Raw genomic sequence first — 177,967 nt, 5'->3', positions numbered from 1 at the left:
TGGTCATCCAGTGTCTCGAAATTTATTCGGTTGTGTTTATCAGCCGTAGCCAATAAACTCTTACACATCTTGGTGTTTATCTTTGTTTAGTTTTCAATGAGCTTTGTGTCACTTTGGAAACGCTTCGTTCCTTACCGCGACAACTTCTATATGATAACACGAATCCCTTTATGTTGTCAACACTTTTTAAAAAAATGTTTTCGTCTTAATGTTTCATGTTTTTTGTTTACTTGTTGTGTTGCTTCTTCAACAAGGTCTTAATCTTAACATTTACTTAACATTTAAGTCAAGTCTTTTTTAAAATTATTTTTCGTCGTGAGTTGCTTTGTTTTTCTATGTCCTCGTGACGACAAGGAATAATATAACATGGGATTGTTCCTTCTGTCAAACATATTTTTGATATTTTATTAATATTATTATTGCTTTGGAGGCAAAGCTACTATAATCAAGCTTTCCTATAACATTTCTTTAGTAAATTCATTATTAAAATGGTTTGTTTGTTCTCTATTATCAGTTATACTATGAATCAGTAATAATATCTCACCATGAAGCAACAATTCATGCGTGTAGTTGGAGGCATTTATGGAACTTAATCACCCAATGTTTCAACTAAAAGATTTAAGTAGTCTATGGCAAAGTACAATTGGCTTAGAGAAAGAATCATTACGTTTGAAACAAGATGGCAACTTATCCGATTACCCACATTCTGCTGAGTGGGGTACTCGCACGCAACAACCTTATATTCAAACTGATTTCGCTGATAGTCAATTAGAGTTAATTACTCCCCCAGTGAAGACAGCAAAAGAAGCAATCAAATGGCTAGCAGCAAGTCATCAAATTGTGCAGACTACTATGACAGAACAGCACGACGATGAACTACTCTGGCCTTTCAGTGGTCCTGGTCTTTTACCTGATGACCCAGACGTCATCAAAATTGCTCAGTTAGAAAATCCAGATGAGTATAAGTATCGTGCTTATCTTGCAGAAGTATATGGTAAGCCAGTGCAACTTTTATGCGGCATCCACTATAATTTCCAGATTAACCCCGCTCTTATAGAAGCAAAAGTTTCTGAATTGAATCAAAACTTGTCTATTAAAGAAGTTACGAACGACCTTTACTTAACTTTAGGACGCAACTACTTACGTTATCGTTGGTTACTGACTTACTTCTTGGGGGCTACACCATATTTGGCAGATAACTATTCAACCAATTTATTCGGAGCACCAAAAGAATCAACCATGCGTTCATTCAGACAGAGTCAATACGGCTACCAAAATGATCCCGATTTATCTATTTCATATGCTTCATTAGAAGCATTTGTAACAGATGTAGAAAAAGCTGTAACAAGCGGACAACTCTCTTTAGAAAAAGAACTATACCGTGATGTACGTTTTAGAGGTCAAGAACAATACCGTAAGTTAATTACAGATGGTATTAAGTACATCGAGTTTCGTAACTTTGATTTAAACCCACTTGACCCTTATGGAATAACACGTGAGGATATTATCTTTACCAAACTATTTATCCTTACAATGTTGTATATTCCACAGATTGAGCGAGATGAAGAGGTTGAATTAGGCAACATAATGAATCATGTCGTCGCCGCTACAGACTCTTTGGCACCTTTGGCATATAAAGAAGAAGGTCTAGAATTATTAACTGCAATGCAAACGATCGCTCGCACATTAGATGAACAACAATTGACTGACGGCTTCTTCGAAAAGATTGTAGCTGATAGAATCCCATTACTTGAAACACCAGAATTAACTCTTGGTGGTAAAATCATCTTAGAGATAGAAGAAAAAGCGAAAGCTAAAGGCGTCAAAGCGCAAGATTACTTCTTAGAGTACGGCTTAGACTTAGCCCGTCAACATAAAAAATCTTATCTAGATCGACCATACAATTTACACGGTTTCGAAAATTATGAAATTTCGACACAACATCTTTTAACTTATGCCATGAAAGCAGGTATCGAAATTGAAGAATTAGATGCGTCTGAAAACTTAGTCAGATTATCGTATAACGGTCATTCTGAATTAGTCAAGAATGCTAACATGACGTCCTTCGATACACAAATCAGTTATTTCGTTATGGAGAACAAAGTCGCTACTAAGAAAATCTTATCAGAAAACGGGATTCATGTCCCTGCTGGGGATAGCTTCACGAGCTTTGAAGAAGCTTCTCAATATTTTCCATTGATAGGTTTTGAACAATTTGTTGTGAAACCTAAGAATACGAATTATGGTATTGGTATCAGCATTTTCAAAGCTCATCCTAGTCGTGAAAACTATGAGGAAGCATTACAAATTGCATTCGCTGAAGATAAGACTGTTCTTATAGAAGCATTTGTCCCTGGAACCGAACTTCGCTTCTATGTCCAAAACGGCGAAGTCCATGCAATTTGCGAACGCCAACCCGCTCAAGTCAAAGGAGACGGCCACTCGAGCGTTTCAGAATTAATCGACCGTGTGAACGCCGATCCACTACGTGGTTCGAATCACCGTGCGCCTTTAGTAGAAATTGGCAAAGGCCGTTTGGAGCAATTACAATTAAAAGCTCAGCAGTTATCGCTTGATTCGATTCCTGACAAAGATCAAGTCGTTTACTTACGTGAGAATAGTAATATTTCAACAGGCGGACTTGCCATTGATCGTACTGATGAAGTTCATCAAGATTACAAAGACCTAGCAATCAAAAGTGCCAAGGCATTAGGCGCTAACTTCTGCGGGATCGACTTAATCATCAAGGACTTCTCACACCCTATTCAATCGGAGAATGACTACGCGGCTATTGAAGCCAACTTTAACCCAGCAATCATGATTCATTTATTCCCAGAACAAGGCAAACCACGTTTGTTAGGAATCCCAGTTTTACAACAACTGTTTCCTGAAGCACCTGTTAGATAAATCACCTCCTAACTTTCTTGATGTATTATAGAAGGAAAGTCTAACTATCTAGTATATACAAAAAGCTGTGACTCAAATTGAGCCACAGCTTTTTGTATATACTAGAAGATTAAATCGACCAATTCATCTTGAGTCACATTACCGAAATATTTATTAATATCAATTCCATTGAACACTTCGTTAACAGATGCTCGGTCATACTTAGTGTCTACTAACACCTTCTCAACGTCAGCAATATCTCCTAAACCGAAAAAGTCTCCGAAAATTTTAGCTTCAGTGATCTTACCTGCTTTAACATTAAAGCGGAAATCAACTAAACCAAATGGAAACTTATGACTTTTCTGGATATCGAAACTTGGTGATTGTCCATAGTTCCAATCCCAGTTACCAAAGCGTTCTTCCCGAATTTCATAGATTTTCTTCCAGTCTTCTTCCGTTAAATGGTATTCTTTCACGTCTTCACGTTTCTCAACACCAAAGATTTCTAATAAAATAATGTCTCTGAAAGCTTCAGTCGATAGTTCTTTATACTGCTCATCGACATATGGCAGTATATTCGTCACACGAGAACGAACGGACTTAATGCCTTTAGATTCAATCTTTGCTTTGTTAGGTTTCAAGGCATTATTCACTTCATCTAGTTCTGACTTGAACATAACCGTTCCATGCGCAGTCATACGGCCATTCTTGGCATACATCGCATTTCCTGAGAATTTACGTCCATCAACTAACAAATCATTACGCCCTTTTAATTCGGCACTTGTCGCTCCCATCTTACGAAGGGCTTCGATCATTGGTTGAGTAAAACTTGCGAAGTCTCTAAAGGAGCCATCGTCATCTTTAATTAAACAAAAACAAAAGTTTCCTAAATCGTGATAGACTGCTCCTCCCCCTGACATGCGGCGAACAACCGTAATATCATTGGCTTCAACATAAGATTGATTAACTTCTTCAATGGTATTCTGGTTGCGGCCGATAATAATTGATGGGGCATTAATATAAAACAACAGAATCGGCTCATCCACTAAACGGTTCTCTACTAAATAGGTTTCAATTGCGATGTTGACACTCGCATCATAATTATTCTGATTATCTACAAAATACATCTATTCCAATCCTCTCCGTTGACTACTTCTAGCCTCTGTCCAAAAAAATGGTTTTGCTTTCTATCCGAAAGTCGCGCTTACACTTCGTATAAAGCGCCTGGATAAGCTTCTAAAAGTGAAATGTTAGCGTTCAAATCCTCCATTACTTGACCAATAATTAAACCTTTATCAGCCTGTGGTGGTAAATGAGTGGGAACTAGCGCTTTAACTTTCGCTTCATTAGCCAGTCGAGCTACTTCCTCCGCAGTAAAGTGTTTATCGTTTTGGCCGACTTCATTTGAGAAGTTGCAATCAGCCACTAACAAATCTGCTTCATTCGCAAAAGCGATCATTGCTTCTAACCAACCACTATCTGCCGTATAGACAATGACTTTACCCGTTTCTCTTTCTAATATTCTCATCGCATAACATTCCAAGGGATGAACCGTCTTAATGAAAGTGAAATCAAAGGGTCCTAATTTCAAGACACCATTTGGTTGATAAGGTTTCGCTAAACTTGAGCCATCATCAACTAATAATGGGGCAAATGTTGACTCCGGGAAATGATAAATGGGAATAGGTGTCGTTTGAGGGGCGGGTTTTTTCAATAAAAATAAATGTTGAAAAATCCCGACGTCTGCCACATGATCCGGATGATCATGTGAAAGCACAACTGCGTCTAGGCTATTAACATCGAGGTATTTTTCAATTGCTAAAGCAGAGCCGCTTCCGGCGTCTAATAAGACGTGATAATCTCCTTCGCTCGAGCTGAGCAAATAAGAAGACGTCCCATTTTCTCCTAATGGGTAACCACCGGCACAACCGATTATTCGTAGTTTCATTCAATTCGCTCCTTTTGAAATATTCGTCTAATCTGACGTATGACTTGATGTATCAGAGACGGCTGTTTAAACATTCTCACGAATTTGCTTTAATGCCTGCTTGTTCATTTTACGAACAATCGCATTCACTAATTTCACAGTGTTTTTAAAGTCATCTTCATGAATAACAGAGGTATGTGAATGTAAGTAACGCACAGGCACCGTAATCGCAATTGATGGAATACCGCTTAACGCTTGATGTTGTGCTCCAGCATCTGTTCCACCGCCAGGAATGAATGTATATTGGAATGGAATGCCTTCTGCTTCAGCCACATCTACCACAAATTCACGAAAACCTTTGTGACCAATCATTGACGCATCATAAACAATCACTTGTGGGCCTTTACCTAAAACCGAGTCAGCTTCTTTAGCTGTCATCCCTGGTGTATCACCTGCCGTACCTGTATCTAATGCAATGGTTAGATCTGGTTCGATTAAATAAGTCGCCCCTTTAGCGCCACGTAGACCAACTTCTTCTTGAACGTTTGCGCCTGAATAAAGTACCGTCTCATGACCATTAATTGCTGCTTCTTTTAAAACTTCTAAAGCGACAGCGACACCAATACGGTTGTCCCATGCTTTAGATAATAAGAAGGGGGTCTCGTTTAAACGAGTGTATTCAATATAAGGGGTAATCATATCCCCAGGACGAATGCCCCAGCTTTCAACTTCTTCTTTTGAGCTTGCTCCTAAGTCGATGAAAACATCTTTGATATCAATTGGTTTTTGACGCGCTTCTGCTGTTAGAACGTGCGGTGGTTTTGAACCTGTAATCCCACGGAATTCTTTTCCTTCGCGAGTAGTTAGTGTCACTTGTTGCGCGAGTACTACTTGACTCCACCAACCACCAATGGTTACGAAATGTATAAAACCTTTGTCTGTGATTTGGCTGACCATAAAACCAACTTCATCCATATGGGCCGCTAACATTAAGCGTGGACCGTCCGCATTTCCTGTATGCTTTGCAAAGATACCTCCTAAACCATCTTGAACAAATTCTTGCGCATGGTCGCTTGCTTCTTTTTTGAATAGTGCTCTTACTTTACCTTCGTTACCAGCGATACCGTTAACTTCAGTTAGTTCTTTTAATAATGTCTCGTTAATTTCCATTAAAAATACTCCTCACATTGATACAGTTTTAAATCATTTATTAAGACAGACTAAATAGATTGAGTCTGAATCTTTCATAGTACCAATATAACAGTTCAATTCGCATAATTCAATTTACAAAAACGTGTCTGAAGTGATTTCAGCGTTTGGATATTAGTCATTTTTTGTCTAAAAGAATTCACTAACGTTTATTTATAGGTTTCGCCTGAGCTTTGGCGCCATAAGATGACTTCATCCCGCCAAAGGCTACTTTTAACATCAATAATTCTCTGATTTGAACTTCCTCGAAATTGTAAGCTTAAATCCTTCTTACTTAATTCAAACCGCCCATCGACTAACACATCAATTAAACTGAGCAATTCCAGCTTATCTGGTGATTCTTGCATCATCTCTTCCCAATAATAACCCGTCCAAGACCAAATATCTTTACTGTTTCCAAATTCCTGACGAATCGCTCGACATAAAGGAATAAGTATTTGAGTATTCAAAAAAGGTTCGCCCCCCAACAGTGTCAAGCCTTGACAATAAGGTGCTGCCAAATCTTTTAGTATTTGCTGTTCTAAAGCTTCAGTATAGACCGTGCCATAGTTAAAATTTTGCGCTACTCGGTTATAACACCCTTCACATGCAAATAAACAGCCACTGACATAGAGACTACATCTCACACCTTCTCCGTCTACAAAATTATAAGGCTTATAGTCCGCTATTTTACCTTGACTCCACTCTTGCGCTAACCATTCTTGCGCCTTAGGATGCCTCATGTCTGTCTCTCCTTTTTTTGACTAAATATGTTTCTTGCGAGCACTAATTTCTTTATGACGTCCATGGACCATAGGTCTTTGTTGAGGATTGCCTAAATAACCACAGGTCCTTTTAACAACATCGCATGTTGCTGGATTGCGATTGCCACACTGCGGACATTGGAAGCCTCGAGCTGTTGCTTCAAAATCACCATCATAGTCACATTCATAACAATGGTCAATTGGCGTATTCGTTCCTAAGTAACCAATTCGATCATAAGCATAGTCCCAAACGGCTTCTAAGGCCTTAGGATTTTGTCGCATATTTGGATACTCACAGTAGTGAATGAAGCCACCACTACAATATTGAGGATAGTCTTTTTCAAAAGATATTTTCTCAAAGGGTGTGGGAGTCTTGCGAACATCATAATGGAAGGAATTCGTATAATACTCTTTATCTGTAATGTCCTCTACCACACCAAATAACTCTCGGTCCATTTGGCAAAATCGATCAGTTAAACTTTCTGATGGCGTACTGTACACGCTAAAATGATAGCCATGTCGTTCACTTAAGACATCAACTTTTGCTTTTAACGTCTTCAAAATATCAATCGTAAAGTTTTTGGCAATCGAATTTTCTTCCCAAGCTGCTCCATAGAAACAAGTGGCGACTTCATACAAGCCAATATAACCCAAAGATACCGTTGCTCGTTTATTCTTAAACAGGTCATCCACCGCTTGATTTGGCTTAAGCCTCTCTCCAAACGCTCCATGCATATATAAGATAGGTGCATTTTCTGGCTTTGCTTCCTTCACCCGGTTCACACGGTAAACTAAGGCATCCTCTACAATTTCAAGACGTTCATTTAATAGTTGCCAAAATGTTTCTTGATTACCATTAGCCTCTAAGGCCAGTCTAGGTAAATTCAAGGTCACCACTCCGAGGTTCATACGCCCATCATTAACTTCTTGCCCATCTTCATTTCGCCAGCCTTGTAAAAAAGAACGACAGCCCATCGGCACTTTAAAACTTCCCGTCAATTCAACAATTTTATCGTACATTAAAACATCCGGGTACATTCTTTTGGTTGCACACTCAATCGCTAATTGTTTGATGTCGTAATTGGGATCAACTTGCTGCAAATTCACACCACGTTTTATAGTAAAAACCAATTTGGGAAAAATAGCTGTTCTGTTCTCTGTCCCTAATCCTGTTATTCTAACTCTTAAAATTGCTTTTTGAATTTCGCGTTCAATCCAATTTGTTCCTAACCCAAAGCCCAATGTTGTAAAAGGCGTTTGTCCTTGAGAGGTATACAAAGTATTAATTTCATATTCTAAACTTTGCATTGCGTCATAGATATCTTTCTTCGTTCGCTCTACTGCATAGGCCATTTGTTTTTTTGAATCTTCCATCCAGTGACTTGCTATTTCCAAGTGCTTTTGTAAATTAAGTTCTGCATAAGGGGCTAACACTTCATCCACTCGATTCGCACTAGTACCGCCATATTGGCTACTTGCAACATTGGCAATAATTTGTGCCATTTGCGCTGCGGCCGTTTGAATTGATTTAGGCGATTCAACCTCGGCATTGCCTATTTTGAATCCCTTTTCGAACATTGATTTGAAATCAATTAAACTACAATTGCTCATTGGCGCATAAGGATGATAGTCTAAATCATGATAATGTAGTTGACCTTTTTGGTGTGCATTGGCTACATGTGGCGGTAGCATAGTCAGTCCTATAGATTTTGCGACTATTCCGGCTGTTAAATCTCTTTGAGTATTGAACACGCGACTATCCTTATTCGCATTTTCGTTCACAACCTTTTGTTCATTCGCTTGAAGCGCTTGAATGCGAACATTTATATTGGAAGCTTCTGCTCTTTCTAAGTCACGTTCTGTACGATAACGAATATAGGCCTTGGCTACCTCAATGAGTCCACTTTCTAATAAGTGATGTTCAACAATGCTTTGAATTTCATAAATTTTTATATCCCTTGTATAACGGCTAGCGATATCTTGTTGGATTTGTTTCGTCATTGCGGTCAAAAGCTCTTCATGTTCTTCTGTCACTGTTGAATAAACCTCAACCACTGCATTCATCATCGCTCGCTTTATTTTATCTTGATTAAATAGCACACGACGCCCATCTCTTTTGATCACCTGAATACTTAGTTCTTGCGAAATACTCGCTTTATTCTCTTTAATTAAACTTGACATTGAGTCATCCACCTTTCTCACAACACAACATATAGTGTCATGACACCTTTATATTAGCATACATATTGTGTGTTAAACAGATTTTTTCTCAAGCTATTCTAAAGTATCATTCAATAATTTTATAATGACAGCTTTGAATAATTGCGTCAGCGTCTTTATGAGCAAACTTTAAATTGATATTTTTTATAAAGTGTTTATTCTGAATATATTACACAGCAGTAAATTTTAGAACGATAATTTCCCTACCAAGCCTCTCGACAGAATAGCTCTTTGAGCAGTTCGCTGTCGGAATTTGTATTGACTATCGATAGCCAATTTGTTTGTTCTGGAAGATCCACTGCTTGTTTAAAATGCGAACCCGTTCTTATGTGCTAATTACGAGGTTTGGGAAAAGATGAAAGGGTCAGTCACTACGTTTTTAACGGTTATTTAAGACTATCAGCTGGCTTTAATCGGGGCAGTGTCGTGACGAAGGACACCATTTTCTTTTAAGATTTTATATTGAAGGAATATCTTTGACTAGACTTTGGTGCACGAGTCGTGTGATGACACGCCGTTTAAGGTGGTGGAAAGCACGTGTCATGTGGTGACACGCCGTTAAAGGTAGTGGAAAGCACGTGTCGTATAGGTGACACGGCGACTTTGGATAATTAAGCTTAATTTAGCAGTTATTTCTGCCTGAAATGTTATAAAACTACTCAGGATACGTAGAATAATAGTAAAATAGCACGTGTCATGTGGTGACACGCCGTTTAAGGTAATGGAAAGCACGTGTCGTATAGGTGACACGGCGACTTTGGATAATTAGTCTTAATTTAGCAGTTATTTCTGCCTGAAATGTTATAAAACTACTCAGGATACGTAGAATAATAGTATAAGAGCACGTGTCATGTGGTGACACGCCGTTTAAGGTAATGGAAAGCACGTGTCGTATAGGTGACACGGCGACTTTGCCTTGTATTGCTTGTAGACTCTAAACTCCTTTGTGATGCTCGGATTTCTTATAATTTTAGTCCCAACCATGACAAGTAATCTGAAGCATGATAAATCAAACTTCCGTCCATTAATCCTTATAATATAAAAAAAGCGACTCACATGACGTGAGCCGCTTTTATGAATTTAAATGCTGTAAAATTACTCAGCACTTTCCTCTTCAGTTGTTTCTTCTTCAGTTGTCTCTTCAGTTGTTTCCTCTTCAGTTGTTTCCTCTTCAGTTGTTTCTTCTTCAGCTGGTACTTCATCGCTTGTTTCTTCAGTTGTTTCTTCTTCAGCTGGTGCTTCTTCTTCCGAGAAGCCAAAGAAGTTACTGAATAAGTTTAACATGGTTGTTTGAGGACTTTCGATTGCTTCCTCAATACCTAATGGGTAGCTGTCATAAACAGCGTCTTCAGAAATAATCATGTAGTCACCAAAGATTTCATCTTCACCACTGATTGTTGGTAAGAAGACCATGTGGTAAGTCACACCTTCGTAAACCATTTCAGACAATCCCATGATACGTGTTTGTCTATCCGCAACGGTTTGAACATTTACTTGATCAGCAATCCATGTTTCAATTTCATCTTCAGCTAAAACATCTTCTGGATAGATTTCCATATCTAATGTCGCGATACCAATATACATTAAGGTGTCATTGCTAAAGTATAAGATTAACTCTGAGGCCTTGTTTTCGCCTGTCGCCTCACTTACTTCATCAATCTCAAATGTATAACTTAAATACTTTTCAGTTTCACTTAATTCAAACTCTTCCCCTTCAACGCTTGTTTCAAAACTGTCGACTACTTCTTGGTAAGAAGTGCCGTTCACATCACCAACAGCGACATCTTGAACTGTAAATTGGCTTAAAGCTTGTTGGTAAGCATCATATGCATCTAATAAAGCTAAGTTTTCTGCCGAGGCTTCTGTTAATACGCCTGCTAAGGGATGCCCAGCTTCTGCTTGTGCATCTTCCGTCGTTTCTTCGGAAACCTCTTCCGTCGTCTCCTCTGCATCTTGTGCCCAAACTGAAGCAACTGGTAAAGCGACAAGTGCCATATTGGTTGCTAATGCAGTCACTACTAATTTTTTCAATGTCTTTTTCATAAATGATTCTCCTTTAAATTAAGCTTTTTATGCCTCTATGTCTAACTTACTAATTCAATTATAAAGGACAATTGTGGATAGTTACACCAAAACGATTGAATGAAAATAATAGACAAGTTTGTGATTACGATGATAACACCAATTCAAAGCCCGTTTTTTCATAAAAAAGCCCCTGCATTTCTGCTACTTTTTTCTCACACATGTAAGGTAATTTGGCTAATAACCACCAATCGAACAGTTCCAATTCCTCATAAAAATATACCTGTTGATTGAGTAAAAATTGTTGGCAGTCAGCATTCAAGCGAAAGCCCGCATAATAACCAGATAATTGATGAGAATTGACTATTGGTGCAGAACTTAAATAAGTCAATGACGTTACGCGCGTCAACCAATTGATTTGTTCTTTAAACTCCCTGAAGCTGATTCCAACTAAAAACTGGTGGATACATTGTAAAGGCATTAACGAAAAAAAGTCATTACTGCGCTCTTCGACTAGGCGCCGAACAGGCGAGCGCTTCGGAATGTAATCAACCAGTAGCTGACTTATCGTCTGGCTATTATCATTATCTGCTTCGATATACAGCCAATGATCTATCACCGCCAAGTCAGCTTTTAAAACTAGGCAACCTCGCATTCGCAACTCATAATACTCTGGCTTGGAATAGATCGTAAAATTTCTAAACGCTTTTTGATAATACAAGGGATGTTCCTCAAGATAGAAACACTTCTCCAAGGTGGCAAAGGACCTTAAACATGTTGACTGATGATATTGATTAGGAATCAACAACTGATAACCGTGAAATTTCTGAAGCAATAACATACAAGGCTCCTTAAATCATATTTTGTCCATATAATACGATTTTTGAATGAAGCCAACTATCTATTTAATATTAACACTAGATGAATAGTTTGTTACATAATGAGCATTAAACCGCAATGGCTCCATAAAAACCACTCCGAAAGGCCGTTGAAATCGACTTTATCCCACTTTCGATAATTACTCATTAAGAAGTCCAGTCAATTCAACAAAGAGATCTTTCATCGCACCTTGAGGAGAATCGAGTATCTCTTCTAACTCAATTTGATAACCGAAAATCGCATGATCTTGGTAAATATATATAAATTGTGCATACATCTGTTCTGTCGTTTCACCTTGCGGTAGCAAGACTTGATAGTAGTCCTCGCCTTGATAAACCATTTGAGATAAGCCAAACACGCGTGGACCAAACTCAACCATTAGATGATAAGAGTTTTTCGTATCCAACCACTCTTGGTCTAATCCCATCGGCAACAACTGATCATTGTTAATCACTAAATCTAGGGAGCCAATGCCTGTATAGTATAATTCTTCATCAATAAAATAAAATAACAACTCACCCAACACTGGTTGATCGTCGTTGGGATTATTTGTCGTTTCACTCTCATACATATAACTTAAGTAACTTTCCGTTTCGCTCAGATGATGAAAAGTAGGTTCAACGGCTGCCTCAAATTCTTCTACTTCACTTAAAGAGGTACCCGTCACTTCCTCTGATGCCATATCGTGCAAGTTAAATTGCTCAATTCCTCGTTTATAATCTTGATAAGCAGCCCAAATCGCATCATTTTCTATTGTTTCCTCTGTGATTAGCGGATCCAGATAATGCTCTGTTTCAGCAGCCACGATTGGCGCTGTATGTCCCAAGACTAATAAACCAACTAACACAGACTGACTAATTAACGGTCTCAATCTTTTGTTCATTTTATTGCCTCCTTATGAATGTGTTGAGGGGCGGACGACTATAGCTTTCAATATTTTCACTTTGTTCCGTGCTCAAAGGTAGACAAATTTAGCAGAAACTTCCTTCACAGCTCTCGCTACTTGTTAGTTATAGTATATCAATTGCTTTCAATCAACTCACTTAAATGCACTTATCGCTTTGAATTACCTTGTAAGGATGCCTTTTCTTTTGTGAAGTTTTCGGCTTGCAAAGGCGCCTAACAGGCCATAGTGGCTTAGCCGACGAGCTTGCCCCACCGAAGTCGCCCCTTCAAAAGACCAGTCTTTCGCTTATTCGACCAAACAAAAAAAACACTTTCTCCTTCGCTGCTGGGCGTGGGTGGAAAGTGCAAGCAATCTGTCGTAGTTATTCTAAATAAATTAGTGTTTGTTGTTTTGTTTTCGGTCCCAGAGCGGGATGTAAAAGTAAGTCAATAAAGCGGCGGTCGCTAACCACGTGCCGGCGACCAGTAACCACGTGAAGTTAAAGCCTTGGATGAAACTCCAGACCAGGGCATAGAAGGCGGTTTGAATGATAAATATGATCATCATCGTTGGCTGGAAGGCTTGATACTGCTTGGCGATTTGTACTGGGTATAGTTGTTGGAATGGGTGTGCGTCATAGTAGTGAATCAGCGGCACCAATTGGACGACGGTTAGTAAGTGGCCGATTGCTCCTAAAATCATGGCCATGTATAATTGGTCGACTAAAAGGAGCATAACAGCGATAAATAACATCACACGTAGCCAAACGCCGCTATAGGCATTGTTGCGAAACAGCATACGTAAGTACATATAACTGCCTCGGTTGGCTAGGCGTTTGCTTAGGTTCTCCAATAGGCCGTCGAGAAAGGCGCGTCGTTTGACAGAGGGGACCAAATGTGGCACGTCTGCAAAAATGGCGATCCATTTGTAGAAGGTCGATTCGCGGGCCGTTTCTTGTTCGATGACATATTCAAATTGGATTAAACGTTGCTCACGCTGAGTCAACGCCCACAAAACGTAAGCGCTTAGGCCAATTAGCACGATACCAAACATTAAGATATGCCAAGGTCCTGATGGTAATAAAAAGCTACTTGTCAAGACTAGCACAAAAGCCAAGCTGTGGTGCCATTGGTTCAAGGGTTGTTGGATTTTCCCTAGGCCTAAGGTAAAGATATTTAAGTAAATTAACACAAAGCTGAGAACTTTAGCCAGCGCTAAGTAAACGCATAGAAGTAACAATTGCTCGCTAGACCACGAGGTCACCAAACTGATAAATGGTGACAGTAATACGACTGCTGCCAGTAAAATAATGACAGGCAGAATAACTGCCAAGAGTGTGCCCTTCAGCCAATAGGCATGCCACTCTTTGCCGCGAGCAAATAAGTAACTTTTATCCGAGTCCTTCGTTAGCCACATCGGTTTACCTAATTGAAAACAGACGGCCAAAATGATGACGGCAATCACAATAATCGGCAAACGAATACTTCCTGTGTCCATGGCTTGCAAACGAACGAGTTGTTCGCGGTAAAAGAATGCACCAAAGCCTAATATGACAAACAGTATAATTGAGAAATGATCGTTAAAAATTAAGCGGCCGTATTTGCCTAACTCTTTGGCAAACTGCGCGAAACGCTTTTGCCAAAGTTGCGCTAAACTTGTCATACGCTGCCACCCGCCTCAGCCGCTAAGCCCTCTTCAGCAATCATGACATACAATTCGTCTAAGCTAGCATCTGGTCGTTTAAGTTGCGCCTGCATCTGTGTGAGGTCACCGCTGGCAATTAACTCGCCTGCTTGCAACATTAGAAAATGGTCGCATAAAGATTCCGCAATACTTAGGACGTGGGTTGTAAATAGAATCGCGCTGCCAGCTTCGGCCCGCTCTTTTAATAATTGCGTGAAATGTTTGATCGCTAATGGATCGAGTCCTAAGAAAGGTTCGTCGATAATCAAAACGCGTGCGTCCGTCACTAAGGCACAAATAACCATCACTTTCTGCTTCATCCCTTTAGAAAAATATGCCGGGAACCAGCTCAAATGTTTATCTAAACGAAATAATGTTAACAAAGGCTCGGCCCTTTCCATCACTGTCTCTATCGGTATGCCGTACCCTAAAGCAGTCATTTCTAAATGTTCTTTTAGAGTCAACGCTTCATATAAGATAGGTGTTTCTGGGATATAGGCCAACTGTTTGGCATAAGCCGCATGATCCGCTTGTAAGCTCTTGCCGTCAATCGAGACCGAGCCTTTTTGTGGTGTCAATAAACCTAAAATTGTTTTTAAAAGAGTTGATTTTCCGGCACCGTTCAAACCAATTAGTCCAACGATTTCGCCAAATTCAATGTCAAAATCTACATTTTTCAAGACGGGTACCTGACGGTAACCACTAGATAGCTCTGTAACTTTCAGCGTCATAACTTCCTCCTGTGTTCAGTGCGTTTGCCACAAGATCTTGGCACGTTCACTTTTTCAATAGTCACATTATATCACAGAAAGCCGTTGCAAGAACTCCATATGATTATTTTTTGCTTAGGAAGTCAAGCACTTGATCAAATCCGCGATTTGCCAAGGACTCAAACCATCCGTTTCAATCTTCACATCAGCCACTTCCTCGTATAACACCAGCCGCTGCTGATATAAAGCCTCTAACTCCTGGCGACTTTTCTGCTTAACAATCGGCCGACACACCAATGGATCATTGACGATGCGTCCGTACAACAAGTCAAAACTACTAGCCAAATACACAACATTCGCCTGCTCTTTCAACAAAGCACGCACCAACTCAGTCTCCACACAGCCACCACCTGTCGACAGAACGCCTGCCTGGCCCAAATGCTTCTGCAAAATTTCCAATTCCAACTGACGAAAACCGGCTTCGCCCCTTTCTTTGAAAAGATTTGGAATAGTCATCTCGGCTTCGTCAGAGATTGCCGAATCCAAATCAAGAAAGGCTAATCCTAGCTTCTTCCCCAGTAAGCGTCCAATGGTCGTCTTACCGGCACCCATAAAGCCAACTAAAATCATTTGCTCCTTCTCCTTTCTAGTGTTTGCTTATGAAGCGGTCTTTAGAATTTGTTGGAACAGGGCCGCTTCATTAATTGCCTGTGCTGCGTGCGAAATTCTACTATTTCTCTGTCGTATGAATAAATCACACATCAATGGAACTCTTACGTAAGGGTGGTTCTAGTCCACCTTCGCAGTCTTTTACTTTATCCCCTCGCTCGGCTTCTCCAGACTTTCAATCGTGTCAAAAAAACTAGGATAGCTAATGTTGACGCAAGAAGCATCTGCTAGATGAACCGTTCCTTCCTTAACTAAAAGAGCCGCAATTTGTAACATCATGCCGATACGGTGATCGCCAAAACTGTTCACATCTGCCGCTTGCAAGTCAGTCTGACCGCGAATTAACCAACCATCTTCGGTAGGTATAATGTTGGCCCCCATCGCATTCAGTTGAGAAGCAACTGCTTGAATGCGGTCCGTCTCTTTGACCTTCAACTCTTCGGCATCACGAATCATCGTGACACCATTGGCTTGGGTCGCCATTAAAGCAATCACTGGCAATTCATCAATCAAGCGTGGAATGATGCTGCCTTCAATCACCGTGTTCTTCAATGGGCTACTGCGAACGGTTAAGTCAGCACTAATGCCATTATCACGCGGCTCAATTTTCAAATCGCCTCCCATCGCCTGTATGACGTCCAATATACCCGAGCGCGTCTCATTGAAGCCGACATTTTCAATCTTAATTTCCGTCTCTGGAAGCAACAAGCCTAAAGCTAAAAAGTAAGCAGCTGACGAAATATCTCCCGGCACCTCAACCCTTTGCCCGGTGAGTTTCTGACCGCCACGAATGCGAATCGCTTTACGCTTAACCTCCACATCGACTCCAAATAAACGCAACATTTCTTCCGTATGATTACGGGATAAAACTTTCTCGATAATGGTCGTTTCGCCTTCTGCTTGCAAAGCGCCTAACATGATGGCTGACTTCACTTGGGCGCTCGCGACCGTCATTTCATAGTCAATCGCCGTCAACTTGTCGACCGGCTGAATTACTAAAGGCGGTAGCTCGGTTTCAAGATAACCCGATAGTGAAGCACCCATTGCTCCTAAAGGCTCCATCACGCGTCCCATCGGTCGTTGATTCAAGGAGGCGTCTCCAATTAATTGACTTTCAAAAGGTTGCCCAGCCAAAAGGCCCGTTAATAAACGCATGGTCGTACCGGAATTACCACAATCTAATGGCTGCTTGGAGGCTGTCAAACCAGACCAACCACGCCCTTCAATCACAATCTCATCACTTTCAAGTTCTTCGTTTATCTCCACTCCCAATTGGCGCATAACCGCAATCGTTGCCAGACAATCTTCCGCTTTTAAAAAACCTGTCACACGTGTTTGCCCTTCAGCTATTGAACCTAATATAATACTGCGATGTGAAATTGATTTATCGCCTGGTACCGTCAAACGGGTTTGGATACCTGCCAAATGTGTTCTTAATTTTCTACCCTTTGTATTGGGGGCATCCATCGTAATCGAAGTCTTAGTGAGATTGACTCGTTTACCCGTTTTTCCAGAAGCGCCACTACTTGCTTGATTAGTTTCCTGCCTGGTAGTCGATCCATTCCCCATATTTTCTAGTTTTCTTGTCATCGCTCAAGACTCCTTGTCTTCAGTGTTTTCCTCTAATACCATTTGACTAGTTTCAGCTTTGTTTGCTGGCTTCGCTTGGCTTTGCGCCTGGGTTTTATTGTGAACCTTGGCACTTCTTGTGGCACGCTGAGTTTCTTTATCAGCCTTGGCATCTGCGTGAGCGGCCCAATCCGTATTTACTACATCCCCTTCACCAATTTGTTGCCACATATCCGGATTCTTGCTGTATGCTCGGTGAGCTGCCACCGCGCGTTTCAACTCCCCATAGCTATCATGTGGAAATTTCTCCAGTACTGCTTGGGCGAGCTCTAGCGCCACCACTGCTTCAGCCACCACACTGGCTGCAGGAACCGCCGTCGTATCACTACGCTCAATACTCGCGTCATAAGTTTCTTTCGTATAAATATCCACACTTTGCAGCGGACGATATAAAGTCGGAATCGGCTTCTTGACACCACGCACAATCACCGGCATGCCATTCGTCATTCCGCCCTCAATCCCACCTAAGTGGTTACTCAAACGATAAAAACCTCGCTCTGGACTATAAGCAATCTCATCCATCACTTCACTACCAAAACGACGGGCTAACTCAAAACCATCGCCAATCTCAGCCCCCTTAAAGGCATTAATACTGACCATCGCTTGGACTAAACGACCGTCCAACTTCTTATCCCATTGTGTATAGCTTCCTAACCCAACCGGAAGTCCCGTCGCAATCACTTCCACAACACCGCCCAGTGTATTACCCGCTTTCTTGGTCTCATCAATCTTCGCCATCACTGCCGCTTCTTGAGCCGAATCCACCATCATCACAGGTGATTTCGATACACGTTCACGCAAGTCAATCAAACTCAACTCAGCCACATCCGCCTCGCAGACGATGCCACCAAGCTCACGTACATAAGCTGCCACTTCAACGCCCAAGCCTTCCAACAATTGACTTGCTACCGAGCCTAATGCCACCCGCATCGCCGTCTCGCGTGCAGACGAACGTTCCAAGACATTCCGTAAATCCGCATGGTGGTACTTTATCCCACCCACTAAATCCGCATGTCCCGGACGCGGACGATGAACCGCTCGACGTAACTTCGCACGTGGATCCTCTAAAGGTTCAATCCCCATCACACTCTGCCAATTCTTAAAATCTTTATTGGGTAAACTCATCGTCACCGGAGAGCCTAAAGTCAAACCATGACGCACACCAGACGTAATCTGAATTCGATCTGTCTCAATCTTCATACGATTGCCACGCCCATAACCACCCTGGCGACGCGCCATTGCCACATTAATCTTCTCCACACTGATTGGTAACCCCGCAGGTAAACCCTCGATAATCGTTGTCAACACAGGGCCATGAGACTCACCCGCTGTAATAAAACGTAACATACTACTCCCCCTAATCTAAAAGTTCACCCAGCACCCACTCAACATCCAACTCTCCAGACGTGAATAAAGCATAATTCACCGCCGCCTGTCCCACCAACATATGTAAACCATGCAAAGTCACACAGCCTTGCTCTTGGGCCACACGCAAAAACTCCGTCTGCAAAGGATTATAAACAATGTCACACACCAAAGCCCCTTTTTTAAACAACAGACCTTTAGGTAGAATAGTCTGCTGGCAATTTGGCGCCATACCAACACTCGTAGCCTGTACCACAATATCACTAGCTAAAAGCACCCTCTCAAGAAAGTGCCGGTTCGATAAATCAACCAGCTTTATTTGCACACCGTAATCTTTCACCAATCTATTTATCAGCTCTTTAATTACCAATGGCCGTTCCAGATCACGGCCAACAATTACCAATTCTTGAACCCCTTCTAGAACTGCCTGCACCATCAGAACGCCTGCCGTATTACCTGAACCAAAAATCAACACCTTTTCTTTAACTAACTGATAACCTTTCGCTTTGACTGCCGACCAAAAGCCAATCCCATCCGTGTTATAACCTTTCCAACGCCCATTTTCTAAAACCAGCGTATTGACCGCTTGAACATAATTGGCCGCTTCATCCAATTCATCCGCACAGGCTAAGGCTTCATTTTTACAGGGCATTGTGATATTCAAGCCCTTAACGCCTAACTGTTTAAGCGAAGCTATACTGGCTTGTGTGTCTTCTTTAGTCACTTCAAAAGCGAGATAGACACTATTGATTTTAAAGCGACTAAAGGCCTGATTGTATATCGAAGGGGACTGAGAATGCTTAATCGGTGAGCCGATTACCGCATAGAGGCTCGTTTCACCATTAATTCTTTGTTGACACATCCGCATTCCACTCCTTTTCAAACCACTGACTAAATTCCACAACTGGCAACTCGATCAATTCACAGCGCCCAAATTCGCTTGGTAAGACTATTGTCATTGTATGCCTGCGCCTTTTTTTATCATTCAACATGGCTTGATTTAAGTCTTTTGCCGAATAAACATACGGCCCTTCCAATAAATGATAATCATCTAGTAACTGTGTGAAGTTAGTCAAGTAATCCGGTGGCAATTCTCTTCTTTGCATCGCCATTTGCAAAAACAGCTGCATGCCCGTCGCAATTGCTCGCCCATGACTAATTTCATACTGGCTAACTTGTTCCAATGCATGACCTAGAGTATGACCGTAATTTAATAATTGCCTTAAGCCTTGATCAAATTCATCTTCTACAACGACAGAGCTTTTCATTTCAACACAAGTTTTTACTAAGCGCACTAGTTCTGGATCTTGTGCTGTCAGTGGTTGCTCTCTAGACATCAGCTCTTGTAATAAACTTGGCTTCATAATCATTCCATATTTAATCAGTTCGCTACAACCCTCTTCAAAAATTGCTGCAGGCAAGGTTTCAAACGTAGCAACATCACATAAAACAACACTTGGGTGATGAAAGGCCCCTACCAAGTTTTTACCTTGCGGTAAATCGACGGCCGTTTTACCGCCAACAGACGAATCAATCGCCGCTAATAAAGTCGTAGGTATTTGTATAAAATCAATGCCACGCAAATAGATACTTGCGACAAACCCAACTAAATCTCCAATCACACCACCGCCTAAGGCTATCAGACAATCTTGCCTTGAAAAGTTTAAGCTAGCCAACATCTCCACTAATTCTTCTACATTCGACAGCGACTTTTGCTTTTCTCCAGGAGGGATGACTTTAACGTGAATAACCTCAGCCACACTTTTGATAGCATGAGTGACTCTGGATGCATAGCCTTGTTCAGCTACATGCTCATCTGTCACGAGCAATACTTTTCGATCTTGCACTTGGTTTTTAATTAAGTCCCCCGCTCTATCTAGTAAGCCGTGACCAATTAAGACGTCATAACCTTGTTCAATCGGGATACGAATTTTCTCCACGGTGTGACCCTCCTTCATTTTTGGGCCAATCATCGATTGGCTATCCTCGTCTTATAAAGTCTTCATGAATTGATGTAACTTCCAAACCTTTTCAGTCAAGGCGGTAAATTGGTCTGGGTACAATGACTGTTCCCCATCCGACACAGCCTCTTCGGGATGTGGATGAGTTTCAATAATTAAACCATCTGCACCTGCTGCTACCGCTGCTAAGGCAAGTGACTCAATCATATCGCGTTTACCAGCCGCATGACTTGGGTCAATCACAATTGGTAGATGACTTAACTTCTTAATCGCTGCAATGGCTGATATATCTTGAGTGTTACGAGTCATCGTTTCAAACGTTCGAATCCCCCGCTCACATAAAATCACATGTTCATTTCCTTCGGACATGATGTATTCGGCACTCATTAACCACTCTTGAATGGTTGCTGACAAACCACGTTTCAGCAGTATAGGCTTACTTGTTTTTCCTAACTCTTTTAATAAGTCGAAGTTTTGCATATTACGTGCCCCTACTTGAAACATATCGACATTGTCGAACAGATCAATTTGATCAATCGACATCACTTCCGATACCACTGGCATTCCTAAATCCTCGCCAACTTCACTCAATAACTCTAAACCAGATTGACCCATTCCTTGAAAAGAGTAGGGCGATGTTCTCGGTTTGAAGGCTCCGCCTCGAATCATGTTGGCTCCGGCTGCATGTACATAATTAGCCGTTTCTTGTAACTGCATTGGACTCTCGATTGAACAAGGCCCACCAATCATGGCGAAATGTCCACCCCCAACTTTCACATTCCCAACTTGGATAATGCTCGCTTCAGGATGCAACTGTTTACTCGCACGATGGTAAGGCATTTGAATGTTTTCTGTGCGAACCACTCTTGGCAAGCGTCGAATAATTTCTAACTTGTCTTCCGTAATCACACCATACAACAATAAAGAAATATCCGGACGGTGCGGTAATTCATTGACCTCGATTTCTAAATGCTTCAATTGGCTACAGATCTGTTCAACTTCGATTTTTTTAGTTAATGGGTTTAATGTAATAATCATTATTTTTTCCTCCTCAAATTTAGAACATCGTCAGCGACCGATTGATTAATGGATACAAAAAAACCTAGCCCCACTAATCACGGTGTGTGACTAGCGTTGCTAGGCTTTTAAAGTAACATTCGATAAGTGCCTCTTATACTGCAGGGGCTAGTTAGTCAGAAATGTTTAGTTAAAAGGTCCTATTTGAGTGCAACACAAATCACTTTTACTGTTATAAAAATAAAAGTAAAAGTAGTTAAAATATGTAAAGAAAGCTGCACTCGTCATAGACTTCATAATCATTTCCTCCTAACTTCTTTTGACAAGTAGAATTTATCATTAAATTCTAATGTTGTCAACCGTTTATACTCATTAACTTTTAATTCAAAACAAAAAGCGCTTCGCAGCGCCTTTTACTTTGTCATTTTTTATATTTTCTATCTGTTAGAAATTAAGCTTTGGTTAGACCCGTAATTGTTTTCCAGACTTCAAGGGCTGTTTCTAGTTTCGATAATTGTTCCAAAGCTCGCTTTTCATTGTGCTTGCCAAGGATTGTCACGCGATTCGTGTCGACATTGAAGCCAGCGCCTGCTTGCGACACGTCATTGGCAATAATCCAATCAGCGTTTTTCTTTTCCAGTTTGGCACTCGCATATTCCAACAAATTCTGAGTTTCAGCCGCAAAGCCGATCAAAGTTTGATGTGTTTTTCTCGCACCCAAGCCAGCCAGTATGTCCGGATTCTCAACCAATTCGAGGGTCCTTTCGTCACCGGTGTCCGATTTTTTCATCTTTTCCTGATGGGAATTCGCGACGCGGTAATCACTGACAGCCGCCGCCTTGACCACAAAATCTAGTCCCTCGAAAGCCGCCTCAACCGCCGTTTGCATATCCTTGGCACTTTCAACATAAGTCACACCGATCCCTAAAGGTAGTGTTAAATTTTTATTGGTCGACACCAACTGGACCTGAGCACCGAGCCAAGTCGCCGCACGCGCCATCGCATATCCCATCTTGCCAGAGGAGTCATTCGAAATATAGCGAACCGGATCGATGCGCTCAATCGTGCCGCCAGCCGTAACGAGTACTTTTTTTCCTGCTAAAACTTGTGGCAATTCTGTTTGCGCCAAGACCATCTCGGCTTTCTCAAGGATTCTTTCCAGTTCTGGCAGACGCCCTTTACCGACATAGCCTTCCGCTAAAAAGCCCGTATCAGGTTCCATCACCGTGTAACCGTCCGCAGCCAACTGAGTAAGATTACGCTGTGTTGCTGGATTATGGTACATATTCGTATTCATCGCCGGAACAATTAAACGTGGACAATGCACTGCTAAGAGCACACTGCTGACAATGTCATCCGCCAAACCATTGGCCATTTTCGCAAGAACATTTGCTGTCGCCGGTGCTACAATCGCTAAATCACACCAATCGGCCAGCTCGATATGTTGCACACTCGTTGGATCGTGCTCATCAAATATATCTACAAGCACATGATGCTTCGTCAAGATTTGCAAAGTCAGGGGCGTAATAAATTCTTGTGCGCTCTGGCTCATCACCACACGCACTTGTGCACCTTTTCTTATCAGTTGTCTCGTAAACTCGGCCATCTTGTAACTCGCAATGCCACCAGTAATAAACAAACCAATTTTCTTATTTTCTAACATCTTTTACACCTACTTATGTATTGTTCCCTCCATTGTACCCCACTTAAGAAGTCCGACGCAATGCCAACCCCCTTGGACACAATAGGACGGATAATCCGCCAACAGATCAAGCATGAACCGCTTGGCTATTGTAGTGTGCCAGTAGGTTCATTTGGCACCCGATTTTGGATTGTCTAACTAAAAAAAAAGCGACTTGCTTACATTAAAGGGCGAGTCGCTTGAAAGCATGTATAATAAATTATTCTTCATCCGAAGAAGCTGATTCGGTCATATCGTTCATTGACCTTTCTTCTTTTTCGACCGTCTGATTGTGAAATTATTGGCTGAGATTAAACAAGTAAGAAGACGGTTGCTCACTGCAGCTTGAACTATTCACAATGAAATGATAAACGACTTCATGTTGTTGATTGAATAGCGAAAATTCATACATCATGTCATCAAATCCTGCAAAACTTCGGAAGGATAAACTCGTATAAGTTTCGCCTTTAAAGCGACTGTGACTGATGCCGGCGAAAACTGGTGCTAAAGACACTAGCTGCTCAAGGCGTTTGCCAGGTTCGCTATAGCTAATCGCATCTTCTTCTGATAAAACATTTTTCGCATTGAAATTCATTGTGACACTCGATAAGCCTACATATTCTAAATGGTCATCTCTAAAGTAGACAATAATTTCTGCCAAATGGTGTTGGCTCGTGTTGTCGCCGGCCGATCCATCAAAGACATAGAATAAATAACTGACCTGTTCGACTTAAGTAGATTATTCTAGCATAACTTCCGTTTCAATACTTTCTAAAACATCCTCCATCTAATTCAATTATACGGTTCTCAGACCTATGAAGACAATGTTATGAATAGTAATAAACTTGAAGAACTTGGCGGCTTGCTTATGTTTTCTGCTGGTTTAATTACATTAAACAGCAGATTATTGCCGGTCGTTTCGAATAAAAAAAGAACGTCGCAACGAAGAAAATAAAAAATAAGCTAGGAAAGAAAAAGGTGCCGGTCGTGGGAGCATCATAACAATTTATTTAGGGGCAATCTTGTGTTGAGTAGAGGATCGAGACCGTTATTGTTGAAGTTGAAGCTTGCTTTCTCAAAGAACGAGCCGCCTCTTCTCGCAAGGTTGGCACGATTGAACAACTTACAGGTCAGACGCTTAGAGTACCCCACCCCACTTTCTAACCAAGCCAGTAATTAAAAACACGAATAAGGATTCTAAAGTCTAGGTAAATCAACCTTTAGTTGCTCATTTGTTTTATTATAAAAAAAGCTCCTGAGCAAAGTCAGGAGTGAGTTTGTTTACTTAAGCTTCAAAATCAACGCGTTTACTTAGTGGATACATGACGAATGCTGTGACTAACATAGCAGCTGCTTCAGAAATTGCTAGGGAAAGATAAGCGGGCCAAAAGGCAGCTTCCGCGCCAACAAATAATAACATGGCAGCAATCGGTAGCATTTGAATAACAAAGGCAATTGCCATCACAATGTATTTAATAATCATAGGATCAGCTTTCAAGCGACCAGTTTTTTGCAGTAACTTAACGAGCCATTCGGCAGTCCAACGGCCTAGCCATAGGAAGACAAAGGTTGCGGCACTTCCGACAACCATATCAATTGGCCCAAATTGGAAATAATTCACGAGGAACACTCCGGCTGTGACCGCATAAATATAGCGACGATTGTAAAGGCCTAGGTAATTCAAACCTTCTGATATTCGAAATTGAACGGGACCAAATGCGACTGGGGCAACGAGCAGCGTCAAGACGATGTATAAAGCGGCCACTAAACCAGCTTTCACCAAACTTTGCGCATTAGAGCTCGCGTAACTACTCTTTTGATGATGACTTGTCATATTTATCATTCTCCTTTGTAGGTGTTTACACCTATTACTAACCACGACCAAAGGAAGAGAGTAAGTACTCTGCTGAAGTGTCGTGGTGCCGTTCGATCATCACTCGAACAACGCACTTTAGTTTACCACTCACACAGATTTTTGCAAGGTGCTTGTTACCCAGTGGTGGACTGCTTGTGCGAGGTTTATGGAATCAAGAGGTGGCATGTCTCGACAAGTGAGTTTCGAAACTCCATCAGCCAGACACTACATAAGCCACTCCTTCACGCCCCTTTTCCTCACAAGCTCGCAGCCCAATAATATTCTCCAGAAAAACAAAAAAAACGCCCAAATGGGCGGAACAATCATTGACCCGACTAAAAATAAAAGGTTGGTATTCGAAATTTTGTCGGGAGTTTAGTGATTGGGAAATTTTGGTCGAATACCAACCGAGTGCTGCTGTAAATCTTTAGAACCTACGAGAGAGATTTACAAATCAGTAGAATGACTTCTAACTGACTATAACCCTATTATAACTGTTTGTGAATTATTTGTCAAACTTATTCTGAATATATTCTGTTTTAATTATAATGTTCTAATCATCTTTACAATGACGATTACCGATTAGTTTTAACGTCATACACATATAAATAGCCTTACTAGCCAGACTGTAATAAGGCTATCTTGTGATTTAATCATCATGTTCAATGCTGAGAATATCTCCTGTCAACGCAGCAATTTCTAAAGCAACTTCGCGATTAGAATCTTTATCTTCTATTTTAATATCCCAACATACAAGGGCTTGGCCCTCATCATCGTCCTCATCATTATCCCAATCTAATGTCCATTCGGTTATTTCGCCAAAGCCTGCTTCAGTTAAGGCAATCTCGTTAATTTCATCGATACTTAATAAGTCATCTAATGGTAAGGCTCGTTCGTTGTCATTCTCTCGGTCCGTTTCACGTTCGATTACTTTTTCTTTTTCTGTGTCATAATCTAATTCATATTCATGTTGACTATCTTGACCAGTCAATTGAATGTCATAGTGACCCTCTTTTTCTAACTCGATGTCTATTTCAATTAATTCTGCGTCTGGAAATTCTTCAGTGAATAAATCCATGGCAGTGTTTAAGTATTCAGCTAAAGGGCTGAAATGTTCTTCATCCTTTATGACAGTTTCTGTTTCTGTACTCTCTTTTGATGAGTCAGTTTGTGCCATAACTACCGTGCCAAAGACACCGACAAATAAACTCGCAGATAAACTCAAGGACACCAATTGTTTGAAGTTACTTTTTTTCATACAAAATTCCTCCTATTTCGTTTCCATACACAGATTGAAAGCAAGCGCCTTGCTTTCATTACGTCTAATTAAAGTATAGAGAAGATATTTTTTGCTTGCAATTTCCTTGCTTGGTTAGACAACTGTTTTTCCTTCGTGCGGCGGGTCTGTAACCTGTTTCAATATTTCCTCCTTGAATGGCACCGTAGGATTAACAGCGCTTTTTTGGTAAAGAGATTATTATCGAAATTTGCATTTTTAATGCATTTTTCCTGCTTTTAATCTATAATAATAGGATAGTTACAATATTTAAGTAAACCTTAAGATGAGACGTATTATAAATTCTTATAGCTAGCTAAAGAAATCACTAGCAATCAGAACTTGCAACCATCTCGCGTCTTATTGTTTAATAGATGTAATATAAATATTAAATCATTCACTAATGGCACGAGGGGGACATTACAATGCTTACTAAGAAACAGAAACAACAAAGCGCTATGATTCTTGATCAGATCTATGCGAATGGCCCGATTGCTAGGGTTGAGTTATCACGCAAGCTTGGCATCACTCCCGCTACCATGACAGAAATCACTCATTATCTGCTTGATCGTAAAGTTATTTATGAAATTGGCGAAGATACAGATGACTATCATGTTGGACGAAAGAAAATTCTTTTGGATATCACACCTCAATACGCCTATTTTTTAGGTATCGAATTTTATCATAATTTTTTCAGCATGTGTATTACTGATAATAAAGGAACTGTCTTTGCACAGCAGGTGGTTGAATTTTCACCAGAGGAACTGAACGTGAATTTCACTTGGACGAGGATTTTAAATACCTTAGCAAGCTTCCGTGAACAACACGCTCAATTTACACTCACCTCTATTGGCTTTTCATTACCGGGTTTTCTGGACAGTGAAAATAAAGTGCTTGTTACAGACCACCCTTTCTGGAATTCACTTAATCTGACTGACTTTGAAAATGCGGTTGATTTGCCAGTCTACTTCGCACCCTTAACGAATTCACTGGCGATTGCACAGCGCATTTTTTCAACTGAGACTGCTTTAGATGATTTTATTTTCTTACATATCCGCAATAAAATTGTGACGGCTTATATGAAAGATGGCCAGTTAGTTGAAAACCAAACACCTTACGTCGCTGAATTAGGCCATACGACGTCCAATCCACAAGGTGAGGTCTGTTCGTGCGGCAAGAGGGGGTGCTTGCATACTTATTCGAGCGAGGAAGCAATTCTTCGCAAATCAAAAATGATTTATGAAGTGTCCGCCAATTCTTTCTTTCATAACATTGTAAAAGATCAATCGCAAATTGATATGAATGCCTTCATTAAAGCTTACCGTTTAGGTGATGATGCGACCATGACGATTATCAAGAATGCGATGAAATATCTGGCGATCACCTTGGAAAATTTGACCATGATGATTGATATTAATCATATTTATGTTCATGGCACACTCTTTAACACACCAGAATTTACTGATATTCTGAATAATAGTCTTGCAGAAAATTCTTCACCTTATCGCAAGCTTCACCGTTTGAATTATACACTCGTTCCCTACAAGCAAATTAACGGTGCCATCAGTGCTTGTGCTCACAGTGTGAGAGAAACAATTATTCACGGCTTTTAATTACAGCCATATAAATAACCGTTTCGAAAACATGATGTTTTCGAAACGGTTATTTTTTAGTTAATTATTTAGGATCACGAATCTCATCTAAGGTTTGTTGAACATCAGTTGGAGTGATATTCTCACGCGGATGACGTAAATTATTAAAATCTCGCGTATTACGCTCCACTTCTTCCTGATGAATCGTCGGATCGCCATAATGGTCTGTTGGTTCATCTACCACCCTATCTGTATCGATTGCTTCAGCTTCTAACGCCTCACGTTCGACACGTGTTTCGGTGAATGTTTCATTACCGGCTTCACTCAGACCAAGCTCTTCAGCCTCTGTTTCAATTGAATTTTCTGGCATTCTATCCAGTTGATCGACTTCTGCTTCCGTTAAGTTTTCGAACTCTTCAATATTAACACCAGGCTCATCTGCCATACTCGCTCCTGATAATGGATTATAAAGATTGTTTGGTAAATCTGTGTCGACTTCACCAGTTGTTTGTGTTTCATCAGACGTCACATCCGCTGGAGAATCTGGCAATGGTGTTTCTGGTGGTTGTGTGACCCAAGCCTCTGGCGAGTCCGTTAAAGGTTCATCTGATGTCACGATAAGCACATCATCGGTTGAGTCCTCCTCAATCGTAGTTTCGACAGATTCTTCAGAAAAATCGCGCGGCTGATGGTCCACGGTATCGCTTGTGACTGTGGTATCTGTCTTTGTAGGTGTTGCCCCTAAGTTGACATGATAAGCCGCATCTTCGAACGTACCATCAACAACCACTAGCACTTCGCCTGCCTCAATGTTGTCTTTGTAACCTGAAAAATCAATCTTGCGCTCTGCTTCACCTCTGTTGACATCTTGTGAATCAAAGCTAAAGAAATCCAATAAGCCTTCCCACCAATGACTTGTTTTTTCCACCAAATTATCAATCGACTCAATATGTGTCATCGTCTGTGCATGATTAACCACATCTTCGCTCGCCAATAATTTAATTCCGCTACGACTGACCCCTTTGCCAGTCAATTCATCCACTACCGCCTCCGCTTCATTCAACGAACGATAAACGCCATAAACAAATTCTTGAACCATTTTACTCCACTCCTTTTCTAATCGAATATTGTGTCTGTCTTTCTTATTTTAATCCTATAAGAAATCAAGAAGTGATACAAAAGTTACGACTCTACTTTGTAAAACTTAAGGGATTTTTAAGCGCTTTCTTTTAACAAAATAGGACCAGTATCAGACATACTTAACGCAGTGCTAGTAGACAGGTGACGTGCTTTTTAGTATTAGTGTAGTGGCCCGACCAGAAAGAAGCAGCCATTCTGCCAGAAATTGTCATTCACGCGCTATAACTCTCACTGACGTTCCTCACGATTTAGAAAGAGTTAAACATTTGGCAATTCGTCTCGAAGGGCTGTGAGTAACAGCAGCTTGTCTTTATACTTTTGTGGGCGTAAATCATGTGTTTTCAAACGGGTGGTCACTCAAACTTAGGCTTCTATGTCCTGATAGCACAAAAAAACTGCACCCCTTTTTAAAGAGTGCAGCCTGTTTTCCGATTAATTGAATTCTAAACGTGTGAATAAATCATCAAAATAAGCTTCTGACTCTGGATGATCCGTAATGTCTAAACCTTCATATCCGTAATCACTCATTTGTTCGCTGTCATACTTTTGGAGCGCGTAAGCGGCAAAGGCTTGTCCGAATGAGTGGAAAGGATTATTGAGAATCGCATCCTCATCTTCTTCATTGAGCCATTCTGTGTCATGGATAGCCATCCAATCGTCAGCCAGTGAGTAACTTGTATAATTTTCATAATTCGTATCTTCGGGCATGTAAGTACTTAAGTCTAGGATATGTCCAATTAGATAGTAGACAATACTTGGATCGTCTTCCATTTCTTCACTGAAATATAATATACGTTCTGAGTAAGCTTTCATTAACAAATCATCTCTTTGAGTTCGCTCATTCAATTGATCTTGACGGATGATTCGAATATCAAATAAGCGTTCTTGTAAATCAAGTGGCACTTTTTTCAAACTAGCATCGATAAAGTCAACTAATTCACTGGCTCTTTCTGAATCCTCGACATCGTCATAAATGAAGTAGTCATAGTATAAATCAGCCCCACAAGCGTTATTGTAGCGTCCTTCCAGAATAAAGTATTTGAATCGAATTTGTTCTAGCAATTTTGTCGCTTCTTCATAATCAGGATCATCTTCCGATAAGTCAGCGTATAAAGACTCTGCTCGCAAGAGGTTCGCCTTTCCATCAGCAAAAACAGCTGTAGGAAATCCTTTAGACAGGCGGTAAATTTCATCTAAGTCATCAGAAAAAGCATGCATGTAATCACTGATTAACTTATGATATAAGTCTTCGTTTTGAGCCGTTAAAAAATCAACAATTGTGTAAAACTCGGATAAAGCGTTTGACATATTCATCGGTGCTAATAAGGCCAACTCGCCACTGTCATAAGTCAGAATATACATCGGCCATACAGAATAGTCACGATAAGTTTCTAAGTCTGTAAAGTTCTGATAGTAAGTTTCTTCTTGTGATCCGTCTTCTACAATGACCCACTCCTGAGAGAATAAGGTCGACTCGTCAATACTGACACGGTCTGCCGGCAAATTTGCATCAAGTAATTCATAAGAACTTGTCGGAAACATCGTCGCTTCTGTATCAATTTCTTCACCATCCACAAGCAATGGACAGGCTTCCATCGCTGCCTCATCTGTTTGGGCATAGGTCATAGCTGAAGGTAAGGCTAAATTAGCGCCTAATAAGCTCATCGCTAAAGTTAACGTCAACTTCTTACTAGCTATCAATTTTTTCATCATAATCTCCTCCCATATTTTAAAGTATCTAAACTTAAGCCATCCCAACATAAAGTCGTCTATTCATTTTTATCCTATCATATCTTTATTATAATTTGCGACTATTAAGCCCTCTAGAAGGTTATTTGTATCAAACTTGTTTGAAACCTTCGGAACAAACAAAAGTGATAGACACAAAATGCGTCTATCACTTGTCTAGTTTTTAGAATTTAATGCGTACTTTAAAATTTACTCATTATAGTTATGTCGTTCAAAAAAAGCGTCGAAGTAAGCTTTTGATAAAGGACGATCGGCAATGTCATCATCTTGATAACCCAGTTCGCTCATCTGCTTATCTTGGTATTTCTCCAATGTATAACCAGCGAAAGCTTGGGCAAAAGATTCAATTGGGTCATTGTAGTAATAGTCTGCTTGATCTGGTTTGCCCCATTCTGCTTCATGAATTTCTAGCCACTCTGGATTCGTAGAGAAACGAGTAAAGGCTTCATATTCTAGAGACGTTGGCGCATAAGCATCAAAGTCGACAATATGGGCGATTTCATGATAGACCAAGCCAATATCATTGGTCGTGATATCATCTCCAAAATAGATGACTCCCGTTGGTTGAGCGTAAGCATCGATAAAGGAATCTTCCATAACAGCCGTTATTTCTCCCTTAGGCACGAAATAAAAATCGGACAAACGTCTTTGGATATCGTCTGGTAATGTCCTAATCACGTCCTCGACCATAACAATTAAATCGTCCGCTAGCGCTTCATCCATTAACTCTTCTGATTTATAGAAATTAAAAGCCGGCGTCTGACTGTAACGGTTATTATAGCGTTGCATCAAGGCACTATAACCAATGCGCATCTGTTCGATAATTTCCGTTGCGCCATTATAATTCACATCTTCTTCGCCAATCGTCGCATACACTTCTTCCGCACGCATCATTGCTGCCTTTGCATCTGCAATCAGCTGCGGTGCAAACTGTCCCTGTAATTCATACAAATGATCAATGTCATCTGCAAATGGCCATACAAAGTCGTTAGTTACCTTATGGAGTAGTTCTTCTTTATGGGCATTCATGAAAGCAAGCTCATCATAAAACTCATAAATTTCTTCGGTGAAGTTAATCGAATGCAACATTTCCATGTCACCATTAGTATAGACAATGTAATACATTAGCCAAGTTGAATAATCTCGGTAGGTCGTCGGCTCTGTAAAATTATGGTAATAAGTTTCTTCACGGCCTGGCGCTTCAATAAACAGTCGCTCATCACTATATAAACTCGCTTCATCCACTACAATTCGATCCGCTGGTAACTCTGCGTCCACAATGTCAAAGCTGACGCTTGGATACATCGTAGCTTCTGTATCGATGGCCTCCCCATTGACTAAAAATTCTGCTACTTCATTTGTAGAAAGCGCCTCTTCAGCGACTACTGTATTCATCGCAAATGACGGAGTAAACGGCAGACTCATCCCAAGTAGACCAGTGACTAAACTCCACTTTATGAGTTGTTGCTTGATAGACTTTTTCATCGTTTAAAAATAAAAGAAGTCGGAGTGATTAACACCTCGACTTCTTATTCTATCTATATCGTTTTAATAATCAATTCCTTCAATAAGAACTCTATCAATTGTAATTTTAGGAACAGTATTTGATCCACCAATCACCGTCTCATAAGTGTATAAGCCATCAAGCGTACCATAGACATCTACGTTATCACCTTCTACCAATCTATATTTAGGAAGAGAGTTAAATACTGCATAATATAATTGGTTGTGGTCTCCATCCTTTTTAAAAATAGCTACTGCAGTGTGTAATCCTTCCTCGTATTGTAATACTTCAGCATAAAATGTATCTTTATATCCTGGTTTTCCAGACCTGTCTCTCATTATATTTACATAATCGATTGATTTGTATTCTTCAAAATTAAACGACTCTTTAATTTCCTGCGTCACTTCATTCGTTGATGAAAATTCAATTGCTAATTTCAAATCATCTAACTTCGAATCGTCACTTGGGACATAAATTTTTATATTCAAATTATTTTTTTCTTCATCGTTTTTTGTTATTTTATACAAAACTTGATCTAAATAATACAAAACAACTCTTTTTTTTGAACCATCTTCATCTATTTGTTCAGAGTCTATCAACTTGATTTTTGGTAAATACTCTTTAACTATATAAACATCTCCCTCTGCAACAGAAGTATCAAAAGTACCTATTTGAAACGACTCTAAATATTCATCGCTATTTTCAGTGCTTGCTTGAATCATGTACATCTCATTATTATCAACTATTAATTGTTGATTTTCTTCAATACTGTCCTTATTTTTTTTTACAAGCATATCTATATACTTGGGAAAATTAGACTCTAAATCTATTTGATCGAAGTTTACAACATAGTCAATGTTTTCATCCTTAACTTCTACGCTTCCATAAGCTATCCACTTTTTGTCTTGAAGAAATTCTCTAATTTCTAGATTAGGATTTATTTCATTAGCATTTGCACGAATCGAAATAGGAATAAACAGAAAAACAATAAAGATAATTAATATTTTTTTCATAAAGTTCCCCCTAATTATAATTAAAAATATAAACAATTGAATCGCCATAAAAAAAATTTAATCCAAATTATCAATAGCATATTGAGCTTGTTCAGGCGTATAACCTGCAAATATTAATTGGTCATATAGAGCTTCGTTTGAAATTGACATAAAATCTAAATAATTGAGTGCGCTCTTTAATGCGTTCTCATTCCAATCGACATTGATGTTTTCAACTGCATATTCTGCAGCATCTTCTGGATATTTTCCAAATATCAACTGATCATACAAGCCTTCTTTTGAAAAACTCATAAATTTAAGATAACTTTCTGCTGTACCTAATGCATTTTTAAATTCTCTAGGTATGTCCTCTTTTAAACTACCATCAGCATTATTCGACGTTTTTATAATCTCTTCACCATCTATTTCCAATAGTATATTTTTGATTCTTAAAAGCCCTTCTTTTTCCAGTTCATTAATCCATTCTACTTTTACACTTTCATCATCTTCTAAAGTTTGAATTTCCTCAATTCCTTCATTAATGGAGTATACGATCATAGAGATTAATTCATACTCTGATAGATTATTAAGCTTATCTTCGGTCAATTCGGTTAGCAACGCAACAACTTCACCATATTTTTGCTCAGACTCTGTTTGAGAAGATACATTTAAAGTGGGTAACCAAAGTAATACTAAACATATTGCTAAAATAGTTTTTATTATCTTATTTTTCATATTATTTGTCCTTTCGTTTATTGTCCATGGTGTCAGTTATCCTTAATTAGTTTTCGGTCCCCCTTATATATGAATTTCATTTTATAATAATTATATCACTTTTTAAAACGTATGTTCCATTTTTTGTCACTAATTATACTGGTAAATTAAGAAAAGACTGCTTTTCGCACTGAAAGGCAGTCTTAATTTTATTCGTTTAATTGAAGCTTAGGCGATTAAATAGGTCATCGAAGTAAGCTTGTGTTTCTGGTCGTTCTGTCAGGTCCATGTTTTCGTGTCCGAAATCGCTAGGCTGTGCGTCATCATACTTTTGCAATGCATAAGCTGCGTAAGCAAAACTAAATGAGTTAAACGAATCATTTGTCCAAGCATCCTCATTGGCTTCATCAAGCCACTCATTGTTATGAATTGCTTGCCATTCGTCAGCGAGCGAGTAACTTGTATATTCTTCATATAATGTGTCTTTCGGAATATAAGTACTTAAATCTAGAATTTGACCAACCATGAAGTATACCCACGTTGGATCATCTTCAATTTGGTCACTGAAGTAAAGAATACGTTCAGAATAAGCTTTTGCCATCAGATTTTCGTCTTCAGTTCTATCAGTAAGTTCATCATGACGGATGACACGAATATCGAATAGACGTTGTTGTAAGTCAAGCGGCATTTTCTGTAAGCTAGCATCGATAAAATCAACCAACTCTGATGCGCGCTCTTGATCTTCCACATTGTCATAAACAAAGTAATCATAGTATAAGTCAGCGCCACAAGCGTTGTTATAACGACCTTCTAGGACAAAATACTTAAAGCTAATTTGGTCCATTAGAGCCAAAGCTTCATCATAATTTTCATCATCTTCCGGAATATTCGCGAAAATCGCTTCGGCACGTTGCAATTTAGCTTTCCCATCAGCAAAGATTGACGTCGGGAAACCTTTAGACAGATGATAAATTTCATCTAAGTCATCTGAAAATGCGTGCATATAAACACTCATCAATAGTTATATTATCTGATAATTACGCGCAAGTACTTCGGACGATTTCGAGGCCCTTAAATTTCGCTTAACCGTTTTAACTCTATACTATAGAGATGCTTTTGTTGAAATACTCAGCGACTTGTTTTGCAAAGCGGTATAAGGGTAATCGGCGTAGCTTGGTATGACTTTGAGCGTAGCGAATTAGTCACACCCTAGCCGGTTGAGCTGGAAAAGCCCTCACAACCGTGAGGCTTCGAAAGCGACCACCGCCTTCGAAAATAATAAGCTGAGTGAAGCTCAAAGCTATAGAATCAACATCAAACTTTAACCCCTCATACCATAAGAAAAGATAGCAACCATTGGGCAGTTGCTATCCTCATATACATACTGTCTATTATTCATTAAAACCATGACGTTCAAAGAAATCATCAAAATACGCTTTTGATAATGGACGATTTGCAATATCTTCGTCCACATAACCTTGATCACTCATTTGCATTCCCATATATTTCTCTAACGTATAGCCTGCAAAAGCTTGCGCAAAAGATGCTACTGAATCATTATAAAAATAACTTGAATCTTTAGATTTATACCACTCACTATTATGTACTTTTAACCATTCCGGACTTGTGGAAAAACTAGTAAATTCAGTATACTCAAGGGAAGTGGGTGAGTATGAATTAAAATCAATAATATGAGCTATCATAGCATAAACTAATGCCTCATTACCTAATCCTAGTTCCCCATCAAAATAGATAACACCAGTCGGCCTCACATAAGCATCAATAGAAGAATTTTCCATGACATTAGTCACTTCATCTTTTGGTACGAAGTAGAAATTAGACAGACGTCTCTGAACCACTATAGGGAGTGTGTCAATTACTTCTTTTACCATCTCAATCAATGCATCAGTAGTTCCCAGTTCTATTAAATCATCTGATTTATAAAAGTTAAATGTTGGACTTTCTGAATAAGCATTGTTATAACGTTGGATTAATGCTTCGTAAGAGATGCGCATTTCCTCAATAATTTCTGTTGCTGCTTCAAAATTTGTATCTTTCTCCTCAACTTGTGCATAACTCTCCTCCGCACGCATCATAGCTGCCTTAGCATCCGCAATCATCTGGGGTGCAAACTGCCCTTGTAGTTCATATAGATGATCAATGTCATCTGCAAATGGCCAAACAAAATCATTGCTGACTTTATGCAACAATTCTTCTTTGTGAGCATTCAAGAAAGCTAAGACATCGTAATAATCAGAAATCTTTTCTGTAAAGTTAATTGAATGCAGCATTTCCATATCGCCATTATCATAAACAAGATAATACATTGGCCATGATGAGTAATCGCGATAAGTCGTAGGGTTAGTATAATTATGGTAATAAACTTCCTCACGCTCTGGAGATTCAATATACAAGATTATATTATTATATAGTGTCGACTCATCAATTAATATTCGATCTGAGGGCAAATCAGCTTCTACAATATCATAAAAAATAGTGGAGTACATCGTACTTTCAGTGTCTATAACTTCTCCATGAACCAAAAATTCTGCAACTTCATTTTTACCTAGAAGCTCCTTAGCTAACAACGTTTGACCAGTCAATAAATTAACTAAAAAAACTAAGCTTAAACCTATGCTCATTTTAAAAAAACAACGTCTAATATTCCACTCCATTTTCAATTCTCCTCACTAGGCTAGTTTTTAGTTTAAAATATATTAATCTAGTTACCCACTAATTAAAAATATCTTAAAGATTGAGTAACTCAATAAATATCTTTCACTAATTATAATTTCATTATAACCGATTCTATTGCTTTTATTAAGTTACATATAATATTAATTGTATATAACTTAAATGTTGGCATTCTACTCATTTATTTCCTGCAATTCAGTTTTTTTCTGCCTAGTTCTTTAAAAGTTATTGAATATTTCCAAAATATAAAACTTCATAACTTCTATTTATTTGATAAATCTAACTAAATTTCCTCATTAATTAATCATTAAAACCATGACGTTCAAAGAAATCATCAAAATACGCTATCGATAAAGGACGATTTGAAATATCTTCGTCCACATATCCTAGATCACTCATTTGCATACCCATATATTTCTCTAACGTATAGCCTGCAAAAGCTTGCGCAAAAGATTCAATTGGATCATTATAGTAATATTCCGAATCATCACCATTATACCACTCTGCATCATGAATCTCTTGCCAGTCTGGATTCGTTGAGTAGCGCGTAAACTCTTCATATTCTAAAGAAGTTGGTGAATATGAGTTAAAATCAATAATATGTGCAATCTCATGATAAATTAAACCTTTTAGATCCGGTTCAATATCATCACCGAAATAAATAACACCGGTTGGCATGGCGTAAGCATCAATGAAAGAATCTTCCATGACATAAGTTACTTCGTATTTGGGTACAAAGTAAAAGTTAGATAGACGTCTTTGAATAGCTTCTGGCAATGTTGCGATCACTTCTTCTACCGATACAATCAATTCATCTGCCGTTGTCTCATCATACAGATCTTCTGATTTATAATAGTTAAACGCCGGCGTTTCTGAATACATGTTATTATAACGTTGCATTAAAGCGTCATGTCCCACTCGCATTTCTTCAATAATTTCAGTTGCTGAATAATGGTAAGGATCTTCTTCACCTATAGTTTCATACACAGCTTCGGCACGTATCATTGCTGCCTTTGCATCTGCAATCATCTGTGGCGCAAACTGTCCTTGCAATTCATAGAGATGATCAATGTCATCCGCAAATGGCCAAACGAAATCATTGCTGACTTTATGCAACAATTCTACTTTGTGAGCATTCAAGAAAGCTAAGACATCGTAATAATCATAAATCTTTTCTGTAAAGTTAATTGAATGCAACATTTCCAAATCGCCATTATCATAAATGATATAATGCATTGGCCAAGCTGAATAATCACGATAAGTCGTAGGGTTCGTAAAGTTATGATAATAAACTTCTTCACGCCCCGGTGATTCAATAAATAACAATGTGTCACTGTATAAAGTGGACTCGTCCACCACAATACGATCCGCTGGTAATTCTGCTTCTACAATATCAAACGAAACTGTTGGGTACATTGTACTTTCGGTGTCAATGGCTTCTCCATGAACTAAAAACTCTGCAACTTCATTAGTAGCTGGAATTTCCTGAGCAAAAATCGTTTGAGCTGTCGCTAAATGAAGCGGGACAACTAAACTTAAAGCTAAACCAACATTAATCAAACGTTGTTTGAAAGTAGTCATCATTTTAATACCCCTCTCCTAATACTAAATATTTACGAGACTTTTTCATCTCAAAACTCCTCTCTCCTATTTACTAAACCTTTATAAAATTCTTAAATTTATCCTAGCACATTCAATTTTCACATGCGAATAAAAGCACTTCATTCGATTGCATTGCCTTCAAACACTAGCAGTAAACTCTTTCTTTTTCAGAACATTTTTGACCGTAAGAATTAACGTCCTATTTTTTTAAAAAGGCGGTTCAACATCTCTCGATTTAAGATATTTCCACTTCACTTTTATTACGGTATAAGCTATACTTGAATGTGCTGAGTCTTTAAGTGCTCAGATAATTTTATTTTTTTATATCACAGGAGGATTTTATTTATGTTAAAAATCGGTATTATTACTGGTAGTATTCGTGACGTTCGTGTCAATGACCAAGTGGCACAATACTTCAAAGAAGTTGCTGACAGCAAGAACTTAGAGAACGTATCTTTTGAAATTGTCGACATCAAAGATTATCAATTACCTATCTTCGACGACGCACTACCACCTGCAATGGCTAATAAGCAATATAACAATCCTGACGTTCAAAAATGGTCAGCTAAGATTGATGAATTGGATGGCTACATTTTCGTAACGCCAGAATACAATAAAACAATCACTTCAGCATTAAAAAATAATATCGATCATATCGGACCAGAATTTGCACATAAATCAGCCGGTATTGTTGCTTACGGTTCTACTTTAGGAATCGCAGCCGTTATGTCATTACGTGGTATCTTAGCAAACTTCCGTTTAGCAACAGTTACACCACATGGTGCATTCAACTACTTCACTGATTTCGTGGATATGAAAGAATTCCAACCCTCAGAAGTTCACACACCAACTGTTCACGCAGTCATCGACGAAGTCGTTGCTTGGGGCTGGGGTATGAAAGATGTTCGCGAGAACCACTTAAACAAATAAATCCATTCGCTAATCAAGCGGTAAAAAAAGAGCAGCCCAAGGCTGTAGTGATCCCCTAAATCTGTGTTCGGATTTAAGGGACACTACACAAGGCTGCTCTTTTTATATGTCATGATGGCATTTATTAGTTTAGAGGTCACTGAAGCTTTCTGGATGTTGATCAAATAGTCGTCCGTCTTCTTTAGATAAGTTGCTAACTCTTTCCATCTCTTCGTTAGATAGTTCGAAGTCAAAGATAGTTAAGTTGTCTTGTTGGCGACCAGCGTGACGTGATTTAGGTAGCGGTAAGGCACCGAGTTGGACTAAATAACGTAAGACTATCTGTCCAGTTGAGCGTTGATGCGTGTGAGCAAGTTCGCTAAGCAATGGATCGTCCATAATGCCTTGCCCAGCACCTAAAGGACTCCATGCTTGCGTGATAATCTTTTTCGATTGATGGAAGGCTCGGCTATCGACTTGTTGGAAATAAGGATGCAACTCAATTTGCTTGACAACCGGTAAGACACTCGCCTCCTTTATGCTAGTGTATGCGTGACTAGACATTCATTGCCATTATTCAGCACAAAAGTTATAATAACTGTAAACACTTCCAAAAGGAGCTTACCATGCGTATAAAACCATTTTTCTCTAAAAATTTAATCCGATTGACTACCTCGGCTTTGGCTTTAAGTATCGCTGCCCCCTTGTCGACAGGTCTTCCCAATCAGACACTCTATGCTAACGACCAAGTCTTAGTCACCAACGATAAGCAAATACTCAATCAAGTATATCCCGACCAACACTTTCTAGTGGAACTCAAGGGTTTTGATGATCTAGCCATCAGCCGCATCACGCTTGACGCCTCCCAAATTGGTGCGAGCAACAAAATTGATATCCCGCTTGAATTAATGGTTGTTTCTATTTCAGCCAATCAAGCAATTGAAGCTGGCGATTACTTTCTACCCGTTGTGGCCACCGACGAAGACGGAGGAATCATTAAGGAAATCGACTATCCGGTCACGATTCTAGCCAATGAACTGCCAGACCACGAGCGACGCGACTGGGAGGAAGAAGTCATTTACTTCCTATTAACTGACCGGTTTTATGACGGTCAAGCTGATAACAACAACCCTTACGACCTAGCTTATGCTGAAGCTGACAACCCACGCGGGACTTACCAAGGAGGCGACTTTGCAGGTGTAACCGAAAAACTCGATTACTTAGCCGAGCTCGGTGTGACCACTATTTGGCTATCACCGATTGTCGCCAATATTCAATATGATGTGTCTGCGGGCACAACGGATGGCGCCTTCTATGGCTACCACGGCTACTGGGCTGAAAATTTTGAAGAGTTGAATCCACACTTCGGTAGCTTAGAGGACTTTCATAAATTAATTGATGCGGCCGCTGAACAAGACATAAAGATTATGGTGGACGTTGTCTTAAATCATACAGGTTATGGCCTACATCCTGATGACGGCAAAGGCGAGTCACAAGTAGAAGGCTATCCAACTGACGAAGATCGCGCGGTCTTTAGTGACATGATTAGGCTAACGCCTGGTAATGATTCCGTGAGCGAATCCCTCTCTGGCCTACCCGATTTACTAACGGAAGATCCTGACGTTCGCGAGCAAATCGTTGCTTGGCAAACGGCCTGGCTAGATATGGCAACCACAGAAAACGGTCATTCCATCGCCAGTTTCCGTGTCGATACCGCGATTCATGTGGATACGGTGACTTTGAAACACTTTCGTAATCAATTAACAGAAAAAAATCCCGATTTTAAATTAATCGCAGAAGCTTGGGGCGCTGACCCTATCAACCATAAACACTATCTAACTAATGGCATGATGGACTCTGTACTCGATTTTAAGTTTAAAGAAACGGCTCGTAATTTTATCAATGGCAATTTAGTCGGCGCTAATGAGCAACTAATTAAACGTAACGAAGCCATGACAAGCAACGCGACTGGCGGCCAGTTTCTCAGTAGCCACGATGAGACCGGCTTCTTGTATATGTTGAACAACCATCTTGGCAAGTACCAATTGGCCGCCAGCTTACAGTTGACAGCCAAAGGTCAACCCGTCATTTATTACGGCGAGGAGCTCGCTCAAACCGGCGCCAACAACTGGCCGATTTATGACAACCGCTATGACCTGGATTGGGAAGTCGCAACAGCTGGAGACAACGCCACACTAACTCACTACCAAACAGTCTTAGATTTCCGCCACCAGTTTTCTGATAGCCTTTCTAAAGGCGACCGTCAATTGCTGGCCGGATCAAACGCCGAGAATTATATTCTAGTTGCGCGTAACTACCAAGACGAGTCGGTCTACCTGCTCTTTAGTAAGGCCGAAGAAGCCACCGACATCACACTCGAACTTAGCGAAGCTGACGCGCTCGTCACCGACCACTACACAGGTGAAACCTACCAGGCCCAAGGAACGCGCATCCGTTTGCCCCTGCCACTTTTGGAAAACGGCGGCACCGGCCTCCTCACTTTAGACAAAGGCCACTTCATCAACCAAACCGACAATTAAGGAACAATAAGCCCACACTCAGTTACAGAAAAACTCCGCCTCGCGATTCCAGTCGCTAAGCGGAGTTTTCTTCTTTATAAATTCTGAGCGCTTCCCTCCAGAAGCAAACCTTCCTTAGCTAAAGCAGTTGGAGAAAGGTCTAATCACTTATTTCTTTTAGAGCAACAAGAAATAAGTGAGCTGAAAAAACACAGCTTGTATATCACGACATGAGTTTGCGCCGTTTTATAAAAAAGCCGTGTATTGGAATGTAATAGGTATTTATGATAATTTCAGTAAATCTTGTAAGTCCCGCATCGTTCGTAAAGGTAGCTGTCCAGGAGCGGACGTGTCTTCTAGTGAGGCGAAAGTGGCTGCTGAACCAAAAAGTTCACCTGTAAAACGAGACACCTTCCCTAAATCCCCCATCGCAATCGTCACCAGTGGGATATCAAATTCTTTGCTCGCTCTCAAAGTCGTCGACAATACAGTTAATACATCGTCAGCTGATGTTGGCATGACGGCAAGTTTGGCAATGTCCGCTCCTTTTTGCTGCATCTGCTTCAACTTCTGCAAGAGAATGTTTTTAGTTGGCGTCCCATTAAAATCATGAAAACTCATGATGACTTTCACATTATTTAAATATGCAATATTTTTCAAGCCCAGTACAATATAGTCTGGCATAGCTAACTCAAGATCAATTAAATCCACACTACCATTCAACATGATCGTTCGGTAAAGAATATAATACTCTTCCACTGGTAACTCGACATTGCCGCCTTCAGCCACACTACGAAAGGTAATCAATAATGGCTTTTGAATTAAGTCACGAATTTGGTGCGATAAGTGGGCAACTGCCCCGTCCTGTTTGAGCGCTTCAAACAAATCGATGCGCCATTCTACTAAATCACACGGTGATTTGCGCGCTTGATGAGCTTCCAACAAGACATCTTCTTGCGTTCGTCCGGTTAGAGGGACAATAATTTTAGGTCTACCTTCTCCAATTGTGACACTATCGACTTTCACATACTTCATAAAAACCCTCCTTATCGCTAATTTTTATTCCTACAATTAACCCAGCATCTCGATATCAGGACACAGTGTGACTTTATCTTTCAGATTTTGAGACACTATGACTTGTTTTTCTTTCGTGACAAGGATTCCTTCAATCCCTTGCGCTTGATTCAACCATTGCAGAGCCTTTTGGGGCGCTTGACTGAACAAGACCGTCGACCAAATCTCGCCATCTATCGCCTGATCACTGACAATCGTCACGCTAGCAATTTGGCTAGCAATCGGATAACCCGTTCGTGCATCGAACAAATGGTGATAATATTTGTCGCCGACTTTTAATTTCTGCTCATTAATTGATGATATAACCACTGCTTGATTTTGCGTCTTCAATTCACCTAAAAACTGACCATCATAAGTCAGGGGATCTGGGATTTTGACTGACCAGTTGCCATCGATGCCCTCATTTGCTTGGCCAAGAGTAATTAAGTTGTTGCCTAAATTAATCATGCCTGAGTGGACACCTTTTTCAAAGAAAAAACGTTTTAAACGATCTGCAAAATAGCCCTTTGAGATGACTCCCAAATCCAAAGCCATACCTACTTTTGATAAATAAACGGAATGTTGAAAATCATCTAAAATAATCTCTGCTGGATTTAAACAATCTAACTTTGTTTCGATTTGTCGTTGGTCAGGTAATTGTGCCTCACTAAAGCCGACATGCCATAAGTTTGTAATCGGTCCAATCGCAATGTTGAAAATCCCATTAGTCGCCAGCCCGATATCGCGTCCAATTTTAATCAAATCATATAGGTCTTTTGAAACTCGAACTGCTTTTTGACCGGCTGATTGATTGATAGCCACTACTTCTGAAGCTGGGTCAATGCTGCTATAGCGCATTTCATAATCACGAATCATCGCCTCCGCTTCACTGAAAATATGGTCTGCATCTGGATGATCAATCGATAATTCGATGTCCTCTCCCATCAAAATAAAACCATGTAAATATTCTGCCATTTTTTAACTCCCCCCTTAGACAAACAATTCTGATTCACTTGTTAACCTTCACCTTATTTTTTTACTTCTAAGCTTATTCTAATACAATTGAGAGCAATTGCAACGCCCATGCTCTATTTAATGTTATTTTTGTGATGGGAGGCCTAGCTTGCGTGAGGAAAGTTTAGATAGTGATGTGGGAGATTCTTTCGTTTGCCTATTTTCCCTAAAAAAATAGACTCCCTGATGTGGGAGTCTTTGGGTATTTATTCTTCGTCTTCTGTTTCTTCTAGTTCAAAGGTTGCTTCAAGGTGCCCGTTTTCCGCTAGTTCTTCTAGGAAGTCATAAACTTCTGGCGAGGCAAAGGCGGCTTGGAGTGCTTTCGTTGCGTCTGTGTCTAAGTTGCCTTCACGGATAATGACTTGGATCGCGAATTTAAATTCTTCGTCATCTTCTCGTAAAACAGCGTCCGCTGGTGTTAGGCCTACGCTAGTGATATAAGTTGGGTAGTTGAATACGAGTTCAACGCCGTCTTCATAGGCGCCTGTCAGGTTCAGTAAGTCGATGTGTAGAAACTCCAAGTTGTGTGGGTTTTCTGTGATGTTGTCGACTGTTGGGAACATGCCAGCTTCTTCGTCTAATTCAATGAGGTCGTAGCTTTCTAAGATTAATAGTGCACGGGCTTCGTTTGTAATATCCGATGGGATTGCTACTTCTGCACCGTCTTCTAGCTCTTCAATTGAGTCATAAACTGGTGAGTAAAAGCCAAGAATCGCATTGTATACTGGTTGGATAGCAACTAAGTCGCCGTCTCTTTCTTGGTTAAAAATTTCCGCAAAGGGTTCGTGTTGTGCAAAGTTAGCATACACTTCGTCATTTAACAAAGCTTCGTTATATTGGATGTTATCCGATACTTCGACCAATTCGATTGTATAGGGTTCAGCAATAACCTCTGCTGCAATTTCAACGATGTCTGTCATCGGTGGTAAGTGTGAGGCGACTTTCAAGACATTATCCTCTTGGGCTGTAACGGTCGTGCTTAGAGTGGCACCAAACATTAAAGCTGCGATACTTGCGACTAATCCTTTTTTAAACATTTTATCTAACTCCCTTTTTTATTTTTTTGTTACCTTTTTTTAGCGTTTATCGAGTTTACTGGCTAGTTTGAAACCAAGCCATTGAATGAGTTGGACAAACACGATGATAATCACGATTGCTGTGTACATGATATCTGTTTCATATCTTTGGTAGCCGTAGCGAATCGCAAAATCTCCGATTCCGCCACCACCGACAACTCCCATGATGGTTGAATAAGACAAAAAGCTGACAAATGCTGATGTAAAGCCAATCACCAATGAGCTTCTAGCTTCGACAAAGAGAAATTTTATAATTAATTGTGTTAGGTTGGCTCCCATGGAATCCGCTGCTTCGATCACACCTTTGGGTAAATCAAGCAGGGATTGTTCGACAAAACGTGCATATAGCGCAATCGCTATTAACATTATTGGGAATGAAGCTGCAATGGGATCGCCTGTGGCTCGTCCGTAAAAAGTTCTAATGGCCGGTTGCATAGCGACGACCAACAACAAAAATGGAAACGATCTGACAATATTCACGAAAACATTCGTGAGAGTATAGAGTCCTTTATTTTCGGCCGGTCTACCTTTAGCAGATAGAAATAAAAGTGTACCTAGGGGTAAGCCCAGTAGAATCGCTGCGGCAGAGCCAAGTCCCATCATTATGCTCGTTTCTTGTAATGATTCCCAGATTTTCGGTGCGAAATCGATGAGTCTTTCAAGATATAAATCTAAAGTAAGTGGTTCATTAGGCATCTTTTGCTAGCACCTCCAACACACGTTCATGATACGTTATGCGAGCTTTGACCTGATTCGTTTGTTCGATGTTTAGTAAATCCATCAGTTTACCAGCTTCCAATATAGCTGCGCGGTGGCAAAGGTTTTGGATGACTTCCAATTCATGGGTCACGATTACAATCGTCATCCCAAATTTCTGATGGGCTCTTTTTAGCACAGCTACAATTTCATCGGTCATAGTCGCATCTAAAGCAGAGGTGGGCTCATCGCAAAGTAGAATACTTGGTTTCGTAATCAATGCTCTGGCAATCCCGACTCTTTGTTTTTGTCCACCGGACAATTGACTCGGATAGTGATTAGCTTTATCCGCTAACCCCACAAATTCCAACACATCATTGACGTTTAGGTGTTCTTTGTAATGGTGCAACTCTAATGGTAGGAGCACATTTTCGCGAACCGTTTTATTATTGAGTAAATTAAATTGTTGAAAAACCATGCTGATATGTTTGCGATGTTGACGCAATTGTCTTTTGGATAGTTTAGCAATGTTGAGACCATCGACGAAAACTTCGCCTTGATCGACTGCTTCCAGGGCATTGATAAAGCGCAGCAAAGTCGACTTCCCCGCTCCACTTTCTCCAATTACTCCGAAGATTTCTTGTTTCTGAATGGTTAAACTAACATCATCGACTGCATGAAAAGCTCCCGAAAAGCCCTCGTATTTCTTTGAAACATGTTTGAGTTCAATCAAATTGTCACCACCTGATGTTTAATAGAAGTTTGGTCGTTCGTTTTTTAGTGAGTCTTGGCTGGATAGCTGGATAGCTGGTTAGCTGGATGATAGCTGGTTAGCCGGATGATAACTGCAGCTGATTCCATTTAAATTGCTTGAAAACTGTTAAATATGAATGGTGCTTATGCTGTGCGTTCCTGGAAGTCTTCTTGTGAATACAGTAACAGACTAGCGGATTTTATATAACAGTTATTACCTACTAAAGATAGCATTGGATTTCATAGTTGTCAACATCCATTCTATTCTTATCCAACTTAAGTATAACAGTTATCAGATTGTGCATGACACAGTTTGTGACACAGAAATAAAGCCTTTTCATTCGACTACCATTCCTAAGCGAGTTGGGTGTTATACATCAGACAATTTTTAACCTTATTTTCATCAGATATTAAAACGAACGTTCAGGAGGTTTCTGGGCACTAATGAACGAAGGCAACTCATGAGTAAGAAGCTAATTTTTCTAGGTATATTGAGTAATTTCCGGCTGAAACGTATAAGCTATCAGCCACCGCTTATATGATTAGTCTATAAAAGAGGTTGTCTCTTAATTTAAATCGTCGTGAGTTGTAAACGAACGACTCCTTTCGGTTTTTTTATTGGGGGGTGGGGATGGGGATGTATGCAGGGGCTGAGTTTGAGGGGAAAGTTAGACTTAGATTCCCGTTCTATGGGTGTCACTTCTCTCTTTGGTCGGCACAAACATCATGGCGATGGGACCCACGATGTGGAAAGCCCTCCTGAATCCGTCGCTCGAGCAGCGATGATGTGAGAAGCTAATTTTACATGCTTTCTGATGAAAATACACCTTAATTTGACTCATTTCAGGTTGCTTTTGAGGCGATTGGCGCTTTCCACACACTCCACACAAAAACACTAACCTCTGTAATGTTCTCACAGAGGTTAGTGTTAAATTTAAGCAAGCTCTTGAATAAACCGCACGACGCGTGTCATATCTTCCACTTTATCCGTCACAATAAAGTAGCCCACGTCACCGAAAACACCTTCTGTTATAACAGAACTAACAATAAACTCCCCGTACCAAGCATAAATATCATCCTGCGTATACAGATAATTATTGTAACGTTTACGCGAAACATACCCACAATTTTTACGTTGACTCAAATCAGCCGTAAATTTCTGATGCAGAATGACTTGCGCATATTGATCATAAATATCAATACTATTGCCGAAATTAAACATCTCCACCATCGGACCACCCGGTGGGCGACAATTAATCTCCAAAGCCACTAAGGATTTATCAGTCTTCAAACGGAAAAATTCAAAATGGAAAAAGCGCTCCTTTACGTCGAAAGCCGCCACACACTGACGCCCTAATTCAATAATATCCTCAGGAATCTCACTGGGATAATGCACAAAACTATCGATGTTTTGAGAAATAATATCTAAAGCCGGCTTGTCATACAACATCTGTTGATAAAATACGATGCGCCCTTCATGATCAGTCAGACCATCAAAGGTTACGATGTCTCCATCGATAAACTCTTCCATAATAAAAGTCGTCGCCGTATTACGTTCAACAAAAAACGCCGACAACTCCTCATCACTCGTAATCCGCCAAGTATCGCTCGCACCTACACCAATATTCGGCTTCACAATGACCGGATAACCAAGCTCATCGACAATCTGTTTCGCATCATCCCAATCATCAAAGACACGCCCCTCAGCCACCGGAACACCAATCGAACGGAAAATCTCCTTCATCTTACTCTTCTGCTTAATCCGATCCATATCCTTTGCCTTAAGACCCGCAACATTAAAATCAGTCCGCAAACTCGCATCCGTCTCCATCCAATACTCATTATGAGACTCAATCCGATCAATCTTCCCATAACGATGTGCAAAATAAGCAACCGCCTGATACATCTGCTGATAATCCTCCATATTATCGACTCGATAATACTCAGTCAAGGCTTCACGCGTTCTCAGCGACAAATTCTCATAAGGCTCATCCGCGATTCCTAGAACAGTCGCCCCATTGGCACGCAACGCCGACGCAAACAACTGAAAATTCTCCGGATGATGCGGCGAAACAACGACAAAATTCAGTGCCCTTTCCATCAACTTCCTCCTTCACCACGAGTAATTAAAAAACGCTTACTTTTTATAAGAATAAGATAGACAGCCATCTAGCTTTACACGAGACTAGCTGACTATCTTATCGATGCTTGGTTGACACTCTAATAAAGTGACAAGTGAAAAGCCACTTAGTCGCTCTATTACAAACCTAAGCTAATTTGCCTTGCTGTTCGAGAACAGACAAGAAATACGGCCATTGCTTACGCCACCAAGGCCAATCATGAGCCACATCAGACCCCCAAAAATCAAACCAACCTGGAATGTTTTTTGCGACAAAGACTTCTTGTAGACGACTCGTATCATAAATATGTGGACTTTCCCAAGCCCCCTGACCTACACAGACAATAAAATCATTTTGACGGTACTGATCCAAAAACCAAGGATCTGACATATTCCATAAGTAATCAATCGGTGAATTTTGATAGACAGCCAGGTCATCGCCAAAGTCGCCGGTAAAGAAACGTGTATCATACACCCCACTCAGGGCAATACAGGCACCAAAGACATCCGGATGACGTAAGGCAAAATTGACCGCATGAAAAGCGCCCATTGAAGCACCCATCGACATTAAGGAGCCGCCCCATTGAGATTCATGACGAATCAAAGGCACCATTTCCTGCACAATATACGCATCATAAGCATTATGCGCTTCTGCCTTATCATGGGCATTCTTCCAATCGGCCAGCCAAGACTCCCCATCAAAGCTCGACACCGTGTAAACCGTGATCTTACCACGATTAATAAAATCAGCCGCTGCTTCAATCATGCCAAAATCTCCAAACTCGTGTTGGCTGCCACCAGACGAAGGAAAAACAACTACTGGTCGGCCAGCATGACCATACTTATTAAAATACATTTCGCGTCCTAACGCCCCACTGTAATGACTTCTTCTTTCAAAATTCATCATAATCCCCCTTAGAATTAAAGCAAAACACCTAGACCATTAAGCATCAATAAAAGCTAAAGCATCTAACAGAGTCTCTTTATCACTCGCTCGAACGACATAACCATTGCTACCTAAGACCGGTACAAAAGCCTTTGGCACCTCAATCAGCTTCATTAAATGCTCACCACAGTAAGCTTTGATCGCCTCATTGTTATGGGCAAACGTCCGTCCAGCCTTGCGTGACATATAGGCACAATAATAAGGTCGACTGATTTCTGCCTCAAAACGATTGTGTTTGACAATATTGGCATACTCAGCAAAAATATCCATATCATTCGCATAATTAAACATCTCAACCCCAGCGCCACCGGGCGGTCTAAAATTAATTTCTAAAGCCATATAACTGCCATCAGCTCTTTCGAAGAATTCGATATGGAAAAACCGTTCCTTTAATTCAAAGGCTGCGACGATTTTTCGACCATAATCTTCAAGCGCTTGAGGAATCACACGGTCAATATAATAGAAGAAACTACTATTAGTCGTCACCGCATCCAGGACGCCCTGGTTATACACATAAGAAGACGTAAAGACAACCTTACCATCTTTGTCAGTCAGACCATCAAATGAATGAATCGTTCCTTCAATATATTCTTCCATAATATAGTCCTGCTGCTCGTCCTTCTCACGGTAAAAGCGCGCTAAATCATCCGCATCATTCAACTTCCACGTATCATTGGCGCCCACCCCACTATCCGGTTTAACGACCACGGGATAAGCCAATTCCTCAATCAAACGCTTTGCATCAGCCAAATCCGAAAAGACACGACCTCTAGCAGCCGGAACATTGACTGAACGAAACACTTTCTTCATCGAAGATTTGCGTTTGACCCGCTCCATATCACTTGCCTTAAAACCAAAGACATTAAAATCACTTCTCAAACGTGCATCCGTTTCTAACCAATGTTCATTATGCGATTCAATCCGGTCAATCTTGCCATACTTAAAGGCAAAATAGGCCACTGCTCGATACATTTGTTCATAATCATCCATACTATCGACACGGTAATATTCCGTCAGCGACTGCTTCGATGCTTCGGGCAATGACTCATAAGAACCATCGCCAATGCCTAAAACGTTAATTCCGACATCTTTTAAACGGTGGGCAAAATATTGATAATTTTTAGGAAAATGGGCGGAAACAAGAATAAAATTCATCACATGACTCATCACAATCACCTCAATCATAATAGTTGTCTTATTATAACACAGACACTCATCATTCTCTAATCAAATTTTCATTTTAAAAACAGTGAATTCGCCCATAAAAAAACAACATTCTCTATTCAGAAAATGTTGTTCAGTCTCATTGTGATGGTTCGCGCTAGCTCACATGCTCAGTCCTTGCAGCTAGACAGCCTGTTTCGCCGTCAAGTTTAGGTGCCTATTTTGAAAGTGACTTGGTTTGCTTTTAATTGTTTCATGGTTTGAGGGCCAATGCCTCGTAGCTTAGCGACCTCAGCTTCGGTGACTTTTTCAAAAGCAGCAAATGTGGTCAGACCGATGTTTTCCAGAATCTCACGCGGTGATACAGCAATGCCAGCCAAAGGATCCGTCGCCGGCTTTGTTTGAGCGTTGGGAAATTCGATGACGTTCGTTGCCGACTTTGTCTGTGGCAACCTCTTGGCCTTACTTTTATAGGCATGCTTCAACCATGGATAAAGGTAGGCAGCCCCAACTAGGAGCGGAATCAGCGGGTACAAGGCCACACACAAGGATTCAAGACTATACAAATTATAGCTACCTGGATGACCTAACTTCACAATCATTTCGATTGGAGCCGCCTCATGCCTGAACAATTTACCCAACTCAGGATTTAGCTCCTTTAACGTTTGCATTAAATCATAGGCGTAATCCGTATGTTGCGTTAAAACCGACACACAAATCAGTGGCACAAGCAACATATCATCGTGGGCATCTTCCGGCACTTGCTCCAATAACCGCTTGGCTTTATCCCATTGATAGGTTCTAGCATAGATAGACATTAAACCATAACGTGCGCCCAGATTATCCATATCATTGTAAGCAAATAAGTCCTGAAACTGCTCTTGTGCTGCTGACAATAAACCGACCTCTAATAGAAATTCGGCATAGATTCCCTTGAATTTCCAATAATGTCTTTCTTCCCAATTAATCCAGCCTGCCTGATCGGTCTTTAACCATTTGGCCCGTTCACGTTTTTCAATGGTTACATAGGTCTTTAATTGTTCAAGTAAATCATCATCCATTAATAATAATTCAGCTTCATAGTTATCCGGCCATAATTTCAATGCTTGTTTCAGCATCTTCTTTTGCTTCGTGCGATTCGACTCTCGACTTGCCTTGCGAACTAACAGCATAGATTCTTCCTCGGCTAATAATGGTTCAGACTCATCCCACTGATCTTCTGCCTCGGGTGAAATGTTGTGTTGGTCCATAAAAGCTTCAACCGTTTCTTCAATTGACGAAAACTGATCTTGGTTGGCATCGATAAATTCCTGCAATAATCTGAAAATGTCATCATTAAAATGCATGTAGGCTACCCCCTATTTCCCCAATTATATCATGTTAAGAAAAGCATAACACTATCAATCTGGCAGAATAAATAAGAACATCCCATGGCCTTTACCTAAAATTTACCTATTCTTTACACGCTAAAAAGCTTTACGCGAAATTTACGCGTCATTTACTGGAAATTAATAATCTCTCGCTATACTTTAAGGCGTCAGTCCAAACACATTTGTGTCAAAAATCATGACTGAAGCTTGTCAATTTATTTATAAAAAATCCGTCGACATCGACAGAAAGGAATCGATATGGCATCACATAGTGTTAAAAGAAAGCCCCGAATAGAGCCTTACCTTTATTTGGTTCCTGCTGGGATTATTTTATTAATTTTTACCTACTGGCCATTTTTCCGCACAATTTATCGTAGTTTCTTCATTACGGATAACCGTGGCGTGGAAAAAGTCTTTTACGGCGTAAAGAACTACACAGACTTATTCAGCTCAAGTTCCTTCCAGAATAGTATTTGGGTGACTGTTCAGTTTGTCGTCTTAGTTTTACTCGTCGGCATGTCGATTGGTTTTATTACAGCTCTCCTTTGTAGCAAAGCTTTTCCAGGCTTGCAAGTCTTCTCGACAATTTATGCCTTACCAATGGCCATTGCTTCAAGTGGTATTGCGATGGTGTTTAAAATTATGTTGAATCAACAAACTGGTGCCTTGAACCAAATCCTTGGGACAGACATTAACTGGTTAGTTGATCCACAATACGCCCTTTTCAGTCTAGCTTTCATTACTGGTTGGTTGAATAGTGGCCTCAACTTTCTTTACTTCAGTGCTGCCTTAGCCAATGTGGACGAAAGTCTGTATGAAAGTGCCTCCGTTGATGGAGCAGACGCTTGGAACAAGTTTCTCTATGTTACCTTGCCGAGTATTCGCAACATCACATTTTACGTGTTTGTCATCAATATTATTGGTGCTTTCCAATCCTTTGCACAAATCCGTATCTTGACGGCTGGTGGTCCTGGAGAATCAACCAACGTCATCGTGCATGATATTTACCGCAATGCCTTCCAAAACTTCCGTTATGGCTTAGCATCTGCTGAATCAATTATTTTATTCGTGATAATCGCAGTCCTCACAGCCATTATGTTTACTATTCAAGCAAGGGGGGTCCGTTCATGACACAAGAAGCACCGGTTGAAATAAACAAAGTCGCGATACCAGCTGATTTACAACTTGAACAAGAACGCTTAGAAAGACGAGCCTCGTTTAAAAATCTCTTGATCAAAATCAGCCTTTTAATCGTGAATACACTTTTAGCGATTGTGACTTTGTTTCCTTTGATATACGCCGTGGCCATGTCACTCAAATCGCCCGGCGAAATTTACACAACTGACTTCCAATTGTTACCAAACAGCCCACAATTTTCAAACTACGAAGCAGCCTTTAATACTGCACCACTTGGTCGCTTCATTTGGAATTCCTTTCTAGTGGCTAGCTGCATAACCATCGGGCAATTAATCTCTGGATCACTCGCTGCTTTTTCCTTCGAGTTTTTAGATTCCAGGTTCAAAGAAGTCATATTCGCTTTAGTTTTGGCAACCATGATGGTGCCAGGTGAAGCGACCATCGTTTCGAATTACTTACAGGTCGCTCGTTGGGGTTGGCTAGATAGTTACCATGTGTTAATTATCCCTTACCTGACATCGGCTTCGACGATTTTCTTATTCAGACAATTTTATAAGAGTTTTCCTTTTACTCTCTATGAAGCAGCCAAGATAGATGGCTGTAGTAATCTCAGATTTGTGTTTACAATTCTGCTACCATTATCAAAACCTGCACTAGGCGCGACTGCCGTTAACGCCTTTATCAATGCATGGAATATGTATATGTGGCCATTAATGGTCTCAGGTTCTGATAATTATCGAACGGTCCAAATTGGGGTTTCAATGATGCAAAGTGTGGATAGTCAGTCAATCGTCTTGATGTTTGCCGGAGTTGTCTTCTGTTTACTGCCCTCTCTACTGATTTTCTTAGTCGGTCGCAAAACGTTGGTCAAAGGATTGTTCTCTGGTTCAGTTAAAGGTTAACCAGCTTAGCTGGTGATACAGTCAATGTATCTAGCTTTTGTTTAGCAATATCATAAAGCAAGGTTTGGTCAATTTAGACCATCATTACTTATATAATAAGGAGCAAGCAAAAAAATGAAAAAATTTAACCTATTAAAAACAGTTACAGCAGCAGCAGTTGCTTTAACTGCATTCGTCAACATTGGTGCAACAACACACGTCCAAGCACAAACCGGTGAAAACCAAGACATCGTTTTCTGGCATGGTATGGGTGGTAACGCTGGAACTGCTTTAGAAGCTTTAGTGGAACAATTTAACGAAGAAAACGAATTAGGCATTACAGTTACTTCTGAATATCAAGGCTCTTATGATGACACAATCACTAAATTAAGAAACTCTTCATTAGGCAACTTAGAAGCTGATTTAGTTCAAATCTACGATATCGGTTCTCGTTACATGATCGACTCAGGTTTAGTAACGCCAATGCAAAGTTTTATTGATGCAGAAGAGTATGACCTTTCACAAATCGAACCAAACATTGCGGCTTATTATTCAGTCAATGATGAATTAATTTCGATGCCATTCAACTCTTCAACACCAATCCTTTACTATAATGTGGATTTATTTGAAGCAGCTGGCATCGAAAATGCGCCAACAACTCTTGCAGAAATCATCGAGATTCAACCTGCTTTAGTAGAAGCTGGTGCAACAATGCCAATCTCTTTACAAATTTACGGATGGTTTGTTGAACAATTTATCGCAAAAGAAGGCGAACACTTTGTTAACAATGGTAATGGACGTGAAGACGTTGCAAGTGAAGTTGCCTTTATCGACTCAGGCGTAATGGTAGAAGTATTAACTGCTTGGAACGATTTATTTGTTGCAGATGCTGCTCCAAACGTTGGTCGTCAAGGTGGACAACCTGAATTCGTTTCGGGCCAATCAGCGATGACATTAGGTTCAACCGCTTCATTGGCAGGAATCCTTGCTGAAGTAGACGGTAAATTCGAAGTAGGAACAGCTTATTTACCAGCCGTCACTGAAGATGGCTTAGAAGGTGGCGTTTCGATCGGTGGTGCTTCTGTCTGGGCATTAGATAGCCAAGATCCAGAAAAATCACAAGCTACTTGGGAATTTGTTAAATTCTTAGTTTCACCATCAGTTCAAGCTGAATGGGCTGCAGCAACTGGTTACTTCCCAATTTCAACTGCTGCTCACGATGAGCCAGTATTCCAAGAAAACGTTGCTAACTTCCCACAATTCCAAACAGCGATTGACCAATTACATGCCTCATCACCTGAATCACAAGGTGCTTTAGTTTCTGTATTCCCTGAAGCACGTCAAATCGTTGAAACAGAAATCGAAAACATGTTAAATGGTAATTCAACACCAGAAGAAGCTGCCCAAGCAATGGCAGACCAAATCAACACAGCAATCGAACAATACAACTTAGTTAACTACTAATTTTTATCGTCGACACTGCATCATGTTGAAACGATAAAGAGAAAGCTTCTTGCGGTTTACAACGTAAGAAGCTTTCTTCTATTAGTAGCAGTCTAAATACTCTGAAAGCGAGGCATAAATATGGCGAATGTTGAATTGCGCGAAGTGACCAAATCTTATGATAATCAAGGCACTTTGGCTGTCAAACCCTTAACTATAGAAATTAAAGATAAAGAATTTGTTGTGATCGTTGGGCCTTCCGGCTGTGGTAAATCGACGACTTTACGAATGATCGCTGGCCTGGAATCTATTTCTGGAGGCGGGATGTATATTGATAATGAACTGGTCAATTATATCGATTCAAAAGACCGTGACATCGCCATGGTGTTTCAAAACTATGCCCTTTACCCTTATATGACCATTGCAGAAAATATCGGTTTCCCTTTAAAAATGCAAAAAGCACCCAAGGCCTTGATCAAAAAACGTGTGAAAGAAGTGGCTGAAATCCTTCAGCTTACCCCCTTTTTAAAGCGTAAGCCTGATGCTTTATCGGGTGGGCAAAAACAAAGGGTTGCACTCGGACGAGCGATGGTACGTCAACCAAAAGTTTTCCTCTTAGATGAACCATTATCGAATTTAGATGCGAAACTGAGAGTCGAAATGCGTGCTGAAATCGTTAAATTGCACCGTGAACTGGAAACAACCTTTATATACGTCACACATGACCAAACAGAAGCCATGACCATGGGCGACCGGATTGTTGTGTTACGCGATGGTCATTTAGAACAAATGGATACACCTATAAACTTATACGAATCACCCAAAACTAAATTCGTCGCTGAGTTTATTGGGAGCCCTCAAATGAATGTCTTCCCGACTCAATTATTGTATGAAAACCTAGACGTTGTGGCAGTTTCCTTCAACGGTAAAGGGGTTGAGCTAGGGCAAGCCTGCAAAGATCGTTTAAAAACGGATGTCATGGCAGAACAAATTTATGCCGGCATTCGCCCTGAACATCTGATTTTAACGAATGAAACTGATCCAGCTGCAATTCGTGTCCAAGTTGACAACGTTGAGCACTTAGGTCATAACGTCAATGTCTTCTTCACAATTAGCGACCGGCCTGAAGCTTTGGCAGCAACCCTCGCTGTTGAAGATGCTCCAGCAGTCGGTGACTTTATCTACTTAAAGGCTGATGCAAACCGTTGGCATCTCTTCGATCGCCATAGTGAACTCTCCCTACTTGAACCGCTTAGCCTCTAATATTAACAAATAGCCATCCTATTCCGTTTTCCGAATAGGATGGCTATTTGTGTGTTTGAAAACTCAATTGCTTCTAGCTTTTTCAGCAACTAAATTTAATTTAGTTGGCTGCCCTGTCACTTTGCATTAAAGATGGACTCATTTGGGGCGATACTTATGCTTCCTTAAGCGTCTTGACTCGTTTTCTTCTGTCTTGGCGGCTGGACATGTGCTTCCCCTGAGATCAATTGCTTACCATCTTGATTTGTCAATGACGTATCCAAGGTTATTCGGCCACGTCGGTCAATTTCTTTAATAGTCACAGTTGCGGTAACCGTATCATTAAAATAGATTGGCTTCAAAAATTTTAAGTCTTGCGACAAGTAGATTGAGCCAGGTCCAGGCAACTGCATGCCAAGAACAGCTGAAATAAAAGAGGCCCCCAATATACCATGGGCCACTCGCCCTTTAAACATTGATTGTTTGGCAGATACTTCATCGACATGAGCGGGGTTCAAATCACCACTGATACCTGCAAATAGGACCACATCTGTTTCAGTAACTGTCTTTGTAAAACTTGCGCTTTGTCCAACTGTGAATGGTGAGTGCGTCATTTTTTCGTCTCCTTTTATAATTTTAACTAAGTTCCTTTAACTAAGAGTGAAAGACACCCTTCAAAAAGGCCACTGTTTCTGCTAAGCATTGTTGTCCGGCTTCTGTATCGTAAGAAAATTGGTATTCGTGAATCAATTCCTCTTCTGTTTCAGTAAAGAATAAAGAGCTGACTGGCACTTCTAATGCCTCAAGTCGTTCGACAAAAGCTAGGCCCTGGGGCTCAAAGGAGTGGGTATTGCCATCCGTAATAAAGCTGGCTGGAAAAGAGGCTTGTAGGTGATCAGCTAAAGACGCTTCGAATAATTCAGCGCGTTCATTCCATTGACGGCTACCGATCATTGAACGCGACACAGTATTATAAAAAAAGCGTAACAAAGGACTTTCAGGACGAACCGTCGCCATCTGACTCATCGCAAGTGGTCCGCAATATGAAATAAAGCCTTTGATTTGCTTGTCAGCAAGGGTTTGCTCATAGCCGAGTGACTGACGATAGGCAGTCGCTGTTTGAAGTAAGACATATTGCCCGGCAATTTGAGCGCCTGCCGAATCACCTCCAAAAACTAATTGCTCAAAATCAATCACTTCTGATAATGATTCGTCATGGATCACATGATTGACCGCTTCGTTCAATTGGTCCAATTGACTGGGATACTTCTCATCTGGAGCTAGCGCATAATTAAAGGCAATAAAAGCGACACGCGTCTCAGCTACCAGATAAGTCGCCAATTCCAACATTTGTGATTTATTCCCTCCAACAAACCCACCACCATGCATCCAAATCACAACAGGAACTTTTTCATCTTCTGCTAAATCTGCAGGTAAGTAGACATCATATTGATTCCGAGCAAGTGTTGACGGGTAGATTAAGTCTGTCGTGACGGTAACAGTATCAAGGACTCGATCATAGTGTTCCGGATGGGTGATGCCATAAGGTCTGTCGAATAATTGTTTGATTAAAAAAGCCCCGGGTCTTGGCGATAAATGCATGGCAGTCCCGGTTGCTATTGCCAATCCACCAATGGTTCCAACTGACCACAGTAAAACTTTGCGTATTTTTTTCAACTAGAGTGCCTCTCTTTCATTTCGCAGCTAAGACTGCTTGTGTGTGCGAGTGTCATTTCGACAAGCTTTATAAAAGATATGTTTTAAATAAATCTCGTTTGTGCATCTCATCTTTAAATAAGCTGTAATTTTCAGCCGCATCTTTAAAATATTGCTTGTAAAAAATACCATAGGCGATCATCGCATAAAATTGACTATCCTGATAGCTCTCAAGTTTGCGGTAAATATTCATAACTTGCCGATCGTTTAGATTGCCAGTCTGCAAATTATTGCGGTCTACTTTCATCTGTTTTTGGTTTTTCGAGCGTGTAATAACACTCAACACAATAGCAGCCGCAAAGATCAGCAATAAATTTAGTAACATATAGACTCTCGACCCCTTTCAACTCTTTAGCAACTAGTTTAGTTTCATCGCTTCATAGTCACTTTTCAGCATGACATACTGGTGCATATCCCGGAAACTATCATATAGTTTGACTTGAGCTGGTTGCACAGCCACATGAGTGAAGCCGGCTCGTTTAGCTACCGCATTACTTGCATGATTTTCAATATCAGCATACAAATCTATCCGATTAAAGTCCAGTGTTTCGAAACCTATTGCCAGCATTGCTTTAACACTACGAGTCATAATCCCTTGACCATTATAAGCTGAATGAAGCCAATAGCCGATTTCAGCCCGTTGATTGCTTGCACTAACAAAGTGATAATTGATGGTGCCGACTAATTGCTTGCGGTAAGTAATTAACAAGAGGTAGTCTGTCCCTTCCGCCTGGCCATTCAGTTGAGACTTGATAAAAGCTAGTTCATCCTCAACAGTCTGTGTCGTATCCACGAAGGACAAAAAGGGACGTAAATGTTCCCGGTCGCTATCCAGTAGGCGAAACAATTCCTCCGCTACAGATTGAACATGCGTCGGTGCTACCAAAGCCAGCTCCTCATCGATTGAATATTTAAATGGAAATCGATCCATCATACCACTCCTTCGTCCTTGTTTCACATTATTTTATCATGATTTAATGGACAATGCCTCTATAATTTAAGATGAGTGAAGCCGATTGGATACATTAACCATAGAGTAGACATCTGGCGCTCAACACTTGGAGCGATTGGCACGCTATCGTGCCGACTCTACCCAGACACTTGGTCCGATGAACCTTTCATTGTGCCAACTCCACTGGGACACTTGGTCCAATGAACACTCCATCGGGCCTACTATACCGGGACACTTGGTCCGTTGAACCCTCCATCGTGCCAGACTAAAAAACTCCTAGCAGAGGATACCCGGCAGGCACCTTTCCACTAAGAGTTTAATTTAAGTCGTGTTTAGCTAGCATAAAAAAACGCGAACGACTATTTTCTTGCTGCTTATAATGCAGCAACTTCAGCCATTTCTTCTGCTGTTAATTCAAAATCAAATAATTCAAGATTATCTTTTTGACGACCTGCATCATGCGATTTAGGGATCACTACTACGCCGCTTTGAATTTGATAACGTAAGCTAACTTGAGCCCATGATTTATTATAAGACTTACCAATTTCAGTTAACTTCACTCGTGCTTCGTCGGATACGCCTGATAAAGGCCCCCAAGCTTCAGAGACAATCCCGTGCTGTTTGCCAAAAGCAATCACTTCATGATTCCAATGGCCGACATGCGACTGAATTTGGTTAACTGCTGGTTCAATGCGTGCATTATCTAACAGATACTGCAACTGTGTCTCATCAAAGTTTGACACACCAATGGCTTTAAAGACACCTTTATCCACATACTCTTCTAGAACTTTCCAGACTGATACGATTTCATCTAAATCGTCCCAAGGATGATGAATCAAATACAAATCAATATAATCTGTTTGAAGTTGTTCTAAACTGAACGCAATACCTGCCTCAACAGCCTCACGTGACGCCGTATACTCTTCTTTACCCGGTAATTTAGAAGTTAAGAAAAATTCTGAACGGTCTAATCCACTCTTTTTAACGGCAGCTCCAATTACAGCTTCGTTACGGTAACCGATAGCTGTATCAATTAAACGATAGCCTGATGCAATCGCAGCATCTAATTCCGTAGTATCTCCAGTTATGTCACCATTATAATTATGGTCTTGTTTTCCGTACGTATTTGTCCCAGTTCCGATCATAGGGATTTCCACGCCAGTATTCAGTGTTACAAATTCCATTTAATCATCTCCAATCCACTGTATTATAACATAATTGTCTAAGGTGAACTAATGAAGGCAATCAGTAAGGCTTAGTATATTTTTCAAGAAATTTACCTTAAACTTAAGTAAGCACTTACAAAATAGGAATAGTAATCGTTCACACTCAGATTGCTTTCAATAGGTGTTTGTGATAACGTTATCATGAGGATTAAAGTAACATAACAAAAATATCGAGGAGGATTTTATGGATCAGTTTAAAGCATTAGTAGTGAAGGAAAGTGATGACAATATTGTTCATGGAATTGAAGAGATTACATTGGATCAATTAGACGAAGGCAATGTCTTAATTAAGGTTGCTTATTCATCATTAAATTATAAAGATATGCTGGCAGTACAACCTAAGGGTGGCGTTATTCGTCGTTACCCAATGATTCCAGGTATCGACTTAAGTGGGACAGTCGTTACTTCAGAAGTCGATCGTTTTACAGAAGGTCAAGAAGTATTAATCACAGGATACGACTTAGGGGTGAGTCATACGGGTGGACTTTCTGAGTATGCACGCGTCAATGCTGATTGGATCATTCCATTACCTGAAGGTTTGAGCCTGAAAGATGCTATGGTTTATGGAACAGCTGGCTTTACCGCCGCTCAATCTGTTTATGCCTTAGAACAACACGGTCTTGCAGACAACAAGGATGCCCATGTTATTATCACTGGCGCAACAGGTGGAGTGGGTAGTGTTGCCTTGCAACTCTTAAGTAAAGCAGGCTACACAAACTTAACGGCACTCGTTCGTAAAGACTATCAAGTTGAGGTTGCTAAAAACTTAGGTGCTCACCATATTGTCTTTCCAGATGACTTAGGTGACAAACGCATGTTAAGTCGTGCGAGCTATGACTTTGCTTTAGATACTGTTGGTGGTGATGTGGCTGCAACAATTATTCCACAACTGGCTGACAATGGCAGCATCTCAATGTGTGGGAATGCCGCAGGCGTTAAATTAGAAACCAACGTTTTACCATTTATTTTACGAGGCGTGAACATTTTAGGGATTAATTCAGTGACAGAAACGAACGAACGTCGTCTCTTATTATGGGATCACCTAGCAACTGACTGGAATATCAGTTCAGATGCATTAAGTAATGAAATTACTTTGGATGAAGTTCCTTCCGTACTTGCTAAAATCAAAGACGGTCAACACTTAGGTCGAACAATCGTCAAATTCTAATTCAAATTAACAGACTGCCTCTTCTTCAGTGAGTGTGGTAGTTTTTATTTGAAAGAAACTAAGCCAAAAGACACTCCCTATGAAAAATAACAGTGAGAAAATTTTATTATGTGTGCACTAGCCTCTGTTGCCGCAGAGCTAGTGCTTTTTTGGCTTAATACCTTAAAATAATCGATACAATTAAGCAGCTGACAATGGGTATTCTAGCTTGAACTGGCGTAGTCGTCCCAATTTTGCCAACGATTCTGTTTACTTTAGCCCTTCATTCACTCATCCAAAACAAGCCTGCGCTGTCTTAAACTAAGACAGCTGCAGGCTTGTTTTTTGAAAAAGGGACAACTTTTATCTTTTCTTCATTGTTTTGCGGATGTCTAATGCAACAGCTGCAACAATCACAATTCCTTGGAAGACGTTTGTCATCTCTGGCGTAATCCCCAAAAATTGAAGACAGGTTTTTAATAATTCAAAGACAAGTACCCCAACTAGAATTCCTGGAACCGTCCCAACCCCTCCGGCTGTAGACACACCACCAATTGTTGCGGCTGCAATGGCTTCTAACTCATAGCCTTGTCCGGCAGTCACGGCTGCTGAACCTGTTTTTGCTGTTAATAGGAAACCGGCAACTCCGTATAACAATCCAGCTAAAGCATAGATGATAATCTTAGATTTGTGGGTGTTTACGCCTGACACTTCTGCTGCGACTTCGTTACCACCGATCGCATACATGTGTTTACCATAAACAGTGTAGCGGTATAAGACAAACATAATAATCCCCACTAGTAAGGCGATAATAGTCAAATAAGGTATTTGTAATTCGCCTAATCTGAAACCTTGTGCCCCAAAACGACTGTAGCCTGTATCTAATGAACCAATAGGAGTATTCTTAGACAGAATCATATTCAATCCGTAAATCGCAATTTGGGTTCCTAATGTCGCAATAAAAGGTGGCACAGATAGTTTCGCAATTACAATACCATTGATTAAACCAAAGAATAAACCAACGCCAATGGCCGCAACCAGTGCAACTGGAATCGAACTCCCTGCGATATTACCATAAAGAATCCCTGGCGCATCCGCTCTTTGGAGGAAGACAGCTGACGTGACGGCTGTTATTCCGACAATTCGCCCTGCTGACAAGTCAGTTCCACGGATAATCAAGGCACCGGAAACCCCTAGTGCAATAATAAAGCGGACTGAAACGTTGGATAGAATGTTTTTTAAGTTATTGAAACTGATGAAATTATTCGCACTAAATGATGTATAGATAACCATTAAGATGATAACCACTATTAACGCATTTTCAATTAGCCATTCCTTGATTTTTACTGTATGATTCGTTACTTTATTTGAATTTTCACTCACGATGATACCTCCAATTTAATCGATGTGCTTTAACTCGTCATGAAACGAGTCGCAAGGGACATAATTTTTTCTTGCGTCGCATCTTCTTGATTAACGAAGCCTGAAATTTCACCTTCGCACATCACCATGATGCGATTTGACATCCCGATAATTTCACTCATTTCAGATGAGATTAAAATGATTGATTTTCCTTGTTTAGCTAGAGCATTGATAATTTCATAAATTTCATATTTTGCCCCTACGTCAATTCCTCTGGTTGGTTCATCCAGTATGAATACTTCTGGACTTGTAACTAGCCAACGAGACAAAATAACTTTCTGTTGGTTCCCACCTGAGAGGTTTTGAATGAGTGTATCGCGACTAGGTGTTCTGACATTCAATGCTTTTATTTCTTGATCAACCATTGCTTTAACTTTAGATTCTTGAAGTAAGCCAATCGCATTCGTATAATTTCTGAGCGAAGCAACCGATACATTATCTGTGATCGATAGCACACTAAAAATACCTGAGTGACGACGGTCCTCTGTCACAAGTGCCAAGCCATTTTTAATCGCATCTTTTGAATCTTTAATTTTAATTTCTTTTCCATGGAGGAATAATTGACTGCCAGCTTCAATCGCCCGGATGCCAAAAATAGCTTCCATTAATTCGGTCCTTTGTGCACCAACCAAACCCGCCACTCCCAAAATTTCTCCTTTTTTTAGTTCAAAGGAACAATCTTTAAACGAGTTCATTCTCGGTGATGTAAAGTGTCTCACTTCAAGTATATTTTCTTCTTGAGGCGAGAAATCTCGTTCAGGAAACTGTTTATTTAATTCACGCCCAACCATGTGGCGAATAATTTCTTGTGTCGTAATTTTCTGTGCATCATAAGTGCCAACATATTGGCCGTCTCGCATGATCGTAATCTCATCAGAAATTTTCAAAATCTCATCCATTTTATGAGAAATATACACGATACCTAAGCCATCATCTCTCAGTTTATTAATGACTCTAAACAGATTAGCGACTTCGGTAGAGGTGAGAGACGATGTCGGTTCATCCATAATAATAATTTTTGCATCGTGAGAAATAGCTTTCGCAATTTCTACTGACTGTTGTTGCGAAATCGTTAAATCACCTAACTCTGTGTCAGGTTTAACTTTTAAGCCAATAATATCTAAATAACGCTGAGTCTCTTTGTTCATCTGGTCATGATCAACAAACAAGCCTTTCATTGGATAGTTTCCCAGAAAGATATTCTCGGCCACCGTCATTTTAGGAATCGGCTGTAATTCTTGATGAATCATCGCTACCCCATGATCCAAGGCTTCTTTTGAGTTAACAAAATTGATTTCTTTTCCATCTAATTCAATTGTTCCACTATCTCTGAAATAAATGCCATACAAACATTTCATCAAAGTTGATTTCCCTGCACCGTTTTCCCCCATCAAGGCGTGTACGCTGCCTCTTTTTACTGTCAGCTGGGCTTGGTCTAATGCTTTTACTCCGGGAAAGGTTTTATCAATGTCTGTCATGGTTAAAAGTACATTTTCATTCAATAGTTTTCACATCCTTCTATTAAAAATAAGGCGTCTGATGTTTGACAGTCAGACGCCTTAAAAGCTTCTAAAGATTAATTATTCACCATAAGTGTCAACTAGACGTTGTTGGTATTCTTCAACCGTTTCTTCACGATAATCTAAACGTTGTAATTCAGCATCTTCCGCTGTCATGACTTTAATATAGTCATGCCAGAAGTAAGCAGCCACATCTTCACCTGTTAATAATTTAACTGCAACTTCAGCAGCTGTATGTGATTGGTTAAAGTGGTCATTTAAGACAGTCCCTGTAAATTGACCTTCACCTAATAACTCAACTACTTCTGGTAAAGCATCAACCCCAACGATATAAATATCTTCGTTGATTACTCGGCCTGCACCGTTAATCGCTTGAACTGCTCCTAAAGCCATACCGTCGTTGTTAGAGAAAATAACTTCTAAGTCTTCACCATACTGGCTCAAAGCATTGGCAGCAATTTCTTGACCTTTTGCTTGATCCCAGTTACCACGTTGATGTTCACCTAAAGTTTCTGTTGGGATAGTTTGTTCTAACGTTTCGATAGAATACTGTGTTCTTTGTTCAGCATCTACGTTACCAGCATCCCCCATAATCATTAAGTAGCTAACTTTACCATCGCCGTTTAAATCACCCATGTCATCTAATTCAGCGATCATTTCACCTTGATAGATACCAGATTGACGAGCGTCAACACCGACATAAGTTGTTTTGCCTGGCCATAATTCTAGTGTTGAAGCATTTGGTTCACGGTTAATTAATACAACCGGAATCTCTGCACTTTGAGCACTTAAAATAATTTGGTCAGCTCCTGTTGGGTCTACTAAGTTTGCAATTAATAGGTCCTTACCTTGAGCAATAAAGTTATTTAACTGTTCTGTTTGTGTCGCTTGGTCATTTTTTCCATCTTGGAATTCAACATTATAGGTATTGCCATCTGCTTCGCCCAATTCAGTAAAGTATGTTTCCAATTCATTTCTGAACAATGTCATAAAGTTATCGTTGTACTGATAAATGGCAACCCCAATTTCATAAGTTTCTCCTTGTGCATTAACGGGGCTTAAACTCGCCAATGGACCTACTGATAAGACAAAAACGACGAAAGCTACTAGATACTTTTTAATATTTTTCAACATTGAATGCTCTCCTTTATTTTGTAAGTATTATGACTATAAAATAAAACTTTCTAAATCTTGCATTACTAGTAATCGCTTTAAAACTCGACAGAATCAAGTATTATCTGTCATTGATTCTCGTTTTATTGCTTAGTAAAAAAATGGCGCATTTCACACGCCCTTCTCCTTTCCTTACGTCCAAAAAAATAATCAATGCCAACGAACTCTTGATAAATTGCTTTAAAACAACCTCCTTTGATACTTAAATTGCAAACCCTTACATTTGTAATTATATGCTTTTTGAAAATTGAATGTCTATGATATTTCATAACAAATGCATAGCCTTTTGTTTATTATATGATATGATTATAGTAATGAATAGAAAGTGGTGAAAAAATGATTATGAAAAGTTTTTGGAAACACTTAGCCTTGGATAATGGCGAGTTAACTTTGATTGAAGCCGGCTTACAAAAATTTGTTCCTCACCAAATGAATAACTACCGCGTCCGTCATGAGGCTGTCCTCCATGTAGTCTTGGATGGTGCAGGAATTTACAAGGTTAATCATCAGACCTATGAATTAAAAGCGCGTGATGGCTTTATCTTGAAGAAAAATCAACAAGTTTTCTATACCCCTAAAGCCGACCAACCTTGGACGATTGCCTGGATTGGTTTAGGTGGCAAAAATTTGCATCACTATTTGCGCAATACAACACTTGCCAACCAGGATGTCTACAAGTTCGAGGAAGACAGTCTAGCTTGGGTGGAGATGCTTAATTTTATTGCTTTACTCTCTAATAGTGATCCAACCAGTCAACTCGATTATTTACGAGCCTTTAGTCGCCTCTATCAACTACTTTTAACGATTAATCATGAGTTTGCGGTCTACCAAACTCGGCAAAATTCTTACACGATTCCCGAAGCAAACCTTGCTGAAAAAATATATGAGTTTATTTACGAAAACTTTCTTACCAACTTATCGATTACACAAATTGCGGATCACTTCGATATCAGTCGTAACTATTTATTCAAACTATGCAAAGAGTATTACGGTCAATCGCCGAAGAATATGATTCAAGAACTTAGGATGAACCAGGCAGTTCAGCTCTTACGTGGCTCAACAATGCAAGTCAAAGAAATCGCCAGCATTGTAGGCTATAAAGATGCTTTCAGTTTTTCAAAAATGTTCTCCAAATATTATCACTATAGTCCCACACAATTTCGTCAAATGGGTGAAGACATTTATGATGAAATGTTATTTACCATCGATGAGACACTGCGTAAAAAATCATTCAAAAAATACTATTAATCAACTCGTGTCGGATGGTATAGTGATTAAGTCGGAATAAAAAAAGACTGCAGAAAAAGACTGACTGGACGCTTAAAGGTTTCACGATAATACTGACGGTACTATTGTCTAAAAAGGGTCGGTTGGGTCTTTTTTTTGCAGCTTTTAATTAAAATGTTTGGTAAATATTAAGGACGGATATGAACATCAAGACGATCATTAAGGCGTTGTATAGGTTTTCGATGCGTTGGTTAGTGAGTTTTTGGTTAATTAGCGTGCCCATGTAACCCCCGATAATGGCGGCGACTATGATAAATGGCAAGAGACTAAAGTCAAATTCAAACAGTTCGCCGCTCAAGGCCATGCTGCCGAGTTTGGATAGTTGCGAAAAGAAGATGGTCGCAATTGAGTAAACGGCAGCGTTTTTCATGCTGAAGGACATCAGCCACATTAATAAAGACACGTTCAATGGGCCACCTCCGATTCCTAGGAAAACTGAAATCGTACCTAGAAAGACGCCGACACCAACGGCTAATAGCCAATGGTTGACTTGATAGTGCTTGATGCGATGTTTATTGAAGGCGTAAATCAAGATTATCATCAAGGTCGCAAGTAATAAGCTCGCTTGAATGCGTTGAACCATCGCATCACTGAGGGACTGGGTTGCTATCGAAAAGAGGCTTTCTCCTAAATAGCCACCTACTAGTGAACCGGCCGAAACCCCAATGAGAATCGGACCATTAAATTGAAACCCTTTTCTGATTTGCTTGTAAATGGACACTAAGCACATCGTAAAAACAGCGACTGAAGAATAAAAACCGATGACTGTCGGGGTGTCTGCGCCCAATAAGTCAAATAATGGTTTAATAATAACGCCGCCACCTAAGCCAGTCACGGCGCCAATGGTTGTTGCAAGCAAAACAATTACAGTGTAAATAAATGTCAGTGTCATGAAACGCTCCTTTAATAAATTTAATCTTAGTTAATCCTGTCATAAGGGCTCGGGCGAGCACTTGGCTCGGCACTTGAGCGAGCAGTTGGCGCAGCGTAAGTCCGAGCGCTTAATCTGGCTGATTTTATCAAGTCCGCTACCTGTCAAAATCGCCAATCTGCCTTGGCAATACGCTGAATCTTATGTGTGTTGCCCTCTTCTTCAGCCTCTTCTTCGACTCTTTCTTCCTGCAATTTCATATAGGCTTCATAGCGGTCCTGAAAAGAAATTTCCTTGAGCAATTGATTGATTGTCCAAGTGTAACCAAAAGGATCAGTGAACTGCGCATGATACATGCCCATAAACTCGCTGGGAGGTTGAATCTCAGTCGCCCCATGATGTCGGGCCTTTGCTAAAGTAGCATCGACATCGTCTACCATCAATTGTAGCCAAATGGAAGCTGTTTCACCTGCTTTCGGCGCAAAACACTCATGGTCAGGATTTTCATCAATTAAACGCAAAGCGACATTGCCAATCAACACATTGACTTCATTTTTCTCACGACGGTTTGGAAATTCAAAAACATCTCCACGCTTAGCCTCTAAAACTTTTTCATAGAAAGTCAGCGCCATTAGAGCATTCGAGACCACAAGATTCAGTGTTAAACGGTTTTGGTTAGGCATCCATTACAACCCCTTTCATTCATAGAATAAGTATAACATATCTGGTTGAAATTCAGAGGGAGTAAACGTGTTCATACCCTACCCTAGTTGCTTTAAACGCACATATAGATTAGAATGATTCTAGTTAACTTAAAACAGAATAAGCATTTCTAGGAGGATATTAGATGGCACATACACAGCCGATTATTAGCCTGAAACGAGTAGGCTTTCAAATTAATAGCAAATCTATCTTGTCGGATATTACATTGGATATTTATGAAGGTGACAGCATTGCCCTTGTCGGCCCTTCTGGAAGTGGTAAAAGCACCTTATTAAAATTGATTGGAAGTTTACTCTCGCCGACTGAAGGTCGCATTCAATTTAAAGGCGCTGATTTAAGCCAGCAGAATCCAATCGATTACCGTCAAGAAGTCTCTTACTTCTTCCAGAATGCCGTCTTATTTGATGAAACGGTCCGCGATAACTTAGATTTTCCAGCTGAAATTCGCCAAGAGACCTTCGACGAAAAGCGTGCCATTGAAGGCTTGGAAAAAGTCCGTTTGAATGCCACTTATCTAACAAAAGAAATTCATGAATTGTCTGGTGGCGAAAAGCAGCGAATCGCTTTAGTCCGTAATTTAATGTATATGCCACGTGTTCTCTTATTGGACGAAGTGACAAGTTCACTCGATCAAATCAACCGTGATATTATATTAAATTATGTCCGTCAACTCAACGAAGCGCAAGGCACCACCCTTCTTTGGATAACTCATAACAATGATGATCTCCAATACTTTAATCGTGTGTTAAAAGTTGAAAACGGCCTAATGGAGGAAATTAAATAAAATGACTCAAAACTTAGAAATCAGCAATTTATCCCTAATGCTATCGACTCTTTTAATCATGTTGGCCGTTTCGGTCGACTTCAAAGAGAAAATCGGCCTCAGTAAAGACATTATCATCGCTTCTGTGCGCTCGGTGATTCAATTATTTATTATCGGTTACGTCTTAGCGTTCGTGTTTAAAGTCGATAACTTTTGGCTCACGCTTGTCATGGTTGCCTTCATGATATTCAACGCTAGCTACCATGCTCATAAAACAAGTAATGGCATCAAACATTCCTTCCGCACCTCTTTTTTATCTATCGGCATCGGAACAAGCCTAGCTTTAATCATTCTTGTTTTGTCCGGCACGCTCGACTGGGTACCATCACAAATCGTTCCGATTACTGGAATGATTTCCTCAAGCGCCATGACAACCATTGGCGTCATTTATCGTACATTGCTTACACAGTTCAATGACCGTCGCCAACAAATCCAAGAAAAATTAGCCTTGGGAGCCACGAGTAAACAAGCGTCGCATGCCATTTTACGCGACAGTATCCGCATCGGAATGACACCTTCGATTTCAAGCACGAAAACCGTTGGTCTAGTCAGTTTGCCAGGCATGATGTCTGGGTTAATCTTTGCTGGGATCGACCCAACCCACGCAATCCGCTATCAAATCGTTGTGATGTTCACGATGATTTCCGTCGCAACTCTCTCATCTTTTATCGCCAGCTATTTAACTTACCAAACCTTCTACAACGACCAACTACAATTAAAACTTCCGATGACCAAATAGACTAAACGTCATCTAACAAAACAGCCACTACTGTCAGCCCATTAAAAAGGCTAGCATAGTGGCTGTTTCATTGAGTCGTTTTATTAGGGCTTAGCCTCTATTAGTAGCTCATGTGGATGAGTGTTTCTAATTTTTTCAAGTATTTCTTCTGCTGGCAATTCCAAATCAAGATAAACCTGTTCAAAAGACGGTTCTAAAATAACTGGCATCCGGTCATGAATAGGCGCCATTTGTTGACTCGGTTCGGTCGTTAATATCGCAAAAGTTAAATAACTACCGCCCTTGCCATCTGAATACCGTTCACAGATTCCAGCCATTGAAAATATAGCTTGATCTTTAACCGCGATACTATACATCGTTTTAGATTGCTCGTCACCAGCATTTGCTACTTGCCACTCATAAAAACAAGTCGCTGGTACAATGCAGCGCTTTTTCATAAAGGGTTCGCGAAACGTCTTCTTTTCCAAGATTGTTTCAATTCGGGCATTAATCAAGGGACGCTTCGCAAAACTTGGCGTCAATCCCCATTGGATATGATAAATTTTCTGATTGGGAAGCAGAATCGGATGATGCCCACTTGGATAAAAAATGTTGGGTGTGTCTTCTTTTTGTTCGGCTTCTTCTATCGCATAATCTAATACAAAGGAATCAATATCAGCAGGATTTAATTGGTAGCGTTCGAGTAATGCTTTCTTTGATGCTAGATAACTATATTGACCACACATGACTGACCGCTTCCTTTCTAGGATAGCTTTAATTGTTTTTGGATTAATAATAAGATAGCTTGTACCGCTTCGTCAGGTGCCTTCTCGCTCAAGTCACTCAGTAGTCTTTCAATCACATGACTATCCGTTTCTTTGCCTAAGTCAGCTTGAATGTGTTTAGCCGACTTGATGATTTCCTTTAACGTTTGCTCCGTCGATCTTTTTAATAAGCTAGCCGCATAGCGTAATTTCTTCGCTTTTTTGCGTGTATCATGGAGTGCTTCATAAGGCATTTCATCGACATGCTTACTTAAATTCTCTAACTTATCTTGTTTCTTCGCGAGACGCTTATCGATATATTGGGGCCAATGCTTGGTCTGGAGTATTTGCTTGTCGGATAACAGAATATCAATCGACTTGAGCATATTGTCAAAGTGTTGGCTATTGGTTTTATTAAAGGTCTTGCGTTGTTCGCGCCGGCGCAAGATGCCCAGATAATTGAACAGTGCTTGGTAATTGTCACTCAAATCCGGTTCCTTTACCGCAAAATCTTGACAAAAAACATGTAGCACATCCAAGTCTCGTAAGGGACTGAGCCCTCGCCCTGCTTCACGCAAATGCGACTGTAATTCTTGATAGAGTGCGGGATCGATGGTTGGCTTAAGGAAATTCAACAGTGCGCGCAGCTTCCGGATATTCGCGCGCAAAACATGAACGTGTTTAGCTTCAAAGGGATTATTCAGATAATCTTGGTAACTGCGTTTGACGGCCTCTGTTTGTTTGCGGACGGCATCGATGGGTTCACTCAAGGTTTCTTTTGTCGTCATAACCACTTTCTCCTCTCACTTTCCTTAATATAAGTATATCAGGTCAAGAAGCAAATCAGAAACCATACGAAAAACAGCCCCTAGAAAAGCGGCCGTTAGTGTGTTTAGGTGATGGCTGTTTGTTTAATCATTAGTTTGGGCGCAAAGTGATGGCATAAGGCCTCCGATAATTCAATTCGGCCTAGCGTCACAGGTAAATTAACGACGAGACACTCTTGTAAGTAATGATTAATCGCAAAATTCTCCGTTAAACTTAAATGCTGTCGCGCATAAGGTTGGAAGTTTGGGGCCTCTTGACCAACTTCCTGTGCCGTTTTCAAATCCATGCCTAATTCATAGGTCGCAATCGCTCGACGTAAACCAGAAGCGGGCGTACTGTTCGAATGTAAATTTAGAGAGTGTAAGAGATTATTGCTGTGGTTGATATACAATAATTCATTATCTTTAAATACCATATAAATACCCGCTGTCGCTTCTGCTTGGCGAGCCATCCATTCACGAGGTCTCACATATTCCAATTGTTGAAAGCCTTGACTCAATAGTTCAAGGGATTCAGCTTGTAATTCTTCCCAAGAAAATTGAGTCGACTGATAGTCTGTCAAATATTTATCGAATGTCCCCTGAGTTTCTTCTAATTCCTTGCGACCAAAATCCGTATAAGACACTTGAATTAATGGTGTTGACATGTTGTTTGAGTCGGATATTTCAGCTTTTAATAAGCGCTTAGCTCGCTTTCGAAGATTGTTTGTTTCGCCAATCAAGGCAACTTTTTCTGGATTGGTCAATCGATAATTGCCGGTTCGTTTTTCTAATCGTTTATGGTCCTTGTACAGTGGACTTACCTCGAGTACTTGCCGCCCAGCTTCTAACCAAGCCTGTGCATCGCTTTGTACCTCATTCCAGCGCATTATATCCCCCTTCTTCCTTGCTTCTCTATTGGAAATTAGTTTATCTTACTCAAGCGTCACTTTCAAATATTGCCTATAATCTTAACACCTTATTTAAATTTCATGCGACTGATCGAAAATTCTAAGACGGTACACGATAGAATAAACCCTCTAACGAAGGGGTTTGATTTTTATAGGAAAGCCGAGTGTTGCTCGTGATGGATATGAGCCAGCAACCTCGCTTTTTTGTTATATTTTGTGAGCCAGAGGCCTTTTGTCCTTTTGACTAACGGTGGATGAAAAGATGCTTACTTAATCCATCATATCCTATCCACCCAATAAAAAAGACGACCAGACCGGCCGTCTCTAGTATTTTTATAAGAATATGTCGCCGTCCCAATGCCAAGTATCAAGGTAAGCTAAGTCTTCTGCTTCTAATGAAAAGTCAAAAATTTGTGCATTCTCTGTAATACGAGCCGCATGAACGGACTTCGTTAATGGAATATAATTTTTCTCAATGCCATAACGTAAAAGAAGTTGGGCGATAGACTTGTTATATTTTTCAGTCATCTTAAGAACTTGTGCATCTTCTTTCATTTGCGAAATAGGTGATAATGGCGACCAAGCTTGAATTGCCATACCAGCTTCGCGACTTAAAGCAACGGTTTCTGCTTGTAAGACTCCTGGGTGTAAGCGCAGTTGGTTGATAACTGGTTTGACACGGCAATGGGGTAATAAGTTTTCTAAATGTTCTACTTTAAAGTTACTTAAACCAATAGAACGGATTTTCCCTGCTTCATGTGCGTCTTCTAGTGCACGCCATGTTTGAATGTTTGACTCACGCCAATCTTCTTCATGACCTGAAACGACTGGCCAGTGAATTAACATTAAGTCTAAATAATCTGTCCCTAAGGCTCTCAATGATTCATCAACTGATTTTAATGTATCTTCGTAAGCATGATTGACGTTGTCGATTTTCGTTGTTAAGAAAATCTCTTCACGAGGCACACCACTTTTACGAATTCCTTCGCCAACAAGCGTTTCGTTACCATACATTTGTGCTGTATCTATGTGACGGTAGCCCGCTTTCAACGCATTGACAACGCCATCGACACACTCACTTGGATCCACATTCTGCCAAGTACCATAACCCAATACTGGGATTTCTTTGCCATTCAATAAAGTTAATTGTTCCATTTAAACTCTCCTATTTACTAAAATTTGTTAATAATATTTTGCCGATATTACGATTTTCTGTCATGTAAGTTTGGGCAGATTCAGCGTCCGCCAAAGCAAATGTCCGGTCGATGATTGGATAAATACTGCCATTATCCAAATAAGGTTTTACGCGAGCTTGAAACTCACTCGTTAATTTGGCCTTATAAGTAGCTGAACGTGGCGTCAATAAAGTACCTGTCAGAGTGACAAATTTCTTCATCAAATCAAACAGCTGAACTTGCGAAATCACAGACCCTCCCAAGGCTCCGATTAAGACCCAGCGCCCACTTTCCGCAATGCTCTTTAGGTTTTTCTGCCAGTAGCTAGCACCAACGAAATCTAAAATCACATCAACACCGCGGTTGTCAGTGGCTTCTAAAACGGCTTGACTGAAGTCTGTTTCCTTATAGTTAATGGCTACATCTGCACCAAGAGCTAGACAGGCATCTAATTTTTCTTGCGAACCAGCTGTCACAATCACACGTGCTCCGACGAGTTGCTTCGCTAATTGGATGGCGGCAGTTCCGACGCCACTTGCCCCTGCATGAATTAAGACTGTTTCACCTTCTTGTAATTTACCATGCCAGAAAAGTGTTTGGTAGGCGGTTAGAAATACTTCAGGTATTGCGGCTGCCTCTTTTAGACTAATCCCTTCAGGAAGCAACATAGCACGATTTGCTGGCATGACCACATATTCTGCATAGCCGCCACCATCAACAAGCCCCATGACATGCTCACCCACACTGATCCCAGCGCTATCGCCAGCCACTTGGACCACCACGCCGGCTACTTCAACACCCAATTCCACTATGTCTTCTGACGTTTCATTGGCACCATCGGCATAGCCCGCCTGACGCTCGCGGGTCATAATATCCGTTCGGTTCACTCCAACTGATACAACCTCAATCAATAGGTCACCCTCCTTTAGAATTGGTGCTTTGACGTCGCGTAATTCTAAGGTCGAGCCTTCTTCCAGACATTTTACTACAATCCCCTTCATTGAAATCCTCCTCGTTTCTACTTTATCTATTATACACGAAGATAAGCTTTATCGCTCGCAGAACCGCTCGGCCCAAATAGGGCTAAACAGTTTGAGGGCATTACAAAAGTAATGACTAAAAATTAGCCTTGTTGACAAAAATAAGCGTATAATAATGAAGATGAATTAATTTTGCCACAAGATAATTTTTGTGGCTTGACGGCTAATCGTCATATTTGGTGAAAGGGAGTTTTAATATGAATTTACAGGCAGTGGAATTTGATTTTATTGTAAATAATGTGAAGCAAACGAAGGAAGTTTATGAAGCAGTGTTCGGTTTGGAAATTATTGAAGAAACAAATTTCCCCGTCGGCAGCAATGAATTGGTATTTAATTTGGCTGGCACGCGTTTCCATTTATTGGACGCGAATCCCGACTACGGTATGGAAGCACCGGCAGTCGATGAGGATTTTCCTTTCTGGTTTAATGTCAGCACAGAGGATATTCAGGGGCTTTGGCAAAAGGCCATCGCGGCAGGTTGTAGCGAGTTAGTCGAACCAACAAAGTCGGCTGATTCAGGTTCAATGACCGCGATGTTCCGCGATCCAGATGGCTATATTTGGATGCTAAACGACTTTTCAAAAAGCGACATTGACGCTTTTGAAGGCCTGGCAATTGCTTATGTTGTTCAAGACGTGGCCTTGAGCTTAGAAACCTATGCGGGCATCTTCCCGATTGATATCCTGTCGCAAGCGGCTGATCACAGTGAAGCAGTTTTCACCTTGTTCAGTACACGTTTCCAAATATTTGCTGAGAACGAAATCGAAGGCTTGATGGGACCTGGTGAAGGGGAAGGTATGCCTTTTTGGTTCAACTTAGTTGTTCCCGATTTGCACGCCGTTTGGGAAAAAGCGATGGCTTTGGATTGCCAAGCAATTCAAACGCCGATTCATATGGAGCAAATGGGGATCACGAACGCGATGTTTGCTGATTTGGAAGGCTATGTATGGATGCTACATGAAATTCACGAAGTGGTTTCTTTTGAAGACCGTGTAGATTACTTCGAGCAAGAGATGGGCTTGAAAGAAAAAGATTAACTTTTGAAATTTAACATTTAAGTGTGCGCTTGTCCCGTGTGGATCAAGCGCATTCTTGTGTTGGTGAAAGCGCTGACTGTTGTGATCAGGTTATCGTCACGGCCAGGGCCAAAACTGCTACTCGCCGCGACGCCCAGGGCCAAAACTGCTACTCGCCGTAACGCCCAGGGCCAAAACTGCTACTCGCCGCGACGCCCAGGGCCAAAACTGCTACTCGCCGTAACGGCCAGGGCCAAAACTGCTACTCGCCGCGACGCCCAGGGCCAAAACTGCTACTCGCCGCGACGGCCAGGGCCAAAACTGCTACTCGCCGTAACGGCCAGGGCCAAAACTACTACTCGCCGTAACGGCCAGGGCCAAAACTGCTACTCGCCGCGACGGCCAGGGCCAAAACTGCTACTCGCCGCGACGCCCAGGGCCAAAACTGCTACTCGCCGTAACGGCCAGGGCCAAAACTGCTACTCGCCGTAGCGCCCAGGGCCAAAACTGCTACTCGCCGTAACGGCCAGTTTATGGGATTGGATGAGCGTCCTAGGTGCCTCCTCCCAAGCAGACTGTCGCCTTATGAATGTCGCTCATATTTTGTAAAAAGATGGTTTAAGTACTAAAACAACGCAAATGATGAGAAATATGTTAAAATTAGTTTTAGTTTTAGAGGAGGTGTGCGTGTGAATAATTTGAAAAAATCGCCGATTAAGAAAGCGGATTGGTTGGCGATTCCGAATTTATTATCGATTGTGCGGATTCTGTTGATTCCACTTTTTGTTTATGTTTATCTGAATGAGACTCTTCGCCATAATTATCTGTGGGCGGCTTTTATTGTGATGGTGTCGGGGGCGACGGATTATCTCGATGGTGTAATTGCGCGCAAGTTTGATATGATTACTGACCTTGGGAAGCTGCTGGATCCCTTTGCGGATAAGCTGACGCAATTGGCGATTATCATTTGTCTGGTATTTACTTGGCCGGGAATGGTGATTGTGATTGCAGTCTTTGTCATCAAGGAAATCGCCTTGTTAGTTTGTCAAATTGTCTTGTTTAGAAATGGCAAAGTCATGGATGGCGCTTTGTGGTACGGCAAAGTGTCGACCTTCGTTTTCTATGCATGCGCTTTGATTCTGGTCGCTTTTCCAAATTTGAACCAGACCCTAGCCAACCTGTTAATGAGTCTAACCGCTATCGGTTTGCTGTTGGCATTTATTTTATATACGCGCTGGTTTGTTCGCCAACTGCGAACTAATTCGAGAAAATAAATACACAAGGATTAGCGAGTGCAATTATCTTAGGATAGTTGCTCGCTTTTTTTAATAGGGACTATTCAATTATCCTAAACCGTGTTATGATAAAAAGTAAGCGGATACATCTATAGATTAATAAAGCTCTACGCTAAGCGAGCCCCCAAAAAAATGCTTTGCGTCAGCCAACTATTGTCCGCCTATTTATCTTTTTTTATCCCCTTATCCAAGCAATTGTTAGCCAAAGGCCAAACGATTGCTTGGTTTCATATACCAATAAACAAACACTCGCAAACCATTTGGGCTTGCGAGTGTTTGCCTTTAATTTTCGGGTTCAATGGTGTCAAATCTCAAGTAGGCTGTGAACATTAGGGCTGCTTGAATAATGACGAACATCATATAATCTGGAATCAAAGCCACCGCTAAGCCGTAAAGGCCGGCTGACAATAGAAGTAGTCCTTTCTTTTCCCAGAATAAGCAGGCAAAAGTGGTGGCTGTCGCTAACCAGGTGGCTGCTAGATGGGGCCAGACGATAGCAATTGCAGCGCTATAATTTGTATCGTTCACAATGGCCGGGTTCAAAAACCAATGCCAGATATAATATATGGAGGCGATTAGACCTAATACTAGAGCTGTTTTGACATAAGTGTTTGTTCGCATGATGTTAGTCCCTTTCTATCGTCTCGCTTAATTGTTTGTACTTAGTATAGCGGATGACACTATGAGTGACTAGTCGAAAAACACTAAAAGAACGTCGAGAAACGTTAGTTTCTCAAGTTATTGGAGTTAACGTCTACACGACGCCAGCGTATAAAACTTGAAGTGCTTTATGACCTAATGGTGATTTCATCCCTTTCGCTTTGAATGACGCAGTCTTGGACTTGGCCGATTCGTTTAGGCACTAAGCTCATTTCCATATGATGACATAAAGTCTGAGTGACTTCATCGCCTTCAAAACGTCCAGTATAAGCATGCTATGCATTGGCGGCTTGAGCTGTACCTGTGTGTAAATCGCCAGTATTTGAATAATTTAAAGCTGAACGGCTGGCTCTTGATAAGGTCGCCGATAAATAACCATCTGGCGTATACATTAAATAAACAGTCGCATCTGTACCCAAGAAATAGTAGCGCTCCCTCTCTTTAGTTTCACGTGTATTCTCTAATGGCGTCCAGTCACCAATGACTGTTTCACGAGATGTTTGAGTCATGAGCCTACTTCCTTTCTAAATGTATAATTTTTTCATCTGTTACTTGATTATGCAGGAGCGGTCTTAAAATTTCTGGCTATGGGTTTAGGGCGGGGTGTTATCGCACCTATAGTCCCGGCTTGTAGTGGTTTGGAAGCAGTGTAGAGTTATTTTTGAGGCAGATTAAATGCTTTATGTCCTATTTTGCTTAAGATGTATGGGTAGTGTCTCTCTTGTTTTTTCCGAAGGAGGATTTTCGATGGCTATGAAAGTAGCGATTAATGGGTTTGGTCGGATTGGGCGTTTGGTATTAAAGCGGATTTTAGAGACGGATAGTGATCTTGAGGTAGTGGCAATTAATGATTTGACGGATAATAAGGATTTAATTTATTTGTTGAAGTATGATACGGCTCAGGGGCGTTTTCCTTATAATGTCTCTTTGGATGGCGATAAGATGGTAGTTGGGGATTATGCGATTCAGACGTTTGAAGAGAAGGATGCGGCGAATTTACCTTGGGGCGATTTAGATATTGACATTGTACTTGAGTGTACGGGTTTTTATACGTCGAAAGAAAAGTCAGCTGCTCATATTCAAGCAGGCGCTAAGCGGGTGTTAATTTCTGCGCCGGCTAAGGATGATGTGACCAAGACGATTGTGTTTGGTGTCAATGAAGAGTCGATTGCGCAGGATGATACGATTGTATCGGCTGCGTCTTGTACGACAAATGCTTTGGCGCCTTTAGTATTTTCTTTAAATAATCATTTTGGCATCAAGCGTGCTTTGATGTCGACGATTCATGGTTACACAGCTTCTCAGCGTCTACAGGACTCTCCTGGTGGGCGTAAGAATCGTGCCGCTGCTCAAAATGCGATTCCATACACGACCGGGGCCGCTAAGGCAATTGGTAAGGTAATTCCTGAGTTGAATGGGAAGATTGATGGCAGTGCGATTCGTATTCCGGTTGTGACAGGTTCGATGGTAGAATTGTACACTGTCCTAGAACGCGATGTCACAATTGATGAGGTCAATGCGGCAATGAAAGCTGATGCGTCGGATTCTTATGTTTACGTGGAAGACGAAATTGTGTCTTCAGATGTGATTGGTTTCCCAGCTGGTTCTTTATTTGATTCGACTCAAACGAAATTGATGGATGCTGACGGTGGCCAGTTAGTCAAGACGGTGACTTGGTATGACAATGAGTATGGTTTCGTGTCGAATATGGTTCGTACCTTAGAACATTTTGCTAATTTAGAAAATATCTAGTTGCATGAATGACTCAATTCGAGAATTTTAATTAAGCGTTGTCCCCTTGTTCTCGATGAATGAGATTGAAAACGGTAGTAACAGATGTTGTCTATATAGCCAACGGCCCCTGATGCGAGCGTAGTGTCAAGGGCTGTTTTTTTGTGCGGGACTACTCACACAACAGGACGTGGGATTAATTCGCGTAACTGGACGGGGAATTTCGTACTCACAAGAGACATTCGAAGCAATGACGCAAGTTAGTTGTGCCGATTGGCATAATTAACACACTTTTTCCAAAATAGGTCTTCTGACTGATGGCGCACTTCGCGGTTTTAAGGTAAAGTAAGAGAAAGACAGACGAAAGGAGTGGCTATATGAGCCAATGGTGGAAAGATTTGAAGCGATTACTGATTTGGGGTGGCGCAATTTTTGGCATCCTGATGACGATTTTTATTATCAATCAATTTTGGACTCTGTATCAGTTTATGGCACAATTACATCCAATCCTTGCAAGCGTCGTGATCACAATTCTCGTAATAGGCTTGGCCTTCATTGGTTATAAAGTCACTCGGCAATTATTTAGAAATCAACCCGTACTTGAACTACCAGCCAATCCCAGCGAAGAAGAACATGCGGCCTACCTCGATAGTTGGCTCAATATTCTGGCTAAAAATCCTCACCTAGAGGCGACTCAATATCAACTAGCGGCTGAAGATAAGGAGATAACGCTCGACGCTGATAGTAAAGCGGCCTTGATTAATGAAGGACTGGCGACCTTGAGAGAACGTTCTTTACCGGTCATCAAAGAAAATGCGAATGCCATTTTCTTGAGCACGGCCATTTCGCAAAACGGCTCGCTCGACAGTTTTATGGTCCTCTTCACCTTGATGCGGATGATTTGGCAACTGGCTAAATTTTATGAAACACGCCCTTCTCTCGTCAGTCTCTTGAAGTTATATCTCCAAGTGGCAAGTGTCGTATTGATGGCGCGCACGCTGGAAGATGCTGACTTGATTGAAGATCAAATGGAACCGCTGATAGCCACGATTATTGGTGAAAGTTTAGCCTCGGCCATTCCAGGCATGGTGCCAGTCACTAATTTAATCGTCAGTTCTCTAATGGAAGGCACGGTCAACGCGTTTTTGACCTTACGTGTTGGTTTAATCACGCAAAATTATTTAGGCAGTGCACACTCGCTCGAAAAAAGCAGTCTGCGTCGAGCGACTTCGACGCAGGCCCTGAGATATATGGGCAGTATCATTAAGTCCAACAGCAGTGTCGTTCTCAAAACCGTTGGGAACGCTGCGAAAAACGCGAGTATTGGTAAAGCCAAACGTTGGTTAAAACTCGATAAAACTACGGACAAACTCTAAACCAAAAGCCGTCAGGCGAACCACGAAACATGGTGCGCCTGACGGCTTTCTTTTATGGCCTGTTAGACAAGTCTAGGTCTTAATCGATTAAAGCCATGTAGTTCATAACCGGAATTTCATAAGGATGTGCTAAACGAATGAGTGCTTCCACCTCTGTGCGATGTTTCGCTTGAATGCGACATTCGAGCTTTATTTCATCGACTTCAGTCAACTCGCCAGTCTGTCCGATATAAGCTTGCGCGTCGTCGAGTGGACGAAAATGCCCTTTAACCAGACTGGTCGCGTAACAATAATCGTAATTACCTTCTCTTAAAAAACCACCTGAATTTAAAGCTTCAATGATCGACTCTTCATGACCAAGTGGTATGAAGACCTCTAGTTTTAAAAACTCCATGCTAGCTTCATCCTCCTAATTGAAACATTTCATTGAACACTTGCAAATACTATATGCTATAGTGTACTAAATATTCTGCCAAACATCCCACGGAAAGCCTGAAGGGGGTAGAGACGTGACTTCAACCCAATCTTTTTTGACCGGATGTTCGAGCCCTAAAGTATGTGCCCAAAGGGCAATTTGTTGACCAACTTTACTGAATGCTTGACCATATTTTTGATCACCCCAAATCGGAGTGCCCATGCCAGCTAATTGCACACGAATTTGGTGTGGACGGCCGGTTTGTAATTGTACGATTAATAGACTTAAGTCACCTTGTGTTTCTAAGACTTCATAAGTTAACATCGCCTTCTTGCCCTGACCATGACTGGCAGGCACAATCGAGACAATATTCTTATTGGTGTCTTTGTATAAATAGTCGATCAACTGATCCTTAGCTTTAGACGGGCGGCCTTGAACCACTGCGTAATACTTGCGGGTCATCGCATGGCGTCGGACTTGATCCGATAAACGTGAAGCGGCTTTGGATGTCTTCGCAAAAACCATCGCCCCACCAACTGGTCTATCCAGACGATGCACTAAGCCTAAATACACATTGCCCGGTTTTTGATAACGGACTTTAATATCCTCTTTTAAATAACTCAATAAATCTAGATCACGGCTTTTATCTGATTGAACCGGTATATTGACCGGTTTTTCTACCAATAATAGATGATTGTCTTCATACAATATTGGCACCTTCATGACATCCTTCTCCCTTTAAACATAGTCTATCTATCATACCATGAATATATTTTAAGTCATCCTTTAAAAAAGAGAGGTCTACAGAGATTGAGGGGCTTGTTTAGCTGGTCGTTAATTCTGGTTAACTAGCGGCCCTATTGTCAAAGCAAAAAAATCACCTCACTCTTTTTAAAGAGCAAGGTGATTGGTGTTTAGTCTGTGCTGAGTTGTGTCAGTACTTTACGTAGGGACCAGGCGTTCAGGTTGGCCAAACCTACGAAGCCTCCGAATAGGTAAAAATAGACGGCTATCAATAGACCGGCATAGCTAGTCACGCTTAGGAATACGATCAGTGTATTTATGATAATCATGAGGCTTGTTTGGATGGGAAAGCTCATGAATAGGTAGCCGCAATTTCTGAGGGTGTCCTTGAACTTCATCTCATACAGGCCAGTTAAAATAAATTGATAGGTCAATAAAACTAAGGTAGTGATGATGCCGATTAATTGAATTGGCAGTAATAAGGTTATGTTTAATCGTGAGGGTAATACAACTAAGCACAGAAAAACGGTTAATGTAAAGCTTCCTGTTTTTAAGGATGTGATCCATTTTTCTTTAACTAGCTTCCAGAATACTGTGTAAATAGCTAAATCAGGGAATGTTTGTTGTTTGTATTTGGTCGTTAGTAAGGCCCCCCACGCAGCGGGTATCGTAATGATGGGTAAACAGCAGGCCATAAAAAGGACGTTTAAACCGACTAAATCAAATAGTTTATTGAGAAATTGAATTATTTTACTGTCTAGACTGAGTAGTTGTCTCATGTTTATGGCCTCCTAATGTTTGTCGTGATTATTGAGCACTTTCCTCGTATCGTGTATAGGCTGCATCCATGATACTTAAAAAGTTTTCTAAGCCCATTTGGTTTAGTGTATCTAAGTAAGTATCCCATTCGTCTTGGACGCCGCCTTCAACAACCCATCGCGTAGCTGCTTGACTAGCGTATGAACTGATGTCGATGTTTAGAGTAGTTAATTGGCCGATTTCTTCTTGTGTGTAACTTACACGTGGGAAGGCTGGTAAGGCAAATTCTGCTAAATCATTGTCTAAGATTAATTTCAGTCCGTCCCCTTCTGTTTCGTCAATCTCAACTTTGTCATTAAAACCATCGGTAACATATTTCGGTCCGAAGTCTCTTAATGAGTTAACCCAAGCTGAAATATCTGCTGTTTCTCCGCCAACTGGTGGTAGAACCGTATAAGTTCCATCGTCATTCTTCTGAGTAGCGATGCCAAATGATCCGTAGAAAGTTTGAATCGATGCATCCTCTGTATACCAAGTATCTAGCCATTGTAATAATTTTTCAGGGTTTTCTGTATCACGTAAAATTAAAAATTCATTTCGGTTATAATTTAAATGGTCAGGGTCAGAAATAACATAGCGATTGCCATCTGGACCTTCTAAAGCTGGTAAAGCAACATATTGATCAGAGTTTTGACCAAATAAAGCATCGGCCGTCCAACCTGCTGCCACACCGACACGAGCGCCTGCTGTATCTTGACGTTTCGCTTCTCCCATTGATGTGTCTTGAGTAAAGATTTCAGAATCAATTAAGCCTTCTGCATAAGCTGCGGCCATCGCTTCGATTCCTTGTTTATATTCTTCAGTGATGCGATTGTAGATTGGCTCACCATCTTGTAAGCCCATGTCATACTCGTAACCGTTTCTAACATTGAATGGTAAGATGTAGGCGAAAATCGCATCATAGTTACCGGCACCATATGGAATTTCGTCGGTAGCATCCCCGTTACCGTTGGCATCTTCTTCTTTAAAGGCACGCAATACTTCAACAAATTCATCATAAGTCTGCGGCATCTCTAAACCAAGATTATCTAGCCAGGTCTGGTTAATGAAAAGTTGGTTTCCTACTACAGGTCTCATTGGTAATTTCGTCGGTAAACCATAAATATGGCCATCTGCCGCCGTCGCAATTTGTTTCAGTAAAGGTTCTTTCTCCATGGCAGCTGTTAAATTAGGCATGTGTTCTGCAATTAAATCTTCCAATGGTAAGAATAGAGCAGCATTCTGCATAATTTCAGAATCACTTAAAGCGTTCGACCCTAGAAAAGCATCCGGCAAATCACCACTTGCCATAATAACGGCCTTTTGATCAGCCCAGTCAGAGTTCACGTAAGTATCCCATGTGACATTGATGCCAAATTCAGCTTGACTATCAGTCACGAAACCATTCTGATAATCCGTTCCCCAATCAGACCAACGAACGGTTGCGATTTCATATTCACTCACGTCTTGAGCACTCACTGCTAAACTTGGTAGAATTCCGCTTGTCATTGCTAATAAAGAACTCACTGTTAATAGTTTTCTAATAGATTTTTTCATATAATGTTCTCCTCTATTCTTTTAAGGCGCCAATCATAACGCCTTGATTGAAGTATTTTTGTAAAAATGGATACAAAATCATAATAGGTGCTGTTGAGACAACAATTGACGCATACTTCATCATATCAGCCAACTGTCTGAGTTCGGCAGCTAGGTTTCCTGCTGATGATGATTCCATTAACACTTGATTATTAATTAACATCCTACGTAAGATGAGCTGCAAAGGTTGTAAATTCTCATCTCGTAAATAAATTAACGCGTTGAACCATGAGTTCCAAATACCAACGGCTGTCCACAGTCCAATTACTGCAAGAATCGCTTTGGCAAGCGGTAAAACAATTTGAATGAAATATCGAATGGTTCCAGCGCCATCAATTTGGGCCGCTTCCCATAAGCCTGCTGGAATACTATTCTGGAAGAATGTGCGAATAACAATAATGTTGAAACTCGAAACTGCAAAAGGCACAATCATGACCCAGATGGTATCAACTAATCCTAGTTTATTAACGACTAAATAAGTCGGGATCAAACCTCCTCCAAAAAACATTGGAATAATATAAAGCCAAACAAACCACTTATGACCAACCATATCCTTACGTGTCAGTACAAAACCAGCGGGCACATTAACAAAAAGTGCAAACAGCGTTCCTGCAACCGTATAGAAGATAGTATTAAAGTAACTACGCCAGATTAATCTTTGTTCAAATAGCTTTAAGTAACCATCCAACCTCCATTCTTTTGGCCAAAACCAAACATTTCCATTGGCGACATCCGCGGGATTACTGAATGACGCGATAATGACAAACCACAAGGGATACACAATCACTAGCATCAAAGCGATAGCAAATGTGTAGATGAAGAAAGTAAATACCTTTTCCGATAAGGTCTTCTTCCTTTTATTGGTTCGTTTTTTTGATAATTGCATGTCTTTTCCTCCTAAAACAAACCAGTTTTGGTCATACGTTTTGATAGCCAGTTAGCAAAAATAAGTAGCGCTAAGTTGATGACGGTATTAAATAAACCAATAGCTGTTGACAAACTATATTGCATGCTTTGCAGACCTATTTTATAAACATAGGTAGAAATGATTTCACTTCCTGCCAAGTTCAATGGGTTTTGTAATAAGAGAGCTTTTTCAAAGCCGACTCCTAACAGACTACCCATACGTAAAATTAATAGAATCATGGCTGTCGGTAAAATTAAAGGAATATCAATATTTTTAATCTTCTGGAAGGTATTCGCCCCATCCATGGTGGCTGCTTCATAGTAAGTCGGATCAATCGCTGATAAAGCAGCGAGATAAATGATGCTATCCCAACCAATGTGTTGCCACACATCACTCCAGACATACACATCCGCAAAACGATCTGGACTTGATAATAGGTTAGGCATTGACATACCAAACTGATCCAGAATGTTAGCCACTAAACCTGATGTTGGCGATAGGAACATAATGATCATCCCACAAATAACCATTACTGAGATAAAATGCGGTAAGTAAGTAACCACCTGAAACACTTTCTTAAAGTAGCCCTCTCGCATTTGGTTAACCATTAATGCTAAAGCAATTGGTAATGGAAAGCCGATTAAAATACTGTATAAAGAAATTTTAATCGTATTGCCGACTGTTATTGGAAACTGGTAAGAATTGAAAAACTGTTTAAAGTGCTTGAGTCCAACCCAAGGACTTTCTAAAATACCTAAAGCAGGTAGATAATCTTTGAAAGCAATTACAATACCACCCATTGGGACATAAGCAAAAATAAACAAAAGAATTAAAGAAGGAAATGCTAAGATATATAAAGGGACACTCGCCTTCAATCGAGCTTTAAAACGTTTTCTTTTCTGTTCACGACTAGGCGGAACTAAAACTTCTTGTGCCATGATTGACCTCCAATCAAATTTAACTCGTCATTATGTAAATGAGCTCGAATAGACTTTCTTCCAACACCTTATTCTGAATCCGTTGGGTATTTGAAAGAATCTTAGTGACATTGTCTTGTTGAAAATTCTGCCAAATTTCTTCTTTAATCACGTAAGCAATTTTAGCTTCATTCACTAGTGAAAAGAGTTCGGCTTTAATATCTTGTTTAACTATCGGAGCGAAGCCTTGAATTGCTAGTTGTAGGCTTGTTTCAACTTTTATCCCTTTAATACTGACTTCTTTTCTCTGTGCTTGATAGTCACTGTCGTAACCTTCCACCGAAAAAGCTTGCGTCCCACAGAATATAAAATCGTGTTGGCGATTGGCTGGTAATACATCAGATTGACCATTGATTGTTAGCTGCAAAGTGTGTGTGTCATTATTTAGGTCAAGAATGGTTTCGACTCGTTGATTATCTTTCTCCTCGACTAAGCGATACTGATTAGAAGCGCCCGGGTAAATTTTCCATGTGATGACTTCAGGTAACTCTTCGAAGCCAGTGGCCATTGGCGAATAATCAAGTGGGATAATGGCGCCTGCTTTCGCAAAGACGGGCATACGATCTAATTTTCGATACACTCTCAAGGAAGCGCCTCCTTGATAACGTAAATTCGTCCAAAAGTCATACCATTGACCGTCTGGGAAATAAATTTCTTCTACTGCACGATAGAGCATCGAATTAATTGGACTCGTAATTGGTAAAACTAATAGCTCACTACCAAAATAGAATTCATTTGGATAGTTGTAAGAGATAGGTTTATCCGCTTCTCCATAATAGAGTGGGCGAACTAATGGAATGCCTTTTTCGTGCGTCTCAATATTTGCAGTATACAAGTAAGGAAGTAACTGATGACGTAGTCTTAAGAAATGCGTCATAATGACTTCAATTTCCATCGAATAATTCCAAGGTTCCTTGCCCATAAAAATGCTATTAGAACTATGGATGCGGTTGATTGGGCTAAAAACACCTAATTGCAACCACCTTAACACTAATTCCTCGTCTTTATAGCCATACATATGTCCACCAATATCATGACTCCACCAGCTATAACCAATGTTTGCTGCCGTCGAGGTCATGTAAGGTTGAAATTTCAATGAGTCCCAAGTATTAATCGTATCTCCAGAAAAACCTAAAGGATATCTGTGACTACCGGGACCTGCATACCTAGATAAGATCAAGGCATTTTTACCTCGTTTTTCTAAATCAAGGTAATGATAATGATTGAGTAACCATAAAGGATCTAAACCCGATACTCCACTGTCCGTCCCTTGTTGCCAATCGATCCACCAAAAATCGACACCGTCTACCTCGTTAGGATGTAAAACTTCTTCAAAATAGGCCTTTCTGAAATCTGAATCTGAAAAATCCAAGACCGCTGGTTCATTCAAGTTTGTATCGAGTCCCAGTCTTTGGGCCATTGCTGGATAGGCATCTTCAAAGGCTCTGACGCCATCCGCAGGATGTAAATTCAAAGTAACCGCCAGACCTTCTTCATGTAACCAGTTCATAAAATCGGCTGGATCTGGAAACAGTTCTTTATTCCAACTATAACCCGTCCAGCCACTTCCGAAGCCTTCAGGAATATCTGTTATATGCCAATCCATATCAATCACAGCCACTGATAAAGGGATTTCTTTAGTCTTGAATTTAGTCATTAACTCACGGTATTCTGGGTCTGAATACCTCCAGAATCTACTCCACCAGTTGCCTAAGGCATAACGTGGTAACTTAGGTGTAAAGCCTGTCAGTTGATAATAAGTTGTTAACGCTTTTTGATACTCATGACCATAGGCAAAGACGTAGACATCTGTTGTCTTTAAGTTCTTTAGTGTAAAATCGCCAGCCGCATTTAAATAATGTGACTGAGAATCATCCAGGACGGTAAAACCAGTAAAGCTGATAATGCCTGAATCAAGTGGTGTTTCCCCATCGACCCAATCGAGTGTGCGAGTCGTTCCTTTTAAGTCTTTGATTGGATCGCCATAATACCAACGATTCCCATAGGGTTGGTAAGCAAAAAAGAAGTCAATGAATAACGTTAAATTGGAAAATGGTTGATTCTTTTTATAGTATAAATGAAAATATTTCGTGATAATTTCTAAGTCGTCAGCAGTCTCAATCGTATTAAACTCAATCGCCACTTCATCAGTAATTTTACGGTTCACAACGACTTGTGTCGTTTCATCGACAAACTCGCCTGTTTCTGAGTACTCCATTCTCAGAAGCTGATTACTTAAAATAGTAAAGCGATAACGTTCTCCAACTAATATGTTATTGATCATAATCTACCTTTTTAGCGTGCCAGGACACACTATCCCTTTCTATCAATTCTCCTTCGATAATCGTTACCTTAGGAATATCTGATTGTTTTTCTACAATTTGAATAATTCTTTCTATGGCTACTGACCCTTTATAAACCTGATTTAATCGAATCGTGGTTAAAGGCGGATTGTTTAATTCCGCATACCTAATGTCATCAACACTGATAATTGAAAGTCTGTTGACATCGTAAAGCCCTTTATTTCTTAAATATTTAATAAAGTTCATGGCTAGGAAATCTGCCGTGACAAACAAGGCAGTAAATTGTTTTAAGTTTTCGATTAGTTTATCAAAGTCGCTATCATTGAAAATTAAGTCTTTATCAAAGCTCAATCCTTTTTCCAGCAGACTGTCTTTATAACCATTGAAACGCTGTTCAATAACACCGACGATTTCTAAGTCGAAATTATAGGATAGAAAACCAATTTTTTCATGCCCCTGGCTATATAAGAAATCAACTGCTTTTTTGGCTTGTAAGTAGTCATCTGATTTAACAAAATAAACGTTAGAATTATTCAGTGCTTCGCCTTCATTATCAAGATGGGTATCTACAAAAACGATCGGCACACTGACTGCTTCCACCATTTTTAAATAGATTTCCTGATAAAAACCAACTGCGATAAAACCAGAAAACGCCCAATTTGACTGAATTTCTTGAATATCTTCTAAAGAATTCACATTATGAATTAAAATAAAGTAATTCTCTTTCTTCGCAATCGATTCAATCCCACTTAAGACCTCTGTCGCAAAAGGATCTGAAAAATCATAGCCTGGTCCATCACTGTAATAAAGTAAACCAATTAATCTCGATGAGGCGTTGACCAATGCTTTCGCATTCATATTAGGTGAGTAATTATACTTTTTAATTATTTTTTCAATTTCTATTCTTTTGTCTATTGAAACTTTACCGCCCTTACCATTGATTACGTTAGAGACTGTCATTACACTGACGCCTGCTTCTTGGGCAATATGTTTCATTGTTATACGCATCTTGGCTCCTCCTTTTCAAACTATGATGTTTATCCGGTTAGGTTTAACGTTAAACTTATTATAGTTTAATAAATTTATTCTTCTTATGCCCTACTTGTGCCCTACTTGCCTGGCTTTAGTCTCTCTAAAAGTTTAACGTTAAACTCATACCGTAAAAAAAATACCTCTCTAAGGTTTAACGTTCAACTTGCTTCTTCACAGAGAAGTATATAATGACTTGAAATGATTGTCAACGCTTTCAATCATTTTATTTAAAATTACTTTTAAAATTTATAAAATCACTCGCCTTTTTTAGACGAGTGATTGATACTTTTTTTACGGGAATGTTGTTTCATCAGGCTTCTTATATGTATTAACTAATTACCTTTGTATGACCTCTTAAGAGATTATAGGCAATATTTTCTATTTCTAAACTTATGAGCAGGTTGCTCCTTAAGATCCATTTTTCCATTTTTTGTTAACTTTGTTTTTCACGAAAAACTAAGTTGGACTCCTCAATGACCATACAAAAAAAGTCACCCGTCTTTATGAGCGAGTGACTTGATTATTTTATTGAGCATTTGCCGCTTTTAATTCACGGTATCGTGCAATGAATTTAGAAGCTGTTTCAGTAATGTCGGCCGTCGTTGCACCTTCGAATGGATGCGTTAAGTTCGAACCAGCACCAACCGCAACTGCACCAGCTTTAATCCATTCGCCCAAGTTGTCATAGCTGACACCGCCTGTTGGCATGATGTTCGCATGAGGAAGTGGGCCTTTGACTGCTTTAATATATGAAGGACCAACCGCTGAACCTGGGAATAATTTAACGATATCAGCGCCTGCTTTCATAGCAGTCGTCATTTCAGTGATCGTTAAGGTACCTGGTAAGTAAGGGATTTGATACAAGTTACATAATTGCGCTGCAGCTGCATCAAAACTTGGGCTGACAATATATTCAGCACCTGCTTCAATTGCTAGCTTAGCTGTCGTCGCATCTAAAACCGTTCCTGCACCTACCACAACGTTCGCATTATCCTTGAATTCAGCTTTCAACTCTTGAATTGCTTGAGCCGCTTCCGGGACCGTGAACGTTAATTCGATGCCGTGAATGCCACCAGCCACTAATGCTTTTGAAATTTCAACCGCTTCTTGACGAGACTTACCGCGCACCACACCGATGACACCTGATTCGATCAATTTACCTAACACATTCATTTTTTTCACATTATCTCTCCTCATCAATATACTCTGCTTTACTTGGCGATGATTTAGTCTATTTTCTAGCCAAAGTTTCGATTTCTTTATGGACTGCTTTGGGATATATTGGCAGCAAGGCTATTTTATCCAGAATAGCCGGATAATAAGCAAAACCCGTGTAATATTGTGCAAAATAGTTCGCCACGACTTCTATCAAAACTGTAACAGGTGATTTCTTTTTAAAGCCAGCAAATTGCCATAAATCAATCTCAAATGCTGATAAATCTAGCGCTTCTTTTTCTTGAATAGCATGAAAGGCTTCATGTGCAATAATGACCGGTGACCATTGTTCAAATAACCATTCAGGCTGTTGATGCGCTAACCAAAATTCATTATTTTCACGATACAAGTCATTGACGACAATGCGATTCGGACTTTCAAAGAAACCAATCATCGCAAAATAATCCTCAATTTTTTCTTGTCTAAAATCAACTGTAAGCTGTAAATGCTTGACTAACTCTTCGACACTATTCACCTTTAATGTTTCTTTATAAAAAGTGACTAGATTTTCCGCCATAGTTCTAGCTAATTCAATTTTACTCTTAATTTCCTGTTCAGACAAACGTTGTCCTATACGATCTTGTCGAACCGTATCAAAAATGTACTGGTCCACATCGATACTTTTCAAATGGTGTAAAGAAGTCTCTAGTCTTGTTGGACTGTGTGTCATTAGATGTTATTACGTGCGCCCATCACAATGACTTCTTCGCGTCCTCCATGTTGCATTAACTCTGTATCCATTACCATGTTTAATTGGGCTAGATCTAACATTCCAGTATAGTCCACTACCTTTGCACCAATACATAAGTAAATATCTGGAGCCAATTTGATATCGCTCTTGTAGACAGCTAAAACTTCCCAGTACTCATCAACCGTTGAACGAACGCCTCCAACAGTCGTTACTACCGCTTCTCCGTCTCCACGTTGAACTTTAATAAAGCCTTTGTTGTCAACCACACGTACTTCATTCTTCTCACCCTTCATTGCTGTGAATACGAAGAAGTAGTTGTTTGACGCGGCTAATGTTAATTTGTCTCCAGGTAATTGCATTGATTTTGCGGCAATTTTACGCGCTTCAGCCTCTTCAACTTTGGCTGATAAGTCAGTCGTTCTAACTTCTGTCGATCCAGTAGCGATCGCACGGACTTTATTCGTTTGCGAATCGATTTCCATTTGTACTTCAATTGTTTCTGGAGATGCTCCCGATTTAGTGGCTGATTGAATCGCTTCATTACGAATATCGTCTAAATCACTTGGTGTCGGACTCGGAATTACGCGTTCCACAACATCTCGAACCATCGCTAAAGCGACACCAATTGAAGAAATAACTTCTGCATTTTCAGCAATGTCATACGTTAAGCCCATTCTTTTAGCTGTATAAGGAAGTAAAGAACTTGCTCCACCACCGCCACCTACTAATGAAATTTGATCGCGCTCTACTTTATGTTTTTCAGCTAAATAAGTGATTACTTTAATCACCACATCCGACGCTCGATCCATAATTTCTGTTGCCACTTGTTCAACGCTCTTACCTAACTCATCGGCTAAAGCTTTGATTGCCTTGTAAGATGAGTCATAATTCCCATAAGAATAGTCACTTTCCTTAACTATTTTCAATGCATTGGCTGCACAAGTCACTGTGATCGCGAATCGTTTACCGTTAGCTGATTCAATGGCAATGTAATCATTGGGATCATCTTGCATTGGTTGGATACGAACCACTTTCGGATTTTGAATATCTGCTGGATCTGCGAATGCCGCATAATCCAAATGAGCGATATGGGCTGATCGAGGGCCAACTGCGACCACTTCTTTAGTATTTGCACGAACCATTGAGCCTCCTGCAACACCAGAAACATGCACGTCTAAAGAACTAATCAATGTTTTATGTCCGCCAACGATTGAATAGTCAATCATCGGGCGCCCATTTTTAATGACACCGATATCTGTACTTGTTCCGCCTACTTCAAAGAAGATTGCATTTGATGCACGTAAATACATTAATGCACCAACTGTCGAAGCGGCTGGACCAGATAACATGGTTAAGACTGGTCTTTTTCTCATCTCATCAATATCCATTACACCACCGTCACCACGCATAATCATCAATGGTACTTTAATTCCAGCTTGACGCACACTTGCTTCGGTACTATCAGCTGTTTCAAACATTTTTGGTAAAATCGAGGCATTGATTACGGCTGTACGAGTCCGTTTAGATAAACCGTACATTTTACTTATATCACTTGCTTGTGAGACTTCAATTCCTAATTCTTCACCCAGCCTCGCGATATCTTTTTCTTCAGTGCCATCATCCACACCAAAAGCTTTAGACGCCACAATTACTTCTGCACCTTTGTTACGTAAGGAGCTAATCGCTTGTTTGGCTTGCTCACTATCATAGTGTTTTAAGGGGATATAAGTATTGTGAGTAGATATTTTTCTTTTTCCTGTCTCATCCAAAATAATGTCATCAATTTTTGCTTGACGTTTCGCTAAAAAGCTACTTCCCATCCCGATAACACCTGTTACAGCCACGTCACCTTCTAATAAAGCATTCGTTGCTTGTGTTGTACTATGTGCAATAAAACTCACTTCTTCTGGTTCAATATTATTATCTGTTAGACACTTCTTAAAAGCTTCTACTACACCAGCCGATACACCTTCAGCGTGGTCATGGGTTGTTTTAACTGAGCCAATCCCAATAATTTCATATGTTTCATTATCGATGGCCACTGCCTTAGTATGTGTTCCACCAACGTCAATCCCTACTCGAACTTGTCTATTCATTATAATCATAAGCTCCTTTCTCTTTTATCCGAACATGAAGTAAACAATGGCAATATTAATTGCACCTGCTAACCATGCCCAAGGAACACCAGTTTTCATAAACTCTTTCGCGCCCACTTTTGAATAATTTAATGCCCATAAGTTCCAAGATTGAGTTGGACACGTCGATAAGTTCATCGCAATCGTTGGGACATAAATCAACGGGAACATCAGCGTCATTGGGAAAATACCCATTCCTTGTAAGATTCCAACCGTCGCACTACCCGCACCGAAAATTGTTAACGGACCACGGAATAGACCTAAAGGTAAGAGAATTGCAAAAGCAATACATAAAACTAATGAACTACTTGGCATCACACCGCCTAATATTGCTTCGAAGAAAGGAGCCGCAATTCCAGAAATTCTATTAAACATTGGTAGAATAAATAGGAAACCTAGTAATGATGACACATCTACAACACCTTCTTGGAAGGTTCTAGTAATCGTACGTGTTCCTTCTTTATAGTTAGGAAGTTTGCCACATGTCCATAAAGCATAAATACTTGCGACAATAAAAGAAGGAATCGACTGCCAACCAAAACCGATTGCTAAAGCGACGGGAATAACTGGTGCTAGTAACGCATAAGTTGGTACATCCTTTTTAACATCAGCTACTTTTGCTTTGGCTGCCCAGTTGTATGTGCGCTTTTTACGTAAATGGAAAATCAGCATTAGAATCACAATAGAGGATTGAATAGCCATCGCTGAAAAACCAAATCTTAAATAATTCCAGTCATACTCATAACCTACGAAAATCCCTTGCATTTGTCTAAATAAGACAATGTTAACGTACATTCCACTACCAACACTCATCAAGTAAGCAGTCACTGCTAACGGTTTAGGAACACCTAAAGACATTAAGATAGGCAATACAATAATACCGATTGCTACTACCGCACCCGCTCCAAATGTTGACGTAAAGATAATGGTCGTTACAATTGAAATCAATGCTGTTGTAAATAATGGATTCTCCCCACTTAGTTCAACCGTTTTCTTAATCAATGTAGACGCAATTTCCGTTTCAATTAGAATACGTCCGAACCAACTACCGAAGATCACCACAACTGCGGTTGCCCCCCAACTTTCAGGACCTCCTTGTAGAATATCAACCATCGCTGTATCCCATGTGAGTTGCCCACCAACAATTGATAAGCCAGTCCATAACACTGCCATAATGAAGAAACCAATCATTAAGTTTCCACCAGTGGCTGCAAACTTAATTAACCAAAAATAGCTTATTAGTAAAATTATACCGATAACAATTTCCATTTTTTAAGACTCCTTTTCTCATCCTTTTGTACACTTTGTGTTGCTTTACTGACTCTTTAAGAGTTAGGCGATTGCCCTTTAATCCTATTGTTTATGAATGCTGCTTAATAAACTCTGCTAATTCTTGACGAGTGGGTAAGCCTTCATTGTCTGAAATATGACTGACTTGAATCGCGCCAATCGCATTGGCTCTTTGAAGTGTTTCTTCTAGACTTAAGCCTTCGATTAAGCCAGTAACAATTCCTACTGCGAAACCATCGCCAGCTCCCACCGTATCAACTAATTCTTTCAACTTGAAACCTTGCGCGATGGTCATTTGGGTCGTTCCTGCTTGAGATTGATACGCGTAACAACCCTTTGCACCATCTTTAATGATGACGCCTTTCACTCCTTTAGCTAAATAAAATTTTGCGATGTCATCTGGTTTACTTGAGCCAGTTAATAGTTCACCTTCGCCAAGACCTGGTAACACATAGTCAGCTTGAAAAGCCATCTCATTAATTCCCTTAATCATTTTCTCTGTCGATCCCCATAGAACGGGACGTAAGTTTGGATCAAAAACGATTGTAATCCCTTTGGCTTTTGCCCGTGTAACTAAATTTTGTACAAAACGATACGTTTCATCATTAACTGCCAGAAAGACACCTGAAACATGTAACACATCGACATCTTCCAAGGAAACCTCATCACTTAAGCAATACGGTATTTTTGATGCTGCTGAGTTTTTTCTAAAGTAAAAGACTTCCGGATCATTCACTGTATCTTTTCCTTTAAGTTGAAAACCCGTAGACGCCCCCTCATAAAATTTACTATATGTCGTTCCAATTCCTTCATCTTCTAAAAAACGAGAGATATATTTACCAAAAGGATCTTGTCCTAACTGAGTCACATATTCAATCGAATGCCCTAAGCGTGTCACCCCCACCGAAACATTAATCTCTGCACCAGCAATATATTTAGTAAAAGACTTTACCTTATCCAGTTCACCTTCTTCATTGGCTACAAACAAAGCCATTGGTTCTCCTACTGTTACTATTTTGCCCATTAATAAAACGCCTCCTTAAACATATTAAGTTCATTTTCGATTTCACTCATTGCCATTGGATACTCCAAAACATATGGCACATCTAGCTCTAAAAAGTATTGCCAATTCATTTTTCCCTTATTTAATAAGGTTGCTTGTCCTTCTTCATCGATATTTTTCACGTGAAAAATGCTCGTCGCTTCTTTTAAAACAGTAAATGCTTGTCTGGCATCTTCTTTAAGAACAGCATAATTCCCCGCGTCAAACGTATAGCTAATCGGTAAACCGGTTTCTCGAATTAGTGTGATTGCTTCAGAAACTACTTGGTAAGTCCCATTAGCTTCAGTTTGATCATTTTCAATATTCAAGTCCATCTGATAGCAAGTCAATAAGTCAGTAAGTTCTTTAGGTGACGTCTTGCTAATACCGCTTAGTTGGCCGATATTCATTTTTATGCGCTGAGCACCTAGTAGGCTGGCCTCTTGTAAATAATACTCAAGTTTTGGACTCAGTCCTTCAGATACAAATAAGCTATCCGGAATGGATAATAGTAAATCCCAGCTTTTTAGTTTACCGGTTTCCAAAAACTTTAAACATTCACTTTGCCGTTTTTTATTATCTTCTGAAAACATCTCGTAACGATACTCAATGCCATCGACTGCTATTTCATGTGTTAACAGAAAGTCTGTAAACTCACTTTGAGTTAGACCTTCTGCCAGAGCAATGATTGTATTTAAATATACTTTTTTCAATTAATTCCTCCGTTTTATAATGATTCTCTTAAGTGTAAGGTTGCTGGTATATCAATATTTTCATTGGTGATATTCCCATTAATAATCTCTAACAAAACTTCTGTTGATCTTTTCCCAATCAATTCAGGTCGTTGACTAATTGCAGTTAACGTTGGCATCAATACTTCGCCAATCAATAAATCATCATAACCACAAATTCCGCAATCTTTTGGAAAACTCAATTTATTTCTTCTAAATGCCTTAATAATTTGGTTGAGGACCGTTCCGTTCGCACCGAAAAATGCCGTACGTTTGGCTTGATACTCAATTTTTTGTACAAATTGATCGACAAGTTCTTGAGAACCATCTACCTCTAATGTCAATAATTCTAATTGATATTCATGTGCGACCAACTTCATCGCATCATAGCGTTCTGATCTTGGACTCACGTCCTTTATTGGTTCACTTACATGAACAATCCGTTCATAGCCATTCGCTACAATTTCTTGTGCTAGCTGTTTAGTTATTTGAAAGTTGTTTGATTGAATGGTTGGCCAAAAATTTGCTCTAAGGGTCCGATCAATTAAAACGACTGGTAACTTTGATTCATATAAGAAACGATACTTTTCAGCATCCATCGTCACTGGCTGTAACATCATGCCATCAATATTCTGATCCAATAATTTACGAATATTATGCAGTTCTTGTTCTTCAGAATTATTAGACGTCATGATCATTAATTGATAGTCCGTTCCCGCAAGCTTTTCTTGCATCGCTTTAATCCAATAGCCAGAATAAGTATTCTCGATATCCGCTACCATCAAGCCAAGCAGATGACTTTTTTTAGTTTTCAAAGATTGCGCTTGACGATTTGGACGGTAGTTTAACTCTTCAATGACTTCTTTAATATTCTGTCGAGTCTCATGACTCATATTGCCAAAGCGTCCGTTTAAATAACGAGATACTGTGGTTTTAGAAACGCCTACTTTTGTTGCGACATCTTGAATAGTGACATCTTTCGCCATAAGTTCTTACCTCCTTGGAAACCGGTTAACACGATTGTAAACGTTTGAATTTTGTTTGTCAACGCTTTCTGCAAAGGGTTTCATTGACACACTCTATAAATACTGTTGCATTATTACTTGCGAAGTTAATGACACAGTCGGATGTTTGTTATAATATTTTTCTGATTTTCTTTTAAATAATTCAATAGAGTTCGCTTAACACACACTGAAAGAATGTCGTTTTATAAATTTCAGAAATTGCCAAGTCACCTTCATCACCTAGAAAATTCAATATTTTTGCATCATGACGATCTGAGTGCTTCCTGCAAGAGTGTCTTCCATAGTGAGACGCAAGTAATGAAAGAACTCAGTTTTATTATTTAGGCTATCAACTAGTTTTGTTATCCCTTAAACCACAAAAAAAAAGCACCTCCTGCTGTAAGAGATGCTTCTTTGTGTTTCCTTATGGCTTACTGTAACTTTTTATAAAAATAAATCCGCCTCTCGCCCACGCGAGGCATATCATCAAGTTTACCGTAAACTGTGTAACCTTGTTCCTCGTAAAAACTTGTCCCTTGGAAATCTTGCGTCGTCAACGTCACATTGACCACCCCTTTTTCCTTGCCTAATCGTTCTATTTCATTCAATAGCTGACTACCAATTCCCTGTTTGCGATAATCCTTTTGAACCGCAAGTTGCGTAATTTCCATCGCGTCATATTCAAAACGAGCCACTATCACCCCAATCACTTCACGGTCCTCAAAAGCTGCAATCGATACTGTATCAGCATTTCTCGCTATATGTTGGCCGAACACCTCAAATTGTTGCTCCTCAAAAATCCGATGACAAATCGGCTCAGCCACTCTCGAATCGACTGTTTGATAATAGATCATGACATACCTCCTCCAACTTTAATTTAATCGCTTAACAAAATAGTGCATAGATACACCACGCATTGGCATATCATCCAATGTTGCGTAACAAGTATAACCACATTTTTTATAGAAACCTGCTGCTTGATAACTGCGGGTTCTCAATGTAATGTTAATAATATTTCTTTCCTTAGATAAATTTTCGATCGCATTCATCAACTTACTGCCTATTTTTCGTCCCTGAAAGGCCGAGTCGACTGTTAAAAATTCAATATAGATGTGATCATATTGACGCTTAGCCACAACAGCACCGGCCAAGTGTTCTCCCTCATAAGCCGCCAAGGTTAATCTTTCTTCTTCCTTGTCACGCAACTCATCAAAATAAGTTTCCGCTTGTTCTTTAAATACGTCTTGAACAAAAACTTCAACGTGCTCAAATTGACTCTGTTTAATTGTCAGCATAATTTCCCCTCGATAGGTCATTGGATTGTTTATACGTTTGACTACTCTATACGCCTAAATTCTGTTCAGCAGCAAGATTGATGACTCTGAAGAAGAATGAAGATAGCGGGTAATCTTTAATAGTTTTGCTTCTTTGCGGTGCCCTTCAAACTGATAAAATTCCGCAAAATGAATCTGATGTCCAGACTGCAGTGTGAGGCTCGCATGAGCGGATCCTTCTTTACCATGAGACAGTAGTTGGTGAATGATTATGCTACTTATTGGAGTGGCCGTTTGATAAGCAGTTAATATCTTTTCTATCCCCATTAATGGCTGGGCTTGAGTAGCTTCAGCAAATTGCGCCTTTGATGATAAATAGTTTGATGTCAGTGTGACATCTTGCATCCAAGCTGCCAGTAAGAAATCTCGAATACCACGCCTTTTGGGGGCATTATCACAATTCAAATCACCTATCGCCAGAAAGTCCGTTTCAAAAGCTAGCTCTTGATCCGGCCCAAAAGCCAAGCCTTCCACTTTTAGAGCCTCTTCTAGACGAATAATTGCTTTAGGTCCAACTCCATGGAGTTTCGCTACTGATTGAGCACTCACCTGACTCAACGCTTCCAAATGCGTGAGTCCAACATTATTCAATGCTCGAGTCGCTGGTTTTCCAATATTAGGTAGTGCTTTCACGATTAAACGCTCCCTTTCTAACTTGTCAGACTTTAATAAATCCACAGTGACTCTTAGTCATTGCAGTGTTTCTTGAGTAGTGCCTGAATTCATTAAAACATTCTCATTAAGATTATACACGGTGTATCGTGAAACGTATAGCAAAAAGGACCTAAACTCAATAAGCGCCTAGCTTTTGCTAACCAACTCATGGCGACATTGACGACTCGATGTCCATCGGAACTTGTCATTCAAAGATTATGTGTGCTAAACGCTTATCCTCCTAGCTAAAGATATCAACATCGTACGAGGTCACTCATCACACACAAAGCCCCTTCTCATTACACCTAAACGCAAAGAAATTTCTCAGCCCTGACACTGAGAAATTTTTTGCGTTTAATTATAACTAGCGAGGGGACTCGACTAGTTTCGGGGATAGCAAATATAGTTTAATAACTTTCTTTAGTTAAGCTGCGGAATCTGCTTCTTCATCTGTCTCTTCGTCTGTCTCTTCTTCTGTCTCTTCTTCAGTTTCACTTTCCGTTGGCTCGCCTTCAGTATCAGCGCTGTCGTCTAGACTTCCGGTTTCTTCGTTTTCTACAGAGTCTTCAGGTTCAGTTTCTTCTTCACTTGCGTCTTCTGAATTAACTTCTTCCTCTTCTTCTTCCGGAGTCACGTCTTCAGTTGCATCTTCTGTACCTTCTTCTGTCCCTTCCTCAAGAACAGCTTCTAAATCAGTTGCTGCCATTTGACCAGCGATACGACCAAAGACAATGATATCTAGAACGGCGTTACCACCGATGCGGTTACCACCATGAACGCCACCTACTACTTCACCTGCTGCAAATAAACCTGGAATGATTTCACCGTCTTCATTCAATACCTGCGTGTCTTTATTAATTTTCAAGCCACCCATTGTATGGTGAATGGATGGTGTGACTGATAAGGCATAGTAAGGTCCTTTTGCTAATGACATCGTCATATTAAGACGGCCAAATTCTTCATCGACACCAGCCGCTTGGGCCTCGTTGTAAGTATCTAAAGTTGCTTGTAAAGTTGCCGCATCTAATTCTAAAGCCGTTGCTAATTCTTCCAGACTTTCACCATGAACGGCATGGCCTTTTTCAATATATCCAGCCATTGATGCATTTTGGTCCACTAATTCTTGATTGACAAGCAAGTAAGCCACACTATCTGTTTGGGCAATAATGTTGGCTGACACAACGTCTCGTGTTAATAATTCATCCGTAAAACGCAGGCCCTCTTTATTCACAAGAATCGCCCCATCTCCACGTAAACCTTCTGTATAAAGGTAACCTGTTCCTGGTTGAGTTGTCGGGTGAATTTGGATTTCTTCCATTTGGTATAGTGCTGCCCCTATTTCAACGGCCATTTGAATACCAGATCCTGTTGCACCTGGATGGTTAGTTGTTTCAAAACCTACTTTACTTTCGTCGTATTGTTCAACCATTTCCATATTGGCACCGAAACCACCGGTTGCGAGAATCACTGCATCTGCATTTACAACAAAACTTGCACCGTCGGCTGTTACGACATTCACGCCTACAACATGACCTTCGTCATTTGTGATTAATGATTGAGCTTCTGACTCCAGATAGATTGGAACGTCTAATTCATCTAATTTCTCTTTCAATACACCTATAAGAACTGGTCCAACTGCTGATCCGTCTTTAGGTTTATGGATACGTGCATTTGTTTGACCTCCAGAAAATGATACGTCTGTTAATTCTGCACCTAAATCATTCACCCATTGTAGAGCATCTGCAGATTGTTCGACCATTGTTCTCAATAACACTGGATCATTTAATTCATAGCCACCGGTAAAGGTGTCTTCGTAAAATTGTTCATTTGAATCTTCAACACCCAATTCAGCCTGAATGTAGGTTTGCGAAGCATTCATACCACCAGTTGCTCGGTTAGTATTTCCTCCGATTACTGCCATTTGTTCTAAAATAACCACGTCTTTACCAGCTAAAGCTGCTTCAATTGCTGCTGCCATCCCAGCACCACCCGCACCAATCACGACTACTTCTGTGTCGATGTCTGCTTGTTCAACTGCTTCGACTGATAACTTATTGGCTTCATCTTTTAAGTAATCTAAGTCCGCTCCCGCTTGTTTTAAAGCATCTTCGATAGCTGCTAGCACTGCATTACTTGAGACTGATGCTCCTGACACGACGTCAACGGCTAAACTTTGTGTTTGAATGATTGCTTCAGTAATTTCGCTAATAGCTGCTGTACCAATTTCACCCGTTTCTCCGTCGGCAATTACTTGAATGTTCTCAATGCGTGTCTCAGTCACCGTTACGATTGCTTCCACCGAACCACCGAAACCATCTGCTACCCCAGAATACGTCCCAGCTTCAAAACTTAATCCGTCTTGCGCACTTGCTGATCCCAATGTAGTTAAACTCGTGACCAAGCCAGCACCTACTAGTACAACTACCAGTAACATGCCAATTATCTTTCTCATTCTTTCCATTCTAAACACTCCTTTGTGATGTTTTGTACATTTTATTTTATCACACTAACTAAACAATATCTATATCACGACTGTTGAACGAGTCTTTTTGGCTCTTGTGCATAATTATTGCATAAAGTTAGCGCATAACTGAACAATTCAGAGGTTAGCGTAAATATCCTGCTTAAGCCCTATGTCACACTCAGCCTTTTGCTTTATTATATTAATAAGGAAGGTGATATCATGAGAAAGAATGTGCGATTAGGTACTTATGCGAAGTCTTTGTTTAAGAAAGAGACGCCTTGGTATATTAAAACGTTGGCAGGCATTGGTCTGGCATACACGTTTTTACCATTGGATGTCCTACCAGATTTCTTCGGACTAGTGGGAATCGTCGATGATGCCGCTGTGATGGGAATTCTAACAACAGCCGGTATGAGTTTATTAAACAATTATTACGATAGACACCCCGAATTAATTCAAGCTAGACAATAATAATTAAAACAACAGCATCTTGCTTTCAGCGGGGTGCTGTTTTCCTATTGTTTAGGCTATTATAGCTTCAAGCAAATTTCATACTTTATCCCTTTTTGTGTGTTAGGATAGGATGATAAATGATTTAGAGAGGAATAGTTATGCAATATTTACTTTTAGCAGTTGAAGGCGTTTTGACCTTCATTTCCCCTTGTTTGCTTCCAATGATTCCTATCTATCTAGCTTATTTGACAGGACAAACGGAAGAAACAGAGAGTACGCAACATAAAAAACTATTGTCACAATCAGTGCTCTTCGTGCTTGGCTTTACGATTGTCTTTGTTTCCATGAGTTTATTTGTCACAACAATCGGACGTTTCGTTTTAATCAATCGGACATTGATTCATATTATTGCAGGTGGCTTTATGATTTTGATGGGCATCGATTATTTATTAGGCAATCCATTGATGAGTCGCTTAAACAAGATGCCGCAGACGTCGCTTCGCAATACGAATGCTTTGGTATTCGGGATGGTCTTTTCGATTAGTTGGACACCTTGTGTGGGAACTTTTTTAGCAAGCGCGCTGTCCTATGCCGCTACGTCAACTTCTTATATTGAATCAGTCACTCTATTATTGAGTTTCTCGCTCGGCTTAGGTATTCCATTTGTTTTAAGTGCTTTATTAATTCAAGAAATGCAGTCAGTAATGATATGGATCAAACGTCATTACCGCATCATTCGCCTCGCATCAGGAATTTTATTAATTGTGATGGGACTTAGCTCGATGTTTGGTTGGTTAGAAACTTTATTAGTCTCACTAAGTTAGGAGCTTACAATGAAAAGAATCTACATAATTTTAGCTTTGATGGTACTTTTGTTCGCAGGGGCCTATGTCATTTATGATAATTACTTGGCCAGTGAGGAAGAAACCCTCATGGAAACGAGTTCGTCTATTGAAATCGCAGTGAAGGATGTGCCCGCAGAATCAACAGTTGACGCAGACTCAGACAAGAATGACACTGAATCTTCAACTGTTGTTACGGTCCAGAAACCAGAATCACCCTCAAGTACTGATTCAAGTGAAAAGGAAGATGAGTCCGAATCAAGTGCTGAATCGCAAACTGTCTCTCAAGAAGAGGGTTGGCAAGGCCCAGAGTCGAATTACCTGAATGCAGAAGGTGACTTACTAAATTTATCAGACAATTATGGTAAAGGTACATTAATAAACATTTGGGCTTCATGGTGTGAACCTTGTCGCGTGGAGATGCCTTATTTCGAGGAAGCTTACCAAACTTACGGCGACGACATCAACTTCATCATGATGGATGCCTTAGAGAGTAAACCAAGTGAAACTAAAGAAGCGGCTGAAGCCTTCTTTGAAGAAATGGCTCTGTCAATGCCAATTTACTTTGATCACCAAATGAACAATCAGTACTTATTTGGTGCGACCATCCTACCTCTGACTGTCATCTTAGATGATGAGGGTAAAGTTGTTGAAATCGTACGTGGCCAAGTCTCTCCAGCCAAGCTTAACCAAATGATCGAAAAGATTCGCTAAACAAAAAAAGCCAAGAACAATCGATGAATGATAAACACTGCATTCAATCGACGTTTATGGCTTTTTTGGTATCCTTATTCATCTTATTGTGACTAACGCTGATATAATCACTAATCAAAATCGCCTTCCGGCATATTATCCGTATCTGTTCGGATAATTAACACATCACACACGGCTCGGCGAATCACGAAATCTGAGACTGAACCAATAAAGAAACGCTCTACTGCATTTAAACCACGCGCTCCCATAATAATTAAATCAATAGACTCTCGTTCAGGTATCGTCGTGCTAATCATCGTCCGCGGTGAACCAATTTCCAACAGTACGCCCATATCCAATAAACCATTTTCTTGGGCATAATGTTGACACTTTTCTAATAACTCATGACCATTGCGCTCCGCAATTCTAACATATTCCTCGACATTAAAAGGTAGGCTTCCGGTATCATCCAATATATGTGTAATATACAATTTAGCATTGTTTCGCTTTGAAATGGCCACGCCTTTTCTCAAAGCTTTCAAGGACCCTTCTGACCCATCAACTGCAACTAAGATACGGCTGTATTCTTGTAACACAAAAGCACCTCCTCATTCTTAATTCCATTATATCAAATCACCTGACTACTTGTCTGCTTTTAAAAGACATCGCATCCTTATTTTAACTCCTCGAAAATCACGGTGCAATGCCCTTTTTCATCGGCATCACTAACTTTAACGATTCTCAAAGATTTTTTATTCGCATAGTCGGCAATCTCTTGATAAACCTTTGCCATTTGGCTCTTGAAAATACCAGATCGTGCTTCAAATTCTTCTACAATATACTGTCCCATTCGAACTGCACCTCGCTTCTTATTTTCTTTAGTTTATCATATCTAGGGTGTCATCCCCAAGGAAGACACTTGAATGGGATAGATGGAGTGGACTTAATCCACCTTCATCGGCTGCCAATAGCGACCGGTAAAGACAGAACAAAGTCAAAAACAAACCCTAATGAAACGGACGTCAAACTTGACACAATATCTTCCCAAAACACCCCTCGACTAATCATGGTACTGATTGAATCGATCACTAAACTTACATTCGGAAAACTCCGCGATGTTCTCGGATTGATTGATAATCAATAGCAATTGAAGTAGTCCTCAAGATTGTTACAACAGACTCAAAGGAGCGTCGTTCATCCTAAAAAAATAGAGCTGCACGCCGGATGGCGCAAACAGCTCTAGGGTGTTTTCACTAGCCTTCAATCTCCATGCCCCATTCAAAGGCTTATGTCTTTTGAATGGAATCTACTATTGAACAGACAAGTCTTATAAATAAGTTAGTCGCAAATTAACGAGATGGTTTTGGTGGCTGACAAACGTCACATTGACGTTGATACTTATCTTTAAATTTCGTGAAAGTTTTCTCAAATTTGTTGCCACATTCGCATTCTAATAACAACTTTTGAGAGAAACCATGATATTCAGTCGATAATACTTTAGTCGTTGAGTTCGTTTCAACAAACTTTTTAATTTCACCGATGGTCCAGCGTTTTTTCATATAATAACCTCCATTTTCATAACCAATGGAAGCGTGATACCCTTCCGTGATTAACATAATACTCTTGTGACCCTATCATACCACAGCTCTGCCTACTTTTATAGCGTTTATCTTGCGATCAGTTTGGTAATCCCTAGCCTCAATTCCTCCCATGAAATAGAAGAGATGTCAACCGCTCACGTTCTAGATGATAAATACAAACAGAGTCTGGCTTTAATAAAATCGTCTTGAGCCTTGGCTCAAGACACTGCTGGTTTTGGTGGTTCTAGTGGGGCGTAGTGCTTGAGGTGGTGATGGTAGGCTTCTTGGAACTGCGAGTAGGATTAACCTGATTCTAGGATAAGTCTCGGCACGATTTAACACGACTGTGCCGACTATAGAACATGAATCGGCAGGTTCTCGACACGACTGTGCCGACTATAGATAAGACTCGGCAGGATCTCGACGCGACTGTGCCGACTATAGACCATGAATCGGCAGGATCTCGATACGACTGTGCCGACTATAGACCATGAATCGGCAGGTTCTCGACACGACTGTGCCGACTATAGACCATGAATCGGCAGGTTCTCGATACAACTGTGCCGACTATAGACCATGAATCGGCAGGTTCTCGACATGACTGTGCCGACTATAGACCATGAATCGGCAGGATCTCGACATGAATGTGCCGACTATAGACCATGAATCGGCAGGTTCTCGACACGACTGTGCCGACTATAGACAAGACTCGGCAGGATCTTGACGCGACTGTGCCGACTATAGACCATGAATCGGCAGGTTCTCGACACGACTGTGCCGACTATAGATAAGACTCGGCAGGATCTCGACGCGACTGTGCCGACTATAGACCATGAATCGGCAGGTTCTCGACATGACTGTGCCGACTATAGACCATGAATCGGCAGGTTCTCGATACGACTGTGCCGACTATAGACCATGAATCGGCAGGTTCTCGACATGAATGTGCCGACTATAGACCATGAATCGGCAGGTTCTCGACACGACTGTGCCGACTATAGATAAGACTCGGCAGGTTCTCGACACGACTGTGCCGACTATAGACCATGAATCGGCAGGATCTCGACGCGACTGTGCCGACTATAGACCATGAATCGGCACAATAAGATGAGACTTCTAATTTAAGCTAGCCACCCCCAGACTTAGCCCTCATTCAGCTTAGATCAGCTAGCAAAAGCCTCTACCTAGCTATCGCGTGCTGCTAATCATCGAGATTCAGTATAATTTCAAGTCGCTTCTTATTATAATCGTCGCGAACCTCGGTGAGTGACACCTTTATCTTTCTTGCAAGAAAAAACAGCCGTGTCCCCTAAAGGTTCACGACTATCATTCTTTCTACACTTAAACTAAAAAGCCAACTTGAGCCGCCACTAAAAACAATTGCGCTAAGCCAATCACTTTACTAATTTCATTGATTCCCAGGGCTTCTGTAATAGTTTCAGCTTTCTTAATGCGCTTGATTCCGTCAAGATAATCAAACATCACCACCGCCGTCAGCAAAAAACTGGCTAACAAAGGGATAGGATTCCCGTAGAAGTAAATGATCGACACAATACAATAGGGAATGTACATGATACTGGTGATACTAGAAATTTTGCGCGCAAACTGCTTCTGTTCGTTCAACTTTTCCTTGCCCATCCTTTTGAATATGTCCTCAAATTCTGTTTTTTCGTCCTCGCTCATGTGCTTCATCATCGACAAAGACTGAGCACTCATCCAAGCAATAATAATCGCCTGGAGTAATAAATAAATTTTAACCATAATTGCCTCCTGTATGACTCTATTATACTCATTCAGGCGGAGAATAAACAGCTTACTTATAAAATGAAATATCTGTAGACAAACAAGCCCCATAAGGTAATGAGCAGTTTGACAAGTTGCTCAAATCATTTCATTGCAATACTCATTCCTTCATTGGTCAAAATAGGGCTTACCGCCAGCTGGCTAAGTGACCTATTTTGCCTGGTTTAAATTATAGGTCTTTAGCTAGGCGGATCATGTCACGACACTGGATGCCGTTCTCGAAAATCGGCATAGGATAATGGCGAATAAAGAACTCATGGTCTACGCTCGTTTGTGTGAAGCCCATCTTCTGATAGAGCCTTAACGGTCCAACACTTGAATTACCTGTCCCAACTTCCATTCGCTTGAAGCCGGCATTCTTGGCGATTTTCAATGCGTGACTGATTAATTGCTGGCCGAGTCCACGCCCTTGTGCTTCTGGAGCGACGGCCACATTTTTCAATTCTATTGTTTCTTGATCAAGTGGCAGCAAGACATACACACCAAGGTCCTGTGCTAGATAACATTCGCCTTGCCCCAGATAGCTCTGGATGCTTTCCAAAGACGGGTCCGCTAACAATAATAAAGCCATCGGCGCTGTTTCTTTTGCTTGCAATTTTCTTATATCCATAGAATATCTTCCTTTCAATCGGTCGCTTCTATTCATACTAATTGTAAAAAGTTCGTAGATAATAGTCAACAAAACCCCCTCTAAGCCAGAGGGGGGGCTAAAGAGAGGTGATACTTATCTTAATATATCCACGACGTTTTTACGGGCCGCCGTGCGTGCTGGAAAGACGCTGAAAATCAGTCCAATAATCACGGACACACTAACGCTGACCAAAGCTGTTTGAAAATCGATGATGGCTGAAAAGGGAAGAAAGCCACTAATTAAAAAGGCTAAGCCGATTCCCATTAAATAGCCGATGACACCACCTAAAGCAGTGATGGCGATGCCTTCGAGTAGGAATTGCCAAGTAATGCTGCGGCGAGTGGCACCTAAGGAACGGCGGATACCAATTTCTTTGGTTCGTTCCGAAACTGAAATGTACATCATATTCATAACGCCGACACCAGCGATGAATAAAGAAATACTGGCAACAGCAGATACAAATAAGGTAATCATGCTCAGAGTGCTACCAATCTGTTCCATCATTTCTGAACTATCGTAAAAGCGATAATCCCCCATATCAAAGGCTGATCCGTCAGTTATCAAGTAATCATAAATTTGTTGATTGATTGCTTTCATATTCGAGTCCGGTTCAAAGTAAACGATGATTTCCCATTCATTAGCTTCTTGCGGGTTATAGCGTTGATAAGTCGTTGAGGGAATTTCGATTTGACTCATCGTGACATAGAGGGTCCCTGAATTGCCGCCAACTGGGTTTTCTTGAACCGCCGATTCGCTATCGTAAACACCGATAATTGTATAGTCTTGTTTATCTAACTGGATCGACTTATGCAAAGCTAAACCAGGTTTTTCATATAAATCGGTGGCTGCCGCGAGATCAATAATCGCATAGCGTTGATTATTCTGGAAATCTGCTAGCGACAAGTTTCGTCCACTAACCATCCTATATTGGCTAGCATCGACCAAACTGACATTGTAAGATTCGCTTTTGCCGCTAAAAGTAGCCTCCATATAACGCACTGTCTCGTCTTGTGCTTCAACAACTTCAACTTCATCTACACCCGGTATATTACTAATTGCCGCCAAATCCGCTTTAGTAAAAGGATTAAAGCGACTGTAATCAATGGCCTCACTTGTTGGATAAAAATAAAAAGCTTGATTGGAACGGCCTTGGGCATCTTTCGCTAGATCATTTAAGGTTTGTTGTTGGAAACCATTACCTAGACTCATAATCGTAATAACAGCTGAAATTCCGATAATAATCCCAATCATTGTCAAGAAGGTCCGACGGCCATTTAAACGCAAGGTGACCAGCGATGATTTTAATACTTCACTGATTCTCATACTAACCCCTACTTTCTTCTAGCTGCGTTTGTACTCGCTTGGTTAGTTCCGACTGGTTAATGACGTCGTCGACTGCCTCTTCGACTGGAGCCGCATTATTTTGGATTTGACCATCGACCATGCGAATGTGTCTGGTGGCGAAATGCTGCATGTTAGGGTCATGCGTAACCATGATTATCGTCACACCATCTTCAGCGTGTAACTTAGACAAGATTGCCATAATCGAGGCAGAAGTTTTCGTATCTAAAGCACCGGTCGGTTCATCCGCAATAATAAATTCCGGCTGATTGACCAAGGCTCGGGCAATGGCTACTCTTTGTTTTTGCCCCCCGGAAAGTTGCGACGGTTTTTGTTTCAGCTTGTCACCCAAGCCGACTCTATCTAAGGCCGTTTGAACAAGCTCTTTCGTTTCCTTTGCTCGCAGTCCTTTATAAATTAAAGGTAGTCGAACATTTTCTTCAACCGTCATATTGCTGATTAAGTTAAAGTCTTGAAACACAAAACCGACCACTTGATTACGTAAGTTGGAAATTTGTTGATCGGTTCTTTGTTCAATTGGTTGACCCTCGAAGAGATAATCACCTTCAAACTCATGATCCAGGAAGCCCAACACATTAATGAGCGTGGATTTTCCTGAACCAGACGGTCCCATAATTGAGACAAAATCATTACGATAAATCGTTAAATCAATCGAATTTAAGACATGTAATGGCTGATCACCCGTTTGGTAATATTTATTGAGCTGTTTGATTTCAATCAAGGGAGCTCCCTCTGTTGTTCTAGTCTTTTCCACTAGACATCACCAACTATCCTGATTAGTTTCAGCCGATAAATCGGTTGTCACCATTTGTCCGTCGACTAATTCATACGGGTTTAAGAGAAGAATATCGCCCGCTGATAATTCACGCAAGACCACCCGCTGCGTCCCTTGACGTTCAATTGTCACGGCCACTTTCACAGCGACACCTTCGCGGTTAACAAAGACATATGTTTGATCATTTTCTTCGATTATCGCTTCGACTGGTAAAACGACGCCAGGTAATTTAATCCCTATTTTGACAGAGAAACCTGGTTGAATGGCTTCTGCTGCTGAAATCATAAAGTTGAAATTGGCTCCTTTGCTGCTCGTCGCGGCCGGCGTAAAACTAGCCTCTCCTATGGTATTACTGTCGCCACTCCCTGGAATTTGATCAAAACTAATAATTTCGCCAGCGATGTCGCGGTCTTCGGCATTGATATATAAGGAAACCGGACGGCCTTCTTCTAAGGTATAGAACTCATATTCACTAGCCGTTCCTGTGACAGACACTTCATCGCTGACGATGCGAATAAAGGCTACTTGAGTATTGTCCTTTCCTTCTTCATTTAAGACAACTGTCCCATCACTTTTAGCTAAGACACGCCCCTGTTGCTTTTCTTGCAGGCGAATCAACTTGATTTCGAGATCCTCAATCGCTTCATTCACTTGGCGAATTTGGTCCTTCATGCCTTCAACTGTCGGATCGCTGCTAGTATAAGCATTGGCTTCACCATCTGCAAGTGAATAGTTGCCAATTTCTTCCTCGATGTAATAGCCTTGTTTACCTGACGGGTCCCAATAACTTGATATGCGGTCGCCTTGATAATTATAGGCAGCGCCTGTGTAGTCGCTCAACTGTTTAATCAAGACTTCACGTTGGTTATAGGTACGCGTTTGTTCGCGCATCAAGTCTTCAATCTCATGTTGCGTTTCTACTGCTTTTTGTTCATAGGTATACAATAAATCATTCTTTTTCACGAATTGACCATCACGCACTTTAACCGTCGCGATATCACCTTTTTCTTTATCATAGAAATAGGCTTGATCGGTTTGTAATTGAGCTGTTCCGGTTAAGATCACCGGGTCTTGTTCGTATAAGGTAAAGGTCGAATAGACATGATTTCCTCCTGTTTGGCTACCATCTTCATTGGCTTGGTTGGCTTGCTCCTTGTCTCCTGAGACTTCCACCAAGGAAGCTGGGGCATCTTCCATCACTACGCCGCTGCTTGTGAGCGGCGACGTTCCTCGCCCGGCTCCGGCAAAAAAAACTGAGCGGATAAAGAATCCTAAAACCAGTAAGACCAGTAGTAAACTCGCGACAATCGCGATTAATTTTTTCTTTTCTTTCATACAGCACTCCTTTCAAAAAAACGACCCCTCCGCTCAAAACAGAAGAATCATATTTGGCAATAAATTGACTTTAATTATTCGACAATATCTAAGTAAACTTTTGAGGTGGCTTTATAAATTAGCCAGTAAATTGCCATAAAAACCAAGGCGACGCTCGCAATTGAAAGTAAAACAATAGTGATGTTGGCGACACCTAACAAAGCTAACAGTTTATTTAGAATCGGAAAGGCGAAGATGGTATGAATGACTGCGACTACAATCGGTAAGAAAAATAACCATAACACTTGTGCATTCGTTGCTTTCTTAGTCATTTCACGACTCAAGCCAACTTTCTGCATAATCTGGATTCGCTCACGGTCTGCCATTCCTTCGGAAATTTGTTTAAAGTAAGTAATCAAAATCGTTCCAATTAGGAATAAACCACCTAAGAAAATGCCTAGGAATAAGAAACCACCGTTCATGATATACCATTCTTCACGCTGTTCAGCGCGGGCTCGGTAGTAGAAGTCATAGTCTGCTTCATAACGATCTAGGAAGGCATGCAGCTCCTGGCTATACTGCTTATCTTCAGCTTGACTGGCTTCATTTAAGTTAAAGGCTAAAGATGCATTGTAATTTAAAGGAAAATCATCTTCTTTAGTCAAGCTGTTCAAACGGTCAATCGCTTGGACTGTTGGCATCACAATCATATTTAATTCATATAAAGATTCATAGTTTTTCAAGCTTTCTGGAATCTCATCAATGACTTTGACCGCATAAGTTTGCCCCCAAACAGTTAAATTTTCTGGCGCAGCCTTGTCTTTTGAGCTATAAAAACCAAGTTCATGATCCGCAAGCTGCAAATTAGTCCCTGCTAATTGATTAAAATCCATCTGTGGCAGTAATCTAATATCCCAAGACTCGCTCGTAAAACTATAGTCACTTTGGAGTAATTCATTATTTTCAATACTCCCCATTAGATTAACCATTCGAACGAGTGTTAAATCTGTGACTTGACGCCCTCTTTCAGCCGAATAGTTTTGAACCGCTCCTTGCATATCGCCCAATTGTTCAGTCAATAACTCACCACTTTGACCCGAACTAATAATCGTCACGCTGTGTTCGGTTGGTGACAGTGCCTCTAGCGTTTTTTCAGTTCCGACATACATGCTGAGAGTCGTTGAAACAGCCACAATTACCATCGTTGATAGGATACTAATATTGGCTAAGCCGACCGCATGTGCTTTCATTCGATACAACATACCTGAAATCGAAATGAAGGGACCAGGCTTATAATACAATTTTTTATTGCGCTTCATTAGTTTTAAAATAATGATTGAACCGGCTGTAAATAAACCGTACGTTCCGATAATGACCAAGACAATCGCGAGTAATAAATTGACGAAAACTTTGATATCTTCCGTCGTCAGCGATAGCCAGTAGCCTGCGCCTACAAATAACAGGCCTGCTAAAAAGATTAACCATGAACCTTTGGGCTCACGTTCGCCGGCTGAACTTTCTTTCAATAAGTGAATCGGTTTGGCACGAACAATGCGCAGCACATTGAAAGAGAACAACAGGGTAAAGATGCCCGCAAAGACTAAGACTGTCAATAAGACTGATAGCGGCGCGAAAACAAATTCCATCGGTACCGGCAATTGCATCAAGTAGTTAATAAACAAGAAGTTTAAATAACCAAACACAATCCCACCGACAATGCCTAACAGAATACTTCCACACGCCACCAAGCTATTTTCCAAAAACATCACACGAACTAAATGTTTCTTCTCTAAACCAAGGACACTATACAAGCCGAGTTCTTTCTGGCGCGTTTTCTGAATCACACTATTGGTGTAAATCAGGAAGATGACAGAGAATAAACCAATCACCGTGCCACCAATCGTAATTAAAGCGGACAAGCTACTGTTGTTTTGCACAAAGTCAATTTCCAGTAAAGAAATCATCATAAAGAACATGGCGGTTGTGATTGCTGCAGCCACTATAAAAGGACCATAAAACTTACGGTTTGATTTCAAATTTCGAACGGCCATCCGTAGAAAAAATTTAAATCCCATAACTATTCACCTCGGTCCAAACTAACGAATAAAGCCTGACTGATTTGATTCGTGAATTGATCCGGATTTTGATTGCCTCGGTATAATTCATGGTAAACCCGGCCATCACGGATGAATAAGACGCGGCTTGAATGGCTAGCCGCTTTGACACTATGCGTCACCATTAAAATGGTTTGACCCGCTTGGTGGATTCTTTCAAAGAGTTGTAATAACTCTTGACTCGACCTTGAGTCTAAAGCACCAGTTGGCTCATCGGCTAAAACAAGTTGTGGCTGTGTAATTAAAGCTCTCGCGACAGCTGCTCTTTGTTTTTGCCCCCCGGACACTTCATAAGGATAGTTATCCAATAATTGTTCAATCCCCAACTGTTGGGCAAGTGGTTGCAGTAGTTCTTCCATAATTTTATAAGGGGTATTAGCCAAAACTAAAGGCAATAGAATATTGTCTTTTAAACTAAAGTTATCTAATAAGTTGAAATCTTGAAACACAAAGCCTAATTGTTCACGGCGGAACCCGGATAAGTCCGACTGTTTTATGTTCGACAAAGCTTTACCTGCTAACAGAATTTCACCTTCACTTGGGACATCTAACGTCGATAGTAAATTCAGTAAAGTTGTTTTACCTGAGCCTGATTCACCCATAATGGAAACAAATTCACCTTTCATGACTGAAAAGTCGACATCTTTCAAAGCAATCGTTTCGTTTGTTCCTAAGCGGTTTTTATATACTTTCTTCAAATGTTGTACTTCTAATAAGGCCATCATTTATTCCTCCTCTTTAACTACCCTTATCTTATCCTGTTTAGAAGAATCGAGCATTTATTGATCCTTACAATATAAAAGAAAACCTTACATTCTTGTAAGGTTCCAAGTTAATCGAATATTTCAATGGCATCGCGACGCGTTTCTAAGTATACAAGGGTTCCTTTCCCAACCTCTGATTCAATCTGTAAACTGTAGTTGAGTCGCTGACAAATTTTACGCGCCAAGAATAAACCAAGACCAGTCGACTTATCTTGCATCCGACCATTCAAGCCGCTATAGCCTTTTTCAAAAATCTTCGGTAAGTCATTCGGATGAATGCCAATGCCGGTATCCTTAATAAGAATTTTAGTTGCGTCTTTAATTTCAATCGTAATTTCGCCACCGGCCGGCGTGTATTTGAGAGCATTGGATAGAATTTGTTCCAAGAGGATTTGCAACCATTTAGCATCGGACAAGACGGTTAGATTTAAGGGAGAATAATTGATTTGGATATGATTGTAAATAAATAAACTGGCATACTTCTTGAGGATGTTTCTGATTAAAGGGTCAACCGCAACTAAACTCAAATCGAGTTCATGACCGGTATCTGCTAACTTTAAATAGTTCAGTCCCATATGTGTATAATCGTTTAGGTAAATTAATTCATGTTTAATCGTTTGACGACTAGTTTCAAGACCTTCTTGTTGCAGAATCAAGCTAATACTCGAAATCGGTGTTTTAATTTGGTGCAACCATAAGGTGAAGTAATCTTTCTGTTCTTCAAGATGTTGTTGAAATTCTTGGCGCTCAAGCGCATGTTTTTTTAATAGGACTTCATATTGAGTGATGTAAGTTTGCATAATTAGGTCTTTGTCATCGACCTGTTTGCGAATCGTTAAGATAGAACTTTCATCCAATTGTCGCAATGCGAGATATTTTCGTTTTAAAAGATACCATTGTTTGATTAGCCAAACGCCCAACACCAGACCGGATAGGCCAATTGCATAGGCGCTGGCAATTAGTGGAAAGTCTAAGAATAATAATAGAATTGTAAAAATGGCACTCGTCAGAGCCCAGAAAATTAAAGGGTATTTGGCAAAATATATTAATGCACTAATTTTGTGTTTGTTACTAATCGATTCCCACGCCATAGCCGACTCCTTTTTTCGTTTTGATCATGTTCGTTTGACCGATTTCTGTGAATTTCTTGCGCAAACGAGTGATGTTGACAGCCAATGTATTATCGTCGATAAAACTTTCATCCTCCCAGAGGTGCATCATGATCGCCTCACGGGTCACGAAGGTGCCCTTGTGCTGAAAGAGAATCTCGATGATTCGTAGTTCGTTGCGGGTCAAATCGACAGCTTCCTCACCAACTGTCAGGCGCGATTCGTTAGCCCTGAGAACGACCTGGCCGACGCTCATAAATTGAAGGGGCTCGTTGAAATCATAAGTGCGGCGCAGGAGTGCTTGAACTTTGGCCGTCACAATCGACAGCTGAAATGGCTTTTGAATGTAATCATCTCCTCCGAGTTGGATGGCCATCACAAGGTCCATCGTTTCGTCGCGCGAGGTGACAAAGATAATTGGAATTTGTGAAAGTTTGCGGATTTCCTGGCACCAGTGATAGCCATTAAAGGCTGGTAAATTAACGTCTAATAGGACGAGTTGCGGTTCAAACTCTAGAAAATCTGCCATCACATCGTGAAAATTTGTCACACAGTGAACGTGATAGTCCCATTTTTCGAGTTCAGTTTGGAGCGCTTGTTGGATGATACAGTCGTCTTCCACAATCATAAGTTTAAACATAGTATGCCTACTTTCTTTTGCTTTATGTTTGAATCATTTGGCATATCATAACCTAAAGTTAAGCCCTTTACGCCGAACTTAAGGTGTATTCATTACTTATCCGCTATAATGTCGGCGAGTTCATGGTAAACGCTTAAGACAAAAATCGCATCGAATTTATCTTAGAGGACCATCAACAAGTAGTGGCGATAATATTTGTTTTTTTCTTGCCAACCTACTGCTTCAAGCAGACTAACCACCTTAATAGGAATTGCTATCATCTTACTCTTTCAAACTTTAAGCACTATCTAACGTGGACTTGTTTTCTAAGTAGATTGTCAGGCCATTTTCATTGAAAGAACAAAAATTCTATTCTATTCTATTCGAAAACTCCTCAGAAATGATTTTTTATTCTTTTCAGTCTATTATTAATTTCATCAGTTTCACAAATTAATCTCGGTTTATTTTAATATAAAGTAGGACATTAGCGATAACTTTATTTCTACATAGTCGGAATAATTCCGTGGATTATAACCAGTTGTCTCACTAAATTTATTCAAGCGATACTGTAAAGTATTCTTATGAATGAACAACTCGTCGGCACTGGCTTGTATAGCTCCGTTGTTTTTTTCAAATACCCAGAACAATTTAGCAAAGCTCTCGACCTCGTCTTTCGACAAACCTCCCATAATTTGCTCAACATAATTGGACATCTCTTCTTTGGTCAAATGAATTAGAAACCGTTCAATTGTCAGATCTTCATAAAAAATCAAGTTTACTGATGTTTGAGGAATTAACCATTTCCAGGCGTAACTAGCTTCTAAATGATGATTTTTTACACGCTCAAGGTTGCTAATCATTGTACTAACACCGAATTTCACTGTTAGCCGTTGAGTGTTTTCGAAGTATTCTGTTAAAGTTAGTAATTTTTGTTCTAAACTATCGCGTTCTACTTCTATCGTTAATATGATGATTTTTGCATCTGTCACCGCTAGCAAATCGGAGGAGGCATTAAAAAAACGTTTGATGACTGAATAAACATCTAAATCCTGATTTTCAATATACTTGAATTCTGCATATACTACTCGCCTACAGTGATAAAAATTATGACCACCCAATATTTCTGATGTTGGTGTAAGTAAATGATTTTTGGATATAATGTATTCAATTAGTGACTGTTGATGTTGTCGTTGAGAATAAGCTATTTCAAGCAAATGACTTTCCGAAACAATCAATTCAGTAACTTTACGAATAATTTTAGTATGACCGAAGACTAATTGTGGTTGGCCCGTAATACCAACGACTCCTATTATTCTTTTTTTATGATAAACCGCAGTATTATAACCTGGTTTAACGCCCAATTCATCATTTTCCTCATAAACAATAACATCTTCTCCAGTATTCATTACCTCCAATGCGCCACTATGAAAACTTCCAATCCGACTTAGATCCGTTGAGGCGACAATTTGACTCTTCAAATCAAAAAAATTTACTTCATGTTGTATCACTTCTTTCAAGTTATCAACAATTTTCTGAGCTAATTTGCTATTCATTTCCAATTCGTTGTCCTCCAGACTAACATTTAAATAATGTAAGGGCTTTAATTCATTATACGGAACATAGCTTTAAATGACAGAATTTTTTATACTTTATGGAGAGTTTGTAATTACTTGAGCAAAGTAACACGCATCGATCCCGGGAATGAATGTTTGTTGCTTGTTAAAGATACAAATTAGAGAAAGTATACATATCCGAGGAGGAAAACAATGGAAACTGTCATAACTGTAAGCGCTCTAGGTGCCTTAATTGGTCTAGTTGTTTCAATCATTTTAATTTTCAAAAAGGTTTCGCCATTTTATGCATTATTTATCGGAGCATTAATCGGTGGAGTTACAGGAGGTGCATCTCTCGTTGAAACGGTTAGCTTAATGACCGGTGGTGCGCAAGGTATGGTGACTGCAATTTTAAGAATTCTTGCCGCTGGGATTCTAGCTGGCGTCCTAATTCAATCCGGTGCAGCTCAATCAATTGCTTACGCAATAATAAATAAACTGGGAACACAAAAAGCTTTATTAGCAATTGCAATTGCCACAATGATTCTTACGATGGTTGGTGTGTTCATCGACATCGCGGTGATCACTGTTGCACCTATTGCGATTGAAATCGCGAAATCAGCAGGTCTATCACGTTCATCCATCTTACTCGCTATGATTGGTGGAGGTAAAGCAGGTAACTTAATGTCACCGAATCCAAACGCGATTGCAGTTTCTGATGCCTTTGATGTGCCCTTAACAGATGTCATGATGTCTGGTATCATTCCAGCTATTGTAGGTATTCTGGTTACCTTTTGGCTAGCGAGTAAATTAACGAAAAAGGGTAGTGCGATTGAAACGAATGAAGGTAAGCCAGCAGATGAAAATTTACACTTACCACCTTTTGTTAAATCAATCATTGGTCCAGTCGTCGCAATTATTCTACTTTCACTAAGACCTTTAATGGGGATTGTCATTGATCCAATGATTGCTTTACCTTTTGGTGGAATTGTCGGCATTATAGTTTTAGGCCAAGCCAAACATATCGTTGAATACGCTGAATTTGGAATTGGTAAAATGATTAATGTGGCGATTATTCTTCTCGGTACCGGCTTAATAGCAGGTATCATTAGTAATTCAACCTTAGGAGATGTTATTGTTAATGCTATTTCGACGATGGGCTTGCCCACTTTCCTATTAGCTCCTATTTCTGGTATTTTGATGTCAGGCGCTACTGCTTCAACAACCTCTGGTTCAGCAGTAGCTAGTCAAGTTTTCGGTCAGACATTATTAAATTCTGGTCTATCACCAATTGGGGCGGCTGCAATGACACACGCAGGGGCCACAGTTCTAGACCACTTACCACATGGTTCATTTTTCCATGCAACGGGTGGTAGTGTCAGCATGGCTTTTAGCGAAAGATTAAAATTAATTCCTTATGAATCATTAATTGGTTTATCATTAACAATTGTTTCTGTCATTATTTACGGAATTCTTGGTATTGGTTAATTCAAGAATTCTAGATAACTAAGGAGGTACTTATGAAAAAATTTATTCTGGCACCTGACTCTTTCAAAGAAAGTGCTTCTGCCATTGAGGTATGTGACGCAATGGAAAAAGGCATACGTAAAGTATTTCAAGACGAAGTCGAAATAGTTAAATTACCTATGGCTGATGGTGGTGAAGGAACTGTACAAGCCTTGGTTAATAGTAGTCACGGTCGAATTGAACAGTTGACCGTCCAAAACCCATTGGGTAAAGAAACAATTGCTGAATATGGTATCTTGGGAGATAATCATACGGCTGTCATTGAAATGGCCAGTGCCAACGGCTTACACTTGCTCAAAATCGAAGAGCGCAACCCATTGACTACATCTACCTACGGAACAGGAGAGTTAATTAAGGCTTGTTTGGATCAAGGAATTGACAACTTTATTCTAGGTATTGGAGGCAGTGCAACAAACGATGGTGGCAGCGGCATGGCACATGCTTTAGGCATTCGCTTTCTAGATAAAAATGGGAATGACTTGCCACCTGGAGGTGCTGCTCTAATTGATCTAGCCACAATTGACTCAAGCCAAGTTCATCCCAAATTGGCTTCTGCTAATATCACTATTGCATGTGATGTAAATAATCCTTTATGCGGTTTCGAAGGCGCATCCGCTGTTTTCGGTCCTCAAAAAGGTGCCACACCAGCAATGGTCGAAGAATTAGATCAAGCACTGTTTCATTATTCAGAAGTCATCGCTCGTACATTTGATAAACATATCCGCAAATTTCCCGGTAGTGGTGCTGCTGGTGGTTTAGGTGCCGGACTTTTGGCCTTTACTGACGCCACGCTAGAACCAGGCATTGATATTGTTATCCGTGAATCTCAGCTGGTCGACCATGTTCCAGGAGCTAATTACATCTTCACTGGCGAGGGTCAAATTGATTTTCAAACAAAATTTGGCAAGACTCCTTTTGGGGTAATAAAAACAGCTAAAGCAGTCAATCCAACCATTAAAGCGATTGCTTTAGCTGGAAGTCTTGGTGAAGGATACACAACGCTATATGAAAATGGCTTCGACGCCATTTTCAGTATTACACCTGGAGCCAGTGATTTGGCAACCTTATTTAAGAATGCTGAAGAAAACATTGAGTTTACAACCGAAGCAATTTGTCGTCTGCTTAAATAAGTTAAACCCTAGAATTAATCAGGAGATCTGATTAATTCTAGGGTTTTTATTATAATGAATTGAGATCTTTCACTAACTTTATGGACGTGTTCTCATTTTAAAGATTTACTCAATTTTGACCTACTGACATAAATTATTTTGTTAGTTAGTATTGATGTATTTGGTTTAAACGCACTGCTCTGAAGTAACTACGTTCTAATGAATTCCCACTAGCTAATCCGTCAACTTATCCTTAATTTTATTTACAATCCCTTCAATAGGGGAAGTAGCAGGTTCTATCTCCATCGATTTTTGAACGAGGTCATGACGTTGGCCTAACTCATCATCCGTCTTACGGCTCCATAAGTCTTTTTGTCGTTTCTTTATAAGAGCTGCCATTGCCTTAGGTATAACATTACGATATGACGTTGCCTCACTTGTGACTACTTTTACCGCTGCTTTCACAGCTTTCTCTGGATCAAACTGTTCATAAGGAAAAGCTAACTGCTCATAGTCGAAAATTCGTTTCGAAGGGTCATCTTGCCACGTACGCCAAGTTTCAAATTCCCGATCATTGAAGCCTGTTAAATACGGTCCAGGATTTATCGTCGCGACTTGCACACCGAATTCTTGCAACTCCTTACTGAGTGATTCAGCAAAACCTTCTAGAGCAAACTTCGAGCCGCCATAAGATCCTGACAAGGGATCTGCCATCAAACCTGAAACCGACGACATGAAGATAATTTTTCCGCGCCCTTTTTGAATCATGTTGCGTGCGACTTTTTGCGTTAACAATATCGTGCCAAAGACATTCACTTCAAATTGATTGCGTAGTCGCTCTTCTGGAATATCGACGAGCGAGCCGCCTTCTGATATACCTGAGTTATTCAATAAAACATCGATGTCCCATTCGCTAGCTCGCTCACGATCCACCGAGTCGGTGATGTCTAACTTCTCTACTTGTAAATCTAACTTTTGCTCTTCTGCTTCGAGTGTGACAGCGGAGACTTCCGATAAAGTTTCCACTCCTGCGATTACTTTATGACCGGCCTTAGCCAATGCAAAAGCGATCCCTTTGCCTAACCCAGTTCCCGCTCCAGTAATCAAAAATGTGTCTGTTAACATGTTGATTCCTCCAATAAAGGTGTGTCCTAGTGGCTTTCTATTAGAGTATACTTCTAAAACACCGGCCTGACCAGATATAACTCTCAGAGGAATGTTGAATTTATAGCCTTAAATGCTAGGTCGTCTGTGATATCACCTGGGAGTGACCGAGCAAGCAACTTCATCACTCCCAAGTGACAATTCCCCCCCCCTAACTCAACAGCTCTGATGACTTAGCCGATTCAACCTAAAAGCACAATAAAAAACCAGCAGTTCATCCAATCAAGATGAACTGCTGGCTCATAACTTCTATTAATCTACATTTGGCACAATCGCAAAGACCTCTGCTGTAAAACCTGGTGCTCCATGAATATGCGGAACCGTCACAAAGATAATACTCCCGACTGCTGGTACTTGATCCAAGTTAGCCATCAACTCAACCTGATATTTATTTTCTGCTAACCAATATAATTCAGCATCTAAGAAACCAGCCTCAGCCGCCTCTACCCCACTGTCTGTATTGAGGGTTTCATGACCAATCGCTGTGACACCACGTTTACGACTTAAATATTCAAGCGCTGGAATTGACCAACCAGGCGTATGTTCCGTGCCGCTCTCGTCCACATTTTTAAACACTGCTGAATCATAAAAACGCTTGTACCAACCACTCGAGAAAGCCACAAAACTCCCTGCAGGTAACTCGCCGAACTCTGATTCGAAGGCTTTGATATCTTCCACGGTAACCGCATAGCCCGGAGTTTCCTTGACCTTATCTTCTAAATGAATGACATATAAAGGTAACACCCGCTCTTCAAGGGGAATCTCTTCCAAACTACGCGTACCAGCCGCGAAATGCTTAGGTGCATCGATATGCGTCCCATGCGACGTACCAATCGTATACTCACGCGAATCCACACGACCATCCTCTAAAGTCGAAATAATCCCCTGCGACAAAGGATTAAACGTATGATAAATCGGAATCTCCGCCGTCACATCATGCGTCAAATTGACCCACTTATGCCCTCTTAACATTTTTAATACGTCATGCAAATTGGTCATAAAATCCCTCCTTCATTTCTTTACTACAGTATACGCATTTACCGAAATCTATTCTAGAGAAGCGCTCTTTTCAACTGCAGAATAGACAGACAAAGCTAAGTGATAAACGTCTTATCACCTAGCTGCTTAAAATACTAGTGTGTCTGATTATGCATTTTTACCTTTGAAGTAAGCAGCTCTGGCTGCTTGCCATTTTACCTTGTCTTCTTCACCGATTTCTCGCATCACGCGAGCGGGATTTCCTGCCACAACTGTATTGGCCGGCACACTTTTCGTCACCACAGCACCGGCTGCCACAATTGCGTTCTTGCCAATCGTCACGCCCGGAAGAATTGTACTGTTACCACCTATCCACACATTATCCTCGACCACAATCGGTAGACCAAACTCGAGGTCTTGAATCCGAACCTCGGCATCGGTCGGATGCCCAGCCGTAAAAAAGCTCACGCGCGGGCCAACCATTACATGATCTTTGAATATAATTTTATTTACATCTAAGAAAATACAGTCCATGTTCGCATAGAAATGGTTACCAATCTCGATATGTCTGCCATAATCAACATACAGTGGTGGCGTAACGTAAACATTCTCGCCGGTTTTCCCAAATAATTCCTTCTCCAAGTCAATTATTTCCTCCCGATTTTCAATCGGTGTTCGATTGATTTTATCGGCTAGCATTTTACTAGCTTGCGTCCTATTTTCTGGTCGAAAACCGAAGGCAGAATACAGCTCACCAGCCAGCATTTGTTCATAGTCAAAGTCTTTTGTCATATTATCATCGCTCCAATATACTAATTATTCTAGGTCAGTCGTCAGTTCAATTAAATTGCCTTCAGGATCTTGAACCACTGCTTCATAATAGCCATCACCCGTCATGCGCGGTCCATTCAATAACGGATATTGTTTAGACACCATCTTCTCTACGAATGCATCAACATCGACCTTGCCGCCCACAGCAATCGCTAAATGCGCATAACCAAAGATATCCACAGCACGACCAGCTAAAAACTTTTTCGTCATCAGCTCTAAGCGACTACCAGACTCGAAGGTCAAGAAGTACGATTGAAATTGTGTTTTCGGATTATAATATAATTCACTGCTACTGACATTAAAATAATCCACATAAAACGCTCTCATTTTCTCAAGGTCTTTTACCCAAATGGCTACGTGTTCAATATGCATGTTGTCATCTCCTAGTTTTTATCTGATTCATTTGTCTGCTTAATGATTAACTTATTTCAGTCAGTTAATACTCTCATTTAGTATACCTTTATATGCTGAATATACAATGAAAAAGATTGCTCCTCTTACCTTCTTCGACAAGTGACTAGAACGATTCCCACGGAAAGGCTTAACTTGCTCAAAGACTACCATAAATCCTTTGATTAAAGATGACGCCGCTATAGTGTTGTGACTTTTCATTTTTAAATTCTTCACTGAATAGTTGGTTACCTAAATCCTGCGATAGAATATCTTTCAGCTTAAGTCCTTGATTATTATAAACATTCTCTTCAATCATTTTTTGCTTGTGCAAGACAGAAAAGAAACCAGCTTTTTTATAGCCATCCTTTACTTCAATCAGAGCATTTGGATCATCCGTTACGTATAACCTTTCACTAAATGATAGGAGTGTGACATCATTGTTAAATAGCTCTCGCCAAGTTTCTGTTAATCTCATTATAAAATTATTGAATATTTCTGCTTGAAATTCTTCACTAGTTAGTGTTAATTCTTGACTAATATAAACAGCCTCGAACGTCGCCCACCGATTAATCCCAATACCAGTTTCCTCAATAATTGCATCGTGAAAGGCAGAATCCTGTAATTGTTCGTACATTCCTTTAGCAAATGCATAATTCTCAATCGCACTCTCAGAAATTGCATCAGCAGTGTATAGGTAATCAGTGGCTAAATCAGCAGTATGACCAACAAGCGTCATTGCTGAAACGCTCTCCAAGTCATATTGATCGTCATCTAATTCTGTATTATATTCGTCGACGTAAATTTTTTTCCAGATGACAAACTCTGCTTCAAATCTGAATACCGGACCTTCCGTTTCTTGTGCTTCGGCTGGTAAATAAATCAAAAACTTTATAAAAGAATCGTCCAATTGATAAGATGAAAGTAGATTCATTTAAATGCTCCTTTTTAAAATGATCTTTAGAATAAATTTGTCCGCCCCTGTGTTATCATCAATTTTGCAACATTACAATGTGAACTATTTAAACACATAATACCGAGCGCACGTTCGTATGTCGATGGGGTTTTCCTTTTAGAAAATTTATTATATGCAAAAAAAACACCTCCAATTAATGAAAGTGTCTAGAAATTTGCATTATATTTAATGGATAATCACGAGGCCTAAGCCCCACAACATATCGAACCACCGATTATTTATTGAAAATCTTCGGTCCTTTTCGCATGTATTTAGCATCATTCTTAGGCTCGGTTTTGTTCTTAGATCGGCCACCCGACTGCTTGTTTTTGATAATTTCTAACATTTTTTCTTTTGCATTCATTCTTTCCACCACCTTCATTAACGGTCTACTTTAGTCTCGGCGGAATAAGTAGTTTCATCAATCACCACATTATACCGCAACACGACTCTTCAGTGTATTAAAACTACATAAAAATTAATGATAAATTAATTTTTAATTGATAGACAATCTGGACATCGACTACTTAAAGCGATAACCGAATTCCACCACGTTTAATTCAAGCAAAAACACTTCCTCGCAATGAGAAAGTGCTTGCCGTTAACATTTCTATTATAAATTTGCTGAACCTTTCAGAACACTTACCTGACGCCAAACAGCAAACTAGTCACTTTCTACATTTTTAGTCACTAGCCGTCAGATTAAATCTAACGTTCAGAAATTCTCTTCTCGTTTTCAACGGCTTGCATTGCTTCAGTTCTACTACCGGTTGTTGATCTAATTGAGTAGGCAACGTTAACCAAGTGATCCGAAATTCTCTGTAATGAGAATAGCGTCGAATACACACTCTTAGACACTTCAACTGGATAAAGCTCTGAACTTAAACGCGCCACATGTTCATCACGAGATGCAGCAATTAATTTCTTAGTTTTCAAGTGAAGTCTAGCGATTTTACTGAAGTTTTCAGTTTCACGATTAGAAAAGGCATCAAAACCTAATCCAAACATGTGACTAATACGCTCGTAAATTTCGTTCAGCTCTTCTTTAGTTTCTTCTAAGAACCTAATATTATTTTCCTTCATGTATTGAGTTTCATCTAACAAGAGGACCGCGTAGTCTCCTAGACGCTCAATATCGTTTGCCACGTGGTGTAAACCACCAATCAGCATTTCATCATCCGCATTCGAGTTAACTGATGATATTTTGATAAAGAAACTGGTTAATTTAGTGGTTAAAAAGTTAATTCGATATTCATTATCTTTAATTTTTTTACTGTCGGTCAAATCTTCATTGATTAAAGCCTCGTAGGCACAGTCAATGTTTTCTTTCGCAAGGATTGCCATTGCGTACATTTCTTTCAACGCTTGTTCAATCGCAACTGATGGCGTCTGTAAAGAACTTTCATCGATAAACGATAATTCTTCCAATTCTTGATCCTTATCCTTCACCATGCCTGTCACCATGTTAACTAATGGGTCTAGGAATAGCAGGAGAGGTAACGTATAAATGGTGTTATAAATCAAGTTAAACGTCGCTAAACTAAATGAAGGATTATTTGGAAACATGCCATTAAAAAAATCTACAATCGGCTGTCTAAATGCGATCGTAATAAATAAGAAGGCAATCGCACCAATCACACTTGTTATTAAGTGGAATAAAGCGATTCGTTTACCATAAGCATTTGTCGTCAATGAGGCCATGATACCATCACTACAAGTACCAATATTCGCACCCATTACTAAGAAAAAGGATTGATCAATATCAGTAATAACTCCCGTGGCTAAGAATGCTATGAAAACACCCGTTGCAGCTGAAGATGATTGGATAATGGATGTAAATAAAATTCCTAAAATCACTAACATAAAAGGGTTTTGCATAATGTCATATTGGAAGACTTTTGATAATTCAACACTTAATGTAGAATCCGCGCCCCCAATTGCCATTTCCATAACTTCCATCCCGATAAATAACATCCCAAAACCAATTAGGAAGGGGGCAGATTTATTCAACGTGATGTTACTGGTCGTGAAGATGATCATCACACCAATAAAAGCGAATGAAGCAAACAACGCACTAATTGAAAAGCCGCCCTTGCTAAGCCCTGACAAAGCAAAGATATAAGCCGATGCGGTTGTTCCGACTTTTGCTCCTAAGATGAAACCTGCACCTTGTTTTACAGAAATAATTTTCGCGTGAGCCAATCCAACTGACATAATTGACGTTGCTGATGACGATTGAACCAGAGCAGTTGCCCCAATTCCAATCCCATAGTTCATCATTCTATTTCGGTTCATCTTCTTAAAGATGCCACGGATTCTTGTGCCAGCCCCTTGTTCTAATCCTGAACTCATCTGTTTCATACCAAACATGAAAACAGCGACTCCACCTAACATCATTAGCAAATCCATTGCAATATTCATTTATTTTCTCCTTAAATCGCTTCACAATATTTTTCATTAAAATGCGACTGATAGCAAGCATTTATTGCCATACTGTTCAACTTTAAACGATAAAGTTCACAAAGGCAACGTATATTCTAATTTTTTATTAAGTCTTCACTTAGTGGCTTGAATTCTCATTATTTATTAATAAAACGCGCATTTCTCCCCTGCCAAAATACGACAACTAGCTCTCCCATCTTAATTTTTCTAGAATAAAGTAATCGAAGAAATAAAGATGTTTATCTTTTAATCAACTAGCAATAAACTTTAACCAAAATAATCACGCAAAAAAGAGGAGCAACAAAGCCCCTCTCTAACGTTTATCCTTTAATTTTTTGAATTAATTTCAGTACATTGAGTGCCGAGCGTTGAGCCTCTTTTAATGTCAGTCCATCAGGATGATTTAAGGATTGAATAAGTGACGAATCTGATTCCTTTATTTCAAATGATTGACCACCAGGCATTAAGATATCGACTTGAGCTCTCACACGGTAGGCATTGTTTTCAATCTGTGGACAGTTCGGATCGCTTGCCATACGCATCCACCAATCCGTCATAATACAACCTTGAAAGTCCCATTCTTTTCTTAAGACTTCGGTCACTAAGTCATAATGATAATGAGCCCATACACCATTAATCTTATTATAAGCGGTCATAATGGCATGAGGTTGAGATTCTTTGACACAAATTTCAAAAGGCTTCAAATAGATTTCCCTCAAGGCTCTTTCTGATATTCTAGAATCATTATAATTTCGGTTGGTCTCTTGATTATTGCATGCAAAATGTTTCGGACAAGTCGATACATTATGACTTTGTACTCCTTTGACATAACTCGCAGCCATTTTCCCTGTCAAATAAGGATCTTCAGAGAAATACTCAAAATTGCGTCCACCTAAGGGATTGCGATGAATATTCATACCTGGTGCAAGAATAATATCAGAGCCCAGTTCAACTAGTTCTTTTCCAAACTCTTCTCCAATTCGTTGAATTAAAGCCAAATCCCAAGTACTAGCCAAAGCGGTGCCGCACGGTAATAAGGACGCGTAATAATTGAGGCGAATGCCAGCAGGACCATCGGTCGTAATGACTGATGGAATGCCTTTATCTCGAAGAGACTCAATCGTTCCACCAAGCATGCCCGCATTCCCTTTCGGACCAAACGGACTATTCATCTTGCCTTCACCGCGGGTGATTGCATCTAATTCTATAGCGGATAATGATTGAATGATTTCTGACATTGTTTTACCAGTATCTAAAAAGACCTGCTGGTCTTCTACTTCAGATAGCGTTTCTAATTCTTGATCAATTCTTTCCTTAACCGAAATATGTTGCAGTGTGACCGGCTGGTAGCTTTCAACTAATTTTCCATCTTTTACTTCAGCCACTAAGCGATCAAATTTTTCAACTGGAGCTGAAATTTGACTTAAATTTTCCACAAGAACTAAATTTTCCAAGTAATAAGAGTCAACTGCTTCTAAGTTGTCCAAACCAGTCCCCACAAAGAAGTGATAATCCCCTGCTTCTAACACATAACTGAAGGGGTGACCGGTTATCCCCCGATCGTCGTAGGAAGCTAATTCATTCAAGTCAAAAGTAAATTCAATCTCTTGCGTCGTATTGGGGTCAAGTAAAATCGTTTTAGCAAAGCGAATTAAATTTCGACTTGGTTTACCCAATTGACCTTGTGGCGCTTGATAATACACTTGAACAACTTGCTTTCCAGCAACTTTTCCAATGTTTGTCACGCTAGTTTGAAGGGTGACCTGCGGCCCTTCTAGGCTGAAATTGGATTCTATTTCAAATTCCGTATAACTCAGTCCATAGCCAAAAGGATAGAGGATTTTTTCTGGATGGAAGGTTTCGAAATAACGATAACCAACATAAATATCCTCAACGTATTCCACAAATTCTTCATGACCAAATTGCTTGGCACTTGGATAATCTTCATAATGACGTGCGATGGTATCCGGTAATTTTGCAGACGGATTCACATCTCCTAGCAGAATGTCAGCAATTGCATGCCCGCTTTCCATGCCACCTTGCCACGCAAATAAAATAGCTGAAAAGTTATAGACTTGTGTCCAAGCTAGGTCGATCACATTCCCGCTGTTGATGATCAAGACCACTTTTTCAAATTGCGTCGTGACTTTCTTAATGAGTGCTTCCTCTTTTTCGGTTAAGTAATAACTTCCTGCTTCTAAAATGTTCTCTCTGTCTTCACCAGCAGCCCGACCAATTACCAAAATAGCGACATCAGAGTGCTCGCGTACTTGGGTGATTAATTCATCAGATACTGGCATTTCTTCTAAGAAACGTGGCCATTGTCCCCAAACACCATCATCAACTTGATGATGACGTGAATAGTCTTCATAGACTTCAACCAAGGGTTGATAGAGTTGAACGCTTTTTTGCTTAAGTCCTTCTAGCATATTAACAACGTAAGGAGGATTTACTTCCCCTCCAGAACCATAGCCTACATAAAAATAATCCAATTGACTCCGACCGAAAACCGAAACCTTACTGTCTGATTTCAAAGGTAATACACCGTTATTTTCTAGTAGAACGATGCTCTCTGCTGCCGCGGTTCTCAATAATTGAGACATTACCGGCCGCTGTCTTTTTTCACCAATGATACCGTCTTTTATATTAATCAGTTGAACTAACTCATTGACATTATTTGTATTTGTCATTTCCTTCCTCCACTTACTGATACATAAATCATCTAAAAAGATGATCTAGTCTATTTATTGTTCTAATGTCATATAGTATTTATCTCTAAATTTCTTAGGAGTAATCCCAACAAACTCTTTAAAATGTTTAATAAAATGGCTTTGTGAAGAAAAAGAAAATTTATTAGCAATATCCAACACTGTTTCATCTGAATACCTCAACAAATTCATCGCTAACCTGATTTTCTGTTGATTAATATACTTACTAATAGGTAGGCCCATCTCAGCTTTAAACAATCTCGAAAGATAACTTGCATTTATATTTAACTCCAACGCGATATCTTCCACTAGCATGCGCTCCTGGATATGTGCATAAATATAGTTTTTACTTTCAGTCACATGCTTTGATGCTGTATCACTAATTTTGATGATACGCATTTTATTCGTGAAATCCAACACCATTTCCTGATGGAGACGATGTACTTCCTCAAATGTATGCAAATGATCCAATTTTTGAATGTAGTAATCACTTAAGCGAAAAGCTCTTTCTATTTCCATTCCAGCACCACTGCAAAATCTGGTAATCAATGCTGTTGTAATCACAAAATGATATTTAATATTCACAACATGATTTTTGGATAGCTTGCCCACCCCTTTTGATTCAATAAACTTTTCCTCTTTGAAATTTTTATCAATCATACTAAGGTTGCCTTCAGCTACAGCTTTATAGAATAAATATTCTTCTGATAACTTGCGATGTTTCATACCCAATTCAGAAAAATCTGATTCAATGATCCAATTATCGTTTAATGGTCCCAATAATACACACCTCAATTTACGGCTTTAACCTAATTTGCTTATCCTTCTATATCATATCATCAATATATCCATAATACTTTGTTAAATTTATATTATTTGGTCAGTAAACTTTAGAATAGCCAGATAGCATCAGAATATTTCGATCCTTTATAATAGGTCATGCTGACTCAGTGACTTTCTTTACTCAACACGTTATTCTTTCACACTTCCGAGCGTCACACCAGCAATGATATATTTCGATAATAATAAATACACAACAACAATCGGAATGATAGCAACCACAATCATCATATAAACTTTCGCCATATCAAAATTCATAAAGTCAGCGCCACGCAGTGTAGCAATCAGAACAGGTACTGTCATTTTATCTTTCGAATTAATAATTAAAGCCGGAATAAAATAATTATTCCATGCGCCTACAAAGACGAATATGGCTTGTACTGCAATTGCCGGCTTCATAATTGGTAAGACAATTCGATTAAAAATCGCAAACTCGCCACAACCGTCAATCCGTGCTGCTTCGACAATCGAAAGCGATAAAGTCGCTCTTAAGTAACTAAACATAAAATAGAATACAGCAGGTGAAGCAATCGATGGGATGATTAGCGGCCATAAGGTGTCATCCATATTTAAATTGGTGACTAAACGTAAGAATCCCATAGCGGTGACTTGAGTTGGCATCACCAAAATTGCCATAATAAAAGTAAAAGCACCTTTTTTCAATCTAAAATCATACCGATAAATTCCGTAGGCAGTCAAAGCTGAGAAATAAGTACAAAGCACAGCTACAGCTGTAGAAACCCAAATACTGTTCGCAATTCCTCTAAACATTGGGAAGGTTCCGTCCGTTGCAACTTTGCGCAGGTTCTCTATAAAGTGTGTGCCGGGTAAAGCTGAGAAGCCTTTTTGTAACTCTGCATGAGAACGAGTTGAATTAATCAGGAGAATATAAAAGGAAAATAAACATAGAATCGACAAGAATATTAGCACAACATATTTAATAATAGTATAAAGTGATTGTTTAGATTTCATTTGTTTTCACTCCCTTTTTTCGACTTCTCTTTGCTTTCTCACGCATCATCCCTGTAGGATCGCGGTCTTCTAACATTTTATATACAAAATAACACAGAATACCACTTACAATAAATAGGTAGACAGATAAAGCTCCCGCCATTCCATAGTTACGACTCTTCAAATGACTATTAAGAAACATGATTAAAGTCATCGACGTTCTATTTGGTGAACCTTGTCCATTAGTTAATATTTGGGGCACGTCAAACATTTGCAAGCCACCAATAATTGAGGTAATTAATGTATAGGTAAGAATCGGACGAATCAAAGGTAAGGTAATGTTAGTAAACTTCTGTAATGGTGTACATCCATCCATTTCTGCGGATTCAAAGATTTCTTCATTGATTCCTAAAATTGCGGCCATTAGTAATATCGCCGTATTACCAAACCACATGAGGAAGTTCATAAAAGCAATCATTGCTCTTGTTCCAAAAGGCGTGCCTAAAAAATCAATCTTATCTGTAATCCAACCTAAATTTATCAAAATAGAGTTAACAGGACCATTCGTTGAAAATAAAGCAAAAAACATCATCGCGAATGCTGAAGCCATAATTAAGTTGGGTAAATACATCACTACTTTAAAAAATTGTAAGCCGGTGATTTTTGTACGTTTATCTGTAAACCATAATGCTAAAAGCATCGCTACCACCATTTGCGGGATGAAACCTAAAGACCAAAGCACCATCGTATTGCCCGCGTAGCGCAACATATCTGAGTCTAGTAACGCCTTATAGTTATCTAAACCAACAAAATTCGGACCAATTTGACGTAGGCCTGAACTAAAATACTCAAAAAAACTAAATCGAAAAGTATCTAAGAGTGGAATAAATGAAAAAATAAAATATATAATAAAGAATGGGATAATAAAAATATACCCCCATCTTGAATAGTCGACTGATCGCTTGCTTCGTTTCATATTTATTCTCCTTCAAGAAATAAAGCGAAGTGAAGCAAATAAATCACTGCTTACTTCGCTTTAATATTTTGGTTATTGGATTATACTATTCTGGCCAGGCAACTTCTGTAATTTCTGGATGGCGCTCTTTCACTGCCGTTTCAAAGTTGGCTTTTGCTTCATCAAACGTAACTTGTCCTTGGAAGTAATCGCCAAATGCATTCTGAATTAATTCTACACAAGCTTGATCATAAGCTGATAAAGGTGCCACTTTGATATTCTCTGCAACGGGTGTAAAGTATGTGAAGGGGTTTTGCCCACCTAAGAATTCAGAACCGAATGAATCATCAGCGCTGGCTTCTCGCATACCAGTGATAGTGTTTGTAAAGTCTAAGTACTCTTTAGAAATCGTCATTAAATTATCTTTATTAGCAGTTAACTCAAGAATGATTTCTTTGGCGTGCTCTAAATTATCTGTGCCTCTTGCAGCATGAATATATGATCCACCCCAGTTATATTCTTGAGGAGGTGTTGTAACTGCCCAAGAACCTTCATCTCCATCCCAGTTTGGTTTTAAGACAAAGTCAATTCCCCAAGCAGGGAATAGGAAACCAAATGATTTAGATTGAGATCCCATTGCTTTGTTCCAGTCATCATTCCATTGGCCTTTGACTGTTTCGTCGAAGTAACCTGCGTCCAACCACTCTTTAGAATCGTTGACCCAATCAACAATTTTCTGATCAACGGTAATCACTGTTGAATCTTTTTCTACCCATGGGTTTTCAATCGCATTTCCATAAAGTCGGAAGGTATCTGCATAAGATGAGAAGACGTGATAGCCTTTTTCTTTTAATTCTTCTGCTGTTTCTTTCAAGACTTCCCAGTTTTCAGTCTTTTTAGCGATTTCTGCTGGATCATCTGTTCCAAATACTTCTAAAGCAATATCACGACGATAAACTAAAAGACCTGGTGTACCTTGCCAAGTTGAACCTCTTTGGACACCACTTTGATCTGAAGGAGTCGTTTTTGCAAATTCGAATTGGTCTGCTAAGTCACTCTCAGGGTCAATTCCTAATTCTGTTAAAGGCACAGCAACATCGACGACTTCATCAATATATTTGTTAACATAGTCTGTTTCCGATAAGAAGATGTCTACTTTGTCGTCTCCAGAAGCATCCACTTGTCTGATTAATGCCTCATCTAGTTTTTGCTGATACACACCATCTTGATTCGGATTAATGATCCAATGAATTTCTGTTCCGTCCGTTAAGGTTGTAACAGTTCCATCACTTGAAGTACTCTCTACTTTAGAATAAACTGCTGTCACACGGTCTCTAAATTCTGTATTCCAAGAATAGATATTGATGACTTTCCCCTCTTCAGCACTAACTTTGACTAAAGAAGAAGCCGATGACACCATAGCAGCACTAAGTACTAATGCCAAACAACTTTTTGCCCAAAACTTTCTCATAAAAAACCCTCCTAAAATTTGACATTTTCCAATGCCATAAGATAGATTAATCTTAACAGAATGCGTATGTATCCGTTACCAATTCTATGACAATTATAGCACATTCATGACACTAAATGATACGCTTACATTTTACATAAAAATAATTACTTTAACGTTATTATAGTTAGTGTTCGATGAAATCACTAAATCACATTGGTAAGTCGCCATTTAGAGACTGAATATCAATTTGTTTGCCCACTATGCATCGCATTCTCTAAAATTTGTATATACTTTCGTAAAAATAAAGTGCTTTATTTGCACTAAAATGTTATTTTTTCTATCTCAACTCATGGTTTCAACTATAACCTCATAATTTCTCTCGATTCTGCTGAAAGTTTTATTGCCGTTTACTTGTTTTTAGACAACTTATTTTTATAACTTAAGCGATTTCTGTGGATGAGTAATTGAAACCGCCGGTGTTTAAAGATGTTTTTTTCTTAGTTAAACACGATTCAAATGGGTGTCTTTAAATTCCGTTGGATACTTTAAGCCAAAGCCAAGCAGTCGATCAAGTCCAATATGGGCCGACCAGATTAAGGCGATTGCCAGCAAAGTTTGATTTACTAAAACGATGGCTAACAATAGAAAGGCAAAAGAAAACAGATCAGTGTGAAATATGTTATAAATCCATGACCCCATCATATGATTAAACAAATAACCGACCATTCATTCTATATCTTTTCCTAATATTTTCGTAGTGACAAATTCACAATAAAAATGAACCTTCCCGTAAGTTTATTTTATACCAACTCCTGGCAAAGCGCAGCTATTCTAACTATAGATACGTTGTCCTTGCCGCCGATACGCTTGCCAAAATAAAAGCAAACAGTTTAACTCTTCCAACTAAAGACTAAGTTAATAATGTATAATTACATTTAAGATTAATAGTTAAATGGGAGGCGATATAAAATGATCAGAAGATTTTCAAGTGATGATCTTGATGCTGTTGCACAAATTTGGCTTGAAGTTAACACTGAAGCTCATCACTTTATTTCTGAAAATTATTGGATAGCACAGTTTGAGGCAGTAAAAAAAATGCTAGCCCAATCCGAGTTGTATGTTTTTGACCAAAACGGAGATATTATTGGCTTTGCTGGAATTATTGATAATTATATAGCAGGTCTTTTTGTTAAATCTACTTCACAATCTAAGGGAATTGGAAGAAAACTGTTGAATCATATCAAATCAATGAAAAACACCCTATCATTGAATGTTTATCAAAAAAATGAACGAGCGATAAAATTTTATAAAAGAGAAGGTTTTAGGTTGCTATCAGAAAACATCGATGGAACTACCGAAGAAATTGAATTTTCTATGCTATGGCAAAGATAGTATGACACATTACTTTCTAAATAAGTTAACGCTTTTCTACTGCTTAACACATGCCATCTTTGATAGCTAAACTTAAGTTTATTCTGATCAAGCATTAGTTTCCCAGTTTATAAATAATCTTCAAGCGACTTTTTTATTATCTGTTCGTGATCGAACGCCTAATTATTTATTTGTATTTGTTTTGTAATAGTAATCTTAATAACCTACACCTAAAGATAGCCGATGTAGGTTAAACAGTGTAGCAGTCACGGTATTTGAATAGAGCCTATTGAGTGACTGCCGGTTCATGTCAGACTTTCTGCCTACTTCGAGCATGTTTTTCTATGGTGTAAAGTTATCCACTTCCTTCAAGATTCCACGTCATGTCTACTGAATAATTCTTATTTGATAAATACTATAACGTAAATTAATAGTGTGAGTAACACTCTTACAGCATCAACAGAGTGACCAGGTTTATTGCATTTAAGGTATCTCATACAATAAAAATCTTAATACCCCTTGATACAAGATCAAGGGGTATTTCCCTACCATCATCAAATCAGCACATGGTAATTAATTTTTAATTATTTATTGTTTCTGATGTCATTGTTTAGCAGTCATTGTTGATTTAAGGTTTCTGCCAAACCTCATAGGTGTACATTAAAGCCTGTACGGGCTGTGTGCTCGCCTTTGATTCCCACCCAACAGCTTAGCTTATAGATCAACCAACCAATTTGTTTGTTGAATTTTTCCGTCTAGTTCCCGCAATTTCTTAGAGACTTCATTCATTTCTTTCGTTAATTTCTTTGTATCCACGGTTCGCACCATTCGAATTTCATTTCGTCCAAAACGTCGAATATCATTGGCAGCTTCAATCGTCTCGTTAAAAAGCCCATGCTGCCTTCTTAACGATTCTCTTTCCTCCAACGCCTCAACAATTAATTTATCTGCATCATACAAGGCAGCTGAGGAATTTCGTTGATTGATTTTTACAACTAATTGGGAAAATTCTTCATTAGTTTTTTGATAATCCTGAAGCAATTCTTCCAGACTGATATCCAATGAGTCCCCTTCTTGAATCAAAGCGTTTGATAAAACTTCTTGTTTCAATGCCGTTAACTTTGCTTCCAGATCTCGCCTTAAGAGTAATGCTTCTGCAAGTTTCATAGAAAAGCCCCTTTCAGTTTAACAGTTTATTTAAGGTAAGGTTAATTAAAAAAGTAGTCTTTTGCAAGTAAAGTGTCCAAGAGATACTGTTAATTATTCCACATTCTATTTACCTTTATTCTCTTTTTAATATAGTAGCCCTTTACTTTTTTGCGTATATCTTCTGATTCATTGAACCCACTTAATTTAAGTCTCACAAACGGTATTAGTTTAATAGATGCTCTATATACACTACCCCCTTATCAATCGAAGTCTCAATATATCCAATTATCTGTTCTAAACTAAATACTTTCATTTTTTCGTTTATAGCATCTACTTCATAGTTCATATCTTCTAGAACATACGGAAGTAACTTTTGTATGTTTTCCTTCGGTACTTCCTCAATATCAGGAATACCTGGTGGAATAATCAATGATTTTCTAAACTCTTCTTTATAACCATAGTATGCTAATAATTTTCCGTTCAATAAACTGAAATCATTATAATAGGCTTCTGCTACTGCTTTATCTGACTCGATTCGATTCTTTAGCCAAGGCACATAAAATCCTTGTAACCAAAGATCATCAGCAATTAAGTGCGTATAGTATCCCAATATCTAAGGACTTTCCTTGATAGATTTATACTTAATAAGGAATTCTCGATAATCAATATCTCTCGTGAAATCTAAGTGACTTCCTCTGAAAAAGTGGGATGAATCTTTAGAATTCCCTGCGTCAGGAGCGATTCCTCCTAGTAGAAACATTGTTCTGTCTTTAATCACTAATTTTTCGCAATTCTATCCGTAATGATTAAATGCATTATTCTTGACCCCAAACTACTCTCCCCTTTTAATACAGATTATTATCAATACAATGGTACACTATTTCGATTTAGCATACGATTAATATATACTTTTATAAAAAAAAGACACCTTCCAATAAAGGAAAGTGCCTTGTTTTTGAAAATGATTGGTACTCGATTTCTTCGAAATCTCCGTCCCATAGTGTCTTCGTAAGCGAATAAATTCGCAACGAATCCAATATTAACGTTTTGAGAATTGTGAAGCTTTACGGGCTTTCTTAAGACCTGGTTTTTTACGTTCCACCATACGTGGGTCACGAGTTAATAAACCAGCAGCTTTTAAAGCTGAACGGAAATCAGGATCAACGTTTAATAACGCACGTGCGATACCATGACGGATTGCACCTGATTGACCTGAGAAACCTCCACCGTTAACGTTAACGATCACATCGTATGATCCTAAAGTTTCAGTAGCGTTGAATGGTTGTTTGATTACTTCGTGTAAGTGAGGGAATGGTACGTATTCTTCTAATGTTTTACCATTAATTGTGAATGCGCCTGTTCCTGGCACTAAACGTACACGAGCAGTTGAGTTTTTACGACGACCTGTACCTAAGTATTGAGCTTTAGCCAAAATGATTTCCCTCCTTAAATTAATGAATTAATGTCTAATAATGTTGGTTGTTGAGCAGTATGATCATGCTCAGCTCCACCATAGACATGTAATTTAGTGAATTGTTTGCGACCTAAACGGTTCGCAGGTAACATACCTTTAACAGATAGTTCGATTAAGCGACGTGAATTTTTCTCTCTCATGTCACCAGCTTTAGTAGATTTTAGTCCACCTTGGTAGCCAGAGTAGCGGTAGTATAATTTATCTTCAGCTTTGTTACCTGTTAAGGCAATTTTATCAGCGTTGATTACAATTACGAAATCACCAGTATCGATATGAGGTGTGTAAGTAGGTTTATTTTTGCCACGTAGAATTGAAGCGACAACAGTTGAAAGACGACCCAATGGGATATCTGTCGCATCTAGGATTACCCAGTTACGTTCAACTTCGTTTTTCTTAGCCATATATGTTTGACGCACGTTAATTTCCTCCATTTAAAAATCTAGTTGTTTGACAATACTTTTGAGTTTCCGGGGCTCAACAGTGGGGCAAACAATACCGCTATTTATAATACGTCTAATCCCAAGATTTGTCAACAAGTTCTGAGAACTTTTTATATTAATAATTTATGAGACGCCTCTAAATAAACAGCATGGCCTATTATAGCATTTCCAGCTTCCTTTTCATACCAAAATATGACTCAACTTAGCCCGTTTTTCAAAAAGAAAAACGGGCTAAGTTTAGCGAAAGGTATTGCTGGCTTCCAGTGTCCACTCGGTCTCCAAATGAGAGACAAAGTCGAAAGCCTCTGTCAAAGTGGCCATATGTTCTTCTAAGCTGCTATACCATAGCGCGCCATCCGGGATTGCCATCGACTCATAGTCAGCCATCGGCACAGTTTCGTACTGCTTCTCTCCTTCAATTCCTAACATAAAGATTGGCATAAATTTAGGTTCAGTGACATAGACTTCGCCGTCTTCATTCCGCTTGAAGGTTACTTCAGTGATGCCACCTTGTTTATTATCCAGTTCTCTTTGGCCACTTAAAAAGCTAGCTTGAGAATAAATCGCGAACGTTTCTTGGTCATTGAACCAGGCAACTGGCTGCAAGACATGCGGGTGTCCGCCTAAAATTAACTTAACGCCAGCATCGGCCAAGGCTTGAAAGACGTATAATTGTTCATCATCTGGCATCGTGCCGTATTCTGGACCTAATTGTAGCGTCACGACCACCGCATCGACTTGGGGTTTGAGCCATTCGACTTCGGCTAACATCGTTGGCAGATCAACGAGGCTGATTAAATAGTCTTCACCGGTTGGCACCGGGATGCCGTTTGTACCATAAGAATAGGTCAGAAAGCCGAGTGAAATACCATTAGCTTCAATGATACGCGGCGTTTGGAAATCTTCCAAGCTATCGTAGGATCCGGTATACATCAAGTCGGCGGCTTTTAAATACTTGATTGAGGCATGCGCGCCTTCGCTCAACCAGTCAAGTGTATGGTTACTGCCATTCGATACAATATCAACGCCTATCTTCTTGAGTGCTTCCAAAATACTGGCCGGCGCATTGAATTGAGGATAACCTGAGACCGGCAAGTCTGGATAGGCTGCAATGACTTCTAAGTTAGCGATCGTAACGTCCGCATAGCTCATGTAAGGCGCGATTCTTGCTAACATGGGTAGAAAGTCAAATTGGTCAGAATCCAGGTTAAAATCGATGCTTTCGCCCCCTAGGACGTCTCCGTCTTGAGTGATCAAGCCCTCTTTTTGCAAGTTAGCCAAAGATGCTTGATAAACGGGCGAATCAATGTCGGCTAACCAGCTGACGCGGTCATGGATTAAGACGTCGCCAACTGAGCGCAAGACGAGCTCCCCGTCTGTTCCTTGCCAAGGCGCTTGGGCTTCTCGGGCCGGTAGGCCCATAAGGCTGGGCGGTAGTGTGTCAACGGGTGTTTCTTCTTGAGCTGCTGCGATTGGGAGGTTGCTGGGGTTATTGGTGTGACCCGGGTTTTCTAGGGCCCTATTGTTCCCAAATAAGTGTAGTGACAGGATGAGTATGAGTGTGACTAGTCGTTTGTTCATGCTTTGCCTCCTTTTGATGTATTTATTATACCTTTATCGCTGATTTAATTAAAACATTATATTTTTTTGGGGTGTGTGCATGATATACTAATAGATAGAGTATATATTAGGAGACTGAATTATGAATGGAGATCAGAGGCGAGTCAAGATTTTGACGGTGCTTGAGAATTCGTTGGAAGCTGTGTCAGCTTCACGTTTGGCTGAGCGTTTTGGTGTCAGTCGTCAGGTTATTGTTGGTGATATTGCTTTATTACGTGCGAGTGATCATGATATTGAAGCAACGAGTCGTGGGTATGTGTTGGCGGCTCATGATCAGGTGGTGAATGAGCGGTTTGTCAGTAAGGTAGTGAGTGTGCATGAGCCTGAGTTGTCTGAGACTGAGTTTAATGTGATTGTTCAGCATGGTGGCGAGGTGTTGGATGTTCAAGTGGAGCATCCGGTGTATGGCTTATTGACGGCTCCTTTGAATATCAAGTCCTATGCGGATGTTGAGTTTTATTGTGATCAGATGGCTGAGCATTCGGCACGGGATTTATCTGTGTTGTCTGATGGCGTTCATATCCATACGATTGAGTGTGATTCTGAGGCGCAGTTTGCGGGGATTTTGCGTGCTTTAAGGGCGGCTGGTTTTCTTTTGCGTCATTAGATAGGGGCGTGTTGTTTGATTGATGGTTTGGTGGCGTCTTGGCTGGGCTATGCGCTTGATTGGAAGTGGTGCGATTGCGGGAGTAGATGGTGGGAGGTCGGGTCGGGGCTGGTTTGATTTGCTCCTTTCCACTTGTTTACTCATTTTAGGTCGTCACTATTTACAAGCGTCAAACAAATCGCTATAATTTTGTAAACAAGTTGAATTTTGTGTGAAAGAGGTGTTCTCTTGGTAAAATCTTATTCTAAATCGTCGTCGAGAACTTTACAGTTGACGAGTGCAGCCATTTTGACAGCTGTTGGGATTCTCATTCCTATGGTGATGCCGATTAAAATCGTGATTGGCCCGGCTTCCTATACATTAGGCAGTCATATTCCGATTGTGATGGCGATGTTTTTGTCACCTTTAGTGGCTTTAGCAGTTGCCTTCGGGACAACCCTTGGTTTTCTGATGGCTGGCTTCCCAATTATTATTGTCTTTCGTGCCCTTTCGCATACTCTATTCGCGACGGCGGGAGCCATTTATTTGGAGCGCTCACGCGGTATGTTAGGTAATCTTTGGAAACGTCAGATATTTAGTTTCTTCGTGAATGTGATTCACGGCCTAGCCGAAGTTGGCGTCGTCTATTTCATGACAGCTTTTGGTCAACAGAATCTCGATGGGAATTTCTTGTATACGTTATTCGTTTTAGTCGGTATTGGCACCATTATACACGGCATGGTCGATTTCGAACTGGGCTATCAATTTACACGGATGTTATCGTCTCGCACAAGTTTACATTTTGATAATTACGACCGCAATCAGTAGATCCGGTTTGACAGTGAGCTTTTCACGAAAACTCGTGACTGGTGAGCTTTCTAATCCCCCGATATATTAGTATTTGCGACGGCGCCGCCCAATTGCTGGGCCTGGCGCTTTTCTTTTGTTTCTTTGATAGTTGGTGGGCTATTTTGAGCCCTGATTTTTTAATAGAAAGGGGAGACGCATGTCTACTACTCAGGAATATAATTACGATGTAATCGTCGTTGGAGGCGGCTCGAGCGGCTTGATGGCGGCGATTAACGCAGCTGAACAAGGTGTACGCGTTTTGGTCATCGACAAAAACCCAAAATTAGGCCGCAAGTTGTTGTTATCGGGCGGCGGGCGTTGTAACGTCACCAACCGCACCACGCGCGAGGAATTAATTAAGCATATTCCCGGCAACGGCAAGTTTCTTTATAGTGCATTGAACCAGTTTGACCAGGAGGACATCATCGCCTTCTTCGAAGCGCGCGGAATTGAACTGAAGGAAGAAGATCACGGCCGAATGTTCCCTGTGACCGACTCGGCCCGCACGATACTAGGGACTTTGGTTGATGCTATGAATAAACTGGGTGTGATTGTCCGCCTGAAAGATCCGGTGGATGCGGTGCTTTACGAAGAAGGCCGTGTAATAGGCGTCCTAACGCGAGCGGGTGAAACAATTACCGCCCCTTCGGTGGTCTTGGCTGCAGGTGGTCGGGCTTACCCACGAACTGGCGCTGAGGGCGACGCTTATGCCTGGGCACGTTCAGCTGGTCACACAATCGAACGTTTGTACCCGACGGAAGCCCCTTTATTGTCGAGTGATGATTTCATCGTATCAAAGGCATTGCGCGGCATTTCCTTACGCGATGTGGCGGTCACACTATGGGACACGCAGCTAAAAGGTTCGCCTGCTGAAAACGCCCACACCCTCACCCATGACAAAATAGCTCCTCTAACCGTTCACCAAATGGACATGATTTTTACTCACTTTGGTTATTCTGGTCCGGCAATTCTACGTTGTAGTGGCCATGTGAATCAGTATTTGCACCACACTGGTTTCAAGACGGCTTACTTGAGCATTAACTTTGTGCCTAACGAAACGCGTGACGCGATGAAAGCTGTCGCTGAAGAGATGCGCGAGAAACAATTGATGACGGTTCTGAAACAGTGGATGCCCGAAGCAATGGCGACCCAACTGTTAGTCTCCGCAGAATTAGAGCCAACAACACCATACAAGCAATTGGTGCATGCGGAAGTTGAGCGTCTGTTCGACTTCATCCAAGCCTTCCCTATCACGGCTTACGAGTCCCAACCGATTGAAAAAGGTTTTGTAACGGGAGGGGGCGTGTCTACTAAGGAAGTGAACCCGTCAACAATGGAATCACGTTTAATGACCGGCCTATACTTTTGTGGCGAGTTACTGGATATCAACGGCTATACTGGTGGTTACAATATTACAGCCGCTTTCGTTACCGGTACGATTGCAGGAAGAAACGCCGCATGGTCTAGTTTTGCTGGATAGATCTTTTAATTGGTCCCTCTCGTTTATGCGAGAGGGACCTTGTTTGGTTTGGTGGTGGATAGTGATGGTTGCATTGGTAGGGATGGTTGGGGATGGTGATAATTTGCGGTAGATCAAACGATGGTCAAGACACCCAGGACGACCAGGGGCAAAACTGGTACTCGCCGTCACGGCCAGGGGCAAAACTGGTACTGGCCGCGACGGCCAGGGGCAAAACTGATACTCGACGCTACGCCCAGGGGCAAAACTGATACTCGCCGTCACGACCAGGGGCAAAACTGATACTCGCCGCGACGGCCAGGGGCAAAACTGATACTCGCCGTCACGGCCAGGGACAAAACTGCTACTCGCCGCGACGGCCAGGGGCAAAACTGATACTCGCCGCGACGGCCAGGGGCAAAACTGATACTGGCCGCGACGGCCAGGGGCAAAACTGGTACTGGCCGCGACGCCCCAATACTATCTCTCCAAAAGTGCGAGCGGTGTCGTTCGACAGGTCTCACGACGATTTAAAGAGTCAGTGGTTTTATAAAATCGTCTGGCACGCAGTGACGGACACCTTTATCTTTTAAACAGAAAGCAAGAGGTGTAACAAACAGGCACTTGCTTTCACTTATCCCGGCTTTAACCGTGTTTGCGGGTCATTATTGCTCCCGACTTTTTGGTTAGCCAATTTATGGTAGAAAAAAACAGCGACGTGGTGTGATAACCGCTCGCTGTTTTTTGAAAGGCTTATTTAATTATTAGTCGTTTCTTCTGAAGATTCTTCTGAAGATTCTTCGCTAGATTCAGTTGTTTCTTCTGTTGTTTCTTCATCCTTGTCGCCTGTTGGATCTGATATATAAATTGTGCCGTTAACTAGGATCGCTTCGGCTGGTAATTCGTTCCAGTCGCGGAGGTTTTGAACTGTTACGCTATGTTTTTGCGCAATTTCGTTCAGCGTTTCGCCTGGAGTCACCTCGTAAGAGTTGGCTGTCGGATCTGAAACAATCAGTTCGTCGCCAATTACTAATTCATCGGTTTCTTTCAGGAAGTTCCACTCGCGAATATTCTTAACCGTCGTTTTATATTCTGTTGCTAAAGTGTCCAACGTGTCGCCTTCTGCGAAGACGTGAATGGTCGGCTCGATGTTAGGGTTGGTGATGAATAACTCATCTCCCGTCGCAATCGTTGCATCCGTTAATTCGTTCCATGTCAATAATTGCTCTTCGTCAATAAAGTTTTGACGGGCAATATTGACCGTGTCTTCCCCTTCGCGTACAACGTGAACGCGTGGTAAAATCACTTTTCTAGCATTCGGATTCGTTGCTTCCGATGGTGTCGTTGGTGTCGTTTCCGCTGGGGTTGACGGTTCGTCAGCCGCAACTAGGCGAATTTCTTGACCGATTTGCAGGAAGTTTGTTTCCAGGCCGTTAATCGCCATTAAGTACTCTTCTGTTGTACCATTCCATTGAGCGATATCCCACAGGTTGTCACCTTTTTGAACAACGTAAATATCGTCAGATGTAGGGGCCGTCGGCTCTGTTGGCGCCACTGGTTCAACTGGTTCAACTGGTGTCGTGTCTTCTGTTGGGCCGTAAACTGAAATGCGGTCACCAATTTGTAAGAAGTTCGTCGCTAAGCCGTTCCATGCCATCAACTGTTCTTCTGTCGTACCGTACCATTGAGCGATATCCCACAGGTTATCTCCCGCTACGACTACGTGTACGCCGTCGCTAACTGGTTGATTAGGCGTTGTCGGCTCAGTTGGTGCGTTATCAACGGGACCATAAACTGAAATCAGATCACCAATTTGGAGTAAATTATTTGAAAGACCATTCCAGGCCATCAATTGTTCCTCAGTTGTTCCGTAACGTTGCGCAATATCCCACAGGTTGTCACCCGCGATGACCACGTGTACGCCATCTGTCACCGGTTGGTTAGGTGTCGGTGTAAAGTCAGACTCGTCGCCCGATAGAATAACTTTCTGTCCAATTTGAAGTAAATTTGATGATAAGCCGTTAATTGCCATCAAGTACTCTTCTGTTGTGCCATTTGCGTGCGCGATAGCCCACAGGTTTTCACCTGCTTGGACGATATGTACACCGTCCGTTTGTTCAGGCACTGGGTTCGGAGTTGAGCCGTCTTCGTTAGGCCCTTCTTGTGGTAAGACAATTTCTTGACCAATTTGTAGTAAATTGGTGGATAGCCCATTAATCGACATCAAGTGTTCCTCGGTTGTGCCGTAATCTGCGGCGATGCGGTATAAGTTATCCCCCGCTACGACAGTGTAGATGTCTTTTGCATTGACTGCCAGTGGCGTCACTGTAGTTGCCATCATCCCAACCGTTCCTAAAATCGCGGCCGACTTCGTCATCCATCTATTCGATTTTTTATGTAATTGTTTTATATTCATTTCGATTGCTCCTTCATTTAAGAACCATGTTAATTCAATAGTTAAATCAATTATAACACGATTAGAAGATTGTCAAAAGTTTTTATACTTAATGTCACAAATCGGTAATCTAAAACCAACATTTATCATAAAATATGACTCATCGCATGACGGCTAAAAAAATAACTCTTTGAGCTTCTTAGTCAAAAAAAGCTGTCCGACGTCTTTGACAGTGTCGGACAGCTCATTATTCTGTTAGTCATTCACAATATCAATCAGACCATGCGAAATGTCTTTCGTCGCATCGTAAATTTTACGATATTGTTCGTAAATTTTTTGATATTTCTCTACATTTTCTTTGATTGGTTGTGTAACCAATCCATAATCAACAAAGGCTTTATTACAGTCTAACATTGTATCGTACCAGCCTAGACCAACAGCCGCTAACATCGCAGCTCCCATACCGGGTCCTTCATCCGCGATCAATGTTGTAATGGGTGTGTTAAAGATATCTGCTTGAATTTGTAACCAGTTTGGATTTTTAGATCCACCACCGACTGAAACGATTTTTTCAAAACGTTTATTAGCAACTGTTTCCATCAAGTGTTGTGAGTCCTTCAAGGAGAAAGTAATCCCCTCTAATACTGCACGCGCGAAGTGATCCAGCGTATGCGTCGTATCCATTCCTAAGAAACTACCACGTATTTTGCTATCGGAATAGGGTGTGCGCTCTCCGACAATATATGGTGCAAACAATAACCCCTTAGCTCCTGGCTCAATTTGATCAATGTTAGCTAACAACTCATTAAAGGTTTTGTCTGGCGCAAATGTGTTCTTGAACCAAGTCAAGCTGTGCCCCGCTGCCAAGGTGACACCCATTGAATAATACGCATCATCGGCGTGGTTGAACAAATGTAATTGACCTTGATAATCGACAGAGTCATCGGCTTCATAAGATAAGAAGACGCCTGAAGTCCCAATACTAACCATACCTGTTGTGTTATCCAGGATGCCTGAGCCAACAGCTGCGACAGCATTATCCGCACCACCTGCAAAGACTTGAACGTCTTTATCAAAACCAAATCGTTCTTTCAGCGCTTGGGTGACTGCGCCAACGTTACCATAAGACTCGATTAATGGGGGTAGCACAGTTGTGGCAATTTGATACTCAGCTAAGACTTCTGCTGACCACTCTTTCCCACGCACATCGAGCATTAATGTTCCAGCAGCATCAGAGTAATCCATATGATAGTTACCTGTTAACCAGTATCGTAAGTAATCTTTCGGTAGTAAAATTTGAGCGACCTGCGCCCAAAGCTCTGGTTCATGCTCTTGCACCCATAAAATTTTAGGCAAAGTAAACCCTTCACGCGCAATATTCTGTGTGATGTTTAAGATTTGTTCACCGAAATCAGTATTGATACGGTCACATTCTGCAGAGTTCCGCACGTCATTCCATAGAATAGCATGACGTAAAACTTCGCCAGCGGCATCGACCAACACTAAACCATGCATTTGACCAGAGAAAGAAATCCCTTCTAAGTTCGTTTGAAAATCAGCGACTTCTGCCGATAATTGCTCAAATACTTTCACACAAGCCTCTAACCATTCTTGTGGATTCTGTTCGCTGTAACCTGATTTTAAATGGATTAAAGGATAATCTGCCGAAGCTGACGCAATTACTTTCCCCTTATTATCTACTAACAAGCCCTTTAAAGAGCTTGTGCCTAAATCTAGTCCTAATACATAACTCATAATTTATCCCCTTCTCGCAACTTTACACTTTTTACATTTTCACTCCACCAGCTGTTACTCCACCGATAATACGCTTAGATAAGAATAGGTAAGCGAAGATTAACGGGATAACTGATAAGGATACACCTAGGTATAAACTACCATATTCAGTTGTATACGTATCCGTTGTCAGTAATTGAACGAGCATTGGCAAGGTATATTTGGATCGGTCGTTGATTAAAATTAATGGCATTAAGAAGTTATTCCAAGACTGCACAAAGCTAAAGATTGACATGGTCGCAATCGCTGGCATCATCTGTGGCAGAATAATACTGTGGAAAATCTTCATTTCGCCTGCGCCATCAATACGAGCTGAGTCGACAATTGATGGGTGGTAAATTGTTTCTAAATATTGCTTCATGAAAAACACTGTAGGTGCTGATGCAATCGCTGGAACAATTAATGGAATATAGCTATCCAACAAACCAACAGATGCCATGAAACGGTAGAAACCAATCATGTTCACTTGTGGCGGCAACATGATTAAAAGTAAAACAATCGAGAACAATGTCTTTTTCCCTTTAAAGTCGTAGACAGTAAAACCATACGCTGTTAAACATGAGAAATACATACTTAAAACAGTCGAACCACCTGCAATGGTTAAAGAGTTACGATAACCTTCAAAAATATTAAAGCCACGATCCTTCAGAATATTCCAGTTGGCCATAAAGCTACCACTTGGCACCAGTGACATCCCTTGTTGAATCTGCTCAGCAGTTCGAGTCGAATTGACCATAACAATCCAGAAAGGGATAATACTTAAGATGGTTAATAGCGCAAAGAAAACATAGATTAGTGTTCTTTGCATTTTAATTTTTTTCATTTCATCCATATTATCAATCCTTCTTAGGTTTTCTATCGCGTATCACCATAAAGATGACGATACTTAAGCCAACAGTCATTAGTAATAAGTAAATTGACGAAGCCGCAGCAATACTGATGTTACGTCCGCCTTGGAAAGCTTGCTTGTAAATATACGTCATAACGGTCTCAACGCTTCCGTTAGGTCCACCATTGGTTAATAACAATGGAATATCGAACATTTGTAAACCACCAACTAGCGAGGTAATTAGCACATAAAGTGTAATTGGCTTCAAAAGTGGTAGAGTGATTTTTCTAAAGGATTGCCATGGTGTTGCACCATCGACTTCAGCTGCTTCATATAGTGAGGCATCGATACTTAGTATTCCAGACACTAATACAATCGCTGTTTGTCCATACCACATCCAGAATTGGATGAAAGACACAAGCCCACGTGTAAAGGCAACGTTTCTAAAGAAATCATACGGTGCTTCTAAAACACCTAAATTCATTAAGAGTAAGTTGATCGGTCCTTTAGGATAACTAAATAATGCATAGAAAATTACGGCCACTGAAGCTGCAGTGATAATATTAGGTAGGTAAAAGGCACTCTTGAAAAATGTTTGGCCCTTTAATTTGAGTCGCGCATTGGTAAACCAATAGGCTAAAATCATCGATATGAATAGTTGTGGAATAAAGTTCATTGTCCATAATACTAAAGTGTTTTTGACTGCTTGCAGAAACAAACTGTTTTTCAGTAAGTTTGTATAGTTCATTAAACCAACAAAAGTTCCTTCGGTTTGAAAACCTGCAATATTATAAAACGACAAGTAAATAGTGTTGAGTGTTGGATACAGATTAAATATGACAAAAACTAAAAAGAATGGCGCGATGAAATAATAGCCGAATTTATTCATGTCTTTTATTTTTGCATATTGTTCAGGTTTCTTGCTTGCATTTGCTTCCATAATTGATTGCTCCTTTAAAAACTCCTTTAATAAAAAAACAGAAGAATAATAGTTCCCTATTATTCTTCTATAATTGTCTACTTAGCGATTACTCAATGATGAGATTTGGGAATGAGTTTTGAACTTGTGCTTTGAAATTGCTGATTGCAGTTTCTTTATCTACTTCACCTTTTGAGTAAGGAGTTAATGCGTGATCAACAAATAATACGTTAAGTGCTTGGTCGTATTCTGTAATGATGTCGCCATTGATGTTGCCTACTAAGTCAGCAAATGCTGCATAATGATTTTGTCCACCTAAGAATTCATCACTATACTCACCTTTGATTTCTTCAACAACGTTGACGTCAGATACAATATCCCCCGTATCTAAAGCCCATTGTGTTAAGAATTCAGGATCCGTTGTAATGTAAGTTAATAAGTCTGATGCTTCTGGTAGCATATCTGAGTTACCCATTGCACCTAACCATGTCCCCCCTCTAAAATAAGCACTTGGTCCTTCAACCATACGCCAGTCACCTTTTGTTGCTTCGCCACCGTTAGGTTTTAACCAGAAGTGTAAGCCCCATGATGGTAAGCTGTAACCAAAGATTTCATCTTGTGACATGCCACCGAAGTATGCTTCTGACTCTGGCGGAGCATCTAACATTAAACCTTCTTCGTTCATTAATAAAGCCGTATCTAATAACTCATCCATTTTTGGATCAATCACTAATGAGCCATCTACAACCCACCCTTGCTCACGCGTGCCTAAGTAAGCAAAACGTAAGTCATCGATTCCTGAGATCATGTATACTTCGCCGTTTGAAGCTTCTTTAATTTCACGAGCAGTTTCGATAAAACCTTCCCAGTCTGACATTTTGGCTTGCATTTCTTCTGGGTCAGTAATTCCTAGTAAGTCCTCAGCAATACTTGCACGGTAGAAGAAAGCTCCTGGTGCTGCTTGAAATGAGTTCGCATAATAAACGCCATCTCCACTTGTTCCGATTCCTTTAACATAGTCTAACGTATTTTCAGAACCAGCCGTTACATTCTCAAACTGAGATAAGTCTGCCATTAAACCTGATTCAACATACTTTTTAACGAAGTTCTGTTCTAATAAAATCACGTCAGGTGCGGCATCTGTCCCAACAATTGGATCCAGTTTCGCTTCGAATTCTGCCGTAGGAATGTTAACAATTTCAATTGTATAGTCTAAATCTGGATGATTAACCATGTAGTAATCTTCAATCATCGTATTGATTTCGTTCGTAAATGACCAAATTTCTAAAACGCGGTCACCAGATCCATACGTTTCGGTTTCTTCTTCTTGTGCATTAACCATTGGCCCACCCACACTGCTAAGTACTAAAGATCCAAGCAAAACATTTGTAAGTAAAGATTTAAGTCTCTTCATTTTTTCTTACTCCTCATTTTTTAGTTTTCTTCTTCGTAACGGAAATAATCAAAATCTGCAATCATTTTTCTCCCTGAAGTATCAATAGCATTTACGCCGATAAACGCGCCCGTGAAAAAGCCTCCTTCCTTCTGTTTGATGTACTCATCTGACAATTTACGCGAATCAAAGGTCACATCAATCTTCACCCATTCCTCGCCATCAAGAGAATAACTATAGTAGTATTCAGCTTGATCCACATTAATCCTAAAGTAAACGTATTCATTTTCATCTGGTACAACAATCGCTTCAGTAATCGGACGCGATAGTTCACGGTGATCACAAGCTAATAGGTCAATCACGCGACCTAATTCTGGGTCCCAAGTTAAATGGATGCTCGTCCAGTTATTTGTATTATAGAAAGCAACAAGACCAGCTTGTTGTTGATACGTTACTGGATTTGCGGATACTTTAGTTTCTGCTTCAAAGTTAAGTGCTTGCCAACGTCTTGCAACTAATGACTGTTGGAAAAGGTTATGGAAGCTTCCGCCACCATATAATCTTAAATGTCCTGGTTTTTCAGTTAAACTTCCCATCGTGTCATCAAACGGAATTCTTAATGTATTCCATTGGTGATTTAAGCTGGTTTCATCAAACTCATCCACAATCGGAAAATCTGCTGGCCAAGGAACTTCTTCTAAGTCAGGCATTTCAACTTCATCTTTCGGGAAGTTTCCGCCAACGATATAAGGCCAATCCTCTTTCCATTCAACTTTTTGAATCGCTGTTTCGCGTCCTAAAGGACTGTAACCACGATCTTCTAGAATACTGGCTGTTTCGTTTTCTAATGGACGTGACGTTAAATGGACGAAATACCATTCACCATTTTGTGTTTCAACAAATGACCCATGTCCAGCTCTTTGTAATCTAATTTCTGGATGTAAGAAAGATGAAATTAAAGGATTTTCCGGATGGACTTCGTAAGGGCCATCGATAGTCTTCGAACGAGCTACTGTTTGCTGGTGAGTAAATACTGTTCCACCCTCAGCCGTAATTAAATAGTAGTAGCCATCTTTCTTATATAAATGAGGCGCTTCAACCAATTTAACATTCGTTCCTTTAAAAATATTCTTGATTTCGCCCACTAAGGTTTCTTGTTCAGGATCATATTCTTGTAAGGCAATGCCTTCGAAATTGTGATAGCCCACACGGTGATCCCAAATCATGTTAACGAACCATTTACGGCCATCTTCATCATGGAATAGTGAAGGGTCAAAACCTGATTGGTTCATCACAACTGGCTTAGTCCACTCGCCATCTATCGTTTCACACGTTGTTAAGTAGTTCGTGACATCTTTATATGGACCATCAACCACTTTGACATCTGAGTAAATTAACCAGAATTTACCATCTGCATAAGATAATTGTGGCGCCCACACACCCCCACTGTTCGGATTACCTTTCATATCCAGTAATTCTACTCTGTTTAAAGGACGTGATATTTGACGCCAGTTCTTTAAATCTCTTGAGTGATGGATGACAACCCCTGGGAACCAATCAAACGTTGATACAGCAATATAGTAGTCGTCTCCAACACGCAAGATACTAGGATCTGGATGAAAGCCTTTCAGAATAGGGTTTTGGATCATCATTAATTATTTCCTCCGTTCATCTTCTTTATTTAATTGGATGCGCGTTGACAAAGCTCTAAGTTTAAACACAACGTAAAGCTTTGTAACGTCACCCTCTAACTATTTAATTTTAAACTAAGTAATCATTTAAGACTGATTTAACATACTCTAAACGGTTGGATTTGTTTACAATCTCTTGGTTTTTAAAAGCGTACTCAGATAATGATTCTAAGTCTTCTTTACCGGCAACGATACTTGCTCCGATACCTTCAGAGTAGCTTGCATAACGCTCTTCTAAAATGTCTTCAAAGAATTTATCTTCTTTTAATTTAGCGGCGCCTTTCAAGCCTCGAGCAAAGGTATCCATACCTGCGATATGTGCTAATACTAAGTCATCCATTTCGAATGATGTCCGACGTACCTTCGCATCAAAATTGATGCCACCTGGTGCAATCCCGCCATTTTCTAAGACTTCGTACATGGCTAACGTGATATCTAATACGTTTGTTGGGAACTCGTCCGTATCCCAGCCTAACATTGTTTCCGCATGGTTAGCATCTAAAGATCCTAAGGCATTATGTTCACGTGCGACACGAATTTCATGCTCAAAGGTATGACCCGCTAGTGTCGCGTGGTTACCTTCTAAGTTTAATTTAAAGTCATTTTCTAAACCGTGACGGTATAAGAATGCCATTGACGTTGCCGCATCAAAATCGTATTGGTGAGTCATTGGCTCTTTTGGTTTTGGTTCAATTAAGAATTGAACTTTATGATCAATCTTGTTTGTGTAAGCAATCGCCATTTTGAATAGACGTGCAATATTATCTTGTTCTAAGCCCATGTTAGTGTTTAATAATGACTCATAACCTTCACGGCCTCCCCAGAAGACATAGTTTTGTCCACCAAGTTTTTTACTCAAATCTAAACCTTTTTTAACTTGTGCGGCTGCGTAAGCAAACACATCTGCATTGTTTGAAGAAGCAGCACCGTTCACAAAACGTGGGTGAGTGAACATATTAGCTGTGTTCCATAATAATTTAATGCCTGTTTCTTTCATTTTCACTTGCATTAAGTCCGTAATTTCATCTAAGTTTTCAAAGAATTCTTCTAATGAGTCACCTGTAGGTGCAATATCCACATCGTGGAAACAGAAGTATTCAACATCTAATTTCACTAATAATTCGAAGAAGGCATCCACACGTTTGCGCGCAGTTTCCATTGGATCATCTGATAACCAGTCACGTTGATTAGTGGCTGCACCAAATGGATCCGAACCATCTTGTGTCATTGTGTGCCAATAAGCCATCGCAAAGCGTAAGTGCTCTTTCATCGATTTGCCTAACACAACTTCTTCTGCATTATAATGACGAAACGCGAATGGATTCTTAGTCGTTGTGCCTTCGTATTTGATTTTCTCTACATTTTTAAAATAACTCATTTAATAGCCCCCTAAAATTTTTAATCGGTTTGTCAACTTTATTAACTAACTACATGATAACGTTATCATTTCGGTTTGTCAATACTTTTTACAAACTGATTGCTATTCTTTTAAAAATGTTTTATGCTAACAACATGAAGAAAGAGCGGGTGTAGTTTATGGAGATGACAAACTTAAGTAATCGCGATGTTAACGAGATAAAATTATTAGGTTCGATCATTGAACATCAACCAATTTCGCGAGCAAATTTAGCAAAATTAAATGAGTTAAATAAAACCACTACTTCTGCTGTGGTTAACAATTTAATAGAAGAACAATTAGTTTATGAATCAGGTGTCGGCTCATCAACGCTTACTGGCGGTCGTAAACCGATTCTCTTGGAATTTAACCCTAAAACAGCGGTTGCCATTTCAATCGAACTTGGTCAGAATTATATTCAATCTTGTTTGGCTTATTTAAATGGCGAGATAATCCACTATCAGGAAGAAAAAACGGCTTTAATTGAAAGTGATACTATAGTAGATACTTTAAAAGGTCTCATCAATCAACATTTGGGCCATCTGCCTGAAACGCCCAATGGCTTAGTTGGAATTACAGTCGGAATTCACGGAGTGACGTTAAATAATCAGATCACATTTTCCCCCTTCTATGATTTCACTGAGCTTGATATTCACGGCTGTCTACAGTCAACTTACCAATGTCCGGTCTACTTAGAGAATGAGGCGAACTTATCGGCAATTGGTGAATATACTTTTGTGACTGATCAAGATCGGATTATTAATGTCAACATTAAAAGTGGGATTGGTGCTGGTGTGATTCAGTTCGGAAAATTAATGACTGGTACGCATGGTCGCTTTGGAGAAATTGGCCATACGATTCTATTTCCAGGTGGTCGTCCGTGTCCTTGTGGCAATCTCGGCTGCCTCGAGCGTTATGCATCTTCGAAAGCTTTGTTTCGAAGTATCAAAGAAAGAATGGACATTGATTTTATTGAAGTGGATGAGCTGATTAAGTTGTGGCATCAAGGTGATCCGATTATTACCGAGGAAGTCACTCAAGTCATCGACTATTTAAGTGTCGGCATCAATAATTTAATTTCATCTTATGATCCGGATGAAGTGATTATTAACGGAATGATTTTCAACCGCATTCCAGCTTTGTTGGACTCATTGACGGTCAAACTTAATCGTCGAATTGCACAAGATACCAAACTATCCGTCAGTCGTTTGACGGATATGGCGACTATCTACGGTGGGATTGCGGTTGTTGGTTCACGTTATTTAAATATTGAGGATTTGAAGTTACAGGGTGACCATTAGATTCTGGGGCTGGTTCTTGGCGCTGAGGCTTGGGCTTGTTTTGGAGCTGGGTCTCGGTAATCCGGGGTGTTTGGGACTTCGAGGTGTTGCTGGATTTAGCTAGGCTCTGTGAAACAGAACAGTTAAGGAATCATGAGCAGTTGTGAATTCTGACTTAGTCTGTCAGGCAGGCTAAGTCAACTTTCTAAGCTTGATCCATGCCGCGAAGAAGCATGGCCTCTCGCCGATGGTCTGATGATACCGGCTAGTGAGGCTCGACCTCTAGCCGGTGTTTTGATAATAACGGCTAGTGAGGCTCGGTTAGATAGGGACTTTTCTTATAAGTAACAGGTAGTGTTGTCTCCCTTTGGTCAACAACGATTATATTAGAGCAGTGAGACCATATAGTCGTACCGGCGTTCTAACCGGCTCACCTTACGGTTCTCTTAATACTCGTAACACATCAGCCTTCTAAAAGCTTATTGATTGCTCTGGCAGTCTCAATAACAATCTACCGACATGCTAGTCGTTTTTCGGAGATCAGCTCACATCAATCCCATTCCAATCAAGAAAATCAAAAGCAATCATATTCTCTGATCACTGTGAACACACATGAAAAAGCGCCCACTCTCCAAAAGGAGGTTGGGCGCTTTTTCTACTTAATTTATTTCGCGGAAGCTAAATATAATCGATCGACTGAACATTATTCTGAAACACTGGCGCTTGAAACAGCATCCGCGTTTTGTTTAGCTTCGACAGCTGTGACCGTTGCTGGTGCCGCTGGTTCGTCGTGGACTGAAGCACTTGATGTTGCGTCTGGAGCGGCTGCTGCTTGAGATGCACCTGAAACTGCATCAGCTTTTTTACCGCCAACTAATTCTTGACCAGTTTGTTTCAAGTACCATTCGATAGTTGGTTTCAAGTCCATGATGTATTCGTTGATTCCCATGTAGTTGCCGTCAGCGTCTCGCATTGCTTGGTAGTTGTGAACAACATATTTGTCTGGACCATGTGTTGGTACGTGAACTTGTACGATGTCTTGTTTACCTGAACGTAATTGGCTGATTACCCAAGAAACGTTTTTAAATGTTCTTGGTGGATGGCATTTCGCTAGCGGGTTACCAACTTGTCCTGGTACACGTTTTGCTAACATTTCGTCTGAATCTTTATGACGATTGTAGTATAAGAATTGGTTGTTGTAGTCTGCGAATGTTAATTCCATTGGCATTGAGTTTAAGAAGTAGTTTAATTGATCAACTGTTAAAAGACCACGGTCTAATTTAACGTAGGTGCTACCTTCTGCTGCGCCAACTTGTTCAGCTGCTAATTCTAACCAATTGTCTGCTTGCATATCGATACCATCAACGGTTGTATCAATCGTTCCTGTTGCCCATAAATCTTCCACTGGTGCTGCCTCCTTAGGTATTGCGGGTTTTTCTAAGACTGAAACTACTTCAATAAAGCGTGTAAATTTGTCTAAACATAAGCCTAAGAAACCTTGGGTCCCTTGATCTTTTAAGTTACCTTCGTCGTCAAAGGCTTCTTTAACGTTACCTAATAAGAATTCGTTACCAGGTAAAACAATCGCGTTAACGCCTGGCGAATCCAGGATTTGGCGTAAGTCTAATTGTGCACGTGACGAACCTTGTTTAAAGTAAGAAGCACCAATGATCATAACCGGCTTATTTTCGAACGGATGTATTTTGAAAGAAAGCCATTCGATAACGCTTTTCAATGCTGCGGGAATTGTATGGTTGTGTTCTGGTGTCGCGATAATCACACCGTCGGCTGCTTTGATTTTAGCGGCTAAATCTTGAATCACAGGTGTATTTGTTTGGTCATCTGATTGGTTAAATAATGGCACATCTTTAATTTCGACTACCTCTAATTCAAACTTATCATTAAATTGCTTCGCGATATATTGTAATAATGTGCGGTTATAAGATTGTTCAGCGTTTGATCCTACTAGTCCTACTAATTTCATATGTGGTCGCTCCCTCTATTTATTGTCCCAAGAAAAGTTTTCAGCGTGTGCTTTATTAGCAGCATGTGCGTGGTTTAATTGCTTCATGATCTCGATAAATTGTAGGAAATCTGCGAATAAACCTTCAAGTAATTCAACGTTTTCAGCGTCAACTAAGTTGCCATTGGCGTCGAAAGCTTGTAAAGAATGGCTTAACAAGAATTCTGAACTTGGCATAATGCGTGCTTTTAATTCAGGTGAATCGAGCATTTGGCGTAAATGTTGTTGCGCACGAGACGAACCTAAAGTGCCGTATGAAGCACCTGTGATCATGACTGGTTTGTCGACGAAAGGTACCACGCCATATGATAACCAATTTAATGCGCTGATTAAAGCCGCTGGAGCTGAGTGGTCATATTCAGGAGTACTGATGATGACACCATCGGCAGCTTCAATTTTTTCTGCCAAGTCGCGCACACTTTGCGGTAAGACTTTATCGGCTGGTTTGTCGAACAGTGGCAAGTCTTTGATTTCCACCACTTCGATTTCTGCTTGAGTTGAAAAATGTGATGCCATGTATTGTAATAAGTTGCGGTTCGTTGATTTATCTGAGTTTGTTCCCACAAGTGCGATTAAATGTACCATTTATAATTCCTCCTGTTTAACTGTTTTTTCCATTTTCTTCAATTCGGTTAAAGCGACTGTATTGCGATTAATTTTCGAGTATGCTCTGGCATCGTAAATTAATTCAAGAATCTGACTGCGCTCTGCCTGCTGCTTGATCGCATTCTTGGCCAATTGAATCGCGGCCCGCGCTAAGTAATATGTCACGTGATTATCAGAACAAATGTTAATCGCGAAATGACAGAGTGCGTCACTTATCTCGATTTCATTGACTTCTGAGTAAAAGACAGAAGATTGGAAGACTACGTGTAAGACACGCCAAGTATCTTCGATTGTCTGGTGTGGATAGTTGTAAATTCGTTCCATAACTTTATGGAAGTAAAATTCTGCCTTATCTTGATCGTCCTCGCCCATATAAATCATGCCAATGCCCGTGTAAGCGAGCATGTGAAAAATTTCCGATTGCTCAGTCAAGGGCGCCGTAATAATTTGATCGAAAACGAACATGATATCCATCGTCGGCGCCTGATTATACATAAGTAGAAAGCCCTCAAGATAGTGATAGCGTAATTTCAATAATTGATCTTTTTCTAGCGCATGCACGTCCAATGTCTTCAGCAGCTGACTCGCTTGCTCGAATTCACTCGTGATTAGCCAAAACTCTATTTGGTTCATTTTTTCAATAGCTTCTGGATTCTTGACGCCAATTTTTGGAAACAAATCGCCTAGCGACAAGTTCAATCGATTGCAAAGCTTCATCAGAATTTTCAGATTAGGTACCTGGCCATTATTCTCAAAGCGACTCAAGGTGGCCTGCGTACAAATGCCTTCACAAAGCTCACTTTGGGCCAAACCCAGTTGCTTTCGCGCCTCTATAAAACGGTCAATATTCACCTTGCTCCCTCTCCCCCTGTCTTTCTCCTAGGTATCACGTCACCATTTGTGTTTGTTTTCACATTAGTTTATATTTAGAGTATACACTCGATATATAAAGCTGTCAAGACACTTATATAATTTATTATATATTATTTTATATAAAATTCCGGCCAAAATATTGCTGATAATCATTCGGTGTTTATTGCATGCTAGGCTGCTGATTAATATTATGAAAAATACTGGCTAAGTCACTTAAAATATCATGGTGGCTGGTGATCTACGATATCAGCTTTTAATGACAAGTCGTCTTAGCAATATCCCTTCCAAATTTCAAATCAGCACCTACTTGTCAACAGACAAAGCTAGCAGCCACTGGATTCCAGCCGATCAAATAAAATATTAGTCTTATTTAATTGCCGTGAACGACTAAAGAATGACTGCGCCGGTCTTAGTTGTTCAATAGTAGCAATCACCCTCTTTGCCGCGCCTAAGCTAGTCTCTCGCTCCGTCATCCCTACTTTTCCCCACTTCCTTCAATTAATATCTCCATAAGTTTTACTAATCGGTGTCAGCTTGTAATTTTCTAAATGGTATCTTACAATTAAATTGTGAAGTAATTAACAAACTAAATTTTGGAGGAGAAAGAATGATGATGAAACTAACTGAGTTATTGGGCATCGAGTATCCGATTTTCTGTGGAGCGATGGGTGGCGTGTCGCGGCCTGAATTAGTGGGGGCAGTTTCTGAAGCTGGCGGAATGGGTATCCTAGCAACGGCTGGTTCAAAACCTGAGCAAGTACGTGCGGATATCCGTCAAATCAGAGAATTAACCGACAAACCATTTGGCGCTAACGTAGCAATTATGACCGGGAATGCAGATGCCTTGATCGATGTGATGTTAGAAGAAGGAATTAAATTCTTTACCACTGGGGCAGGCGACCCCCTACCATATTTCGACAAAATTCATGCAGCTAGAGCCAAGGTTTTCCCAGTCGTACCTTCAGCGCGAGTCGCTAAAAAAATGGAAGATAACGGAGCTGACGGTGTTGTCGTAGAAGGGATGGAAGCTGGCGGGCATATTGGAACGGCAACAACCATGACCTTAACGCGTCAAGCAGCGGCAATTGTCACCACAATTCCGGTCATTGCAGCTGGTGGAATTGCGGATGGTCATGGGATTGTCGCAGCCTATGCGCTTGGAGCGGCTGGCGTTCAAGTTGGGACGGCTTTTGTGGCTTCAATTGAAGCACCCATTCATGATAATTACAAACAAGCTTTAGTCGATGCCAACGATACCGCAACGGTCGTTTCTGGTAGCAAAACGCGTGGTCCGATGCGGATGACGAAAAATGCAGCCACCGTTAAACATGTCGAATTGGATGAGGATCCAAGCGTTGATTTAGATGCACTGGAAGCATACACAATTCCATCTTTAGTGAGAGCAGCTCGTGACGGCGATACAACCAATGAAATTGTGACTTTCGGCCAGATTGCTGGACTAATCACAGAAGTCCGACCAGTCAAAGAAATTATCGAAACGATGTTTGCTGAAGCGAATGACGTGATCGAATCGCTTGCCGCTTTTAGAAGATAAGCAATTATTTTCACGAAGTTTGAGGCTAAAGACAAACCAGAGCAACTTATCATGCTAACTTTATATAGCAATAAACACTCAAAAGTATTCAGTTTTTAGCCTGACTAAGAAACTAATGACAATAAAAAAGCCGCGACACTCAAACGAGTGCTGCGGTTTTTCTAATTAAATCTCTAACATTAAGGGCTGATTATTCGAACTATTCGGTTTAGTCGGATTTCTTAGATTATTCTGATTATTCGAACTATTCAGTCGTCTCCGGCGATTGAAGTGATTGAGCTGTTAGTTTCGCTTGAATCACTTGGCTAACCTGGTCGACTTGCATGAGCAGGCCGTCGTTCGACGCTTCTTCTACTTTTACGTTCTCTATCGGCGGATACTGTGCCACTTTTACTTGGTTACGTCCATTATTCTTACTGAAGTAAAGGGCCTGGTCAGCGCGGCGATACGTATCCACCGGTGTTTCCGACAAGACACGATGAGCTAGGCCAATCGAAACCGTCGGTTGCGTAATCGCTTGATTAACATGACCTAAGTAGGGTGTTTTCTCAAAGATTTCTCGAAGCTGTTGGACAAGTTCCTCAGCTTCCTCTTGGCTCTTACCCGTCATGATCAAGGCAAATTCCTCGCCTCCCACCCGGTAGGCATTAGTTTTCAGGCTAATCCGTGCTGTCAATAATTCGGAGAATCTCTGGAGGACCATGTCGCCAACTTCATGGCCAAAAGTATCGTTATATAATTTAAAATGATCAATATCAAGCAAAGCAATCGAGAGGTTCTTTTCAACAGATTCCAGAATCCCAAGATCTTCTTGAAAACGTCGTTGATTATTCAGACTCGTCAAGCAATCATTATTGATCAGCTTGACCATTTTCGTCAAATCTTTGATAATCGCCACACAGAAAAACAATAATAGGAAATTTGCTAACCAAAGTAGAATAATCAGCTGCAATGAGTGCATCACATCTTTAATTAAAATCAGTAATGATATGGAAGTTGTTAAAGTACCATTTGCCAATAAAATAGCCAACTGGGTCGATTCTGAAAAACGTGTTTTCATATATTGAGCTAACAATGGCAAAGAAATCAATAAGTAGACTCCATTCACTAAATTAAGCAGTGAGACATTATTCTGACCCCACATAAACCGCGCTAATGTTAGAAAAATTAAACTGCTTATGGCCGTCTTTAAATCGAAATATTTAAAAGCAATCGCGAACAACAAGCCCCGAAAATCGAGTCGAATCTCATAAATCGTTATTGAAAATATCATCTGACTAATGCCCACAATTGAAAGTCCCAGCGTATACATCAAGTGATGAGTCCAAGATGGGTCACGGTAATTGGTACTTGATCGATTAACCGAGAAATAGAAATAAATAGCAACTAACATAATACCTACATTGATAAATAAATTTACTAGCATACGGCTCCTCACACCCTCCATTACAGTGTCTTAACATAATTATACCAGTTTCTAAGTAGGACACAAGCACAGTTCAAGTTCATTTTAATTCCCGAATATAAAAAAAAACCGCGCAGCGGCTTTCTCAAAATTGGGAGCTAAATTTCTTGAATCGGTTTCGACCAAAAAAAACCTTGTTGAAAAATAATGCCGCGCGAAGTCATGATGTCCGCGGTTGTTTGATTTTCGATTCCTTCAATGACCAAGTCAACCTTAGCAACTTTAGCAATTCGCACCCATATGTCAACGTATAAGCCAACTGTAATTGGGTCTAAATGCTGTAGGTGTAAGAGCGAAATTTTAACCATATCGACGAGGTGGATATTCTTCGTGACGAAACTAATCGAATGTTGACCATTGCCAACGTCGTCGAAAGCTAGTGGCATACCCAATTCGCGGATGTAAGCCATCGATTCAAAGAATAAACGTTTGTGTTCGAGGTTCGACACTTGATAAAATTCGGTCATTTCAATCGCGATGCGTTTCTTAAATTGACTGAGACCTTTTAATAATTCCCACGTCGATGTGTATTGCATTTGTTGTAAGTCGACATTCAAATTAAAGATGACTTCTGGATACTTGCTTAAATAATACGTAATCTTATTTTCATACCATTGATTGAGTAATTTACAAGCTTCTTCAGTGCGTGTTAATTTATTAAAAATCTCAAATGGGAAAAAGTCTCCATCCGCGTAACGCAATAGTATTTCGTAACTCTTAATAACCGCTCCACTACCAGTTATTTCCCAAATCGGTTGAAAAGCTAGACTTAGGTTCTGTACTTTTTTGCTAATTGACTGAATTGTCTTTTCTTCCAATTAATATCCAACCTTCTCTTGTTGATTTTCGCTAATATTCCTCACAAAACATTATGTAATTGTATCGTTTTAATTATAGATTAACAAGTTTTTTATTAAAACTTTAAGACCTTATCATTTTTTGTTACAAAGCCCAGTGGACAAGCGCCATTTCGGAATTTTTATCCGCTGAACCAAATAAAAAACACGTACTAAAGACGTGTTTTCTGAACGCTACTTTTAATTGCTCGACTATTTCAACTATCTATTTGGACAAACCAAAACGCTCAATCAGATAGTGTGCCAAACCGTCCTCGTCATTCGTCAATTCTGTTTGGTCGTTGGCGACAGCTTGAAGCGCTTGGTTGCCATTGCGCATCATAACGCCCGTTCCCGCATAGTCCAACATATCAAGGTCGTTCAGTTCGTCCCCAAAAGCTAAGACGTTCGACGCCGAAATTCCGTAATATTTCGCAATCGTATCGACCCCAATTGCTTTATGGACGCCTTGTCGCACAACTTCTAGGACCGGCGCTTCCCCACCCCAAGTATGAATGTCAACATAGTCGCCAAATGAGCGTTGAATATTCTTCTGAATCTCACTTTGTCGCTCGCGCTGACTCAACAAAAGTAGTGCCGTCGGATCCGCGAAAGTTGCATCATTCGACAGAATCGCTCGCTCGTCTAAACGCATCCAATCATAAATTCCTATTGTCTGGGAGCCATCGCGTGCCATTTCATTGTCACCAAACGTTAAGCGGCGCGAATATAATTGATCCTGGCCTTCAACCAACATCAAATCGATCGCCAAATCGTTCTGCTGTGCCAGTAATTCCAAAGCTATTTCACGCGTCAACCCTTGATGGTAACGCCCGGTCCAAGCCGTCTGTCCTGGAAAATGACACAACGCACCATTAAAATTGACCATTGGACGTCGAATTCCCAACTCTTGATAAATCGACGCACTACTTCGATAAGGTCGCCCGGTCGCAATCGACACCACATGCCCTTGCTTATTCAATTCACGCAAAGTCCGAACCGTTAAAGGACTCAACTTAGACTCATTATTCAAAGTTGTTCCATCCAAATCAATCGCAATCAACTGACGCTGCATCTAAAACTCCCCTTTTTCTAAAGCATTTCAATCATTATACCAGAAATATACCTCATCAAGATATCTATTTTTTGCTGGTGCATGCCTGCACTGAGTCTATGCAAGGTCTGATGCTTTTTAGGCAGAATATAACATAATACTGTGACTAATCCTTAGAAATCCAGTGTCACGACGTGAGCGACAACGAATACCAGCCACAATTCGGCGTCGCTCAAGGTGCCACACCGGTTTTAGTCTCATTCCTTTCTACTAATAGTTTAGTCTTCTAACATTTTATTAGTAGATACTTCACTATCACGGGCTTACTCGCTCAAAGTGCTACACCGGAATTAGTGGGATTAGCGAGGGCTGGCAGGTGAGTATGCAGACTCGATAACACAACGTCATGAGAAATCCACGTGGCGATAGACGCCCTTCATTTCATTCACGTTCAGTCAACCAGATATCTATATAAGGTTGGACGAACGTGCATTTCGACATAATACACTGACGGTGATTCGAGTCGAGGTAGATGATAGTGGGTTTGAAGGACAAGTGCTTTTAAAAGTCGATTTAAGAGCTCTAATGCAACGTCACGCTAAACTGAAAACACCGTGCTTGAAGTACAGTCATCACTTCCTCAATTCTACCATCAAGCCCAGCGGAGTCATTCACCTGAGGTTCACGACGATTTGATAAAGAACCCGTGCCTCTGCTGAAATCGTGCGGATCAAAGAGATACGACTCATTTTTTACTTCAAAGCCAGTCACCCTTCCAAAAGCATGGCGAATTAAAGAGAAGCGACTAGTTTATAGAAATACAGACCTATCTCAATCAGCTCTTACAACGTTTCTAAGTCCGTGAAGTCAAATGCAATTCCTTAACAAACAAAAAAACCACCTAACTTAATAGACGGTATCGCAATTTAAAAAAAGCTGGAAATAAATAATCCGAGCGTGGCCACCCCAATGGCAAATGACACCAGGACCATGCCTTCAAAGCGTTTATTTTCTTGGTATTCACGCCAAGAGTTCCACAATTGGTTAATTCCTACTAGCAATAATAAAACTAGACCGAATGTCCGGATCTCAATTAAATCAAACCACATCGCAAGATAATTCACCGCAATGGCGCCTGAAAAAAGATAGCTAGTCCATTCTCCTAATGTTTTTTCCTTCAAAGAAACCGCCTCCATTTATAGAAGAAGTTTATCATATTTAAAGAAATCTTGATAGATGGCTTGCTAAATCTAGGCCTTAATTTTCGTCAAGCATTCAGAGGGCGACTAAAAGCTGGGCGCAAATATAAAAAGCTCCAACGAGGTTTTTCTTTCACCGTTAGAGCGTATCAGTCTTATTTAGTTATAAAGAGCTAGAATGTTTTAAAGGTCGATTTTTTCGGCCCAGTAGTAGCCTTGTTGCCATTCGATGCCGTTGGCAAATAGGTAGTCGGCGACGGTTTGGTTTTCGACTCCTTCGACGACGATGCGTAGGCCGTAGGAGTCCGCGAAAACTCGCCAGGCAATGATAAAGTGTTTCAGGACGTCAGGGGAAATCCGTCGAAAATTATGAATCGAGAATTTGAGGGTCGAGACGCCTGTCATTCGGCCAGCGATCAATTCCAGCGTGTTGATGCCTGAGCCAACATCGTCTAAACTTATGCGGTAACCGAGCTTTTGAATAGCTTTAATCTGATTGCACAGGCTGTGGTCATCACTCGTTTCGGTACAGGATTGTTGAAATGGTTTTTCAGTCATTTCAATTTGAATCCGGTCCTTCCATTCTAACAAGCTTTCTAAAAAGACCCAAGTCGAGGGATGTGTGAGTTGTTGCGGGTGAATGTTAATGTCGAAGCGATAGGTCGGATGTTTTTGGATAATCCGGATCATTTCTTCACTATACCATTCCAACAATTGGCGATTGCGATTTTCGCTCGAAATTAAGAAATCCATAAAGTCACCCGGGTAGCGGTGGTTGCGTTTGGTTCGCAATAAGACTTCAAATTCAGTCATTTCGGTTTCTCGTGTCGTAATTCGGCGAACAATCGGTTGATACACTAGATACAAATCGTTTCTTAATGACGCTAATTGACTCTGCATTCTAACACATCCCTTCTATAATTGTGATGATGTTTTTCGAACTCTTTCAATTTCTGAAAGATCAGGAATAAATGAATCCTCCAATTGGTACAATATGGCTACTTAGCCAATAATAATTTGGTTCTTACCATTGTGTTTAGCTGTATACATGGCTTGATCGGCGCGTTTAAAGGTATGGTTTAAATGCTCGTCGCGCCACTGATAGGCCACCCCAATTGAGGCGGTGACTGTAATCAGTTGTTCCCCGCCCATTGGAGAAGCAATGACTAAATCTTGGAGCCGGGTTTGAAAGGCTTGAGCAACTCTGTAGGCTACTTTGCCATTCTGATCTTTAACCAGCACGACGAACTCTTCTCCGCCATAACGGTAGGCACTATAATCTTTTCCGACGGCTTCTTTCAGCACTAGCGAAAATCTGCGAATCACTTCGTCGCCTACTAAGTGGCCATATAAATCGTTGTAACATTTGAAATCATCAATATCAATCATCAATAAAGCATATTTAGTATCGGATTTAGAATACTTCGATAAATCCTCTTGCAGGCGTCGGGAATTGTACAGGTCCGATAAGTTATCGATGATTGCTAAGTTTAAAAGTTTTCGAATATCAAGCATCACATAATGAATAATTAGAATAAAAACCGTCGAGGACAGCAGTGCAATTGAAAAAAACATGAAAGCCTTTTGCAAACTGCCCAGCGTATAAATATAAAAAGGTAGTAAACTGACCAAGTAAATATCATTGACGACCAACAACTGTCCCAGATCATTGAAATACTTTTTCGACCATTCAAGGAAGAATGGTAGGGTCAGTATCAGATACGCCGAAAAGATCAGATTCGATGTGATACTTAAATAACTACTAAAGAACAGTCGGCCGATCGCAACTATCGCGATGGTTGGAAGGGTGACTTTCAGCCCCAGATATGTGGCCATCAGAATGTACAGGATGACTCGAAAGTCAAACCGAAGCCCTAAAATCATTGGGGCCATTGCTAGCATAAAAAGACAAACAATTGTTTGAATTAAAATGTAAACAGCTAACTCCTTCGGGCCTTGTTTCTTAAGTGGGAAATCGTTATTATTTAATTTAATTAATATATATAAATCGACTAAAATTATTGCTAAGTTACCCAATATTCTAACTATCAAGTTCTCGCCTCGCTTTACTAGTCGCCGCCCATTGTTACTTAGCCAATCCACGTATCCCCTTTTCATCCACAATAATCGTGTATGGATAATGTCCGCCTGCAAAAGTTTCAACGACTAGATTGTGTCGCCCCTTGCCAAGCGTGGCTAGAAATGTCCGTGAAAGTGTTAATTGTCCTAAAGGAACGTCCGGTTGATAATCTTCTAAATAGGTCAAGGGAATCGGTTGGTTGCCTGTTACTAAGTTAATGCGTTTCACATCGTGACCCGCAAACTCTACGGGAATCACGAGCGTACCTGCTTGGGCTTGGCTTGTTGTTTGGTTGATGTCGGCGGGTTCGCGGTCAGCGTCTGGTTGAGCGTTGATGTCTGGTTGACTGACGCGTTCGCTATCGGCGATGGTGTCATCGCTGGTGCCTTGGTCGGCGGCGACGCTTTCGCTGCTGACTTCTGCTTGACTGGTGTCTATAACAATTTCGCCACTGCTGATGTTGGGGCTGCCGTTACTGCTGGTGTCTGGCAAACTGCTGTCCGCTAGAATGAAGTCGCCAACAATTTTCACCTGTTGGTTCCAAGTTGCACCTTGCGTAAAACGCATGGTTAATGTGCCACCCTCACCCGCAAAGCCTGGGTACAAATAGACGCCGTCTTGATTGACTTCAAAGTCACGACCAGCAAGCAAGTCTTTTCCATTGTACAATAATTCGTCCAAATTCGCACCATTATAACTCAGCGTAATAAATAAATCTGCTTCAGCGTCAGTTAAGTAAGAGGTATTAAAGAATGTCCCATAAGCCGAATCACTATGCATCGATTGGCTAATCACATCGCCAAATTCCTCGAAACGCCAAGTCAAAGCCAGCCGGTCAAAGTGTTGGCCGTTGTCCCATAAGAACAAGCTGATGGGTTGGTAACGCGTTAACTGGTTAAGATGGGCGATGTATTTGTAAGTTTCACCGATTGGGTTTACATCATCTGATCGGTCATAGCCCAGTAAGCCATACTCACCTATCACGACTCCAATTCCTTGATAGATAAAAGTTTGATTCAATCGCTGAATGAAATCTTCACTCAGTTGTCGAGGTGTCTGACCGCTTGGCAGTGCTTCATCATATAATGGATAACCGACATTATTACTAAAGTGCCATTCACTATAATAATGAACCGTTGCGAGCAGATTTTCATCAGCTAATTGGTCAATCTCCGCCTTCAAGGCTTCCAACTTTGGCTGTTCCGTCGATCCTAAAAGGGTCGTCAGTAATAACATCCGCTTGGTATTCTCGCCACCTGATTGACGGACAATCCGGTGAAAATCATGATTGAGAATCGCCAGACTCTTTTGTTGAGCCGCTTGATCCAAGTTGTCAAAGCGTGGCTCATTAATGGCTTCAAATAACACACGCTCATTGTCGTACTCTTTGAAGCGCTGTGCTAATTGCCGCCATAAAGAGGCAAAGCGCTGATGATCGGTGCTCGCTCGCTGGCCGTCCCAAAGCTGCAGCCATTCGATTGAGTCATGGTGAATATTAATGATTACATACAGATCCGCAGCCAATGCCCAATCCACAACTTCTTGGTAGCGACCCAAATAAGCTGGATCAATGACCCCGGTTTCATCCGCTCGGTAATTGACGGTGAATGGCAGGCGGATACTATCAAAGCCTTGTGCTTTAATGGCTCGTAGTAATTCCTGAGTCACGACTGGATTATCCCACGTCTGCTCGCCCTGATCGGCGGCCCAATCATGACTATCAAAGCTATTCCCCAAATTCCAGCCATTGCCTAACTTAGTTGAAAACTCAAGCGACCGTGTTTGGCTGTCTGAGGTTGGTGGGCTAGTTGGTATCGATGGTGTGGTTGCCGACACCGACTTAGGTAACGCAGAATTAGCCGGACAGAGTCCGGCTAGAATGATGATAAACATGAGGATGATTTTATACATTGCTTGCTCCTTTTCATGCTTAGCAAATGAATCTGCTTCATTCATTTTAAAATTTCCAAACGGCCAAGCTACTTATATAAATCTTTCAATAATCCATTGGCGAAGTCCAATTTCGTCTTTGTTTGGGTCAATTCAGATTCCAATTTCTCAAGCCGCGCGAGTAAATTTGGATCCGCTGGCGCAGGTTGTTGGTAAAATGGCTGATTTGGATAATAAGCTGACTGATACTGTGGTGCCGGGCTTTGAAATCCTGGCTGTTGATAGCCTGGCACCTGATAATAAGGTGTTTGGTAATAATTCGGCATCTGATGTTGTTGTTGCATTTGTTGATGACCATTTTCAAAGACATGATTGTCAAAAGCGGGCATTTGTCCTGCTGAAGCGGATGGATTGACTGAGTTTTGCGCCTTGACTGAGTTTTGCGTCTGGCTTGAGTTTTGCGCCTGGCCTGAGTTTTGCGCCTGGCCGGACGCGTAACCAGCTTCCGCCTGCTTCATCTGATTTGTTTGGATCGTCGATGATTCTGTCTGCGACGTTGTCCGTTCGATGTCTGATGTGGCTTTCGAACGCCCTTTGATGTAATAGTGCTTCGGCTGACGGGCTTTTTCTATTGGCGCTTTCTGCGGATAGTCCAACTTGGGCTTCGCTTCAACCGGTGCTTTGTATGAGCCAGCTGTTTCAGAATTAATTTCTGACTCTTCCGCTATCACAGTATCATTATTCGCTTTGAATTCTTTTTTCGCTTTGAATAATTCCTTCGCATTAGCCTTGGCGTCCGAGTGCTTCTCTGGCACAACCGCCAGTTTAACAGTGGCTTGATCAGAAGCTGGCTTTCTTTCTTGCACTTCAAAGGCGTGATCCGAAGCAGCCACTTGAAATTCAACCGGTTCGCTCGATTGTGTTAAATCCAATAATTTCTTCGATTGTTGGTCAAATTGATAAACGCCTTCCGGCAAGTCAAAGGCCGCCTCTGAATCTAAAGCCGGTAAACTCAAACCCTCTACTTCATTGCTAGCCTGGCCAAGCCACTGACGTAACAAGAGATTCTCCTGTTCGACACGGTCATGTTCATCGGCCAATTCTTGATACTTCTTTTCAGCATCTTCGTACAATTCGTCGAAATATTCCTGAACATCCTCTCGGCGATAACCACCTAAAAATGACTTTCTTAAATGAGTCGTCTCTTTCATTAGTCTACCTCCATCCCTTTCTCGTGATAAAATACGTAAAATGCGTTCTGTGGTCACTATCAGTCTTGATCATTAAAATTGCTTCTTCTAGTAAATAAAACCTCAGAACCTGCGACTCCCGACGTTTAATATAGTTATATTCTGACAAAATCGTCATGAAACGGGGTGAATGATCCTTTTATCTTTTTATAGACAGTGTAAGTTCGTGCTGCCCAAGCCGATAAATCGCTACTCATAAAACGGGAAGAATTCTTCCGTTAGATTTTGCGGGGTGTAGGTGACAAAGACATAATCAAAGTCTCCTGTTTCAACGACTTCTTCAATGCTCCCGCCGTAATAGCGTGGATCAATTAACATGGTTGATTCGGTGCCAAGACTAAAGAATGAAGCGACTGGCACAATCATCGAATCTTTAATAAAGAGCACACGTGGTTCGTTGGCTGCTTCTTCGCTTAAATTGGTAATCTGAACAATCCCAGGATTACCGTCCATATAGGTAAAGTATTTATCATTCATGACATCATAGATATCTTGACTATCTTTTAGTATAGCTGGATTCAGAATTGAATCTTCAAAGCGCCCTTGACGTTGAACATCGTCTGTCACTGACGCTTCCTCAAAAATGTGAAAGTCGGTCTCGAACTTAGGATAAATCAAGGTGAAATCTTCGACACCACCCGCATAACTGTAACCGACGCTGCGTCCCATTGATCCAATATAAGTGTCTTTGTAAAGTATTTGATTAAAATGATCTAAATTTGTGACAAAGTCTTTATTCAAGAATTCCCAACCATAGCGCGCCTCCAGTTCTTCAACCAATTGTGTGTAAGCCCAGAACGTTGATTGGATGGTCCAGTGATGGTCAGTTCGGTAGAAGACATCGTCCGTCGTCATCCCGTCTCTTTGTAACAAGTCACGGTAGTCAATAAAATCGATCTCGTACTTCGTCAACAAATCGAGAAAATTGTCGGCCGTTTCATTTGCATAGTTGTAAGGCATGCCGCGTGAAAGTTGAGTCACACCAGGTTCATATTTGTCTGGGGTCATTAGGTAAATTAGTTCAGCGTCAGAGGCTTTCACCACCTGATTCAGACGCCCCATTCGGGCGGCTAACTGACTGACATCATTGGGTCCATTCGTAAAATATGTGTAATGCAGTTGATTATCCTGATCTTTGACGACCGCAAAATTACCGACTTCATTTTTTAATAGAATCGTCTGAATTAGACCGTAAGCTTCTAATGCTTCGTACTTGTAGCTTGCTTTTGTATCAATTACATTGTTTGTTTCAGCTACAAAAGCTGGCCAATCTTTCAACAAGTTTGAACTTTCTAGAATATAGCTTGACCAATTTTGCGAAATTTCCTCTATGTTAGCGGCCAGATTCTGCCATGCACCGATTCCTAGTAATAGGAAGAGAAAAGCAGTGGTTATCAGTTTTTTAATCAAAGCTAGCCCTCCTAAAATTGGAAATACAGAAAGGACGTGTAAGTACCTTTCAGAATATAAATCACCGAAAGACCAAATAGTGCTAATAGAATCACTGGGTATAAGATGTCAAATACTTGATGAAAAGAAACACTTTCGGCAATTCGGTGATCAGTGACCGCGCCTTTACGTGAAAACCGTTGACGAACCGTGATGCCTTCACTCAACCAGCGCGTGACTTTTGGTGCCACAGGCATCGAGAAAATCAAACCTAGTAAAAAGTAAACACCGTATTCTTTTATGAACAGCCAAATGGTTGCATCGCCCAAATTTCCAGCAAAAGGATTAAACAAGGTTCCAATATAATTGCCTGCAGCGGTTAAACTATCCGAGCGAAAAATTACCCAACCAAGCATAACGACTAACATCGCATAGACATGGCGGAAGCCATCGCTTAGTTTTAAACGGTCAAAGTTGACGATTCGTTCGAAGGCAATGAACAGAAAATTCCAGACACCCCAGACTAGAAAAGTCCAGTTGGCACCGTGCCAGAGGCCGGTTGCTAGCCACACGATGGCTAAGTTTCGTAGAATTAAATCTTGGTTCTTCATGCGTGAGCCACCCAGTGGGAAATACAGGTAATGTTTGAACCAAGCCCCAAGCGAAATGTGCCAGCGACGCCAGAATTCTGAAATCGATTTAGAGATGTAAGGATAATTAAAGTTTTCCATTAAGTCGAAACCAAAAACTTTCGCAATTCCAACGGCCATATCTGAATAGCCAGAGAAGTCGAAATAAATTTGCAACGTATAGGCCAGCATTCCGAGCCAAGCAAGGCCCATCGTCAGGCTATCCATGACTTGGAGTTCAAAAACGCGATCGGCGACGATTCCCATTTGATTGGCAATCAGGACTTTCTTTGCCAGGCCGACAATAAAACGCGCGCCCCCTTCAGCCACTTTATCAGCAGTTAGGTGACGGTGACGGATTTGCGGGGCAAAATCGGCATAACGCACAATGGGTCCTTGTAATATTTTGGGGAAAAAGGTGAAATAAAGACTTAAAGATAACAGGCTTTTCTCGACGGGTGTTGTCTGGCGGTAAACATCCGACAAATAAGAAATCGCCGAGAAAATATAAAAGGAAATTCCAATCGGAAATAGCCAACTTAGGGTCGGAACCCAACCGGCGGTCATCGCATTGAAACTGATCGATAAAAACGGAATATATTTAAGGCCAATCAGGACACTTAAATTCAGGCTGACGCCTAGCAAATAAACCAGTTTGCGGCTCTTGCTTCCAGGTTTCAAGAGAGTAAAGGCTAAGCCAAATAAGTAATTCGCGAGCAGTGTGATGATTAAGAACAGCCAATAAGTCGGCTCGCCCCAAGTATAAAAAGCTAATCCGAGAACCACAAGCACGATATTCTGTAGGCTGCGTGAGAATGAAAAAGCGAAATATAACACCAAGGCGAGAGGCCAAAAGTAAAACAAAAAGGTGATACTTGAAAATGCCATTATTTCTCTCCTCTCTTCACGCGTAATTGTCGGTGATTTTCAATTCGGTAACGGCGTTCGGTTTCCCACCAATAAACGAATAAACCAACCATTGCAAAGGCGCCTAAGCCAGCTGCCAACCGCAAATAGGCCAAGTTCTGTTGCCAGCCGTCAAATTCATCCGTTTTAAAAGAAGCAATTTCGGTGGGTAAGGGAACCGATAAATCAGCTAAGGCTGGATTCAATTCGGTTAAGGGCATCAATTGAATCACTTGGCGGTTAAAGGTCCCACTTTCTTGATCGCGAATGTCTAATGTAATGCTATCAACGGTGAGTTTAGCTGCCTCAAGTTCGAGCAGGCCTTCAGGACTGACAGACACGCCCTCATAATTTTTCGCTAATGCAAATTCAATTGGGCGACCTTTTGCCAGTGTCTCCGGACTTGCTTGATAGACTTCCAACATCGAACCGGTCTTTGGCAGTAGTAAATTGAAGTTTCCCGTTAAAGACGGCGTTTGCAAGCGTGCCCCGTTATGACTGATGCTATCGCGTAATAAACGAATATTGCCGATTTTGAAAAAGTGTTGACCAGTTTCTGCTGGAAAATGAACACTCAGTCCAATCGTATCGCTCCAAATAAAAGGATTGCTGCCTTCAGCACCATACATAGCTAAAGGCATATAGAGATAACCAGAAAAACCTGCTGGTATTTCAAAGCGGTTCCCATCCATTGCGAGCACTTCAAATGTCGTCTGACCATCAGCGCTGAGCCATAAATGGGTCGGTTGAATGACTGGTTGACGCAGATTAGCCATCGCATCTGCTTCTGATTCGTTATTTTCCATTACTAGATTGACACTTAGCGCGTCCTCATCGGGATTACTTATATGGACGGTCACCGCGTCATATAAAGCTAAATTCCGCGACTCATAATCATAAAAAAATAAGGTGTGCCAGTCGAGCATGCCATCGATGACCGCTTGTTCTTCGGGTGTTAAATACTTATTGGTCGGCTTAGGGTTAGTTGTAGAGTTGGGATTGGCGGTAGCCAAAGTGTCTTCAATGGCTGACGTAACGGTCGATGTCTCATTAGCGCGCGGCATGTCGACACTGACGCTTAATTCGCCATCCACTGAGAGCGTGCTTTCATAAAGGACGCCATCTTCCCAAACTGAGAAATCAGCTGCCAGAACCGTGCTTGATCCAACCCGTTGAAAGCGCGACGTTGTTTCACGCGGGACGGTTATTTGCATGCCACCACGGCTTACCATTTCAACTAAGAGTTCTTCGACTGGTGTCTCCGCAGTGTCTGGTGTCTCGGGTGTGTCAGGGGTCTCGCTTTGAGCGGACACCAGTCGTGGCATTAAGCCCGGCCAAGTAACAGTCTTGACTTGTTTGGTGCTGCTTGCTTTGGTCAGGTACGCACTCGCTTCGGTCTGATGTTCGCCTGCTTTGGTCGGCTGCTCACCCGATTCGAACGGCAGACTAGATGCAAGCTTGCCGAATAAAACACTGAATAAAATGCTGGTTAATAGTAGTGTAAGATTGATATTCTTGCTGAGTTTCTGGACTGAATTCACTTGCATCGCTCCATTCGTTTGACATAGTCGTGACTACTAGCGAGCTCGGTGGCTGGCTAGTTATCTATTTGTTGCTGGGTAATTTTCGGAATATATTTGCTAGAAAAATGCGGCTTGATAATTCGTCCTTATTATTTCTGACTAGATTCAGCAGTCATTTCTGATAAATAATTCGGCCTAGATTTCGTTGCGTATTTTCAGTTAAATATTGCGGTTTAATATTCTGCATAATAGTCGGCAAAATATTTCCGTTAAAGTTCTATACGTATTGGTTTAAAAAGGTTGTTCGAGATAGTGATCAATTTTCTTCTGATAAAGCGTACGCTCATCGACAACTTGATCGAAATGGTTAATCCAGGTCGCTAATAGGGTTCTAAAACTAGGTTGCGATATGATGTCGTCACGATTGATCAGCTGATATGCCACCATGCCAGGTAGATGTAAATCGACGCGCTCGCATTCCATCACGAAGCCGGTCTCCAATAAACGGAGTTTCTCAGGAATCACTTGAGCTGATTTTTCTCCAGCTGACAGATCGTCAACAGCGGAATTCGGCGAGTTCACTGAGACAGGCTCGCTTAAAGCTAGCTGCTTGTTATCGAAAGCGACGGTAATATAATCATAGTTGAAATCACAAACAGTCACTGCATAACCTTGATCAGTCATGACGCTTTTTTGAATGTTTAAGCGCGGCAAACGTCGGCTAAACAGTGCTTGCTTGGCGAAACGCGACTGGATATTGTGAACCCAATCCGTGATACTGCCGTAGTTCTCAACAATATATTTCGGCAAACTGTGCTCGCGGTCATAAATAATCTGCAAATATGCTTGTTGATCTGGCAAAGTTTTCGCTTCAACATCAAAGCCAAAACGCCATTTATCGCCAACTGGAAAGACATTCATGATTTGCGCGTCTAAATTGGCGGTATAAAACTCCGACCGTAACTCAATTTCCACTGGACGATCTGATGGAATCCATTCGGGAAAATTAAATTCAACCGATAGACCAGCTTCAGAAATATCATACGTTTTCGTCCGCATAATTCGGTCGTCAAAGCGTACAATACAATCAATTTCAGCCGAAAAACGTTCATAGCGGCGATAAGAGCGGCGCCCTAACATAAAGAAAATTGACATAGTTAAGTTATAGAAATTCAAGGTCACCCAGAAAATAATAATAATATAAGCGGGTGTGCCGGTTAAAAAGGTTTGACGCACACTGACAATGATCGCCAACAAACTTAAAATCGCGAACACCAAATGTGGCAGAATCGTCTGAAACTTATAGCGACGATTGACCGCTTCAAATTTCTGACCGCTATCTTTGCGCGTTACTTTAAAGGTCGTCATCGAGACCCCAATCAACTCCATGAAAACGGGTATTAATAAAGAGGGAAATAAAATCATTTCATACACGTTAGTCAGGCGCGTATTACGAATCCCGCCTGACAATTTCTTCAAGGTATAGTTATTAAATAAATACATTGGCAGCCAGAAAATTGCAACTTCTAAAATCGACGTCCGTACGACAATCACGTTAAACAAGGCGTAGAGAATCGGTGCCATCACATAAGCGAGTTGCTTAAAGGGACTTAACCAATAGGTAATCGACGTCAAATAACTAACTTTCTGAGCCCACGTCAAACCTTTGACGAACAACAAGTTGATCTTACGCCCGGTTTGAATACAGCCTCGCGCCCAACGACGTCGTTGCGTAATTAAACTCTTCAAATCCTCCGGCGCCATCCCGACCGCCAAACCTTCATCGATTGCATAACATTGGAAACCCTTGCTTTGAATCTGCATGCCGGTCGCGAAATCTTCGGTAATTACGCCGACAAAGAAACCACCGGCTGCTTCCAGCGCTTCACGAGAAAGAATCGTATTCGTGCCACCATAGATTACCGAATTACTTCGATTTCGCATGACTTGCACATCACGGTAAAAATAGTCTTGTTCATTCGGCGTACTCTTTTCAGAGTATAAATTGTACTGGAATAAATCAGGGTTATAGAATGTCTGAGGGGTTTGAATAAAGCCGATTTTCTTGTCTTTAACGAAGTAAGGAATTGTGCGCATGAGAAAGTGACGTCGCGGAATCATATCAGCATCAAAGGTCACAATATAAGGAGAAGTCGTGTTGGCCATCGCGTGGTTCAAGTTACCCGCTTTAGCATGACGGTGCGTGTCACGCACTAAATGAGTCACGCCTAGCTCAGCCGCTAACACACCCATCTCATCACGGTTGCCATCATCACACAAATAAATATGGATTTTACTCTTATCCGGATAATCCATATTCAAGCAACCATTAATCGTTTTAAATAATAGGTCTCGCGGCTCATTGTAAGTCGAAATAAATATATCCACGTCAGGATACTCCTCGACTTCAATTTCCGGCGTCTCGCCCAATGTTAAGGGATTTGACAATTGTTGAAAATGGACAATCATCTCGAAGAAGCCCATGATTTCAACCACTAACAGAAATAAACCACAGAATAACGAAAACAAACCAAACTCAAAAGGCAAAGTTCTAACCGTTCGCCAAATGATATAAATCGTCGATGTTAAAATGGTCATAAAGACCAATATTTTTTTATTAAAAACCATCTAAACAACTCCTTTCATAGATGAATATTAAATGTCAAGCAATTCAACTTTCATAGTTATCCTAGTATAGGCGAAAGTTTGCGAAAAAACAATCCAATTCAAAATAAAAAAAACAATGCGAAAGCAAGTCCTCACAAACATCCTTTCAGAATATTGTTCTGAATTACCTTGTGAATTTATGCCAGTTGCGACCTCAAAAACAAGTTAAAATCAACTAATGATTGGCTGTATATTCATTCACTTACTTATAATAATAAATTAACTTGAGTTTACCATAAATTTTCAGAAAAAGAAGCTGGTTAAAACCCTTTCTGAAACTTTATGCAAACGTTCGCATTTTAGTTAAATGCATTCGACAATTTGCATATTGATAAGAATGTAGAGGCAAACAAAAAACATTGGGTGAATTAAATTGGTGATCGTCTTCCGATTGATCGGAGCGGAGGGAGGGATTGGAGTTGGGGTTGGGGTTGGGCTTAATGTGCCCACTGAGAATGGTTTGAGTGGGCACGTTAAACGTTTAATTGTCCCACTCAAATCGTGAGTGGGATAATTAAAACCAAAACATCACCTAATAGGTGTATAATCACTCACCTACTTGATCAAACTTAGAGAATACCGCCCCATTTCCAGCTGATTTTAGTCAAATTCCATTCTAATTGTTCCACTCGAAGTTTGAGTGGGCACGTTAAACGTTTAATTGTCCCACTCAAATCGTGAGTGGGATAATTAAAACCAAAACATCACCTAAAAGGTGTATAACCATTTACCTACTTGAGCAAACTTAGAGAATACCGCCCCATTTCCAGCTGATTTTAGTCAAATTCCATTCTAATTGTTCCACTCGAAGTTTGAGTGGGCACGTTAAACGTTTAATTGTCCCACTCAAA

153 protein-coding genes and 1 pseudogene are annotated in these 177,967 nt (G+C 40.5%); 27 read left to right on the top strand and 127 right to left on the bottom strand.

Features of this window, described 5'->3' with window-relative positions; all coding sequences use genetic code 11:
• Positions 1–582 precede the first annotated feature (582 nt).
• Positions 583–2,907 carry a bifunctional glutamate--cysteine ligase GshA/glutathione synthetase GshB gene (gene gshAB / locus ACTQ45_RS07980; RefSeq protein ID WP_441763440.1) on the top strand — a complete coding sequence of 775 codons (2,325 nt, stop codon included), beginning with the start codon at positions 583–585 and terminating at the stop codon, positions 2,905–2,907.
• 101 nt (positions 2,908–3,008) lie between these two features.
• On the opposite strand, the gene ACTQ45_RS07975 is transcribed toward gshAB, so the two are convergent.
• The 20 genes and pseudogenes from ACTQ45_RS07975 to ACTQ45_RS07880 form a co-directional block, all read right to left on the bottom strand.
• Complete coding sequence (locus ACTQ45_RS07975) at positions 3,009–4,013, bottom strand: lipoate--protein ligase (RefSeq protein WP_441763439.1); 1,005 nt, start codon at positions 4,011–4,013, stop codon at positions 3,009–3,011.
• Between the two features lie 77 nt (positions 4,014–4,090).
• Positions 4,091–4,834: an MBL fold metallo-hydrolase gene (locus ACTQ45_RS07970; RefSeq protein ID WP_441763438.1), complete on the bottom strand. Its 744-nt coding sequence runs from the start codon at positions 4,832–4,834 to the stop codon at positions 4,091–4,093.
• Positions 4,835–4,900: 66 nt separating this feature from the next.
• Positions 4,901–5,983 (bottom strand): M42 family metallopeptidase, encoded by a 1,083-nt coding sequence (locus tag ACTQ45_RS07965; RefSeq protein ID WP_441752266.1) that lies wholly within the window; start codon positions 5,981–5,983, stop codon positions 4,901–4,903.
• A gap of 188 nt (positions 5,984–6,171) precedes the next feature.
• Positions 6,172–6,744 (bottom strand): anaerobic ribonucleoside-triphosphate reductase activating protein, encoded by a 573-nt coding sequence (gene nrdG / locus ACTQ45_RS07960; protein WP_441763437.1) that lies wholly within the window; start codon positions 6,742–6,744, stop codon positions 6,172–6,174.
• Between the two features lie 21 nt (positions 6,745–6,765).
• Complete coding sequence (nrdD, locus tag ACTQ45_RS07955) at positions 6,766–8,946, bottom strand: anaerobic ribonucleoside-triphosphate reductase (protein WP_441752262.1); 2,181 nt, start codon at positions 8,944–8,946, stop codon at positions 6,766–6,768.
• Between the two features lie 1,134 nt (positions 8,947–10,080).
• Complete coding sequence (locus tag ACTQ45_RS07950; protein WP_441763436.1) at positions 10,081–11,028, bottom strand: hypothetical protein; 948 nt, start codon at positions 11,026–11,028, stop codon at positions 10,081–10,083.
• Positions 11,029–11,152: 124 nt separating this feature from the next.
• Entirely contained in the window at positions 11,153–11,848 is a 696-nt protein-coding gene (locus tag ACTQ45_RS07945; protein ID WP_441763435.1) for a hypothetical protein, read from the bottom strand.
• A 177-nt stretch (positions 11,849–12,025) separates the two neighbouring features.
• Positions 12,026–12,769: a hypothetical protein gene (locus ACTQ45_RS07940; protein ID WP_441763434.1), complete on the bottom strand. Its 744-nt coding sequence runs from the start codon at positions 12,767–12,769 to the stop codon at positions 12,026–12,028.
• Between the two features lie 399 nt (positions 12,770–13,168).
• Positions 13,169–14,434: an ABC transporter permease gene (locus tag ACTQ45_RS07935; RefSeq protein WP_441763433.1), complete on the bottom strand. Its 1,266-nt coding sequence runs from the start codon at positions 14,432–14,434 to the stop codon at positions 13,169–13,171.
• Entirely contained in the window at positions 14,431–15,186 is a 756-nt protein-coding gene (locus ACTQ45_RS07930; RefSeq protein ID WP_441752253.1) for an ABC transporter ATP-binding protein, read from the bottom strand. Before ACTQ45_RS07930 ends, ACTQ45_RS07935 begins: the two co-directional genes overlap by 4 nt.
• Before the next feature lie 114 nt (positions 15,187–15,300).
• Complete coding sequence (locus tag ACTQ45_RS07925) at positions 15,301–15,795, bottom strand: shikimate kinase (protein WP_441763432.1); 495 nt, start codon at positions 15,793–15,795, stop codon at positions 15,301–15,303.
• A gap of 180 nt (positions 15,796–15,975) precedes the next feature.
• The gene (aroA, locus tag ACTQ45_RS07920; protein ID WP_441763444.1) at positions 15,976–17,301 is read right to left on the bottom strand and encodes a 3-phosphoshikimate 1-carboxyvinyltransferase; all 1,326 of its coding nucleotides are present in this window, start codon (positions 17,299–17,301) and stop codon (positions 15,976–15,978) included.
• 339 nt (positions 17,302–17,640) lie between these two features.
• Positions 17,641–18,810 (bottom strand): annotated as a pseudogene (gene aroC, locus ACTQ45_RS07915) (chorismate synthase); the annotation flags it as partial.
• A 10-nt stretch (positions 18,811–18,820) separates the two neighbouring features.
• Positions 18,821–19,690, bottom strand: coding sequence for a shikimate dehydrogenase (gene aroE / locus ACTQ45_RS07910; RefSeq protein WP_441763431.1), 870 nt, complete (start codon positions 19,688–19,690; stop codon positions 18,821–18,823).
• Positions 19,671–20,768 (bottom strand): 3-dehydroquinate synthase, encoded by a 1,098-nt coding sequence (gene aroB, locus ACTQ45_RS07905; RefSeq protein ID WP_441763430.1) that lies wholly within the window; start codon positions 20,766–20,768, stop codon positions 19,671–19,673. Before aroB ends, aroE begins: the two co-directional genes overlap by 20 nt.
• Positions 20,769–20,819: 51 nt before the next feature.
• The gene (gene aroF / locus ACTQ45_RS07900; protein WP_441763429.1) at positions 20,820–21,827 is read right to left on the bottom strand and encodes a 3-deoxy-7-phosphoheptulonate synthase; all 1,008 of its coding nucleotides are present in this window, start codon (positions 21,825–21,827) and stop codon (positions 20,820–20,822) included.
• 430 nt (positions 21,828–22,257) lie between these two features.
• A complete protein-coding gene (gene coaBC / locus ACTQ45_RS07895; protein ID WP_441763428.1) occupies positions 22,258–23,469 on the bottom strand; it encodes a bifunctional phosphopantothenoylcysteine decarboxylase/phosphopantothenate--cysteine ligase CoaBC in 1,212 nt (403 codons plus the stop codon).
• 316 nt (positions 23,470–23,785) lie between these two features.
• A complete protein-coding gene (locus tag ACTQ45_RS07890; protein WP_441763427.1) occupies positions 23,786–24,148 on the bottom strand; it encodes a hypothetical protein in 363 nt (120 codons plus the stop codon).
• 624 nt (positions 24,149–24,772) lie between these two features.
• Entirely contained in the window at positions 24,773–25,321 is a 549-nt protein-coding gene (locus ACTQ45_RS07885) for a QueT transporter family protein (protein WP_441752240.1), read from the bottom strand.
• A gap of 670 nt (positions 25,322–25,991) precedes the next feature.
• On the bottom strand, positions 25,992–26,600 hold the full coding sequence (locus tag ACTQ45_RS07880) for a PepSY domain-containing protein (RefSeq protein ID WP_441763426.1): 609 nt from the start codon (positions 26,598–26,600) through the stop codon (positions 25,992–25,994).
• A 443-nt stretch (positions 26,601–27,043) separates the two neighbouring features.
• Between ACTQ45_RS07880 and ACTQ45_RS07875 the strand changes: the two genes are divergently transcribed.
• Positions 27,044–28,231, top strand: a complete 1,188-nt coding sequence (locus ACTQ45_RS07875) for an ROK family transcriptional regulator (RefSeq protein WP_441763425.1) — start codon at positions 27,044–27,046, stop codon at positions 28,229–28,231.
• Positions 28,232–28,295: 64 nt separating this feature from the next.
• Here ACTQ45_RS07875 and ACTQ45_RS07870 read toward each other — a convergent pair whose 3' ends face one another.
• The 8 genes from ACTQ45_RS07870 to ACTQ45_RS07835 all read right to left on the bottom strand — a co-directional run bounded on the left by ACTQ45_RS07870 (position 28,296) and on the right by ACTQ45_RS07835 (position 38,584).
• Entirely contained in the window at positions 28,296–29,309 is a 1,014-nt protein-coding gene (locus ACTQ45_RS07870; protein ID WP_441763424.1) for a hypothetical protein, read from the bottom strand.
• 473 nt (positions 29,310–29,782) lie between these two features.
• A complete protein-coding gene (locus ACTQ45_RS07865; RefSeq protein WP_441752232.1) occupies positions 29,783–31,060 on the bottom strand; it encodes a hypothetical protein in 1,278 nt (425 codons plus the stop codon).
• Between the two features lie 228 nt (positions 31,061–31,288).
• Positions 31,289–32,584 (bottom strand): hypothetical protein, encoded by a 1,296-nt coding sequence (locus ACTQ45_RS07860; RefSeq protein ID WP_441763423.1) that lies wholly within the window; start codon positions 32,582–32,584, stop codon positions 31,289–31,291.
• A 63-nt stretch (positions 32,585–32,647) separates the two neighbouring features.
• On the bottom strand, positions 32,648–33,616 hold the full coding sequence (locus tag ACTQ45_RS07855; RefSeq protein ID WP_441763422.1) for a hypothetical protein: 969 nt from the start codon (positions 33,614–33,616) through the stop codon (positions 32,648–32,650).
• 57 nt (positions 33,617–33,673) lie between these two features.
• On the bottom strand, positions 33,674–34,330 hold the full coding sequence (locus ACTQ45_RS07850) for an Ltp family lipoprotein (protein ID WP_441763421.1): 657 nt from the start codon (positions 34,328–34,330) through the stop codon (positions 33,674–33,676).
• Positions 34,331–34,526: 196 nt separating this feature from the next.
• Complete coding sequence (locus tag ACTQ45_RS07845) at positions 34,527–35,312, bottom strand: hypothetical protein (protein ID WP_441763420.1); 786 nt, start codon at positions 35,310–35,312, stop codon at positions 34,527–34,529.
• A 388-nt stretch (positions 35,313–35,700) separates the two neighbouring features.
• On the bottom strand, positions 35,701–36,984 hold the full coding sequence (locus ACTQ45_RS07840) for a hypothetical protein (protein ID WP_441763419.1): 1,284 nt from the start codon (positions 36,982–36,984) through the stop codon (positions 35,701–35,703).
• A gap of 319 nt (positions 36,985–37,303) precedes the next feature.
• A complete protein-coding gene (locus tag ACTQ45_RS07835) occupies positions 37,304–38,584 on the bottom strand; it encodes a hypothetical protein (protein WP_441763418.1) in 1,281 nt (426 codons plus the stop codon).
• A gap of 366 nt (positions 38,585–38,950) precedes the next feature.
• On the opposite strand from ACTQ45_RS07835, the gene ACTQ45_RS07830 reads away from it, so the two are divergent.
• Complete coding sequence (locus ACTQ45_RS07830) at positions 38,951–39,535, top strand: NADPH-dependent FMN reductase (RefSeq protein ID WP_441763417.1); 585 nt, start codon at positions 38,951–38,953, stop codon at positions 39,533–39,535.
• Between the two features lie 129 nt (positions 39,536–39,664).
• Here ACTQ45_RS07830 and ACTQ45_RS07825 read toward each other — a convergent pair whose 3' ends face one another.
• Positions 39,665–40,078 carry an aldo/keto reductase gene (locus ACTQ45_RS07825; RefSeq protein ID WP_441763416.1) on the bottom strand — a complete coding sequence of 138 codons (414 nt, stop codon included), beginning with the start codon at positions 40,076–40,078 and terminating at the stop codon, positions 39,665–39,667.
• Between the two features lie 62 nt (positions 40,079–40,140).
• Between ACTQ45_RS07825 and ACTQ45_RS07820 the strand changes: the two genes are divergently transcribed.
• Positions 40,141–42,054: an alpha-amylase family glycosyl hydrolase gene (locus tag ACTQ45_RS07820; protein ID WP_441763415.1), complete on the top strand. Its 1,914-nt coding sequence runs from the start codon at positions 40,141–40,143 to the stop codon at positions 42,052–42,054.
• A 261-nt stretch (positions 42,055–42,315) separates the two neighbouring features.
• Here ACTQ45_RS07820 and aroD read toward each other — a convergent pair whose 3' ends face one another.
• From aroD to ACTQ45_RS07775, 9 genes are all read right to left on the bottom strand, one after another.
• Positions 42,316–43,068, bottom strand: coding sequence for a type I 3-dehydroquinate dehydratase (gene aroD / locus ACTQ45_RS07815; RefSeq protein WP_441752222.1), 753 nt, complete (start codon positions 43,066–43,068; stop codon positions 42,316–42,318).
• A 36-nt stretch (positions 43,069–43,104) separates the two neighbouring features.
• Positions 43,105–44,061, bottom strand: a complete 957-nt coding sequence (locus ACTQ45_RS07810; RefSeq protein ID WP_441763414.1) for an FAD:protein FMN transferase — start codon at positions 44,059–44,061, stop codon at positions 43,105–43,107.
• Positions 44,062–44,306: 245 nt separating this feature from the next.
• A complete protein-coding gene (locus tag ACTQ45_RS07805) occupies positions 44,307–45,137 on the bottom strand; it encodes a MetQ/NlpA family ABC transporter substrate-binding protein (protein WP_441763413.1) in 831 nt (276 codons plus the stop codon).
• Between the two features lie 39 nt (positions 45,138–45,176).
• Positions 45,177–45,872: a methionine ABC transporter permease gene (locus ACTQ45_RS07800; protein WP_441752216.1), complete on the bottom strand. Its 696-nt coding sequence runs from the start codon at positions 45,870–45,872 to the stop codon at positions 45,177–45,179.
• Positions 45,865–46,605 carry a methionine ABC transporter ATP-binding protein gene (locus tag ACTQ45_RS07795; protein ID WP_441752214.1) on the bottom strand — a complete coding sequence of 247 codons (741 nt, stop codon included), beginning with the start codon at positions 46,603–46,605 and terminating at the stop codon, positions 45,865–45,867. Before ACTQ45_RS07795 ends, ACTQ45_RS07800 begins: the two co-directional genes overlap by 8 nt.
• 954 nt (positions 46,606–47,559) lie before the next feature.
• A complete protein-coding gene (locus ACTQ45_RS07790) occupies positions 47,560–48,726 on the bottom strand; it encodes an ATP-grasp domain-containing protein (RefSeq protein ID WP_441763412.1) in 1,167 nt (388 codons plus the stop codon).
• Positions 48,727–48,892: 166 nt separating this feature from the next.
• A complete protein-coding gene (locus tag ACTQ45_RS07785; RefSeq protein ID WP_441763411.1) occupies positions 48,893–49,648 on the bottom strand; it encodes an esterase family protein in 756 nt (251 codons plus the stop codon).
• Positions 49,649–49,687: 39 nt separating this feature from the next.
• Positions 49,688–50,857, bottom strand: coding sequence for an ATP-grasp domain-containing protein (locus ACTQ45_RS07780; RefSeq protein WP_441763443.1), 1,170 nt, complete (start codon positions 50,855–50,857; stop codon positions 49,688–49,690).
• Between the two features lie 206 nt (positions 50,858–51,063).
• Positions 51,064–52,200 (bottom strand): tetratricopeptide repeat protein, encoded by a 1,137-nt coding sequence (locus ACTQ45_RS07775; protein WP_441763410.1) that lies wholly within the window; start codon positions 52,198–52,200, stop codon positions 51,064–51,066.
• A gap of 282 nt (positions 52,201–52,482) precedes the next feature.
• Here ACTQ45_RS07775 and ACTQ45_RS07770 point away from each other — a divergent pair, with 282 nt between their 5' ends.
• The 4 genes from ACTQ45_RS07770 to ACTQ45_RS07755 all read left to right on the top strand — a co-directional run bounded on the left by ACTQ45_RS07770 (position 52,483) and on the right by ACTQ45_RS07755 (position 56,948).
• Entirely contained in the window at positions 52,483–53,355 is an 873-nt protein-coding gene (locus ACTQ45_RS07770) for a carbohydrate ABC transporter permease (protein WP_441763409.1), read from the top strand.
• Entirely contained in the window at positions 53,352–54,263 is a 912-nt protein-coding gene (locus tag ACTQ45_RS07765; protein ID WP_441752205.1) for a carbohydrate ABC transporter permease, read from the top strand. Before ACTQ45_RS07770 ends, ACTQ45_RS07765 begins: the two co-directional genes overlap by 4 nt.
• Before the next feature lie 114 nt (positions 54,264–54,377).
• Positions 54,378–55,706, top strand: a complete 1,329-nt coding sequence (locus tag ACTQ45_RS07760; protein ID WP_441752204.1) for an ABC transporter substrate-binding protein — start codon at positions 54,378–54,380, stop codon at positions 55,704–55,706.
• A 120-nt stretch (positions 55,707–55,826) separates the two neighbouring features.
• Positions 55,827–56,948, top strand: a complete 1,122-nt coding sequence (locus ACTQ45_RS07755; RefSeq protein ID WP_441763408.1) for an ABC transporter ATP-binding protein — start codon at positions 55,827–55,829, stop codon at positions 56,946–56,948.
• A 164-nt stretch (positions 56,949–57,112) separates the two neighbouring features.
• Here ACTQ45_RS07755 and ACTQ45_RS07750 read toward each other — a convergent pair whose 3' ends face one another.
• The 5 genes from ACTQ45_RS07750 to ACTQ45_RS07730 all read right to left on the bottom strand — a co-directional run bounded on the left by ACTQ45_RS07750 (position 57,113) and on the right by ACTQ45_RS07730 (position 60,779).
• On the bottom strand, positions 57,113–57,541 hold the full coding sequence (locus ACTQ45_RS07750; protein WP_441763407.1) for a MaoC family dehydratase: 429 nt from the start codon (positions 57,539–57,541) through the stop codon (positions 57,113–57,115).
• 40 nt (positions 57,542–57,581) lie between these two features.
• Positions 57,582–58,604 (bottom strand): alpha/beta hydrolase, encoded by a 1,023-nt coding sequence (locus tag ACTQ45_RS07745; RefSeq protein ID WP_441763406.1) that lies wholly within the window; start codon positions 58,602–58,604, stop codon positions 57,582–57,584.
• A 67-nt stretch (positions 58,605–58,671) separates the two neighbouring features.
• A complete protein-coding gene (locus ACTQ45_RS07740; RefSeq protein ID WP_441763405.1) occupies positions 58,672–58,968 on the bottom strand; it encodes a hypothetical protein in 297 nt (98 codons plus the stop codon).
• A gap of 33 nt (positions 58,969–59,001) precedes the next feature.
• Positions 59,002–59,574: a GNAT family N-acetyltransferase gene (locus ACTQ45_RS07735; RefSeq protein ID WP_441752194.1), complete on the bottom strand. Its 573-nt coding sequence runs from the start codon at positions 59,572–59,574 to the stop codon at positions 59,002–59,004.
• A gap of 395 nt (positions 59,575–59,969) precedes the next feature.
• Positions 59,970–60,779, bottom strand: coding sequence for an aldo/keto reductase family protein (locus ACTQ45_RS07730; RefSeq protein ID WP_441763404.1), 810 nt, complete (start codon positions 60,777–60,779; stop codon positions 59,970–59,972).
• Positions 60,780–61,005: 226 nt separating this feature from the next.
• Between ACTQ45_RS07730 and ACTQ45_RS07725 the strand changes: the two genes are divergently transcribed.
• Positions 61,006–61,989, top strand: coding sequence for a YhdH/YhfP family quinone oxidoreductase (locus ACTQ45_RS07725; RefSeq protein ID WP_441763403.1), 984 nt, complete (start codon positions 61,006–61,008; stop codon positions 61,987–61,989).
• A gap of 342 nt (positions 61,990–62,331) precedes the next feature.
• Here the strand turns inward: ACTQ45_RS07725 and ACTQ45_RS07720 are convergent, their stop codons facing one another.
• The 3 genes from ACTQ45_RS07720 to ACTQ45_RS07710 form a co-directional block, all read right to left on the bottom strand.
• Complete coding sequence (locus ACTQ45_RS07720; RefSeq protein WP_441752189.1) at positions 62,332–63,351, bottom strand: ABC transporter permease subunit; 1,020 nt, start codon at positions 63,349–63,351, stop codon at positions 62,332–62,334.
• 29 nt (positions 63,352–63,380) lie between these two features.
• Positions 63,381–64,892, bottom strand: a complete 1,512-nt coding sequence (locus ACTQ45_RS07715; RefSeq protein WP_441752187.1) for a sugar ABC transporter ATP-binding protein — start codon at positions 64,890–64,892, stop codon at positions 63,381–63,383.
• A gap of 78 nt (positions 64,893–64,970) precedes the next feature.
• Positions 64,971–66,044 carry a galactose ABC transporter substrate-binding protein gene (locus ACTQ45_RS07710; protein ID WP_441763402.1) on the bottom strand — a complete coding sequence of 358 codons (1,074 nt, stop codon included), beginning with the start codon at positions 66,042–66,044 and terminating at the stop codon, positions 64,971–64,973.
• 381 nt (positions 66,045–66,425) lie between these two features.
• Here ACTQ45_RS07710 and ACTQ45_RS07705 point away from each other — a divergent pair, with 381 nt between their 5' ends.
• Positions 66,426–67,331: an AraC family transcriptional regulator gene (locus ACTQ45_RS07705; RefSeq protein WP_441763401.1), complete on the top strand. Its 906-nt coding sequence runs from the start codon at positions 66,426–66,428 to the stop codon at positions 67,329–67,331.
• A gap of 148 nt (positions 67,332–67,479) precedes the next feature.
• Here the strand turns inward: ACTQ45_RS07705 and ACTQ45_RS07700 are convergent, their stop codons facing one another.
• Together ACTQ45_RS07700 and ACTQ45_RS07695 are read right to left on the bottom strand one after the other, a co-directional pair.
• Positions 67,480–68,262: a sulfite exporter TauE/SafE family protein gene (locus tag ACTQ45_RS07700; protein WP_441752181.1), complete on the bottom strand. Its 783-nt coding sequence runs from the start codon at positions 68,260–68,262 to the stop codon at positions 67,480–67,482.
• Positions 68,263–68,405: 143 nt separating this feature from the next.
• Complete coding sequence (locus ACTQ45_RS07695) at positions 68,406–68,924, bottom strand: VOC family protein (RefSeq protein ID WP_441763400.1); 519 nt, start codon at positions 68,922–68,924, stop codon at positions 68,406–68,408.
• 164 nt (positions 68,925–69,088) lie between these two features.
• On the opposite strand from ACTQ45_RS07695, the gene ACTQ45_RS07690 reads away from it, so the two are divergent.
• Complete coding sequence (locus tag ACTQ45_RS07690; RefSeq protein WP_441763399.1) at positions 69,089–69,748, top strand: ABC transporter ATP-binding protein; 660 nt, start codon at positions 69,089–69,091, stop codon at positions 69,746–69,748.
• 1 nt (position 69,749) lies between these two features.
• On the top strand, positions 69,750–70,526 hold the full coding sequence (locus ACTQ45_RS07685) for an ABC transporter permease (RefSeq protein WP_441763398.1): 777 nt from the start codon (positions 69,750–69,752) through the stop codon (positions 70,524–70,526).
• 83 nt (positions 70,527–70,609) lie between these two features.
• Here the strand turns inward: ACTQ45_RS07685 and ACTQ45_RS07680 are convergent, their stop codons facing one another.
• From ACTQ45_RS07680 to ACTQ45_RS07660, 5 genes are all read right to left on the bottom strand, one after another.
• Entirely contained in the window at positions 70,610–71,251 is a 642-nt protein-coding gene (locus ACTQ45_RS07680; RefSeq protein ID WP_441763397.1) for an SOS response-associated peptidase, read from the bottom strand.
• Between the two features lie 17 nt (positions 71,252–71,268).
• Positions 71,269–72,057 (bottom strand): CHAD domain-containing protein, encoded by a 789-nt coding sequence (locus ACTQ45_RS07675; protein ID WP_441763396.1) that lies wholly within the window; start codon positions 72,055–72,057, stop codon positions 71,269–71,271.
• Positions 72,058–72,161: 104 nt separating this feature from the next.
• A complete protein-coding gene (locus tag ACTQ45_RS07670) occupies positions 72,162–72,965 on the bottom strand; it encodes a hypothetical protein (RefSeq protein WP_441763395.1) in 804 nt (267 codons plus the stop codon).
• Between the two features lie 354 nt (positions 72,966–73,319).
• Positions 73,320–74,141, bottom strand: a complete 822-nt coding sequence (locus ACTQ45_RS07665) for an aldo/keto reductase family protein (RefSeq protein ID WP_441763394.1) — start codon at positions 74,139–74,141, stop codon at positions 73,320–73,322.
• Between the two features lie 10 nt (positions 74,142–74,151).
• Entirely contained in the window at positions 74,152–75,162 is a 1,011-nt protein-coding gene (locus ACTQ45_RS07660; RefSeq protein WP_441763393.1) for an NAD(P)H-quinone oxidoreductase, read from the bottom strand.
• Between the two features lie 236 nt (positions 75,163–75,398).
• On the opposite strand from ACTQ45_RS07660, the gene ACTQ45_RS07655 reads away from it, so the two are divergent.
• Together ACTQ45_RS07655 and ACTQ45_RS07650 are read left to right on the top strand one after the other, a co-directional pair.
• Positions 75,399–76,238, top strand: coding sequence for a VOC family protein (locus ACTQ45_RS07655; protein ID WP_441763392.1), 840 nt, complete (start codon positions 75,399–75,401; stop codon positions 76,236–76,238).
• A gap of 668 nt (positions 76,239–76,906) precedes the next feature.
• Complete coding sequence (locus ACTQ45_RS07650) at positions 76,907–77,491, top strand: CDP-alcohol phosphatidyltransferase family protein (RefSeq protein ID WP_441763391.1); 585 nt, start codon at positions 76,907–76,909, stop codon at positions 77,489–77,491.
• 303 nt (positions 77,492–77,794) lie between these two features.
• Here ACTQ45_RS07650 and ACTQ45_RS07645 read toward each other — a convergent pair whose 3' ends face one another.
• Both ACTQ45_RS07645 and ACTQ45_RS07640 read right to left on the bottom strand, forming a co-directional pair.
• Complete coding sequence (locus ACTQ45_RS07645) at positions 77,795–78,133, bottom strand: hypothetical protein (protein WP_441752160.1); 339 nt, start codon at positions 78,131–78,133, stop codon at positions 77,795–77,797.
• Between the two features lie 314 nt (positions 78,134–78,447).
• Entirely contained in the window at positions 78,448–78,681 is a 234-nt protein-coding gene (locus ACTQ45_RS07640; protein ID WP_441763390.1) for a hypothetical protein, read from the bottom strand.
• A 238-nt stretch (positions 78,682–78,919) separates the two neighbouring features.
• On the opposite strand from ACTQ45_RS07640, the gene gap reads away from it, so the two are divergent.
• Positions 78,920–79,924: a type I glyceraldehyde-3-phosphate dehydrogenase gene (gap, locus tag ACTQ45_RS07635; protein WP_441763389.1), complete on the top strand. Its 1,005-nt coding sequence runs from the start codon at positions 78,920–78,922 to the stop codon at positions 79,922–79,924.
• 356 nt (positions 79,925–80,280) lie between these two features.
• On the top strand, positions 80,281–81,279 hold the full coding sequence (locus tag ACTQ45_RS07630) for a DUF697 domain-containing protein (protein ID WP_441763388.1): 999 nt from the start codon (positions 80,281–80,283) through the stop codon (positions 81,277–81,279).
• A 79-nt stretch (positions 81,280–81,358) separates the two neighbouring features.
• On the opposite strand, the gene ACTQ45_RS07625 is transcribed toward ACTQ45_RS07630, so the two are convergent.
• The 19 genes from ACTQ45_RS07625 to ACTQ45_RS07535 all read right to left on the bottom strand — a co-directional run bounded on the left by ACTQ45_RS07625 (position 81,359) and on the right by ACTQ45_RS07535 (position 102,608).
• Positions 81,359–81,673, bottom strand: coding sequence for a hypothetical protein (locus ACTQ45_RS07625; protein WP_441763387.1), 315 nt, complete (start codon positions 81,671–81,673; stop codon positions 81,359–81,361).
• Between the two features lie 66 nt (positions 81,674–81,739).
• Positions 81,740–82,417, bottom strand: a complete 678-nt coding sequence (locus ACTQ45_RS07620) for an RluA family pseudouridine synthase (RefSeq protein ID WP_441763386.1) — start codon at positions 82,415–82,417, stop codon at positions 81,740–81,742.
• 191 nt (positions 82,418–82,608) lie between these two features.
• Entirely contained in the window at positions 82,609–83,217 is a 609-nt protein-coding gene (locus tag ACTQ45_RS07615; protein WP_441763385.1) for a DUF624 domain-containing protein, read from the bottom strand.
• Between the two features lie 28 nt (positions 83,218–83,245).
• Entirely contained in the window at positions 83,246–84,745 is a 1,500-nt protein-coding gene (locus ACTQ45_RS07610) for a sugar ABC transporter substrate-binding protein (RefSeq protein WP_441763442.1), read from the bottom strand.
• Positions 84,746–84,806: 61 nt separating this feature from the next.
• Complete coding sequence (locus tag ACTQ45_RS07605; protein ID WP_441752148.1) at positions 84,807–85,718, bottom strand: carbohydrate ABC transporter permease; 912 nt, start codon at positions 85,716–85,718, stop codon at positions 84,807–84,809.
• A gap of 11 nt (positions 85,719–85,729) precedes the next feature.
• On the bottom strand, positions 85,730–86,677 hold the full coding sequence (locus ACTQ45_RS07600) for an ABC transporter permease (protein ID WP_441752146.1): 948 nt from the start codon (positions 86,675–86,677) through the stop codon (positions 85,730–85,732).
• Between the two features lie 19 nt (positions 86,678–86,696).
• A complete protein-coding gene (locus tag ACTQ45_RS07595) occupies positions 86,697–89,000 on the bottom strand; it encodes a glycoside hydrolase family 31 protein (protein ID WP_441763384.1) in 2,304 nt (767 codons plus the stop codon).
• Positions 88,990–90,027 (bottom strand): LacI family DNA-binding transcriptional regulator, encoded by a 1,038-nt coding sequence (locus tag ACTQ45_RS07590; protein ID WP_441763383.1) that lies wholly within the window; start codon positions 90,025–90,027, stop codon positions 88,990–88,992. The genes ACTQ45_RS07595 and ACTQ45_RS07590 overlap by 11 nt, the downstream gene beginning before the upstream one ends.
• Before the next feature lie 549 nt (positions 90,028–90,576).
• Complete coding sequence (locus tag ACTQ45_RS07585) at positions 90,577–91,233, bottom strand: bifunctional 2-keto-4-hydroxyglutarate aldolase/2-keto-3-deoxy-6-phosphogluconate aldolase (protein ID WP_441763382.1); 657 nt, start codon at positions 91,231–91,233, stop codon at positions 90,577–90,579.
• Between the two features lie 49 nt (positions 91,234–91,282).
• Positions 91,283–91,936, bottom strand: coding sequence for a hypothetical protein (locus ACTQ45_RS07580; protein WP_441763381.1), 654 nt, complete (start codon positions 91,934–91,936; stop codon positions 91,283–91,285).
• Complete coding sequence (locus ACTQ45_RS07575; protein ID WP_441763380.1) at positions 91,936–94,053, bottom strand: hydantoinase/oxoprolinase family protein; 2,118 nt, start codon at positions 94,051–94,053, stop codon at positions 91,936–91,938. Before ACTQ45_RS07575 ends, ACTQ45_RS07580 begins: the two co-directional genes overlap by 1 nt.
• 24 nt (positions 94,054–94,077) lie before the next feature.
• On the bottom strand, positions 94,078–95,361 hold the full coding sequence (locus tag ACTQ45_RS07570) for a gluconate:proton symporter (RefSeq protein ID WP_441752136.1): 1,284 nt from the start codon (positions 95,359–95,361) through the stop codon (positions 94,078–94,080).
• 91 nt (positions 95,362–95,452) lie between these two features.
• Entirely contained in the window at positions 95,453–96,406 is a 954-nt protein-coding gene (locus ACTQ45_RS07565; protein WP_441752134.1) for a sugar kinase, read from the bottom strand.
• On the bottom strand, positions 96,406–97,137 hold the full coding sequence (locus tag ACTQ45_RS07560) for a hypothetical protein (RefSeq protein WP_441763379.1): 732 nt from the start codon (positions 97,135–97,137) through the stop codon (positions 96,406–96,408). Before ACTQ45_RS07560 ends, ACTQ45_RS07565 begins: the two co-directional genes overlap by 1 nt.
• Positions 97,138–97,151: 14 nt before the next feature.
• On the bottom strand, positions 97,152–98,141 hold the full coding sequence (locus ACTQ45_RS07555) for a LacI family DNA-binding transcriptional regulator (RefSeq protein WP_441763378.1): 990 nt from the start codon (positions 98,139–98,141) through the stop codon (positions 97,152–97,154).
• A 449-nt stretch (positions 98,142–98,590) separates the two neighbouring features.
• Positions 98,591–99,013, bottom strand: a complete 423-nt coding sequence (locus ACTQ45_RS07550) for a GNAT family N-acetyltransferase (protein ID WP_441752128.1) — start codon at positions 99,011–99,013, stop codon at positions 98,591–98,593.
• Positions 99,014–99,031: 18 nt separating this feature from the next.
• Positions 99,032–99,454: a GNAT family N-acetyltransferase gene (locus tag ACTQ45_RS07545; protein WP_441763377.1), complete on the bottom strand. Its 423-nt coding sequence runs from the start codon at positions 99,452–99,454 to the stop codon at positions 99,032–99,034.
• 54 nt (positions 99,455–99,508) lie between these two features.
• On the bottom strand, positions 99,509–100,126 hold the full coding sequence (locus ACTQ45_RS07540; protein WP_441763376.1) for a DNA-binding protein: 618 nt from the start codon (positions 100,124–100,126) through the stop codon (positions 99,509–99,511).
• A 445-nt stretch (positions 100,127–100,571) separates the two neighbouring features.
• A complete protein-coding gene (locus ACTQ45_RS07535; RefSeq protein WP_441763375.1) occupies positions 100,572–102,608 on the bottom strand; it encodes a flavocytochrome c in 2,037 nt (678 codons plus the stop codon).
• 222 nt (positions 102,609–102,830) lie between these two features.
• Between ACTQ45_RS07535 and ACTQ45_RS07530 the strand changes: the two genes are divergently transcribed.
• The 3 genes from ACTQ45_RS07530 to ACTQ45_RS07520 all read left to right on the top strand — a co-directional run bounded on the left by ACTQ45_RS07530 (position 102,831) and on the right by ACTQ45_RS07520 (position 104,620).
• The gene (locus tag ACTQ45_RS07530) at positions 102,831–103,082 is read left to right on the top strand and encodes a YkvA family protein (protein ID WP_441752121.1); all 252 of its coding nucleotides are present in this window, start codon (positions 102,831–102,833) and stop codon (positions 103,080–103,082) included.
• Positions 103,083–103,222: 140 nt separating this feature from the next.
• On the top strand, positions 103,223–103,888 hold the full coding sequence (locus ACTQ45_RS07525) for a cytochrome c biogenesis CcdA family protein (protein ID WP_441752119.1): 666 nt from the start codon (positions 103,223–103,225) through the stop codon (positions 103,886–103,888).
• A gap of 9 nt (positions 103,889–103,897) precedes the next feature.
• Entirely contained in the window at positions 103,898–104,620 is a 723-nt protein-coding gene (locus ACTQ45_RS07520; RefSeq protein WP_441763374.1) for a TlpA family protein disulfide reductase, read from the top strand.
• Positions 104,621–104,730: 110 nt separating this feature from the next.
• Here ACTQ45_RS07520 and ACTQ45_RS07515 read toward each other — a convergent pair whose 3' ends face one another.
• From ACTQ45_RS07515 to ACTQ45_RS07455, 13 genes are all read right to left on the bottom strand, one after another.
• A complete protein-coding gene (locus tag ACTQ45_RS07515; protein WP_441752115.1) occupies positions 104,731–105,195 on the bottom strand; it encodes a universal stress protein in 465 nt (154 codons plus the stop codon).
• Between the two features lie 77 nt (positions 105,196–105,272).
• Positions 105,273–105,449, bottom strand: coding sequence for a hypothetical protein (locus ACTQ45_RS07510; RefSeq protein WP_441752113.1), 177 nt, complete (start codon positions 105,447–105,449; stop codon positions 105,273–105,275).
• A gap of 499 nt (positions 105,450–105,948) precedes the next feature.
• Entirely contained in the window at positions 105,949–106,158 is a 210-nt protein-coding gene (locus ACTQ45_RS07505) for a hypothetical protein (RefSeq protein WP_441752111.1), read from the bottom strand.
• Between the two features lie 1,362 nt (positions 106,159–107,520).
• Positions 107,521–107,940 carry a hypothetical protein gene (locus tag ACTQ45_RS07500; RefSeq protein ID WP_153833588.1) on the bottom strand — a complete coding sequence of 140 codons (420 nt, stop codon included), beginning with the start codon at positions 107,938–107,940 and terminating at the stop codon, positions 107,521–107,523.
• Between the two features lie 211 nt (positions 107,941–108,151).
• Positions 108,152–108,592 (bottom strand): GNAT family N-acetyltransferase, encoded by a 441-nt coding sequence (locus tag ACTQ45_RS07495; RefSeq protein ID WP_441752107.1) that lies wholly within the window; start codon positions 108,590–108,592, stop codon positions 108,152–108,154.
• Between the two features lie 114 nt (positions 108,593–108,706).
• The gene (locus tag ACTQ45_RS07490) at positions 108,707–109,936 is read right to left on the bottom strand and encodes an ABC transporter permease (protein WP_441763373.1); all 1,230 of its coding nucleotides are present in this window, start codon (positions 109,934–109,936) and stop codon (positions 108,707–108,709) included.
• A gap of 1 nt (position 109,937) precedes the next feature.
• Positions 109,938–110,696: an ABC transporter ATP-binding protein gene (locus tag ACTQ45_RS07485; RefSeq protein ID WP_441763441.1), complete on the bottom strand. Its 759-nt coding sequence runs from the start codon at positions 110,694–110,696 to the stop codon at positions 109,938–109,940.
• 39 nt (positions 110,697–110,735) lie between these two features.
• Complete coding sequence (locus ACTQ45_RS07480) at positions 110,736–112,085, bottom strand: efflux RND transporter periplasmic adaptor subunit (protein ID WP_441763372.1); 1,350 nt, start codon at positions 112,083–112,085, stop codon at positions 110,736–110,738.
• Positions 112,086–112,159: 74 nt separating this feature from the next.
• The gene (locus ACTQ45_RS07475; RefSeq protein ID WP_441763371.1) at positions 112,160–114,139 is read right to left on the bottom strand and encodes an FtsX-like permease family protein; all 1,980 of its coding nucleotides are present in this window, start codon (positions 114,137–114,139) and stop codon (positions 112,160–112,162) included.
• Between the two features lie 2 nt (positions 114,140–114,141).
• On the bottom strand, positions 114,142–114,903 hold the full coding sequence (locus ACTQ45_RS07470) for an ABC transporter ATP-binding protein (RefSeq protein ID WP_441752099.1): 762 nt from the start codon (positions 114,901–114,903) through the stop codon (positions 114,142–114,144).
• 107 nt (positions 114,904–115,010) lie between these two features.
• On the bottom strand, positions 115,011–116,033 hold the full coding sequence (locus ACTQ45_RS07465) for a sensor histidine kinase (RefSeq protein WP_441752097.1): 1,023 nt from the start codon (positions 116,031–116,033) through the stop codon (positions 115,011–115,013).
• On the bottom strand, positions 116,014–116,691 hold the full coding sequence (locus tag ACTQ45_RS07460) for a response regulator transcription factor (protein WP_441763370.1): 678 nt from the start codon (positions 116,689–116,691) through the stop codon (positions 116,014–116,016). Before ACTQ45_RS07460 ends, ACTQ45_RS07465 begins: the two co-directional genes overlap by 20 nt.
• Before the next feature lie 440 nt (positions 116,692–117,131).
• Positions 117,132–118,223, bottom strand: coding sequence for a CdaR family transcriptional regulator (locus tag ACTQ45_RS07455; protein WP_441763369.1), 1,092 nt, complete (start codon positions 118,221–118,223; stop codon positions 117,132–117,134).
• A 213-nt stretch (positions 118,224–118,436) separates the two neighbouring features.
• On the opposite strand from ACTQ45_RS07455, the gene ACTQ45_RS07450 reads away from it, so the two are divergent.
• Complete coding sequence (locus ACTQ45_RS07450; RefSeq protein WP_441763368.1) at positions 118,437–119,711, top strand: GntP family permease; 1,275 nt, start codon at positions 118,437–118,439, stop codon at positions 119,709–119,711.
• 32 nt (positions 119,712–119,743) lie between these two features.
• On the top strand, positions 119,744–120,880 hold the full coding sequence (locus ACTQ45_RS07445; protein ID WP_441763367.1) for a glycerate kinase: 1,137 nt from the start codon (positions 119,744–119,746) through the stop codon (positions 120,878–120,880).
• Positions 120,881–121,093: 213 nt separating this feature from the next.
• On the opposite strand, the gene ACTQ45_RS07440 is transcribed toward ACTQ45_RS07445, so the two are convergent.
• The 13 genes from ACTQ45_RS07440 to ACTQ45_RS07380 all read right to left on the bottom strand — a co-directional run bounded on the left by ACTQ45_RS07440 (position 121,094) and on the right by ACTQ45_RS07380 (position 135,252).
• On the bottom strand, positions 121,094–121,984 hold the full coding sequence (locus ACTQ45_RS07440; RefSeq protein ID WP_441763366.1) for an SDR family oxidoreductase: 891 nt from the start codon (positions 121,982–121,984) through the stop codon (positions 121,094–121,096).
• A 291-nt stretch (positions 121,985–122,275) separates the two neighbouring features.
• Complete coding sequence (locus tag ACTQ45_RS07435) at positions 122,276–123,022, bottom strand: cyclase family protein (RefSeq protein ID WP_441763365.1); 747 nt, start codon at positions 123,020–123,022, stop codon at positions 122,276–122,278.
• A gap of 147 nt (positions 123,023–123,169) precedes the next feature.
• Positions 123,170–123,793, bottom strand: coding sequence for a sugar O-acetyltransferase (locus ACTQ45_RS07430; protein ID WP_441763364.1), 624 nt, complete (start codon positions 123,791–123,793; stop codon positions 123,170–123,172).
• Between the two features lie 24 nt (positions 123,794–123,817).
• On the bottom strand, positions 123,818–124,204 hold the full coding sequence (locus tag ACTQ45_RS07425) for a VOC family protein (protein ID WP_441763363.1): 387 nt from the start codon (positions 124,202–124,204) through the stop codon (positions 123,818–123,820).
• Positions 124,205–124,382: 178 nt separating this feature from the next.
• Positions 124,383–125,156 (bottom strand): hypothetical protein, encoded by a 774-nt coding sequence (locus ACTQ45_RS07420; protein ID WP_441763362.1) that lies wholly within the window; start codon positions 125,154–125,156, stop codon positions 124,383–124,385.
• A 256-nt stretch (positions 125,157–125,412) separates the two neighbouring features.
• On the bottom strand, positions 125,413–125,541 hold the full coding sequence (locus tag ACTQ45_RS07415) for a hypothetical protein (RefSeq protein ID WP_441752082.1): 129 nt from the start codon (positions 125,539–125,541) through the stop codon (positions 125,413–125,415).
• 344 nt (positions 125,542–125,885) lie between these two features.
• A complete protein-coding gene (locus ACTQ45_RS07410) occupies positions 125,886–127,598 on the bottom strand; it encodes a Na/Pi cotransporter family protein (protein WP_441752080.1) in 1,713 nt (570 codons plus the stop codon).
• A gap of 341 nt (positions 127,599–127,939) precedes the next feature.
• The gene (locus tag ACTQ45_RS07405; RefSeq protein WP_441763361.1) at positions 127,940–130,309 is read right to left on the bottom strand and encodes a glycoside hydrolase family 3 protein; all 2,370 of its coding nucleotides are present in this window, start codon (positions 130,307–130,309) and stop codon (positions 127,940–127,942) included.
• A 54-nt stretch (positions 130,310–130,363) separates the two neighbouring features.
• Entirely contained in the window at positions 130,364–131,107 is a 744-nt protein-coding gene (locus ACTQ45_RS07400) for a helix-turn-helix transcriptional regulator (RefSeq protein WP_441752076.1), read from the bottom strand.
• Positions 131,108–131,299: 192 nt separating this feature from the next.
• Positions 131,300–132,139 (bottom strand): carbohydrate ABC transporter permease, encoded by an 840-nt coding sequence (locus ACTQ45_RS07395; RefSeq protein WP_441752074.1) that lies wholly within the window; start codon positions 132,137–132,139, stop codon positions 131,300–131,302.
• Positions 132,129–133,094, bottom strand: coding sequence for a carbohydrate ABC transporter permease (locus ACTQ45_RS07390; protein WP_441752072.1), 966 nt, complete (start codon positions 133,092–133,094; stop codon positions 132,129–132,131). The genes ACTQ45_RS07395 and ACTQ45_RS07390 overlap by 11 nt, the downstream gene beginning before the upstream one ends.
• Before the next feature lie 85 nt (positions 133,095–133,179).
• Positions 133,180–134,544, bottom strand: coding sequence for a carbohydrate ABC transporter substrate-binding protein (locus ACTQ45_RS07385; protein WP_441752071.1), 1,365 nt, complete (start codon positions 134,542–134,544; stop codon positions 133,180–133,182).
• Between the two features lie 483 nt (positions 134,545–135,027).
• Entirely contained in the window at positions 135,028–135,252 is a 225-nt protein-coding gene (locus ACTQ45_RS07380; protein WP_441763360.1) for a DUF4260 family protein, read from the bottom strand.
• A gap of 243 nt (positions 135,253–135,495) precedes the next feature.
• Here ACTQ45_RS07380 and ACTQ45_RS07375 point away from each other — a divergent pair, with 243 nt between their 5' ends.
• A complete protein-coding gene (locus ACTQ45_RS07375; protein ID WP_441752067.1) occupies positions 135,496–135,918 on the top strand; it encodes an N-acetyltransferase in 423 nt (140 codons plus the stop codon).
• Positions 135,919–136,611: 693 nt separating this feature from the next.
• On the opposite strand, the gene ACTQ45_RS07370 is transcribed toward ACTQ45_RS07375, so the two are convergent.
• The 5 genes from ACTQ45_RS07370 to ACTQ45_RS07350 all read right to left on the bottom strand — a co-directional run bounded on the left by ACTQ45_RS07370 (position 136,612) and on the right by ACTQ45_RS07350 (position 140,541).
• The gene (locus ACTQ45_RS07370) at positions 136,612–137,064 is read right to left on the bottom strand and encodes a DIP1984 family protein (RefSeq protein ID WP_441763359.1); all 453 of its coding nucleotides are present in this window, start codon (positions 137,062–137,064) and stop codon (positions 136,612–136,614) included.
• Between the two features lie 205 nt (positions 137,065–137,269).
• Entirely contained in the window at positions 137,270–137,656 is a 387-nt protein-coding gene (locus tag ACTQ45_RS07365; RefSeq protein ID WP_441763358.1) for a hypothetical protein, read from the bottom strand.
• A 429-nt stretch (positions 137,657–138,085) separates the two neighbouring features.
• Positions 138,086–138,478, bottom strand: a complete 393-nt coding sequence (gene rpsI / locus ACTQ45_RS07360) for a 30S ribosomal protein S9 (RefSeq protein WP_441752061.1) — start codon at positions 138,476–138,478, stop codon at positions 138,086–138,088.
• A gap of 14 nt (positions 138,479–138,492) precedes the next feature.
• On the bottom strand, positions 138,493–138,936 hold the full coding sequence (gene rplM / locus ACTQ45_RS07355; protein WP_441752059.1) for a 50S ribosomal protein L13: 444 nt from the start codon (positions 138,934–138,936) through the stop codon (positions 138,493–138,495).
• Between the two features lie 261 nt (positions 138,937–139,197).
• Entirely contained in the window at positions 139,198–140,541 is a 1,344-nt protein-coding gene (locus tag ACTQ45_RS07350; protein ID WP_441763357.1) for a CapA family protein, read from the bottom strand.
• A 121-nt stretch (positions 140,542–140,662) separates the two neighbouring features.
• Here ACTQ45_RS07350 and ACTQ45_RS07345 point away from each other — a divergent pair, with 121 nt between their 5' ends.
• The 3 genes from ACTQ45_RS07345 to ACTQ45_RS07335 all read left to right on the top strand — a co-directional run bounded on the left by ACTQ45_RS07345 (position 140,663) and on the right by ACTQ45_RS07335 (position 143,495).
• Positions 140,663–141,187: a transcription repressor NadR gene (locus ACTQ45_RS07345; RefSeq protein WP_441763356.1), complete on the top strand. Its 525-nt coding sequence runs from the start codon at positions 140,663–140,665 to the stop codon at positions 141,185–141,187.
• A 228-nt stretch (positions 141,188–141,415) separates the two neighbouring features.
• Positions 141,416–141,994 carry a hypothetical protein gene (locus tag ACTQ45_RS07340; RefSeq protein WP_441752054.1) on the top strand — a complete coding sequence of 193 codons (579 nt, stop codon included), beginning with the start codon at positions 141,416–141,418 and terminating at the stop codon, positions 141,992–141,994.
• A gap of 178 nt (positions 141,995–142,172) precedes the next feature.
• Positions 142,173–143,495 (top strand): NAD(P)/FAD-dependent oxidoreductase, encoded by a 1,323-nt coding sequence (locus tag ACTQ45_RS07335; protein WP_441763355.1) that lies wholly within the window; start codon positions 142,173–142,175, stop codon positions 143,493–143,495.
• A gap of 736 nt (positions 143,496–144,231) precedes the next feature.
• On the opposite strand, the gene ACTQ45_RS07330 is transcribed toward ACTQ45_RS07335, so the two are convergent.
• The 7 genes from ACTQ45_RS07330 to xylA form a co-directional block, all read right to left on the bottom strand.
• Positions 144,232–145,890, bottom strand: a complete 1,659-nt coding sequence (locus ACTQ45_RS07330) for a LysM peptidoglycan-binding domain-containing protein (protein ID WP_441763354.1) — start codon at positions 145,888–145,890, stop codon at positions 144,232–144,234.
• 234 nt (positions 145,891–146,124) lie between these two features.
• The gene (gene xylB, locus ACTQ45_RS07325) at positions 146,125–147,624 is read right to left on the bottom strand and encodes a xylulokinase (protein ID WP_441763353.1); all 1,500 of its coding nucleotides are present in this window, start codon (positions 147,622–147,624) and stop codon (positions 146,125–146,127) included.
• 31 nt (positions 147,625–147,655) lie between these two features.
• Entirely contained in the window at positions 147,656–148,495 is an 840-nt protein-coding gene (locus ACTQ45_RS07320; protein ID WP_441752047.1) for a carbohydrate ABC transporter permease, read from the bottom strand.
• A 4-nt stretch (positions 148,496–148,499) separates the two neighbouring features.
• The gene (locus ACTQ45_RS07315) at positions 148,500–149,432 is read right to left on the bottom strand and encodes a carbohydrate ABC transporter permease (RefSeq protein ID WP_441752045.1); all 933 of its coding nucleotides are present in this window, start codon (positions 149,430–149,432) and stop codon (positions 148,500–148,502) included.
• Positions 149,433–149,520: 88 nt separating this feature from the next.
• Complete coding sequence (locus ACTQ45_RS07310; protein ID WP_441763352.1) at positions 149,521–150,825, bottom strand: ABC transporter substrate-binding protein; 1,305 nt, start codon at positions 150,823–150,825, stop codon at positions 149,521–149,523.
• A gap of 20 nt (positions 150,826–150,845) precedes the next feature.
• Positions 150,846–152,453 carry a glycoside hydrolase family 43 protein gene (locus tag ACTQ45_RS07305; protein ID WP_441752286.1) on the bottom strand — a complete coding sequence of 536 codons (1,608 nt, stop codon included), beginning with the start codon at positions 152,451–152,453 and terminating at the stop codon, positions 150,846–150,848.
• 112 nt (positions 152,454–152,565) lie between these two features.
• On the bottom strand, positions 152,566–153,873 hold the full coding sequence (gene xylA, locus ACTQ45_RS07300; protein WP_441752041.1) for a xylose isomerase: 1,308 nt from the start codon (positions 153,871–153,873) through the stop codon (positions 152,566–152,568).
• Positions 153,874–154,031: 158 nt separating this feature from the next.
• Between xylA and ACTQ45_RS07295 the strand changes: the two genes are divergently transcribed.
• The gene (locus ACTQ45_RS07295; protein WP_441763351.1) at positions 154,032–155,192 is read left to right on the top strand and encodes an ROK family protein; all 1,161 of its coding nucleotides are present in this window, start codon (positions 154,032–154,034) and stop codon (positions 155,190–155,192) included.
• A gap of 682 nt (positions 155,193–155,874) precedes the next feature.
• Here ACTQ45_RS07295 and ACTQ45_RS07290 read toward each other — a convergent pair.
• The 3 genes from ACTQ45_RS07290 to ACTQ45_RS07280 are packed head-to-tail and all read right to left on the bottom strand — an operon-like array spanning position 155,875 to position 158,652.
• Positions 155,875–157,155: an NAD(P)H-dependent oxidoreductase gene (locus ACTQ45_RS07290; RefSeq protein WP_441763350.1), complete on the bottom strand. Its 1,281-nt coding sequence runs from the start codon at positions 157,153–157,155 to the stop codon at positions 155,875–155,877.
• A gap of 15 nt (positions 157,156–157,170) precedes the next feature.
• Positions 157,171–157,779 carry an NADPH-dependent FMN reductase gene (locus ACTQ45_RS07285; protein WP_441752035.1) on the bottom strand — a complete coding sequence of 203 codons (609 nt, stop codon included), beginning with the start codon at positions 157,777–157,779 and terminating at the stop codon, positions 157,171–157,173.
• Positions 157,780–158,652: a helix-turn-helix domain-containing protein gene (locus ACTQ45_RS07280; protein WP_441752033.1), complete on the bottom strand. Its 873-nt coding sequence runs from the start codon at positions 158,650–158,652 to the stop codon at positions 157,780–157,782.
• A gap of 631 nt (positions 158,653–159,283) precedes the next feature.
• Between ACTQ45_RS07280 and ACTQ45_RS07275 the strand changes: the two genes are divergently transcribed.
• The gene (locus ACTQ45_RS07275) at positions 159,284–160,228 is read left to right on the top strand and encodes an NAD(P)H-dependent flavin oxidoreductase (protein WP_441763349.1); all 945 of its coding nucleotides are present in this window, start codon (positions 159,284–159,286) and stop codon (positions 160,226–160,228) included.
• 244 nt (positions 160,229–160,472) lie between these two features.
• On the opposite strand, the gene ACTQ45_RS07270 is transcribed toward ACTQ45_RS07275, so the two are convergent.
• The 12 genes from ACTQ45_RS07270 to ACTQ45_RS07215 form a co-directional block, all read right to left on the bottom strand.
• Positions 160,473–161,654 (bottom strand): GGDEF domain-containing protein, encoded by a 1,182-nt coding sequence (locus tag ACTQ45_RS07270; RefSeq protein ID WP_441763348.1) that lies wholly within the window; start codon positions 161,652–161,654, stop codon positions 160,473–160,475.
• Between the two features lie 137 nt (positions 161,655–161,791).
• Positions 161,792–162,511, bottom strand: coding sequence for an EAL domain-containing protein (locus tag ACTQ45_RS07265; RefSeq protein ID WP_441763347.1), 720 nt, complete (start codon positions 162,509–162,511; stop codon positions 161,792–161,794).
• Positions 162,512–162,755: 244 nt separating this feature from the next.
• On the bottom strand, positions 162,756–163,604 hold the full coding sequence (locus ACTQ45_RS07260; RefSeq protein ID WP_441752026.1) for a Cof-type HAD-IIB family hydrolase: 849 nt from the start codon (positions 163,602–163,604) through the stop codon (positions 162,756–162,758).
• Between the two features lie 905 nt (positions 163,605–164,509).
• Positions 164,510–164,764 carry a hypothetical protein gene (locus ACTQ45_RS07255; RefSeq protein WP_441752024.1) on the bottom strand — a complete coding sequence of 85 codons (255 nt, stop codon included), beginning with the start codon at positions 164,762–164,764 and terminating at the stop codon, positions 164,510–164,512.
• Positions 164,765–164,965: 201 nt separating this feature from the next.
• Complete coding sequence (locus ACTQ45_RS07250; protein ID WP_441752022.1) at positions 164,966–165,682, bottom strand: EAL domain-containing protein; 717 nt, start codon at positions 165,680–165,682, stop codon at positions 164,966–164,968.
• 102 nt (positions 165,683–165,784) lie between these two features.
• Positions 165,785–166,834, bottom strand: coding sequence for a GGDEF domain-containing protein (locus ACTQ45_RS07245; protein ID WP_441763346.1), 1,050 nt, complete (start codon positions 166,832–166,834; stop codon positions 165,785–165,787).
• A 34-nt stretch (positions 166,835–166,868) separates the two neighbouring features.
• On the bottom strand, positions 166,869–168,818 hold the full coding sequence (locus ACTQ45_RS07240; RefSeq protein ID WP_441763345.1) for a cellulase family glycosylhydrolase: 1,950 nt from the start codon (positions 168,816–168,818) through the stop codon (positions 166,869–166,871).
• Positions 168,819–168,841: 23 nt separating this feature from the next.
• Entirely contained in the window at positions 168,842–169,963 is a 1,122-nt protein-coding gene (locus tag ACTQ45_RS07235) for a hypothetical protein (RefSeq protein WP_441763344.1), read from the bottom strand.
• A 228-nt stretch (positions 169,964–170,191) separates the two neighbouring features.
• Positions 170,192–171,412 carry an alginate O-acetyltransferase AlgX-related protein gene (locus tag ACTQ45_RS07230; RefSeq protein ID WP_441763343.1) on the bottom strand — a complete coding sequence of 407 codons (1,221 nt, stop codon included), beginning with the start codon at positions 171,410–171,412 and terminating at the stop codon, positions 170,192–170,194.
• Positions 171,413–171,423: 11 nt separating this feature from the next.
• Positions 171,424–172,908, bottom strand: coding sequence for an MBOAT family O-acyltransferase (locus ACTQ45_RS07225; RefSeq protein WP_441763342.1), 1,485 nt, complete (start codon positions 172,906–172,908; stop codon positions 171,424–171,426).
• Positions 172,908–174,473, bottom strand: coding sequence for a hypothetical protein (locus ACTQ45_RS07220; protein ID WP_441763341.1), 1,566 nt, complete (start codon positions 174,471–174,473; stop codon positions 172,908–172,910). Before ACTQ45_RS07220 ends, ACTQ45_RS07225 begins: the two co-directional genes overlap by 1 nt.
• Positions 174,474–174,740: 267 nt before the next feature.
• A complete protein-coding gene (locus tag ACTQ45_RS07215; RefSeq protein ID WP_441763340.1) occupies positions 174,741–177,077 on the bottom strand; it encodes a glycosyltransferase in 2,337 nt (778 codons plus the stop codon).
• Between the last annotated feature and the right edge of the window lie 890 nt (positions 177,078–177,967).

Source organism: Fundicoccus sp. Sow4_D5 (assembly GCF_052116365.1).
Classification (GTDB): Bacteria; Bacillota; Bacilli; order Lactobacillales; family Aerococcaceae; genus Fundicoccus.
This window is presented reverse-complemented; position numbering and strand designations above follow the sequence as displayed.

Coding starts and splice junctions, on each gene's coding strand:
- gshAB (WP_441763440.1), top strand. CDS start 583: ATGGAACTTAATCACCCAATGTTTCAACTAAAAGATTTAAGTAGTCTA.
- ACTQ45_RS07975 (WP_441763439.1), bottom strand. CDS start 4,013: ATGTATTTTGTAGATAATCAGAATAATTATGATGCGAGTGTCAACATC.
- ACTQ45_RS07970 (WP_441763438.1), bottom strand. CDS start 4,834: ATGAAACTACGAATAATCGGTTGTGCCGGTGGTTACCCATTAGGAGAA.
- ACTQ45_RS07965 (WP_441752266.1), bottom strand. CDS start 5,983: ATGGAAATTAACGAGACATTATTAAAAGAACTAACTGAAGTTAACGGT.
- nrdG (WP_441763437.1), bottom strand. CDS start 6,744: ATGAGGCATCCTAAGGCGCAAGAATGGTTAGCGCAAGAGTGGAGTCAA.
- nrdD (WP_441752262.1), bottom strand. CDS start 8,946: ATGTCAAGTTTAATTAAAGAGAATAAAGCGAGTATTTCGCAAGAACTA.
- ACTQ45_RS07950 (WP_441763436.1), bottom strand. CDS start 11,028: ATGAAAAAGACATTGAAAAAATTAGTAGTGACTGCATTAGCAACCAAT.
- ACTQ45_RS07945 (WP_441763435.1), bottom strand. CDS start 11,848: ATGTTATTGCTTCAGAAATTTCACGGTTATCAGTTGTTGATTCCTAAT.
- ACTQ45_RS07940 (WP_441763434.1), bottom strand. CDS start 12,769: ATGAACAAAAGATTGAGACCGTTAATTAGTCAGTCTGTGTTAGTTGGT.
- ACTQ45_RS07935 (WP_441763433.1), bottom strand. CDS start 14,434: ATGACAAGTTTAGCGCAACTTTGGCAAAAGCGTTTCGCGCAGTTTGCC.
- ACTQ45_RS07930 (WP_441752253.1), bottom strand. CDS start 15,186: ATGACGCTGAAAGTTACAGAGCTATCTAGTGGTTACCGTCAGGTACCC.
- ACTQ45_RS07925 (WP_441763432.1), bottom strand. CDS start 15,795: ATGATTTTAGTTGGCTTTATGGGTGCCGGTAAGACGACCATTGGACGC.
- aroA (WP_441763444.1), bottom strand. CDS start 17,301: ATGGATGCCCCCAATACAAAGGGTAGAAAATTAAGAACACATTTGGCA.
- aroE (WP_441763431.1), bottom strand. CDS start 19,690: ATGTGTCAACAAAGAATTAATGGTGAAACGAGCCTCTATGCGGTAATC.
- aroF (WP_441763429.1), bottom strand. CDS start 21,827: ATGATTATTACATTAAACCCATTAACTAAAAAAATCGAAGTTGAACAG.
- coaBC (WP_441763428.1), bottom strand. CDS start 23,469: ATGTTAGAAAATAAGAAAATTGGTTTGTTTATTACTGGTGGCATTGCG.
- ACTQ45_RS07885 (WP_441752240.1), bottom strand. CDS start 25,321: ATGACAAGTCATCATCAAAAGAGTAGTTACGCGAGCTCTAATGCGCAA.
- ACTQ45_RS07880 (WP_441763426.1), bottom strand. CDS start 26,600: ATGAAAAAAAGTAACTTCAAACAATTGGTGTCCTTGAGTTTATCTGCG.
- ACTQ45_RS07875 (WP_441763425.1), top strand. CDS start 27,044: ATGCTTACTAAGAAACAGAAACAACAAAGCGCTATGATTCTTGATCAG.
- ACTQ45_RS07870 (WP_441763424.1), bottom strand. CDS start 29,309: ATGGTTCAAGAATTTGTTTATGGCGTTTATCGTTCGTTGAATGAAGCG.
- ACTQ45_RS07865 (WP_441752232.1), bottom strand. CDS start 31,060: ATGAAAAAATTGATAGCTAGTAAGAAGTTGACGTTAACTTTAGCGATG.
- ACTQ45_RS07860 (WP_441763423.1), bottom strand. CDS start 32,584: ATGAAAAAGTCTATCAAGCAACAACTCATAAAGTGGAGTTTAGTCACT.
- ACTQ45_RS07855 (WP_441763422.1), bottom strand. CDS start 33,616: ATGAAAAAAATATTAATTATCTTTATTGTTTTTCTGTTTATTCCTATT.
- ACTQ45_RS07850 (WP_441763421.1), bottom strand. CDS start 34,330: ATGAAAAATAAGATAATAAAAACTATTTTAGCAATATGTTTAGTATTA.
- ACTQ45_RS07845 (WP_441763420.1), bottom strand. CDS start 35,312: ATGCACGCATTTTCAGATGACTTAGATGAAATTTATCATCTGTCTAAA.
- ACTQ45_RS07840 (WP_441763419.1), bottom strand. CDS start 36,984: ATGGAGTGGAATATTAGACGTTGTTTTTTTAAAATGAGCATAGGTTTA.
- ACTQ45_RS07835 (WP_441763418.1), bottom strand. CDS start 38,584: ATGACTACTTTCAAACAACGTTTGATTAATGTTGGTTTAGCTTTAAGT.
- ACTQ45_RS07830 (WP_441763417.1), top strand. CDS start 38,951: ATGTTAAAAATCGGTATTATTACTGGTAGTATTCGTGACGTTCGTGTC.
- ACTQ45_RS07825 (WP_441763416.1), bottom strand. CDS start 40,078: ATGTCTAGTCACGCATACACTAGCATAAAGGAGGCGAGTGTCTTACCG.
- ACTQ45_RS07820 (WP_441763415.1), top strand. CDS start 40,141: ATGCGTATAAAACCATTTTTCTCTAAAAATTTAATCCGATTGACTACC.
- aroD (WP_441752222.1), bottom strand. CDS start 43,068: ATGAAGTATGTGAAAGTCGATAGTGTCACAATTGGAGAAGGTAGACCT.
- ACTQ45_RS07810 (WP_441763414.1), bottom strand. CDS start 44,061: ATGGCAGAATATTTACATGGTTTTATTTTGATGGGAGAGGACATCGAA.
- ACTQ45_RS07805 (WP_441763413.1), bottom strand. CDS start 45,137: ATGTTTAAAAAAGGATTAGTCGCAAGTATCGCAGCTTTAATGTTTGGT.
- ACTQ45_RS07800 (WP_441752216.1), bottom strand. CDS start 45,872: ATGCCTAATGAACCACTTACTTTAGATTTATATCTTGAAAGACTCATC.
- ACTQ45_RS07790 (WP_441763412.1), bottom strand. CDS start 48,726: ATGGAAAGGGCACTGAATTTTGTCGTTGTTTCGCCGCATCATCCGGAG.
- ACTQ45_RS07785 (WP_441763411.1), bottom strand. CDS start 49,648: ATGAATTTTGAAAGAAGAAGTCATTACAGTGGGGCGTTAGGACGCGAA.
- ACTQ45_RS07780 (WP_441763443.1), bottom strand. CDS start 50,857: ATGAGTCATGTGATGAATTTTATTCTTGTTTCCGCCCATTTTCCTAAA.
- ACTQ45_RS07775 (WP_441763410.1), bottom strand. CDS start 52,200: ATGCATTTTAATGATGACATTTTCAGATTATTGCAGGAATTTATCGAT.
- ACTQ45_RS07770 (WP_441763409.1), top strand. CDS start 52,483: ATGGCATCACATAGTGTTAAAAGAAAGCCCCGAATAGAGCCTTACCTT.
- ACTQ45_RS07765 (WP_441752205.1), top strand. CDS start 53,352: ATGACACAAGAAGCACCGGTTGAAATAAACAAAGTCGCGATACCAGCT.
- ACTQ45_RS07760 (WP_441752204.1), top strand. CDS start 54,378: ATGAAAAAATTTAACCTATTAAAAACAGTTACAGCAGCAGCAGTTGCT.
- ACTQ45_RS07755 (WP_441763408.1), top strand. CDS start 55,827: ATGGCGAATGTTGAATTGCGCGAAGTGACCAAATCTTATGATAATCAA.
- ACTQ45_RS07750 (WP_441763407.1), bottom strand. CDS start 57,541: ATGACGCACTCACCATTCACAGTTGGACAAAGCGCAAGTTTTACAAAG.
- ACTQ45_RS07740 (WP_441763405.1), bottom strand. CDS start 58,968: ATGTTACTAAATTTATTGCTGATCTTTGCGGCTGCTATTGTGTTGAGT.
- ACTQ45_RS07735 (WP_441752194.1), bottom strand. CDS start 59,574: ATGGATCGATTTCCATTTAAATATTCAATCGATGAGGAGCTGGCTTTG.
- ACTQ45_RS07730 (WP_441763404.1), bottom strand. CDS start 60,779: ATGGAATTTGTAACACTGAATACTGGCGTGGAAATCCCTATGATCGGA.
- ACTQ45_RS07725 (WP_441763403.1), top strand. CDS start 61,006: ATGGATCAGTTTAAAGCATTAGTAGTGAAGGAAAGTGATGACAATATT.
- ACTQ45_RS07710 (WP_441763402.1), bottom strand. CDS start 66,044: ATGTTGAAAAATATTAAAAAGTATCTAGTAGCTTTCGTCGTTTTTGTC.
- ACTQ45_RS07705 (WP_441763401.1), top strand. CDS start 66,426: ATGAAAAGTTTTTGGAAACACTTAGCCTTGGATAATGGCGAGTTAACT.
- ACTQ45_RS07700 (WP_441752181.1), bottom strand. CDS start 68,262: ATGACACTGACATTTATTTACACTGTAATTGTTTTGCTTGCAACAACC.
- ACTQ45_RS07695 (WP_441763400.1), bottom strand. CDS start 68,924: ATGCCTAACCAAAACCGTTTAACACTGAATCTTGTGGTCTCGAATGCT.
- ACTQ45_RS07690 (WP_441763399.1), top strand. CDS start 69,089: ATGGCACATACACAGCCGATTATTAGCCTGAAACGAGTAGGCTTTCAA.
- ACTQ45_RS07685 (WP_441763398.1), top strand. CDS start 69,750: ATGACTCAAAACTTAGAAATCAGCAATTTATCCCTAATGCTATCGACT.
- ACTQ45_RS07680 (WP_441763397.1), bottom strand. CDS start 71,251: ATGTGTGGTCAATATAGTTATCTAGCATCAAAGAAAGCATTACTCGAA.
- ACTQ45_RS07675 (WP_441763396.1), bottom strand. CDS start 72,057: ATGACGACAAAAGAAACCTTGAGTGAACCCATCGATGCCGTCCGCAAA.
- ACTQ45_RS07670 (WP_441763395.1), bottom strand. CDS start 72,965: ATGCGCTGGAATGAGGTACAAAGCGATGCACAGGCTTGGTTAGAAGCT.
- ACTQ45_RS07665 (WP_441763394.1), bottom strand. CDS start 74,141: ATGGAACAATTAACTTTATTGAATGGCAAAGAAATCCCAGTATTGGGT.
- ACTQ45_RS07660 (WP_441763393.1), bottom strand. CDS start 75,162: ATGAAGGGGATTGTAGTAAAATGTCTGGAAGAAGGCTCGACCTTAGAA.
- ACTQ45_RS07655 (WP_441763392.1), top strand. CDS start 75,399: ATGAATTTACAGGCAGTGGAATTTGATTTTATTGTAAATAATGTGAAG.
- ACTQ45_RS07645 (WP_441752160.1), bottom strand. CDS start 78,133: ATGCGAACAAACACTTATGTCAAAACAGCTCTAGTATTAGGTCTAATC.
- ACTQ45_RS07640 (WP_441763390.1), bottom strand. CDS start 78,681: ATGACTCAAACATCTCGTGAAACAGTCATTGGTGACTGGACGCCATTA.
- gap (WP_441763389.1), top strand. CDS start 78,920: ATGGCTATGAAAGTAGCGATTAATGGGTTTGGTCGGATTGGGCGTTTG.
- ACTQ45_RS07630 (WP_441763388.1), top strand. CDS start 80,281: ATGAGCCAATGGTGGAAAGATTTGAAGCGATTACTGATTTGGGGTGGC.
- ACTQ45_RS07625 (WP_441763387.1), bottom strand. CDS start 81,673: ATGGAGTTTTTAAAACTAGAGGTCTTCATACCACTTGGTCATGAAGAG.
- ACTQ45_RS07620 (WP_441763386.1), bottom strand. CDS start 82,417: ATGAAGGTGCCAATATTGTATGAAGACAATCATCTATTATTGGTAGAA.
- ACTQ45_RS07615 (WP_441763385.1), bottom strand. CDS start 83,217: ATGAGACAACTACTCAGTCTAGACAGTAAAATAATTCAATTTCTCAAT.
- ACTQ45_RS07610 (WP_441763442.1), bottom strand. CDS start 84,745: ATGACAAGCGGAATTCTACCAAGTTTAGCAGTGAGTGCTCAAGACGTG.
- ACTQ45_RS07605 (WP_441752148.1), bottom strand. CDS start 85,718: ATGCAATTATCAAAAAAACGAACCAATAAAAGGAAGAAGACCTTATCG.
- ACTQ45_RS07600 (WP_441752146.1), bottom strand. CDS start 86,677: ATGGCACAAGAAGTTTTAGTTCCGCCTAGTCGTGAACAGAAAAGAAAA.
- ACTQ45_RS07595 (WP_441763384.1), bottom strand. CDS start 89,000: ATGATCAATAACATATTAGTTGGAGAACGTTATCGCTTTACTATTTTA.
- ACTQ45_RS07590 (WP_441763383.1), bottom strand. CDS start 90,027: ATGCGTATAACAATGAAACATATTGCCCAAGAAGCAGGCGTCAGTGTA.
- ACTQ45_RS07580 (WP_441763381.1), bottom strand. CDS start 91,936: ATGACACACAGTCCAACAAGACTAGAGACTTCTTTACACCATTTGAAA.
- ACTQ45_RS07575 (WP_441763380.1), bottom strand. CDS start 94,053: ATGAATAGACAAGTTCGAGTAGGGATTGACGTTGGTGGAACACATACT.
- ACTQ45_RS07570 (WP_441752136.1), bottom strand. CDS start 95,361: ATGGAAATTGTTATCGGTATAATTTTACTAATAAGCTATTTTTGGTTA.
- ACTQ45_RS07565 (WP_441752134.1), bottom strand. CDS start 96,406: ATGGGCAAAATAGTAACAGTAGGAGAACCAATGGCTTTGTTTGTAGCC.
- ACTQ45_RS07555 (WP_441763378.1), bottom strand. CDS start 98,141: ATGGCGAAAGATGTCACTATTCAAGATGTCGCAACAAAAGTAGGCGTT.
- ACTQ45_RS07550 (WP_441752128.1), bottom strand. CDS start 99,013: ATGATCTATTATCAAACAGTCGATTCGAGAGTGGCTGAGCCGATTTGT.
- ACTQ45_RS07545 (WP_441763377.1), bottom strand. CDS start 99,454: ATGCTGACAATTAAACAGAGTCAATTTGAGCACGTTGAAGTTTTTGTT.
- ACTQ45_RS07535 (WP_441763375.1), bottom strand. CDS start 102,608: ATGGAAAGAATGAGAAAGATAATTGGCATGTTACTGGTAGTTGTACTA.
- ACTQ45_RS07530 (WP_441752121.1), top strand. CDS start 102,831: ATGAGAAAGAATGTGCGATTAGGTACTTATGCGAAGTCTTTGTTTAAG.
- ACTQ45_RS07525 (WP_441752119.1), top strand. CDS start 103,223: ATGCAATATTTACTTTTAGCAGTTGAAGGCGTTTTGACCTTCATTTCC.
- ACTQ45_RS07520 (WP_441763374.1), top strand. CDS start 103,898: ATGAAAAGAATCTACATAATTTTAGCTTTGATGGTACTTTTGTTCGCA.
- ACTQ45_RS07510 (WP_441752113.1), bottom strand. CDS start 105,449: ATGGGACAGTATATTGTAGAAGAATTTGAAGCACGATCTGGTATTTTC.
- ACTQ45_RS07505 (WP_441752111.1), bottom strand. CDS start 106,158: ATGAAAAAACGCTGGACCATCGGTGAAATTAAAAAGTTTGTTGAAACG.
- ACTQ45_RS07500 (WP_153833588.1), bottom strand. CDS start 107,940: ATGGTTAAAATTTATTTATTACTCCAGGCGATTATTATTGCTTGGATG.
- ACTQ45_RS07495 (WP_441752107.1), bottom strand. CDS start 108,592: ATGGATATAAGAAAATTGCAAGCAAAAGAAACAGCGCCGATGGCTTTA.
- ACTQ45_RS07490 (WP_441763373.1), bottom strand. CDS start 109,936: ATGAGAATCAGTGAAGTATTAAAATCATCGCTGGTCACCTTGCGTTTA.
- ACTQ45_RS07480 (WP_441763372.1), bottom strand. CDS start 112,085: ATGAAAGAAAAGAAAAAATTAATCGCGATTGTCGCGAGTTTACTACTG.
- ACTQ45_RS07475 (WP_441763371.1), bottom strand. CDS start 114,139: ATGGGATTTAAATTTTTTCTACGGATGGCCGTTCGAAATTTGAAATCA.
- ACTQ45_RS07470 (WP_441752099.1), bottom strand. CDS start 114,903: ATGATGGCCTTATTAGAAGTACAACATTTGAAGAAAGTATATAAAAAC.
- ACTQ45_RS07465 (WP_441752097.1), bottom strand. CDS start 116,033: ATGGCGTGGGAATCGATTAGTAACAAACACAAAATTAGTGCATTAATA.
- ACTQ45_RS07460 (WP_441763370.1), bottom strand. CDS start 116,691: ATGTTTAAACTTATGATTGTGGAAGACGACTGTATCATCCAACAAGCG.
- ACTQ45_RS07455 (WP_441763369.1), bottom strand. CDS start 118,223: ATGAATAGCAAATTAGCTCAGAAAATTGTTGATAACTTGAAAGAAGTG.
- ACTQ45_RS07450 (WP_441763368.1), top strand. CDS start 118,437: ATGGAAACTGTCATAACTGTAAGCGCTCTAGGTGCCTTAATTGGTCTA.
- ACTQ45_RS07445 (WP_441763367.1), top strand. CDS start 119,744: ATGAAAAAATTTATTCTGGCACCTGACTCTTTCAAAGAAAGTGCTTCT.
- ACTQ45_RS07440 (WP_441763366.1), bottom strand. CDS start 121,984: ATGTTAACAGACACATTTTTGATTACTGGAGCGGGAACTGGGTTAGGC.
- ACTQ45_RS07435 (WP_441763365.1), bottom strand. CDS start 123,022: ATGACCAATTTGCATGACGTATTAAAAATGTTAAGAGGGCATAAGTGG.
- ACTQ45_RS07430 (WP_441763364.1), bottom strand. CDS start 123,793: ATGACAAAAGACTTTGACTATGAACAAATGCTGGCTGGTGAGCTGTAT.
- ACTQ45_RS07425 (WP_441763363.1), bottom strand. CDS start 124,204: ATGCATATTGAACACGTAGCCATTTGGGTAAAAGACCTTGAGAAAATG.
- ACTQ45_RS07420 (WP_441763362.1), bottom strand. CDS start 125,156: ATGAATCTACTTTCATCTTATCAATTGGACGATTCTTTTATAAAGTTT.
- ACTQ45_RS07415 (WP_441752082.1), bottom strand. CDS start 125,541: ATGAATGCAAAAGAAAAAATGTTAGAAATTATCAAAAACAAGCAGTCG.
- ACTQ45_RS07410 (WP_441752080.1), bottom strand. CDS start 127,598: ATGAATATTGCAATGGATTTGCTAATGATGTTAGGTGGAGTCGCTGTT.
- ACTQ45_RS07405 (WP_441763361.1), bottom strand. CDS start 130,309: ATGACAAATACAAATAATGTCAATGAGTTAGTTCAACTGATTAATATA.
- ACTQ45_RS07395 (WP_441752074.1), bottom strand. CDS start 132,139: ATGAAATCTAAACAATCACTTTATACTATTATTAAATATGTTGTGCTA.
- ACTQ45_RS07390 (WP_441752072.1), bottom strand. CDS start 133,094: ATGAAACGAAGCAAGCGATCAGTCGACTATTCAAGATGGGGGTATATT.
- ACTQ45_RS07385 (WP_441752071.1), bottom strand. CDS start 134,544: ATGAGAAAGTTTTGGGCAAAAAGTTGTTTGGCATTAGTACTTAGTGCT.
- ACTQ45_RS07380 (WP_441763360.1), bottom strand. CDS start 135,252: ATGGTCGGTTATTTGTTTAATCATATGATGGGGTCATGGATTTATAAC.
- ACTQ45_RS07375 (WP_441752067.1), top strand. CDS start 135,496: ATGATCAGAAGATTTTCAAGTGATGATCTTGATGCTGTTGCACAAATT.
- ACTQ45_RS07370 (WP_441763359.1), bottom strand. CDS start 137,064: ATGAAACTTGCAGAAGCATTACTCTTAAGGCGAGATCTGGAAGCAAAG.
- ACTQ45_RS07350 (WP_441763357.1), bottom strand. CDS start 140,541: ATGAACAAACGACTAGTCACACTCATACTCATCCTGTCACTACACTTA.
- ACTQ45_RS07345 (WP_441763356.1), top strand. CDS start 140,663: ATGAATGGAGATCAGAGGCGAGTCAAGATTTTGACGGTGCTTGAGAAT.
- ACTQ45_RS07335 (WP_441763355.1), top strand. CDS start 142,173: ATGTCTACTACTCAGGAATATAATTACGATGTAATCGTCGTTGGAGGC.
- ACTQ45_RS07330 (WP_441763354.1), bottom strand. CDS start 145,890: ATGAATATAAAACAATTACATAAAAAATCGAATAGATGGATGACGAAG.
- xylB (WP_441763353.1), bottom strand. CDS start 147,624: ATGAGTTATGTATTAGGACTAGATTTAGGCACAAGCTCTTTAAAGGGC.
- ACTQ45_RS07320 (WP_441752047.1), bottom strand. CDS start 148,495: ATGGATGAAATGAAAAAAATTAAAATGCAAAGAACACTAATCTATGTT.
- ACTQ45_RS07315 (WP_441752045.1), bottom strand. CDS start 149,432: ATGGAAGCAAATGCAAGCAAGAAACCTGAACAATATGCAAAAATAAAA.
- ACTQ45_RS07310 (WP_441763352.1), bottom strand. CDS start 150,825: ATGAAGAGACTTAAATCTTTACTTACAAATGTTTTGCTTGGATCTTTA.
- ACTQ45_RS07305 (WP_441752286.1), bottom strand. CDS start 152,453: ATGATCCAAAACCCTATTCTGAAAGGCTTTCATCCAGATCCTAGTATC.
- xylA (WP_441752041.1), bottom strand. CDS start 153,873: ATGAGTTATTTTAAAAATGTAGAGAAAATCAAATACGAAGGCACAACG.
- ACTQ45_RS07295 (WP_441763351.1), top strand. CDS start 154,032: ATGGAGATGACAAACTTAAGTAATCGCGATGTTAACGAGATAAAATTA.
- ACTQ45_RS07290 (WP_441763350.1), bottom strand. CDS start 157,155: ATGAAATTAGTAGGACTAGTAGGATCAAACGCTGAACAATCTTATAAC.
- ACTQ45_RS07285 (WP_441752035.1), bottom strand. CDS start 157,779: ATGGTACATTTAATCGCACTTGTGGGAACAAACTCAGATAAATCAACG.
- ACTQ45_RS07275 (WP_441763349.1), top strand. CDS start 159,284: ATGATGAAACTAACTGAGTTATTGGGCATCGAGTATCCGATTTTCTGT.
- ACTQ45_RS07270 (WP_441763348.1), bottom strand. CDS start 161,654: ATGCTAGTAAATTTATTTATCAATGTAGGTATTATGTTAGTTGCTATT.
- ACTQ45_RS07260 (WP_441752026.1), bottom strand. CDS start 163,604: ATGCAGCGTCAGTTGATTGCGATTGATTTGGATGGAACAACTTTGAAT.
- ACTQ45_RS07250 (WP_441752022.1), bottom strand. CDS start 165,682: ATGCAGAGTCAATTAGCGTCATTAAGAAACGATTTGTATCTAGTGTAT.
- ACTQ45_RS07240 (WP_441763345.1), bottom strand. CDS start 168,818: ATGAATGAAGCAGATTCATTTGCTAAGCATGAAAAGGAGCAAGCAATG.
- ACTQ45_RS07235 (WP_441763344.1), bottom strand. CDS start 169,963: ATGAAAGAGACGACTCATTTAAGAAAGTCATTTTTAGGTGGTTATCGC.
- ACTQ45_RS07225 (WP_441763342.1), bottom strand. CDS start 172,908: ATGGCATTTTCAAGTATCACCTTTTTGTTTTACTTTTGGCCTCTCGCC.
- ACTQ45_RS07220 (WP_441763341.1), bottom strand. CDS start 174,473: ATGCAAGTGAATTCAGTCCAGAAACTCAGCAAGAATATCAATCTTACA.
- ACTQ45_RS07215 (WP_441763340.1), bottom strand. CDS start 177,077: ATGGTTTTTAATAAAAAAATATTGGTCTTTATGACCATTTTAACATCG.